The 230686-nt window shown below is 52.9% G+C and carries 218 protein-coding genes, 7 tRNA genes, 3 pseudogenes, 3 riboswitches and 1 other annotated feature (1 of these 232 running past the window's edge); of the genes and pseudogenes, 59 read left to right on the top strand and 169 right to left on the bottom strand.

The annotated features are described in order from the left end of the window. Together KXU80_RS25970 and yhbH are read left to right on the top strand one after the other, a co-directional pair. A protein-coding gene (locus tag KXU80_RS25970) for a GDYXXLXY domain-containing protein (protein ID WP_219835971.1) crosses the window boundary here: on the top strand, positions 1-377 show its 3' portion. The gene continues 154 nt to the left of window position 1, outside the view; only the last 377 of its 531 coding nucleotides appear in the window; its start codon lies off the left edge, out of view; the stop codon is at positions 375-377. 81 nt (positions 378-458) lie between these two features. Further along, positions 459-1619: a sporulation protein YhbH gene (gene yhbH, locus KXU80_RS25965; protein ID WP_219835970.1), complete on the top strand. Its 1161-nt coding sequence runs from the start codon at positions 459-461 to the stop codon at positions 1617-1619. A 58-nt stretch (positions 1620-1677) separates the two neighbouring features. On the opposite strand, the gene KXU80_RS25960 is transcribed toward yhbH, so the two are convergent. Further along, positions 1678-2916: an MFS transporter gene (locus KXU80_RS25960; RefSeq protein WP_258171158.1), complete on the bottom strand. Its 1239-nt coding sequence runs from the start codon at positions 2914-2916 to the stop codon at positions 1678-1680. Positions 2917-3108: 192 nt separating this feature from the next. Between KXU80_RS25960 and KXU80_RS25955 the strand changes: the two genes are divergently transcribed. Next, the gene (locus KXU80_RS25955) at positions 3109-4935 is read left to right on the top strand and encodes an LTA synthase family protein (RefSeq protein WP_374987728.1); all 1827 of its coding nucleotides are present in this window, start codon (positions 3109-3111) and stop codon (positions 4933-4935) included. 84 nt (positions 4936-5019) lie between these two features. On the opposite strand, the gene KXU80_RS25950 is transcribed toward KXU80_RS25955, so the two are convergent. After that, positions 5020-6279, bottom strand: a complete 1260-nt coding sequence (locus tag KXU80_RS25950; RefSeq protein ID WP_219835968.1) for an ATP-binding protein — start codon at positions 6277-6279, stop codon at positions 5020-5022. Positions 6280-6529: 250 nt separating this feature from the next. On the opposite strand from KXU80_RS25950, the gene KXU80_RS25945 reads away from it, so the two are divergent. Continuing rightward, positions 6530-7978: a SpoVR family protein gene (locus tag KXU80_RS25945; RefSeq protein WP_219835967.1), complete on the top strand. Its 1449-nt coding sequence runs from the start codon at positions 6530-6532 to the stop codon at positions 7976-7978. A 109-nt stretch (positions 7979-8087) separates the two neighbouring features. Here KXU80_RS25945 and KXU80_RS25940 read toward each other — a convergent pair whose 3' ends face one another. From KXU80_RS25940 to KXU80_RS25920, 5 genes are all read right to left on the bottom strand, one after another. Next, the gene (locus KXU80_RS25940) at positions 8088-8972 is read right to left on the bottom strand and encodes a transglutaminase family protein (RefSeq protein WP_219835966.1); all 885 of its coding nucleotides are present in this window, start codon (positions 8970-8972) and stop codon (positions 8088-8090) included. After that, positions 8969-9970 carry an alpha-E domain-containing protein gene (locus tag KXU80_RS25935; protein ID WP_219835965.1) on the bottom strand — a complete coding sequence of 334 codons (1002 nt, stop codon included), beginning with the start codon at positions 9968-9970 and terminating at the stop codon, positions 8969-8971. Before KXU80_RS25935 ends, KXU80_RS25940 begins: the two co-directional genes overlap by 4 nt. 24 nt (positions 9971-9994) lie before the next feature. After that, complete coding sequence (locus tag KXU80_RS25930; protein WP_219835964.1) at positions 9995-11455, bottom strand: circularly permuted type 2 ATP-grasp protein; 1461 nt, start codon at positions 11453-11455, stop codon at positions 9995-9997. A gap of 219 nt (positions 11456-11674) precedes the next feature. Further along, on the bottom strand, positions 11675-12046 hold the full coding sequence (locus KXU80_RS25925; protein WP_219835963.1) for a LytTR family transcriptional regulator DNA-binding domain-containing protein: 372 nt from the start codon (positions 12044-12046) through the stop codon (positions 11675-11677). Between the two features lie 135 nt (positions 12047-12181). Beyond that, on the bottom strand, positions 12182-14080 hold the full coding sequence (locus KXU80_RS25920) for a PrkA family serine protein kinase (protein ID WP_219835962.1): 1899 nt from the start codon (positions 14078-14080) through the stop codon (positions 12182-12184). A gap of 440 nt (positions 14081-14520) precedes the next feature. Between KXU80_RS25920 and KXU80_RS25915 the strand changes: the two genes are divergently transcribed. Next, positions 14521-15291, top strand: coding sequence for a DUF2161 family putative PD-(D/E)XK-type phosphodiesterase (locus KXU80_RS25915; RefSeq protein ID WP_219835961.1), 771 nt, complete (start codon positions 14521-14523; stop codon positions 15289-15291). Further along, entirely contained in the window at positions 15284-15604 is a 321-nt protein-coding gene (locus KXU80_RS25910; protein WP_219835960.1) for a Rieske (2Fe-2S) protein, read from the top strand. Before KXU80_RS25915 ends, KXU80_RS25910 begins: the two co-directional genes overlap by 8 nt. A 76-nt stretch (positions 15605-15680) precedes the next feature. Here KXU80_RS25910 and KXU80_RS25905 read toward each other — a convergent pair whose 3' ends face one another. From KXU80_RS25905 to trmL, 3 genes are all read right to left on the bottom strand, one after another. Beyond that, positions 15681-16877, bottom strand: a complete 1197-nt coding sequence (locus KXU80_RS25905) for an aminotransferase-like domain-containing protein (protein WP_219835959.1) — start codon at positions 16875-16877, stop codon at positions 15681-15683. Positions 16878-17339: 462 nt separating this feature from the next. Continuing rightward, entirely contained in the window at positions 17340-17588 is a 249-nt protein-coding gene (locus tag KXU80_RS25900) for an AbrB/MazE/SpoVT family DNA-binding domain-containing protein (RefSeq protein ID WP_219835958.1), read from the bottom strand. A 151-nt stretch (positions 17589-17739) separates the two neighbouring features. Beyond that, a complete protein-coding gene (trmL, locus tag KXU80_RS25895) occupies positions 17740-18204 on the bottom strand; it encodes a tRNA (uridine(34)/cytosine(34)/5-carboxymethylaminomethyluridine(34)-2'-O)-methyltransferase TrmL (RefSeq protein ID WP_219835957.1) in 465 nt (154 codons plus the stop codon). Between the two features lie 112 nt (positions 18205-18316). On the opposite strand from trmL, the gene KXU80_RS25890 reads away from it, so the two are divergent. Further along, positions 18317-19045 (top strand): response regulator transcription factor, encoded by a 729-nt coding sequence (locus KXU80_RS25890; RefSeq protein ID WP_219835956.1) that lies wholly within the window; start codon positions 18317-18319, stop codon positions 19043-19045. Between the two features lie 98 nt (positions 19046-19143). Here KXU80_RS25890 and serC read toward each other — a convergent pair whose 3' ends face one another. The 12 genes from serC to liaF all read right to left on the bottom strand — a co-directional run bounded on the left by serC (position 19144) and on the right by liaF (position 32371). Next, positions 19144-20232, bottom strand: coding sequence for a 3-phosphoserine/phosphohydroxythreonine transaminase (gene serC, locus KXU80_RS25885; RefSeq protein ID WP_219835955.1), 1089 nt, complete (start codon positions 20230-20232; stop codon positions 19144-19146). Positions 20233-20411: 179 nt separating this feature from the next. Further along, a complete protein-coding gene (gene glnA, locus KXU80_RS25880; protein WP_219835954.1) occupies positions 20412-21836 on the bottom strand; it encodes a type I glutamate--ammonia ligase in 1425 nt (474 codons plus the stop codon). A 268-nt stretch (positions 21837-22104) separates the two neighbouring features. After that, positions 22105-23166, bottom strand: coding sequence for a 3-deoxy-7-phosphoheptulonate synthase (aroF, locus tag KXU80_RS25875; RefSeq protein WP_219835953.1), 1062 nt, complete (start codon positions 23164-23166; stop codon positions 22105-22107). Between the two features lie 133 nt (positions 23167-23299). Then, positions 23300-23824, bottom strand: coding sequence for a DUF2062 domain-containing protein (locus tag KXU80_RS25870; RefSeq protein WP_219835952.1), 525 nt, complete (start codon positions 23822-23824; stop codon positions 23300-23302). Positions 23825-23843: 19 nt separating this feature from the next. Further along, complete coding sequence (locus KXU80_RS25865; RefSeq protein ID WP_219835951.1) at positions 23844-24794, bottom strand: 4-hydroxy-3-methylbut-2-enyl diphosphate reductase; 951 nt, start codon at positions 24792-24794, stop codon at positions 23844-23846. Positions 24795-24865: 71 nt separating this feature from the next. Next, positions 24866-26353 carry a sensor histidine kinase gene (locus tag KXU80_RS25860; protein WP_219835950.1) on the bottom strand — a complete coding sequence of 496 codons (1488 nt, stop codon included), beginning with the start codon at positions 26351-26353 and terminating at the stop codon, positions 24866-24868. Positions 26354-26361: 8 nt separating this feature from the next. Next, on the bottom strand, positions 26362-27054 hold the full coding sequence (locus tag KXU80_RS25855; protein ID WP_219839255.1) for a response regulator transcription factor: 693 nt from the start codon (positions 27052-27054) through the stop codon (positions 26362-26364). A 188-nt stretch (positions 27055-27242) separates the two neighbouring features. Further along, complete coding sequence (locus KXU80_RS25850) at positions 27243-28877, bottom strand: S1C family serine protease (protein ID WP_219835949.1); 1635 nt, start codon at positions 28875-28877, stop codon at positions 27243-27245. 179 nt (positions 28878-29056) lie between these two features. After that, entirely contained in the window at positions 29057-29470 is a 414-nt protein-coding gene (locus KXU80_RS25845) for a YugN family protein (protein WP_219835948.1), read from the bottom strand. A gap of 58 nt (positions 29471-29528) precedes the next feature. Then, the gene (locus KXU80_RS25840) at positions 29529-30188 is read right to left on the bottom strand and encodes a response regulator (RefSeq protein ID WP_374987726.1); all 660 of its coding nucleotides are present in this window, start codon (positions 30186-30188) and stop codon (positions 29529-29531) included. Further along, a complete protein-coding gene (locus tag KXU80_RS25835; protein ID WP_219835946.1) occupies positions 30181-31224 on the bottom strand; it encodes a sensor histidine kinase in 1044 nt (347 codons plus the stop codon). The genes KXU80_RS25840 and KXU80_RS25835 overlap by 8 nt, the downstream gene beginning before the upstream one ends. Before the next feature lie 7 nt (positions 31225-31231). After that, the gene (gene liaF, locus KXU80_RS25830) at positions 31232-32371 is read right to left on the bottom strand and encodes a cell wall-active antibiotics response protein LiaF (protein WP_219835945.1); all 1140 of its coding nucleotides are present in this window, start codon (positions 32369-32371) and stop codon (positions 31232-31234) included. A 272-nt stretch (positions 32372-32643) separates the two neighbouring features. Here liaF and KXU80_RS25825 point away from each other — a divergent pair, with 272 nt between their 5' ends. Beyond that, a complete protein-coding gene (locus KXU80_RS25825) occupies positions 32644-33939 on the top strand; it encodes an ammonium transporter (RefSeq protein ID WP_219835944.1) in 1296 nt (431 codons plus the stop codon). Between the two features lie 97 nt (positions 33940-34036). On the opposite strand, the gene KXU80_RS25820 is transcribed toward KXU80_RS25825, so the two are convergent. The 7 genes from KXU80_RS25820 to ytxC form a co-directional block, all read right to left on the bottom strand. Continuing rightward, positions 34037-34417 (bottom strand): hypothetical protein, encoded by a 381-nt coding sequence (locus KXU80_RS25820; protein ID WP_219835943.1) that lies wholly within the window; start codon positions 34415-34417, stop codon positions 34037-34039. Between the two features lie 100 nt (positions 34418-34517). Continuing rightward, positions 34518-35909, bottom strand: coding sequence for a methyl-accepting chemotaxis protein (locus tag KXU80_RS25815; RefSeq protein WP_219835942.1), 1392 nt, complete (start codon positions 35907-35909; stop codon positions 34518-34520). A 118-nt stretch (positions 35910-36027) separates the two neighbouring features. Then, on the bottom strand, positions 36028-36156 hold the full coding sequence (locus KXU80_RS28230) for a hypothetical protein (protein ID WP_258171157.1): 129 nt from the start codon (positions 36154-36156) through the stop codon (positions 36028-36030). A 78-nt stretch (positions 36157-36234) separates the two neighbouring features. Continuing rightward, a complete protein-coding gene (locus tag KXU80_RS25810; RefSeq protein ID WP_258171156.1) occupies positions 36235-36753 on the bottom strand; it encodes an RNA polymerase sigma factor in 519 nt (172 codons plus the stop codon). A gap of 117 nt (positions 36754-36870) precedes the next feature. Next, the gene (locus KXU80_RS25805) at positions 36871-37443 is read right to left on the bottom strand and encodes a 3D domain-containing protein (RefSeq protein ID WP_374987807.1); all 573 of its coding nucleotides are present in this window, start codon (positions 37441-37443) and stop codon (positions 36871-36873) included. 90 nt (positions 37444-37533) lie between these two features. Further along, positions 37534-39471, bottom strand: a complete 1938-nt coding sequence (thrS, locus tag KXU80_RS25800) for a threonine--tRNA ligase (RefSeq protein WP_219835940.1) — start codon at positions 39469-39471, stop codon at positions 37534-37536. Positions 39472-39863: 392 nt separating this feature from the next. Further along, entirely contained in the window at positions 39864-40856 is a 993-nt protein-coding gene (gene ytxC, locus KXU80_RS25795; protein ID WP_219835939.1) for a putative sporulation protein YtxC, read from the bottom strand. Between the two features lie 506 nt (positions 40857-41362). Between ytxC and KXU80_RS25790 the strand changes: the two genes are divergently transcribed. Continuing rightward, on the top strand, positions 41363-42484 hold the full coding sequence (locus KXU80_RS25790; protein ID WP_219835938.1) for a GGDEF domain-containing protein: 1122 nt from the start codon (positions 41363-41365) through the stop codon (positions 42482-42484). Between the two features lie 74 nt (positions 42485-42558). Here KXU80_RS25790 and mqnC read toward each other — a convergent pair whose 3' ends face one another. The 4 genes from mqnC to metA all read right to left on the bottom strand — a co-directional run bounded on the left by mqnC (position 42559) and on the right by metA (position 47152). Further along, positions 42559-43695, bottom strand: coding sequence for a cyclic dehypoxanthinyl futalosine synthase (mqnC, locus tag KXU80_RS25785; protein WP_219835937.1), 1137 nt, complete (start codon positions 43693-43695; stop codon positions 42559-42561). A gap of 171 nt (positions 43696-43866) precedes the next feature. Beyond that, positions 43867-45033 (bottom strand): aminotransferase class I/II-fold pyridoxal phosphate-dependent enzyme, encoded by a 1167-nt coding sequence (locus KXU80_RS25780; RefSeq protein ID WP_219835936.1) that lies wholly within the window; start codon positions 45031-45033, stop codon positions 43867-43869. Positions 45034-45037: 4 nt separating this feature from the next. Continuing rightward, positions 45038-46198 (bottom strand): PLP-dependent transferase, encoded by a 1161-nt coding sequence (locus tag KXU80_RS25775; RefSeq protein ID WP_219835935.1) that lies wholly within the window; start codon positions 46196-46198, stop codon positions 45038-45040. A gap of 36 nt (positions 46199-46234) precedes the next feature. Then, positions 46235-47152, bottom strand: a complete 918-nt coding sequence (gene metA / locus KXU80_RS25770; protein ID WP_219835934.1) for a homoserine O-acetyltransferase MetA — start codon at positions 47150-47152, stop codon at positions 46235-46237. A gap of 93 nt (positions 47153-47245) precedes the next feature. Continuing rightward, positions 47246-47352, bottom strand: a riboswitch (SAM riboswitch). Positions 47353-47830: 478 nt separating this feature from the next. Between metA and corA the strand changes: the two genes are divergently transcribed. Next, entirely contained in the window at positions 47831-48766 is a 936-nt protein-coding gene (gene corA, locus KXU80_RS25765; RefSeq protein ID WP_219835933.1) for a magnesium/cobalt transporter CorA, read from the top strand. A gap of 70 nt (positions 48767-48836) precedes the next feature. Here the strand turns inward: corA and KXU80_RS25760 are convergent, their stop codons facing one another. Together KXU80_RS25760 and KXU80_RS25755 are read right to left on the bottom strand one after the other, a co-directional pair. Continuing rightward, positions 48837-49490, bottom strand: coding sequence for a metal-dependent hydrolase (locus tag KXU80_RS25760; RefSeq protein WP_219835932.1), 654 nt, complete (start codon positions 49488-49490; stop codon positions 48837-48839). A gap of 63 nt (positions 49491-49553) precedes the next feature. Beyond that, positions 49554-50828, bottom strand: coding sequence for an MFS transporter (locus KXU80_RS25755; RefSeq protein ID WP_219835931.1), 1275 nt, complete (start codon positions 50826-50828; stop codon positions 49554-49556). A 189-nt stretch (positions 50829-51017) separates the two neighbouring features. Between KXU80_RS25755 and KXU80_RS25750 the strand changes: the two genes are divergently transcribed. From KXU80_RS25750 to KXU80_RS25740, 3 genes are all read left to right on the top strand, one after another. Then, the gene (locus KXU80_RS25750; RefSeq protein WP_219835930.1) at positions 51018-51920 is read left to right on the top strand and encodes a LysR family transcriptional regulator; all 903 of its coding nucleotides are present in this window, start codon (positions 51018-51020) and stop codon (positions 51918-51920) included. An 11-nt stretch (positions 51921-51931) separates the two neighbouring features. Further along, positions 51932-52741 (top strand): histidinol-phosphatase, encoded by an 810-nt coding sequence (locus tag KXU80_RS25745; protein WP_219835929.1) that lies wholly within the window; start codon positions 51932-51934, stop codon positions 52739-52741. A 171-nt stretch (positions 52742-52912) separates the two neighbouring features. After that, on the top strand, positions 52913-53818 hold the full coding sequence (locus KXU80_RS25740) for an EamA family transporter (RefSeq protein WP_219835928.1): 906 nt from the start codon (positions 52913-52915) through the stop codon (positions 53816-53818). Here the strand turns inward: KXU80_RS25740 and KXU80_RS25735 are convergent. Further along, positions 53813-54649, bottom strand: coding sequence for a DUF695 domain-containing protein (locus tag KXU80_RS25735; RefSeq protein WP_219835927.1), 837 nt, complete (start codon positions 54647-54649; stop codon positions 53813-53815). The genes KXU80_RS25740 and KXU80_RS25735 overlap by 6 nt on opposite strands. A gap of 269 nt (positions 54650-54918) precedes the next feature. Between KXU80_RS25735 and KXU80_RS25730 the strand changes: the two genes are divergently transcribed. Then, on the top strand, positions 54919-55227 hold the full coding sequence (locus KXU80_RS25730; RefSeq protein ID WP_308858129.1) for a winged helix-turn-helix transcriptional regulator: 309 nt from the start codon (positions 54919-54921) through the stop codon (positions 55225-55227). Between the two features lie 261 nt (positions 55228-55488). On the opposite strand, the gene sdhB is transcribed toward KXU80_RS25730, so the two are convergent. From sdhB to KXU80_RS25715, 3 genes are read right to left on the bottom strand one after another with little or no spacing between them, the layout of a single operon-like run. Beyond that, positions 55489-56253, bottom strand: coding sequence for a succinate dehydrogenase iron-sulfur subunit (gene sdhB, locus KXU80_RS25725; RefSeq protein WP_219835926.1), 765 nt, complete (start codon positions 56251-56253; stop codon positions 55489-55491). A gap of 14 nt (positions 56254-56267) precedes the next feature. Then, positions 56268-58013: a succinate dehydrogenase flavoprotein subunit gene (gene sdhA / locus KXU80_RS25720; protein ID WP_219835925.1), complete on the bottom strand. Its 1746-nt coding sequence runs from the start codon at positions 58011-58013 to the stop codon at positions 56268-56270. A 24-nt stretch (positions 58014-58037) separates the two neighbouring features. After that, positions 58038-58709 (bottom strand): succinate dehydrogenase cytochrome b558 subunit, encoded by a 672-nt coding sequence (locus KXU80_RS25715; protein WP_219835924.1) that lies wholly within the window; start codon positions 58707-58709, stop codon positions 58038-58040. Positions 58710-58947: 238 nt separating this feature from the next. Between KXU80_RS25715 and KXU80_RS25710 the strand changes: the two genes are divergently transcribed. Both KXU80_RS25710 and KXU80_RS25705 read left to right on the top strand, forming a co-directional pair. Further along, entirely contained in the window at positions 58948-59841 is an 894-nt protein-coding gene (locus KXU80_RS25710; RefSeq protein ID WP_219835923.1) for a LysR family transcriptional regulator, read from the top strand. A gap of 344 nt (positions 59842-60185) precedes the next feature. Beyond that, on the top strand, positions 60186-61832 hold the full coding sequence (locus KXU80_RS25705) for a CPBP family intramembrane glutamic endopeptidase (RefSeq protein WP_219835922.1): 1647 nt from the start codon (positions 60186-60188) through the stop codon (positions 61830-61832). Positions 61833-61862: 30 nt separating this feature from the next. Here the strand turns inward: KXU80_RS25705 and uvrC are convergent, their stop codons facing one another. Beyond that, entirely contained in the window at positions 61863-63881 is a 2019-nt protein-coding gene (gene uvrC / locus KXU80_RS25700) for an excinuclease ABC subunit UvrC (RefSeq protein WP_219835921.1), read from the bottom strand. 196 nt (positions 63882-64077) lie between these two features. On the opposite strand from uvrC, the gene KXU80_RS25695 reads away from it, so the two are divergent. Together KXU80_RS25695 and rsgA are read left to right on the top strand one after the other, a co-directional pair. Then, a complete protein-coding gene (locus KXU80_RS25695) occupies positions 64078-64224 on the top strand; it encodes a YqzM family protein (RefSeq protein ID WP_219835920.1) in 147 nt (48 codons plus the stop codon). 578 nt (positions 64225-64802) lie between these two features. Beyond that, complete coding sequence (gene rsgA / locus KXU80_RS25690; RefSeq protein WP_374987806.1) at positions 64803-65879, top strand: ribosome small subunit-dependent GTPase A; 1077 nt, start codon at positions 64803-64805, stop codon at positions 65877-65879. Between the two features lie 140 nt (positions 65880-66019). Here rsgA and KXU80_RS25685 read toward each other — a convergent pair whose 3' ends face one another. Genes KXU80_RS25685 through KXU80_RS25665 form a run of 5 tightly spaced genes read right to left on the bottom strand, consistent with a single transcriptional unit; the run spans position 66020 to position 70279 of the window. Next, on the bottom strand, positions 66020-66238 hold the full coding sequence (locus KXU80_RS25685) for a YezD family protein (RefSeq protein ID WP_219839251.1): 219 nt from the start codon (positions 66236-66238) through the stop codon (positions 66020-66022). A 60-nt stretch (positions 66239-66298) separates the two neighbouring features. Then, on the bottom strand, positions 66299-67363 hold the full coding sequence (locus KXU80_RS25680) for an ABC transporter ATP-binding protein (protein ID WP_219835919.1): 1065 nt from the start codon (positions 67361-67363) through the stop codon (positions 66299-66301). Between the two features lie 2 nt (positions 67364-67365). Then, positions 67366-68247, bottom strand: coding sequence for a sulfate ABC transporter permease subunit CysW (cysW, locus tag KXU80_RS25675; RefSeq protein WP_219835918.1), 882 nt, complete (start codon positions 68245-68247; stop codon positions 67366-67368). A gap of 15 nt (positions 68248-68262) precedes the next feature. After that, positions 68263-69111 carry a sulfate ABC transporter permease subunit CysT gene (cysT, locus tag KXU80_RS25670; RefSeq protein WP_219835917.1) on the bottom strand — a complete coding sequence of 283 codons (849 nt, stop codon included), beginning with the start codon at positions 69109-69111 and terminating at the stop codon, positions 68263-68265. A gap of 25 nt (positions 69112-69136) precedes the next feature. Then, the gene (locus KXU80_RS25665) at positions 69137-70279 is read right to left on the bottom strand and encodes a sulfate ABC transporter substrate-binding protein (RefSeq protein ID WP_258171495.1); all 1143 of its coding nucleotides are present in this window, start codon (positions 70277-70279) and stop codon (positions 69137-69139) included. Positions 70280-70664: 385 nt separating this feature from the next. On the opposite strand from KXU80_RS25665, the gene KXU80_RS25660 reads away from it, so the two are divergent. Continuing rightward, a complete protein-coding gene (locus KXU80_RS25660; protein ID WP_219835916.1) occupies positions 70665-71684 on the top strand; it encodes a sulfate ABC transporter substrate-binding protein in 1020 nt (339 codons plus the stop codon). 132 nt (positions 71685-71816) lie between these two features. On the opposite strand, the gene dnaI is transcribed toward KXU80_RS25660, so the two are convergent. From dnaI to KXU80_RS25640, 4 genes are all read right to left on the bottom strand, one after another. After that, a complete protein-coding gene (gene dnaI / locus KXU80_RS25655) occupies positions 71817-72770 on the bottom strand; it encodes a primosomal protein DnaI (protein WP_219835915.1) in 954 nt (317 codons plus the stop codon). 24 nt (positions 72771-72794) lie between these two features. Continuing rightward, positions 72795-74342, bottom strand: coding sequence for a replication initiation and membrane attachment family protein (locus KXU80_RS25650; RefSeq protein WP_219835914.1), 1548 nt, complete (start codon positions 74340-74342; stop codon positions 72795-72797). A 116-nt stretch (positions 74343-74458) separates the two neighbouring features. Next, the gene (locus KXU80_RS25645; protein ID WP_258171494.1) at positions 74459-75301 is read right to left on the bottom strand and encodes an alpha/beta fold hydrolase; all 843 of its coding nucleotides are present in this window, start codon (positions 75299-75301) and stop codon (positions 74459-74461) included. A gap of 139 nt (positions 75302-75440) precedes the next feature. Further along, positions 75441-75746 carry a YuiB family protein gene (locus tag KXU80_RS25640; RefSeq protein ID WP_258171154.1) on the bottom strand — a complete coding sequence of 102 codons (306 nt, stop codon included), beginning with the start codon at positions 75744-75746 and terminating at the stop codon, positions 75441-75443. Positions 75747-75918: 172 nt separating this feature from the next. On the opposite strand from KXU80_RS25640, the gene hemQ reads away from it, so the two are divergent. Continuing rightward, complete coding sequence (gene hemQ / locus KXU80_RS25635) at positions 75919-76671, top strand: hydrogen peroxide-dependent heme synthase (protein ID WP_219835912.1); 753 nt, start codon at positions 75919-75921, stop codon at positions 76669-76671. 59 nt (positions 76672-76730) lie between these two features. On the opposite strand, the gene KXU80_RS25630 is transcribed toward hemQ, so the two are convergent. Together KXU80_RS25630 and KXU80_RS25625 are read right to left on the bottom strand one after the other, a co-directional pair. After that, positions 76731-76985: a hypothetical protein gene (locus KXU80_RS25630; protein ID WP_219835911.1), complete on the bottom strand. Its 255-nt coding sequence runs from the start codon at positions 76983-76985 to the stop codon at positions 76731-76733. Beyond that, a complete protein-coding gene (locus KXU80_RS25625) occupies positions 76985-78178 on the bottom strand; it encodes an NAD(P)/FAD-dependent oxidoreductase (RefSeq protein ID WP_219835910.1) in 1194 nt (397 codons plus the stop codon). Before KXU80_RS25625 ends, KXU80_RS25630 begins: the two co-directional genes overlap by 1 nt. A 407-nt stretch (positions 78179-78585) precedes the next feature. Between KXU80_RS25625 and KXU80_RS25620 the strand changes: the two genes are divergently transcribed. Then, on the top strand, positions 78586-79521 hold the full coding sequence (locus KXU80_RS25620) for an NAD(P)/FAD-dependent oxidoreductase (protein WP_219839248.1): 936 nt from the start codon (positions 78586-78588) through the stop codon (positions 79519-79521). A 376-nt stretch (positions 79522-79897) separates the two neighbouring features. Here KXU80_RS25620 and sda read toward each other — a convergent pair whose 3' ends face one another. The 5 genes from sda to KXU80_RS25595 form a co-directional block, all read right to left on the bottom strand. Further along, complete coding sequence (gene sda, locus KXU80_RS25615; protein ID WP_219835909.1) at positions 79898-80041, bottom strand: sporulation histidine kinase inhibitor Sda; 144 nt, start codon at positions 80039-80041, stop codon at positions 79898-79900. A 256-nt stretch (positions 80042-80297) separates the two neighbouring features. After that, positions 80298-80972, bottom strand: coding sequence for a YheC/YheD family protein (locus KXU80_RS25610; RefSeq protein WP_219835908.1), 675 nt, complete (start codon positions 80970-80972; stop codon positions 80298-80300). Positions 80973-81256: 284 nt separating this feature from the next. Further along, on the bottom strand, positions 81257-82207 hold the full coding sequence (gene msrA / locus KXU80_RS25605) for a peptide-methionine (S)-S-oxide reductase MsrA (RefSeq protein ID WP_219835907.1): 951 nt from the start codon (positions 82205-82207) through the stop codon (positions 81257-81259). Positions 82208-82348: 141 nt separating this feature from the next. Next, the gene (locus KXU80_RS25600; RefSeq protein ID WP_219835906.1) at positions 82349-82708 is read right to left on the bottom strand and encodes a HesB/IscA family protein; all 360 of its coding nucleotides are present in this window, start codon (positions 82706-82708) and stop codon (positions 82349-82351) included. Positions 82709-82821: 113 nt separating this feature from the next. Further along, positions 82822-83466 (bottom strand): PAQR family membrane homeostasis protein TrhA, encoded by a 645-nt coding sequence (locus tag KXU80_RS25595; protein ID WP_219835905.1) that lies wholly within the window; start codon positions 83464-83466, stop codon positions 82822-82824. A gap of 283 nt (positions 83467-83749) precedes the next feature. Here KXU80_RS25595 and mqnE point away from each other — a divergent pair, with 283 nt between their 5' ends. Both mqnE and KXU80_RS25585 read left to right on the top strand, forming a co-directional pair. After that, complete coding sequence (gene mqnE, locus KXU80_RS25590) at positions 83750-84853, top strand: aminofutalosine synthase MqnE (RefSeq protein ID WP_219835904.1); 1104 nt, start codon at positions 83750-83752, stop codon at positions 84851-84853. Positions 84854-84975: 122 nt separating this feature from the next. Continuing rightward, the gene (locus KXU80_RS25585; RefSeq protein WP_219835903.1) at positions 84976-86043 is read left to right on the top strand and encodes an NAD(P)/FAD-dependent oxidoreductase; all 1068 of its coding nucleotides are present in this window, start codon (positions 84976-84978) and stop codon (positions 86041-86043) included. A 32-nt stretch (positions 86044-86075) separates the two neighbouring features. On the opposite strand, the gene KXU80_RS25580 is transcribed toward KXU80_RS25585, so the two are convergent. Continuing rightward, positions 86076-86345, bottom strand: a complete 270-nt coding sequence (locus KXU80_RS25580; protein WP_219839247.1) for a YuzB family protein — start codon at positions 86343-86345, stop codon at positions 86076-86078. Positions 86346-86435: 90 nt separating this feature from the next. Between KXU80_RS25580 and KXU80_RS25575 the strand changes: the two genes are divergently transcribed. Continuing rightward, entirely contained in the window at positions 86436-86681 is a 246-nt protein-coding gene (locus KXU80_RS25575; protein ID WP_219835902.1) for a NifU family protein, read from the top strand. A gap of 76 nt (positions 86682-86757) precedes the next feature. On the opposite strand, the gene KXU80_RS25570 is transcribed toward KXU80_RS25575, so the two are convergent. The 13 genes from KXU80_RS25570 to KXU80_RS25510 form a co-directional block, all read right to left on the bottom strand. Beyond that, complete coding sequence (locus tag KXU80_RS25570) at positions 86758-87546, bottom strand: SDR family oxidoreductase (protein WP_219835901.1); 789 nt, start codon at positions 87544-87546, stop codon at positions 86758-86760. 22 nt (positions 87547-87568) lie between these two features. After that, positions 87569-88273 carry a Cthe_2314 family HEPN domain-containing protein gene (locus KXU80_RS25565; protein ID WP_219835900.1) on the bottom strand — a complete coding sequence of 235 codons (705 nt, stop codon included), beginning with the start codon at positions 88271-88273 and terminating at the stop codon, positions 87569-87571. 24 nt (positions 88274-88297) lie between these two features. Beyond that, entirely contained in the window at positions 88298-90064 is a 1767-nt protein-coding gene (locus KXU80_RS25560; RefSeq protein ID WP_219835899.1) for a UbiD family decarboxylase, read from the bottom strand. Further along, positions 90061-90996, bottom strand: a complete 936-nt coding sequence (locus KXU80_RS25555; RefSeq protein WP_308858128.1) for a COX15/CtaA family protein — start codon at positions 90994-90996, stop codon at positions 90061-90063. Before KXU80_RS25555 ends, KXU80_RS25560 begins: the two co-directional genes overlap by 4 nt. Positions 90997-91175: 179 nt before the next feature. Further along, on the bottom strand, positions 91176-91520 hold the full coding sequence (locus tag KXU80_RS25550) for a thioredoxin family protein (protein WP_219835898.1): 345 nt from the start codon (positions 91518-91520) through the stop codon (positions 91176-91178). A gap of 14 nt (positions 91521-91534) precedes the next feature. Beyond that, positions 91535-93124, bottom strand: a complete 1590-nt coding sequence (locus tag KXU80_RS25545) for a copper amine oxidase N-terminal domain-containing protein (RefSeq protein ID WP_219835897.1) — start codon at positions 93122-93124, stop codon at positions 91535-91537. Between the two features lie 75 nt (positions 93125-93199). Then, positions 93200-94861, bottom strand: coding sequence for a putative polysaccharide biosynthesis protein (locus tag KXU80_RS25540; RefSeq protein ID WP_219835896.1), 1662 nt, complete (start codon positions 94859-94861; stop codon positions 93200-93202). Between the two features lie 29 nt (positions 94862-94890). Next, complete coding sequence (locus KXU80_RS25535; RefSeq protein ID WP_219835895.1) at positions 94891-95613, bottom strand: ThuA domain-containing protein; 723 nt, start codon at positions 95611-95613, stop codon at positions 94891-94893. A 15-nt stretch (positions 95614-95628) separates the two neighbouring features. Beyond that, positions 95629-96108 carry a DUF456 domain-containing protein gene (locus KXU80_RS25530; protein WP_219835894.1) on the bottom strand — a complete coding sequence of 160 codons (480 nt, stop codon included), beginning with the start codon at positions 96106-96108 and terminating at the stop codon, positions 95629-95631. Positions 96109-96115: 7 nt separating this feature from the next. Next, positions 96116-96868, bottom strand: coding sequence for a Cof-type HAD-IIB family hydrolase (locus tag KXU80_RS25525; protein ID WP_219835893.1), 753 nt, complete (start codon positions 96866-96868; stop codon positions 96116-96118). A gap of 341 nt (positions 96869-97209) precedes the next feature. Continuing rightward, complete coding sequence (locus KXU80_RS25520; RefSeq protein WP_219835892.1) at positions 97210-99285, bottom strand: peptidoglycan D,D-transpeptidase FtsI family protein; 2076 nt, start codon at positions 99283-99285, stop codon at positions 97210-97212. A gap of 24 nt (positions 99286-99309) precedes the next feature. Beyond that, positions 99310-100482 carry a transglutaminase domain-containing protein gene (locus tag KXU80_RS25515; protein ID WP_219835891.1) on the bottom strand — a complete coding sequence of 391 codons (1173 nt, stop codon included), beginning with the start codon at positions 100480-100482 and terminating at the stop codon, positions 99310-99312. Positions 100483-100538: 56 nt separating this feature from the next. Then, positions 100539-100982 carry a hypothetical protein gene (locus KXU80_RS25510; protein WP_219835890.1) on the bottom strand — a complete coding sequence of 148 codons (444 nt, stop codon included), beginning with the start codon at positions 100980-100982 and terminating at the stop codon, positions 100539-100541. 163 nt (positions 100983-101145) lie between these two features. Between KXU80_RS25510 and KXU80_RS25505 the strand changes: the two genes are divergently transcribed. Both KXU80_RS25505 and KXU80_RS25500 read left to right on the top strand, forming a co-directional pair. Further along, positions 101146-102348: an MFS transporter gene (locus KXU80_RS25505; RefSeq protein WP_219839245.1), complete on the top strand. Its 1203-nt coding sequence runs from the start codon at positions 101146-101148 to the stop codon at positions 102346-102348. Positions 102349-102711: 363 nt separating this feature from the next. Then, entirely contained in the window at positions 102712-103083 is a 372-nt protein-coding gene (locus KXU80_RS25500; RefSeq protein WP_219839244.1) for a toprim domain-containing protein, read from the top strand. A 6-nt stretch (positions 103084-103089) separates the two neighbouring features. Here the strand turns inward: KXU80_RS25500 and KXU80_RS25495 are convergent, their stop codons facing one another. From KXU80_RS25495 to cyoE, 3 genes are read right to left on the bottom strand one after another with little or no spacing between them, the layout of a single operon-like run. Then, complete coding sequence (locus KXU80_RS25495) at positions 103090-104034, bottom strand: AEC family transporter (protein ID WP_219835889.1); 945 nt, start codon at positions 104032-104034, stop codon at positions 103090-103092. A gap of 9 nt (positions 104035-104043) precedes the next feature. Next, a complete protein-coding gene (locus KXU80_RS25490) occupies positions 104044-104664 on the bottom strand; it encodes an SCO family protein (RefSeq protein ID WP_219835888.1) in 621 nt (206 codons plus the stop codon). A 13-nt stretch (positions 104665-104677) separates the two neighbouring features. Beyond that, complete coding sequence (gene cyoE, locus KXU80_RS25485) at positions 104678-105544, bottom strand: heme o synthase (RefSeq protein WP_219835887.1); 867 nt, start codon at positions 105542-105544, stop codon at positions 104678-104680. Between the two features lie 243 nt (positions 105545-105787). Here cyoE and KXU80_RS25480 point away from each other — a divergent pair. Together KXU80_RS25480 and gerQ are read left to right on the top strand one after the other, a co-directional pair. Then, positions 105788-105898, top strand: a pseudogene (locus KXU80_RS25480) (cell wall hydrolase); the annotation flags it as partial. A 102-nt stretch (positions 105899-106000) separates the two neighbouring features. After that, positions 106001-106540, top strand: coding sequence for a spore coat protein GerQ (gerQ, locus tag KXU80_RS25475; protein ID WP_219835886.1), 540 nt, complete (start codon positions 106001-106003; stop codon positions 106538-106540). On the opposite strand, the gene KXU80_RS25470 is transcribed toward gerQ, so the two are convergent. Next, positions 106512-106814, bottom strand: coding sequence for a hypothetical protein (locus tag KXU80_RS25470; RefSeq protein WP_219835885.1), 303 nt, complete (start codon positions 106812-106814; stop codon positions 106512-106514). The two genes, gerQ and KXU80_RS25470, sit on opposite strands and share 29 nt — an antisense overlap. Positions 106815-106936: 122 nt before the next feature. Between KXU80_RS25470 and KXU80_RS25465 the strand changes: the two genes are divergently transcribed. After that, the gene (locus KXU80_RS25465) at positions 106937-107923 is read left to right on the top strand and encodes a metal-dependent hydrolase (protein WP_219835884.1); all 987 of its coding nucleotides are present in this window, start codon (positions 106937-106939) and stop codon (positions 107921-107923) included. Positions 107924-108048: 125 nt separating this feature from the next. Here the strand turns inward: KXU80_RS25465 and KXU80_RS25460 are convergent, their stop codons facing one another. After that, positions 108049-108276, bottom strand: coding sequence for an alpha/beta-type small acid-soluble spore protein (locus KXU80_RS25460; RefSeq protein WP_219835883.1), 228 nt, complete (start codon positions 108274-108276; stop codon positions 108049-108051). A gap of 116 nt (positions 108277-108392) precedes the next feature. Between KXU80_RS25460 and KXU80_RS25455 the strand changes: the two genes are divergently transcribed. Beyond that, on the top strand, positions 108393-108569 hold the full coding sequence (locus KXU80_RS25455; RefSeq protein ID WP_219835882.1) for a hypothetical protein: 177 nt from the start codon (positions 108393-108395) through the stop codon (positions 108567-108569). Positions 108570-108600: 31 nt separating this feature from the next. On the opposite strand, the gene trpS is transcribed toward KXU80_RS25455, so the two are convergent. Further along, positions 108601-109590: a tryptophan--tRNA ligase gene (gene trpS, locus KXU80_RS25450; RefSeq protein ID WP_219835881.1), complete on the bottom strand. Its 990-nt coding sequence runs from the start codon at positions 109588-109590 to the stop codon at positions 108601-108603. Positions 109591-109632: 42 nt separating this feature from the next. Continuing rightward, positions 109633-109875, bottom strand: a binding site (T-box leader). 584 nt (positions 109876-110459) lie between these two features. On the opposite strand from trpS, the gene KXU80_RS25445 reads away from it, so the two are divergent. Then, entirely contained in the window at positions 110460-111470 is a 1011-nt protein-coding gene (locus KXU80_RS25445) for a YihY/virulence factor BrkB family protein (protein WP_219835880.1), read from the top strand. Positions 111471-111571: 101 nt separating this feature from the next. Here KXU80_RS25445 and KXU80_RS25440 read toward each other — a convergent pair whose 3' ends face one another. Further along, positions 111572-113578 (bottom strand): beta-propeller fold lactonase family protein, encoded by a 2007-nt coding sequence (locus KXU80_RS25440; protein WP_219835879.1) that lies wholly within the window; start codon positions 113576-113578, stop codon positions 111572-111574. Then, positions 113535-115559, bottom strand: coding sequence for a hypothetical protein (locus tag KXU80_RS25435; protein WP_219835878.1), 2025 nt, complete (start codon positions 115557-115559; stop codon positions 113535-113537). The genes KXU80_RS25440 and KXU80_RS25435 overlap by 44 nt, the downstream gene beginning before the upstream one ends. 241 nt (positions 115560-115800) lie before the next feature. Here KXU80_RS25435 and KXU80_RS25430 point away from each other — a divergent pair, with 241 nt between their 5' ends. The 3 genes from KXU80_RS25430 (at position 115801) to KXU80_RS25420 (ending at position 117377) form a co-directional block, all read left to right on the top strand. After that, positions 115801-116724, top strand: coding sequence for a permease (locus KXU80_RS25430; protein WP_258171153.1), 924 nt, complete (start codon positions 115801-115803; stop codon positions 116722-116724). A 13-nt stretch (positions 116725-116737) separates the two neighbouring features. Then, positions 116738-117061 carry a DUF1980 domain-containing protein gene (locus KXU80_RS25425; RefSeq protein WP_219835876.1) on the top strand — a complete coding sequence of 108 codons (324 nt, stop codon included), beginning with the start codon at positions 116738-116740 and terminating at the stop codon, positions 117059-117061. A gap of 94 nt (positions 117062-117155) precedes the next feature. After that, positions 117156-117377, top strand: coding sequence for an alpha/beta-type small acid-soluble spore protein (locus tag KXU80_RS25420; protein ID WP_219835875.1), 222 nt, complete (start codon positions 117156-117158; stop codon positions 117375-117377). Positions 117378-117434: 57 nt separating this feature from the next. Here the strand turns inward: KXU80_RS25420 and KXU80_RS25415 are convergent, their stop codons facing one another. Continuing rightward, positions 117435-117845: an O-methyltransferase gene (locus KXU80_RS25415; RefSeq protein ID WP_219835874.1), complete on the bottom strand. Its 411-nt coding sequence runs from the start codon at positions 117843-117845 to the stop codon at positions 117435-117437. Between the two features lie 248 nt (positions 117846-118093). On the opposite strand from KXU80_RS25415, the gene KXU80_RS25410 reads away from it, so the two are divergent. Beyond that, positions 118094-119353 (top strand): methyl-accepting chemotaxis protein, encoded by a 1260-nt coding sequence (locus KXU80_RS25410; protein WP_219835873.1) that lies wholly within the window; start codon positions 118094-118096, stop codon positions 119351-119353. Between the two features lie 139 nt (positions 119354-119492). On the opposite strand, the gene KXU80_RS25405 is transcribed toward KXU80_RS25410, so the two are convergent. Beyond that, on the bottom strand, positions 119493-120152 hold the full coding sequence (locus KXU80_RS25405; RefSeq protein ID WP_219835872.1) for an SGNH/GDSL hydrolase family protein: 660 nt from the start codon (positions 120150-120152) through the stop codon (positions 119493-119495). A gap of 16 nt (positions 120153-120168) precedes the next feature. Further along, complete coding sequence (locus KXU80_RS25400) at positions 120169-121131, bottom strand: alpha/beta fold hydrolase (RefSeq protein WP_219835871.1); 963 nt, start codon at positions 121129-121131, stop codon at positions 120169-120171. Between the two features lie 157 nt (positions 121132-121288). Here KXU80_RS25400 and KXU80_RS25395 point away from each other — a divergent pair, with 157 nt between their 5' ends. Beyond that, positions 121289-122155 carry a polysaccharide deacetylase family protein gene (locus KXU80_RS25395; protein WP_258171152.1) on the top strand — a complete coding sequence of 289 codons (867 nt, stop codon included), beginning with the start codon at positions 121289-121291 and terminating at the stop codon, positions 122153-122155. 70 nt (positions 122156-122225) lie between these two features. Here the strand turns inward: KXU80_RS25395 and KXU80_RS25390 are convergent, their stop codons facing one another. The 6 genes from KXU80_RS25390 to KXU80_RS25365 form a co-directional block, all read right to left on the bottom strand. After that, entirely contained in the window at positions 122226-122906 is a 681-nt protein-coding gene (locus KXU80_RS25390) for a 3D domain-containing protein (RefSeq protein ID WP_258171151.1), read from the bottom strand. A gap of 100 nt (positions 122907-123006) precedes the next feature. Beyond that, positions 123007-123206, bottom strand: a riboswitch (cyclic di-AMP (ydaO/yuaA leader). Between the two features lie 43 nt (positions 123207-123249). After that, on the bottom strand, positions 123250-124413 hold the full coding sequence (locus KXU80_RS25385; protein ID WP_219835870.1) for an ATP-binding protein: 1164 nt from the start codon (positions 124411-124413) through the stop codon (positions 123250-123252). A gap of 81 nt (positions 124414-124494) precedes the next feature. Beyond that, on the bottom strand, positions 124495-125118 hold the full coding sequence (locus tag KXU80_RS25380; RefSeq protein WP_219835869.1) for a TetR/AcrR family transcriptional regulator: 624 nt from the start codon (positions 125116-125118) through the stop codon (positions 124495-124497). 117 nt (positions 125119-125235) lie between these two features. Then, on the bottom strand, positions 125236-125943 hold the full coding sequence (locus KXU80_RS25375; protein WP_219839241.1) for a CAP domain-containing protein: 708 nt from the start codon (positions 125941-125943) through the stop codon (positions 125236-125238). A gap of 122 nt (positions 125944-126065) precedes the next feature. Then, positions 126066-126977 carry an HNH endonuclease gene (locus KXU80_RS25370; RefSeq protein ID WP_219835868.1) on the bottom strand — a complete coding sequence of 304 codons (912 nt, stop codon included), beginning with the start codon at positions 126975-126977 and terminating at the stop codon, positions 126066-126068. Positions 126978-127032: 55 nt separating this feature from the next. Continuing rightward, a complete protein-coding gene (locus KXU80_RS25365; protein ID WP_219835867.1) occupies positions 127033-127920 on the bottom strand; it encodes an AraC family transcriptional regulator in 888 nt (295 codons plus the stop codon). 93 nt (positions 127921-128013) lie between these two features. Here KXU80_RS25365 and KXU80_RS25360 point away from each other — a divergent pair, with 93 nt between their 5' ends. Further along, positions 128014-130050, top strand: a complete 2037-nt coding sequence (locus KXU80_RS25360; protein WP_374987725.1) for a beta-galactosidase — start codon at positions 128014-128016, stop codon at positions 130048-130050. 77 nt (positions 130051-130127) lie between these two features. Beyond that, the gene (locus tag KXU80_RS25355; RefSeq protein WP_258171150.1) at positions 130128-131015 is read left to right on the top strand and encodes a CAP domain-containing protein; all 888 of its coding nucleotides are present in this window, start codon (positions 130128-130130) and stop codon (positions 131013-131015) included. A 24-nt stretch (positions 131016-131039) separates the two neighbouring features. Here KXU80_RS25355 and KXU80_RS25350 read toward each other — a convergent pair whose 3' ends face one another. Beyond that, on the bottom strand, positions 131040-131960 hold the full coding sequence (locus KXU80_RS25350) for an AraC family transcriptional regulator (protein ID WP_258171149.1): 921 nt from the start codon (positions 131958-131960) through the stop codon (positions 131040-131042). Between the two features lie 186 nt (positions 131961-132146). On the opposite strand from KXU80_RS25350, the gene KXU80_RS25345 reads away from it, so the two are divergent. Next, entirely contained in the window at positions 132147-132980 is an 834-nt protein-coding gene (locus KXU80_RS25345) for a phytanoyl-CoA dioxygenase family protein (protein WP_219835865.1), read from the top strand. A gap of 170 nt (positions 132981-133150) precedes the next feature. Here KXU80_RS25345 and KXU80_RS25340 read toward each other — a convergent pair whose 3' ends face one another. Both KXU80_RS25340 and KXU80_RS25335 read right to left on the bottom strand, forming a co-directional pair. Then, complete coding sequence (locus tag KXU80_RS25340; RefSeq protein ID WP_219835864.1) at positions 133151-134170, bottom strand: Gfo/Idh/MocA family protein; 1020 nt, start codon at positions 134168-134170, stop codon at positions 133151-133153. Positions 134171-134218: 48 nt separating this feature from the next. Further along, a complete protein-coding gene (locus KXU80_RS25335; RefSeq protein ID WP_219835863.1) occupies positions 134219-134986 on the bottom strand; it encodes a sugar phosphate isomerase/epimerase family protein in 768 nt (255 codons plus the stop codon). A gap of 159 nt (positions 134987-135145) precedes the next feature. Between KXU80_RS25335 and KXU80_RS25330 the strand changes: the two genes are divergently transcribed. Further along, complete coding sequence (locus KXU80_RS25330; RefSeq protein WP_219835862.1) at positions 135146-135958, top strand: AraC family transcriptional regulator; 813 nt, start codon at positions 135146-135148, stop codon at positions 135956-135958. 118 nt (positions 135959-136076) lie between these two features. Here the strand turns inward: KXU80_RS25330 and KXU80_RS25325 are convergent, their stop codons facing one another. Genes KXU80_RS25325 through KXU80_RS25305 form a run of 5 tightly spaced genes read right to left on the bottom strand, consistent with a single transcriptional unit; the run spans position 136077 to position 140832 of the window. Further along, complete coding sequence (locus KXU80_RS25325) at positions 136077-137741, bottom strand: class I adenylate-forming enzyme family protein (protein ID WP_258171148.1); 1665 nt, start codon at positions 137739-137741, stop codon at positions 136077-136079. Positions 137742-137760: 19 nt separating this feature from the next. Further along, entirely contained in the window at positions 137761-139008 is a 1248-nt protein-coding gene (gene fabF / locus KXU80_RS25320) for a beta-ketoacyl-ACP synthase II (protein ID WP_219835861.1), read from the bottom strand. Continuing rightward, positions 139001-139483: an acyl-CoA thioesterase gene (locus tag KXU80_RS25315; protein WP_219835860.1), complete on the bottom strand. Its 483-nt coding sequence runs from the start codon at positions 139481-139483 to the stop codon at positions 139001-139003. The genes fabF and KXU80_RS25315 overlap by 8 nt, the downstream gene beginning before the upstream one ends. 59 nt (positions 139484-139542) lie before the next feature. Beyond that, positions 139543-140619: a LacI family DNA-binding transcriptional regulator gene (locus tag KXU80_RS25310; RefSeq protein ID WP_219835859.1), complete on the bottom strand. Its 1077-nt coding sequence runs from the start codon at positions 140617-140619 to the stop codon at positions 139543-139545. Between the two features lie 33 nt (positions 140620-140652). Further along, positions 140653-140832, bottom strand: coding sequence for a hypothetical protein (locus KXU80_RS25305; protein ID WP_219835858.1), 180 nt, complete (start codon positions 140830-140832; stop codon positions 140653-140655). Positions 140833-140934: 102 nt separating this feature from the next. Between KXU80_RS25305 and map the strand changes: the two genes are divergently transcribed. Next, positions 140935-141681 carry a type I methionyl aminopeptidase gene (gene map, locus KXU80_RS25300; RefSeq protein WP_219835857.1) on the top strand — a complete coding sequence of 249 codons (747 nt, stop codon included), beginning with the start codon at positions 140935-140937 and terminating at the stop codon, positions 141679-141681. Between the two features lie 86 nt (positions 141682-141767). Here map and pyrB read toward each other — a convergent pair whose 3' ends face one another. The 10 genes from pyrB to KXU80_RS25250 form a co-directional block, all read right to left on the bottom strand. Then, positions 141768-142697, bottom strand: coding sequence for an aspartate carbamoyltransferase (pyrB, locus tag KXU80_RS25295; RefSeq protein WP_219835856.1), 930 nt, complete (start codon positions 142695-142697; stop codon positions 141768-141770). 81 nt (positions 142698-142778) lie between these two features. Next, positions 142779-144134, bottom strand: a complete 1356-nt coding sequence (locus KXU80_RS25290) for a TrkH family potassium uptake protein (protein ID WP_258171147.1) — start codon at positions 144132-144134, stop codon at positions 142779-142781. A gap of 259 nt (positions 144135-144393) precedes the next feature. Continuing rightward, positions 144394-144478, bottom strand: a tRNA-Leu gene (locus KXU80_RS25285). A 38-nt stretch (positions 144479-144516) separates the two neighbouring features. Continuing rightward, positions 144517-144589: transfer RNA gene (locus tag KXU80_RS25280), tRNA-Lys, on the bottom strand. Positions 144590-144595: 6 nt separating this feature from the next. Beyond that, positions 144596-144670: transfer RNA gene (locus KXU80_RS25275), tRNA-Glu, on the bottom strand. A 254-nt stretch (positions 144671-144924) separates the two neighbouring features. Further along, positions 144925-145009: transfer RNA gene (locus KXU80_RS25270), tRNA-Leu, on the bottom strand. A 35-nt stretch (positions 145010-145044) separates the two neighbouring features. Next, a tRNA-Glu gene (locus tag KXU80_RS25265) sits at positions 145045-145119 on the bottom strand. 86 nt (positions 145120-145205) lie between these two features. Then, positions 145206-145296 (bottom strand) — tRNA-Ser (locus tag KXU80_RS25260). Positions 145297-145304: 8 nt separating this feature from the next. Further along, positions 145305-145380, bottom strand: a tRNA-Asn gene (locus KXU80_RS25255). 28 nt (positions 145381-145408) lie between these two features. Next, on the bottom strand, positions 145409-145888 hold the full coding sequence (locus KXU80_RS25250) for a SprT family protein (RefSeq protein WP_219835855.1): 480 nt from the start codon (positions 145886-145888) through the stop codon (positions 145409-145411). Between the two features lie 124 nt (positions 145889-146012). Here KXU80_RS25250 and KXU80_RS25245 point away from each other — a divergent pair, with 124 nt between their 5' ends. Beyond that, entirely contained in the window at positions 146013-146366 is a 354-nt protein-coding gene (locus KXU80_RS25245; RefSeq protein ID WP_219835854.1) for a hydrolase/acyltransferase, read from the top strand. Between the two features lie 116 nt (positions 146367-146482). Further along, complete coding sequence (cmpA, locus tag KXU80_RS25240) at positions 146483-146617, top strand: cortex morphogenetic protein CmpA (RefSeq protein WP_219835853.1); 135 nt, start codon at positions 146483-146485, stop codon at positions 146615-146617. Between the two features lie 99 nt (positions 146618-146716). On the opposite strand, the gene KXU80_RS25235 is transcribed toward cmpA, so the two are convergent. From KXU80_RS25235 to KXU80_RS25220, 4 genes are all read right to left on the bottom strand, one after another. Further along, positions 146717-148921, bottom strand: coding sequence for a Tex family protein (locus KXU80_RS25235; protein ID WP_219839236.1), 2205 nt, complete (start codon positions 148919-148921; stop codon positions 146717-146719). Between the two features lie 107 nt (positions 148922-149028). Further along, positions 149029-149664 carry an MBL fold metallo-hydrolase gene (locus tag KXU80_RS25230; RefSeq protein WP_219835852.1) on the bottom strand — a complete coding sequence of 212 codons (636 nt, stop codon included), beginning with the start codon at positions 149662-149664 and terminating at the stop codon, positions 149029-149031. A 1-nt stretch (position 149665) separates the two neighbouring features. Next, positions 149666-150232: a thioredoxin family protein gene (locus KXU80_RS25225; protein WP_219835851.1), complete on the bottom strand. Its 567-nt coding sequence runs from the start codon at positions 150230-150232 to the stop codon at positions 149666-149668. A 100-nt stretch (positions 150233-150332) separates the two neighbouring features. Then, positions 150333-150941, bottom strand: a complete 609-nt coding sequence (locus tag KXU80_RS25220; protein ID WP_219835850.1) for an undecaprenyl phosphate transporter UptA — start codon at positions 150939-150941, stop codon at positions 150333-150335. Between the two features lie 166 nt (positions 150942-151107). Between KXU80_RS25220 and KXU80_RS25215 the strand changes: the two genes are divergently transcribed. Continuing rightward, complete coding sequence (locus KXU80_RS25215) at positions 151108-151554, top strand: cupredoxin domain-containing protein (RefSeq protein WP_219835849.1); 447 nt, start codon at positions 151108-151110, stop codon at positions 151552-151554. 63 nt (positions 151555-151617) lie between these two features. Then, positions 151618-151932, top strand: coding sequence for a dehydrogenase (locus KXU80_RS25210; RefSeq protein WP_219835848.1), 315 nt, complete (start codon positions 151618-151620; stop codon positions 151930-151932). A gap of 80 nt (positions 151933-152012) precedes the next feature. Here the strand turns inward: KXU80_RS25210 and KXU80_RS25205 are convergent, their stop codons facing one another. From KXU80_RS25205 to yyaC, 10 genes are all read right to left on the bottom strand, one after another. After that, positions 152013-152195: a hypothetical protein gene (locus KXU80_RS25205; RefSeq protein WP_258171146.1), complete on the bottom strand. Its 183-nt coding sequence runs from the start codon at positions 152193-152195 to the stop codon at positions 152013-152015. An 87-nt stretch (positions 152196-152282) separates the two neighbouring features. Continuing rightward, positions 152283-154367, bottom strand: a complete 2085-nt coding sequence (locus KXU80_RS25200; protein ID WP_219835847.1) for an O-antigen ligase family protein — start codon at positions 154365-154367, stop codon at positions 152283-152285. Positions 154368-154480: 113 nt separating this feature from the next. Then, positions 154481-155200 (bottom strand): PilZ domain-containing protein, encoded by a 720-nt coding sequence (locus KXU80_RS25195; protein ID WP_219835846.1) that lies wholly within the window; start codon positions 155198-155200, stop codon positions 154481-154483. A gap of 88 nt (positions 155201-155288) precedes the next feature. Further along, a riboswitch (cyclic di-GMP riboswitch) is annotated at positions 155289-155382 on the bottom strand. A 35-nt stretch (positions 155383-155417) separates the two neighbouring features. Beyond that, the gene (locus KXU80_RS25190) at positions 155418-156500 is read right to left on the bottom strand and encodes an HD-GYP domain-containing protein (protein ID WP_219835845.1); all 1083 of its coding nucleotides are present in this window, start codon (positions 156498-156500) and stop codon (positions 155418-155420) included. Positions 156501-156527: 27 nt separating this feature from the next. Beyond that, on the bottom strand, positions 156528-157214 hold the full coding sequence (locus KXU80_RS25185) for a GGDEF domain-containing protein (protein WP_219835844.1): 687 nt from the start codon (positions 157212-157214) through the stop codon (positions 156528-156530). Between the two features lie 18 nt (positions 157215-157232). Then, positions 157233-158903 (bottom strand): histidine kinase N-terminal 7TM domain-containing diguanylate cyclase, encoded by a 1671-nt coding sequence (locus KXU80_RS25180; protein ID WP_219835843.1) that lies wholly within the window; start codon positions 158901-158903, stop codon positions 157233-157235. A gap of 124 nt (positions 158904-159027) precedes the next feature. After that, positions 159028-160227, bottom strand: a complete 1200-nt coding sequence (locus KXU80_RS25175) for a class I SAM-dependent methyltransferase (RefSeq protein ID WP_219835842.1) — start codon at positions 160225-160227, stop codon at positions 159028-159030. Positions 160228-160244: 17 nt separating this feature from the next. After that, entirely contained in the window at positions 160245-160901 is a 657-nt protein-coding gene (locus tag KXU80_RS25170; protein ID WP_219835841.1) for a DUF6483 family protein, read from the bottom strand. A gap of 42 nt (positions 160902-160943) precedes the next feature. Then, positions 160944-161792 (bottom strand): alpha/beta fold hydrolase, encoded by an 849-nt coding sequence (locus tag KXU80_RS25165; RefSeq protein WP_219835840.1) that lies wholly within the window; start codon positions 161790-161792, stop codon positions 160944-160946. A gap of 21 nt (positions 161793-161813) precedes the next feature. Next, entirely contained in the window at positions 161814-162386 is a 573-nt protein-coding gene (yyaC, locus tag KXU80_RS25160; protein ID WP_219835839.1) for a spore protease YyaC, read from the bottom strand. Between the two features lie 146 nt (positions 162387-162532). On the opposite strand from yyaC, the gene KXU80_RS25155 reads away from it, so the two are divergent. Further along, positions 162533-162757 (top strand): DUF1128 domain-containing protein, encoded by a 225-nt coding sequence (locus KXU80_RS25155; RefSeq protein WP_219835838.1) that lies wholly within the window; start codon positions 162533-162535, stop codon positions 162755-162757. A gap of 150 nt (positions 162758-162907) precedes the next feature. Here KXU80_RS25155 and KXU80_RS25150 read toward each other — a convergent pair whose 3' ends face one another. From KXU80_RS25150 to KXU80_RS25135, 4 genes are all read right to left on the bottom strand, one after another. Then, on the bottom strand, positions 162908-163369 hold the full coding sequence (locus KXU80_RS25150; protein WP_219835837.1) for a hypothetical protein: 462 nt from the start codon (positions 163367-163369) through the stop codon (positions 162908-162910). Between the two features lie 184 nt (positions 163370-163553). Beyond that, positions 163554-165134: a UDP-glucose--hexose-1-phosphate uridylyltransferase gene (locus KXU80_RS25145; protein WP_219835836.1), complete on the bottom strand. Its 1581-nt coding sequence runs from the start codon at positions 165132-165134 to the stop codon at positions 163554-163556. Between the two features lie 39 nt (positions 165135-165173). After that, the gene (gene galE / locus KXU80_RS25140; RefSeq protein ID WP_219835835.1) at positions 165174-166163 is read right to left on the bottom strand and encodes a UDP-glucose 4-epimerase GalE; all 990 of its coding nucleotides are present in this window, start codon (positions 166161-166163) and stop codon (positions 165174-165176) included. 31 nt (positions 166164-166194) lie between these two features. Continuing rightward, on the bottom strand, positions 166195-167367 hold the full coding sequence (locus KXU80_RS25135) for a galactokinase (protein WP_219835834.1): 1173 nt from the start codon (positions 167365-167367) through the stop codon (positions 166195-166197). 188 nt (positions 167368-167555) lie between these two features. On the opposite strand from KXU80_RS25135, the gene KXU80_RS25130 reads away from it, so the two are divergent. After that, the gene (locus tag KXU80_RS25130) at positions 167556-168413 is read left to right on the top strand and encodes an AraC family transcriptional regulator (protein ID WP_219835833.1); all 858 of its coding nucleotides are present in this window, start codon (positions 167556-167558) and stop codon (positions 168411-168413) included. A 258-nt stretch (positions 168414-168671) separates the two neighbouring features. Here KXU80_RS25130 and KXU80_RS25125 read toward each other — a convergent pair whose 3' ends face one another. Further along, positions 168672-168833 (bottom strand): DUF1328 domain-containing protein, encoded by a 162-nt coding sequence (locus KXU80_RS25125; RefSeq protein WP_219835832.1) that lies wholly within the window; start codon positions 168831-168833, stop codon positions 168672-168674. 266 nt (positions 168834-169099) lie between these two features. Next, positions 169100-170188: an asparaginase gene (locus KXU80_RS25120; RefSeq protein WP_219835831.1), complete on the bottom strand. Its 1089-nt coding sequence runs from the start codon at positions 170186-170188 to the stop codon at positions 169100-169102. A gap of 253 nt (positions 170189-170441) precedes the next feature. Here KXU80_RS25120 and KXU80_RS25115 point away from each other — a divergent pair, with 253 nt between their 5' ends. Beyond that, a complete protein-coding gene (locus tag KXU80_RS25115; protein WP_219835830.1) occupies positions 170442-170654 on the top strand; it encodes a hypothetical protein in 213 nt (70 codons plus the stop codon). Positions 170655-170779: 125 nt separating this feature from the next. Next, complete coding sequence (locus tag KXU80_RS25110; protein WP_219835829.1) at positions 170780-172012, top strand: NAD(P)/FAD-dependent oxidoreductase; 1233 nt, start codon at positions 170780-170782, stop codon at positions 172010-172012. A 118-nt stretch (positions 172013-172130) separates the two neighbouring features. Here KXU80_RS25110 and cls read toward each other — a convergent pair whose 3' ends face one another. Then, on the bottom strand, positions 172131-173558 hold the full coding sequence (cls, locus tag KXU80_RS25105) for a cardiolipin synthase (RefSeq protein WP_219835828.1): 1428 nt from the start codon (positions 173556-173558) through the stop codon (positions 172131-172133). A gap of 146 nt (positions 173559-173704) precedes the next feature. On the opposite strand from cls, the gene KXU80_RS25100 reads away from it, so the two are divergent. Then, positions 173705-174151 carry a bactofilin family protein gene (locus KXU80_RS25100; protein WP_219835827.1) on the top strand — a complete coding sequence of 149 codons (447 nt, stop codon included), beginning with the start codon at positions 173705-173707 and terminating at the stop codon, positions 174149-174151. A gap of 65 nt (positions 174152-174216) precedes the next feature. Here KXU80_RS25100 and KXU80_RS25095 read toward each other — a convergent pair whose 3' ends face one another. The 12 genes and pseudogenes from KXU80_RS25095 to KXU80_RS25040 all read right to left on the bottom strand — a co-directional run. After that, a complete protein-coding gene (locus tag KXU80_RS25095) occupies positions 174217-175008 on the bottom strand; it encodes an ABC transporter permease (protein ID WP_219835826.1) in 792 nt (263 codons plus the stop codon). Next, positions 175001-175936: an ABC transporter ATP-binding protein gene (locus KXU80_RS25090; protein WP_219835825.1), complete on the bottom strand. Its 936-nt coding sequence runs from the start codon at positions 175934-175936 to the stop codon at positions 175001-175003. The genes KXU80_RS25095 and KXU80_RS25090 overlap by 8 nt, the downstream gene beginning before the upstream one ends. Before the next feature lie 121 nt (positions 175937-176057). Beyond that, on the bottom strand, positions 176058-176324 hold the full coding sequence (locus KXU80_RS25085; protein WP_219835824.1) for a hypothetical protein: 267 nt from the start codon (positions 176322-176324) through the stop codon (positions 176058-176060). A gap of 216 nt (positions 176325-176540) precedes the next feature. Next, entirely contained in the window at positions 176541-177005 is a 465-nt protein-coding gene (locus KXU80_RS25080) for a PilZ domain-containing protein (RefSeq protein WP_219835823.1), read from the bottom strand. A gap of 62 nt (positions 177006-177067) precedes the next feature. After that, positions 177068-177208, bottom strand: a complete 141-nt coding sequence (locus tag KXU80_RS25075; protein ID WP_219835822.1) for a hypothetical protein — start codon at positions 177206-177208, stop codon at positions 177068-177070. Continuing rightward, complete coding sequence (locus KXU80_RS25070) at positions 177201-177488, bottom strand: PqqD family protein (RefSeq protein ID WP_219835821.1); 288 nt, start codon at positions 177486-177488, stop codon at positions 177201-177203. The genes KXU80_RS25075 and KXU80_RS25070 overlap by 8 nt, the downstream gene beginning before the upstream one ends. Before the next feature lie 202 nt (positions 177489-177690). Then, entirely contained in the window at positions 177691-178191 is a 501-nt protein-coding gene (locus tag KXU80_RS25065; protein WP_219835820.1) for a hypothetical protein, read from the bottom strand. An 80-nt stretch (positions 178192-178271) separates the two neighbouring features. Continuing rightward, complete coding sequence (locus tag KXU80_RS25060; RefSeq protein WP_219835819.1) at positions 178272-179219, bottom strand: LCP family glycopolymer transferase; 948 nt, start codon at positions 179217-179219, stop codon at positions 178272-178274. 140 nt (positions 179220-179359) lie between these two features. After that, positions 179360-180229 carry a dTDP-4-dehydrorhamnose reductase gene (rfbD, locus tag KXU80_RS25055; protein WP_219835818.1) on the bottom strand — a complete coding sequence of 290 codons (870 nt, stop codon included), beginning with the start codon at positions 180227-180229 and terminating at the stop codon, positions 179360-179362. Continuing rightward, positions 180222-181241: a dTDP-glucose 4,6-dehydratase gene (gene rfbB, locus KXU80_RS25050; protein WP_219835817.1), complete on the bottom strand. Its 1020-nt coding sequence runs from the start codon at positions 181239-181241 to the stop codon at positions 180222-180224. The genes rfbD and rfbB overlap by 8 nt, the downstream gene beginning before the upstream one ends. A gap of 12 nt (positions 181242-181253) precedes the next feature. After that, complete coding sequence (gene rfbC / locus KXU80_RS25045; RefSeq protein ID WP_219835816.1) at positions 181254-181805, bottom strand: dTDP-4-dehydrorhamnose 3,5-epimerase; 552 nt, start codon at positions 181803-181805, stop codon at positions 181254-181256. A gap of 23 nt (positions 181806-181828) precedes the next feature. Further along, positions 181829-181987 (bottom strand): annotated as a pseudogene (locus KXU80_RS25040) (spore coat protein); the annotation flags it as partial. Between the two features lie 1172 nt (positions 181988-183159). On the opposite strand from KXU80_RS25040, the gene KXU80_RS25035 reads away from it, so the two are divergent. Continuing rightward, positions 183160-183822 carry a stalk domain-containing protein gene (locus KXU80_RS25035; protein WP_219835815.1) on the top strand — a complete coding sequence of 221 codons (663 nt, stop codon included), beginning with the start codon at positions 183160-183162 and terminating at the stop codon, positions 183820-183822. A gap of 253 nt (positions 183823-184075) precedes the next feature. Further along, entirely contained in the window at positions 184076-185224 is a 1149-nt protein-coding gene (locus tag KXU80_RS25030; RefSeq protein WP_219835814.1) for a glycosyltransferase family 4 protein, read from the top strand. A gap of 369 nt (positions 185225-185593) precedes the next feature. Here the strand turns inward: KXU80_RS25030 and KXU80_RS25025 are convergent, their stop codons facing one another. The 3 genes and pseudogenes from KXU80_RS25025 to KXU80_RS25015 all read right to left on the bottom strand — a co-directional run bounded on the left by KXU80_RS25025 (position 185594) and on the right by KXU80_RS25015 (position 186537). After that, complete coding sequence (locus KXU80_RS25025; RefSeq protein WP_219839285.1) at positions 185594-185752, bottom strand: hypothetical protein; 159 nt, start codon at positions 185750-185752, stop codon at positions 185594-185596. Further along, positions 185724-186164, bottom strand: a pseudogene (locus tag KXU80_RS28565) (LCP family protein). Before KXU80_RS28565 ends, KXU80_RS25025 begins: the two are co-directional and overlap by 29 nt. 43 nt (positions 186165-186207) lie before the next feature. After that, positions 186208-186537, bottom strand: a complete 330-nt coding sequence (locus KXU80_RS25015; protein WP_219835812.1) for an LCP family glycopolymer transferase — start codon at positions 186535-186537, stop codon at positions 186208-186210. Positions 186538-186855: 318 nt separating this feature from the next. Here KXU80_RS25015 and KXU80_RS25010 point away from each other — a divergent pair, with 318 nt between their 5' ends. Both KXU80_RS25010 and KXU80_RS25005 read left to right on the top strand, forming a co-directional pair. Then, entirely contained in the window at positions 186856-188529 is a 1674-nt protein-coding gene (locus KXU80_RS25010) for an S-layer homology domain-containing protein (RefSeq protein ID WP_219835811.1), read from the top strand. Between the two features lie 260 nt (positions 188530-188789). Further along, positions 188790-189158, top strand: coding sequence for a helix-turn-helix domain-containing protein (locus KXU80_RS25005; protein WP_219835810.1), 369 nt, complete (start codon positions 188790-188792; stop codon positions 189156-189158). Between the two features lie 258 nt (positions 189159-189416). Here KXU80_RS25005 and KXU80_RS25000 read toward each other — a convergent pair whose 3' ends face one another. Genes KXU80_RS25000 through KXU80_RS24985 form a run of 4 tightly spaced genes read right to left on the bottom strand, consistent with a single transcriptional unit; the run spans position 189417 to position 193931 of the window. Continuing rightward, on the bottom strand, positions 189417-190754 hold the full coding sequence (locus tag KXU80_RS25000; RefSeq protein WP_219835809.1) for a UDP-glucose 6-dehydrogenase TuaD: 1338 nt from the start codon (positions 190752-190754) through the stop codon (positions 189417-189419). Beyond that, complete coding sequence (gene galU / locus KXU80_RS24995) at positions 190751-191653, bottom strand: UTP--glucose-1-phosphate uridylyltransferase GalU (protein WP_219835808.1); 903 nt, start codon at positions 191651-191653, stop codon at positions 190751-190753. The genes KXU80_RS25000 and galU overlap by 4 nt, the downstream gene beginning before the upstream one ends. 30 nt (positions 191654-191683) lie before the next feature. Further along, positions 191684-192904 (bottom strand): glycosyltransferase family 4 protein, encoded by a 1221-nt coding sequence (locus KXU80_RS24990; RefSeq protein ID WP_219835807.1) that lies wholly within the window; start codon positions 192902-192904, stop codon positions 191684-191686. Position 192905: 1 nt separating this feature from the next. Beyond that, positions 192906-193931 (bottom strand): NAD-dependent epimerase, encoded by a 1026-nt coding sequence (locus KXU80_RS24985; RefSeq protein WP_219835806.1) that lies wholly within the window; start codon positions 193929-193931, stop codon positions 192906-192908. Positions 193932-194035: 104 nt separating this feature from the next. Here KXU80_RS24985 and KXU80_RS24980 point away from each other — a divergent pair, with 104 nt between their 5' ends. Then, positions 194036-195265 carry a right-handed parallel beta-helix repeat-containing protein gene (locus KXU80_RS24980; RefSeq protein WP_219835805.1) on the top strand — a complete coding sequence of 410 codons (1230 nt, stop codon included), beginning with the start codon at positions 194036-194038 and terminating at the stop codon, positions 195263-195265. 2 nt (positions 195266-195267) lie between these two features. On the opposite strand, the gene KXU80_RS24975 is transcribed toward KXU80_RS24980, so the two are convergent. The 10 genes from KXU80_RS24975 to KXU80_RS24930 form a co-directional block, all read right to left on the bottom strand. Further along, positions 195268-196701: a right-handed parallel beta-helix repeat-containing protein gene (locus tag KXU80_RS24975; protein ID WP_219835804.1), complete on the bottom strand. Its 1434-nt coding sequence runs from the start codon at positions 196699-196701 to the stop codon at positions 195268-195270. Next, positions 196679-197779, bottom strand: coding sequence for a glycosyltransferase (locus KXU80_RS24970; RefSeq protein WP_219835803.1), 1101 nt, complete (start codon positions 197777-197779; stop codon positions 196679-196681). Before KXU80_RS24970 ends, KXU80_RS24975 begins: the two co-directional genes overlap by 23 nt. Then, positions 197733-199214: a hypothetical protein gene (locus KXU80_RS24965; RefSeq protein ID WP_219835802.1), complete on the bottom strand. Its 1482-nt coding sequence runs from the start codon at positions 199212-199214 to the stop codon at positions 197733-197735. The genes KXU80_RS24970 and KXU80_RS24965 overlap by 47 nt, the downstream gene beginning before the upstream one ends. Before the next feature lie 39 nt (positions 199215-199253). Continuing rightward, entirely contained in the window at positions 199254-200351 is a 1098-nt protein-coding gene (locus tag KXU80_RS24960; protein ID WP_219835801.1) for a glycosyltransferase, read from the bottom strand. Positions 200352-200389: 38 nt separating this feature from the next. Further along, positions 200390-201757, bottom strand: coding sequence for a phenylacetate--CoA ligase family protein (locus tag KXU80_RS24955; protein WP_219835800.1), 1368 nt, complete (start codon positions 201755-201757; stop codon positions 200390-200392). A 4-nt stretch (positions 201758-201761) separates the two neighbouring features. Then, complete coding sequence (locus KXU80_RS24950) at positions 201762-203102, bottom strand: lipopolysaccharide biosynthesis protein (protein ID WP_219835799.1); 1341 nt, start codon at positions 203100-203102, stop codon at positions 201762-201764. A gap of 256 nt (positions 203103-203358) precedes the next feature. After that, positions 203359-204030 carry a CpsD/CapB family tyrosine-protein kinase gene (locus KXU80_RS24945; RefSeq protein ID WP_219835798.1) on the bottom strand — a complete coding sequence of 224 codons (672 nt, stop codon included), beginning with the start codon at positions 204028-204030 and terminating at the stop codon, positions 203359-203361. Then, the gene (locus KXU80_RS24940; RefSeq protein WP_219835797.1) at positions 204014-204772 is read right to left on the bottom strand and encodes a YveK family protein; all 759 of its coding nucleotides are present in this window, start codon (positions 204770-204772) and stop codon (positions 204014-204016) included. Before KXU80_RS24940 ends, KXU80_RS24945 begins: the two co-directional genes overlap by 17 nt. Before the next feature lie 4 nt (positions 204773-204776). After that, positions 204777-205586, bottom strand: coding sequence for a tyrosine-protein phosphatase (locus tag KXU80_RS24935; RefSeq protein WP_219835796.1), 810 nt, complete (start codon positions 205584-205586; stop codon positions 204777-204779). Positions 205587-205952: 366 nt separating this feature from the next. After that, positions 205953-206090 (bottom strand): hypothetical protein, encoded by a 138-nt coding sequence (locus KXU80_RS24930; RefSeq protein ID WP_219835795.1) that lies wholly within the window; start codon positions 206088-206090, stop codon positions 205953-205955. Positions 206091-206483: 393 nt separating this feature from the next. On the opposite strand from KXU80_RS24930, the gene KXU80_RS24925 reads away from it, so the two are divergent. Beyond that, a complete protein-coding gene (locus KXU80_RS24925) occupies positions 206484-207695 on the top strand; it encodes a right-handed parallel beta-helix repeat-containing protein (RefSeq protein WP_219835794.1) in 1212 nt (403 codons plus the stop codon). Between the two features lie 585 nt (positions 207696-208280). Here KXU80_RS24925 and gltB read toward each other — a convergent pair. After that, on the bottom strand, positions 208281-212885 hold the full coding sequence (gltB, locus tag KXU80_RS24920) for a glutamate synthase large subunit (RefSeq protein ID WP_219835793.1): 4605 nt from the start codon (positions 212883-212885) through the stop codon (positions 208281-208283). Positions 212886-213281: 396 nt separating this feature from the next. Here gltB and KXU80_RS24915 point away from each other — a divergent pair, with 396 nt between their 5' ends. Beyond that, positions 213282-214643 (top strand): SGNH/GDSL hydrolase family protein, encoded by a 1362-nt coding sequence (locus tag KXU80_RS24915; protein ID WP_219835792.1) that lies wholly within the window; start codon positions 213282-213284, stop codon positions 214641-214643. 297 nt (positions 214644-214940) lie between these two features. Here KXU80_RS24915 and KXU80_RS24910 read toward each other — a convergent pair whose 3' ends face one another. The 4 genes from KXU80_RS24910 to KXU80_RS24895 form a co-directional block, all read right to left on the bottom strand. Further along, a complete protein-coding gene (locus KXU80_RS24910; protein ID WP_219835791.1) occupies positions 214941-216959 on the bottom strand; it encodes a YhgE/Pip domain-containing protein in 2019 nt (672 codons plus the stop codon). 142 nt (positions 216960-217101) lie between these two features. Then, positions 217102-217689 (bottom strand): TetR/AcrR family transcriptional regulator, encoded by a 588-nt coding sequence (locus tag KXU80_RS24905; RefSeq protein WP_258171145.1) that lies wholly within the window; start codon positions 217687-217689, stop codon positions 217102-217104. Between the two features lie 146 nt (positions 217690-217835). After that, complete coding sequence (pyrE, locus tag KXU80_RS24900) at positions 217836-218378, bottom strand: orotate phosphoribosyltransferase (protein ID WP_219839235.1); 543 nt, start codon at positions 218376-218378, stop codon at positions 217836-217838. A gap of 27 nt (positions 218379-218405) precedes the next feature. Continuing rightward, on the bottom strand, positions 218406-218795 hold the full coding sequence (locus tag KXU80_RS24895; protein ID WP_219835789.1) for a kinase-associated lipoprotein KapB: 390 nt from the start codon (positions 218793-218795) through the stop codon (positions 218406-218408). 224 nt (positions 218796-219019) lie between these two features. Here KXU80_RS24895 and KXU80_RS24890 point away from each other — a divergent pair, with 224 nt between their 5' ends. After that, complete coding sequence (locus KXU80_RS24890; protein ID WP_219835788.1) at positions 219020-220132, top strand: MGDG synthase family glycosyltransferase; 1113 nt, start codon at positions 219020-219022, stop codon at positions 220130-220132. A gap of 126 nt (positions 220133-220258) precedes the next feature. Here the strand turns inward: KXU80_RS24890 and KXU80_RS24885 are convergent, their stop codons facing one another. The 6 genes from KXU80_RS24885 to KXU80_RS24860 form a co-directional block, all read right to left on the bottom strand. Then, complete coding sequence (locus KXU80_RS24885) at positions 220259-221239, bottom strand: C40 family peptidase (RefSeq protein ID WP_219835787.1); 981 nt, start codon at positions 221237-221239, stop codon at positions 220259-220261. 330 nt (positions 221240-221569) lie between these two features. Further along, positions 221570-221806, bottom strand: coding sequence for a hypothetical protein (locus KXU80_RS24880; protein WP_219835786.1), 237 nt, complete (start codon positions 221804-221806; stop codon positions 221570-221572). A 144-nt stretch (positions 221807-221950) separates the two neighbouring features. Beyond that, positions 221951-222526 (bottom strand): hypothetical protein, encoded by a 576-nt coding sequence (locus tag KXU80_RS24875; protein ID WP_219835785.1) that lies wholly within the window; start codon positions 222524-222526, stop codon positions 221951-221953. Positions 222527-222804: 278 nt separating this feature from the next. Further along, complete coding sequence (locus tag KXU80_RS24870) at positions 222805-223293, bottom strand: zinc ribbon domain-containing protein (protein ID WP_219835784.1); 489 nt, start codon at positions 223291-223293, stop codon at positions 222805-222807. Positions 223294-223501: 208 nt separating this feature from the next. Beyond that, the gene (locus KXU80_RS24865) at positions 223502-225124 is read right to left on the bottom strand and encodes an ABC-F family ATP-binding cassette domain-containing protein (protein WP_219835783.1); all 1623 of its coding nucleotides are present in this window, start codon (positions 225122-225124) and stop codon (positions 223502-223504) included. Positions 225125-225199: 75 nt separating this feature from the next. Continuing rightward, positions 225200-226123, bottom strand: a complete 924-nt coding sequence (locus tag KXU80_RS24860) for an MBL fold metallo-hydrolase (RefSeq protein WP_219835782.1) — start codon at positions 226121-226123, stop codon at positions 225200-225202. 181 nt (positions 226124-226304) lie between these two features. Here KXU80_RS24860 and KXU80_RS24855 point away from each other — a divergent pair, with 181 nt between their 5' ends. Next, positions 226305-227465 (top strand): conserved virulence factor C family protein, encoded by a 1161-nt coding sequence (locus KXU80_RS24855; RefSeq protein ID WP_219835781.1) that lies wholly within the window; start codon positions 226305-226307, stop codon positions 227463-227465. A 181-nt stretch (positions 227466-227646) separates the two neighbouring features. On the opposite strand, the gene KXU80_RS24850 is transcribed toward KXU80_RS24855, so the two are convergent. From KXU80_RS24850 to KXU80_RS24840, 3 genes are all read right to left on the bottom strand, one after another. Continuing rightward, positions 227647-228711 carry an LLM class flavin-dependent oxidoreductase gene (locus tag KXU80_RS24850; protein WP_219835780.1) on the bottom strand — a complete coding sequence of 355 codons (1065 nt, stop codon included), beginning with the start codon at positions 228709-228711 and terminating at the stop codon, positions 227647-227649. After that, complete coding sequence (locus tag KXU80_RS24845) at positions 228708-229280, bottom strand: GNAT family N-acetyltransferase (protein WP_219835779.1); 573 nt, start codon at positions 229278-229280, stop codon at positions 228708-228710. Before KXU80_RS24845 ends, KXU80_RS24850 begins: the two co-directional genes overlap by 4 nt. 230 nt (positions 229281-229510) lie before the next feature. Beyond that, on the bottom strand, positions 229511-230296 hold the full coding sequence (locus tag KXU80_RS24840) for a transglutaminase domain-containing protein (RefSeq protein ID WP_219835778.1): 786 nt from the start codon (positions 230294-230296) through the stop codon (positions 229511-229513). Positions 230297-230686 lie beyond the last annotated feature (390 nt).

Below are 230686 nucleotides of genomic sequence, written 5' to 3'. Positions count from 1 at the left end.
GCGACCAGCTCTACGGCGATTACGTGCAGTTGAACTACCAAATCAACAGCGTTGAGCAAACCAAATGGAAGTCTGCCTCCCCCGAGCCGAAGCGAGGCGGCAGCGTATACGTACGGCTTGCGGAGAATCGCTCGACGAAGACGTATGAGGTTACCGGCGTCTATGACCGCAAACCTTCCCGCTCGGCAGGGGAAGTCGTCCTGAAAGGCCGCGTGCAATATATGGATTCGGACCGCATCCGGATTACGTACGGTCTGGAACAGTATTATGTCCAAGAGAACACCGGCAAGTCCCTTGAGCAGCGCGCAGGGAACCTGATTGTTCATATTAAGGCTGCTCCGTGGGGCAGTGCGGTCATCGACAGCATCGAGCCGTAGACGTTTTGCTTCACATAACCGCCCGAGACTTGAATAGAATGAATAACAACATGCTCATTCGGTTTGGGAGGTGTCTCACGCATGACAGACGACAATGGAACGTTGTATACCGTATCGCGCGAAGACTGGTCGCTGCACCGGAAAGGCCATCAGGATCAAGCCAGACACCAGCAGAAGGTCCGTGAAGCCATCAAGCAAAACCTGCCTGATCTCGTGTCCGAAGAGAATATCATTATGTCAGACGGGAAACACGTCATTAAAGTGCCGATTCGCAGTCTCGATGAATTTCGGTTCGTTTATAATTTCAACAAAAACAAGCATGTCGGCCAAGGCGACGGCGACAGCCAAGTCGGCGACGTGCTCGGCGTAGATCCCGCTTCCGCCCAGAAGGGCGGCAAAGGCGAGAATGCGGGCGACCAGCCGGGAGAAGACATCGTCGAGGCGGAGATCAGCCTCGCCGAGCTGGAATCGATGCTCTTCGAGGAGCTGGAGCTCCCTTTCCTTAAGCAGAAGGACCGCGATCAATTGGAATCGAAGGAAATCCGGTTCAACGATATCCGCAAGAAAGGCATCATGTCCAACATCGACAAGAAGCGCACGATTCTGGAGAATCTGAAGCGCAACGCAACACAGGGCAGCCCTGGTATACACGGCATCTCGCCGGATGATCTGCGCTACAAGACTTGGGAAGAAATCGTGAAGCCGCAATCCAACGCAGTCATTCTAGCGATGATGGACACGAGCGGCAGTATGGGCAGCTTCGAGAAGTACGTTGCCCGCAGCTTCTTCTTCTGGATGACGCGCTTCCTCAGGCATCAATACGAGCATGTGGAAATCGTATTCATCGCGCATCATACCGAGGCCAAAGAGGTGACCGAGGAAGAGTTCTTCACCCGCGGCGAAAGCGGCGGCACGATCTGCTCGTCGGCGTACATCAAGGCACTGGATATCATCGATACCCGCTACCCGCCTTCCATGTATAATATCTATCCGTTTCACTTCTCGGACGGCGATAATCTTACGAGTGACAACGAGCGCTGCGTCAAGCTGATCGGCGAGCTGCTGAAACGCGCCAATCTGTTTGGCTACGGCGAGGTCAATCAGTATAACCGCTCCAGTACGCTCATGTCCGCCTATAAGCACATTAACCTGCCGAACTTCATGCATTATGTCATTAAGGAAAAAGGAGAAGTGTACAACGCGCTGAAATCCTTCTTCCGCAAACGGGAAATGGCCGTGTAAACACGCTAAGAAGCCTCCGCAGCCACCTTGGGATCGATGGCTGCGGAGGCTTCTATGTTTATGAGCTGGGACGCAGCATGCCAGGCTCTCCGTAGTTATTCCTGTTGTACAAGACAAAGGCGGCGAAGCCGACCAGGCCAAAGCAGCCCGCAGCGATAAGAATAGAAGCAAGCGGAATAACGTCCGACAAATACGTACTGAGCAGAGGCCCGATCGTGCCGCGGACGCCGAAGAGCATAAAGTGGAGCCCGACGACGACCGCCTCGCGCCCTGGCGCCATTCGAAACATATACGCGAGAAACCCGATGTCCCAAATAGCGTCGCCTATGCCTTGAATACCGCTTCCGATTAAGACGGCGCTGTAATTGCCGAGAAGCGCGTAGCATAGCGGAACGATCGTAAATGCAGCAAGTCCGAAAGCAATGGTGTGCTTCGCCGAGAGCTTGTCAATGATCCTCCCTGTCAAATAGAAAGAGAAGAGCAGACACAGATAATAAACGACGCGCGCAATACCGATCTGCGTATTGGTCAGCTCCAGCCGGTCCACCTGAATAATGCTGTACAGCGGCACGGCCACGATATTACCGAAGCCGGTGCAGGTGCATGCTAGGAAAAACACCGCAAGCTCCCGATGCTGCTTAATCAGCTGGAGCTGCTCGCGAAACGCAAATCGTTTCGAGCCCTGCAGCTTCGGCGTCGCTGCCTTGCGTCCCTTCACAAGCGCGAACACTAGAATGGACAGCATGCCGGTGACCGCCGCGAATAGGAGTGATCCGGACGGGCCTGAGGCATCGATCCATTTGCCGATTCCGTAAGCCACTGGAATCATGAGTGCGCCCATCGCCACCCTCGTATTCCCCATCAGCTTGCCGCGATGCTCAGGCGGGTACATGCGGATGACAAGCGATGCATAGGCAGGCGCTTGAATGCCCATCAGCAGATGAAAGCATAATGCGGCAGCGACATAAGCAAGAGGAACGCCATAGAATGCCGGTAAAATGATTAATGCGCGCCCGATCAGATTCGGAATCGTAACGAATGGCTTGGGATCGGAGCGTTCAATAAAGCCTGCCCACAAGGGAGAGAACAGCAGCCCGACCGCCGGGGCGGCAGACAACAATCCAACCTGCATGTTGGATGCCCCCTGCTGAATGGCCATCGGGATATAGAACTGGTTGAAAACGACGTTGAAAAAGCTGAATAATACGGAAGCGCCGACATCGCAGCGAAAATTATGCCAAGCGCGGGGTCCGAGACTCAGCTTGACTGAAGCCAGGGTGGATTTGAACGACATCATGATGGATATATGCCCTCTCCGCAGGAAGCTTTTTCCTAAGTATAGCACGGAGAGAAGCTCGCTTTACGCGTATTTACCATTTTGACAAATTTGCTTGAAAGAGGGCATAATGTACGTTGAGAGATTTGCAGTACGTGTTTCGAAAGGACGGATTTCCGTATGCCTGCGTGGTCGTTCAGACGGCTTTTTCAGATGAAGCCTTTTATTTTTTTTACCCTTATCCTCGTCATTAAAAGCACGCTTGCCTACTTGGTTATTTTCGATGGCGGACCGTCTTGGACCCTGCTCGTCACGGAGCTGCCCTTCTTCTGGCTGCTGTTCTGCTTGATCGAATGGTTCGCCACGAAGCGAAAGCTCATGCTCTATGTCATCGTTAACTTGCTCGTAACCGCCATATTATTCGCTGTCATTATGTATTACAAATATTTCGGCATTATCGTGACCTACCATGCGCTGGAGCAGGTCAATCAGGTAACCGCAGTGAAGAGCAGCGTATTCTCGCTGCTGGATCCCTATTACTTGTTTATTTTCCTCGATATTATTGTTCTGTTTGTTCTATTATTCAAACGAAGGGGAGCCGTTCACTGGAATCAAGTCAGTCAGCTGCCGCTGAACAAAGCAGTCATTACCTTCATATTCATCGTATCCCTCGCGCTCTGCCTGTTCAATATTCTGCCGAATCGGGCCAGTATGAACGAGCTTATCAAAGCCGAGGATATGGGGATCTTGAATTACGAGGTTTATACGATTTTCGCGGATCAAGAGGCTCCCCCGATTCCCATGAAGGATATCTCGCAGCAGGTCATCGATGAAGCGAAAGGCACTCATGATCCGGTCTCTCCGAGCTACTGGAAGACAGCCGAAGGCAAAAACTTGATTATCGTGCAGATGGAGTCCTTCCAGAACTTCTTGATCGGGCTTACGATTGACGGCCAGGAAATTACGCCGAACATGAACAAGCTGGCTAAGGAGAACTTGTATTTCTCGAATTTCTACCAGCAGGTGGGACAAGGCAACACGTCGGACGCGGAGTTCGTCGTGAACACCTCCTTCTACACGCCCCCGAACGGAGCTGCGACCGTGGTCTACACGGACCGTGCGCTGCCCAGCCTGCCGAAGCTGCTAAGCGCGAAAGGCTATCAAACCGCTACGTTCCATACGAACTTTGTGGAGTTCTGGAACCGTGCCGATTTGTATAAGTCCATCGGGTTTGACAAGTATTACGACCAGCATTTCTTCGGTCAAGACGATATGGTGTTCTTCGGTCCATCCGATGAAGTATTGTACGCCAAGGCGGCTGCGCAGCTGGACGAAATGAAGAAATCCGGCAAGCCTTTCTACGCCCAGCTCATTTCCATGTCGTCACATCACCCGTTTACGATTCCGAAAGACAAATTCAAGCTCAAGCTTCCCGCGCGATACGAAGGCACGTTCGTCGGCGACTATATACGCGCGCAGAACTACGCGGATTACGCGCTTGGCCTCTTCATCGAGGATCTCAAGAAACGCGGTATCTGGGACAACAGCGTATTTGTCACCTACGGCGATCATCTTGGACTGCCGATCTACTCGCTGGATGCGGACGACAAAGCGCTTATGAAGGAAATCTACGGCCACGAATACGGGAATACGGATATGATTAATATTCCGCTTATTATTGCTTCGCCTGGCATGAAGGAGCCCATGGAGCTGAAACAAGCGGGTGCCCAGTCCGACATCATGCCAACGGTCGCGAACTTGCTTGGCGTCTCGCTCAAGGAACATATTCACTTCGGACAGGACTTGCTCAATCAGACGACTAATATTTTGCCTGAACGCTATTACCTGCCTTCCGGATCGCTTCTTACTGATCATGAGCTGTTCATTCCAGGAACAGCCTACAAGGACGGGACGCATTACCCGCTGCATGGTGATGCCGCCCCGGGAAGCTCGACGACAGAAGACCAGTATAACCGCGCGCTGAAACTGCTCCAGCTCTCCGACAGCTACGTCAGCCAGCTGCCTCCGGTCCAAAAATGACGAAGAAGCACCTTAAGCTCAGGAACGCTCGCAGCGCTGCCTGTTCGTAAGGTGCTTTTTTTGGTGCTTCCGTACGCTATGGATCTAAGAGCCGGTGCCAATAAGCGGAAATTGGATGATGCAGACCGTTCCCTGCCCTCGCTTGCTGTTAAATGTAATTTGTCCGTTCATGACCCGTACCAAGCTGACAACGACCATTAAACCAAGCCCTGTTCCCTTCTCCTTGGTCGTAAAGAAAGGCAGCCCGATTCGCTTCAGCTGCACGCTGCTCATGCCCATGCCAGTGTCCGCGATTTCAATGCAAAGCCGGTTGTCCTCCACCTTGGTCCCGATGGATAAAATGCCTCCCGCAGGCATGGCCTCGATTGCGTTCTTCATAAGATTAAGCAGACATTGCTGCAGCTTCTTCGGTTCTCCCAGGATGAAGACGTGCGGTTGATGATGACTGATCTTGATCTCAACGCTCGACATGACAGAGAGCGGCGATATCCACGGTAGGAGCGACTCGATCTCAGCCTGAACATCGATCGGTCTAGCTTCCTCCACCTCAGGTTTGGCATAGTTCAATAAGTCGGTAATGATCGCATTCGCGTGCTCCACGCCTTCGAATGCATGCATTCGGTAGAGCTCAATCGCATCCGGATCCAAATTCGGTTTCCCCATCATTTGCAGAAAACCTCTGGTCGTCGTGAGCGGATTGCGAATTTCATGCGATATCGATGCGGCAAGCTGTCCAATCATATGATATTTTTCCGCGCTATAAAGCTCTTCCTGCAGCTTCTCTTGATTCTTTACTTTGTAATGGGTGTAAATGATAAGTGCTGCCGACAGAATGGTACCCAGTGTAATGACGAGCAGCCTCTCCCGCTCCAACACGCTCCCGTTATAATAGGCGACCCCAGTATAGAGCGCCATATGAACAATTACGAACAGGAGCGATTTCAATGTAATTGTTCTGAATCCGCTGGTCCGATAAGAATTGTAGTGATAGTGCAAGCCAATTGCGAGCAGCGTGGAATTGCTTACGATATTCGCCGCCGGATCCGTGTGCGCGATAAGAATGCCGCAGATGACGAACGCGGCCCATGTGATCATGCCTGTCACCCAGCCTTCGAATACCGCAGCCAGCATAATGCCAATCGGCATCAAATGGAGCGCATACACCCATGTCTCAATGGATTCGAGTACCAAATAGCATATCGAAAACAAGACAAAGATCGCCAGGTATAAAGCTTTCCGAAGACCTGCTTTAAACACCGCCTTCGGCATGACGACAAAGAAAAGCAGGCAAGCGCTTAATATGTAAAGCAATTCATGGAACTCATACGAAAGTATCGCAAGCATAGCTGCAAAATCCGACTCCTCTAGTCAGCAAGATGTCTTTAAATAGGTAAAATTATCTATTTTTGCATACCGCTATCATAACACAGCGGTTCTTGCGGCGAATATATTTATTTGATTAGATTACTAGTATTCACCACGTTGAATTAGGCTGGACAAGCAGCGAAATTTGCTCTGTCGGCGACATATCGTTTGACGCCCTCCCATACATATAGCTATGGAACACAATTCGCGTTACAAGGGGGAAACGAACTTGCACCAGGATGAGATCAAGGCGCTCGAACGAGCCATTGACGAAATCACGGAAATTGCAAAGGGATTCGGTCTCGATTTCTACCCGATGCGGTACGAAATCTGTCCAGCCGACATTATTTATACATTCGGAGCTTACGGAATGCCGACTCGCTTCAGCCACTGGAGCTTTGGCAAAACCTTTAATAAGATGAAGATGCAGTACGATTTTGGCCTCAGCAAGATTTACGAGCTTGTCATTAACTCCAACCCATGCTACGCCTTCCTGCTTGACGGCAACTCCCTCATCCAAAACAAGCTGATCGTCGCCCACGTGCTCGCCCACTGCGATTTCTTTAAGAACAACGCCCGCTTCAGCGCCTCCAACCGGAATATGGTGGAGAGCATGTCGGCCACCGCCGAGCGGGTCAGCCAATACGAAATGGAATACGGTATCGATGCAGTTGAACAGTTCATCGACGCCGTATTGGCCATCCAAGAGCATGTGGACTCTACCATCATACGCCCTTATAAGCTCGACAAATCGCAATATATCGAGCTGCTCAGCAAGGAGAACTTAAGCAGCAAGCCGAATCGCCCTTCCCAGTACGATGATTTGTGGACGCTGGACGAGGAGGAACAGGCTGCGATCGCTGAGCGTGCAGCGAAGTCGCAGGCCGACGTGAAGAAATTCCCCCCTCAGCCGGAAAAGGATCTGATCTGGTTCATTGAAGAGTATTCGCCGAATCTCCAGGATTGGCAGCGCGACATCATGTCCATGCTGCGCGATGAAATGCTGTATTTCTGGCCGCAAATCGAAACGAAGATCATGAACGAAGGCTGGGCTTCGTACTGGCATCAGCGCATCATCCGGGAGCTTGATCTTACCAGCGAAGAGACAATCGAGTTCGCTCACTTAAATTCGTCCGTCGTGCAGCCTTCAAGGCATTCGCTTAACCCTTACTACCTCGGGCTTAAAATCTTCGAAGATATCGAGCGGCGCTGGGATAACCCGACGAAGGAAGAACAGGAGCGATTCGGCCGCAAGCCAGGGCTTGGACGCGAGAAGATGTTCGAGGTGCGCGAGTTCGACTCTGACATCTCCTTCCTTCGCAATTATATGACGAAGAAGCTCGTAGGCGATCTAGACCTCTACGTCTTCGAGAAGAAAGGCGCGGAGTGGAAAATTACCGATAAGGCATGGGAATCGGTCCGCGACCAGCTCGTCGTCTCGCGCGTCAATGGCGGATTTCCGAGCATCGTCGTGACAGATGGAGACTTTAATCGCGTGGGGGAATTGTTTCTGTTCCATAAGTACGAGGGTGTCGAGCTCGATTTGAAATACGTGGAGCGGACATTGCCGCATGTCGTGCAGCTGTGGGGCAAGACCGTTCATTTGGAAACGATCGTCGAGGATAAGCGGATCGTATTCAGCTGCGACGGGAAGAAAACGAGCCGGAAGTTCATCTAATGCGTCAAGTGCCAGAAATGCAACAAGGCGGCTGCACAGGCACGGTTTCGTGTCTGCTCAGCCGCCTTATTGCACCTTCCCTTGCTTCTCTTATACGATGCACGGCAACTTAATCCTCGACTTTCTTCACATCGACCGTCACGGTCAGATCCGCATCGCTTGTCCCCATATAAACACCCTTCACGGGAACGATATCCTTGTAATCCCTGCCATGTCCCAGCTTGACGTACCGCTCTCCGACAAGGGCGTTGTTCGTCGGATCGAATCCGCTCCACCCCATCCCCGGCACGTAAGCCTCCACCCAAGCATGGGAAGCCTGTTCGAAATCCGCACTGCCGCCCTGCAGATCTCCGACAAAATGATACCCGCTCACATAGCGTGCCGGCACGCCCTTCGCCCGGCATGCCGCAATCATGAGATGGGCAAAATCTTGACACACGCCGCGGCGTCTGCGCAGCATGTCGCCGGCGATCGTATGCACGTTGGTCGCTTCGGGATCATACACGAATTCGCTCTGAATGCGATTGCTCACCGCAAGGAGCCAGCCATACACGCCAAGCTGCTCTTCCCCGGTCTTGCCATGGGCCGGCGTTTCCGCGAAAGCCGCAACCTCAGGGGTGATGCCGGTATAATCAGTAGGCAGCAAAAATTCAGCAAAACGGTTCGCGGCTTTATCGCAGGCCAGCCATTCCCAAGCATCCTTAGGAGCCATACCTTCCTTGCCGCTCGACGGCTTGACCGCCTCCCGGGTCACGACCGTCATCTGCGAGCGGATCGTCAGCTTCCGATGCTGACGGTTGACGGAGAACACATGCACCCGATTACCGAAATAATCGTCATAGCTGAACAGCGGCGCGTTCGGCTCCACCGAGATGGAATGCTGGTAACAGGACTGTTGATCGTTCGTAAACGGGGTCAAGCGCAGCTCATTGACACTGTCCGATACCGGCCCCGAGTAGGAATAATGCGTCGTGTGCGAGATGCTTAGCTTCATGCGCTGACCTCCCCGAATCGAAAAAAGGTTTGCGCAAACGCAGCTCCCAGCTGCCCGGCCGCCTGCAGCAAATGGCCGGTGACCTTCCCTTCGGGATCCATCTGAAGATCTTCCCGCTCCAGACAAGCGAGCTCCGCCTTCAGCTTGACGACTTGGCGGATAATCCGGTCATGTGCGGAACGCAGCTGCTTCTCCTGCAGCTCGATCCCCCGTAAATGCGCATCAAGCTCGTGCAGAGAGAAATGTACGGAACGCGGAAATACTTCATTCAGCACCAGAAACTCGATGATCGCATCCGGGGATACGCCGTCCGCGTAGTAACGGCGGAAGGTTTGGTAGCCGCTGACCGAGCGGAGCACCGCCTGGAGATAAGGGTAGATCTCGAAGTTGTCCCCTTCTTCCGATGGACTCAACGATCGCGTCATGATGGCTGACTGCATGATCCGCAGCGTATTCTCCGTTCGCTCCAGATACCGGCCGCACTCGATAAAATGCCACTCGTTCTCACGCGGCATAACGGATTGGGTGATGCCGTGAAACAGCGAGGTCCACTCCTTAATCCGGGAGAAAAACTGATGCGGGGACTCGTGTGTCAAGTCGCCAGCCTGCTTCTCCCGCAGCCATAAATAAAAGCCGTTGGTTACGTCCCACAGCTCGCTCGGCAGCTTCTCCCGCAGCGTTCGCACATTATCCCGGGCGTGATTGACACAGGTGACGAGGGAATTCGCATTGTCACGGTCCAGCGTTATATAATGGACAACATCCTGTTCCGTGTATGAGCCGTACTGCTGCTCGTACGACGAGCGGCTGCCAAGCGCATCAACGATGCGGCCCCATTTGCACAGCGTTTGCTTTATTGTACCGCCGTCGCTCCGCGGAATCGCAAGCGTATCCTCAGCTTGTAGATGAAAGTGAACATCGATCAGCCGGGCGTGGTTCTCCGCACGCTCCATATACCGGCCGATCCAAAATAAAGCCTCCGCATTGCGATTAAGCATCCTTCATCCCTCCATCCATGATACTTACCGACTGAGCACCCATGTATCCTTAACGCCGCCGCCCTGCGAAGAATTGACGACAAGCGAGCCCTCCTGCAGCGCCACACGGGTAAGCCCGCCCGGAATGACATGCATTTGCGAACCGCCCATGAGAACAAACACCCGCAAATCGATATGCCGCGGCTGCATGGCTCCGCCCAGCATGACCGGCGCCCGTGACAGCTTCATCGTCGTCTGCGCGATATAACGGCTTGGATCGCGCCTGATTGCATCTGCGAAAGTATGGATCTCCTTTTGAGAAGCGGCAGGCCCGATCAGCATGCCGTAGCCCCCGGAGAGCGAGGTTTCTTTGACAACGAGCTGATCCAGATTCGCCAAGGCATACTCGCGATCTTCTTTTCGCGCAAGCACGTAAGTCGGCACATTGTCTAAGATCGGCTCTTCGCCCGAGTAGTAACGGATCATATCCGGCACATACGCATAGACCGCCTTATCGTCCGCAACGCCTGTCCCCGGCGCATTGGCAATAGCTATGTTGCCTGCCCGGTATGCATTCATAAGACCGGGCACGCCAAGCAGCGAGTCGCTCTGGAACGCAAGCGGATCCAAATACTCGTCGTCCAGCCGCCGGTAAATGACATCGACCTGGCGCAGCCCGCGCAAATCGCGCAAGTAGATTTTGTGATCCTTGTATACTAAATCTCTGCCCTCGACCAAGTGAATGCCCATCTGCTGCGCGAGGAAGGCATGCTCGAAGTAAGCGGAATTATACGCGCCAGGCGTCAACAGGACGATGAGCGGATCTCGTTTGCCGGAAGGGGCGAGGCTGCGAAGCGAGCTGAGGAAGATATTCAGGCTGCGTTCGATGTCGGCCACGGCGCTGGACAAGTATAGTTCAGAGAACAATTCACTCATCAAGCTTCTGCCTTTGTACAAGTAAGAAAAGCCCGAAGGCGTGCGGAGATTGTCCTCCAGCACAAAATAACGGCCCTTCTCGTCTCTTATTAAATCTATGCCCGACGCCGTCATATAGACGTTTTGCGGGACATGCAGCCCAGCCATTTCGGGACGGAAATAGGTATTGCCGATAATCATGCTCCTTGGAATAATCCCATCTTTCACAATCGCCTGTTCGTGATAAATATCCCGGATGAAGGCATTCAGCGCCTTCACGCGCTGCTTCATGCCGCGCTCGATGCTCTCCCATTCATGCCTCGGGATGATGCGGGGAATATAATCGAAGGGGATCGTTCGTTCCAGCGGTTCGGACTGATCTTGGGCGTAGAGGGTAAACGTAATGCCTTCTTCCAGCATGCGCTGCTGCATTGTTGCATGCCGGGCAGCGAGCTCCGGCGGCTTCATGCGGGCGAACGTTCGATGAACACCTTCGTAGTGCATCCGTACGGTAAGGTCTTTGTCGAACATTTCATCGTAAAACGACTGAGAATCGTAAAAATTGAATTGAGATTGCATCGCCATCGACATGTCTACCGCCTCCAAAGCCATCAGTTGTAACTTATGCGTCATATTTTGTTACATTCAATAGTTCTTATGAAGTAAAATCTTGGGTTATGTTACCTAAATCATACTCAATTCAGAATTGAGTGTCAACTTATATAACGCAAGAAAAGGCCGTTCTGACGCGGCCTTTCCCGATTTTGAGCTCAGCTTTCAACCGATTGCGCTTACATTCTTCTTCCCGATTTAGGCTGCTGCATAAGATGTCTTTGCCGACTCGCATTCGCGTACCGTTAGATGCTGTGCCTTTGCCGCATTCGCCGCCGATACCGTCGCGTAGAGTTCCTCCTGTTCGACGTCAGCTCCGCTGAAATATACTTTGCGCTGAATCGGATCATACCGCTCCGCTGCGTTCATATTCACCAGCGCATTCCGGTCCAGCCGCTGAAAGCCATAGCTGCCGAACACGCGGTCAAGCTGTCCCATCGTAATCGGATACCTGTACACCTTCCCATCCTTCGCCAAAAATTCCGGTCCCTTCGCTGTCGGTGAAATTAGGCAGATAGTATCCACCGGAATCCAGACGGGTTCCCCCTTCTTGTTCAGAAGCAGCAGCATATCCAACACTCCTCAAGATAGAATAAGAACTTATGTTCCTATTCTATCACAAGCCTTCATGAAAATACAAAACACGGCAGAAGACCGCAGCACGCATATTTTTCGCATGCTGCGGCCGTTTCCCCGCGCGATTCGTCAGCGATTCAGCAGGCTGCCCACGTAACGCAGCAGCTCATTGGCGCATACCGGGCAGTAGCTGTGCTCGTCGATCAATCGCTTCGTCACTTCATTGATGCGTTTCAGCTGTCTCTCATCCGGCGTCTTGGTGGACGTCGTAATCTTGACGATATCCTTCAAGTCCGTAAACAATTTCTTCTCGATCGCCTCGCGAAGGCGTTCGTGGCTGTAATAGTCGAATTTCTTGCCTTTGCGCGAGTAGGAAGAGATCCGAATCAGAATTTCCTCTCGGAATGCCTTCTTCGCGTTCTCGGATACGCCGATTTGCTCTTCGATGGAACGCATGAGGCGTTCATCAGGATCCATTTCCTCGCCGGTCAACGGATCTTTGATCTTCGACCAATTGCAGTACGATTCGATATTGTCGAGGTAGTTCTCGAACAAGGTTCGGGCAGACTCCTCATAGGAGTATACGAAGGCTTTTTGTATCTCCTTTTTCGCCAGTGTATCGTATTCCTTCCTTGCGATGGAGATGAAATTCAAATACCGCTCGCGTTCTTCCTTGGTGATCGAAGGATGCTGATCCAGCCCTTCTTTCAGAGCGCGCAGCACATCGAGCGCATTGATGCACTGGAGATCCTGCTTGATTAACGCGCTGGAGATCCGGTTGATGACATAACGGGGATCGATGCCCGACATGCCCTCTTCGATATACTCGCTCTGCATTTCTTTCAGGTCGGCTTCTTTGTAGCCTTCCACTTCCTCGCCATCGTACATGCGCATTTTTTTGACGAGATCCATGCCCTGTTTCTTCGTTTCCTTCAATCGCGTCAGGATGGAGAAGATGGCCGCCGAACGGAGCGCATGCGGCGCGATATGAATGTGCTTCATATCGCTCTGGCCGATCAATTTCATATAAATCTTCTCTTCTTCCGACACCTTCAAGTTGTACGGGACCGGCATGACTATCATCCGGGACTGCAGCGCCTCGTTCTTCTTGTTGGCGATAAACGATTTGTACTCGGTTTCGTTGGTATGCGCAATGATGAGCTCATCCGCCGAAATAAGTGCGAATCGGCCGGCTTTGAAATTTCCTTCCTGTGTCAGCGAGAGCAGATTCCACAGAAACTTCTCGTCGCATTTGAGCATCTCTTGGAATTCCATTAGGCCGCGGTTTGCTTTATTCAGCTCGCCGTCGAAGCGGTAAGCTCTCGGATCGGATTCCGATCCGAACTCGGTTATAGTGGAGAAGTCGATGCTGCCCGTCAAATCGGCAATATCCTGCGACTTCGGATCAGACGGACTGAATGTACCTATACCAATGCGGTTCTCTTCCGATACAAGCACACGTTCAACCTGAACATTTTCAATGTTGCCGCCGAATTCCGATTTCAACCTCATTTGGCACGACGGGCACAAATTGCCTTCGATACGGACGCCAAGCTCCCGTTCTGCTTCAGGCCGAAGCTCATTCGGGATAAGATGAAGCGGCTCCTCGTGCATCGGGCAGCCCTTGATCGCGTAGACCGCTCCTTTCGATGTGCGGGAGAATTGCTCCAGGCCTCGCTTGAGCATCGTCACGATCGTGGATTTGCCTCCGCTGACCGGCCCCATCAGAAGCAAAATCCGTTTCCTCACATCAAGACGCCGAGCTGCTGAATGAAAATACTCCTCTACCAATTTCTCAACGGCACGATCCAAGCCGAATATTTCTTGTTCGAAAAACTTGTATTTCTTCGTCGCAGCGCCCTCATCCACCACCCCAAACGACTCGATCATTTCATAGACACGAGCATGCGCAGTCATGGCTGGAGTTGGATCCTGTTTCAGCAGCTCAATGTAGTCCTTGAAGGACCCCTGCCAAGCCAGTTTTTCACTTTCCGCCTTGTACTCCGAAATTCGTTTCAAAATATCCATGCCGTACCCTCCTCTCGTCCATCCCGGTGTTCCTGCCTGTGTCATGCGGGTCTTCATCTATCCCACCATCTAAAGCTGCCCGGCATTTTTTATTGAAGTAATACAATCCTATGCGCTTTCGTTAGGGAAGTTGCCCTATATTTTAAACAAGATTCCAACAAAATTCGCCTTTGGAGCGGCCTGCATTCACAATTAGAAGAAATATTGAAAGCCAAACAGCCGGTCCTGCCGTCCCTGAAGTACGGCTCAAACCCAGCATTGGTAACGCTTTCGCCGCTTGGAAATTACAATGTCGAACCCGTCGCCGTTTCGACTCCGTTCTGCAAACGAGCCTTGAAGAAATGTATCACACGCGTTGTCATCCCAATTTAAGCTGAGGGACCCGCGGGAATATGATATAATCGCCACAGCAACGCTGCCGAAGAGAGGAGCGCCGGAAATTGGCCGTCAAACATGAAACCGAGCTGTACAAGCCTCTTAAAGCGTATTTCGAAAATCAAGGCTACGAGGTCAAAAGCGAAATCATGCATTGTGATCTCGTTGCCATCCATCCCGAAACGGGAGATACCCTTCTCGTAGAAATGAAAAAAACCTTCAATCTGGCGCTGCTGCTGCAAGGCGTTGAACGACTGCGGCTGAACGGCAGCGTTATCCTCGCCGTAGAACGCAATCGCAAGAAAGGCGGCTCGCACAACCAGCGCTTCGGCGACCTGACAGAGCTCTGCCGGATGCTTGGCCTTGGACTGATGACAGTCACCTTCTTCAAGACGAAAGCGCCCATGCTCGAAATGCTGTGCCAGCCTGGCGATCCGCCAGTCCGCGGCCAGCGGCGCACGCGGCAAGCGCGGCTGCTGACCGAATTTCGGGAGCGCAGCGGCGACTACAACACGGGCGGCAGCAACAATCGCAAGCTAGTTACCGCTTACCGGGAAAAGGCGCTTCGCATCGCCTGGTCGCTCAGTCAATACGGCAGCCTCGCGCCCCGATCGATCGCGGAATATACGGACGTGCAGCGAGCAGCCGACATCTTGCAAAAGGATTATTACGGCTGGTTCTTGCGGGTCAAGCGCGGCCTATATAGTCTAAAGCCCGAAGGAGAAGCTGCCGTCAAGCAGCATGGAGATATATTGGCGAACTGGCATCAGAAGCGAAGCTTGGCTTCGGCCAGCAGCGATAGACAACAACTTAAAGGAGACAACGCCCATGAGTGAGCCTAATCGTTCTAAAACCATTGGCAGCATCGCGGACTTTCAAGCGTTTCCCGCTCAGGTCAACGTGGACGAGCAGCCGTACTATATCGTCGAAGCTCCGCGTAAGGAAGATGAGCCGCAGCGCTACAATCTGATTTCGGCGATATGCCCGCATGTTGGCGGCATGGTGAGGCCGCATAAGAATGAGCTTGTCTGCCCGCTTCATTATTGGTGCTTCGATATCGCGACAGGCATATCCACCAACGTTCCCGGCGAAGAACTGGTATGCAAGCCTCTCGAAATCCAAGACGGACAGTTCATGCTCAGCCTCTGATTTTCCCGCAAATAAAAAAAGACCGAATTTGAACGAAACGTTCGAATTCGGTCTTCATCATTATGAATGAGTAAAACTAACAGCGGGCCAGGAATTCGTTCAATGCTTCGGCAAACCGGGCAATACCTGTCGCCATGCGCTCACCCGTCGTGAACGTGAAATTAAGACGAGCCGTATTGCGCTGCGGTTCGGCAGCATAGAACGCCGCGCCAGGCACGAAGGCTACGTTCTTCGTTACCGCACTGCGCAGCAGCGCCGCGGCGTCAAGACCCTCAGGAAGCTCCAGCCAGAGGAACATGCCGCCCTTCGGCTGCTCCCATTTGACATCGCTCCAGCCCTGCGCCTTCAGCAGGCGCTGCATTTGCTGCATCCGATCACCATACGCGCCGCGGATGGTTCCAATATGCGCATCGAGATCATAATGCCGCAGCAACTGATCCAGTGTCTGCTGATCCAGCGTACTGGAATGCAAGTCGGCCGCTTGCTTCGCTTTTGCCATCATTGAAATCACGCTGCTGCTGCCCATCGCCCAACCGGTACGAAGCGCCGGCGCCACGGTTTTGGAAAACGTGCTCGTATAGAGAACATTGCCGCCGTCCGCCTTATCTTCAAGGGCAAACAGCGTTGGGTAATCTTCGGTCTCGTCAAACTTGATATCGCCGTATGGGTCATCCTCAAGAATAGCAATCCCGTAACGGTGGCTCAGATCGAGCAAGCCTCTGCGGCGCTCTTCGCTCCATACTCGTGCGGTCGGGTTGCCGAAGGTAGGCACGACATAGATCAGCTTCGGCTGCAGCTGCTTGATCAAGCGTTCCGCTTCCGAAATAATCATGCCGTCGTTATCGCTTGCAACCGGCACGATGCGAAGTCCGCTTAAGTTAAATACCTGAAGGCTGGCCAAATACGTCGGATTCTCGACAAGCACCACGTCCCCAGGTTCCATGAGCACGCGGGTAATGAGATCAATTGCTTGCTGCGAGCCCGTCGTCATGATCATCTCATGCGGCTCAACGTGCATATTTTTCTTGGCCATGCGGCCGCACAGCTGTTCACGAAGCGGCAGGTAGCCTTCCGTAAGTCCATATTGCAGCGTGTTGTTCCCGGATTTAAATACACGCTCCGCTGCGTCTCTTACAGCTTCAAGCGGGAACAGCTCCTCTGCAGGAAGACCGCCTGCGAACGAAATAATTTCCTTCCCCTGCGTTAGCTTTAAAATATCCCGAACAGCCGACGATTGCAGCCGCTCCACGTTGCTCGAAAACCGAAATTCCACCTATAGCCCCTCCTAAGTCCCTTTACATTCATTTTACGCGCATTACGGGATAGGAGCAACTAGTTGAGGTGACAAGAGTCGATTTTCACTTGCATAATTCGCCAATCTAAGCATGTGCGGAGATTTCTGCGTTTATGCAGACGCTGCATAATTACTTACCCCCGTAACAAGTTGTTCACATCTTTAATCGTTTTCTTTTTTGAACGGGTTGGGTATAATGAGGAGAGTGTTTACGAAGTCAAGCCGTATTGCCGGCACCATAGGGGGTATAAGGAATGACCATTAAATTTCTAATCGTCCTAACGGTTTTCGTCTTGTTCCTCATTGCAATGATGACCGCGTCATACAATGATGACAAAACAAAAGGCATGTAAAACCATTTATTAAAAAGAAGCTTTCAGCGACTGTTTACGACAGCTGCCGAAAGCTTCTTTTTAGTTTTCGCGATTGTTTGCATCAAGACTAGCGGCGCAGGCCGGACATTTCCGTTATGCAAGTCGCGCATAGGTAGCGTTCTTTAAATTCGCGTACGTCGTCAAGACCACCGCAAAACACGCAGCGCGGACGATAACGTTCCAAAATGATATGGTCGCCTTGTACCAAGATTTCGACAGGATCGCCTTCATTCATTTGGTACCTCTTACGCAGCGATTTGGGAAGGACTATACGCCCTAGTTGGTCCACTTTACGTACAACACCAGCCGGTTTCACAATTATACATCTCCTGTAGTCGCATTTTGTAAGCTATCATGGGGTGACAGTTTTGCATCCTACATAAGGTTCGATAATTGTGCTTATATTCCTGCAATTTTTTATATTTGCTTAATATCGTGCAACAATATTCACCATCTTACCGGCCGCTTCATGCCAAGCCCGGAAATCCAAGCTGCCGGAACGCTTCAAATACGACAATTGCCGCGGAGTTCGACAAATTCAGCGATCTGACCTTATCCGTCATCGGAATGCGGATGCAGGTGTCCGGATAAGCATCCAATATATGCTGTGGAAGCCCTTTCGTCTCTTTGCCGAACACGAAGAAATCGCCGTCCCTGTAGCTCTGCTCCGAATAAACCTTGGAATTACGCGTGCTGGCGCAGAAAAACCTGGCATCCGGATAAAGCTCCTGAAGCTCCTCGAAGGAATCATGATAACGTACGTCTACGGCATGCCAATAATCGAGTCCGGCGCGTTTAAGCGTCTTGTCATCCGTCTGGAACCCAAGCGGACGCACCAAATGAAGAATGGTCCCCGTTGCCGCGCAGGTGCGCGCAATATTGCCCGTATTTGCCGGTATTTCCGGCTCGACAAGCACGATATGAAATGCCATTTTATTCAAACTCCTCATCATTTTTTACATAGCTTTTACGCTAGCTTAATCTACTGCGAAAAATTGAGCTTCATAATAGTCCTATAATTGCACGAAAAGGAGATCATAAACGATGAAGAAAAAAATATTAATCGTCGATGACGAGCCTTCCATCTCCATGCTGCTGGAGTTTAATTTGAAGCTAGCCGGCTATGAAGTCCGCTGCGCGCAGGATGGCGAGGCCGTATTCGACCTCTTGAAGCCGTTTCGTCCCGACCTCATCGTTCTAGATCTCATGCTTCCCAAAATGGATGGTATTCAAGTATGCCGCGAACTTCGCAAACAAAATAACGCTGTACCGATTATCATGCTGACTGCGCTTCAAGATGTCACGGACAAGATTGCAGGACTTGACAACGGTGCCGACGATTATATGACCAAGCCCTTCTCTCCGCAGGAGCTGCTCTCGCGGATTCAAGCCATCTTCCGCAGAACGCAAGCACTGCCAGGCGCACGGGAAGCCGTCGTTCATGAAGTCGGACGCTTGTCGGTTCTGGCCGAGCAGCGTGAAGTCCAGATTGACGGTAAACCGGTTGAGCTGACGCCTAAGGAATTTGAGCTCTTACTCTTCCTTTGCCGCCATCGCGGTAAAGTGCTGAGCCGCCAGCAGCTGCTGCATGGCGTGTGGGACTACCACTTCCTCGGCGATACGCGCATCGTCGATGTGCACATCAGCCATTTGCGCGACAAAATCGAAAAAAATGCTCGCACGCCGGAATATATTATGACCGTCCGGAATGTAGGCTATAAACTGTCCGGTCCCGGTAGCAGCGCAAGCACGGCAGATTCCTCGCTTGCTTAATGCTTCACACAGAAGACCGCCGTCCTCTGGAAGATCAGAGGACGGCGGTCTTCTATTTTACGCGAGGATGAAAGTTTCAGCTGAGAAACCGGCTTGATTTAGCCGTTCCGCTTCTGGAAATCTGCCATAAATTCAGCAAGTGCCTTACAGCTTTCTAACGGTACCGCGTTATAAGTCGAAGCGCGCAAACCGCCTACGCTGCGATGGCCCTTCAAGCCGACAAACCCCTGCAGCTCAGATTCCTTCACGAATTGCTTCTCCAGCTCCTCCGATCCCAAACGGAATGTAATGTTCATCAAGGAACGGCTGTCTGCATCAGCGAAGCCGCGGTAGAAGCCGCCGCTTTGATCAATCGTATCGTAGATCAGTTTGGTTTTGTCGCGGTTGTATTGCTCTATCGCTGCGACGCCGCCCTTCGCCTGCACCCATTTCAGCATGAGGCCAACCAGATAGACCGCGAAGGAAGGAGGCGTATTATACAAGGAATTGTTCTTCACATGCGTATCATAGCGAAGCATGGTCGGAATCGTCTTCGGGCTGTCAGAAACGAGATCCTCACGCGCAATAACGATCGTTACGCCGGATGGTCCTAGGTTCTTCTGCGCACCGGCATAAATCAGGCCGAATTGGCTGACGTCGACCGGACGGCTGAGGATATCGCTCGACATGTCGCCGATTAGCGTCACATTGCCCGTCTTCGGGAATGCTTGGAACTGCGTTCCCTCGATCGTCTCATTCGACGTAATATGCAGGTAGGCTGCATTTGCCGGAATTTGAATGTCGCTTAGCGACGGAATGCGGTTGAATTTATGCGCCTCGGAGGTCGCGGCGATCGCCGTTTCGCCAAACAGCTTCGCTTCTTTGTATGCCTTCTCGGCCCAGCTGCCGGTATGAACGAAGGATGCCACTTTGCCCGGCGTCAACAGATTCATCGGAATCATGGCAAACTGCGTGCTCGCTCCGCCTTGGAGAAACAAAATTTTGTAGCTGCCCGGAATGTCGAACAGCTCACGGAGAAGAGATTGCGCGCCGTCGTTTACTTCTTCAAATATACTGCTGCGGTGCGACATCTCCATAATCGACATGCCTGCACCCGCGTAATCAATAAATTCCTGTTGTGCCTGCTGAAGCACTTCCAGCGGCAGCGCTGCCGGTCCGGCATTAAAATTAAACGCACGATTCGTCACTGACTCTCACTCCACTCTTGAATTTGCTTATGAGTATGATAGCAATTTTAACGCCATGCATCAAGTGAAAAAAGTCGAACAAAATTGAAACTTTACTTGAATAATATTCGGATTTTACACAAAATAAAAACGAGCTCTCCGAAGACAGCTCGTTAATGTTTTGCATGGATAAGTTCGAATTAGCAGTCGAAGTATAGGCTGTACTCGTGTGGATGAACACGGATTGCAACAGCTTTAGCTTCTCCACGCTTGAATTGTACGTAGTTGTCGATGAAGTCTTTGGTGAATACGCCGCCTTCAGTCAAGAATTCGAAGTCAGCTTCCAAAGCGTCAAGCGCTTCGTCAAGGGAACCTGGAACGGAGCGGATTTCTTTTTTGTCTTCATCAGACAGATCGTAGATATTTTTGTCGAATGGACCATAGCCCAGAGCAACTGGATCAAGCTTGCGCTTGATGCCGTCCAAACCTGCAAGCAGCATAGCCGCGAACGAAAGGTATGGATTAGCTGTGGAGTCTGGTGTACGGAACTCGATACGGCAGCCTTTAGGCGTAACCGCAGCAACCGGAATACGGATTGCAGCAGAACGGTTACCTTTGGAGAATACCAGGTTAACCGGAGCTTCGTAACCAGGCACGAGACGTTTGAACGAGTTCGTGGATGGGTTCGTCAGTGCGATCAGAGCCGGTGCGTGGTGAAGAATACCGCCGATGTAGTGCATAGCCATCGGGCTCAGGTTCGCGTAAGCACCTTTCTCATAGAACAACGGGGAATCGCCGTTGAAGATGGATTGGTGGACGTGCATACCGCTGCCGTTGTCGCCGAAAAGCGGTTTAGGCATGAAAGTTGCAACTTTGCCCCATTGGCGAGCAACGTTGTTAATGATGTATTTGTATTTCAGAAGGTTGTCGGCTGTTTTCGTCAGCGTATCGAAACGGAAGTTGATTTCAGCTTGACCAGCTGTTGCAACTTCGTGGTGATGACGCTCAACGCGAAGGCCGGATTCTTGCATCAAACGAACCATTTCGCTGCGGATGTCTTGTTGGGAATCAACAGGAGCAACCGGAACATAGCCGCCTTTTACAGGAATTTTGTAACCAAGGTTACCGCCTTCTTCTGTTTTACCTGTATTCCAGCCGGCTTCGGAGGAATCAACAGAGTAGAACGAAGTGTTCATTTTGCTTTCGTAGCGAACATCGTCGAAGATGAAGAATTCCGACTCAGGCGCGAAGAATGCTGCCGTACCAAGACCTGTCGTTTGCAGATATTCTTCTGCTTTCTGAGCGATACCGCGCGGGTCGCGCTCATAGCGCTCGCCATCCGGCGTATGAATGTTACACATAATGTTCAATGTTGGGTGATCTGTGAACGGATCGATGAAGCTCGATTCCGTATCCGGGATCATAACCATGTCGGATTCTTCGATACCGCGGAAACCAGGGATCGAGGAGCCGTCAAAAGCTACGCCGTTAACGAACGTATCCGCATCGACTTCTGTGGAAGGAAGCGTGATGTGATGCGCGTGGCCGGAAAGATCCACGAAGCGGAAATCGACAAACATGATGCTGCTTTCTTTGATCGTGTTCAAAACATTTTGAACTGACATTAGGTATTTCCTCCATTTCCGAACATTTGCGATGTGTAGGACAGTAATTGTTCAACTTCTGCACTGAAACTATGTCGTAATTATAGAATTAAGGCTTTAACTCGTCAATAGCTATGTTAGGTATTTTTTGACCCTTCTGTGAGGTAACTTCACATATTTGTCAGTTTCTCATTTGTGCTTGAAATTGCCAAAAAAGCAAAAAGCCGAAGCCCTCGATTTCCGAGGAGCCTCAGCTTGTAAAACCAACAACCGCGCCGCATGGCGGGTATTACTTGACCCATGTGCTGAAGTATTCGGCGGGCTGTTTCGGGGTATCGAAACGTCTGCCTACGAGGCTGCCGAGCTGCTCCAATTCCTTCAGCAATTTCGCAAATTGATCGGGGAATAAGGATTGAACGCCGTCACCCGTCATCGAGTTGTCAGGATCCGTGTGCATTTCGATAATGAGTCCGTTAGCGCCAGCTGCCACAGACGCCTTGGACATCGGCTCAACCAGCTCCCGGCGGCCTGTTCCATGGCTTGGATCGGATATAACCGGCAGATGGCTGAGTGATTGAAGCACCGGGATCGCAGCCAAATCGAGCGTATTCCGCGTGTAAGACTCGAATGTTCGGATTCCACGCTCGCAGAGCATGACATTCGGGTTGCCGCCAGCGAGGATATATTCTGCCGCATTCAGGAATTCATCATAGGTTGCACTGAACCCACGCTTAAGCAATACCGGCGTTTTGATTGTTCCAAGCTTGCGCAGCAAGTCGAAATTCTGCATGTTACGCGTGCCGACTTGAAGAATATCAGCGTATTCGGCGCAGACATCGACATATTCCGGCGTCATGACTTCCGTAATCGTCAGCAGGCCGTGCTTCTTCCCTGCTTCCGCCATCATAGCCAGACCTTCAACGCCGATGCCTTGGAAGCTGTACGGCCCCGTACGCGGCTTGAAGGCTCCTCCGCGAAGTATCTGCCCGCCGGCAGCCTTAACCAGTCTTGCGATTTCATCGATTTGCTCCGGCGTCTCTACCGCGCATGGTCCGCCCATGATGGCAAGATGCTCCCCGCCTATTTTGACCCCTTTGATTTCAATTACCGTATCGTCGGGATGGAAGTCGCGGCTTGCCAGCTTGTAGGACTTCGAAATCTTAATGACATTCTCCACGCCCTTCATCTGGCGAAGATGCTCGGCAAGCGCCGGCTCCGCTTTACCAATAATTCCGATAACCGTGCGGTCTGTTCCTCGCGAAACATGAGCCTGCACGCCGGCTTTCTCGATGTGCTGTATGATTTCAGAGATGCGTTCTTCGGGTACGTTGTTTTTCGTAATAACGATCATAGACTAACTCCCTTTCTATCACGCTTAGACGCGTGTTCGCTTTTATGCTTCGACGCTTTTAGGCTTTTATGCTTTTATTTGTTAAAGTAAATATACCTAAAAAAACCGATCCCGTCAAGGATCGGTTTTTTATTTATTCCGTGAGCGGCTTCGTTTCAACTTTCTTCGTTTCAAGCGCGATACGGCGCTGCTTCCGTTTCTCCTTGCGTTTATCAGCCATATATTGAATGGACAATTTTACAGGGAAGTAGAGTAAGAAGCCGAGAATAATTCCGTCAATGATGCCGCCGACGATCAGCTTCAAATTAACAAGGAGAATATGATTAATCCATTCCGGCACTAACGGAACGCGAATCGTCATATGCTCAGGCAGCACAAGTCCACCGACCATGCTGTTAATGAAAGCCACCGGTATGAAAATAATTTTGCCAAACACAAACCCGACTAAGGCGCCGGCCAAGCTGGCCCGGAACCAATAAATCAAAGGAAATATTAAGAAAAACGCCAGCCCGTAGGTAGGCAGCGTGAACATTTCGACCGTAATCCCGATTGCAAAACCAAGTGCAACAATGGATGGGCCGCCAGGCGCCCGCATCAGCTGCGTGTACTTAAATTTCAGCCAACGTTTTATCGAGCGCGGTTTTCTCGAAGTCGACATATGGATGCGCTCCTTTCACTCACAGAGACGATTTCACTCGTACAACGGGTAACAGTTTTTCCATATTGACGGTACGGCGGATCTCCCATGTTTCGGGCTTCTCGTTGTCGTATTGCTCCAAATACAAAATAACTTCTTTCGTTAGCGGAGTCGGCGTAGAAGCACCGGAAGTCACCGCTACCCGCCTCTTGCCCTGCAGCCAATGCTGCTGGATTTCCGAAACATCCGATACCCGATACGCCGGGACGCCCGCGATTTCTTCCGATACCTGCGCAAGCCGGTTGGAATTGTTGCTCCTCGGATCGCCGACGACGATGCAGAGCTCCGCTTCCTTCGCTTGCTCGGCAACGGCCTCCTGCCGGACCTGCGTAGCCAAACAAATCTCGTTATGAATTTCCGACGTTGGAAATGCCGTCAGCAGCTTGCTGATCAAGTGGCGAATATCCCACTGCGACATCGTCGTCTGGTTCGTAATAATGATTTGATCCGTAGTCAGCTGCAGCGTATCGATATCCGCTTCCCGTTCAATTAGATGCACATGCTCAGGAGCAATGCCGATAGCGCCTTCCGGCTCGGGATGCCCCTTCTTTCCGATATAAATAATTTCGTAGCCCTCAGCAACCTTCTCTCGTATGAGGTCGTGCGTCTTGGTAACATCCGGGCACGTGGCGTCAACGACTGTAAGCCCTCTGTCCCTCGCCCGTCTGCGTACTTCAGGCGAAACGCCGTGTGCGGTAAAAATAACGGTGCCGCTCGTAATTTGCTCTAATATTTCCAAACGATTCTCGCCGTCGAGCGTAATGATGCCTTCATGCTTGAACGCTTCTGTTACGTGACTATTATGGACAATCATACCCAAGATATAGATCGGCCGAGGCAATTCTAAATTACGGGCCGTTTGCAGCGCCAAAACCATAGCATCAACAACGCCGTAGCAATAGCCGCGCGGTGATATTTTGACAATTTCCATCGTGACGGTGCACCTGCTTTCCTGCTAAACCGAGTCCTATTTCGACAGGGTCATAAAGCCTAGTTCTCTTATTATACTTCATTAAAGTTGCCGAGGAAAGCAATCGGAAGCCAGACGATAAATGTCGTCCCCTCTCCTTCACGTGTCGAAACCTCTACCGAACCGCCGTGCTCGTCGATAATCCACTTGGCAATCGATAAGCCAAGTCCCGTACCGCTTGTCTCGCCTCTCGACTCGTCCGCACGATAGAAGCGTTCAAAAATATGCGGCACCTCGGCGTGATCCATGCCGATCCCCGTATCCTTGATGACAATGCCGGCTTGATCCTTGGAACGGATGGCGCGAAGCTCGACATAACCGCTCGGCGTATACTTAAACGCATTTTCTACGAATATAAAGAACAGCTGACGCAAAAAATCAGCGTGTGCATATACTTGTACGTTCTCGATAGCGCTAAGGTTCCCGATTTTCCATTCGGCTTTTCTTGGAAGCAATTGTGCTCTTCGCGCAACGTCCTCCACGAGCGGGAGCAGCAGCTGATTCGTCTTCTCCATCTCATAACCGGCATCCGCCCGGGCCAGCGCAAGCAGATCGTTCACGAGGCTGGACATTCGCTTGGCCTCGCCAGCGATATCCTGCATGGCTTCGCGCGTCAGCGTTATACGGCGGCGTTCCTCTTCGCTCAGCTTAGGCGCAGCCGGATCATCCGAATCGCCATGCGTACCGCGTTCCAGCGCCGGCAGCCACATCCGCTCAAGCAGCTCGATATTGCCGCGAATGGTCGTAAGCGGCGTGCGCAGCTCATGGGAGGCATCCGAAACGAAGCGCCGCTGCGCCATGTAAGCTTCATCGAGCCCATTGTAGGTCGTCTCGATCCGGCCAAGCATCCCGTTAAGCGTATCGGTGAGACGGCCGAGCTCGTCGTTAGGTCCTTCTCTCGGGATCCGCATGCTGAGGTCCGAGCCGTTCTGAATCTTGTCGCTCGCCCTGATGACGTGCTCGATCGGCCGCAGCGCCTGGCGAGCAAGGAACAGCCCGATCGTAAAAGCGATCAGTACGACGACCATCGACGCGAAAGTGAGCGCGGTTCGCAGTTCCTTCAGAAATCCCGCTTCCCTGCCCGAATAAGCTCCGACCTGAAGCACGCCGAATACCTTGCCATCCTGCTGAAGCAGGTGCCGGTACACGACGAATGGATATTGGCCAAGCTTCAGCTCATGAAAGCCTTCCTCGTCCGCGCTGATATGATTCAAATCAGGAACGGCGAACTGCAGCTTGAGACGATGTAAATTAGAGGAGACCTGTACAGTGCCGTTTAGGAAATTATCCATTTGTACATACATCTCGTCATCCCCGATGACGAAACCGGGCGTGTTGTAATTCCCGAAAATATCAAGAGTCGACGTTTTGTTGATCGCTGTAATTTGATCCTCGATTTTGGCTTTCATTTCCCGGTACGTATTAATGTTGACGAAAAAATAAATAACGAAGCCAAAGAGAATGAGCATGACGGCCAAGATGACGGAGTACCAGAGCGTGAGCCGCAGGCGGATGGACATCGCTGCCGTCAGCCCCCTTCGCCCCGAAGCACGTACCCGGTTCCGCGAACGGTCTGAATGAGCCGGGAGCTGCTGCCGTCTTCGGTTTTCTGGCGAAGCATCGCTATATAAACTTCGAGCACATTGGATTCGCCGCTGTGATCAAAGCCCCAAATTTTGTCCATAATCGCGTCGCGCGTAAGCACTCTGCGCGGATTCTGCATCAGCAGCTGCAGCAGATCGAATTCTTTGGCCGTCAAGTCGATTCTGCGTCCGCTCCGAATGGCTTCCCTGGAGTCCAAGTCCAGCGTGAGGTCTTCGAACTGCAGCCGGCTCGAGCTCTCATCGAGCTTATCCGATTTGCGGCGGAGCAAGGCTCTTACGCGCGCCAGCAATTCTTCAAGCGCAAACGGCTTCACTAAATAATCGTCTGCGCCAAGGTCCAATCCTCTTACGCGATCCTGAATATCATCCTTGGCCGTAAGCATCATGATCGGTACGCCGCTTCCGCCTTCGCGAACGCGCCGGCAAACCTCCCAGCCGTCGACCTGCGGCATCATGACGTCCAAAATCAACAGATCAGGATCGCTCGACAGCATCTGTTTCAAGCCTTCAAGACCATTGTTTGCGGTTGCTACTTCATATCCCTCGAATGCCAGGCTGCGCCGAAGCAGGGAGGTGATTTTATCATCGTCGTCCACTACCAGTATATGCGGTCTCATCATTATCCCCCATCGTCAAACATCTAATTTAGAATGTGCAGAAACGAGCTTTCAGCCGCCATAAACTACCTTTATTATAGCGCAAGTCTACATTCGGACGAAATGCGCAATGCTTATTTTTCCATAAAAGAAGCGCAAGATCAGCCATCAAAGCTGCCCTGCGCCCTTTTTCGATTCGTATGAGCTGTTTATTGCTGCTGCTGCTGCCCTTGAGCCGCGGCGAATTCGTTTTTATTGCCGATCTTCACGTTCAGATCCATCTTCTCGCCATTGCGGATGATATTAAGCTTCACTTCATCGTCTACGGCCTTCGTTTGGATTTGTGCGATCAGGTCTTCGCGAGAATCGTAGCTTTTGCCGTCGATGCCTGTAATGACATCGTATTGGCGAAGGTCAGCGATGTACGCCGGCGATTTGTAAATGACGTTCGATACGACGGAACCTTTCGTACTGCTAAGGCCAAGCTCCTTGGCCAGTTCGTCTGTAATCGCAGCCAGGTTGGCGCCAATGAACGGAATCGGCTTCTTCGGAATTTCTTTATTGGCCTTCAGATTCTCCAGCACTTCCGTTATCGTGCTTGTCGGGATTGCGAAGCCGATGCCTTGTGCCTGTGAGCTGACAGCCGTATTAATACCGATAACTTCGCCCTTCAGATTCAGCAGCGGACCGCCCGAATTGCCGGGGTTGATGGAAGCGTCCGTCTGCAGCAAGTGCTGATATTGACGAGTTCCTTCGGAATCCGGAATCGTGATCGGACGTTCTTTGGAACTCAGCACGCCGACTGTAACGGTATGGTCGAAGCCGTAAGGGTTGCCGATTGCGACGACCCAGTCGCCGATGCCGATTTTGTCGGAGCTGCCGATTGGAAGCGTCGGGAAGTTCGACCCTTCCACTTTCAGCACGGCCAGATCAAGGTTAAAGTCAGAGCCGAGTTTCTTCGCTACCAGCGGCTTGCTTTGCCCCTGAATCGTCACTTGAATCTCGTCCGCATCCGCTACGACGTGCTGATTGGTCAAGATATACCCGCTGGAATCAAAGAAGAAACCTGTACCGATGCCTTCCGGCGTCAATTCGCTGCTGCCTTGGCCTTGGTTGTTGCTGCTGCCAGAGCCGTTATCCTGACCTTGGCCTTGGCCGCCGTCATCGCCGAAAAACTGGCTGAAGAAGTCGTCCATGCCGCCACCTTGACTTCTAGACTGCTGTTTCGTGAACGTTTCGATCTTCACGACAGCAGGGCTGGCTTTCTCGAACAGCTGCGCGATATTGTTCGGTCTGACCACATCGGCTGCGGCAGAGATGCTTCCGTTATCACCAGCCTTGCCGATTGCCGAGGATGCTTCTCCAGTCGGCTGCGAAAGCGCCTGGTCTGATGTGAACCAGTTCTGACGGTCGGATATGAACATCAGCGAACCGATGGCGACCACGCCGACCAGGAACGAAGCAAACATCGCTTTGAATGATGTGCGGCGCGTTTCTTTCGTCTGCCATCCGCTCCGTGAAGCCGATTGCGAGGGAGCGAACGCTCTCAATTGTGCCGGCGGCGTGACTTCGACTTGGCTCTGAACTCCGCCGGCAGGACTTCCTTGCTGAGCTGCGAAGCCTTGCGCGCTGTCATGCTCATGCTGCTGAGGGGCGTTATCCAATGCATCCGCAGAGCCTGCTTTAAATGGCCCATAGGAGTAGTAGTATGACGATTTCCCAGCCTCTCCTTCTTCCGGATTGGCGTCCTGTGCTCTATTGGAAGGTGTAAGCTCTTCTTTCTCTTCTTGGCTTCCCGGTTTGAAGAAATCATCGAAATCGTTCTTTTTGTTCTGATCGTCCATTGTTACTCCTCCTTAAGTGTCCCATGGTTCTCGCTGCAGCTGGTGTGCTGCTATTTCATAGTTCTATCATGCACAATCTACCTTAAATCAAACTTAAAATTATTATAAACGAACATAAAAAAAACCGGGCTTTCTGCATTTCTGCAGCAAAACCCGGCATTCGGCTTCTATCATGCGCTCTAGTGAAGCAAGCGCTGCTCTACTTCACCGAGCACTTCCTTCGCCCTCTCGACCCATTTGGGCTCTACCTTACCGTCGGGGTCGAGCGGTTCTTGAAACTGATTCACCAAGCCGCCGAGTGAATTCACGTTGGCTTCGTCGTCGAGCCCATCATTGTAAACATGATTGAGGACGAATGGCCTACCCAGCTTGATTTTGGCATCCAAATCCTCCGTATCGACATCGATGCTCCCATTGATAACATCAAACGGCATCCGCAGCCAAACCATATGCGCGTCGTCCAAATATCGATCAAAGTACCCGTGGTTATACTCCCAGTTGCCGCCAAGCGAGAACTGGTGCTCTTCCAGCATGCTTTTCACTTCCGTAAATTCCTTTTCATTCGACTCCAGCTTGGATTCAATGGGGATCATAGCGGGCATTCTCCTCTAGGCCTTAGTTTACCTATAAGGTACCCGCAGCACCTGTCAATTATCCCGTCTTTACCCATCCTTTGCGGTGCGCGTAAACGGCCAGCTGCGTCCGATCCTCCAGCTCGCACTTCATCAGCAGGTTGCTGACATGTGTTTTGACGGTCTTGATGCTGATATGAAGCTCGTCGGCGATCTCCTTGTTGGCCATGCCCTCCGCGATCAGCAGGAGCACTTCCTTCTCCCTGTCTGTCAATCCTTCGTCGGCTCCCTGCGCGCTGCGCTGCCTCAGTCCTCTGGTCAGTGCCTGGGATACGTCATGCGTCATGACAGGCATACCTTTAGCTGCACCGTTCAAAGCGTAAATCAATTCCTCTGCCGATACGGTCTTGAGCACATAGCTGACCGCTCCCGCCTCCACGGCAGCGACCACCTTCTCATCCTCCAAGAAGCTGGTCAGCATGACGATCTTAAGCTGGGGAAATTCCTTCATTATCACCTGCGTCGCTTCCACGCCGTCCATCACCGGCATCATGAGATCCATCAGGATCAGCTGAGGCAGCCCGCCAGGTATGCCTTCACGCAGCTTATCGATGGCTTCGCGGCCATTCGAAGCTTCGGCAATCACTTCAAACTTCGAATCCAGCATCAAATACGTTCGCAATCCCGCGCGCACCATATCGTGGTCGTCCACAATCATGATTTTCCAACTGTCATTCATGGTCATTGCTCCGTTCGACTCCCTTATTGATATAGTTCGGCAATGTGACTCTGACTCTCGTGCCGCTTCCCGGTTTGCTGATGATCGAGGCGTCCCCGCCCAGCTTGCCTGCCCGCTCCCGCATCGTCGACAGCCCGTAAGAGCCGCGCTTGACTTGGTCCGCTCTGAAGCCTGCGCCGTCATCCTGTAAGGTCATGACGATCTGCCGTTCCGTTTCGGCAACGGTGAGCAGGGCCGTCTGAGCGCCGGCATGCTTGACGATATTCGCCATTGCTTCTTGAATAATCAGAAATAATTGATGCTCTTTCGCATCCGAAAGCTTCTCTTTCACCCGCCATTCCATGACGCCTTGAATGCTGTTCTGGCGGCAATAATCGGGAAACCATTTGTCCAGCGCTTCCTGCAGCGATCTGCCCTCCAGCTCCATCGGCCGGAGTTGGGCAATAAAGCCTCGCATCTGCTTCTGCGCCATGGAAGACATGGAGATAAGCTGCTCCATCACATCGCTTGCGCGATCCGGATTCATCTCAAGAAGTTTGGGCAGCGATGAAGCGGACATATGAATGGCGAACAGCTGCTGGCTGACGGTATCATGCAGGTCGCGCGCAAGCCGTCTGCGCTCTTCGAGTACAGCCGCTTCATTCGATGCCGCCTCGCGCATGACTTGATCTTCGCCGGAGCGCTGAATCCATTGCGTACGCTCATCCAGCGACGCCAGCATATCGTTGAACTCTCGGAACGCGGGCGTAAACGCCCCTTCCTCCGGAAGCCTCGTATCGTAATTGCCGTGCGCAGCCTGCTTCAGGCCGATCACCATCATATCGATCTGCCGCTGAATCCGCTTGGCGGCCCAATAACCGAATGCCGCGCTCACGACTAAGAACAGTGCAGCTACGGCAAGCCACCAATCATTCTCTATGCGGGCATCCGGCAGCATGTCGTAGCCTAAATCCCAAATCAGCACGGATACAGTCGAGGATGCGATGAAGAGCAGAATCAAATCCCATTTGCTATTACGAAACAATCGTACCATCATGTGCGGCTCAACCTACTTTCGTGACGCGCACATCGCCGATAAACGTACTGACGATCAGCTTGATTTTCTTATCGGTCTCTTGAAAGAACGGGGTCTCGATATCCATGTTTTTGAAAATGCCGCCTTCTTTCTGCTCCAATACGGCCACGTCGCCGATAAAAGCGCTGGATACGACATGCACACCAAATTCATAATCGCTCGGTAAATACACTTTTACATCGCCTATAAAGGAAGAGATCGTGATAACCGTTTCCCCCGGGAGGATTTGGGCCTTCGTTAAATCCAGCACCGTATCCCCGATAAAATGGGAGATATTCATCGGCTTCAGCTCCCAATAGTCGTTACCCAAGTAGATATCGCCGATAAAACCGGACCGCGTCTGCACGTTGGGGTCATGATTCCACCATTCGACGCGTTCATGCCGGTGATGCTGGTGATGCCGGCTGTTCTGCCGTTCGATTCGTTCTCGAAATTTGGCAGCACGCAGTTCCCAACGTTCCATTTTTTGTTGATATCTGTGCGCGTAATGATCGTTATGCCGGTTATAAGGGGGAGCCTCATGTCCAGCCCCCCGCTGCTGCCGTGGTCCGTTCGGATTCGGCTGCGAAATATGAGTGCCGTACGGATCGCTTTCACCGCCGGATACAGGTCCCGCTTCGACGGTATCACGCTCCTCGCCTTCCGCTTCGTCCATCGGCTTCGTCGGATCAGGATGCAGCGGAGGCGCCGGCGGTACAGGCTTGTCAAACGCGCCGTAGTTGTAGGCTTGCCATCCGTCACTCGGATGTTCGCTTTTTTTGCGCGATTTTGGCTTAAAAATCATGGATAAACCAAAAATAATAATGACTAGCGGCCCCGCGAATTTCACGATTTCGCCGATTGACCAATCGAACAGTTGAAGATTGCGGCCGAGGAAAATGAAGCCGACGATAATCAGAACACCTGAGCCGAAAGCGGAGCCGCGTCCGTAAACCATTCGCTGCAGCAGATTCTGCGCCCCCAAAAACAAAAGAATCACAGGCCAGAATACAGAGACGACTGCACCGATATCGAAATCCACATATCCGCTTTGCCTTAATAAGAGACCTACGCCCACGATGATGATGAAGAGGCCCCACATAAACCGATTGATAAAATTGCCATTCATTGCCGCCACCAGCTCCCAAATGTTTCTGCAAGGTTTGTACTCCAAGTATACTGCAAGCCTCAAGCGGCATAAAAGGGTCTGTCGATTGAACCCCCCTACGTCTCGAGGCGGAGGTCGCAATGCAAGCGATAATCGGAGAATGGACGCAATCTCATGTGAGGTCTTATGACTTCGTTCGTTGACAGCTTTAACGCGTCACTTATATAATGGGTTTCGGACTGGACAAGAGAGATAAAACCTTACATGACATTCTAGACAGGAGATGACAAAACATGGATACAGCAACACTGTCCATGGGGCTGGATACCATTTGGGTCGTGTTGACAGCCGCAATGATTCTGCTTATGGAAGGCGGCTTTGCGCTGCTAGAGGCAGGGTTCGTCAGACAGAAGAACGCAGTGAGCATTATTATGAAGGTGTTCGTCGATATCGCATTCGGCGCGCTGATCTTTTACTTTATCGGATTTGGGTTCATGTACGGCAAGGATGCCGGCGGACTGATCGGGACGACCGGCTTCCTGCTGAACGGAGATTTATCTCATATTAAGCTGAACATCTCGCACGAAACGTATTGGCTGTTTCAGTGCGCCTTCGTTATCGCCGTCATCTCCATCGTATCCGGCGCCGTAGCGGAACGGATCCATTTCAAAGCTTACATCCTTTATGCGATTGCAATGACAGGCATCATCTATCCCATTGCCGGACACTGGGTATGGGGCGTCGACGGCTGGCTCGGCAAGCTCGGGATGATCGATTTCGCCGGCTCTGCGGTCATCCATGCGCTCGGCGGCTTCGCGGCCCTCGCAGCAGCCATCTTCATCGGCCCGCGGATCGGGAAATTCACGGCGGACGGCAAAAGCAATATCGTGCCTCCGTCCAACCTGCCGCTTGCTTCGGTAGGCGCGTTCATTCTATGGTTCGGCTGGTTTGGCTTCAACTCAGGCAGTACGCTCAGCGCAACGAACGGAGCGATCGGCCATATCGCTATCACGACAATGCTGTCCGCTGCAGCTGGCGGCGCAACCTGCATCTTGTTCACCATGTTCCGTTATAAGAAAGCGGATCCGCCGATGGTCATCAACGGCTCGCTTGCCGGACTGGTCGGCATTACCGCAGGCTGTTCGTTCGTATCGGACGGCGCAGCGATGCTGATCGGCGTCGTTTGCGGCATCGCCATGGTCCTTGTCACCGAGTTTCTCGAAGGCAAGGGCATTGATGATCCCGTCGGCGCCTTCGCCGTTCACGGTGTCAGCGGAAGCCTTGGCACGCTGGCAGTAGGCTTGTTCGCAATGCCCGAGCTTACCAAGGGCATCGGACAAGAATACTACGGACTCTTCTATGGCGGAGGCTGGAATCTGCTCGGTGTACAGGCACTTGGTCTTGTCATCGTCAGCGTGTGGGGCTTCGTGCTGACATGGGCTGCCTTCTTCCTGATTAAGAAGATCATGCCCGTGCGCGTATCCAAAGACGAAGAGCTGATCGGACTCGATGTCGGCATTCACGGTGTGCCGGCCTACAACCAGGACCATGATTTCCTGGATCTCGAGCAGCTTAAATCAGGTAAATAGCCAATCAAAGCGCCGCTGTTCCAAGGTCGACTAGACCCGGAACAACGGCGCTTCTTCGTCGTAAACAACAAAAAGACCGTCCACTAAGGACGGTCGCTTATCCATTCATTTCTTCATCGATTTCAGTGGATACGTGAATCGTTCCGGAGGCATTGTCGGTATTCAGAAAGGCACGCGCCTGCTCGATCTCTTGACGCAGCGTACGCACTTTCTCCATCGGCTTCTTCACATAATGAATATATTCAACAGCCAAATGGTGATCCGGTTTCTTGCCGGATAACATACGGCGAAGTGTAGACATCGATTGATAAGAGCGTTCTTCCTGCAAGCGGCGCTTCTGGTAACGTTCTACCATTTGCTCGATTTCAGTAATCTCCTGCTCTCTCTTCGCAATATACGTATTTAGGAAAGGTATGACTTCAGCTGCTTTACGTTGTCTCAAACGAGAAGGCGGGATGTAGGCAATCGGTTCTGTCATGGTAACTCCCCTGTCCTCACATGTTATAAATAGTTACACTACTTATTCTACACGATCATTTCCCGTTTGAATACCACTTTTTCAGCAAATTTAGTGGCAATTATTTGACGCGGATGTCAGCTCCGGCAACGCCGATCCATCGTCCGTCCGCAGAACGGATAGGAACCGAGATGGTTATGCAAGGTTTCTTCGTAATAGCGGATATGTATACCGGCGAGGTGAACGTACGGCCTTCCATCGCCCGTCTCCACCATTCGCGCCCCTTGGCATTCAGCAGCCCCGCCTCCGGCAGCGAGAAGATGAACGAGCCGTCGTCGCGGTTGGACCACACCGCTTCGACATCCGGCAGCGCCTGCAGCAGCTTTGTCAGCAGCACTTGGTGCGTATTTTCATCAAGCGACGACACCGCTCCGTCTGCGGCTAGTCTGCTCAGCTTATCCAGTGCATCTCCGACATTTACATGTCCGTGCTTATGGTCGTTGTTTACGCCAACCTGTCCGATCGCCTTCGTAAGTTCCGAGGAGGATTTGCGCAAATTCGTGCTTATACGATCGAGCTTATTGATTTGCCGGCGCTGCTTGTGCGTAAGCTCAAGCGTTTTGTCGACGCTTATAAGCGTTTGATTGACCGAACCGACGACATCCTTCAGCATATCCGTCGTTGCCGCCATGCTCTGCGTCTGCTGTTTGCTTGCTTCGCTGCTCTGGCTGACGAGCTTGTCGACTTCAAGAATACGGGTAAAGATGAGATCCATGCGTTCTTTGGTTTGTGCCATTTCCAAGATTCCCTGCTCAACGGCAGCCTTCTCCAAATCAACGGAAGCAACAACCTGCTTGACGCCGAACTCGATTTCCTCCACCAGGCCGTTCGACTTCAAAACAGCTTCATTGCTTTGCTCAGCCAGTTTTTTGATCTGCTGCGCGACCACGGAGAACCCGCGCCCGAATTCGCCTGCATGCGCAGCTTCAATAGAAGCGTTCAGCGCAAGCAGTGACGTCTGCGACACGATTTCTTGAATAAAGCTGTTGATTTCATTAATCCGCGAGGTTTGTTCAATGAGCTCGCGAATATGGCGTTCCATCGTTCCATTGTGATGCTGCAGGTCGCTCATCACTTTGTCCGTATTCGTCAGCGATCGGCAGACTTCAAGCACGACCGCTTTCGTCTCCTTGCTCTCGGTATCGAGCAGCTGCGCCGTATCGCTGATTTGTTCCGCAGCGGCTGCGGCCTCCTGGAGCGTCAAGAACGTTCCCCCGATGCGCTCCCTGGCGCTTTCGCTGCAATCGCGCAGATCGGTTTCCGTAACCGCAGACTGATCCGCGATATCGGTCAGCTGCCCGATCGATTGGTTGACTTCCTCCACTGCCGCCGTCAATTGATCTGAAATAACGAGCGATTCATTAATTAATTGCGTCAGCACACCATTGCTCTCGACCTCGTCTTGCTTGGCGGAACCGTTTTTCTGGGACCATAGACGCTGCAGTGCCTGCATGAAATTAACCACCTTTTCGACATATTGTCAGAATTAACTAATAGTATAGGACATGCTTCGACAAAAGAAAAGAGGGACCGCACCGGGTCCCTCTTCCTATGCTGCTTCCGCAGCTATCTTATTTGTTCGCTTTTTGCGAAATCGCTTTGGTCGATGCGCTTGTTGTGGATGTTGCATTCTCAGATGCAAATTCTGCATTGTACTTGTTCTGGGACGCATTCATTTTATTGTTTTTATTTTTTGTCATTGGTGTTCACCTCCCGGTACATCACTAGTATGGCAGGCCCGGGAATGGTTTAGTAATGGGATATATACGCAAAGGCCGCTAAGACATCCATTTACGCAAATGATGCTTCGTTCGATGTATCCGGGCTTTGATTGTTCCAACGGGCAGCTTCATGGCGGCCGCTATCTCCTGATCTTTATACCCGTAGTAGAACTTAAACAGCAGCAGCGTTCTTGATCTTGGCTCCAGCATATCCAGCAGCTCACCAATCTCGAGCATAACGGCTGTTTCATGCCCGAACATACGCGACTCGCTTCCTAGATCCTCAGCGCCGCAAGGACTGACACGTCCAGACTGCTTGTTTATGTTATGAGCCGCGTTCGCTGTAATGACTTTGGCCCAAGCGCGCAGCTTATCCTGCTCCCGCAGCGTATTTTGGCTCATGAGCATGCGTACCCATGCTTCCTGAACCGCATCCTGCGCATCCGATTTATTGAACACCTTCGCATAGGCGACAGCAATCATTTCGTTGTAGAGCTGACGCAGCCTGTCCTCAAAGAGCTCCGATTGGACCGGATGCCGGACTTCAGCTTCCATTGATCTTGGTTCACCGTTCATTAATAACCGCCCCCGAGTTGATTAATGATAGCGTTTACATCTATCTTAGCATAGGCCTAAAGTAAAAAAAAGAGAATATTCAACATAATCGTCGAACATTCTCGTTATTTATCCAAGCTACGATTCGAGAAGCGCTCTCGGCAATGTCTTCTCGGCGGTAACCGCCTCATTCAGCTCATTCAGCCAAGCCTCCGTCAGCTTGCCGTTACCGCGTTTCAGCACGTTAACGGTTACTTTCCGTTTGCCCCACTGCTTGAAAACCTGCTTCCTCGTCTCAAAATAAAGATCGATCTTCTTGCCCTTGATGGCCGATCCCGTGTCAGCCACGATACCATAGCCGTAGCCCGGCACGTAAAGCACGGTACCGATTGGAAAAACTTTAGGATCCGCGGCAATTGTCGAAACCAGCCCTCGCCGAACTTTAACGCCTGAGTACGTAATGCCGTATAGTGGATGTCCGGGTCTCTTGCCGGTTGATTCAACGCCTGCGGTATAGCCTGTCGCCACGACTTGCATATGATGAAGTTTCGAATTGTTTTTCTGGTTCGTTTGCTTAGAATCACTGGATGCTGCTGGTTTCACCTGTCCATGCCTCACCGCCGAACTCTCGGGAATGAGGATACAGCTTACCATGAACCATACGGTCAAGCACGAGACGGTAACACGATAAAACGACAAAAAGCTTGTCATCATTTGGGTTGTTAGCCTCCTTAATTCGAAGGATACCCAAGCGTGACAAGCTTTATGCGGTTGTCTTTATCGACAGCGTCTTATTGGTAATTAAATCTGCTTAGTGGCAATTTCAGCCTGCAGCAGGGCAATGAACTCGGCAACCGGCTTGGAACCGAGATCTCCCTCGCCGCGTTTGCGGACAGAGACGGTTTCCGATTGTGCTTCATTCTCGCCGACGACGAGCATATAAGGCATTTTCTCCAGCTGTGCTTCGCGAATCTTGTAACCAAGCTTCTCGTTGCGCAGATCGGTTTCAACGCGAATGCCGGCAAGCTGCAGCTTGCTCTCAAGCTCGCGTGCATACGATTCGTAAGCCGTAGATACCGGGATAATCTTCGCTTGTACCGGCGACAACCAGAGCGGAAGCGCGCCAGCGAAGTTCTCAAGCAGGAATGCTGTCATGCGCTCCATGGTGCTGATAATGCCACGGTGAATAACGACCGGACGATGCTTCTTGCCGTCGTCTCCGACATACTCCAGCTCGAAACGTTCCGGCAGCAAGAAATCCAGCTGCGCCGTCGAAAGCGTCTCTTCCTTGCCTAGTGCCGTCTTGATCTGAACGTCAAGCTTTGGTCCATAGAACGCCGCTTCACCTTCGGCTTCGAAGAACGGAAGCTCCAGCTCTTCGACAACCTCGCGAAGCATGCGCTGCGACATTTCCCACATTTCGTCATTTTGGAAATATTTCTCTGTATCCTGCGGATCGCGGTAGGACAGGCGGAAGCGATATTCCTTAATTCCGAAATCTTCATACACTTGGCGAATGAGCGTTACGACACGTGCAAATTCTTCCTTGATCTGATCCGGACGGCAGAAAATATGCGCATCGTTGAGCGTCATCGCGCGTACGCGGTGAAGACCGGTCAACGCACCGGACATTTCGTAGCGGTGCATCGTGCCAAGCTCGGCTACGCGCACAGGCAGATCGCGATATGAACGCATTTCGCTTTTGAACACCATCATGTGATGCGGGCAGTTCATTGGACGAAGCACGAGCTCCTCGTTGTCCATGATCATCTTAGGGAACATATCCTCGCTGTAATGCTCCCAGTGGCCGCTTGTTTTGTACAGCTCAACATTGGCAAGCACCGGCGTGTAGACGTGCTGGTAGCCCAGACGCTCCTCGAGATCCACAATGTAACGCTCCATGGTTCTGCGTACGCGCGCGCCGTTCGGCAGCCACAGCGGCAGCCCTTGTCCGACTTCGCGGGAGAACGTGAACATCTTCAGCTCGCGGCCCAATTTGCGGTGATCGCGCTTCTTCGCTTCCTCGAGGAAATGCAGATGCTCGTCGAGCTGCGCTTTCTTCGGAAACGCCGTTCCGTAAATGCGCTGCAGCATTTTGTTCTTGGAATCACCGCGCCAGTACGCGCCAGCAACGCTCAATAGCTTGAACGCTTTAATGCGGCCCGTCGAAGGCAGATGCGGTCCGCGGCAAAGGTCGAAAAATTCTCCTTGGTCGTACATCGTGATTTGCGCTTCCTGCGGAAGGTCGCGAATCAATTCCAATTTCAGCGGATCGTTGATGGCCGTGAATGTCGCGATCGCTTCTTCGCGGCTGACGACGCGGCGGCGGATCGGCAGATCCTCCTGCACGATGCGTTCCATTTCCTTCTCGATTTTCACCAAATCTTCAGGCGTCAACGATTGCTCCATATCGATATCGTAATAGAAGCCGTCCTCGATAACGGGACCGATTCCGAGTTTTACTTCATTGCCGCCAAACAAACGCTTAATGGCTTGCGCCATTAGATGTGCAGTGCTGTGCCGGTAAACTTCAAGTCCGTCGGCAGAATCCAGCGTAACGATTTCCAGCGCGGCATCGTTCTCGATCGGCGTATACACATCAACCACTTTGCCGTCGACTTTGCCTGCAACGGCGTTCTTCCGAAGTCCTGTGCTGATCGATCCGGCAACCTCTTCAATCGTTGTTCCTTGTTCGTATTCCCGGACTGCGCCGTCCGGCAGCTTCACTTGAATTGCCATAACCTTGTTCCTCCTGAACTGTTTTTGTCGATCGCTGCGGCTTGCGTACCCAACAAAAAAAGCACGCATCCCCGCGAAGGGACGAGTGCTTGTTAATGACCCGTGGTTCCACCCTAGTTCAATCAGCCGGCGTCCTGGCTTGCACGCTTGCTAATCCTTGTAGACGTTCCATAACGGGAACGAACCGGTGAAGCATACTGTCAAGCATTACGCTTGATTTCAACTTCACAGCTACAAAGGGGTATATCGCCGCCGCAACGCGAGGAAATTCCAGCCAAGTTTCCTCTCTCTGAGCCGTGCATGCCGGAGATACATGTCTTTGTCGATGCTTTTCCTTGAGCATAATTATAAGCGCTCACCGTTCCTCGGTCAAGTCCATAAGCAACCGTCAGTCAAGGAATGACGTTACGGATTCGTTTCTCCGCGGACAGCTCTGCAGATGGCAGCGGCTGGCCGAATTCGTCGAAATGGCGATTGCAATGTCCGCATGAGCAGCAAAGCCGCACGCGCTGCTCGAAAATCGTTTCAAGGGTGCGCATAACCGGTAGATCGGGCTGGCGAGTATGAATGACGATTTGCTGCGGCGAGACGGTAATCAGCGTGCTGACAATCATATCCTCCATATTCATTTCCGACTCCAGCATTTCCGCGACGATTCGATCAGCAGGGACGGTATCAAGAAGCTGGAACTCCTGGTCGTAAAGAACGAAATCGCTTCCCCCTTTATGAACCACGTGTACGATCGGCAGCTTCACCTCTTGCATACGGACGAAATATTTCAGCAGTGAGATAAATTCCTGGTACTGTTTATCCATCACATATTCGTCCACTGCATATGCAACGACATCCTTCAATTCCTGCCAATAGGAGGCCAAACGGAACGTGACAAAACCATCGAGATGAATACGCGTATGGTTGGCGAGGAAGCTTTCCAGCTCATCGGCCACTTTTCCCAACCGCCGCTGTTTATCCGTAAGAAGCAGTTCGGCGGCATTACTGTCGTAGTCTTGCGCGGCAGCCCCTGCAGTTCCGTATAGAATCGTATAGCAATATTGCTCGAGCGTCTCGATCTCGTTAACTTCCTCAAAGTGAAATTGTTTGCGAATGATCGCTCTTAGCAGCATCGGCTCCAGCTCTGTCATAATAAACTGAGCGAAGGCCAGTGCCGTTCGTCGATATACCTCCGGTCCGTCCGCATGCAATTGAAACTGCGGCAAATTCGCGGCACACCGTAAAGACATGCCATCATATTCGGGTCGCGTGAAATAAACGATGGAACCTGAAGCTGGACTATGTACATCGGCAAACTCTTCACTTAAACAGCGGTGCAGCCGATCAAGCGCTTCATTAGAGGCCGAATGCAAAGAAACCGTAAAAAGTTCCATAGGCTCACTCCTAAAAGTTTTTGAACATATTCGAAGCTGGGCTAGGCGAGATTTCAAAAACTGGCTTCGGAAGCATAAACTTTAAGTTTTTGAACATAATCGAAGCTGGGCTAGGGCGAGATTTCAAAAACTGACTTCGGAAGCATAAACTTTAAGTTTTTGAACATAGTCGAAGCTGGGCTAGGCGAGATTTCAAAAACTGACTTCGGAAGCATAAACTTTAAGTTTTTGAACATAATCGAAGCTGGGCTAGGCGAGATTTCTCTATTACGACTTCATTTGCTAAAATTTTTCATTTTATTTTAATCGCATGCGGTTTAATTTTAAGGCGAGAGAACCTTGTGTTTTAGCTTGAATAGAGGGCTTTGGAGGCTCCCTAACAGTATATGGCTCAGCAAAAGCATATATACGATGAAGGCTATGGCTATGCTGGATAGGGATTGGAATGGAAGGGGATTCGTGGTATATTAAGTTCCAAAAGAAGCTTCATACTCGGAGTGAATGCAATGGATAATGAGTCGATAAATTACAACAGATATCGTTGGAATCGCATGCTTCTGAACGGCTTCTGGTCCATACTGGTCATCACGGTCGTACTCGAATGCCTCTACTTAACGATCACGGAGGTCCCAACAGGACAGTTCATTCGTGCCTATATGTTGAAGCCTTCCGCCTTTCAATTCACCACCTTGCTCATCGCGGAGACCGGACTTCGGGTGCTCAGAGGCAAATACCAAGATTACATACTGATCTTAACTTCCGCCGTACTAGCCTTCATCATCGTCTTTATTCATAATTCCATCAACTACCTGCTCCTTGCACTTTTCTTGCCTGTCATGGTGTCCATCTTTTACTTCCAGAACAAAAAATTACTGTTTGCGCTCGTCAATACGCTCTCTTCCTTATTCCTCCTTTACTGGACCAACGACTTTATTCACCAAGACATTACCCTGATCGGTTTGACAACGATTTCCGTCATGTTTTGCGTTTTCTCGCTCGTAGCCTGGGGCATTTTGAGCAGAGGACGCGAGCTCTTGAATCATTTGAAGTCCTATTTTGAATCCAATCAGCAGCTGCTTGTCAAGACGATTTGGATGGACAAGCTTGCCAAGACGGATGCATTAACCGATTTGTACAATCACATCACGTTCCATGAATATTTCGAACGGCTCATTGATCAGCATGAACAAAATGGACTGCCTCTGCAGTTGGCAATCGTCGACATCGATAATTTCAAGCATGTGAACGATACCTACGGACATCGAGCCGGAGACGCGGTCCTCAAATCCGTGGCGGATCTCATTCGTGCTAAGGTATCTGCCAATGACTTTGTAGCTCGCTACGGCGGCGAAGAATTTGCTGTTCTCTTCACGGATAAAGCAAGTGAAAGCGCGTTTGTCGCCGTCGAGCAAATCCGCGAGGAAATCGCCAAAGTCGTCCATGAGGCGTTTGGCGGCAAACCGGTAACCGTCAGTATCGGGTATGCCGAATACACCTCCGGTGAAGGCAAAGAACATTTCTTCAACCGTGTCGATACCGCGCTCTATAAAGCCAAGAGCACCGGTAAAAACCGTACCATCGTCGCACTGGACCCCCACCAGTTAGAGAACCAAAGCCAACTTGCCTAATGAAAAAAGCTTCCCGCTCCGCGAGTGATTCGCGGAATCGGGAAGCTTTATTAGTTTTACGTCATGCACGACAATTAGTTCTGCATAATAAAATCGTTCTGCGCATGCTCACTCTCTTCGTACATTTTCAAAATTTCGTATCGCGTGTTGCGCTGCGCAGGGATTTTGCCTGCCTCACGAATGAGCTGCAAAATCAGCTCGATATTGACCTTATGCGTCGTTCCTGCCGCGGATACTACGTTCTCTTCGATCATCGTGCTGCCGAAGTCGTTGCAGCCGTAGGACAGCGACTGCTTGCCGACCTCAGGACCCATCGTGACCCAAGAGGATTGGAAATTATCGATGTTGTCGAGCGTAATCCGACTGATCGCGAGCGTCTTCAGATACTCTTCCGGCGTCGCTTTCTCGCGCTTCATATTCGTGTTCTCCGGCTGGAATGTCCATGGGATGAACGCCAGGAAGCCTTTGGAGTTATACCCGTTCGCAATGCATTCATCCTGCGCATCACGGACACGAAGCAGATGAAGCGCCCGCTCCTCCATCTCTTCGCCGAAGCCGATTACCATCGTTGCCGTCGTATTCATGCCTACGCGGTGCGCCGCCTTCATGACGTCCATCCAGTCCGTCCAAGAGCCTTTCAACCGGCTGATCTTCCGTCTCGTCCGATCATCGAGGATTTCGCCGCCGCCGCCCGGCAAGGAATCAAGCCCTGCTTTATTCAGCTCGCGCATCACTTGTTCAAGCGTCAAGCCGCCTGAAATAGCGACCATCTTTTGAATTTCCGCTGGGGAGAAAGAATGCATTGTAATCCCGGGGAAATGCTGCTTGATTTTGCGCAGCAGATCCAAATAGTACGTAAAGGGCAGCTCTGGATTTACCCCGCCCTGCATCAAAATCTCGGTGCCGTTTACATCGATCGTCTCCTGAATTTTCTGCAGGATCGTTTCATCCGGAAGGACATAGCCTTCCTTCGAGCCCGGCGCACGATAAAACGCGCAGAACCGGCAGTAGACGTCGCATACATTCGTATAGTTAATATTTCGCCCAACGACGAAGGTCGTGATCGGCTCAGGATGACGCCGAAGCATCAACTGATTGGCTGCATGTCCCATTTTCTCAATTTCATCGGATTCGAACAGCGTCACGCAATCCTCTAGTCCGAGTCGTTCTCCCTGCAGTGCTTTATTTAAAATACGGTCAATTATCTGCATTGCGGAGACCTCCTTCTTATCTGTATATCCGTACCAAGTATGGTTTCAACTAATATTACCATAAACGAATATGAACGTCATATGGCGTCTGAGCCAGTAAATGCTTGCCTATACGGCGAAAAACGCGGCTAGTCCGTCAGGACTGCCGCGTATTGCTTCTAATGCGCTGAATCAACCGTTCAGCGCTTGATCCAGATCCGCGATGAGGTCTTCAATATCTTCAAGACCGAGGGAATAGCGAAGCAAGCCGTCCGTAATGCCGCGTTCATGGCGCACTTCGCGCGGCATGGCCGCATGGGACATCATAGCCGGATAAGACAAGATGCTCTCAACGGCTCCAAGGCTCACCGCCACGAGCGGCAGCTTCACGCGGCTCAGCACCGCTTTCGCGCGATCGCCGTCGCCGACGTCGAAGGAAACGACAGCTCCGTAGCCTTTGGACTGCTTCTCGTGAATGTCCCGGCGCGGATGGTCGGCAAGACCCGGGTAATAGACACGCGTAACAGCCGGATGAGCGTTCAGCCATTCCGCCAGCTTGCGCGCGCTGCGCTCGCTGTGCTCCATGCGTGCCTGCAGCGTCTTAATTCCGCGAATTAGCAGCCAGGACTCCTGTGGAGCAAGCACCGTACCGAGCCCGTTCTGAAGCTGCTTCAAGCGGCGACCCAGTTCGTCTGTCGCGACGACCGCGAGGCCTGCAAGCACGTCGCTGTGACCGCCCAGAAACTTCGTTGCGCTATGCAGCACAATATCGACGCCGAGCTCGATCGGGCGCTGGTGATAAGGCGTCATGAATGTGTTGTCGAGCAGCGTTATCAGCTGATGCGATTTGGCCCAAGCCGCGATTTCGCTAATGTCGGTAATTTTCAGCGTTGGGTTGGACGGTGTCTCCATGAATACCGCTTTCGTATTCGGCTGAAGCGCCGCTTTGACCGCCTCGAAGTCCGTCATGTCAACGAAGGTGGATTCTATGCCCAGACGGTTCAGAACCGTCGTCAGCAGCCGATACGTTCCACCGTAGACATCCTCCGTCACGATCACATGATCGCCGGTGGAGAAGAGCAGGAAAGCTGTAGAGATAGCCGCCATGCCGGAAGCAAACGCAAACCCGCGCTTGCCGCCCTCAAGCAGCCTAATGTAATCTTCCAGCGCTTGGCGCGTCGGATTGCCGGAACGGCTGTAATCATAGGTCGGCGGGTTAAAAATATCGTGATGATGGAACGTCGATGCCTGATAAATCGGCACGCTTGATGCGCCCGTATGCTCATCGATTTCAGCGCCAAAATGAATCAGCTTGGTTGCAAACTGCGTTTCAGGTTTGTTCGGCTTCTGCTCTGACATCCTGTTACACCTCCCCGACTTCGCGCTTGGCCGCGTCGAAGGCCTGGGCCAAATCAGCAATCAAATCATCTTCGTGCTCAATGCCTACGGAGAAGCGGAGCAAACGGTCGTCAACCCCGATTCGCTGGCGAATTTCAAGCGGAATATCGGCATGCGTCTGAACGGCCGGATATGTCATCAATGATTCCACGCCGCCCAGGCTCTCCGCGAATGCAATCAACTGGATATGCCGCAGAATCGGCTCAACGTAAGCAGCCTTCTTCAGACGGAAGGAGAAGATACCCGTATTGCCCGAGGATTGGCGGCTCTGAACCTCATGACCCGGATGATGGGGCAGCGCCGGGTAATAGACCTCTTCTACCGCTTCATGCTGCAGCAGCCAGTTCGCGATCGCAGTCGCATTGGATTGATGGCGTTCCATGCGAAGCGCCAGCGTCTTCATGCCGCGCATCAGCAGCCACGAATCCTGCGGACCGAGCACTGCGCCGAGGGAATTGTGCAGAAAGGCCATATGCTCGGAAAGTTCCTTGCCCTTCGTTACGATCAGTCCGGCAAGCACATCATTATGGCCGCCCAAATACTTGGTTGCGCTGTGTACGATAATGTCCGCGCCGAGCTCGATCGGGCGCTGGAAGAATGGCGTAAGCAGCGTGTTGTCGACGATCGAAAGCATGTTCTTCGACTTCGCCCAAGCGCATACGCGCTCCAGATCCGTGATCATCATAAGTGGATTTGTCGGCGTTTCAATCAAGATCGCCTTCGTCGATGGCGTACACAGTGTATTCAGCGCATCGATATCGTTCGTATCGACATAGGAGGCTGTCACACCGAAACGGCTCATAATCCGTTCCAGCAGCCGGTATGTTCCGCCATAGAGATCCAGGGAGACCAGCAGATGATCACCTTGCCCGAACAGCGAGAATATCGTTGTCAGTGCAGCCATGCCGCTGCTGCAGGCAAAGCCTGCATCGCCTGATTCCAATTCCGCAGCAGCGTCTTCAAGCACTTTGCGAGTCGGGCTTTTCGTACGTGCGTAGTCGAAGCCTGTGCTTTCGCCGAGACGCGGATGTCGGAATGCGGTCGATTGGTAGACTGGGAAACTGACGGCCCCTGTAACAGGCTCTTTAATGGATCCAATTTGCGCGAGTCGGCTTTCGATTTTCATCTGATGAAGTCTCCCTCTCCACTATATAATAGAAGTTTAAATGCCTGCGCCAAGATCGTATGGCGTTTGCTGGTATACGTAGTAGTTCAACCAGTTCGAGAACAACAGGTTCGCATGCGCTCTCCAGCTCGAAAGCGGCTGCTTCGACGGGTCATCGTTCGGGTAGTAGTTCTTTGGAATATCCATTTCCATGCCCTTCGCCTTGTCGCGGTCATATTCCGCCTTAAGCGAGCTCGCATCGTATTCGGAATGCCCCGTAACGAAAATTTGTCTGCCGTTCTTGGAAGCGGCGATGTAGACGCCGGCATCCGGAGAGAAGGACAGAATCTCCAAATCGTTAACCGCTTCAATGTCTTCGCGGCGCACTTCCGTATGACGGGACTGCGGCACAAGAAACTGCTCGTCAAATCCCCTCATGAGCGGCACATTGCGTTTCTCCACTTGATGCGGGAATACACCGAACATTTTCTCCGAGAGATCGTATTTGGGAATGCCGTAATGATGGTACAGGCCGGCCTGTGCGCCCCAACAGATATGGAAGGTCGAAGTGACCTTGCGCGCGGACCAATCCATAATATCCTTCAATTCTTCCCAATAGTTCACGTCTTCAAAATGATACGTCTCCACCGGCGCGCCGGTAATGATCATACCGTCGTAATATTCGTGTTTAATATCGTCAAACGTCTTGTAGAACGACTCCAAATGCTCTGCTGAAGTCGTCTTGGACGTATGTGTCTTCGGATGAATCAGCACAACCTCAACCTGCAGCGGCGTGTTACCGATCAAACGCAGCAGCTGCGTCTCCGTTACCTCTTTCGTAGGCATCAGGTTCAGAATAACAATACGCAGCGGGCGGATATCTTGATGATACGCTACGCTCTCGTCCATAACGAAGATATTCTCTTCCGAGAGAATGTCTTTGGCAGGCAGTTGATCAGGTACTTTAATCGGCATGTCTACTCACTCCATTCGTGTCAATTTTACTGAGGAGCGCAACGAAAACAGCCCCTCTCCATAGAGAGGGGCACAAATGTATCGTTCATGCGCCTCTCATCTCTCAGAAACAATCGTTTCCGCAAGAATTAGCACCGTGCGTTTACACGCCGGTTGCCGGGCTTCATCGGGCTAGTCCCTCCGCCTGCTCTTGATAAGAAAGCTTGCTTATTTAATTATGGAATCACCATAGCCCTACTTTAAATCATTCCGCCTTTTCCGTCAATACGTCAATTCCCAAAATGCTCAGAAATAGCGTCACCACAGGCTTTTCCACGCATATGGTAATACATGGCGGCGTCCGTTACTTTCTTCTTGTATGGAAAGTCGTTGTCGGAGTATACTAGACAAGGATTGCGTACAATCTGCCTAAATCGATCTCATAAAGGAGTGTTTACGACTATGGAAGGCGACCCGAGGCCTGCGGGCAACCGCATTGATTTCCGATATGCAGGATCGATAGATTGTCCGGCTGCGCACAGTCGACCATATTCGTATTCGCACCGCTTGTTATAGCGTTCGCAAGAGCGCGCTGCGGCACGGCGACGTATGGCTTGCTTCGCGTTCTCGAACAGTTCTTTCCTCCTCGTATCGGCATCCGGGTATGTAACAGCTAGGACGAGAGAGGAGGAACGCGGAATGAAAATCCGTCACGTGACCGAAGGTGTTTTCAAAACCATTGAAGATGTTGCAACGGCAACGATTCCGCCCGCTGAAGGGTTCTATTGGATTGATGCTGATTTAGATGATCTTACCGTATTGCAGCCTTTGTTTGCACTTCATGAGCTGGCAGTGGAAGACCTGCTAAGCGAAGAGGAGCAGCGCCCGAAGATTGAAATTCATGAAGGCCATTATTTCCTTGTTATTAACAGCATTCGTTTTGACGATGAAGAAATTTTTCTGCGTGCCTTGAACATTTTTCTGGGACGCCATTATATTATTACCGTTACGAAGCAAAAAATTAACGAACTCCGCACATTGAAGCCGATTCTGCTCGAAGAGCATGTCAGCCGGCCCGACCGCTTCCTGTACCATCTGGTCGATATCGTCGTCGACAACTACTTCCTCGTCGGCGACCGAATCGAAGCAAGGATTGAGAGCTTGGAAGAAGATATTCTGGTGCATACGAAGAAGTCGCATCTAAACGAGATTATAGGTCTTCGAAGCGAAATTCTATGGCTCAAGAAGGTACTCGGCCCGCAAAAGGAGCTTATTGCGACACTTAACAAGAAGGATCTGAAGCTCATCGACGATCAGCTTCAGAAGTACTTCAGCGATGTCTATGAGAATGCCGTCAAAATTGCCGAGACGTTCGAGACGTACCGAGATCTAATGGGCAACTTGCGAGAGGCATATCAGTCCAGCCTTGCGAACCGTGCCAATGAAATCATGCGCGTGTTCACCGCTCTTACGACGATATTCATGCCTCTGACCTTCATAACCGGTATTTACGGAATGAACTTCGACTTCATTCCCGGCCTGCATATGCACGGCGGCTCGTACGTGCTGTTAACGTTCATGCTGCTGCTTGGTTTCGGCATGTTCTTTATTTTCCGCAAGAAAGAATGGCTGTGAACGGCAAAAAGCGCTTCGAGGATCCCGATGATCCTCAAAGCGCTTTTTTACTGCAGCGGTACCGTCTGGATTAGAGTTTGCCGATCGGCAGCTTGAACGTCTTCTTCGACAGCGGATACAGCCATTTGACGCCGCTTGGCGTCAGGGTGTCCGCAACGAGATGCGACACGTAGCCCCATACCGCCACTGATGCGACGCCGTCTACATGCACCTGCTGTTCAAGGCCCCATCCGATCGAGCCCCAGGCCGCCGTTGCCCAAACCGTATGCGTCAAGCCGCGATGGTTCAGCCAAGGGACCCATGCGACATAAACGCCAAGTCCCATGAGCCAGCCCATGCCGCCCGCAATCCCGCCGTACAGCAGCGCGGAGCCGATGGCGCTGACGAGCGCATTGCGAATGACGCCGCTCCTGGACACGAATCCAAGCAGCGACATCGCTACCGCGCCAATGCTCCATTCCGTGTAAAGCATGCCTTTCATCACATAGATGTAACCCAAAATGCCGGTTAGAATAAGTCCGCCCCATAGCAGCAGCTCTCGAATCATTCGCGCTATGCCGCTCAGCTTGCCGCTTAACATGTTAGTGCCGTCCAAATCGGCACTAAGTGCCGAGCAAGCTGCAACCGCGATATAAATCGCCGCATGCTGCGCTGAGAACGGATGGCTGATCGCAGCCGTTACGCCAATCGCAACGCCGATCGCCAAATGCGTCGTGCCTTTCATTTCTCCTTGCCTCCCTGAATGCGACTGACCCAGATGTCCGATACTTCCGATACGTTCGTTCCCTTACGTCAACACTTCTTCCGCAAGCGCCTCCCTGCGTCCCTTCTCCACGTCCACATAGACGAGCAGCGCGATTCCGATGATGAAGAACGCCAGCAGCGCCAGGATGCCGAACCGGCTCGATCCCGTAATCGTACCCACGACCGCAAAGACGAACGGCCCTGCCACGGAGGCGAATTTACTCGACAAGCTCAGAAATCCGAAAAATTCCGCCGTCCGCGAAGGGGGGACAAGCGTTGCGTACAGCGATCTTGCCGTCGCCTGGCTTCCGCCCTGCACAAGCCCGACCATGGCGGCCAGAATGTAGAAATGCAGCGCGTTCGTCATGAAATAGCCGAGGATGACGATCACGACATAAAGCAGAAGCGAACTGTACATCGATTTCTTCATTCCGATCCGTGCCGCAAACTTAATGAACAGCAGCGTGCTGGGATAACCTACGAACTGCGTAATGAGGAGTGCGGCGATGAGATCCGATGTCTCGATCCCGATTCCGCTGCCATAAATGGTCGCCATCACAATAACCGTGTTGATTCCATCATTGAAGAACCAGAAGGCAGCCATATATTTAAGCAGCTCGGGGTATTGCTTCAAGCCCCGAATGGTTCCGTTCACACGCCGCAACCCGTTCTTCATTATGGCGCTGAAGCCTTCTGCCGTACCCCGAGCTGATTCCTTCACATTGCGCATAATTGGAATCGAGAAGAGAATCCACCAGAGACCGACCGTCGCGAAGACGGTCTGGGAAGCCGCTGTTTTGCTTGGAAATCCGACTTTATCAAACCCATTAATCATAACAAGATTCACCAGCAGCAGCAAACCGCCGCCCAAGTAGCCCATGGCATAGCCTTTGTTACTGACTGCATTCATCGTCTCCGGCGTAGACACGCTGGGCAGCAGTGCATCATAGAACGTATTGGAAGCGGCGAAGCCAATCGTGCCGATGACGACCAGCACGGAAGCAAGGAGCCAATCATTCGTCCCGACAAAAGCCATGCCAAGCGAAGCGACTGCCCCAATGAACATAAATACCGTCAGAAACCGGACCTTTGCGCCTGAATAATCGGCAATCGCTCCCAAGATTGGACAGAGCACGGCAACGAGCAGCATAGCGATCGTCTGCGTATATCCCCAATAGCTCTCTGCCGTGTTGCCTGCTAAATCCGCTCCGGCTACCGTTTTGTAGTAGATCGGCATGACCGCAGCCATAATTGTCGTCGCAAACGCGGAATTGGCCCAATCGTACATGATCCAGCTTCGCACTGCTTTCGGGTTCATGCTATTCGCTCCTTTGTCGCGCTTTAGTCGATCCGCGCCCAACATTCTTCGACAGAAGCACCTTGAATCCTTCTAAATTTGTTGTAAAGGCGCTTTCCCGCGCTTGGTGCATTTTGCTGTTCAGCCGGTTTTCCTTTATAATCATAAATAGGTGTGATAAAAATCTTTAATCGACAAAGGAGGGATTCCGTGAACATTAACCAGCTTGAAACCCTATTAACGATCTCGCGGACAATGAGCTTTCGCAAGGCCGGTGAACTGCTCAACCTGACGCAGCCGGCCGTTTCCGCGCAAATCAAAAGCCTTGAGGATGAATTTAAGACGGTTCTAATCGATCGGAATCAGCCGGTCACGCTAACGGATCGCGGACAGGTCTTTCTGGATCATGCCGAGCGGATTCTTGGGATCGTGGAAGAATTGAAGCAAAAGCTGTCGGATCTCAGCCAGACACCGCAGGGGCATATCGTGCTTGGCACGACCTCGTCCATTGCCATTCAAATTTTGCCGCGCGTCCTGTCCTATTTTAATAACCAATTCCCGCTTATCAAAACGACGATCCATTCCATGCCATCCTCAGGCGTTATGGCAAGTGTCGAGAACGGAAGCGTAGATATCGGCATTACGTACTTATCCGAACGGAATCCAAACGTGGAAACCTCGATCCTGTACTACGACACGTATGAACTGGTCGTAGCGCCTGAACATCCGATGAGCCATCTCAAGCATACGACGGTAGAATCGCTCAAGGATATTCCTATGATTATGCTGTCGCCGGATACGTTAGGACGGAGGTTTCTCGACCAGATCTTCCGGAAATACAACTTACAGCCGAATATCGTCATGGAGCTGTCCAGCAGCGAAGAGGTCAAACGAATGGTGGAAATCAATTTAGGTGCCGCTGTCGTCTCCAAGCTGTCCATTGCCAACGAAGTCCGTCTCGGCACGCTCAAACGGATCAAGGTCAATGAACTGGATATGAGCCACCCTGTCGGACTCGTGTATAAGTCGGGCAGGTATATCAACTCCGCCATGCAGCAGTTTCTGAGCGACTTGAAGGGTATGCCCGAAGATCAATTCATTAGCAGCGAATAGGAGGAATTACTATGAAATTCGATTTACATACGCATCATTTCCGGTGCGGTCACGCTGACGACAGCATTGAGGATTATATCAAAGCCGCGATCCGTGCGGGCTTGGACGTTATCGGAATCTCCGATCACTCTCCTTTCTTCGCGAGCGGCGAGGATCGTCTGAATCCGGGCATCGCAATGGCGAAGAGCGAATTTGTCCATTACATTGACGAGGTGCTGAGGCTCAAAACAAAATACGAAGGCAAAATCGACGTCTTGCTTGGTGTGGAATCGGATTTTTTCCCCGAGCATGCAGACTTGTACCGGGACATGTACGCCAACTACCCGTTTGATTACATCATCGGCTCCGTCCACCAATCGCGCGGCGTCAGTATCTTTAACCGTAACCGCTGGAAAGGCATGTCGGACGCGCAGAAGCAGGATGAGAAGCGCCATTATTACAAGTTGATCGGACAGTCGGCGCAAAGCGGGATGTTCCAAGTTCTCGGCCACATTGACGCCATGAAGGGCTACTATCCGGCCTTCTCCGATATTCTTGCGGACGAGGCAATCGACGAGGCACTGCAATTGATTGCAGGCAGCAAGGCTTCTATCGAGATCAATACGTCAGGCAGTACGAAGGATGTCGGCGGCTGGTATCCGTCGGATGCGATTCTGGAGAGAGCCTGCCATTACGGAGTAACGGTTACATTTGGCTCCGATGCGCATAAGCCAAGCCGGGTAGGCGATGATTGGGATCGCGTTGCGAAGCGTCTGAAGGAGATCGGCTTCAAGGAATGGTTCTATTACAAGAACAAGCAGCCTGTCTCCGTACCGTTATAAACCGTTTACCTGCGGACAAAAAAAGTGGACCTGCACGAAGCAGGTCCGAAGTCATATATAATCAAAAGGGGGTCTTGTTAAGTATAGTACCCCACTTATGTAATGGGACGATAACAGGAACATTTCAATTGTGTAACAAAATCGGTTTGGGTCATAGAAAGGTGAAATCACATGTGGTTTGCAGCAGCTGTCGGCAGCGCGATCCTGTTCGGATTAGCGGGCTGGTGGATGAAAGTGTCCCAGATGCAGGGCGGCTCCTCCGCCTATCTGCTTCTGGGTCTTTATATATCGGGGACGATCGGTTTCGGCATCCACAGCACTGCGGAGCATACCCTCACTGCCGCTCTCGGCGATGTGCGCGTATGGGCAGCTGGACTGATCATCGGAGCCGGCTCTGCGCTCGGCAACGCTTTATTCATGAAGGCACTCGACTGCGGCCCGGCCAGCTTGACCTCCCCCCTTACCAATATGAATATTCTACTCGTCGTTGGCCTCGGCACCTTCGTCTATCATGAGCCTATGTCGCCAGCTGAGCTGATCGGCGTGCTCCTCCTGCTGATTGCGGTCGTTTTCGTATCCATCAAGGGCAAAGAGAACCAAACGGCCATTCGGCCCAAATGGTTCTTCTACGTTGGGATGAGCGTTCTTCTGTTCGCGATTCGTAACGGCGGCTTGAAGGTCACGGATGATCTAGGCCTCAGCGGCGCACCTGTCCTGTTCATCGCGTACGGCTTATCCATCGTTTGGTTTGCCTTTGCCGCAGCGAAGGAAAACAAGAACATCTATTCCTTGGGCGGAATTCAGCGCTCCGCAAATCTAATAGTCCGGCGCGCCTCGAACGCAGCTGGCATCGGTCTAAGATGGGGCCTTCTCGCCGGCTTGTTCTCTTACGGCGGATTGCAGCTTTATGCCGTGGCGCTGCAGACCGGACAAGCCAATATCGCGGGCCCGATATTCGCGGCCAACAGCCTGGTTGTGGCAGCTGGAGCGATTGTTCTCTACCGTGAACGATTAAGCCGCCTTCAATGGTGCGCATTCGTGCTGACGTTGGCCGGACTGATCCTGATTCGCCTATGACCGTCCTGCAAATACTTTGCGCAGCGTGGATTGCGCGAACTCCACTCTGCGTCTAATATAGCGGCGAATGCGGTTCGTTCTGGACAACCGCATCGCGGCCCCCCAGCCGTCATATCGGCCGTCCCTTCCATCCAGCAGTCGATATAAATCCCGCACACGCTCATTGATCGTGTCCAGCCGAACATCCTCGAATTTGCTGATGACAAGCGGATAAGGATAATCCGTCTCCGGTTTGCCCTCTTTCTCTCGCTCAATCACATAGCCATGCGCTTCCAAGAGCTCCTCCATCTCGCTGCGTTCCCCGTCTTCGCGAAACAGCAGCCAGTGGTATACATTTCTAGGCTCGCCGATATTGTCGCCTTTATGAATGAGTGCATAAATCATCTGCGCGTTGTGGACGAATAACTGCTCCATAGCACTCGGCAGGAGAAAGAAGTAGAATGACCATGCTGCATCTTCTTTGCGGTAGGCTTGCGCCCGAAACCTCCAATTGGCCCCCAGCCAGGCATGAAGCTGCTCGTCCGTAAGCCTTCCGCCCTCCAAATAATAATAAAATTCTAAGCGCGTAGAAGCATTAATGCGACCGATGTAAATGGCGCCGCTTGTGCTCTTCAGCCACTGCTCGAGCTTGGATTCCAGCTGTTCGAGCTGCTGAACAAACTGCCGGTTCGTGCGATTGCTTTCCCGTACGGGATATAGATTGACCGTAATGGACAGCAGCTCCGTATAGTTTGGCAGCGGCGCGGAGCCGTTGTAGCCAATATTGATAAGAACGCGCATCTGCTCCGTCTCGGAGAGCCGTTCGTAAAATCCCCAATTATCCGTCTTCATACAGCACCTCAATACAATTTGTAAGTGGCTCCTCCGGTTTGTCCTGTGCCTCCAACCATTATAACGGGATTATTCGACAGTATACTAGAACATATTTCGGTTATTAGGTCCATCTGCATGAGTTAATTACCAATAATTCACTATCACTTATGACTTACTTTAATAAAGTTAATACATTTTGAAAAGTATTTTGTTCCGGACGATGAATATCCATTCCCTTTGTAAATCCTACTGTGGTACAATAAGTGTAGCAAAAGAGGGGTGATAACGTGGATTATTCCAAAATGTGCCCAAAGTATGAATCCGCAACTGAGATGCTTGGAAAAAAATGGACCGGTTTAATCATACGCGTTCTCTTGGGTGGACCTAAGCGATTTAAGGAAATGAAAGAACAAATTCCGGAAATGAGCGACAAAATGCTGACTGACCGGATGAAAGAGCTAGAGCACTGCAATATCATTAAACGGAATGTTTACCCGGAAATGCCCGTCCGGATTGAATATGAATTAACGGAAAAAGGGTATGGATTAGAGCCCGTTATCCGATCTATCCAAGATTGGGGCGAACATTGGTGCTAAGCCGCCGGACTGATTCGGTTGATCCCTTGCAAATGATGCAAACCTAAAAAAGCTGCTCCCGCACGTTTACCGGGAACAGCTTTTTTAGGTTTTTCGTCTATTTCCCGCGAAGGTTAGAGAATGCCGCGGCATGAAGGCGCGTATAAAAGCAGCACAGCTCATACGAATTAGAGCGACTTTGGTAAGAAGTACCATGGGAGCGCTAATCGTATGAGCTGTACGAAGTGCCCCGCTTAGGGAGCGCTATGCTTCAAACCGGAGCTACATGCCCAGCCATTTCTTGAACAAGTGCTTCGTCGTGTCTTTGTTCATCGCTGCGATGGACGTCGTAAGCGGAATACCTTTCGGACACGAGCGCACGCAGTTCTGCGAGTTACCGCAGCCTTCGATGCCGCCATCTTCCATCAGCGTTTCCAGACGCTCATCTTTGTTCATTTCGCCCGTTGGATGCGCATTGAACAAACGCACTTGCGAGATCGCCTGAGGACCGATAAAGCTGTTCCGCTCGTTCACGTTTGGACAAGCTTCCATGCAGACGCCGCAGGTCATACATTTGGAAAGCTCGTACGCCCATTGGCGCTTCGTTTCCGCCATGCGCGGTCCCGGCCCAAGATCGTAAGTACCATCGATTGGAATCCACGCTTTAACGCGTTTCAATGCATTGAACATGCGCTCGCGGTTGATGACCAAATCGCGGACAACCGGGAATGTGCTCATCGGTTGCAATCTGATCGGCTGTTCCAGCTTGTCGACCAGCGCGCTGCAGGCTTGACGCGGTTTGCCGTTGATCACCATCGAACAAGCGCCGCAAACCTCCTCGAGACAATTGGACTCCCAGCATACCGGAGCCGTGCTTTGTCCGTCGCGTTTCTTCGGATTACGCTGAATTTCCATCAGCGCACTGATTACGTTCATATTCGCGCGGTACGGAATTTCGAACTCTTCCGTATACGACGCAGAGTTCGGAGCGTCTTGACGCGTAATGACCAGCTTGACTGTTTTGCTTGCTACTGCCGTTTCCGCCATCGTTATTCTCCTTTCTATTTCTCCTTGGAGTAGTCGCGTTTACGCGGCTTAATAAGTGAGACATCGACTTCTTCGTACGAGATCTGAGGACCTTCCGCCGTCCAAGTCGCTTTCGTTGTTTTGAGGAATTCCTCATCGTTACGTTCCGGGAAATCCGGCTTATAGTGAGCGCCGCGGCTTTCGTTACGGAGCAGTGCGCCCAGCGTCATCGCTTCGGACAGCTCCATCATGTTCCACAGCTGACGTGTAAAGGCTACGCCCGCATTGTTCCAACGTGCCGTATCGTTGATGTTGATATTGTTGTAGCGCTGCTTGAGCTCTTTAATCTTGACGATCGTTTCTTCGAGCTTCTTGTTGAAACGAACAACCGTCATATTGTTGGTCATCCACTCGCCGAGTTCTTTGTGCAGCACATACGCGTTCTCGGTCCCGTTCATATTCAAAATACTTTCGTATTTATCGGTTTGTTGTTTCTTCGCACGGTCAAACACCGTAGAAGAAATATCTTCAGCGGATTTCTTCAAGCCTTTGATGTACTCAACGGCTTTCGGACCCGTAATCATACCGCCGTAGATCGCGGACAGCAGCGAGTTGGCGCCAAGACGGTTCGCGCCGTGGTATTGGTATTCGCATTCTCCGCAGGCAAACAACCCTGGGATGTTCGTCATTTGGTTAAAGTCGACCCACATGCCGCCCATGGAATAGTGAACCGCAGGGAAGATTTTCATCGGGATTTTCCGTGGATCGTCGCCCATGAATTTCTCGTAGATTTCAATAATGCCGCCGAGCTTCACGTCCAGCTCTTTCGGGTCTTTATGAGAAAGATCCAAGTACACCATGTTCTCGCCGTTAACGCCCAGCTTCTGTTCGACGCACACGTCGAAAATTTCGCGTGTTGCGATATCCCGCGGTACGAGGTTACCGTATGCTGGATACTTTTCTTCCAAGAAGTACCATGGTTTGCCGTCTTTATACGTCCAGATCCGTCCGCCCTCGCCGCGCGCGGACTCGGACATAAGACGCAATTTGTCGTCGCCGGGAATCGCCGTTGGATGAATTTGAATAAATTCGCCATTCGCGTAATGAACGCCCTGCTGATAAACCGCACTTGCCGCCGTACCTGTGTTGATGACGGAGTTCGTTGTTTTGCCGAAAATAATACCTGGGCCGCCCGATGCCAGAATGACTGCATCCGCCGGGAAGGTATGTACTTCCATAGAACGAAGATCTTGCGCAGATACGCCGCGGCAAACGCCGTCGTCATCTAGAATGGAGCCCAAGAACTCCCAGTGCTCGCGCTTCGTAACGAGACCTGCAGTCTCCCAGCGGCGGACCTGCTCATCCAGCGCGTACAGCAGCTGTTGGCCCGTCGTTGCGCCGGCGAAAGCCGTACGGTGGTACTGCGTGCCGCCGAAACGGCGGAAGTCAAGCAAGCCTTCCGGCGTGCGGTTAAACATAACGCCCATCCGGTCCATCAAGTGGATGATGCCCGGCGCCGCGTCGCACATCGCTTTGACAGGCGGTTGGTTCGCCAGGAAGTCGCCGCCGTAGACGGTGTCATCAAAATGCTCCCACGTCGAATCGCCTTCGCCCTTCGTATTTACAGCGCCGTTAATGCCGCCCTGCGCACATACGGAGTGCGAGCGTTTAACCGGTACAAGCGAGAAGAGGTCGACATGAACGCCTGCTTCCGCAGCCTTTATTGTAGCCATCAAGCCGGCGAGACCGCCGCCAATGACAATTATTTTATTTTTAGCCATTGCATTTCGCTCCTTGTCTCAAACTTAAACGAGATTCGTCATTTGCAGCAGCGTAGATGCCGCTTCCTTAAATTCATCGCCATGGAAAGCGAAGAGCGTCATCACGAACATAACCGCGACGACAACGAATACGCCCATCCAAATCATGGACGAAATGCGCTGCGCGCGCTGTCCGACCGTAATTCCCCAGCTGACAAGGAAAGCCCACATGCCGTTGCTGAAGTGGAACGTTGCCGCGATAACACCGATGATGTACATCGTCAGGTAAAAGCTGTTGTTGGTAATGTTGTGCATTTGGTTGCCGAGCTCCGCATGAGTAACTGCGCCGATCATGACTTGATAGCGCGTTTGATACAAATGCCAGAAGACGAAGATAAACGTGATTACGCCGGTAATCCGCTGCATCGTAAATGCCCAGTTGCGGCCGTATTTGAAGCGTCCCGTGTTAATATTGGATTGATACGCGACATAGAGACCATATACGCCGTGAAATAGAAGCGGAAGCCAGATGCCGAACAATTCCAAAATCGGGACCAGCGGCAGAGCATTCAAAACCAGAACCGTATCCTTGAACCCCTGCGGGCCTCCCTCAACAGCGGAAAAATTCGTCGCCATGTGCTCGATAATGAACAAGCCGAGGGGGATTACTCCGAGTAAGGAGTGGATCTTGCGCGATAAGTACGAGTTTCCTTTCATAACGTAACGTGCTCCTTTCTAAACTGTGGGGTTGCAATCGTCAAAATTCGCCAAAACCATTCTCCATTTTACTCTGAGCCCTTTGGAGCGTCAATAAATAATAGAATTCACACATTGGTCGCATTTCACATGATACTCCTTTTATGCTTATAATGGAATTGCTTATTATTCATTAAAACTTATACCTTTTTTGCATAAGCATAGATAAATAAGCGTTATTCACGGAAGGAGCTGTCCAATGCTCGAAGAACTGCATGTATTTACGGTCGTCGTGGAACAATCCAGCATGAATAAAGCCTCTGCGGCACTGAATCTATCCCAGCCTGCCTTATCGCGCAAAATCGCTAAGCTGGAGCAAGAGCTCGGCGCATTGTTGTTCCGCCGTATCGGCAAAAGGCTGGAGCTGACGCGAATCGGTCAGTTGACCTACGATTATGCGATCGAAGCCCAGCAGCAGCATCTGCGGTTCTTGAAAATGGTGGCGGCGTACAACAGCGCGGGCCGCTCCACGCTTACGATCGGCGCAAGCTTGACGACGCTTCAAACGTCGCTGCCGGATTTGATTCAGACCTTGACGGAGCGCAGCCCAGAGCTGGACATCAAGGCGATCACGGGCAAGACGCATGAAATCGTCACGCTCGTCCGCGACCGTAAAGCCGATCTCGGAATTGTCGCTTCCCGCATCGAAGATTCTCAGCTGCAGTGCATCCCGCTGTTCGACGATCATCTGGTTCTCGTTCTTCCGCGAAACCATTTTGTCATGGACAAGGGGCTTAGCGATATTACCGATTTAAATGGCATGCCGATGATCCTGTTCTCCAAGGGCACCTGGTACCGAATCATGACGGACGAGTTGTTCGAGAAATACCGCCTGCTGCCCGACGTGCGCATGGAAATCGACTCCTTTGAGGCGATCCTTCGCCTGCTGCACACCTGCCGAGCGGCTACATTGCTGCCCAAATCGTATTTGCGGCCGCAGATGCTGGTTGACAATGACCTGCTGGTCGTGCCGATCCGCGAGCTGGAGGAGTCCAAACGCACCACCTCCCTCATTTACGAGCATACGGAAAACTTAAACCCGTCAGTTAAACTATGGATCGGCGAAATCGCCTCTCATTACAAAAAGGGATGATCCTGTTTACCTAATCAGCTGCAAGACTGCCCATAGCAATAACGGACAAAGGCGCAGAGTCCCTGTCCTTATTGTTTGCCATTTTCCGTTTCCAATACCATGCATGCACGCTTCTTCAATATAAATGGGCGGGCTGGATCGCAGTTCATCCGGCGCTGAGGAATTATCATGCCTCTGTAATGAGAACCTAATGGTTTAATGTAAGAAAAATGCGAATATGAATATGACAAGCGTTCTTCGCAAGACCGCCCTCTTCATCTCCGGGGCGTAGATCATGTCGCATGGCTTATGATATGGTAATCGTAACAACGACAAGCAGTTTATTATGAGACACGAGGTGCCGAATGGATGCAATGCAGCTCAAGCCCAATTGGAAGTTATGCGGCTGGTTAGCCGGAATCGGAATCATCGTCTACCTGCTCATTCAGATCGTTCCCACAACGGCGGACTCGTTCTTCGACAGCGGCAGCGAGAATATCATTGCTAAGAGCACGGCGGAGCAAACTGCAGCCGCGTTCGTTCAAAAGCAGTATTCGAGCAATCCGGTCAGCGTACACGCCGTCCATCAGTCGGACAGCATGCTGTATGGCTACTTGGAGAAAAACAAGCTGGCCCGGAGCTACGAGAAGAAATATGATCCAACCCTGCCAACTGACACGTTTCAGGTTACTGCTAAACTGCCGGATGAAAGCGTCGTATTCGTCTATATTCATATGCAAAAAGGGACCGTCGTCGCATGGAACCGTTTGGAAGAGCAGCATCTCATGCCGGCAACCGGCAACGAGCTGAAGGATTCTGCGATGGCATTCGCGGTATCTCAAGGATTCAGCAAGTCGGACTTGAAAACCAGCCGCATCAATGAAGACACCGGCGAGATCTGGTATGAGAAATCGCCGACCGACGTCGGAAAAGCCAAGCTTGTTCTCGGCATCCGCAGCGAGAAGCTGGGCAGCGGCAGCTTCCGGATCGCTGCCTACAAGCCCCGGTTTGTCGTCCCTGCCGACTACAGCGATTATGTCGCCAAGCAGAAGCGGATCGCCAACTATTTATCCACGATCGGAAGCTTATTCCTTTCCTTCGTGTTGTTTATTCTCGCTATCATTTATGCATCGTTATACCGGAAGCACACTTCCTTCGTTCGCGGCATTGTCGTTTCCTTCATCTTCCTGGCGATGTATCTCATCAATGATTGGAATATGACGGACGGCTTGGCAGCCGGCTACGGGGAAACAGCGAACGCAGATGTCCTCGCCATTGCTGCCGTTATCGTCAGCTGCCTGATTACGATTGTCATGGCGCTCGCTGTGTACTTCTCGTTGGTCGGCGGAGACGGTTTATGGCGAGGAATGGGCCGTAATTTGTGGCCGCGTTTCGGTCAGGCTGGATATGGCGACCACGTATGGAAGAGCATGTGGCTCGGCTATTTGACGGCTTTTATGCTGCTGGGGCTGCAGACGATTATTTTCATTATCCTCATGCGCGTCAACGGTTCGTGGTCCACGACCGACGTGACCCAATCGACTTATAATCTTGCAGCTCCGTGGCTGTTCCCGCTGCTCGCATGGTGCGCCGCGATTTCGGAGGAAGCCGTCTTCCGTCTGTTCGGCATCGGGCTGATGAAGCGCTGGTTCAAAAATCCGTTCGTCGCTTCCCTCATACCTACCGTCATCTGGGCGCTCGGCCATGTCACGTACCCCATCTTCCCTTCGACGACGAGGCTGCTGGAGCTGACGGTTATCGGTTTGATTTTCAGCTTTATGTTCTTGCGCTACGGCTTCATTACCGTCTTGTTCGCACACGCGATCTTCGATAGCACGATGATGGCCATTTCCCTCATGCTCATGGGAACTGCCAGCAATGTACTGATGGGCATCTTCTATATCGTGCTTCCGATACCGATCGCTTGGCTCATCCGCGCTTGGGATAGGAGAAAGCGTACTGCACCCCATTCCGGAAGCGGACCGCAGCATTCCCCAAACTCCTATACCTAATGAAATGAAATAAAAAAAGGGATGAACCGTCTAGGACGGCTCCTCCCTCAATGCTTCGAGTATTTGCGCGGCGAGCTTCTCGCCGATTGACAGAGGCCGGAAATCTTCGATTTCGGCTTCTTTTATTTTCTTAATGGAGCCAAAATGCTTCAGCAGCAGCTTGCGACGCTTCTCCCCGATGCCAGGTATGGCATCCAGCCTCGATGCGACCATCGATTTGCCGCGCTGCTCTCGGTGGAAAGAAATCGCGAATCGGTGAACCTCGTCCTGGATCCGCTGCAGCAGGTAGAACTCCTGGCTGTCGCGCGGCAGCGGCACCACTTCCGGCGGATCGCCCGTCATCAGCTGCGCGGTCTTATGCTTGGCGTCCTTCACGAGTCCGCCTACCGGCACCATCAGGCCAAGCTCGTTCTCCAGTACATCCAGCGCTGCGGAGATTTGCCCGCGGCCGCCGTCGACGATGATGAGATCCGGCATCGGCAGCCCTTCCTTCAGCACCCGCTCGTAACGGCGCCGTATCACTTCCCGCATCGTTTCGTAATCGTCGGGACCTTTGACTGTCTTGACCTTATACTTGCGGTATTCCTTCTTATCCGGCTTGCCGTCAATGAAGACGACCATTGCCGATACAGGATCCGTACCCTGAATATTGGAATTATCGAAGGCTTCAATGCGGTTGACCTGCGGCAACCCAATCGCTTCCGCCAAGCCTTCGGATGCCTTAAACGTCCGTTCCTCATCTCGTTCGATCAGCTTAAACTTCTCTTCCAGCGTTACCTTCGCGTTGTTAACCGCCATGGCAACGACATCCCGTTTGCGTCCGCGCATCGGAATAAAGACCTTAACCTTCAGCCATTTCTGCAAGGAATTGCGAAGATCCTCTTCCAAGGAGCCCGCTGGAGGCTCCGCATCACCGCCGTCGCCCTCTTCCAGCTCAGCGGCGATGGCCGCCTTGCTAAGCAGGTACGCGCCTTGCGACTCCGCCGCGCGGGAAGCATCCGGACGCTGCTCCGGCTGCTCCGCCTGAACGCCATCCGAAGCCATTCCATCTTGCGCGAGCGTCTCCGCTTGGGGCGGCGAAGGCAGGAAAATCTCTTTCGGCAGCGCCGGATTCTCAGAATAATATTGGGTGACGAAGGTCATGAAATCATCATACGCTTGCCCATAATAAGGAAACATCGTTGCCCTTCGCTCGATCAGCTTTCCCTGCCGCATGTACATGATCTGCACGCACATCCAGCCTTTATCCACGGCGAATCCGAAGACGTCGCGGTCCATCGCGTCGTTCATCGTAATCTTCTGCTTCTCCATGACGGCATCGATGGCAATGAGCTGGTCGCGGAATTCCTTCGCCCGCTCGAACTCCATCTCCTCGGCGGCCGCTTCCATCTTCGCCTGCAGCGCCTTCTTCACTTCGTCATATCCGCCGCTCAGGAAGCGCGTTATTTCCTGCACCATCGCCTCGTACGTGCCTGGCTCGATATTAAATTCGCACGGTGCGACGCACTGCCCTAGGTGATAGTACAGACATACCTTGTCAGGCAGCGTCCCGCATTTGCGAAGCGGATAGAGCCGGTCCAGGAGCTTCTTCGTCTGCGTTGCCGCGAACGCGTTCGGATAGGGACCAAAATATTTCCCTTTGTCCTTCACGATACGCCGCGTAACCTCGAGCTTAGGGTGCGCTTCGCTCGTGATTTTGATATACGGAAACGTCTTGTCGTCCTTCAGCAGCACGTTGTACCTAGGGTGGTACTGTTTGATGAGGTTGCATTCCAGAATGAGCGCTTCCATGTTGCTTGATGTGACGATATATTCGAAATCGCGGATTAGCGAAACCAGCCGTAATGTTTTGCCGTTATGACTGCCGTTAAAATAGGAACGAACGCGGTTCTTCAGCACCTTCGCTTTGCCGACGTAAATGATCGTTCCGTTGTGGTCCTTCATCAAATAACAACCCGGTAGATCCGGCAGCAGTGCAAGCTTGCTCCGAATGCGTTCCTCCGCAAGCCGCTTTTCTGCGGCAGATTCGCCTTGATTATGCTCCTCCATCGTTGTCCTCCTCCCGGACTTGCGCTAACGTCTATTGTACCACATAAGCCGTAAGACTGCGGCGTGCTATGTTTCGAAGACGTGAGCTGCCGCTGGAAAATGTCCTCAATTTCGTCACGATCGCCGCTTTACAATTATTCTGAAAGTTGGGTATACTATGGGGAGCAATCGTCGTCCTAGAGGAGGAAATGAAAGCATGGAAAATGTAAGAGATCCACGTGAGCATCTCAATGAGGAGCCGCGCGATGATTTTTTCGATGTCGCCATGGGCTTCGGCGGATTCTTCGGAATCATGTTCGTAATTTTCACCGCTGCGGTGATCATTAAATTCGTTATTTCGTAATGATGTGGCCTTGTTTCGGCAGCTTGCCGGGGCAAGGCCATTTGCATGGAGCCCGTTGACAAATCTTCCCGCTCCACATAGAATGACTACAAGAACCTTTAAGGAGGCTGATGTACTATGGTGACTTCGATTTCGATTGTTTCGGCAGCTGCATATGCATCGGTCTCAGACGGAAAATAAAGGATGATTGGCGGCTCAGAGCGGCCGAGCGGAGCAGCAATGCTACCGTTTGGCCATGATTCCGCTGCTTCATGCCTCGTGCCGCAAGAGACCGGATGTTTCGGTTTCTTGCGGTTTTTTTCTGTCTATACAATGTGTGCTGCAGCTGTGCGCACTTGTTGTTGATGGAACCGCAGGAGCTTTATTTCCTGCGGTTTTTTGTCGTTGCTTCACGATCCATAATTATCAGATTAATCCAAAATTACACTTAAAGGGGCAATCCGAATTTGAACTTAGAAGAATATACAGGCAAGATCACGAACCACACGCAAATACCAGAACTTCTGATAAACCAAGAGGTGAGCCAAGTGACTCCCCACGTTGAAGATCACGATTACGGCGAATTCGCTCATGCTTCGCTGCTTGAGGCTTACGGCTGGAACACCACCTGGCAGCAGCTATTCGATGCGGCTCCGGGGCATGCAGGGAACCTTGTTCCTGCGCGGGTGACCGCTCAGTTCACGAACCAATACCGAATCGCCGCAGATGTAGGCGAGCTCACTGCCGAGGTAAGCGGCAAATTTCAATTTCAGGCGGCTTCCCGCAGCGATTATCCCGCTGTCGGCGATTGGGTCATCGTGCAGCCGCTGCCCGGCGAACGGCGCGCGGTTATTCACAGCCTTCTCCCCCGCCGTACCGCTATGATCCGGCGGGCAGCCGGCAGCGTGCCGGAAGAACAAGTCATCGGCGCCAACATGGACACGTTATTCATCGTCAACGCCTTGAACGGCGACTACAACGTAAGCAAGATCGAGCGCTACCTCGTTGCCGCATGGGAAAGCGGCGCGACGCCGGTCGTGCTCTTAACGAAAGCGGATCTGTGCGAAGAGGTTGACCTGCGCATCGCAGAAGTGGAGGCAGCCGCACCAGGAGTACCTGTACTTGCGGTCAGCGCCGTGCAGGACTGGGGCCGATCGGCGCTTGCTCCTTACCTGCAGCCAGGACGAACCATTGCCGTCACCGGCTCTTCGGGCGTCGGCAAATCCACCCTGCTCAACTGGCTGTCCGCCGATGAGCGGCAGCGGGTGCAGGGCATCCGCGAGGACGATGCCCGCGGACGTCACACGACGACGCACCGCGAGCTGTTCCCCCTCCCCGGCGGCTTCATCATGATGGATACGCCCGGCATGCGCGAGTTGCAGCTGTGGGATTCAGGCGATGGCTGGCAGGAGGCCTTCGGGGATATCGAGGCGCTTGCTGAAGCCTGCCGCTTCCGCGATTGCAAGCACGGTGCGGAGCAGGGCTGCGCTGTTAAAGCAGCGCTCCGAAACGGAACGCTGGATGAGCGAAGATTCACCAGCTACAAGAAGACGGGAAGAGAATTGGCGCATCAAGCGCGTAAAGAGCGGTCCGTCAGCCAGCGGACAAGGAAGAGTGCCGATAAGCGTCATGCCGCGCGAACGTCTTATTCCCCGAAGATGTTTGAAACAGACTGATTGACGCTCGCCGGATGGATCGTCATCGCCGCGTTACTGAATGCCGTTCTCCCTAAGGCAAGCAAAAAAAAGCGGCCAAACACGCTGCATCCGCAGCCTTTGTCTGGTCGCTTTCCTTATAATGAATGTGAAGCGGAAAGCTATCCGCCAACAGCCTTTAATTTATCCGAGGACTGCCCCTGCTGCTGCGATTGAGCTTGCTTCGCGGAGCCAGACTCGAAACGCTTGCGCTCGGTTCTGTCGATCTGGACGACGCGGCCGTCATGAACGGTAATGAGAACCGAACCATATTCAAGCCCATTTACCTGCGTTGCAATGCGCTCTAACCATTCTTGATCCAACACGATTGGCTTCGCCATCATAAACCCCTCCTAAGCTTGGTTAACGCTTCGTCCGAAGGGCGCTTATCCCTTCGTCATTCAAATATGCACTGGAAGCGGATCAATTTTCAGCGGATTCTCGACCATCGTAGCCGAATCCTCCGAAATCACATACAGCCTATGGATCAGGACGGATACTTCCTGACCTGGATGAAGCGGCACCTGATCCAAGGAACGATGAGCGGATAACCGATTGCCATTTACTTCGATATCCAATTCCAGATGGGCGCCGCGGAAAAAAATATGGCGGACCTTGCCCTTCTCGGAAGCGGACGGAAACGCGATTTCCTCCTGCCGGCCTACCTCGACGAATTCCGGCCGGATCAGCGCGCGCGCGCCTGACGACAGCGAAGTGCGCTCGAAGCCGCGAAGCCTTCCCGGCTCCTCGACAACGCTGGAGTGGCCGATAAATCCGGCCACGAAAGCCGTCTGCGGATCCGTGTAAATATGAACAGGCGAGCCCTGCTGCTCCAATCGACCCTGCTGCACGATCAGCATTTCATCGGCAACCTCTACCGCCTCATCCTGGTCGTGCGTCACGAAAATCGAGGTAATGCCAAGCTCAGCGATCAGTCCCTTCAGCCAGGTCCGAAGCTCCTTGCGCACCTTGGCATCGATAGCAGCGAACGGCTCGTCGAGCAGCAGCAGATCCGGTCTTGGCGCAAGCGCTCTTGCGAAGGCGACGCGCTGCCGCTGTCCACCCGAGAGCTGATGCGGGTAACGGTGCTCGAAGCCCCGAAGTCCCGTCAAATCCAGCAGCTCGTTGACCCGGTTCTTGATTTCCGCCTTGCTTGTTTTGCGAATCGTTAAGCCAAATGCGATGTTATCGAATACGCTCATATGCTTGAACAGCGCATAGTTCTGGAAGACGAAGCCGATGCCGCGCAGCTGCGGCTGCACATCGTTCACGCGCTTGCCGTTAATGAAGATATCACCTGAATCCGGCGTCTCCAGACCGGCCAGGATGCGAAGCAGTGTCGACTTGCCGCCGCCGCTTGGACCAAGCAGGCCGATCAGCTTGCCGCGCTCGATCGAGAAGCTCACATTCTGAACTGCTTTATGATCGCCAAATGTCTTGTTTACGTTCCGAACCTCGATATGCATCGTCAGTTCTCCTCCTTCGGAAGCTGCCCGGTTGTTTTCCACTCGATAAAGCTCTTCACGACCAGCGTCACCAATGCCAGCATGACGAGCAGAGACGCCACTGCAAACGAAGCGGAGAATTGATATTCGTTGTACAAGATTTCAATATGAAGCGGCAGCGTATTCGTCTCTCCGCGAATGTGCCCGGATACGACGGACACTGCACCGAACTCGCCCATCGCCCTTGCATTGCAGAGAATGACGCCATACAGCAGGCCCCACTTGATATTCGGCAGCGTAACGCGCCAGAAGATTTGCCAGCCCTTCGCGCCAAGGCTCGCGGCGGCTTCTTCCTCTTGAACGCCCTGCGCCTGCATGAGCGGAATGAGCTCTCTCGCTACAAAGGGGAAGGTAACGAAGGTCGTTGCCAGTACGATACCTGGAAGCGCGAAGACGATCTGAATGTTGTGATCGGACAACCACGGACCCAGAAAGCCTTGTGCGCCGAATAAGAGAATAAATACCATACCTGCGATGACCGGCGAGACCGCGAAAGGCAGATCGATCAGCGTGATCAAGATGTTCTTGCCTCGGAACCGGAATTTGCTGATCGCCCAGGCTGCAGCAACCCCGAATAGGGTATTGAGCGGTACGGCGATAACGGCCGTAAGCAGCGTCAATCGCAGCGCCGACCAAGCATCCGGGTCTCTCAGCGCAGCGAAGTAGACTTCCGCGCCGCGCTTAAACGCTTCGATGAACACCGACACCAGCGGCAGCAGCACGACCAGCCCTAGGAAGAGCAGGGAAATCGAGATGAGGACAATACGCACGACCAGCGATTCATTGATATGCTTCGGCCGCTGCGCCGTTTTCTCCGATAAGTGAACCGTAATTGCACCTGCCATGTGGATCCCCTCCTCCTATGCGCTTGCAACGCGGCGATTGCTCCGCCATTGCAAGTAGTTGATGAGCAGCAGCAGCAGGAACGACACCACGAGCATTACAAGCGCTATAGCCGTCGCACCGCGGTAATCGAACTGTTCCAGCTTGGTCATGATGAGCAGCGGCGCGATCTCCGTCTTCATCGGCATATTGCCGGAGATAAAGACGACGGAGCCGTACTCGCCGATCCCTCTAGCGAAAGCAAGCGCGAAACCCGTTAGCAGCGGTGGAATCAGCTCCGGCAGCACGACTCTGCGGAATGTCCGCCAGCGGAAGGCACCCAGCATAACAGCAGCTTCTTCCACTTCGTTATCGAGATCCTGCAGTACCGGCTGCACGGTGCGCACGACGAACGGCAGGCCGATAAAGATCAGCGCCAGTGTAATGCCGATCGGCGTGAATGCCACCTTGATGCCAAGCGGAATGAGCAGTTTGCCGATCCAGCCATTCGGCGCGTAGATCGCCGTCAGCGCAATACCCGCTACGGCGGTCGGCAGCGCAAACGGCAGATCAATCAAGCTGTCGAGCAGCTTCTTACCCGGAAACTTGTAGCGCACCAGTACCCAAGCGATGATCAGACCGAACACGAGATTGACCAGCGCGGCGTAGAACGAAGTCAGGAAACTGATTTTATACGATGCGAGGACCCGGGCGTTAGAGACCGTTTCCCAGAATCGCTCCGGCGTCAAGCCGGATGTTTTGACGAAAATACCGATGAGCGGAATGATAACGATCAAGCTTAAGTAGAAAATCGTAAAACCGAGCGAAAGGCCGAAGCCCGGCAGCACGCTGCGCGGCTTCGCTTTCTTCTTCGCGGAACTCGTCATTCGTAGAGTCAGCTCCTCGCGTCACTTATGAACCGGGCGTATACAATTGATCAAATACGCCGCCATCAGCAAAATGTTTCTTCTGTGCTTCTGCCCAGCCGCCGAAATCGTCGTCGATATTCAGCATTTCGATTGCCGGAAATTGATCTGCGAACTGCTCTGCCACGGAGGCTAGCTGCGGGCGGTAGAAGTTCTGCGCAACGAGCTTCTGGGCCGACTCCGTATACAGGTAGTCAAGGTAAGCCTCGGCAACCTCGCGTGAGCCCTTCTTGTCTACGTTCTTATCCACGATGGCAACCGGAGGCTCTGCCAGGATGCTGAGGGACGGATATACGATGTCGAACTTGTCTTTGCCAAGCTCCTTGACGGACAGCAGCGCTTCATTCTCCCATGCGAGCAGCACGTCGCCGATACCTTTCTCGACAAACGTCGTTGTCGACCCGCGCGCGCCGGAATCCAGAACGGGCACGTTTTTGTAAAGCGCTTTGACGAATGCTTTCGCTTTCTCCTCGTCGCCGTTGCTTTGCTTCAATGCATATCCCCAAGCCGCGAGATAATTCCAACGTGCGCCGCCGCTTGTTTTCGGATTCGGCGTAATGACCTGAACACCCGGTTTCACCAGATCATTCCAGTCCTTGATTCCCTTCGGATTGCCTTTACGAACCAGGAAGACAATCGTCGATGTATAGGGAGAGCTGTTATTATCGAACTTTTGCTGCCAATCCGGATTGATAAGTCCTTTCTGGGCAATGGCGTCGATATCGTAGCCAAGCGCCAGCGTCACGACATCCGCCTTCAATCCGTCGATGACGGCACGGGATTGCGCGCCGGAACCGGCATGAGACTGTTTAATCGTAACGTCTTGGTTATGTTCTTTCTTCCAATAGTCCGCAAATAGTTTATTGTAAGCCTCATACAGCTCACGCGTCGGGTCGTAGGAGACATTCAGAAGCTCGATCGGTCCCTTCGATGCGCTGTCATTCGCTGCAGCAGGTTCTGAAGCGTTGCCGTTTCCCGTGTTTTTGGAGCCGCCGTTGTCAGCTGCTTTCGTACCGGAGTTGTTCGCAGCTTCGTTTGGACCCGAGTCCCATCCGCAGCCGGTCAAAGCGATTGCAAAAGCGATAAAGACCATTAGTACGTGCATCGGTAGAAAGCTTCTCTTTTTCATGTTTGTCATGTAAAAGCACCCCTCGTTTAATCGTTTTACAGATAACTAATGTGTCTCTACGCCGAGTTTGACCGGTAGCAAAAACAAAATTAATCCTACCTGTTTAGTTGGTTATTGATTGAATCATAGCAATGGACAAGCTTCCTTGTCAATTCATTTTTTTGAAATTCTTATCTAAGTTATCAGGTTCATTTATATTTAAATTCATAGTTGACAGGTTGGAATTAAAACCCTTATGATGAGTCCATCGAGCCGACCGGCACACCGGAGGCCCTGACCAATTGCCCTTGCAGCTGCTATGCGAGGGCATTTGCCGGGGCCTCCTTTTTTATTGTGTACTGTTAACTGCCGTCGGAAAACAGATTGATATGGGGAGAGTTGTCTTATGAAGAGAAAGCTGATCAGCGCAGTAACTGCATTAACCCTGCTTCTAACGTTATCGTCTACAAGCTTCGCCGCAATAACCAAACCCGCCAAGCCGGATATCGAGCTTCTGAATGTCTCGTACGATCCGACTCGCGAGCTGTACGAACAGTACAACCATGCCTTCTCTTCCTATTGGAAAGCAAAGACCGGCCAGAAAGTAACGATCAAACAATCGCACGGCGGATCGGGCGCGCAAGCACGTGCTGTTATCGATGGTCTGGAAGCGGACGTTGTCACGCTGGCACTCGCTTATGACATCGACGCCATCCAAAAAGCCGGCTTCATCAATGACGGCTGGGAAAACCGTTTCGCGCATAACAGCTCGCCTTACACCTCGACAATCGTATTCCTGGTCCGCAAAGGTAATCCGAAGAAAATCAAAGACTGGAGCGATCTTGTCAAGAGCAACGTCTCCGTCATCACGCCTAATCCGAAAACAAGCGGCGGCGCGCGCTGGAACTTCCTCGCTGCCTGGGGCTATGCGCTGAAGCAAAACAACAACAGCGAATCGAAAGCGACGGACTTCGTAACGAAGCTCTACAAGAACGTACCGGTTCTGGACTCCGGCGCACGCGGATCGACAACGACGTTCGTCGAGCGCGGCATCGGCGACGTACTGCTGGCTTGGGAGAACGAAGCCTATCTTGCACTGAAGGAGCACGGCAAAGATTTTGAAATCATTACGCCTACCTTCAGCATCCTGGCGGAGCCGCCGGTTGCCGTCGTGAATAAGAACGCCGAGAAGCACGGCACGCGCAACGTTGCGAAGGCATACTTGGATTATCTCTATACTAATGCAGGTCAGCGCATCGTAGCACAGAACTACTACCGGCCGTCGAACATCAACATCGCAGCCGAGTTCACGAAAAAATTCAAAAACGTCGAGCTGACGAACATTCGCGACTTCGGCGGCTGGAACAAGGCGCAGACGAAATTCTTTAACGACGGCGGCGTATTCGATGCCATCTATAAGCCTTAATTGCAGCGTACACAGCGGCATTCGGGTTACAGCTTGCGGGAAAGCAAGTTTAGCCATGCACATGCGGCAGCAAGCAGACAAAAAGCCGGAAGCTCATTGAGCTTCCGGCTTTTTGTCTGTACTGCCCTATGATCAGCCTCCCCGCTTGTTGCGCCCGGTTACATGCACCGTTTGCACATAAGGGCGTATCCGGTCCATCAATCGCTGCCCTTTATGCAATTCGTCGCCGTCCTTGTTCGTAAAGCTGAAATGCTGCTCGATGGCATCGAGTCCGTAGTTGGACGTATAGAAGGTCGGCTTGCGATTCATCCGGTAATTCAGGATGGCGCCCAGCACATGGTCGCGTGCCCACGGATTCAAATTCTCCGCCCCGATATCATCGAAGATCAGCAGATCCGTTTCTTTCAACAAATCGACGGTTTCCTTCAGCTTGCCCTGCTCCAGCATGAGAGACTTCAGGTCCTCGACGAAATCCGGCATATAGACAATCGCGCCGGTAAAGCCCGCCTTCGCCAGCTCATGCAGCATGTAGCACATCAAGAACGTCTTGCCGGTACCGAACGAACCGGTTAAATAAAGCCCCTCCGACTGCAGCCCGTCTTCCTTCGTCCGGTTAATGTAGCTGATGACTTGACCGACGGCTTTCATCCGCTCCACGTCGTTCGTCACGATCTCATCCGCGGAGTAACCCTCCGATAAAGCCCGGTCATCGATATAGAAGCTGCGAATCCGGCTGCGAATCCGATCCTCGCTTCTTCTTGCGATCAGCTTCTTGCAGGCAACCTTACGATCGGTCAACTGCACCAGGCCGCCTGTCGTCTCGCATGACAGCTCCGTGTAGTGGCCTTCGAAATCGTTCGGACAGTTGTCGAGCCCCGGACAGTTGGAACAGCTGCGGTACTCCTTCGTGCACTGATAAATCCGGTTTAAATTGAGCCGGATCGTCGTGTCGTCGAGCTCCGGATATTTAGTACGAAGCAGGCCGACCAGCGGGTCCGCAAGCAGCTCCGCCATTAATTTATCGGCATGCTGCTTCATCGTGCTGCCTCCCGGCATCCCTTTCAGCAGATCGCCAAGCGATTCCATCGTCCTTCACCTCGTTTACGTTGTTTACGTTGATTTGCCGTCGAGCTTGCGAGCCATTCGCCGAATCTCTTCCATCTCTTCGGCCGTCAGCGGCGAACCGCTCGGCGTATCCGGCATAATCGGAATAACCGGCTTGCGGCGGCCTCCTCTTGCTCCGGCAGCGCCCCCGCTTCCGCTGCTATTCCCGCGTATAGCAGGAGCGGTGCTTCCGCTCTCACGGCGGCGCTCCTTGTCCTGCTCCAGCTTCACCTGTTCGCGCACATAGCCGACAGCCTTTTCGAACGAATCGACGCCTTTCACCAGCATGTTGGACGCAACCGCGTCGATATAGGTTTTCGTGACGCGCTGGGAATCGTTCAAGCCTAGAACATAATGAATAAGGACGTTAATTACAGCACCCTGCAGGCGATAATTATGGTCAATCACTTCGAATACGCGTATGAGCCATTCAGGAACGGCCCCGGGGAAAAACTTCGCGATGAACCGGGTATGCGGCTCATTACGCATTAACATATTGTACTGATGGATATCGCAGCGGCCGGCCAGCTGGGCCGGTACTTCCATGTAGAACTCCGACTGCACGGCCACTTCATCCGGCATATCGTCTTGACTGTCCATGGAATCGCTTCGCTCGTTAGCAGCCTTAACGGCTTCGATACGGCCGTATACACGCTGCCGTTCTTCGTTTCGTTTGCGGTCTTGACGGTACATGCCGTTACCGCGCAGCTGCAGCTCTTCCAGCTGAAGCTCCCCGCGAGCCGAGAAGATATCGTCTTCATCCAGCAGACGGCACAAGTCCACGACCGTTAAGTTATACTTGTACGCGACGTAATTCAGCTGTGCGATCGCCTCGTCGTTTCCCCGCAATCGTTCGACGTATTGGCGGTTTACGGAATTGCGCGGAAAACGCATGATGATATCCCCGTATTGAAAGCCCGCCGTTTCGAGCTGCTGCTTCGGCGCTGCCTGCCTCGTCGGCGCAACCTCGGTGAGCGCCTGCTCAAGCTCCGGATCGAAGCCCTGCGTATTCAATCGGAACAGTTCATAGAACGGTACCGAGATGTTCTCCCTGCTCAGCTCCGCCCCCGCCAATTCGTCGGCTTCCTTCGCATAGAACGATTCCCTGAGCGCAATCACCGCATGCTTGCCCACTTTATCCCGAAGCAGAAGCGTCAGGTGGGGGCTGTCGAAGAATTCATCCGGCGACAGCGGCTTAACGAGCTCATATTCATAGGCAACATCGTCGTTGTCCGGCACGCCGAGCCGAGTAACTTGAAGCAGCCCCACCGCTTCCAAGCGGGAAGCTTGGTTCACGAGCTCCTGTCGTCCGCGCTCATGCATGTCCAGTCCCAATCCTAGCAGAAGCTTACGCTGAGGTTCTAGCGATGAATAGCCTACGCGGTCATCTGCGACCTGCTGATAGAGAAGATTATAGAATCCCGCCGCAAAAGCCCCGATCATGGATTGATAAATAAGTCCGATCATCTTGCGATCTACTGCGCTTAGCGAAAAATCGCGAAAGGTGTAATATCGATGATGCTCTGTAAATTGGTGCATGCTGCCGATCCGCATCTCACTCGACTCCATCCGCCTTGTATTCTTTCTACTAGTTTATCATAAAAGAGTCCCGGTTTTCAGGGCGCAAAAAAAAGAAAATTCCCCCTATCCAAGGGAACTTTCCCTATCGATTAGTGTACGAGCCCGCGCTCCGTTCCTTCCTTGACGCCTCGGCCCTCGAGCTCCTTCAGAAGTGCCGCCCGTTCCTCGAACGTATCGGCAATCTCCGGACGCCGCTGCTTGTCCAGCCACTGCGAGATGACGAATGCTGTCGTCGTCGGCTCTCTCGTCAGCAGCTGCCCCTTCGCTCCGATAATGCCGTACAGCTCGCTGCTGGGAAGCTTCCGCCGCAGCACGGCTGCGTTGCTTGCACCTGTTCTGTCCTCCGTGCCGTACAGGAGAAGCACAGGCTGCTTGATGCGTTGAATTTGCCGGTCAAGCTTACTGTCCAGGCAGGCAGCCGTATACTCCCGCCATTTGTCCCGATCGCCCTGCTTCGCCTCCTGATTCAGCGCCTCGAACTCGGCGCGGCTGTTCGCTTCAATCCACGCCGCCTTGAAGGCAATCGTCTCTTTGGGAGCGAGAATGCTTGAAATGTAAGCAGCTTGCAGTCTGGATCGGCTCAGAATATCGGTATAAGACGCTGTACCGGACAACAGAATGCCGCCGGCGAACCGCTCCGGATACAGGAGCAGCGCCGCTAAGGCCGGCATGGATCCCGTGCTGTAGCCGCAAACATACGCTTTCTTAAGCCCCAGCTCGTCCATCAGGAGCCTCATGTCCTCAGCGATCATCGCAAGCGTCAGTTTCCTGCTGCCCCCTGTGCTCAGGCCATGTCCCCGGATATCCCAGCGAATTAGATTGTTGCTGTCCTCCAGCTTGTCCTCGACGCCGACAAACAATCGGCTCGTCAAGCAGGGCGGATGCACACAAATAACAGCCCCCTCTTTCCCGCTATTCATGCGTTCATGCACATGCAAATCAGTATCTCCTACACGAAAAAACGGCACAGCGCATCACCTCGGTTCCACTCGCAATAGCCGCGCACCACACACGCTTCTACCGCTTGCGTTTTCCCTTAGTATGACCGTACCGCCAGCACTTCTTTCATCTTTAGAACATTTTGTAACCGCCGCGACGCAAAGCCCGAATCGTGGCCCCGCTTACATACGCGCCGATCAAGGCCCCGATGGCAGGCAAAATATCGACGAACGTAAAGGAGCTGAAATTACCTCCGAACGTCTTTGTATGATCCCATGTTTGCCAGATGAAAATCGGCACTACTCCGATAACAAAAAAGTAAATCGGAAAAAAGGTTGTTTTGAGCAGCATATTCAAAATAAACCCGATGCCAAACATCATGACAAAAAACAAAACCAGCGCTATGACAAGCTGCAAAATAGTAACGTCTGAATTCATCCCGAATATTCTTCCCCTTTCGCTACGAATAGTGTAGTAGATGGTACAATGGAAGTCAATTTCTATTGACATCTTGTCACAAGTCCGTCATTTGCTCTCCTTTGTTCCATTACGTTACAATGGTAGCGACAAGCATCTACTCATCATTTCACATATAGAGGGAGAGTTAACAATGAGTGAAGCGACACAAACACTTGAAGGCTGGTATGCGCTGCATGACTTCCGCTCCATCGACTGGAGCGCTTGGAAACAAGCCAGCGAACAGGAACGCCAAACCGCTCTTGATGAACTCCATTCGTTTCTGAAGGAATGGCAGTCCATGGAAGATAACAAGCAAGGCAGCACTGCATTCTATGCGATCGTCGGTCAGAAGGCGGATTTCGTCTTCATGCATCTGCGCGAGACGCTGGAAGACCTTAATGCACTCGAGACCGCATTCAACAAAACGAACTTTGCTCAATTCACGTATCCGGTTCACTCCTATGTGAGCGTCGTCGAGCTGAGCAATTACATGCACATGGCCAAACCTGGCTCGGATCCGATGGAAAACCCTGAGATCATAGCCCGTTTGAAGCCGGCTCTGCCAAAATGGAACCACATCTGCTTCTACCCCATGAACAAGCGCCGTCAAGGCAACGACAACTGGTATATGCTCCCGATGGATGCACGCCGCGAAATGATGCGCAGCCACAGCATGATCGGACGCTCGTATGCCGGTAAAGTGAAACAAATTATTACCGGTTCCGTCGGCTTCGACGACTGGGAATGGGGCGTTACCCTGTTCGCAGAGGATGCCTTGCAATTCAAGAAGCTCGTGTACGAGATGCGCTTCGATGAAGTCAGCGCCCGCTATGGCGATTTCGGTGACTTCTATGTCGGCAATCGCATAACCGACGCAATTCTGGAACAGATGTTCAGCCTGTAATGAACACAAGAAAGCGGATGAAACGCCGACTGCCGGCGCCTCATCCGCTTATTTATTCATTAGTCCTCATCGTCTTCTTCTAGAAGACGCTTCGCTTCCAAATACGCTTCCGTCTGACGGTCGCGCTCTCTGCCCTTCTCCTTCAACCGTTCGATAGCCGGAAGAATAAGAATGTCGACTTCCTTCTGCACCGTATAAGACAAATCATGCCTATTCTGCGACTCCAGATACGAACCGACTTCCATGAGCGCATTGTAGCGATCCAGTTCATCGCGCATTAACAGACCGCGAACTTGCACGCTGCAGTGGCGCATTACAGGAATTTTCCTTTACGGATAACGAGTGGAATGCCGCCGATCGTGTACAGGTAGCGAATATCGATCGCTTTCTTCAGCATCGCAGCGACGCCGCCTTTATACTTCTTGCCGAAAGCTAGACCAACAGCTTCGCCTTTCCCCAAGGATGCAACGGTACCTTTGTTCTTGAACTCGAATTTCTTCTGCGGCTGATTACGGATCGAAGCCACCAGATTATGCGCGCAGACAACGCCTTGCTGCATCGCGATTTGCGCAGTCGGCGGATATGGACGGCCCTCCGGATTAAACATCAGGGAGTTATCGCCGACAACATAGATATTCTCATGCCCCGGCGTACGCAGGAAATCATCCACTTTCACACGGCCGCGCATCGTTTCGATGCCCGCTTCCTCGATCAGGCGGTTTCCGCGTACCCCTGCTGCCCAGATCACGGTTGCCGAACGAATTTCCTCGTTGTCGCCGACGATAACGCCGTCGGCCGTGCATTCTTTGATCGCCGTGCCGATTCGGAAGGTTACGCCCTTCTTGGTCAGTACCTGCATCGCATATTCAACAAGCTCCGGATCAAAGCCAGGCAGGGCTGTCGGAGCTGCTTCTACGTTGTAAATTTTCACAAGCGCGGGATCGACGTCGTTCTGTTTAGCAAGCTCGGGCAGACGGTCGGCAAGCTCGCCGACAAATTCAATACCCGTAAAACCAGCGCCGCCGACTACGAACGTCAAATAGTCCGTACGATGGGGTTCGCGTTTGTAACGAGCAAATTGATATTCAATGTGCTCGCGAATCAGACGAACGGAATTGATGCTGCGAATATTCATGGCATGTTCCAGCATGCCTGGAATACCGAACGTTTCGGGTTCTCCACCGAGACCGATAACCAGGTAATCATAGGACAGCGTTCCGTCTTCAAGAATAACTTTCTTATCCTGCGTACGGATTTGCACGACGGTAGATTTGACGAAGTCGATTTTAAACTCATCAATCAGCTTGGAAATACTTACACGTGCATTTTCGGTCTTATCCGTACCCGCTGCAGGCATATGCAGATGCGTCGTGAAGTAATGATAATCATGCTTGTTGACAAGTGTAACGTCGGCTTCGTTGTAGTTAAGTTCCTTCTGAAGTCGAAGTGCTGTCAGTATACCTCCGTAACCGGCACCCAAAATCACAATCTTCGGTATGTTGCTCATCGCAGAATCCCATCCATTCGTAATTTCTTTTCTTTTTCTATGATTGTGAAAAATTACACAAATACAGATAATGCACTATGATTTGTTTCCTGTAGTGTGCGAATGAAAACTTCTTTTTTGAACAATTCACCGGGTGTCATTCTTTCGACATATCTATATCTAATACCTCACATATTACAAACTTTTTCATTAAAGTTCAAGGGTAAAATATACGAAAATCTTTAGAACAACATCCAATTTCCTTATTTCGCTTTAGCCTGCCGAAGCTATATAATGTACAGGAAGAAGTCCGTAATTTGCTTGTGATTTCAATCAAATTTCATCAGCTTTTGGAGGTGTCAACTGTGTCAATCACTGCTGTTTCCCCTCAGGTCGATATTGCCATCATCGGCGGCGGTCCAACCGGCATGTTCGCTGCTTTCTACTGCGGCATGCGTCAGGCATCCGTCAAAATCATCGAAAGTATGCCGCAGCTGGGCGGGCAGCTCGCTGCGCTCTATCCGGAAAAACATATTTACGATGTAGCCGGTTTCCCAAAAGTCACTGCAGGCGAGCTTGTCGAGCAATTAAAGAAGCAAATGGAGCATTTCAAGCCGGACGTTCATTTGGAAGAGAAGGTCGTGGAGGTCATAAAACGGGATGAACGCGATTTTGCGATCGTCACGGACAAAACAACGCATTACGCCAAATCGGTCATTATCACGGCCGGCGTCGGCGCTTTCGAACCCCGCCGTCTCGAGCTCGAAGAAGCGGTTAACTACGAGAAGCAGAATTTACATTATTTCATCAGTGATTTAAGCCGATTTCAAGGCAAGCATGTTCTCATCAGCGGGGGCGGAGATTCCGCAGTCGATTGGTCATTGATGCTGGAGCCGATTGCCGCCAGCGTGACCCTCATCCACCGCCGCGATAAATTCAGAGCGCACGAGCACAGCGTTGAGAATTTAATGAATTCCAGCGTCAACGTCCTTACACCTTACGAAATCACTTCCCTGCACGGCACCCACCAGATCGAGCGTCTTACGCTCCAGCATGTCAAGACGGCCGAAACGGTGGAAATGCCCATTGATGCCGTCATCGTCAACTTCGGCTTTGTCTCCTCGCTCGGCCCCATCGCAGAATGGGGACTTGCGATCGACGGCGGATCAATCGTCGTGGATTCCCGCATGGAAACCAGCATACCGGGCATCTTCGCCGCAGGAGATATTACGACTTATCCCGGCAAGCTGAAACTGATCGCAGTCGGATTCGGCGAAGCGCCTACCGCGGTCAATAATGCCAAGGTATATGTTGATCCGACAGCCAAGCTGTCACCGGGACATAGCAGCAGCATGAAGCTGTAATCGCGAAATGAAGCATGTAAATGAAATAAAAAAGGGTATCCTATTCCAAAGCCGGCTGCAGTGCTTGCATGCTGCGCGGCAAAGGAGGGTACCCTTTCGCTATGTTATGTCCTATTTGCAACGGCCTTGAGCAATTAACGTTTACATGTCCCGTTTGCTCGCTGCAGACTGACGACTTTGGCAGACCGGTTGATCTTACAGCCCCGTATGCTCCATACCAGCCGGATGATCGTTATTCTAACGCCTTGACGGCTTCTATTCTTTCTCCTGTGGAGCAAAGCTGCAGTCATATCGTATATTGCCATAACTGCGATGTTTCTTATGAAACACTCGTTCCTAAATGGCCTAGTGACAGCTGATCATGGAAGAATTCACGTTAGGCGGTATTACGAAAGGATTCCGGACTAATTTGCCTGCGCATTAATTCATCATTAAGCATTTGAATAAATTCAATTTCCAGATTGTACTTGTTCGCGGCCATGTAAGCATCGAGCAGCAATTCATCTGACAGCTGATTCATATCCATAAGCCCCCTTTCCTCTTACTTCCAATTTGATCTTAGCATGTCCTAATAGGATAGAACAAGCGTTCTGATTATCCACATCCCCTTGTGGACAGCATGTGAGTAGCTTGTGAATAATCGTCGAATAAACAGGAAATAACAGGTGGGATATTGTGGATACGGTTATGCACAGCCTGTAAACTGCTTCAAATGATAAAAAACTTTAATGGCATTCTATGAATCTATTAATTGTGCATATGGTATTCGAAGCCTGTTATTGAGGCCTTGTATTCACTTCGAAAATCCATATCTTCCCGCTCTGATCAATGCCGAAGTCAAAGCCTAGCTGACCGATGCCGGGAAACCGGTTCTCCAATACTTCAGTGGACAGCTGCGTCAACGTGCGCATTTCCTTTTTTTTCGTGCCGACTACAGCGCTGGAGAACGAGCGGCGTATTCCCTCCGAACCGCTGAGCAATGTGCCCCCGCGGCAAATATTCGTTACGAATAGTCCCGGTTTGGCTAATCTGCCGACAATTGCTGAGATGAGCCATTTTCCATCCAATTGCTTGACATATTTGACGCGATAATCAATCGGTCTGCCGCTGATCGTGGCCAGGCTGATTCCCTTCTGGATGAGGTAGCGCCTCCCGTTTCGTTTGGAATTCAACGATTTATAGAGCCCCTCGAAGCTTTGAAAGTGATTTGTTTTCGAATAATACGTGTACTTGTAGCTGCCTCCTTCCCGCGATACCTTAATAACCCCGTGGCCGCCTGCGCCGCGAACCGGCTTCACGACGACCATACTGTGCTGATTCAACATGCTGCTCAAATTTTCTTTGGAGAACATGCGAGACGGCGGGATATGCGGTGCGATCTGCGCGTGCGAGAGCAGCGCCTCCGTTTTCGCCCATTTGCTTGCAAGCTGCCTTCCTTGTTCATTACCCATATCATTTGTCCTCCATTCATACCATCCTAATAGACAGCATATGCCTCTCTATCTCTCTACTCTTGGATGATTGATATGGTCAACTCGCCTGATTTAGTAGGCTGATAGAGGAGCAGCATTATTGCCCGGGGAATAGCCTAGGAATCGTTCAGGCTCACTTCCATCTTCCAAGCAGCATTATGAATGGATGATTCGCCAGCCTTCAGAATAGGCTTGCCCAAAGAACGAACGCGAAATGCGAAGAAGGCTTACGCCCTTGAGCGCAAGCCTTCTTGTAATGACCGTTATGCAAATAGATAGACATACCTTCCGTATCCTTCACGCTCAAGACTGTTTTTGGGTATGAATCGCAGCGAGGCAGAATTGATTCGATAGTAAGGCGGGTGTCCTTCTTGCATGAGATACCCGAGATGGGCATTCGATAATCGGCTTCGAATCGCCGTCCGTACAAGCCCGCTGCTGAAGTCTGCCTCCCGAGTCAGGAAACCTTCTTCAAGCGGCTTCAAGAAGGTCGGCCAGCCTGTACCGGAATCGAATTTATCCTTGGAGCTGAACAGCGGATCACCACTCACGATATCCGCGTATATGCCCTCGTCCGTATTTGCCCAATACTCGTTCTCGAAAGCCGGCTCCGTCGTTTTGTTTTGCGTGACCTCGAATTGGATATCCGTCAGCTGCTTTCTGAGCCGCTCCCTATCTTTCTTGCCATGCCAGTATTTTGCGGCAAACTCATTTCGCCCAGAGTGGTCTCGGTACAGATTGTAATTCCGTATATGGGTTTTGTAATAGTCTTGATGATACTCCTCCGCCGGATAGAACGTGCTTGCCTGAACAATTTCGGTTACGATCGGCCCTTTGAATCGTCCGCTTGCTTTGAGCGCAAGCTTAGAGGCTACGGCTTGCTCCCGCTGCTCTTCATTATGTACGAATATCGCAGTCCGGTACGAATATCCGCGATCTTGAAATTGCCCCCCCTTATCCGTAGGGTCGATCAGCTGCCAGTAAATATCGAGCAGCCGCCCATAGGGGAACAATGCCGGTTGAAACGTAATTTGCACCGCCTCGGCATGTCCAGTCGTTTCAGAAGCGACCTCATCATAAGTTGGATTACTCGAATGCCCGCCTGTATAGCCAGATACGACGGAGACAATACCGGGCAGCTGATCAAACGGCTTCACCATGCACCAGAAGCAGCCTCCCGCAAAGGTGGCCAGCTGTTCGTTCTCTGCCCCCATTCCATTCACCTCCAATCTCGATTCGTTTCTCACCTCTTAAACTGCGATAAAAAAACCTTCATGATCCATGTGGATCACGAAGGCAGATTTATGGAGAATACGCGCAAGCAGGCTGCTTGGCAAACTCTATATTCGGTTCGCTTAGCAAGGCTCCGCTGCGGGATTCCCTGCTTCAGTCGCCGTACGGAACGAGGAGCCGCATCCGCAGGTTGCGGTAGCGTTCGGATTCGTAATCGTGAACCCGCCGCCCATGCCGGCTTCCTTCCAATCGATCTCAAGCCCGTTCAAGTATTTCATGCTGTCGCCGTCCACGACAACTTTAAGTCCATTGAATTCCATCTCTTGATCGGTCGACGCCACGGCATCGTCAAATCCCATATTGTATGAAAAACCGCTGCAGCCGCCTTCCTTTACGCCAACACGCAGAAACAACTCCGGTGCAGCCTCGGCCTCCAGCATTTCTTTGATCTTCTCGTTTGCCAATTCGCTGATTGTAATCATGTTACCCCTCCTTCAGTCTTCGTCCATAAACTCACTTACGATTATATAGTTAAGTATACTGCACTTCCATGCCAGACTCAATACGCGCATATCCGTTGATGGCATGCAGTGCCTTATCTTGGCAAGACATAGAGCATAATCGCGAAGAAGTGAAGCACCGTGCCTCCAAGCACGAACAAATGCCAAACCGCATGATGGTACTTGAAGCTGCGCCACATATAGAAAAAGGTACCGAAGGTATAGAGCAAGCCGCCCGCAAGGAGCAGATGCAGACCGCCCGCAGCGATGTTCGCCTTCAGCGGCCCCCAAGCAATGACAAGCATCCACCCCATCAGTAGATAGACGATGGTCGACGTGAATAGAAACCGGGAAGCGAAGAAAACCTTGAATACGACGCCGCATAACGCAAGTCCCCACACGATGCCGAACAACGTCCAGCCCTCTGTGCCTTTAACGCCATGAAGCACGATCGGCGTATAGGTGCCGGCGATAAACAAATAGATGCAGGCATGATCGATAATTTCGAATATCCGCTTCCATTTGCCTTCCGGGAAACTGTGCACGAGCGTAGACGCTACATAGAGCAGCAGCATCATCGAGCCGTAAATCGTAAAGCTGACCACATGAAAGGCATCCCCGTCAAGGACTGCAAAAACAATCAGCAGCACCAGCGCTGCAACGCTTAACATCGAGCCGAAGCCGTGCGTTATGGCATTCGCGATTTCTTCTCGCCTGGAATAGGTGTGTGTATTCGCCATGTTTGACCTCTTATCTGTTGATTTCTTATGTCTGCTTTTATTGTACTGCAAAAACATGCCAGATCAAAACTGGCAGCGGGTTTAGAAAATCTCTTCCAGCCATTTGGTTCGTTGGGATGAGTTAATAGTTGCCGCACTTTGGAATGAGGTTTATAATCATGGTGAGCTGTTTGTGGGGGTTTTTAGGGAAGAAGAAAGTAATTTTTTTCACAAAGTATTAAATTCTTTATACTTTCACACCGGACCAGTAATTGTGTGCCCGGCGGACAAGGAGGAAGCCGTCATGAATGTGGCATTACCGACAGAAATCAAACAGATGCAAGCGATCGTGGAGAAGGTTCGTGCAGGCGAACGTCTAACGCGTGAAGACGGAGAGTTTCTATATCGCTCCGACGACTTGCTCACGATTGGCCAACTGGCCAATGAAGTGAATCTGAAGAAAAACGGCCGCAAGGTCTACTTTATTGAAAACATGAGCCTGTACTTCACGAACGTATGCGAAGCGCACTGCGCGTTCTGCAATTTCCGCAAGGACGAGGGCCAAGAAGGCGCCTATACACTGAGCGGAGCAGAGATGATTGCATACGTCGAACAGCATATCCATTCGGATGTGCGTGAATTCCACATCGTTGGCGGACATAACCCGCATGTACCGTTCCAATACTATGTGGATTCCTTGAAAGCATTGAACGAGCGTTTCCCGGATGTTGCGCTTAAAGCCTATACAGCTGCGGAAATCGACTTCTTCTCCCGCATCAGCGGACTAAGCTACAAAGAAGTCATTGAAGAATTAATGAAAGCAGGCCTTCAAAGCTTGACAGGCGGCGGTGCCGAAATCCTCTCCGACGAATACCGCAAAAAAATGCGTGTCGATAAAGCCGACGTTTCGCAATATCTTGAAGTTCACCGCGTTGCCCATAATCTCGGCCTTCGTACACACACGACCATGCTTTACGGCTCCGTCGAAAAGAAAGAAGACCGCATCCATCACATGCTCCAAATCCGCGATCTGCAGGATGAAACGAACGGCTTCCAAGTGTTCATCCCGCTATCCATGCAGCCGATTAGTCCGAAAGCAAGCATCCGCCGCCGGAATTCTGCATTCGACGACCTGAAAGCCATTGCGATCAGCCGCCTCATGCTCGATAATTTCCAGCATATTAAAGCTTATTTTATAAATATCGGGACGCAATTGACTCAGGTAGCGCTTACAATGGGCGCTTCCGACGTTCACGGCACGATGGTCAAAGAAAGAATCAGTCACGCTGCAGGCGCATTGACACCGGAGGGCATCACACGCGAGGATCTGATCTGGCTCATTAAAGGAGCAGGACGAATCCCGGTAGAACGAGACACATTTTATAATGAAGTTCGGGTATTTGAATAACAAGTTTTCCCTTGACCTTCGCACAGACGAGTTCTGATTGCGAAGGTCTGTCATGTATATACTACTCTTAAACACTACAGACAGACAGCACTTATTGCCTACAAAGAAAGTTGGGATTATCCATGAAAAGATTTGTTATTTTGGGTGGAGGCTACGGCGGCCTCACAGTTGCGCACTCGCTGCTTGAAGGCGAACTTCCTGATGATACCGTTGTTGTCTTGATCGACAGAATGCCGTACCAAGGATTAAAAACCGAATATTATGCGCTTGTTGCGGGGACTTCTTGCGATATGGAGCTGCGCGTTGCTTTCCCTTCCGATCCTCGTCTCATCGTGACTTATGGCGAAGTGACCGATATCAACTTGGACGAGAAGCATATCGTGATGGCCGGTCAAGATCCGCTGGAATACGAATGGCTCGTCGTCGCGCTAGGCTGCACGGACAAATATCATGGCATTGAAGGAGCGGAGCTCTACTCCAACAGCATTCAAACCCTTTCCGCTTCGCGTAAAACCTACTTGGCTCTCAATGATGTTAAGCCTTACGGCCAGGTATCCATCGTCGGCGGCGGACTTAGCGGCGTTGAAGTAGCGGCAGAGCTCCGTGAAAGCCGTCCGGACTTGAATATTCGCATCATTGACAGAGGTCCAAGCATTCTCTCCGCCTTCCCGGGTAAATTGCAGGAATACGTCTCCTCTTGGTTTATCGAGCATGAAGTTCAAATGCTTGGTAACATTAACTTAAACAAGCTGGAAGAGGGCTGTCTGCACGATGCAAACAGCACGACTCCAATGCTCTCCGACGTCACGGTATGGACGGCGGGCATCCAGCCGGTTCCGCTTGTGCAGCGGATGAATTTGCCGAAGGACAACCAAGGCAGGCTTATCATCAATGAACACCATCAATTGCCGGATTACAACGACGTCTTTATTGTAGGCGACTGCGCCTCGCTTCCTTTCTCGCCAAGCGCTCAAGCCGCTGAAGGACAAGGCAAGCAGGTCGCTGAAGTCATGCAGGCAATGTGGAGCGGCAAAACGCCGAAGCTCGGCAAAATCAAGCTCAAAGGCGTGCTTGGATCGCTCGGCAAGAAGGACGGCTTTGGTCTCATGGGCAAAACAACGATGAAGGGCCGCGTGCCGCGACTCGTAAAAAGCGGCGTGTTATGGATGTCGAAACATCACTTTGGTTAAAATAGCAGCATGCAGGCAAGACTCATCGACCGCTACATATCGTCGATGAGCCGATCCAGCGCTTCGCGCTCCTCCTGCTGTTCCTTGATGGAGACCATTATTTTCTCTTCCAGCTCTTCAACGGTTACAGCCGCGACGATCTCCCCGTTCACAAGCCCGAATGGGACAAGATAGCATTCGCCGCAGTTGCCTAAACAGCCATATTCAATGACTTCATAGTCAGGATTTGCCTCAAGCTTCTTCATTAATTGATCAGTGCCATGATGCATATTGCTTGCACAAAATTCTATAATTGGTTTCAACATATGAGAATCACCTTGCCTCTAGATACTGATATCCATTTTCAATTGTTCTGCTTTGTACTATAATAGGGGAGAAAGGAGTGGATTGCAATGAGTGAACAAGCACAAAGCACGATGTACGATGAAGTATTGGATGTTCTTGACAAGCTCCGCCCGTTCTTGCAGCGGGATGGCGGCGACGTTGAGCTCGTTGATGTAGAGGACGGCATCGTTAAGCTCCGTTTGATGGGTGCTTGCGGCAGCTGCCCAAGTTCGACAATTACGCTCAAAGCAGGTATCGAACGTGCGCTGCTTGAGGAAGTCGAAGGCGTTCAAGAGGTTATGCAAGTATTCTAAGACATGACCTCGCGTTCGACCACTATTTACATGAAAGAGTCTTGCCTGTAGGCAAGACTCTTTTTGTTAGGTTGATTCAATTCGCTTTAATTGAGGTCTTGATCGGGTCGAACCCGCCGGTGACATCCAGTATGTTCCCGGTCAAATAATCCGACTGGGGCAAGCAAAGGAAGGCTATTACGCGTGCAATGTCTTCTCCGCTTCCCGGCCGGCCGCTCGGCGATTCGTCATCCGGCTCTCCGGCAACCTCGGCAATCGTCCGTTCCTTATTCATGCCTCGAATATCGCCGGGACAAATCATATGTACAGTAATGCCATTGCCCGCTTCTTCTACCGCAAGCGTCTTCGTAAACGAAACAAGGCCTGTCTTTGCCGTTGCATACACCGCTCGGTGCGGCCAAGCACGTCCCTCTCCGGCATGACCGAATCCGAAGTGGATAATGCGTCCCCACTGCCGTCCGCGCATGCCTGGCAGGAGATGATGGTCGAGCAGCATTACGCCGAGCAGATTGCCGTTCAACAGCCGCGCAATATCTGCCGTCTCGTAAGCGCTAAACAGCCTGCGCTCCCGTATGAACGGCCCTGCGTTATTGATCAGAATATCGATGCTGCCGCTGGATGACCAAGCCTGCGCCGTTTGCGCCAAGCGTTCGACATCAGCTGCATCCGCGATATCCGCTTGAACGGCGGTCGCTCTGACGCCGTACTGATGGGCGATCTCTGCGGACAAAAGCCGTGCTTCCTGTTCGCTGTTCACGTAGTTCAGTACGATATCGCAGCCCATCGCGGCAAGCGTTATGGCGGTCATTTTGCCTAAGCCTTTGGCACTTCCGGTAATTAGGGCTGTTCTTCCTCTCAGCTCCATGGGCACCCCTCCTAAGTCAGCTTCATTTCTTCATCTGGCGGTAGGCGTGGTGAAAGGTCAGCTTCAGCGTATCCAATACAAGGTCCATCAACTGTGCAAGATCCTGCGTTTGCTGCTCGATATTTTCCAATCGGTGCTGTTCGGAGTATGCTTCTTGATTTTGCTTCAAATCATCCTGCATCTCGGAATTCATATAATGAATCTCCGTGTTGCGGCGTTTGCGCAGCCGATTCATCGCTTCCTTATGCTCCTCCTTCAGCATATGCAGCGGGAGGGTCAATTCAGGATAAACATTTCGCTGAAATAAGGTGCGCAGTACGGTAAAGTAGGAAAAATGCGCCTTGACGCGCTCCGTCTGCAAGCCAAGGTAATCATTCATGAGCGTCCCGAGCTTGTCCAGCAGCGCGAACAAGCGAATGAAAGCGTTCTTGTCAAAATAAACATGGCGGCGGTAGTACATCATTTCTTCAACCGACATGGCTTCAATCGTCATCGAAGTAATCAGCGCGCCATACTTGCGAGCTGCATATTGACTTTGCTCCAATTCATCCAGCGACGAGATAAGACCCTTCGTGTAGATCTCATACTTGCGCAGCTTATGATCGGCGTCCTGACCCTGCTGGATCAGCTTGCTCAGCAGGGCTGCATACTGCTCCATTGCCTGGATCGTCTCAAGCAGCTTGCCTTCCGTCTTGCGGGGCGGTTCGCCAAACAGAATTCGGAGCATCGTCATATCCTCCCGAAATGGGTATTATGCCTTAAAATAGGTCTTCCACTTGCTGTCCACCAGTTTCACAATATCTTCACGGGGAACGAGCTCGTCCGGATAGCCCGGCTTCATGCGGGCATCGATGACGATCGGCAAATCATAGCCGAGGTGGTGACGTCTGAGCTTGGTTTCCGCATAAATATCATCCGCGGGATTGAAGCGCGTAAATACCGTCCAGAGGAACGGTGTCTGCGCCGCCGCGATGGTAGCATCGTCGGCCAGTATAACAAGCGGCCATGCGGTGCCCCGTTCGCGAAGCCTGCTCAGCAGACGCTGCGCCAGCTCCGGCTCCTGCTCGTAAGAAGCGCCGGATACGACGAGACAGCCGCGGCAATAGACCTGTGCGTCCGTAACCTCATCGATCGCGCCTTCGTTATAGCTGGACGGCAGCTCCCTAATCGCTTCACCGACGCCAAGCATGACTGCCTTGCTGCCATGGTTCAGCTTGCCGCCCGTATAATCCAGCGTGTCATGCGAAGTTTTATCGAAGACGAACAAATCAGTCTCGGGTCTGAACCGTTCCAGCACCGTCTCCATTAGCTGCGGGAAGTTGGCAAGATCCACCGGCTGATCGGTAATCATCAAATATTTGGTCAGCGTCAACTGGCCTTCGCCGAGAATACGGAATGCGGTGCCGAGTGCTTCGCGCGAATAACTCTCTCGGACAACTGCCGCCGCAAGCGCGTGAAAGCCTGTCTCCGCATAGGTCCATAAATCCTTAACGCCGGGCATTGCAAGCGGGAAAGCCGGCGACAGCAGCCGCTGCAGAAAATCTCCCAAGTAATAATCCTCTTGGCGGGGCTTGCCAACGATGGTCGCGGGATAGATCGCATCCTTACGATGCCACATATGGCTGACGTCAAACACAGGAAAATCATGTGTCCACGAGTAATAGCCGTAATGATCGCCGAACGGTCCTTCGGGGCGGCGGACATGCGGCGCTACGCTGCCGCTCATCACAAACTCCGCTTGCGCGGGAATGCGGTGGCTGCCATGCGGGTCCTGTACGACCTGGAGCTTGCCGCCGGTAATCAGCGAAGCGAGCAGCAGCTCGGGCAAATGCTCCGGAACCGGTGCGATCGCCGATGCGATCAATGCCGGAGGGCCTCCTAGGAAGACGGAAACCGGCAGTGCTTCGCCCCGTTTCTCCGCTTCGTGGTAATGAAAGCCCCCGCCCTTGTGGATTTGCCAGTGCATGCCTGTCGTGGAGTGATCAAAGATCTGCATCCGGTACATGCCAAGGTTATGCTGCTTGCGGTGCTCCGGATGCTCAGTATACACAAGCGGAAGCGTGACGAAAGGACCGCCGTCAAGCTGCCAGCTCGTCAGAACCGGAAGGCCTTCCAGCGGCCGGTCTTTCTTGAATGCACCAAGTACCGGTGCCGAAGACGCCGGTACTTCTTTCAGCCCTACCTTCATCGCATCCCAGATCAGGGAACGCTCGCCCCACAGCGCCTTCGGCGTTGGTGGAAGCAGCCGGTCCATCGCGCCGACCACTTGTTTCATGAAAGCTTCCGGTCGCGGTCCGAATGCCAGATCCACGCGCCGAATCGTACCGAACAAATTCGTTACGACGGGAAACGGACTCCCTTTGACATTCGTAAACAACAGCGCAGGTCCGCCTTCATCAATGACGCGGCGGTGAATTTCCGCAAGCTCCAAGTAGGGATCGACCTGCGTTTCGATAACGGCGAGGTCGCCTTCCCGGCGAAGCGTTTCGATTAACCCCCGCAAATCTGTAAAGCTCATGCTTTAACCTGCCTCTCACGCCATTTCCATGCGCGTATCATTAGATCGCTCATTAATCCGAATAATGCGGATACGATCATGTTGTGCAAAATACTTGTGAAGATATACCAGTCTTCATTGCGCAGCGTTTCGGTCAGCAATGCGCCGCTCAGCACCTGGCAGCACACGAGTACAAACGCGGCGACAGCGGCCGTTCTTAGCTCCGGATGCTGCCGACATACCCGTTTCACATGCACCGCGAACCAAGCAATGAGTATAAACAGGACAACCCCGGCGATGCGGTGGATAAATACATAGCGCGTTGCGCCTTGCAGGTCGGGAACGAACTCCCCATTGCACAGCGGCCATCCGATGCAGCCGCCGGATGAATCCGTATGACGGATGAATGCACCTAAGTAAATAACGAAATAAGTATAAACAAGGATACTCAAGGAAAAAACATACACCGATTTCGGGACAACAACCGGCGGCCTATCCAAGCCCTTACCGCTCTTCAGACGGCCTGTCCACAGCACAAGAAGCAGAGTGAACATGAACGCCAGAATCGAGATGCCGAAGTGAAGAGCCAGAACGCCTGCAGACGTCGGCCATATGACCGCCGCAGCGCCGAGCAGCGCTTGAAGAACCGTGAATAAGCCTGCACCCGATGCATAAACAATCGGTTCTTTCTCCTTGCGGTACCAAACCAAGGTAGCGACGAACGTCGCAAGTACTAGTAAGCCTACGGCTCCACTGATGAGCCGGTGGGAATATTCAATTAAGGACTCAACCGTATAAGCAGGAATAAATTTACCGTTGCACAGCGGCCAGTCGGTCCCGCAGCCCCGGCCAGAATCTGTATTCGTAACCAGCGCCCCTGCAATCAAGACGAGGAGCATACCAATACACGTCACGATCGCAAGCGCGCGATATCGGCTATAAATCATTGCCATCACCTAACTTCCAGTAAGAATCAACTCCCATTATAGCGAACAAATTCGACAAATACCATGTTCAAACTGTGAACGCAAGGGTACCCCAAATGGCGTAAAATCATACTGTATCGCAGCATACAGGAAGCCCGCCTGCTGCCTGACGGCCGCAAGACGGGCTTCCATTTTTCCTAGCTTATTCAGCTTGGCAAGGCATCGGAAACTTCGAGTGCCCGATTCAAAAATGTCTCGATTTCTTCTCTTGACTTGCGCAGCTTGTTCACAAAACGGACAAGCTCCGTGCCCTTCTTGAAAGCGATGAAGCTTGGGATTCCCAATATATTCAGCTCGCTGCATAGGTCGGGCATATCGTCGCGATCGATCTGAAGGAAGCGGATACGACTACCATAGTTGGCTTCCACATCCGGCATGAACGGTTCAATGTAGTGGCAATCCGGGCACCATGTTGTTTTGAAAATGGCTACCGTCACGCCTTCCGCATTAACAGCTTCGCGGAAAGCCTCTTCTGTCGTAATAAGTTCCATGTGAAGCATCTCCTTTAAGGTTCGCGTACCAATACCAGCGTCTTATTCTCCCAATGGATCTCGGCTCCTAGCGCTTGCGCAAGACCGCGGGCGGACGCGTAAGTTACACCGTTTACAGTTGTGACAGGGAAGTTCCATTTCACCGTCTTACCGTTAATAATGACATTGCTGCTGCCAGCTTTCAAGCTTATCGTTGTATTCGCAGCGCCATCGTATACGCGGAGCATGCCATTTTCTTTGGTCAGCTTAGCGCCGAACGACTCGACCGTTTCGCGGAGCGGAATAATCGTAATGCCGCTCGGCGTAATAATCGGAGCGGATTGGCTGTAGAAGGTGTTTAGCATCACCGTTTGTTTGCTAATGTGAGCTTGATTGCGAAGCAGGCCATATGCAACGGAATTGCTGTCGAACTGGCGGAGAATCTCGTAGCCCTGCATGTTCATCATATCCATGCTGTCCAGAACGGGCTGATCCGTCACCGGTTTGACCGGCTGTACATCCCCGTTTATATTCCAACGTTCCGTCGTCATTTTCATCCAAATGCCTGTGAACGGCGTGGTATCGAACATGGTGTCGCCAAAGTCGAGATCTTCTTCCCCCGATAGATCGTCAGACTCGGCTGGTGCAGCTGGTTCAATCGCTGCTTCAATGACGGATTTCCGGATATCGACCTTCGTGTCGATGAACACATCGCCTTTCACATATGTGCCTTTGCTCAGTATGCGGTCCAGTTCTTCCGGATTCTCTTTCTCCGTCTGTGCAAATCCATCCTTCAATTCCGTTAGCATATCCATTATGTCGGTTGTTGCTTCGTCAACGGCCTCGCTCCGGTTGTCTTCATCCGGAATGGAACCGAAGATGCTTTCCGCCGGGGAGCCTTCAAGCGCAGCCGACTGGCTCTCAAGCGTTTCCAGCAGACCGGTAATCATTGCCTTCAAGCCTTCCTTATCGTTCATAAGCGCATCGACATACGATTTCAGCCAATCCCACAGCTCTTTGCCCGTCAGCTCAGCATGAATGTTCACGCCGCTTACGTTCGTGCCATTCACGTCCGCCTGCCCGGGATCAGCGGAAAGATGTACAGGGTTCGGCAGATTGTTAATCGCATAGCCGCCGACAATATCAATGAGCTGCTTGCCGGTTTCGGTGAGGCTTTCTTGATCGGCTCCTTGAGGAGCTCCCTCTTCATCCGGGTTCGTCAAATGAATAATAATCGGCTTCTTCGCGCCTTCAAGTTCAAGCTCTGCGATGTTCGCATCCATAGCCGCTTGGAAGGCGACAGATTTATCCCCGAGTGCCAGGCTGCCTTTGACCGACATGCTGCCATCCTGGGCTGTCTTCACTTCATTCAAACTCAACGTGATGTGTGAGATCAGTTTCAACAGCTCCGCCTCTTCGGCTGATACGGTATCCATCGCGTCTTCTTTCAGCAGCAGCTTAAACTCTAGCGATTGTTTGCCTTCGAACGAATTCACTTTAAGAGATTGCTTCAGCATCGCATTAAAATCCACGCCGTTTAGCGCTTGACATCCCGCCAGAACAATCAGCATGATCGATAAAACAAGGATTCCAACCGTTTTCTTGCTCCATTTCCACGTCTTCAATTAAAAAACTCCTCTCCATAGGTAAAAAGACTACTGTCTATTCTACCATGAAGAGGATATAATTGGAAACCAAAGTTAATTGCTAGAATTGGCACTGCGCCTCGCCGCTATGCGCATCAACGGATTCATCAGCCTCCGCAGCTTGCCCGGAAACTGCTGCACATCCTCCGCGGTTACGACCCGGAGCAGAATGAGCAGTGCGACGTAAAGCCCAAGCGAAACGCCTCCTGCAGCAATGCAGGCAATCGCATAGGTCAATTTAACCGGAATGCCGCTAATGAACGTTCTGCAGGCATAATCGACGAGCCAGCCGAGGCTGGATGCGGCAATAATCGTTACCGCGTAACCGATCCAACGGGTGCCTAGAATGCTCATTCGAATTTCTTTGCGAATTTGCCTGAAATTGAGCCAAGCGATGACCATGAAGCAGATCGTCGATGAAAGAATAATGCCGTACACACCAAGCAGCGGGGCCAGTATGATGCTCGTAACGATCTTCACGACGACGCCGATCAGCGCATGCCGCATCGGAAGTCTCGGCTTATTCATGCTTGTCAGTACGGAATTGCTCGTCATCATCGTAATTTGAAAAATCGTACCCGCCGTCAGTGCGGCCACGGCCCCGCTTCCCCCCGTTCCGGAGAACAGCAGACCAGTAATTGACAGGGATGCGACGGTCATGATCAGCGATACCGGCACGCCGGTAAATACGACAATTCGCATAACGAGCGACGCTTGACGCTCCACCTCCTGCATATTCCGAACGGAATAGGCGGAAGAAATGATCGGAATCATGGATTGGCTGAGAGCGATCGCCAGTATCGGCGGTATGCCTGCCAGCGCCTGCGCCTTCACGCCAAGCCAGTCGAGCATCTGATCGGCGGCATCCACGGAGTAATACCCGTGCGTTAGCTTCATAAAGAACGACGTATCGAAGAAATAAATAAATTGCACCGTCATGGACGTAATAACAATCGGGATCGAAATCTTGAACAATTCCTTGTAAATCGAAGCAAAAGACAATACCGGACGAGTCGATTGCAAGGCGGAGCTTCCTTCACTTGCCTTAGGCTTGTCCTTCTCCAGCGCATCATGACGTTTCAGCTTGCGCGCGTACGTCAGCATGACGATAAACGCGCCGATGCTGCCGAACACGCTGCCGAACGTTGCGGCCGCCGCGATCCAGCTCTGGCTCCAGCCGAGCGTCAGCACCCAGTAGGCAAGCCCCACGGCCGTAATGACGCGCAGAATCTGCTCCACGACCTGGGAGACGCCGCCCGCCGCCATCAGCTGGCGTCCTTGGAAGTAACCGCGCATCATCGCGATGATCGGGAAGAACAAGAGCGCGGGCGCAATGGCTCGAACGGCAAAAGCCGCCCCCGGTTTCTCGGCGATTTGCGTCGCGTAATAAGGAGCGAAGATGAGCAGCAGAATCGTGATGACGACGCCGGTAACCGAGCCGAACAGAAGCGCTGCCTTATAAATTCGTTTGGCCTCGTCGGGACGTCCGAGTGCGTAGCGTTCTGAGACCATCTTGCTGATCGCGCTCGGAATGCCGCCTGTGGCTATGATGAGGAGCATGAGATAAATATTGTTGGCAACGGTGAAGTAGCCGCCGCCGTGGCTGTCTGTCATATAATCCAGCGGAATGCGCTGGAAGATCCCAAGAAACCTGGCGACGAGCGCTGCCGCCGCGAGGATCAGCGTTCCTTTGATTAACGAGTCTTTTTTAACCATGAGCTGCTATCTTTCTCCTAGTCTGAAGCTTATTTCGCTTTGATTTCCTCAAGCGGCTTGTGATTGCCGCGAACCGGTACCGCTGCACCCGACGGAACAGCCCAGCGAATGCCGTTCTTAATGACCTGAAGCACGTTAGGGTTATAGTAGGTCGGGAAGGTTTCATGTCCCGGGCGGAAGTAGAAGACCTTGCCTTGACCGCGCGACCACGTGCAACCGGTGCGGAACACCTCGCCGCCTTCAAACCAGCTGACGAAGATCAGCTCGTCCGGCGCCGGAATATCGAAATGCTCGCCGTACATTTCCTCGCGTTCCAGCAGGAAATGCTCCGGAATGCCTGCGGCGATGGGATGCGCGGGATTTACGGTCCAAATGCGCTCCTTCTCATTCGCTTCGCGCCATTTCAAATCGCAGCCCGTACCCATGAGCTTCTTGAAAATTTTGGAGAAGTGGCCGGAGTGAAGCACGATCAGCCCCATGCCGTTCATTACGCGCGCATGCACGCGCTCGACGATGGCGTCCTCTACCTTGTCATGTCCCATATGGCCCCACCAAATCAACACATCCGTGTCCGCAAGCACGTCTTCCGTCAACCCGTGCTCCGGCTGGTCAAGCGTTGCAGTCCTCACTTGGAAGCCGTCCGTCCCGATCCCCGCCTTGATAGCCTCATGAATGCCGTCCGGATAAACCGCCTTTACCTCGTCGTGCTGCTTCTCATGCAGAAATTCATTCCATACCGTTACTTTGATCACTTGCCATCGGCCTCCTCAAAATACCCATAGGATGAAAATAAGTATCATGGCGCCCTGCAGCAGAAACTTGACGACCATGCTGGAAAACAAACCTACGACTGCGCCAAGTCCCGCTTTGAGGGACTTGTCCAAACTTGCGCCCGTGAACAGCTCTCCGATGACTGCCCCAAGCAGCGGACCAAGAATAAGCCCGAATGCCGGGATGACGAACGGACCGATCAGAATGCCGACGGTGCTGCCCCATATGGATGCTTTGGAGCCTCCGTATTTCTTGACGCCCCAGGCGCTGACTGCATAATCGGCGACGAACAGGGCGACGACGATTATCGTCTGAATCGTCCAGAACCAGAAACCAAACGGCTGAAACGAGATGAAGAATCCATAGACGAAGAACGCGGCATAGATCGCCAGCGCGCCCGGCAGTATGGGATACACGGCGCCGGCCATGCCGACGACGAACAGGATAATGACGATAATCCAGCCGGCGATTTCCATGCAGGTCTCACCCTTTCAGCACATAGTCCTGAAGCAGACGGGCAACGGCATCTTCTTCATTCGTCACATTGACGACATCCGCCGCTTCCTTCACGGCATCCTGCGCATTGCCCATGGCTACGCCGAGTCCTGCTTCGCGGATCATGGCAATATCATTCAAGCTATCGCCCATTGCGGCGACCTGCGCCATTTCGATGCCAAGCAGGCTGCACACTTCACGAATCGCAGCCGCCTTCGAGACGCCCTCCGGATTCAGCTCCAGATTCCATGGCGAGGAGTTCGTAATTTCAAGCCCGCCCCAGGCGGAGGTTTCGTTGTAGATCGCCTCGCGTACGGCGGTATCGTCAATGTGATAGCCAAACTTCAGCCAGTGATGCGATTCGTAATCCCCTGCAGGATCAATCCATTTCTCCTTGTTGTAGATGCCCATTGTCGAGTAGGCCCAGTACCAGCACTCTTCGTATTTCAGCGCAACCTCATGAAGCCGCTTCAAGACGACCGGCGACATCAGCGTACGCTTGTGAAGCACGTTCGGACGCTTCCAAATCTCCCCGCCGTTGACGGTGATCATCGGCGTATCCAGCCCCAGCTGTTCCGCATACGGGAGCGCGCTCTCAAACCCGCGGCCGGTGGCGAAGCTGACGATAATGCCGGCATCCAGCGCTTTCTTGATCCATTTCGCGTTTTCCTTGCTGACTTCCTGCCTGTCATTGAGCAGCGTTCCGTCCATATCCAGTGCTACGAGCTTTATCGATCCCATGATAGCCTCCTTGCTCAGGCTGCTTCTGCGGCAGCTCACATAGAGACAATTTTAGCACAGAATAGAGAGAATCCAAACTGAAGTTACGCTCAAATACCGATTAATGTGCCGGCAAGAAAGAGTATGGCGTACAGAAACCGGCGAATCGAAGCGTGCTTGCTTAGCTGCCTCCGCATGGGAATCCACCTCCTGGGGTACATTCATATTTTAGCTTATGCAAAAATCTTTCCGTTGTGCAACATGGGGACAAGCCCGAAGGTACAAGAAAACGAGTCTTCCTATGCCAGCTCGGGAAGACTCGTTTTCTTGTTGGTATGGAATGCAATTTGCCGTCCTTCGGCTTAATGTCCGGTGCTTGGCTTGCCTGCAGTTGAATTCCCCGTTGCCGTATTGCCTGCGGCTGTATTGCCCGCGGTACCGCCTGCCGGCGTCAACGGTTTCTTCGGAACGCCGTTTAGACCGATGTATTCGTCGTATGCGTCCAGTATCTTTCGCGCAACCGGCGCGGCGCCGTTCGCGCCGAAGCCGCCTTCGGGAATGACGACAGCAACTGAAATAACGGGATCATCGGCCGGGGCCGACGCAATGAACACGGAGTTCTCGACGGTCTTGCCGCTCACCTGCTGCTGGGATGTTCCTGTTTTGCGGAGCACCTTGTACGGTGCATTGTTGAATTCCGTCACGCTTACGCGGGACATGCCGTCCTCGATTTCTTTCCAATACGCATCCGGGAAATTAATCGTATTCATCACTTCAGGCTGATAGCCCTGTACAACATGGCCTTCGGCATCACGGATTTCCTTTACAAACTGCGGCTTCATCCGTTTGCCGTGGCTTGCAAGCGTTGCCGCGTATTGTGCGAGCTGAAGCGTCGTATAGCGGCCCATTTGCCCGAACGAGGCCAGAATGAGCGCAGACTGCGCGCTTGCCGCCTCTTCCTCGTGGAAGTAGCCGATGACGCCCTTGCTCTCGTTCAGAAGGCCGCTGCCGGTATCCGAGCCGAGGCCGAATTGCTTGACATAGTGATCCCACACATTGACGCCGTTATTGGAATCCTTCAAGTACAGCGCGTTGCCGACCATTTTCGCCATGAACGGGTTGGAGGAGTGCGCGATGGCGGAAGATGGATCCAGCAGTCCGTAGATATGACCCTTCGCATTCCCGATCCGCCGGCGCGTTGAGCCTTCTCTTCCGTAGAAGAAAGATCCGGTATCGTTATAGGTGCTTGATGTCGTGAACAGCTTCTCGTTTAAGCCGATCAATACGGAGAGCGGCTTCTGCGTCGAGCCCAGGAACACAATGGAAGAAGGATGCTTCCGCTGCTCCTTAGGATCGTCGTAAGGCCCGATTACCGGGCTTATCGTACCGTTTTGCAGCACGTATTTGATGGAGTTGTAGTCATCCGTGTTAATGCTGCCGCCTTCCCAGATGTTCGGGTCGTAATCCGGCATGCTCGCCATCGCAATGACTTTGCCTGTCTTCACTTCCATGGCGACGGCATAACCTGTCTTGGCGTTGGCCTGATGCTTCTCCCGGTTCGGTGTCGTCTGCAGGAACTTCAGCTGATCCATGACCGCTTGCTCCGTCGCTTCCTGCACCTGGCGATTGATGGTCAAGTAGATATTGTCGCCCTTCTCCGGCTTCGTTATGACCGGAGGTCCGATAATCCGGCTCGCCGCGTTGACCGGATACACCTTAAGCCCGTTCTTGCCGCGCAGTACGTCTTGATACATGTACTCCAACCCGTCGTAGCCGACATCCTCCGTCTGTAAATATTTCAGCAGTGGATCGTCGGTCTTCGCCTTGTCTTTGTACAAGCCGTTCTCCGCGCCGCCGCCGAACTTCTTCAGGTAGCCGACCAGCTGCACGGCCGTGTCGCTCTTGTCGTAGTGCCGAATGCTTTCCTCCACGATGTCGATGCCTTTGAACAGGTCGCGGTTCTCCAGGAAGTACGCGATCTCGGCCGGCGTCAATCCGCTCTTGATGCGGCGCGGCACGGCGACCGTGTTCTTCTTGTAGTCCAAATCCATATTTTTGGTAATTTGCTCAAGTGTTACGGCAACCTTCGGGTCTCCGTACTTCTGGAACACGTTGAACAGCTTCTGCGCCGTAGCTTCGGAATCGGCCTTCTTCTCCCCGGGCTCGATGCTGTAATAAAGCGACTGCGTGGAGGTCGAATAAGCAATCGCCTTGCCGCTGGAATCATAGATATTGCCCCGGATCGGAGGGATCCGCACCTCGTTCGAGCCCCTGCGCTCCTCTTCCTCGCGAAGCGAAGGACCTTCAACGAACTGCAATATCGCAAGACGAACAATAAGTACACTAAACAAGAAAAAGGTAGCAAAAAAGAATAAGTTCAACCGGAACGAAAAGTTTCGCCGGTTCGAAATCTCCCGCTTCTGCGGATCGTCCTGCACGTTCACAATCTCCTCTCAATACCGTTACGCTTCTCGAATATGCGTTTTTGAGAATCCTTTCGGGTTAAACCAATTGCCGGATGATGCCCAGGTTGCGTCCAGCGGAATCCATGCGCCGCTGCTGTCCGCGAGCCGCACTTCATTCCATGCATGCGGGCCGTAGCTGCCGTCTCCGGCTGCGCCGAGACCTGTCACTACCCGCACCTCAAGACCGACGGACCGAGCCATGACGGCATACAAACGGGCCACATCTATACAGACGCCTTTTCGGGTGCTAAAAGTTTCAGTCGGCGTCTGTTCTTTCCATACGCCATGATCAACATAATTATTCGCTTTGTCCCAGTCATAAGCAATCCGGGTCCCGACCCACTCGTAGAGATCTCTCGCCTTTGCCTCGTCCGTACTGTCCTGCTTCGTGACCGACGCCGCTGCCGCTTCGATGCCCGGCGGAACCGCAGCATCGATGACTTCATACTTGCGCTGGAGCACGCGGCGGAACTCAGCCTCCACCGCATTCGTGAACACGGGTCCCTGCTTCAGTACATCCCCTGCGACAGGGTCCAGCAGCTCCGAAGCTGTCTTCTTATAGAGTTCGGAGGCTGCGATGGCATGAGTCCCGTACGCGTGGGGCAGCACAGAGACGTACACGAAGAGGCAGGCCATGAGAATGAAAGCTCGTCCCCCGCCAAGAAGAGCGCCGATGAGCGCCCCCATTACCCTGCTGGCTGCACCGGAAAGCGGAGATCCGGCACTCCTTCTCCGCACGCTGGGATCGCCGCCTGCCGGCAATAGCTTGTCGACGAGGCCGAAGAGCAGCGGTTCCAGCAGATGGAGCATGAATCGCAGCAACGAGTACAGCAGCAGAAACAGCACGCCGAAGCGAAGCAGATCGAAATCCCGCAAGCTCGTAATCATCGTATACCAGAATTGCTTCAAGGCGCTGAGTTCGGATTGCGGCACGGCAATGGACCGGCTTTCCAGCCATTCTTGAACGACCGGAGAGAGCTTGGATGCGCCCCTGCCTGCCAGGAGCAGTCCTATGATCGCCGCTGCCGCCTGCCAAATAAAAAAGAAAAGGTGCTTCGCTGAACCCGATGCACCTCTTCGCATGCCTTTCATTAAGGAGACAAGCAGGATGAGCACGACCATGAGCGCAACCGGTTCCGGTTTCAATAGAGATTGAACCCATGTATGCATGATGAGCCTCCTTTACTTACGCATTCAGTATGCTCCGGCACCGAACCGAAGCTCTGTTAGACGTTCTTCTTCGCCTGATCGATCAGTGTTTGTATAGCCGAATCGATCTTCCATGTGCCAAGCGGCGTTCCACGGTAAGTAACCTTCACTTCATGATCGCCCGGCGTGCCTGTAAGCTCCAAATTCTTCGTCGCGACCGTGAACGTACCGTCGCTGTTCGATGTAAACGTCGCATCCTTCGCCTCACCGGCCATGGCGGTAATCGCCTGCTGCTTCACATCGTCCGCCACTTTCGTACCGAGGGATTTGACCTCCTCCAGCGAATAGCCGCTGTAAAGAACGACCCCTGCCAGAATGGCGATGACAATCAGCCATTTCACGACGGTTTTGACGATGCGGACCACGATGAACAAAACAACGAGCGCTACGATTAGGAACAGCCACTTGTCTTTGAAAAACTGAACATATGTATCCATGTCGTAGTTAAAATCAAAGTTCATTCCGCTAACGCCCCCAATATGCCTGCCAATTCATTCATTACCCTTTATTATAACCCATGACCCTATACGCGTAAACGGGGTGGAGGCTAGACATATCCCGGCTTTCCGAAGCGTACAAGTAGTAACAGCCTGTTTCACGGACCGAAGGAAAGGAGCGATTTCCCTGAAAACTGCCATATGGCTTTATCTGTTTCTATTTGTCGCTTTCTTTGACCTGCATGCCCAGTATCCCATTCTGACGCCGTTTGCCGTCTCGCTCGGCGCTGCGCCTTCCTTTATCGGCCTCATGATGGGTCTGTACTCCATTACTCATCTGCCGGGCAACCTAATTGCCGGCGTCGGCGTCGACCGTTTCGGAAGCCGCCTGTTCATCGTCTTCAGCCTTGGCGCAGCCGGCGTCATTCTGCTGCTGCAGTCGCATGTGACGAATCCGTGGCAGCTGCTCACGCTGCGCTCTATAAGCGGCTTTGTGCTTGCCTTTCTCTCACCCGCCTGCATGTCGCTGCTGGCACGCATCGCAACCGACCGCATGAAGCAGCGCAAGCTCATGGCGGGCAACGGCTTGGTTCATACGATTGCTTCCGTCATTTCTCCAGCCGCCGGTGCGTATCTGGTCGCGCAAATCGGCTTTACCACAGCCTTTACCGTTCTGGGCTGGGTGCTGATCGTGACGGCAGCATGCGCGCTGCTCTTCATTCGCGATGTGCCTGCCCAGGCTGCCGCACCGCTCACCAAGCTGCAGGCCGCCAAAGCAAGCGCGGAGCTGGCGGGCATGCGCGGTGACGGTGCCGAGCGCACACGGCCGCCTGCCATTCCGTGGCTGATCTTCGTCCTCCCGATTGCCATGAGCTGCGCGCAGGGCATTCTCTCCTTCGAGCTTCCGCTCATGTCGACCACCAAGGAAGGCATGATGACGACAGGGCTGCTCTTCTCCATCGTCAGCCTTGGCGCACTCTTCACGCTCAGCATGCTGTTTCTGAATAAGCTGTCGCCATTTCTTAGGTCGCTGTGGGGCGCCTTCATGCTCGCGCTCACTTATTTTGCAATTGCAGCCGGGGCTCCGCTGCCGTTCTATGTGCTGCTGCTCTTCCTCGGCATGGCTAAAGGCGTCATCTTCCCGGCACTCTCTTCGCTGCTCATCGAACGCAGCGGAGGCGAGCGCTATGGACGCGTCTTCTCGATTCTCTCGATCGCGTTCTCCATCGGCGCCTTCCTCGGCCCGATGCTGGCCGGGCAGCTGCGCAATTACGTTTCGCCTTACTATATCGCCTTCCTTGCCTTAATGATTGCCGTATCGATTCTGCCCTTCTATTCCGATCCCACGAAGTCGCGGGAAGCGAACGCCCATTTTTCGCATTCTGGGTAAAGGCACAGGGCTGTTATCACTCAGGGGCATACATTACTGTGTGGCATGCGGCTGCAATGCACATGTGCAAAGAGCCTGACGCCCTAGTTCTAATTAGGCGAAAGAGGGGTGACTTTTCAATGTCTCAATATGTTCAATCCGTTCATGATCATGGCCATGGCCAATGCCATTCAGGACACGGCGCCTTCACATCCGCAGGCTCCATCCTCGTCCTATTCATCCTGCTGGTAATCGTAATTTGTGGTTGTTTCTACTAACTTAACCATTGCCAACCTTTGACATGGACGGCTTGCGGCCCACCGCAAGCCGTCTTTCCGTTTCAGGAGCAAATACGGTATTATGGCGTTAAGAGGTGAAGCAGCCATGGACATCGCATTGATCGTGGAGGGCAAGAACGACCGAAGCCGGCTTCGCCGGGTTCTCGCGGAGGAAGTCCCCGTTCTGTGTACATACGGCACGCCGGGCACGCTGCAGGTGGAGAAGCTGCGCAGGCAGGTCGGCGACAAACAGGTTTATATTTTCACGGATAACGACGCGTCCGGCAGGCGGATCCGCGGCATTCTTCGCGACGCGTTCCCTGATGCCGAGCATATCCACACCCGCCGCGGCTATCCCGGCGTCGAGAAAACGCCGGAGGACTACCTCATCGAACAACTAGAAAAGGCGGGCCTTGAGGCGTACATTCTGTACCCTGCTCAAAGCGCCGCCATTTGGAATAAAGAAGATCAGTTCTAATCAAAGTTACACATGCAAGAGATAAATAACGAGCGTTACCGTCAGAATGCTCAGCGTCGTGGAAACCAAAACGGCCTGCGACGCGAATTCCGGTTCGTTATCGAACTCCACGGCCAGCAGCACGCTCGACAGCGAGGTCGGAACGGCCGACGAAACGATCAGCGCTTTGGCCACCAGACTATCGACACTGCTCCAGGTCATCGTGTTCATGAGCCATACGACAGCCAGCGCGAGCAAAGGCCCCCCGATTAGGCGCAATCCGCAGGACAACAGGATGTCCTTCAGCATGAGGTGGCGGAAGGATAGCTTCATCCCTCCGAGCTGGACGCCAAGCGTAATCAGTGCTGTACCGATAAAGGCATTCGCCAAGTAATCAAGCGGGATGTTCAAGGCCTTCGGAATCGTCACGTCGAACCCATGAAACAAAAAGCCGAGCGGAATCGCGTAGATGACGGGCTGCGTCAGAATGGTGCGCGCAATGTCCCGGCCGCTGCTCTGATGCGAATTGACGCTGTAAATGCCATAGGTGTTCGGAACGAGCGACTGCATCATCATGATCAGTACCTGCACCGATCCTGTAATGGGATTGGACGAGAACACCAATTGATTGAGCGGAATGCCGTAATTCGCGCTGTTATAGAAGAGCACGCTGTTGCGCATCGCAGCGCGTCTCCCCTTCTCCAGCCCCCGAAACCGAATGACCGCCTCCAAGGCGCCATACTGCAGCAGCATGAATACGGCGAAGAACGAAAGCACCTTTACAACAGCTTCCAGCGAGATATCGGTCGTATACAATAATCGAAAAATAATAGCCGGTGAGAACAAATAAAAATTAAGCTTTGACAGCGTCTTGATATCCAAAGAAAAAACCCGATGCAGCGTGATGCCTAAAGCAATCATGACTGACAACGGGATTATATTGTTCCATAGAATGGATAAGAAAATATTCATCTGTGTCCTCTACTCTTTCACCAACGCGTTAATGACGTCCACGATTTTATCCGCATTCTGCGATTCGTCAATGGAGCCCGTCATGTACTTGCGAACGACGCCCTTGCGATCGACGAACGTAATGGTATCGCTATGCGTAAACAGGTTCGTGCTTGGATCCTTGACGATGCCAAGACCGAAATCCTTCATCAGCTTCGCCGTTGCTTCCTCGCTGTCTTCGCGCAGAAACTTCCACCCGCTCGCATCGACATCGAATTTACCTGAGAACTTGCGCATCGCCTCGATGGAGTCGCGCTTCGGATCAAAGGTAATGGACATAAACTCCACGTCGCTTCCGAACGTACCTTTATCCTTTAGCTTATTCTGGACCTCTGACATTAAATACGTCGTGGGCGGACATATATCGGGACAATTGGCGTAGAAGAAGTAGATCACGCGAACCTTGCCGTTCGTTCCGCCCAGCGTTACTTTATTGTTGTCCAGATCGGTCAGCTCGAAGCTCGGCGCCTTCAGGTTCTGGTCCAAGTTGACTTTGGACCCTTTCGTGGATGAGAGGTATAAATAAAGGCCCATGGCGGCGCACAGGATGAGCACCGCGATGGTAAAACCATACTTTCGCATGACTTGCATGAACTCGTCCCCCCTAGCCGATTGCGCCGTTCGTATCCGCGATCATGACCAGAAACACGACCATCAGATAATTAATGGAAATGAAAAAGTTTGTCCGAGCCCATTTGTTGTCGTCTTTCGCACGAACGCCTGTCAGCGTATGATACAGCCACAGTACGCCGCCAAGCAGCGAAATAATCAAATACGTGTAGCCGACGTAACCGTACGTGAACATCAGAATGCCGGTAGGAATGAGAAGCACGATATACGGCAGCATCTGCAGCTTCGTCCGCGGAATGCCTTTCACGACGGGCAGCAGCGGAAAGCCTGCCGCGCGGTATTCCTCTACCCGTCTGATCGCGAGCGACCAGAAATGAGCCGGCTGCCAAAGAAACAACAGCGCGAACAAGATCCATGCCCCTGCGTCAACGTCATTCGTAACCGCACAGTACCCGATAACCGGCGGCATTGCGCCGGAGATGCCTCCGATGGACGTGCTCCAAGTCGAAGAACGTTTCAGCCACATGGTGTAAATAACGACATACACGAAAAATCCGAGCAGTCCCAGCCAACCTGATAACGGGTTAACCAAGATGAATAAGATAGCAAGACCGATGATGCCGAGCACGATGCCATAGATGAGCACGTTTGTCGGTTTTAGTCGATTTGTCGGAAGCGCGCGGTTTCTCGTGCGTTCCATTTTCTTATCAAGCTCACGGTCCCAGTAATTATTAATGACACATGCAGAAGCCATCGTAAGTGCCGAGCCTATCAGCATGTAAAGCAGCAGCAACCAATGAAGATTATCCCATTTAGAAGCGACCCAGAACCCGCCGAACGCAGCGATCGCATTCAAACGTATGATGCTCGGTTTTGTCAGGGCCACATAATCTTTAAGCACAGCCAGCCTCCCCGTTCCGATCCCGTATGGGCCGTAATTCCGCCCATCTTCTTTGTTTTAAAATCGATTTTAATCATACCGAAAAAACAAGCTGTTGACAATGTTCGCGGAACCTGTTCATGAATTTGACACCCTTTGGAACCATTTTGCCCATTTCTCAATACACTAACATATGGTTTATGGCCCAACTGAACGAAAGGAAGTGGAAAGTTCGGTAATGGCAGTCATTAATCCAACTCGGAAGTGAAGCTGTTGGCACGGCTTCTTCACGCCGAAGCGGAAGGCGAGGGAAACCTCGGCATGCTGATGGTCGGCAACGTCGGCGTTAACCGCGTGGTAGGCAACTGTTTGGATCGCCAGGCGAGTCATCAATGGCGAAAGGGCGCCTAAATCCTCCGATTGCCCTGCGGTTTATTAACAACGCAATACATTTACGAAAGCGAGGAATTACATCTTATGTCAAACGGTTATGGGTATAACACAGCGGTTAGTCCAGCAAGCACGGGAGGCTTCCCCGCCTACGGTTACGGCTTTCCTCAACAGCAGCCGGTTCCTACTCCTTTTCAAATGCAGATGCAGACTCCGCTTGTAGCGGGCGCTTCCGCGCAGATGGCGCTGCCTAATGTGCCGAGCGGCTCTTTTGTCACGCCTGCGGGCGGCAATGTCGTTACGGTTCCGGCCTCTGAGGAATCCTACGTCGAGAACATCCTGCGGATGAACCGCGGCAAGATGGCTACCTTCTACATGACGTATGAGAATAACCGCGAATGGAACGCCAAAGTATTCCGAGGCGTGATTGAAGCTGCTGGACGCGACCACATCATCATCAGCGATCCGTCCACAGGCATGCGTTACTTACTGCTTACGCTTAATCTCGATTATGTCACGTTCGACGGCCCCATCAACTATGAGTACACCTTTAATGGCGTGACCATTTCTAATAATACGGCGTTAAACACAACACCGGCTACATCGGCCCTTCCGCTCGGCCGTTAATCGGCTTGAACGTCCACGCATGAACCTTGGCGCTGCCTCCAGGCACCCATTTCGCCATAACCTGCCAAGAAGAACGCTCCCCGCAGCGTTCTTCTTTGATGCGCAGCGCTTCTTCTTCGGTTGCAGCCTCCCATACCTCGACGAACAACAGAGGCTGGTCCGTGCCTTCATATAAGCTGAATCCGCGGTGATCAGCCTGCTGCTTCGCGATCCAATCCCGGTAAAGCTGCTCGGATGCCGGGTCAATTTGATACTCCACAAAACAAATAAACATGAAATTCATCCTTTCGTTATAAACGCCCACGATTCGGAAAATACTTAAGCGTACATATAGAAGTATACACAAATTCAAAACCGCACCTTAGTATGCACACATGAGGAGGTTGTTCACAAGCTATGGATAGCGGAACGCATTTGGTAATGGGACTTGGACTCGCGGGGCTGGCCTCGGTGGATCCCGTCGTCGCCTCCGACCAGTCGCTCTACGCCGCCGTATTAATCGGAACGGTTGTCGGCTCGCAAGCCCCTGATCTGGATGGATTGCTTCGGCTCAAAAGCAATGCAGCGTATATTCGCAATCACCGAGGAGCTTCGCACTCCATTCCCGCTGTCGCGATCTGGACGGTACTTATCACCGTGCTTATACAATTGTTTTTCCGCTTCCAGCTGCCCTGGCTGCATATCGGAGGCTGGGTACTGCTTGCGGTCTGCGTCCATGTCTTCTCGGATTTGTTTAATACGTACGGGACACAAGCGGCAAGGCCGTTTACAAAAAAGTGGATCTCCTGGAATATCATTCACATTTTCGATCCCGTCATCTTCATCGCCCATCTTATCGCCATTGTCCTATGGGCGCTTCGAATCGGTGATCCAACGATTATTTTCCCGCTGCTGTATGCTTGCCTGATCGTCTATTACATCTGGAGGACCGTCACCCACAAAGCCTTGCAGCGACGGCTTGTACAGCTGGATGCTGATTATGCGGAAGGCGATCAATTCATCCTCATTCCCACCATATCGCTCTACGATTGGAATGTGGTGAAGCGCCGCCCCGACGGCTACTTCTTCATCGGAGACTTCCGGCAGGGCAAGCTGCGATGGATCGACCGGGCAAGGTGCGAGGAGCATCCGGCGATTGATCACTCCCGTAACGATCCCTCCATACGCGCGTTTCTCTACTTCACCTCCTTTGCCTGTGCCGAGGTTCAGGAGCACCAATGGGGCTACGAGGTACGCTGGTCGGATGTGCGCTACAGACACCGAAAGCAGTATCCTTTCGTTGGCGTTCTGTTGATGGATAAACAATTTAAAACCCTTGGCTCCTATGTCGGGTGGCTCAGCGATGACCGGCTGCAGAAACGTCTCCGCATGAATACGTATTGACGCCAGACCGCCTCTTCTTGCACAATAGAAGGGGCTTTTCTTACGCGGAAAAACGAATACAAAAAACAGAAGCTCAAGGCTAACCTTGAGCTTCTGGCTGTACTTCTTTGAAACCGGTCCGGCATTTAGCGGAACTGCGATTGACCAGACAGTTGTTGCTCAGCGATTTGGACGAGCTTCCGTGTGATGTATCCGCCGAGCGAACCTGCATCACGCGTAGAGAAGTTGCCATAGTAGCCGTCTTGCGGGATTTGGATACCCAGCTCCTGCGCCGCCTCGTATTTCAGTTGGCTGAGAGCTGCGCTGGCTTGCGGTACAACAAGTGTATTGCTGCTGCGAGATTGTCCTGCCATGTGGAAATTCTCCTTTCAATTCTTACAATGTTGTGTTGCAAACTTATTATGATACGATAACGAGGAGAATATGCTAAACTCCCACAATAATTTATCAGGTGAAGGAAGATGCTTTTATGACCAAACCACTTGCTTTGATTTACGCCATTTTCTGTATGCTTCTGATGAGCGCGACTGCGATCTCCATTAGCTACAGCGGGTGGCTTGCCGCTCTGTTTTTCCTGTTGACCTTGGTCTTTATTGTCGTTGGATTTATTATAAGCGCCAAAATGAGACGCCGCAGACAAGGGTAATCCCTCGCCTGCGGCGTTTGTCCATTTCGCGCTATGAACGGGGCGGAAGAAAGCCCATCTTGTCTTTGGCTTGGCGCAGCGTCTCGTTCGCGACTGCCGATACCTTCTCGGCCCCTTGCTTCAAAATGTTATGGATCTCGCCGGAGCTGCGGATTTCGGCATACCGCTTCTGCAGCGGCTCCAGCTTCGCCACGACATGCTCGGCCAAGTCCTTCTTGAAGGCACCATAGCCTTGTCCTTCGTAATGGGCCTCGATTTGATCAAGCGTCATATCCGCGCAGTGCGCGTAGATGCTCATCAAATTGCTTACTTCCGGCTTCTCGGAAGGATTGAATTTCACTTCGCGTCCGGAATCCGTCGTTGCGCGGCTTATTTTCTTGCGGATGACATCCGGCGGATCGAGGAGCGCAATGAAGCTGGCGGGATTCGGATTGCTCTTGCTCATCTTCTTCGTGCCGTCATCGAGCGACATGATGCGAGCGCCTACCTTCGGAATATACGGATCTGGGATCGTGAACATATCGCCGAAGCGTTGATTAAACCGCTGCGCCAAATCGCGAGTCAGTTCCAAATGCTGCTTCTGATCGTCGCCGACCGGCACGAGATCCGCATTGTACAGCAGAATGTCTGCCGCCATGAGCGTTGGATAGACGAAGAGACCGGCGCCGACGGAATCTTTGCCGCTCGACTTGTCTTTGAACTGCGTCATGCGCTCTAGCTCGCCCATGTATGCCAGCGTCGTAAACAACCAACCGAGCTCCGCATGTGCCGACACGTGAGACTGCGCGAACACGCTTGCTTTGGCAGGGTCGATGCCCGAGGCGATGAAGAGCGCCGCGACCGCTTCCGTCTGCTCGCGCAGCGCCGCTGGCTCCTGCGGCACGGTAATGGCATGCAGGTCGACGACCATGAAGAAGCACTCATGCGTTTCCTGCAATTTAACAAAGTTTTGAATAGCCCCGATGTAGTTGCCAAGGGTCAGCTGACCACTCGGCTGAATACCGGATAAGACACGTTTCATCGTCATTTCCTCCTTATTTGAACGCAAAAAAGGCCCTCCGCCGCAAGGGACGAGGACCGTGGTGCCACCCTAATTTGTTTGCCGCCCTTTCCTATTCGGCTGCAAACCTCCAAGCTTCTTAACGCGAAGCGATACGATGATGCATACGGGTGATCCCACAAGGATCCCTTTCCTCATCATGGCTCGGGGATCCATTCGGCCATCGGATGCCTGCACCGGTTTCCACCACCCACCGGCTCTCTGAAGCATTCATCCGCGCTTACTTCTTCCCGTCATTGCTTTAGGACGATTATACCTTGCTGGAGGGGAATGTCAAGGGGCTGCGCCCCTTTGACTCCCGCCCTTATGGTGTACCTTTATGCCGTACCTTTATGCCCCCTCAATCCCCCGGAGGGGACTCCGAGGGCTCCTGCCCTCTGGACTCCCGGATGCTTGGTGGTTTGCGGACTGCGGCGCTTGGTGTGCTGCTTCGTGCTTGTGCTCGCTTTTGCCCCTGTCGGGGCAAGGCTTCCTTTTGGTCCTGTGCGGTGCCCCACTGTCAGACTTTTGCCCCCTCAATCCCCCGGAGGGGGACTCCGAGGACTCCTGCCCTCTGGACACCCGGATGCTTGGTTGTTTGCGGACTCCGCGCTTGGTGCGCAGCTTCTTGCTTGTGCTCGCTTTTGCCCCTGGCGGGGCAAGGCTTCCTTTTGGTCGCCCTGAGGGAAGGCTTCCTTTTTCCTGTATAAACCGCTTGCCCCCAATGCCGCGGAGACCGCTTTAGCCTCCATGCCTGTACTGCGCTGCCCATCTTCTGAATACATTGTTGAAAGGTTTGGTCAGCTTGTACGGGGTTAATGGTTGGTATAGGGAAAGAAGGAGGCGTTGGTATGGCTGATTCCCGTTCTCCGCTGGGGCCGGGTACGAAGAAGCCGGTTTTCTCCGAGTCGAGCTCTCCGCGCACCGGTTCTTCGGGTTTTCAAATCTCTCCTGAGACGGCCGGACCTGTAACTAAGAAGCCGATGCGGCTTATCGATTTCGTGCAGGATGTGTACGGCCGTTTCCAGGATGACGAGGTGCCCGCTATGGGCGCGCAGTTGACGTATTATCTCATTTTAGCCTTCTTCCCGTTTGTCATCTTCATGATGGCAGTTCTAAGCTTCGCCGATCTGACGGTTACGGATGCGATTGATCTCATTAAGCCGATCCTGCCGCAGCTCTCGGCGCAAACGATCAATGACGCCTTCCAAGACATGCAGGCCGCACGCAGCGGTTCGCTGCTTTCTTTTGGACTCCTGATTACGATTTGGTCGGCCTCTAATGGGGTCAGTGCAGTTATGAAGGCGCTCAACAAAGCTTACGACGTCGAAGAAACCCGCCCGTTCTGGCAGGTGAAAGCCTATTGCGTGCTGTTCACGGTCGTGCTGGCTCTCGTGATTGCTTGCAGCCTTGTTATGCTCATCTTCGGCCGGGTGGTCGGCGACAGGCTCTATGCGTGGACGCGGCTCCCCGGCAGCATGGACACCGTCTGGCACATGGTACAGTTTGCGGTTCCCATTGCCATTATGGCGGTCGTATTCGCTTGTCTGTATCTATATGTGCCGAACCTGCGGCTTCGCTTCCGCGAAGTCGTGCCCGGCGCTCTGTTCGCTACATTCGGCTGGATTGCCACTTCACTCGCCTTCTCCCATTACGTCAACCATTTCGGCAGCTACGCCAAAACGTACGGCAGCATCGGCGGCATTATCGTCCTCCTGACCTGGCTCTATCTGTCGAGCATCATCATCGTCCTAGGCGGCGAAATGAACGCCGCGCTTCATTTCCACCGGCATGGCATGGAGAAGCGAAGCGGCAAGCAATTTTCAATCCCGCTTCCTTTCCTGAAACGCCGGAAACGATAAATAAACGAGCGGTATGCCCGTTATCAGCAGCATACAGCCGGTCCCAGCGACTGTTCAGTGCAAAGAACCGCAGTGCCAGGAGCACTGCGGTTCTTCGCTTATTATTGAATTTGCTTCAAGTAGGCGACCAGCTCTTTAATTTCCTTATCGGATAAGTCCTTCGTTTGACCGTGCTGATTGCCAGCCCGCTTGATGACATCCTCCAGCGTAGCTGCACTGCCGTCATGCAGATACGGCGCCGTCGCATAGACGCCTCGAAGGGTCGGCGTGTCGTAGTACCCCCGCTCGCGCGTGTTCACGAAAGCACCGCGGGCATCGCCCGCATAATCTTTGTCTTGGCTGCCAACCGTGCCTACATTGTGCAAGTAATCCGTATTCGCCGTCGTTAATTTACCGTTGCTGCCCAGCGCCTTGACGCTGTCGGTCCATGCACCCGTTGCATGGCACGTAATGCACTGTGCTTTGCCCTCGAACAGGACTTTGCCGCGTTCGGCATCCGCCGTAAGCTTGCCGTCCTCGGTCCGGAAAGGACTAAGCGGCACCGGAAAAGCATCCGGCATGCGCATATAAGCCTCCAGTGCATCGAACAGCTTTTGCTTATCCGTCGGAAGCGGCTTGGCAGGATCCACGCCTCCCATGCCGCCCATCTCCCCCTGGACAGTATGGATATAATCGCCAAAGTCATCGCGGCTTCCGTCCCACATAAACAGCCCCGTCTCGAAAGCCAAGACGTTGCTCGGGATATTCCGGACTCCTTTGGCCGTCATAATCGACATGGCATCCACTTCGCCGTCGGAGTGGCAGGAAGCGCAGCTCATCCAATTGTTTCCGGCAAGCGGAAAATCATCGGAGTTCCCGCTGTAGAACAACGTTTTGCCGAGGCGCTGCTGCGCGTTCAAACGATCCACGGCAATCAGCGGCAGCGGCTTCCCATCCACGCGCGCTTGACCGCCTTCCTCCTCTTCGGGAGGCAGGGTTACAACCGTCAAGTCATGCGAGCTCAAATTATGAATGTAAAGCTTGCTTCCATCCGCTGACATGACCATACCGATCGGAAAATCACCCGGTAGATGATGGATCATCTGACCTGCTCTGCCGCCCCTCGCCATATCGAAGACAAGGAGATCCTCACTGCCGCCCATTAACGCATACGCTTTGCTGCCATCCTTCGAGAACACTACATCCGTCGGATTAGATACGATCGTCGTCTTGCCGAATTTATCCTTCACGTCAATCGCCTTGAACAGCTCCTTGCGCGCCTTCTGTTCTTCTGTACCCGTCCACGCGTCCACGATCGAGAGTGCCGGAAAAATAACTTCCTCGAATTGGACCGGCGTATCCGTATTTGTGATCAGATGCGCTTCCCACAACGATTTGCCGTCTGGCGTGAGCCGCAGCTGCTCCACGGTGTTCGGCTTGCCCTGGCTTTTCTTCCGATCCTGCTGATCCGGTGACGGCGCAAGCGCGTTGTTACTGACCAGCTTCATGTCGCCTGTCTGAAATACCTCCGTCGACGCTTTCAAGTAATCCGAGACATACAGCTTCGTTCCGTCGGCATTTAAAGCTAGCGCCCTCGGGTTCGTGCCCGCCTCGGCTTGCTTCAGCACCTTGCGGCTCGCCGTATCGACGATGGAGACCGTTCCCGAGCGATAGTTGGTTACGTAAATCAGCTTGCCGTCTGGGCTTGCAACGATCCCGAACGGCTCAATGCCGGTCTTGACGGAGCCGAGCACCTTGCCTTTATCGATATCAACCCATTCTACGGAATTGGCATACCGGCAGGTCACGTAGAGCGTGGAGCCGTCTGATGAGAGTGCAAGCTCCCGCGGTTCTTTGCCAACAGCGATTTCCTTCACGACCTTGCGATTCTTGGCGTCGACAATGGTAACCGTATTGGAATCGCCGTTTGCGATATACAGCCGCTCGCCGTCCGGACTGCTGACAATGCTGCTGCCGGATTGAGGCGCCGGTGCCGCTTGCTCGCCCGAGGAAGCGCATGCGCTTAATAACGCCATAACGGCGAGTGCACCTGCACTCGCCGCCCATTTGATTGCCTGCAATCCGTTATTTTGTAATTTCAACCGGAAGAAGTATCGGAGCAATGCCATTCTCACCATTCCCTTTCTGTATCTGAGGCACGGTATCGCCGTCTGTGTTGCCGGATTCGTCGCCTTCCTTGTACACGTCGCCGGTATCCCAGAATTCGCTCGCCTGCATCCCTTCATCCAGCGTCGGACCGTTGATGACCTGACGGAAGAAGGAAACGTAGCGGTCTTGAATCGTGCTTTGATCCAGCGCCTTCGGCGAGTCGCTGTCACCGCTCGTGTTTTTCAAGTGTTCCAGCGCAAGGCGGAAGACCGCAGATACGCCTCCAGCTGTGAACGCATCGTATTTAGCCTCGTCGCCGCTCGTTTTGTATGCCTTTAGCTCTTTATCCCACAGCTTCTCGTCCATAGCTGTGTACAGCTTGCGCGCCGCATCGCGGTATTTCTCGTCCTCGGTCACGAGGAACGCGGAGGTCAGGCCGCGAATCGCGCCAATTTGCGCTTTCAGCGATGTATCCGTGCTTGCGGTGCCTTTCTCCGTATCGTAGCCGGTCAACGCCAAGCCGTCTTTATTAATGAGCGATTTCAAGATGAAATCCGCCTGCTTTACGATCATGTCTTTTGCGGCAGTGCCCTGCTCCGTCTTCAAGCCCTCGGCAGCATCTCCGCTCGCATAGCCGACGGGCAGGCCGTCAATTGCGCGTTCGAACATGCGCAGCGCTTCAATGGTATAGCCCGCTTGGAACGTATCCACCTGCGTGCCCTGCTTGTTGCCATCCGATTCCGAGACGAAAGTGCCGTCCTTCTCGTTCCAGTGACGGTTCTTCACATTGTCGAACACCGCCAGCAGAACATCATGGGCTACGGTATACGGGTCTGTCGAAGCGATGTCATTCGAAGCGTCGCTGTCCGTATTCACCGCAGGCGCAGCCGGGAACGGATCCCCGTCGAATACGCGCGCGAATGCCGGGTTGCGGTTCGGATTGTCCGTGCGCTGATCCGTCATGCCGAAGAATTCCGACGTCGGCCATAGCATCAGCCACTGATCCTGCAGCAGGCTGCGGCCGTCGCTTACCTTGAGGCTCTTCACATTAGCGAAATCCTTATCCCCGTTTTCTTCCACATCGACCGCGTGCAGCAAATAACCGCCGGCTGTCTGCGACAATGCGCCAATCGCTTTGGAAGACGAATTGTAGAACAGGTTATCGCGGACGTAGAGCAGCTTGTTCCACACTTCGTCCGTCAGAATCATCCCCTGCATGCCGTCCACGGAGCTCACGCCGAGCTTCAAGCCTTGATCGCCTTCCGGCCCTGATTTGGCCGTGGACGCATCCACCTCTTCATCGGTCTTGGCATCGTGCAGGTTGCCAAGGAAGTCGCCGGCCCACAGGGATTGCTTCAGCATCGTGCCGCCGTAGGCAGCAGGAATAAGCTGTTTCTTCATCTTATCCCGGTTCCAGCGAAGGGAGGCAAAATCTACTTGATACGTAGGGATATAAGTGCCGTTATCGCCGTCAGCGAATTTCTCCGTCGCGACCTTCTGGTTGTAGTGCGGGTCGCCCTCCGCGTATTCGATAAAGGTCGGGTACATGTTTTGCTGAATGGCATCCGCAGACTGTCCAACGCTCTCGGCCATATGCTGGAAGCGCGTTGCAAGCAGCTCATTGTTCTGAACCCCGGATTTTTTAGCCTGTTCTGCAATGGCAGGACCGTTGACGAGGTGCAGGCCCATGCCCGATTTCTCAACGACCTCATACATCGCTTCCTCGGAATATTCGTAGGACTCGATGCCTGCCGCGTAGTCGAAGGCCGTCGGCGAATCCAGCTTTCCGGCATCCAGCACGTCAAGATCGACACCGAGCGATTCCGCCAGCGGCTCGCCGGATAATTCGAATTCCGCGTACGCAAACATATTGCCGGCCGTATCAAAATGATAGTCCGATACTTTCACATGCACATCGCTGCTGCAGCCTGTAACGGCTACGGAGCAGGCAAGCAAGGCGGACACGGCAGCCGCTGTCGATTTCTTCTTACTGAATTTCATGGAATTAGTCCCCAATCTACGCCTTTAATTTATATTTTCATGCACCTTCATTAACAATGAGAATCATTATCACATAATGAGGATTCTACCCTTTTTTTAAAAGAATGGCAATGGTTTTTTGAAACCTTGAATTATTTGTCTCAAAGTTTGTCCTTCTTGGAATTAGGGACGCATATCTTAATCATACAAAGCCGCGGATTGTTGTATGTCCTGCGGTGCGGTAGAGGGAGGCTTGGTGTTCGTGCATGATTTTCAGCATATTTTTATCAGCATTATTATAGAAGCTTTTCCATTCATCCTGCTCGGCGTCTTCTTCTCCGCGCTGCTGCAGGTATTCGTCTCGGACATGATGATTGCCAAGCTGACGCCCCGAAATCCCGTTATCGGCGTACTCTTCGGCTGCTTGCTCGGCGTTCTGCTGCCCTTATGTGAATGCGGCATGATTCCGGTCGTTCGGCGGCTGATTCATAAGGGCATGCCTCCCTATATCGGCATGGTCTTCATCTTCGCGGGTCCTATCGTGAATCCAATCGTTTTCGCGTCCACCTATCAGGCTTTCCGATCGGAGCCGCAAATGGCTTATGCCCGAATGGGACTTGCTTTCGTGATTTGCTTCGTGCTCGGTTTTGTATTGATTGCTTTCATGAAACGCAATCCGCTTAAACATTCGCTGCACGGCTTCGCGTTCAGAGGCTCCAGGCAGCTTGACCACAATCACCAATACAATCACGGGCATATGAACGGCGGACTGCGTGAGCGCGTACAGGCAACCTTTACGCATGCCTCCGACGAATTTTTTGACATCGGCAAATATTTGATCATCGGCGCCTTTCTGACCGCGCTTATCCAATCGGCTCTGGATCAGGGAACGCTGCTCTCCATCAGCAGCGAGCCGGCATTCGCGAATGGAATCATGATGGCAGCGGGCTTTGCGCTGTCGCTCTGCTCCACGTCCGATGCCTTCGTGGCATCATCGTTCCATGGCCTATTTCAACCAGGGGCCCTGCTCGCCTTCCTGGTGTTCGGACCTATGGTCGACGTGAAGAGCCTGCTGTTATTGCTCGCCGCCTTCCGGAGCAAAGTCGTCATTGGTATTGTCCTATTCTTGGCTGCCGCTGTCTGGCTCGGTTCCATGCTGACCGAGCGGCTGCTATTCGGTTCGTGAGGAGCTGACCCCAATGTTCACGAAACAGCGAATTGCCGTCATCCATCATTCCATACGGTGCGGGATTCTAAGCGCATTCGGCATCTATATCGTCTTTCTCGTTCGCACGGGAACTCTCGTCCAATACGTGGAACCGGGTCTTGCCGTCTATGTCAAGCTATCCGCGATGGGGCTGTTCGCAACCGCTATCTACCAGCTGCAATCCGCCTTTCAGGAATGGCAGGGCTATTCGGCTGCCGCGTGCGATTGCAACCATGAGCCCTCGCGTTCCGTTGCCGCCAATATACTGATTTACGGATTGTTCGTGCTGCCCCTCGCCCTCGGATTCCTCTTCTAAACTGGAAATAATTACATCATAAGAATGAATCCGCTTTCGAATAAAACCTTCCAGTCAATCCATACTAAGGGTACAAGCAAAGGAGGTGATTACAATGGCTTCCAATCGCAGCAGCAATTCCTTGGTTGTCCCTAACGCAAGTGCGGCTCTGGATCAAATGAAATATGAGGTCGCAAGAGAAATCGGCATTTCCCTTCCGCAAGACGGCTACTATGGCGACATGGCAACCCGTGACGCAGGCGCAATCGGCGGGAACATCACGCGCAGACTCTGCCAAATGGCGGAAATGCAATTAGCCGGTACAGCTTTCCGTTAATAGGAATTGCACAAAAAAGCTGCCCCCGCGAGAAGAGGCAGCTTTTTAGCTATGAAGTTAAGGCGTGTCACGTAAGGCCTGCTGGCCGTACTTTGGCGTATAGCGGAACATGCCATTGGCTAAATTGTAGTTCGATTCGAAGAGGATGCTGGCCGACCAGGTGCCCGTTCCGGAGCGGACGGAGAAGTCATACATGATTTCGCCATGGGTCCAATTCCGCTTCAGCTTGATGGAATCGATCGCCATTTGACGAAAAGCTTGAACCTGTTCCCGCGTCATCCCCTGCTCGGATTGGCCGATTTGGCCGTTCCTGCTCTCGATTGGGTTGTGGCGAACGCCGTATTTACCGACGACGTTATTTCGGATTTGAATGATGACGGTGCCTGCCAACGAATGCAGCAGTTCTTCTTCCAATTGTTTAAAGACGAAATCCACTTGCCGACTTAAAGGCATTGCATCCAAATTCACGTCTTGTCGCCTCCGCTATCCTGATATGATAAATTTTCCAACTCGTTCGATAGGCCCATTATATGACAACCTTACTATTCAATCAACTATTATTTTACAAATACCTTACAGAATTATAGTTCTTTCGACATACAAATACGCAAACATTACAGTCCTTTCGACATGAATGGATCGCATTAGACCCATATAGACAAAAAACGGTGCGGTGATATAATAGGATTATTCCAAATATAGGGGGAGCATTCACGATGCAATGGTTCACATCATTATCAATTCGCAACAAGCTTTTGGGCGGCTGTTATACCATCGTCGGCATTTTTTCGATCGCTCTATTACTCGGCTTGCTTATGACGGGCGGCAGCATCATTCTCGGACTTTGCATTATCGTGATTGCTGCTGTCGTCACATTCCCTCTTGTGCGCGTGATCGAGACAGCGCTTACATCATCAATTGACGAAATGACCTCCATCGCGTTCGGCATTGCAAAAGGAGATTTCACGCGGAAAGTCGACGTCTCTTCTTCCGCCTCGCTTGGCGAGCTTGGTCATTCCTTCAACAGCATGGTGGACAAGCTCCGCGACATTTTGAAGGAGACCTCCAGCATCTCAAGACTCGTCAACGATACAAGCCGCAGCATTTCTGATAAAAACGTGGATTTGAAGCAGGTCATGGAGCAGGTCGCCTCCTCTGCCGGCGAATTGGCCACGGGCGCCAACGAAATTTCCGAGGATGTCAGCGATATGGCCGACTCCATCCGCGAAATCGAAGACAAGGTGTCCGCTTACGCCCACTCGACCAAAGAAATGAACGACCGCTCCGAACAGACGCTCATCCTGGTCGAGCGTGGACGCCAAGCAGTCGACAGCCAGGTGCAAGGCATGACCCGCAATGTGGAGGCCACCTCGCAAGTTTCCGCGACGATCGAGGATCTCGCTCAGAAGGCGGAAGGCATCTCAGCGATAACGAGAACGATTTCGGACTTGGCGGAACAAACCAATCTGCTGTCGCTTAACGCATCCATTGAAGCGGCACGCGCCGGCGAGCACGGCCGCGGATTCGCCGTTGTCGCGCAGGAAGTCCGCAAGCTTGCCGAGGAATCCACGTCCTCGACGAAGGAAGTGTTCACGCTCGTACGTGATATCGACCACGGAGTGAAGCAGGCCATTCGTAATATCAAAGTCAATGAAGAGGTCGTACATACGCAAATGCAGATTTTGAAGGACTCGGAGCATATCTTCTCCGAGCTGGTAACCAGCGTGACGTTCATTACGAACCTGATCGCCCAATTCTCCAGCGAGAGCGACGCGATGCTCGACAGCGCACGTAAGATTTCCGGCTCTATCCAGAACATTTCGGCCATCACGCAGGAATCCGCCGCCGGTACCGAACAGGTATCTGCCTCCATGAACGAGCAGATCGGCTCCGTTCAGGCCGTCGTCGCGGAAACGGAGAAAATGCAGCTGGTGGTCATGCAGCTTCAGCGGACGATGTCGATCTTCAAAATCTAGGATTACGCAAGCTAATCCCTCAGCTCCGCTTCACGCGGCGGTTGGGGGATTTTTGACGTACGAAGCTCACCACAAAAAAGCTGACCTCCAATTACAGGTCAGCTTTAATTTGCAGGCTATGTATGCGTGCGGTTGCTGCTTACAAGCTCTTGTTATAATCGTAGCCGATGGCTTGCAGGAACGCGCGCGCCAGTACGGCATGGCCGGCCTGATTCGGGTGAACCCTGTCCCACGCAAGCGTACCGGAATACAAGTGCTCAAGCACCTCGTTGAATGCGTTCTGTGTATCCACGACTATTGCATCGTACTTCGCGGCGATGCGTCTTACGGCTGCTCCGTAAAGATCCATCTTCGCACGCATCGCATCATTCGGATTGGACTCGATGAAGAACGGCGTCATCAGAACCAGTCCTTTCAGCTGCGGATTGGTCTTCGCGACAAGCGTATCTAGGACAGCCTCATACTCTTCCAGATACACATGCGATTCCGTGATCGTCGGCGTGTCGAATTGACGCCATACGTCATTGGTTCCGATCATAATGGAGAGCCAATCCGGCTTCAAATCAAGCACGTCGGTTTGCCAGCGTTCCTTCAAATCCCGAACATTGTTGCCGCTGATGCCCATGTTGACGACACGAATGCCCAGCTCCGGGTAAGTTGAAGTGAGGAGCGCGTCCACGATGCCGACATAGCCTTTACCAATTGCATCGAACAAGCCTTCCCCGACGGGTCTTGCCCGATTGCAATCCGTGATGGAATCCCCGATCATGACCAGCTTCTCGTTCTTTCCAATCTTCATTCTGCGCAGCCTCCTCTTAATACGTGCCTAGGAAAAACCGAATGACCTTGTCGTTAAAGCCCGGCAGGCCTTCATGGCCGAAATCCGGATAGATCTCCAGCCGCTTAGCTGCCGTTATTTTGTTATACGCGGCAAACTGCGTAGACGGCGGGCAGATGGTATCCATCAAGCCAACGCCCATAAGCACCTCGCCCTCAATGCGGTTCGCCAGGAACTGAATGTCGATATAGCCAAGCTTCGTAAAGATCTCCTCTTCCCGCTCATGCTGCGGATCGAAATGACGGAAGAAGGTGCGCAGCTCCGCATAAGCGTCTCTATCGAGATCCATTTCCCACACGCGGCGGTAATCGCTGAGGAACGGGAATACCGGCGCAAGCTTGGACACTCTCGGCTCAAGCGCAGCGCATGCAATCGTAAGCGCTCCGCCCTGCGAGCCGCCCATGGCATATACATGCGCAGGATCGACCTCCGTGCTGTTTAACGCAATTCCCGCCAGCTGCGCGCAGTCGAGGAAAATATGGCGGAACAGCAGCTGATCCGGGTGATCGTCCAACCCGCGGATAATATGCCCATTATGTGTGTTTCCTTTCACGCTGCCAGCGTCCTCGGAATAACCGCCTTGGCCGCGGCAATCCATGGCAAACACCGAGTAGCCGAGCGATACCAAGCTCAGCTTATCCGCCCAGTCTCCGGCATTTGCCGTATAGCCGTGAAATTGCACGACTGCAGGATGGGGCTGCTCCGCGCCGCGTGGGCGCGCGTATTTCACATGGATGCGCGCGCCTCTGACGCCGGTGAAATAGAGGTCGAAGCATTCCGCCGCCGGCGTCTGAAATTCGCTTGGCACAAGCTCGATCGCAGCGTCCACCTGACGCATTTCATTCAGTGCACGCTCCCAATAAGCATCAAAATCGACAGGGCGCGGGTTAATTCCTGAATACGCTTGCAATTCATGAATCGGCATATCGATGGCTGGCATGTCCTCTTCCCCTTTACGAGTCATTATTCTTTTCCATGTTAGAACGTAAAAGCGGCGCTGTAAAGGGTAAGTTTTCGTGTATTGGTGCATGATCGAGGGCATTGAGGGCAAAATGATGGCGAAGCGCTGCAGCATGTTAATCGATGGAGGGAAGACCATGCAACGGTGGAATCGCGTGCGTAAAACCGCAATACTGCTACTAACTTTGACAGCGCTCTGCTTCGTTCACGGGCGTCAGGAAGCCGGTGCTAAGGCGGATCTACATGCTGGAAGCCTTCATCCTATACGAATGGCGCCTGAGTCGTCTGAAGCGTCCGTCTCCGAAGCAAGGCAGTTCGTCAAAAAAAAGCGAAGCCGATCGAAGCCGATCTCATGGGTTGCCCTGCAGCAGCGTTATCCAGGTTCATTCGTCATCTGGGGTCCGCGCCGTGACCGCAAGGTCGCGCTTACGTTCGACGATGTACCTGATCCGAAATATACGCCGCAGGTGCTCGAAACGTTGGCCCGCTTCAAGGTAAAAGCCACCTTCTTCGTCGTCGGACAACGAGCCGATGCTTACCCGGCCCTCGTGAAACGCATGCGCAGCGAAGGACATATTATCGGAAATCATTCCTATAATCATCCGGTCTTCTCCCGTGTTTCGCTTCTTACGCTGCAGCAGCAGATCACGCGGACCGAATACATTATTCGGCCGCTTGCAGGCTACAGTCCGCGCTATGTACGCCCGCCTTACGGGGAGATCATGCCCGAGCAGGTGGAATGGCTGAGAAGCAAAGGCTATATTGTCGTGAACTGGGACGTCGACTCTCAGGATTGGCGCAGCCTGGACAGTAATAAGATTCTAATTAACATCAAAAAAACGCTCCAGCCCGGCTCCATCATTCTCCAGCATGCCGGCGGCGGGGAAGGACAAGATCTCTCGGGCACGCTTGCAGCGCTGCCCCGCCTTATTAAATTGCTGCAAAGTAAAGGCTATCAGATCGTAACGCTGCCGGAGCTCCTCGGACAGAGCGCCAGCCGCTAGGCGGCACAGACCGCAATCGCGAAAACGGCAGCCCATGCGGGCTGCCGTTTCAAAAGACGATACGATAATTCTATTCAAGAACAAAAACCTTCACGTATTGAAATCCGAACGAACTAGCCTTTGCTCGAGATTGCGGAAGGAAAATATCGATTCGGTCCCCTTTTATCGCCCCGCCTTGGTCTGATGCAATCGCAAGCATCCCGCCTACAGGCAATCCGTCATGGTCATAGCCTGTAACAAACACTTTACTCCCCATCGGAATGACTTTCGGATCTACTGCGATTGTGCCAAGCTTAAGCGGATTTCCAAAATAATCCACTGCGCCCCAATTGCCGTTCTCTTCGGCCGCTGCCGTATAAGCGCTGGCTTTCACCTGCACCACGTCCGAGAAATCGTACGTTCTGCCGCTAATCGTAATTTTCTCCTGAACGCGGTCGACCGCGTTCAAACTTACTTCGCTGCCGATCGAAGCTGCATGCACCTTGGACGCTTTAACCGCCGCCGGGGCAGCTTTCGGCGTTACGGAGGATGGAATAACAATGCTTAAGCCCTGGTAGATATTGTTCGCGTTGACGCCGGGATTCGCTGCCTTCAGCTGCGCAACGGAAACGCCGAACTGAGCGGACAATTTCCAGAACGTATCGGAATCCTTCGCTTTATACAGCGACGAGGCATGTGCCGTAACGCCTTGGGACAAAATAGCAATGCTAAGCGCTGCAGTAACAACGCCTTTCTTCCAGTGTTTCATCATGTTCTAAGTAGCCTCCTTAAGATTTACGGACTACACCCAAATAATCAGGAATATTCCGTCATCGCTAGAATGACAACCGCCATAGAAAATCAGCTGACTGTCGTTCTTCGCATGCGGCCTACGAGGTTAGTTGTCGGATTCGGATTGAGGAGTTCAACCCTACGCATATAAATGCGATTCACCCCAGCGCCAGAGCGCAATCAACCCGCCATGTGATGGTCATCAAATGACTGGGCCGGAGCAGCATGACCTGCCCCAAAAAGATCCCCCGTACGTAAAACGTTTCGGCTCGCCTAATAGAATAGCACAGGGATCGTACTCATCCTAGCGGTAAATGCCACCATCACCCTTCAGCGCTATGTATAACATCCATTTTACGCAGTCCGATCGTAACCGTCGTACCTTGGCCGGGCTCGCTGCTGATGTCCATACGGCCTTGATGGCCCTCGATAATCCGATAGCAAATCATGAGGCCAAGACCGGTTCCGCTCGCCTTGGTCGTGAAGAACGGACCGCCAAGCATGGACAGCTGATTCTCGGGGATGCCGATTCCTTGATCCGCAATGGAGACCGTGATTTCATCCAGCTCGCCCGATGTCAAATCAATGGATACGATCCCGCCCTGCGGCATGGATTCAATCGCATTCTTGATAACATTCACGAAAACCTGCTTCAGCTGGTTCTCCTCGCAGAGAAGCTCGGCTGCGGCCGTGTCGTAATTGGCGACCAGCTGGACGTTGTTCATGATGGCCTGCGTTTCGAGCAGCGTCAGCACGCTTTGGATGGTTTTGATCAGATCATGTCTGCGGAACTGGTTAGCCTGCGGCTTCGCGAGTGCCATGAACTCTTGAACGATTGTATTGATCCGATCCAGCTCCACCAGCATAATGTCAAAATATTCATGGTAATTATTGATTCGGGTCTTTAGAAATTTAGAAAATCCGATCAGCGACGTCAACGGGTTTCGAATTTCATGCGCGATGCCTGCCGCCATTTGACCGACGACCGACAGCTTCTCGGATTGAATCAGCGCTTCTTCTTCCTTCTTGCGTTCCCGAATATCGCGAAAAACGCTTTGAGCGACGGTTCCTTTTCCCAGATAGTTGCGGATCCGGGTGCTCGAAGCCTCCACATCAATGATTTCTCCCGATACGTCGATGACCTTGAAGTGCGCAAATTCATTGGGCTCGTCCGTATTCATGACCTTCTTGATGCGGTCAACGGAAAATTCAATGTAATCCGGGTGCAGGAAACGACTGATTGACGGGTCACGCTGCATGTCAGCCTCCGTCGTGCCGAGAAGCTTCAAACCGGCTTGATTCGTAAAAAAGATCGTATTTCCATCATGAACGAAGATCGGTTCAGGTAAATATTGAATTAATCGTTTGTAACTCGTTGTATCTGGAACCGATTCCGAAATAGGCTCCTTCGTGATCGACGAAAGCTGCAATTGACGTTTTACGCGCACAGCAAGGGACTGATTATTATAAACGGCTCTCCGCCTCATGTCCAACCTCCGTAGGTAGTAGAACAAGCTACGGTACTTACTTCGCTCTCCGTTCGTCAATCCCTTCGGTATGAGAAACAATTAATGTGATTTTATACCGCGCAGCAGCGTGACGATGCCGAAATCAAAAATCGGCAAAATTCGTTCCAATAATAAAGCCGTTGGTTCTTCATGGCTGGTGTAGGTGCTGACATACCCCTGAATGTAATAGAACAAGACCCGCGCTTCATTAATCGCCGTTTCCGCATCCTTAGTCGCAGCCCCCGGCATAGCCTGCTCCAGCGCTGCCTTCATATGCGCAAACAATCGGTTGCGGATGACATTGATTTCAAGCGCAGGCGCAGGATCGTCCACGCGCACGGACCCGGACATGAATAAGACCGTATGCAGGCTTCCGTTGCTGAGACAGAAGACGACATAACGTCTGCAGACAGCCAGCAGCTTGTCCATAGGCGAGAGTGCCGGATTCTCCATCTCCGCCAAGAAGCCGTTCTCAAGCTCGAGCAGCGACGGAATCGCGATTTGCTGAAGCAGCTCCTCTTTATTCTTGAAATACAAATAGATAGCCGTGTGGGAGCAGCCGGCCTGCTTGGCAATTTCCCGCATCGTAACAGAAGGATAGCCTCTTTCCGCAAAAAGCTCCGCTGCCGCCTGCCGTATAGCGGCCTTCATATCTTCCGTTAATTGTTTTCTGCGCGATGTCATGAATCATCAGCCTCCAACTTAATAACCAATGGTTACATGTTAAACGACCGTAATATGACCGTCAAGCAAACAAAAAGACGACCGCAGGACGGCCGTCTCATTCAAAATGCTTATTAGTTAGGAAGTGAATTCCTGCACCCATTCCCCGTTATAATAAGCGACGCCGATTTTGCCATAATGGCTGTTCAGGATGTTCGCTTTGTGACCGGGGCTGTTCATCCAGGCTTTCATGACCTCCTGCGGGGTGCGCTGTCCCTTGGCGATATTCTCGCCCGCATAGGAATAAGTGACGCCATAAGCACGCATCATATCAAACGGAGAACCGTAGGTCGGCGAATTATGGTCGAAATAGTTGTTGGCATACATGTCTTTGGCCTTGTCGAGCGCAACTTTATTCAGCAGCGAATTGGGCTTCAGCGCAGACAGTCCGGCATTTGCCCGTTCCTTGTTGACTAAGGACACGACTTGCGAAGCGAATGTACTCTTGTCCGTCACGCTTGTCCCCGTGTTCGAGGAACCGCCGGCCGGAACACTGCCTCCGCCGGTAGGCGAGCCGCCGCCATTGTTACCGCTTACGGGAGCATGCAGCGTCATGCCCGGCCAGATGAAATTCGGGTTGGCGATCGCCGGATTGGCTGCGAGCAGCGTGTTCAGGTTGATGCCATATTTCTTGGCAATTTGGTACAGCGTATCGTTCGCAATCACTTTGTACGTAACGGTGGTGTTCACGGAGGCTGCTTCGGCCTTCTGCAGTGCTGCTCCACCACCAAACGCAATGATACCAACTGCGAGTAAGCCAGCGACACCTGTTCGAACGGTTTGCATCTTCATGAAAAATCCTCCTCGTGAGTAAAAGTGTGTGACGTTTTTCCGACGCCACCCATGTTATCACGGAAGAATACGCATTTCATCGCATAAAATCTTCCACGTCGCGGTGATTGCCGCATTTAGGTGATTTCATCGTATACAAAATCCAGGCTGTCTGCCTTCTTCAAATTGCAGTCCGCGCAGGCGCAGACGCAGTTCATCGGCGAGGATAATCCGCCCTTTGATTTCGGCATAACATGGTCGATCGTATCGCCGAACTGGCCGCAATACCGGCAAATATAATTGTCTCGCTGCAGCACGAGCAGCCGGAAATCCGTTTTCGTATAAAGCTTGTGGATAAGCCCGGGGTGGATGATGCCCGCGGCTCCTTCTTCGACCATGCGGACAGCCATTTCCGTGGGAATGTCCGTCGACCAGCGCTTGCCGGTTTCGCGATGGCCGCGCAGCCGAATTACCCCGCGGCCCCGGTCGTTTAGAATGGATGTTTTGTACGTAAATTTCCCTTTGATTGGGACGATCTTCCGGTCAGGTGGTCTGACGGCCGCGGGTGCTTCGCCCGCTTCAGCCTTCTCCTGCTTCGCGTTCGCATGGCTGCGTTTGCGGCGCCGCTGCTTGCGCTTACGCACGCGGGATGGCTGCTCATTTACAGCCGCCGTACTCGTCACGGCGGTTTCAGCTGCGTCTTCGATCGATTCTGCACCATCCGCTTGTTCTTCAGCGGAATGCTGCCCTGCTGAAGCTTTGCTACCGCCGCGCTTACGCTTACGTTTGCGTTTGCGCCGTTTCGGAGGCATGGCAGCGATTTCAACTGTCTCCTGCTCCACTCCCAGTTCCGTTCTCTCGCCCGCAGCCTCATCTTCGCTGCCATTCACTTCGGCAGCCTTTAATCCGCCGTCATCCGGCTGCTGCTTGCGCCTGCGGATGCACGTGCGGCAAGTTCCGCGCCGGCTGCTGCTTCCTGCACGTTTCGCGAATGCGGACAAGGGCTTCTCCTTGCCGCAAGCCGTGCATACTTTCGACTCCGTCGTCATTTATTTCGCTCCGTTCAGCCGGCTCATTCACGGCTAAGTAGTCCGTTCCGATCGATCAAGGTGTAAGTCCGTGCAGCTTCCGAAACTGCTCCGGCGTCATGCCCTCAGCCTTGCCGAAGGCCGATATGTAATGGCTGGGGTCCCGATAACCCGACAGCTGGGCTATTTCTTTAATCGAACGTTTGTTGTCGCCAAAGCTCATCATCTCTTTGGACTTAATGATGCGCAGCCGAATCAGGTAGGCATACGCCGTAATGCCGAACGCTTGTCGGAACAGCGAATTCAAATAGCGGGGACTGATGTCCAGCTGCGCCGCCATATCAGTCAGCCCGATCTCCGGATCGCCGTAATTCACATCCAGCCAGTGAAGAAGCGGATCAAGCTTCTCCAGATGCTGATAGACGGAAGAACGGCCGCCCTTCTGCCCGTAAATCTTTACCATCGTCAGAAACCGGTACAGCAATGCCGATGCATTGAGACCCGTGCGGTCGTCATCCTGCTTGACTTGTTCGATCATGCTGAGCAGCTGCGACGTAATCGGCGCATCCTCGTTCCAATGAAGCCATTCCGTATGGCGAATGCCTAGTGAACCAAGCAATGAAGCTGCCAGAGAGCCCCCGAAGGTTACATACAGCGTGGACCATCTCTTCCCGCCCTTAGCTGAATAGGAATGAGGTACACCTGGAAATAGAAGGGAGCCGCTGCCGGGCGGAAGCGAGTATAGACGGCCGTTCAGCTGAAATTCGCCTTCGCCTTCCAGCGTCTGCAGCCAATGAAAGTTAGGATAGCCCTTGGTGCGGTCGATGGACTCTTGGTCCGGGTTATAACCGATACTGTCCATGTAAAGCGGCAGATCGTACTCGCTTAGCGTAAACATGTAATGGGTCAAATGCGTGGAATGCGCGTTCAGCACGATATCCTTCAGACCCTTTATCTGTTCCATATTATCATATCCTGCCAATCGTATTTTATATATCCCTTAACGGGATCTTACCATAAAATAGAGCTGTTATCATCATTTACGCCGAAGGAGACGATGGGGTTGGATACAAGAAGACTGCCCAAAATGTTATATGGAGGAGACTACAATCCTGAGCAGTGGGATGCGTCCATATGGCCGGAGGATATGCGCCTGATCGAGCTGGCCGGCATGAATATCGCAACCGTGAATGTTTTCTCTTGGGCGATGCTTCAGCCCAATGAAGATACCTATAATTTCGAAACGCTTGATCGGATTATGGACATGCTCCAGCAGAACGGCATATATGCCTGCTTGGCTACAAGCACCGGCGCGCATCCGGCATGGATGGCGCGCAAATATCCGGAAGTGACTCGCGTGGATTTCCAAGGCAAGAAGCGCAAATTCGGCGGCCGTCACAATTCCTGCCCGAACAGTCCCGTGTACCGGACCCATTCTACACGGCTCGCATCGAAATTGGCCGAGCGCTACAAGGATCATCCCGCCCTCCTGCTCTGGCACGTCAGTAACGAATACAGCGACCATTGCTATTGCGACAACTGCGAAGCGGCGTTTCGCGTCTGGCTGCAGCAGAAATACGGTACGCTGGACAAGCTGAACGAGAAGTGGAATACGCGCTTCTGGGGCCACACCTTCTACGACTGGGACGAGATCGTTCTGCCGAACGCGCTCTCCGAACAATGGTCCGAGGACAGAACTTGTTTCCAAGGCATCTCGCTGGATTACAACCGCTTCAATTCGGATGGCATCCTGGACTGCTACAAGCTGGAGTATGAAGCACTCAAGGCGCATACGCCGGACATTCCGGTTACGACAAATCTGATGGGTACCTACAAGACGCTCGATTATTTCAAATGGGCCAAGCACATGGACATCATCTCTTGGGACAACTACCCGGGCATGGATACCCCTCCAAGCTTTACGTCGATGTCGCATGATCTCATGCGCGGCTTGAAGGGCGGCGCCCCTTTCCTGCTTATGGAGCAGACGCCAAGCCAGCAGAACTGGCAGGCCTACAATACCTTGAAGCGTCCTGGCATCATGCGGCTGTGGAGCTACCAAGCGATTGCGCATGGTTCCGACAGCGTCATGTTCTTCCAGCTGCGCCGCTCCGCCGGCGCCTGCGAGAAATATCACGGCGCGCTCATCGAGCATGTCGGCCACGAGCATACGCGCGTCTTCCGCGAATGTGCGCAGCTGGGCGAAGAGCTGAATCGCCTGGATACCAAGCTGCTCGGCTCCAGATTGCCGAGCCGGATCGCCATCATGTACGATTGGGAGAATCGCTGGGCAGTCGAGCTCTCGAGCGGCCCGACCGTCGATTTGAAATACGTGAATGAAATCCAGCATTACTACACCGCGCTGTACGAGCAGGGCTACCAGGTCGACATCATCTCCTATGAAGACGATCTGACCCCGTACGACATCGTGCTCTCGCCGGTCATGTACATGGTTAAACCAGGCATGACGGCGCGGATCGAGCAATATGTACAGGACGGCGGCACATTCTTGACGACATTCTTCAGCGGTATCGTCGACGAGCATGACCTTGTGACGCTTGGCGGATATCCAGGTGAATTGCGCAAGCTGCTCGGCATTTGGGCCGAAGAAATCGACGCCTTGTTCCCGGATCAGCGCAATTCGATCCAAATGAAGGAAACGCTGGGCACACTCCAAGGCACATACAGCTGCTCCCTGCTCTGCGACCTCATCCACTCCGAAGGTGCGGACGTGCTTGCGGAATACGGCGAGGATTTCTACAAAGGCATGCCTGCCCTTACCCGCAACCGCTTCGGCAAAGGCGAAGCATGGTACGTCGCTACCAAGCCGGATCAAGCCTTCCTGCAAGGGCTGATGAAATCGCTCTGCGACGCGAAGGGCATTCAGCCGCTGCCGGGCAAAGCGAGCGGCGTAGAAGTCACCCGCCGCGAAATCGATGGACGCCGTTATTTGTTCGTCTTGAACCATAACGCGCAGGAGACGACAATCGACCTTGGCGAGCTCACCGGCACGGACTTGATCAGCGGTCAAACCAAGGCTGGACAGGTGAACCTCCCCTCTTATGATGTCCTTATTATTGAGCACTTTGCTTAATATTGCTTGACACCCGTATCGCATAGCTCCTTTCGCCGCTGAACATATTAGTGGTTAGAAAGGAGCTTGATGCTTTTATGAAAAGATTTTTCGGAACGCTGCTCGGCCTTGTATTGGCTTTTGGCGTTGGTGCACTCATCTACAATTCCGTGCGGGTTACGCCGAACGACCAGTACCATTCCGCCAGCAAGGACAACCTTGGACGACGGATCAAGATGGAAAACGTGGATCGCACGCAGGGACAGGGCTATACCCGGCTGGATGACGGAACGATGCGCGAGAGACGGTTTAACACGCTCAACACCAGCAACAATGGAAATTCGTTGAATGATTGGTTGAATCAAATCGGAGCAGGCAACAACGGCGTTTACTTCGGCGGCATCGGCTACAACGGCAACTATGGCGGCAATGCCGGTAATTATGGGGGAGGCAATGCCGGTAATTATGGCGGCAGTCCCTCCGGCGGCTACAACGGCAATACAGGGAACACTCCCTACAACGGAGGCAATACTGGCGCTAACAATGGCAGCACCGGAAACGCCGGCAACGGCGCACAGAACGAGTCGGGTACTCCCGTCGATTCTACGGTAGCCAGCCAAATTTTGCAGCAGGTGAATGCTGAGCGCGCCAAAGCAGGCGTCCAGCCGCTTACGCTCAGCACACAATTAAACAAAGTGGCGCAGGTGAAATCCAACGACATGCGCGACAAAAACTATTTTGATCATAATTCGCCAACCTATGGCAGTCCGTTCGATATGATGAAATCGTTCGGCATTAGCTATTCCTATGCCGGTGAAAACATCGCAGCGGGCCAACAATCCGTGCAGGCCGTCATGACGGCTTGGATGAACAGCCCCGGACACCGCCAAAACATCCTCAGCTCGAATTATACCCAGCTTGGGGTCGGCTATGCCAAAGGCGGAAATATGAGCCCGTATTGGACGCAAGAATTTACGCGCCCGTAACTGTTAGCAAGCACGGATCCCTTCCTACGGAGAAGGTTCCGTGCTTTTTGTTTGGGCTGCTGCCCCGGCGGTTCCGTTTTTGCGAAAGGCACCAGGCGTCGTTCCGGTTTCTTTCTTGAACGATTTGGAGAAGTGATGAATGTCTGCAAACCCGCAATACGCAGCGATTTCTTCCATCGCGTGATTGGAGCCGCTCAACAGCTCGCGTGCATGACGGATACGCAGCTGCATCAAGTATTGATGAGGGGGTAAGCCGAATTGTTCTTTGAATTTGGCGCTGAAGCGGGAAGGCGACAAATTCGCGCGCTGCGCCATTTCTTGCACGGACAGATGCTCCGATAGATGGAAGGACAGGAACGAGGTAATCCAGTTCAGCGGCTGGGGGGCGGATCGTTCCGCCTGCTTCAGGTCCGCCGTGTGATCCTCTAGAATTGTCAGCACCACTTCCGTCGCCAGCGATTGCGCGCGCAGCTGCATCAAGGGATCGCGGTGCTGCCAGCATTCCACCATTTCGATAAACAGGTCTCTGAATGGAATCGGCTGCTTCGGACGCAGTCTCACCGGTATGTCGATGCCCTGCAAATCATTCAAGCGCGGCTGGATAAGGTGACGGTAGGAAGTTAAGTCGACTTGCCCGCTTCGTGTCGGGAAGCGTTCCTCCCTTAGGGAATCGTAGAACACATCCAAGTGTGTGAAGGGCGTAATCGTATTCGTTCTGCCTTCCAATTCGTTCAGGCTTCCCGGTTGAATAAGACAAAATTCGCCGCTTCGAAATGCATACGGCTCCCCATCCACATGAAACAGGCACTCCCCCTCCTGCACATAGACCAGCAAATAGTCCAGAAGCCGCCGCGCTGCCATGCTCCATGGCTTGCGAACCGCAAAGTCTCCCTCTCGAATATAGGGAACAATCGGCTGCTTTGCCATCATTTCAGACAAATACATAGACTTTCCCCCTACGATTTACTCGGCATTCTGCAGCATTATTATACATCAAGTCCAGTTGGTTTTGACAAAACAATCAGCGGTTTGGTACAAAGCCATATTCCTTGCACAGGCCTACAATGAAGGCATAAGAGAAAGAACGATTCCTGTCCTTCAGGGGACAAACAAAGGAGAGCTGAATTGACCATGACAACCATAGCCGATTATGCCAAGCTGCCCGAGCTTCAATCCGATTATGCCCTTACCGAAGATGAGACCGCTGCCTACCGGAGAAATGGTCATATCTTACTGAAAGGGCTAGTTACTCCTGAAGAAATGAACGCGTATGAACCGGTCATTGCCGGCGTTGTCCGCGAGCATGACTACAACACGAAACCGGTCGAAGAACGGGATACGTACGGCAAAGCATTTATCCAAATCGGGAATCTGTGGCAGCTTAACGAAGGCGCTAGGCGCTTCGTCTTGGCTAGACGGTTCGCCAAGGTCGCCGCGGAGCTGATGGGCGTGGACGGCGTGCGCATTTACCATGACCAGGCGCTCTTCAAGGAACCGGGCGGCGGTTATACGCCTTGGCATCAGGATCAGGTGTATTGGCCGCTGGATACGCCGAATACCATCACGATGTGGATGCCGCTGGTCCCTGTCAGCGAAGCCGTCGGCTCTATGACCTTTGTTGACGGCTCTCAGCAGCTTGGCTATATGAGCCGCCAAGCGATTTCGGATGAATCGCATCGAACGCTGGGCTCCTATATTGAAGGCAAAGGTCTGCCGACGACGAACTACGGCGCCATGGCCGCCGGTGATGCAACGTTCCATGCCGGCTGGACGCTTCATTCCGCTCCGGGCAATCCGACAACCGCCATGCGCGAGGTCATGACGATTATTTATATTGCGAACGGCGTCCGCATCATCGAGCCCGACAGCCGTGCTAGAGAAAACGACTTGAAGGGCTGGTTTCCCGGGCTTGCCCCCGGCGATCTTGCCGCATCTGCGCTTAATCCGCTCGTGTACAAAGCCTGATCGGATTAACCACGCAGAAGGATGGATGTACCTTGCTCGGAACCCGAAACAACAAATGGCGTCACAAGGTTATGACCTTGTGACGCCATTATGCATTGTATTGGAAGTGCTCCGGTCCACAAGCAAGCTCATATGCACCTTGACTTGCGCTTGCGCCCATTCCTGCTATCCTACAGGCTAATTACTTTGCCAGTAGCTTGCGATTCGAATGCTGCCAGAATAACGGCAAGTGATTTGCGGCCTTCTTCGCCGGAAATGCTAGGCGGCGTGTTCGTCACGAGGCTTCCGATGAAAGCATCGATGACGCCGCTGCTTTCTTGTTTTTCATTCGTGCTGATCGCACCGACGTTGTGGCGCTCAACAGAGCCGTCGCGCAGCTCGACGATGATTTGATCGGTAGGATCTGTACCAATCTTCATTACGCCGTTCTCGCACCAGAGCACCGTACTGTTGTCTTCGCCTTTGTAGTACGTCCAGCTGGCAACAAGCGTGCCGATCGCGCCGCTCTTCATGCGAAGCAGGCAGGTTGCATTGTCGTCAACGTCCGTGCCTTCTTTGTCTAGCGTTCCAATAAAACCTGTTACTTGCGCAACTTCGTCGTTCAGCAAATAACGGATCAGGTCGGACTTGTGAACGCCAAGATCGCCCATCGCGCCCATGATCGCTTCCGGCTTGCGGAAGAACCAGCTGCCCTTGCCGTCTACGCTCCAGCGCTCAGGGCCGGGGTGGCCGAACGACGTACGGAACGTAAGCACGCGACCGAGGATGCCCGAGCTGAGAATGGCTTTCGCCTTCACATGCGGAGGCATCAGACGCTGGTTATGGCCGACCATGAGGTACACGCCGTTCTTCTTCGCTGCAGCGATCATCGCTGCAGCTTCTTCGTCAGTGGAAGCCATCGGCTTCTCTACAAGCACATGCGCGCCTGCATTCGCAGCTGCGATCGTCACTTCCGCGTGCAGGTAATTCGGCGTACATACACTTACCGCATCCGGCTTCACTTCACGCAGCATTTCCTTGTACGATGCGTAGGCCTTTGCTCCGTATTGGTCAGCCAGCTCTTGCGCACGTTCGAATATCGGATCGACGAAAGCCACGAAATTGACGTTCGGGTTTACGGCGTATTCAGGGATATGACGGCGCTGCGCGATCGCGCCGCAGCCAACAACGGCTACATTAATAATTGTCATGAGAAGATGATCGCTCCTTTAATTTCCTGCTTCGACAGGCGCTGTCTATTAAGCCTTGTGTCCGTTCGCTTTAAGCCATTCGATGCTCGTTTGCACGGCTTCGAGCGGCGGATTCTCGCAGCGATCCTGCTCGACAATGAGCCATTCCACGTTCGCTTGGTTGCCTGCTGCAATAATGTCGTTCAGCGGCAGATCGCCGCGGCCCAGCTCGACGGTATCGATTTGCTCGCCCGGCTTGCCTTTGCGGAAGTCTTTCAAGTGAAGCAGCGGCAGACGGCCGGCATATTTCGCGATATAAGCAAGCGGATCTTGACCGGAATACTGGACCCAGCCCATGTCCATTTCAACTTTAAGCAGGTCAGCCGGTACTTTCGTATACATGGCGTCGAATACGAATTCGCCGTCGATTTTGGAAGCGAATTCAAAATCATGGTTGTGGTACGCGAACTGCAGGCCTTCTTGGCGAAGACGCTCGCCGATGCCGTTAAATTTATCGATCAGGCCGCGCCAGAACGATTCGCCCTCTGCCACTTGATCCGCAGGAATCCATGGACAGACGACATACGTGGCTCCGATTGTTTTGAGATAGGCAATTTCTTCTTCCAGCTTCGTCTCCAGGTTGACCAAGCTGACATGGCTGCCGAATGCTTCTAAGCGAAGCTCTTGAAGCAAATCGCGCATCTCTTCAGCCGGCACATCGCCGTAGCCTGCGAATTCAACGCCCTCGTAGCCCATAGCTGCAACTTGGCGAAGTACGCCTTTGAAATCTTTAGCTGTTTCATCGCGAAGGGTATACAATTGCAAACCGATTTTCATTTGCGAATCTTCCTCTCAGATAGCGGACTGACGCTGGCATGCAGCCGCCGCATTGTAGTTTACCAATCTGACAATCATTATAGTGGAAAATGAGTGTTAACGGGATGTATTATATAGCCATGACATGTACAATATTGCTGCAAAGTGAGGTTTGTCCGAATGTCCGTTTCTACCTTTGCCGAAATCATGAGCTGCGGTTATTCCTACCATACGCAGCCCTTCCAAAATACCGATCCTGAAGGCCTGAACGCTTACCTGTTCCGCCTGCAGACCGAAGGCTCCTGCGAAGCGCTCGTCGACGGCCGCATGCAGCGCATCGAAGCCGGCGACCTGCTGCTCTTCAAGCCCGGCGATTCCTATCAGCTCAACGTGCTCGCACCTCATCGGGGGGATGCGGCTGCAGGATCATCAGGCATCTCGAGCGGCGACTATTACGTCATCTGCCGCGGAGAGTGGCTCGACGAATGGTGGAATCGCAGAGAACGCAGACAGAAGGTCAAGGTCGTGCCGGATGAACGCTGGCTGTCGATCTGGCAGGCGCTTATTCTAGAGAAACGCCGCTTCGAGGCGGAAGATCCGGAGCTCGCCGATTACCTGCTGCGGGCACTTTGCTTGGGACTCGACCGCGCGGTTGCGACGCAGTCCGTGCTGCAGGGCAAATCGTTCATAGCAACCCGGATGAAGAACTTTATTGACGAACAAGCCGCTGTCACCTTCACGGTGGCGGACGTCGCGGCGCATGTCGGCCTCAGCGTATCGCGCACCGTCCATCTATTCAAGGAATGCTTCGGCTTGACCATCATTCAGTATACCCAGAACGTCCGCTTATCCATGGCGATCGAACGGATCAAATACAGCAACCTGACGCTCGAGCAAATTGCAGAAACCTGCGGCTTCGGCAGCTATTCGTATTTCTACCGGGTATTCCGCCAGAAGTACGGCGTATCTCCGGCAGCCTATCGCGTCAATTAATTGACGCGAAGGAAGAGAGATAGAAGTAAAGAAGGAGATAGAAGTAAAGAAGGAGATAGAAGTAAAGAAGGGAACTGTCATTTAGACAGTCCCCTTCCTCTATGCGATCACGCTCATTCTACATCCGCTCGAAGAGCCCCTGCTTCTGATCGGAGGCAGCCATTTCCTTCACGATAAAATGCCGCTTCTTCCCCGTCGCCGTGTAGGGCAGACTATCGATGAACCGATAGTACCTGGGCTTCTTGTAAGTCGCGAGCATCGGGTGTTCACTGCAGTATTTGTTCAATTCCTTGGCCGTCAGCGTTTCGGCGGATTTCACGATATAAGCAACCACGACCTCCCCGCGGAGCTCGTCGGGCACGCCGACCACGAGCGATTCCTTAACCCCCGGGTGCAAATTCAGCACCTCTTCGATTTGAACGGGGTGAATATTCTCTCCGGACGAGACGATCATATCATTCTTGCGGCCGACAACGGTAACGAACTCATCCGCGTCCCATGTTCCCATGTCGCCGATGTAGATCCAGCCTTTGTAGAAGACCTTCTCGCTTTCCTCGGCATTGTTAATATAGGAATACGTCGTTTTGGCCGGCGCTCGCACGATAATTTCGCCGACCTCGGATCCGTCCTTGGCCACCAGGTCGCCCGGCTCCGCTCTGCGGCCCGGATATACCTTCACCACGGCAACCTCGTCATCGGTGCAGGCTCTGCCGGCTGTGCCTGCCATTCCCGGCAAGTCGTATGGCCGCAGGAACGTATTCCAGAATGCTTCCGAAGTACCGTATCCGTTGAAGATATTCGGCGTCAACCCTTCCTGGAACTTGATGGCGTCCTCTCGTTCCAGGGGTGCACCCATCGTAACGATCCCCTTCAGTCCCGATAAGTCGACCGGCTGCTTCTTCTGCGCGTCATACAGCATTTTGAGCATTGGAGGCGCACCGATTAAGAACGTCAGCGCATACTTCTCGGTATATTCCAGTACGGTCTTGGGATTGAAATACCTCAGTATGACGATCTCGCCCCCCATATAAAGCGTCGGGGTAGGACCGCCGGAGTGAAGGCCGCCGCGGTGAAACCACGGACTCATGTTCATCGTCTTGTCCATTGGACTGAGCGGAAAATGCATAGCTACGTCATGCGCAGACAGCACGTCGTTGATGTTATTTAACGGCACGCCTTTAGGTCTGCCCGTCGTCCCGGAGGTGTACAACCGGGTCGTCTCGTCATAAATATGACGGATCCTGCCCGTAACCGGCTCGCCCTCCGGTCTGTTCCAGATATAGTCGGCGTAAGCCGTATGTCCTTCGGGCGCCTTGTTCTCGCCGGTTAAATCGGCCATGACGATGCGGCGCGGCTTATGGCTGGCCATCGCCAGCGCTTGCTCCGCGGTCTCGCGGTTCTCGGCATCATAGATAAATACCGCCGGCTTGCTGTCGTCTATAATAGCTGCCGTCTCACCCGGAGAAAGTCTGAAGTTGATCGGACAATTAATGGCTCCGATCTTCTGCGGTGCGAGATAGGCGAAAACGAATTCAGCTGAATTCAGCAGCTGGTACATGACAACCTCGTTCTTCTCTACATCATCCTCAAGCAGCGCATGGGCAAGCCGGTTGACTTCCTCATTTAATTGCTCGTAGGTCCAAGTTCTGCCCCGCAAAGGGCAAGTCAATGCCGGACGATGGGCAAAACGATGCACATTGCGCAAAAAACCATGGATATAAGTGAATTCATGTTCAAACGTTTCTTTGAACATACGAACGTCATACGTATAATCGTCCAACATAATCACCCTTCTCTTCCAGTTATCGTTTGCTGGAACCGTCGTATCTTCCAACAATCAATGACGTATTCTGTCCGCCGAATCCGAAGGAATTCGACATTGCCGTTCGTACCGAGGCTTGTCTGGCACGGTTCGGAACGAAATCCAGATCGCAGCGAGGGTCCTTCTCCTCGTAGTTCAAGGTCGGAGGCAGCCAGCCCTCGCGGATGGCTTGGATGCAGGCGATCAATTCCGTCACGCCGCCAGCACCCATTAGATGTCCTGTTGCTCCTTTCGTCGAGCTCACCGGCAAATGCCGCGACCGCTCGCCGAAAACGGTTTGGAGCGCTTTCGTTTCAATCTCGTCGCCAAGCGGCGTCGATGTCCCGTGGGCGTTCACGTAGTCGATATCCTCGGGAGCCAGTCCCGCCTGCCGCAACGCCTGCTGCATGCAAAGAACCTCTCCCCGTCCTTCCGGCTCGGGGGAGGTTACATGATAAGCATCCGTACAATTCGCATAACCGAGAAGCTCTGCCTGGATATCTGCTCCGCGTGCCTCGGCATCCTCCAGCAGTTCCAACACAACAGCTCCCGCTCCTTCGCCCATCACGAAGCCGTCGCGGTTCAATTCGAACGGCCGGCTTGCCTTGGACGGCTCGTCGTTGCGTTGTGATAACGCCCGGGCAGAGGCCAGGCCGGCACCCATCAAGCCGCTCAGAATGGACTCCGCTCCAACCGCGACAACGACGTCCGCTTGCCCGGACCGCAGCAGCATAGCGCCCATTCCAATGGCATCCGCTCCAGAAGAGCAGGCGGTATTGATCGTATAGCTCGGACCTCTAAAGCCGTGAATGATGCCGATATGCGCAGCCGCTATGTTCCCAAGCAGCTTAGGCACCAGATGCGGAGTAACCCGGTAGCTCCCGCTCCGGGTTATTTGGTGCTGCGTATCGACGACGGTGGAAATCCCGCCCAGCGCGGTGCCAAGCACAATGCCGATGCGTTCCGGCGCTGCGGCCGGCTTGCTTTGTTCCAGGGCTTCCTTCGCGGCCGCGATCGCAAACTGCATGAATATGTCCGTCTGCCCCGCTATTTTCCGCGGCATGAAGTCCGCAGCCGCGAAATCCTTCACCTCTGCCGCAATTCTTACAGGCAGTCCACTGGCATCGAACCGGCTTATTTCCGAGATGCCGCTTGTACCCGCAAGGAGGTGAAACCAATAAGAGGACACCCCGATTCCGATCGGAGTGACCGCACCCATGCCCGTTATGCCTATTCGTTGATTATTCATGCATACCGTCTCTCCCGTCCGCGGGCATTCTCGCCCGTTGATCCGTAGGAGACCATTGTTTGGTCAAACGCTCCCACAGGTTCGGATATTTCCGCTCCAAATTAACAGGCTTTCCATTGCCCCCTATGTAGGCATGTGTTGTTGCTCCTTCGGCAGCGAGCTCGCCGTTAATCTTATATATCCGGTAAGCAAATGCCACTCGGCTGCGCGTAAAGACTGTCAGCGCCGTTTGCAGGACGATGCTTTCCTCCGGCCTCAGCATTCGCTTATATTGGCAGTCCGCCGTTAAGCACACCATGGATATCCCTGCGGCATGAAATGTTTCCATATAAGGGAAACCATAGGCGGCAAGCAAGCCGAACCGCCCGTTCGTGAACCAATCGAAGCTTCTGGCGTAGTAGGAAATCCCCGCCGCATCGCAGTCTCCCCATGTAACGACCATCTCCAAGTCCCATGACGGACCAGCTGGGATCATAGCCATTCCTCCATCTTCAAAAAGTTCCACTTTAATTATACGCCTGTGACTTTAATCATTTAAGTACCTTTAGTAAGAGAAGTTATGGATTCTTTTCGAATTATCATCATACAAGAATCACGTATCACAAGCTCGCAGCCGACTTCAAAATCATGAATCGCCCCCGGAGCTTGCTCGATGCCATGAATGAGCGCATTCGTCAAACGCTGCATCATCTCCTTGAAGTTCACCCGCACGGTCGTCAGCGCAGGGTGAACCATCGCGCTCAGCGGATGGTCGTCGAAGCCGATAATGGAAATATCCTCGGGAATGCGGAGCCCGTTCTCCTTGAACGCTTTCATCGCGCCGAAGGCCGCGCTGTCGTTAACGGCAATGAGCGCCGTCGGCAATTTGCCGGAACGCGCGAGCAATCCTTGAACGGCTTCATAGCCGCTGTTCTCGTGAAAGCTGCCGGCTAGTACCCAGTCGGAACGCAGCGGCAGCCCAATCGCCTGCATCGCCGAGACAAAGCCGGCATGCTTGGACGGCCCTGACGGCCGGTTCATATCACCGTTTATGACGGCGATATCGCGGTGTCCAAGCGACGCCAGGTAATTGACGGCGAGCTTCATGCCGGTTGTATTATCGAAGCTGGCCGCGATCCGGTTCGGCTCCGTCGAAGCTTCCCGCTTCTGATCCATGACCGCGACCATGAAGCCTTCCGCCGCCAGCGCTTCGATCAGCGGCTCCCTGCTGCGCGCTCCGATGAAGACACCGCCGTCAATGCGCCGCTGATAGAAAATATCTCTCACGTTTTGTACGGCCTCAGCATCCTCCATATCCCGAAGGATGCTTGTAAGTACATAGTAGCCAGCTGTCGAAGCCGCGTCGATAACGCTGGCAAGCAGCAGGTTCGTCAGCGCGTCGCCCACCTCGCCTTTCTCGATCAGAAACAAGCCGATCGTCTTGGCTGCCTTGCCGGCAAGCACCTGAGCGGATACATTCGGCACATAGTTGTACTTCCGGATGACTTTCATAACCTTCTCGCGCGTCTCGTCCGGCACGTTGCTGTAATTGTTAATCACCCGGCTGACCGTACTGCGCGAAACGCCTGCACGCTTGGCGATCTCCGTGCTGTTCATCGTTATATTTCTCATAGGAGGCGATCCTCATCTCTTATAAACACGCGTTCAAGCCTCATCGTAGCAGACTGGCTTGCGACGGGTCAAATCGTGCCGATACGCACGGTTGCCCCGAATTCCGCCATAATTCAGCTCCGCTTCCTGTATCCGTTTGGTCTCAAAATCCCGCTGTCCGACATCCGCGAACAGAACAGCCTCCACTTTTGCTTCTACCGGATTCAAGGGCATGTCACTGCCTCTTTGCATCGAATTACAACGTCTTCCAAGGGCGGCTCGTTTCTTTACGTCCGCCTTATTTTTCTCTATAATAAGCGATTAAAGAGGTGTAGCATGATTATTATAAAAACAAAAGACGAGATTGAGCAAATGCGCAAAGCAGGCGAGATTCTGGCAGCCTGCCATCGCGAAATCAAGACCATGATCAAACCGGGCATCACCACCATCGAGATCGACCAATTCGTCGAAAAATTTCTCAAGCAGCACGGTGCGACGCCGGAACAGAAAGGCTATAAAGGCTATGCCTTCGCAACTTGCGCTTCCATTAATGATGTGATCTGCCACGGCTTTCCCTCCGCTGCAGTGCTAAAGGAAGGCGATATCGTCACAATCGATATGGTCGTCAACTTGAACGGATGGCTGGCGGATTCGGCATGGTCGTATGCAGTCGGCCAAGTGTCCGAACAGGCGCAGCGGCTGCTTACCGTTACGGAAGAAGCCATGTACAAAGGTATTGAGCAGGCGGTTGTCGGCAACCGGATGGGCGATGTGTCGAACGCAATTCAGAAACATGCCGAGGCGCAGGGCTTCTCCGTCGTGCGGGAATTCATCGGTCACGGCATCGGCCAAGATATGCACGAAGAACCGCAAGTTCCTCATTACGGACCTCCAGGACGCGGCATTCGCTTGAAGGCCGGCATGGTCATGACGATTGAACCGATGCTGAACACGGGCGCATGGCAGAGCAAGATCGACAGCGACGGCTGGACCGCGCGCACGATCGACGGCGGACTATCCGCGCAGTACGAGCATACGATTGCGATTACTGAAGACGGTCCGATTGTTCTAACACGGCAATAACCGCTCACGCGGCGTTAACAACGAAACGGCCTTTCCCGCAGCTGCTGCAGGAAAGGCCGTTTTTGCTGCTATTGTTCGATCGGAATTCAGGCTTGCTCCGTCAAACATTTCTCGATAAGCGCCATTCGGATATACAAGCCGTTCTGGGCTTGCCTGAAGTATGCCGCACGCGGATCATCGTCCACCTCTGGATGAATCTCGCCGGCGCGCGGCAGCGGATGAAGAATGAGAGCTTGTCGTTTCATGAGCTCCAGCAGCTTGCGGTCGATAATATATTGCCCCTCCGCCTTGCTGTATTCCTCCGGCGAAGGAAAACGTTCCTTCTGGATCCGCGTCTGATAGAACACGTCTGCCGTCCCCGCAAGACCGGTCAAATCTGTCGTTTCCTCGTACGATACGCCCTTCTCGTCCAAATACTGCTTCACGTAGCTCGGAATGCGCACATTGTCTGGTGAGATGAAGGAGATATGCACATCGCGATAATTGGCTAATAAATAGCTGAGCGAATGGACCGTACGCCCATAGGTTAGATCCCCGATCATGGCGATATGCAGACCTTCTATGCCGCCGAACTCCTTCTGAATCGTATAGAGATCAAGCAGCGCCTGCGTCGGATGCTCCCCGGAGCCGTCACCGGCATTGATGACCGGAACGCCCGATACGGCCGCCGCGCGTTTCGCTGCGCCGATATCCGTATGCCGCATGACGATGAGATCGCTGTAGCCGGCTATGATGCGAATCGTATCCTCCAGCGTCTCCCCCTTGATCGTCGAGGAGAACTGGCTCGCATTCTCCGTGCCGATGACTCGTCCGCCCAAACGATGCATGGCGGATTCAAACGAGAACCGCGTCCGCGTGCTCGCCTCGAAAAACAGCGTGCTCATGATTTTGTTCGGGAATCGCTGAGCGCCGCCGCGCGCGGCCACCTGCTCCATTTCCTTCGCTGATCCGAAGAGTTTGTCCAGCAGTTCCCGGTCGAACTGCTTGGCACCCAGCACATGATACAATGTCGTCAATCCCGCTCAATCCCTTCCTGTCCTAATCGGCTTCCACTCCATCTGATTATATAAAAGACAAGACATACAAACAAACGCCGTTCACCCAATTATTAGCTTTTCTTCCGGATATTTAAGGTCCGGCCGTTTCTTCTTCGAGGTGAACATCGCCAGGAACAAGAACATCCCGATTCTTCCGATAAACATCAGAATGATTAGCGTGATCTTGCCTGAGCTGTTCAAGGAACTCGTTATGCCGGTCGATAACCCGCATGTCCCGAAAGCAGAGGTCACCTCGAACAGCACGGCGGACAAATCGTAAGCATGCGAATCCTGCATCAATACCGCGAAGCACCCTGCCATAACCAGCACGATGGAGATCGCGAAATACACGAAGCTTTTCTGTATGTCATCTTTGCCGATCGCGCGTCCCCACAAGCGGGCTTCCTTCTTGCCCTTGGCAAACATCACGATCGTCAGCACGATGACGGCAACCGTCGTTGTCCGAAGGCCTCCCCCGACGCTCGACGGGCTGGCCCCGATGAACATCAGCATGGAGATGAGCAGAAGCGATGCCTGATGAAGCGTAGAAATATCAATCGTCGTCAGCCCGGCGCTGCGGGAAGAGACCGATAGAAAGGCGGCATTCATGAGCTGCTGCCCAATCCCCATGCCGTCGAAGGAACGGCTCGCCTCCGTCATCCATAGGATCGCTGCGCCGCCCGTCAATAAGACGGCATGGGTCGCGATCGTCAGCTTCGTGAACAAGGAGAATCGGAACCGGGTTCCCTTCTCCCGGCGCAGATACTGCCACAGCTCTGCCAGCACAGGGAAACCGACCGCACCGAGCACGATCAGCACCATTGACACGCCCTGCACGAAATAATCATTGGCATACCGCATCAAGGAATCACCAAACAAATCGAAGCCTGCATTCGTAAACGCAGAAACCGCGTGAAACAAGCCAAAATAGAGCGCCTTCGCCGGCGAGGCCGTATATCCGGTCAAATAGAAATAGGCGGCGAACAGCAGCGTCCCCATCATTTCAATCGCCAGCGTCATGAGAAGCACGAGACGCATCAGCTTTACAAGCCCCGATAGCTGATACCGGTTCTGGTCAATCATAATGAGTTTGCGTTCGAACAGACCGATATTCTGGCCCATAAGGATCCAGAAGAAGCTTCCCAGCGTCATAATTCCGATTCCGCCGAATTGAAAGGCAACGAGCAGCACCGTTATACCGAACACGCTAAACGCAGCGTTCGTGGCAACCGTTGTCAGTCCCGTTACGCTGACGGCGCTGACGGAGGTAAACAAGGCGTCCAGCGGGGAGAGCGACGTGCCTTCCTTCCAGCTGATTGGAAGCATGAGAAGAAGCGCAATCAGCAGCATACCGATGAAATAGGCCGCAACCATAAGCTGCGCCGGAGATAGGATCGTCATGATTTTCCTTAGCATGATGGCTTTGTACCTCGTTCCTCTCAACCAATTTGATAGCCGATGCTTAAGCGGTCACCCGCCCTGGCTTCCATTTCATTCCTATCTATGTACTCTATATATAACATAATCTGCGCTTCCCGGCCAATCGACAAGAGACGCAATCGTTCGTTCCCATTCGTCGGCATCGGCCTTACCGATCCCTCGGCTCTACTAGCACAATTCGCCGAATAACGCAAAAAAATCCCTTGATCAACAAGGGATTTCGAAAGGGTAAGGTTGGTGCGGTCGGAGGGATTTGAACCCTCACGCCTTGTGAGCGCCACCCCCTCAAGATGGTGTGTCTGCCGTTCCACCACGACCGCGGAGTGATATGCAATGAACCATATCAATGAGGTAAAAATGAGCCATGTAGGACTCGAACCTACGACACCCTGATTAAAAGTCAGGTGCTCTACCAACTGAGCTAATGGCTCTTATTCTGGTGACCCGTAGGGGACTCGAACCCCTGTTACCTCCGTGAAAGGGAGGTGTCTTAACCACTTGACCAACGGGCCATATATTCGCCGTTTTTCGACATGCCTTTTAAACGACAAATAATAATATAGCAGAACCGCGGAGCCATGGCAAGACTTATTTTAATACTTCAGAGCAAGCCGATTGCGGCCGATGATTATTTCGTGTCCACCTACTTTAACCACAACATACGCGGTTTATTCACCATGCTCTATTGAAGCGAGCAACTGATGCCTGATATGCCTTAGAAGACACAAAAAAAGCCCTTCATTTCAAGGACTTGTTCATGTAAGGTTGGTGCGGTCGGCGGGATTTGAACCCGCACGCCTTGTGAGCGCCACCCCCTCAAGATGGTGTGTCTGCCGTTCCACCACGACCGCGGAGTGATATGCGATTATATCATATCAATAATAGTTGGTGACCCGTAGGGGACTCGAACCCCTGTTACCTCCGTGAAAGGGAGGTGTCTTAACCACTTGACCAACGGGCCTAGCGCCGCTCTTCATAGAGATCGGATCATACACTTGTAATCGAGACTGGACTTGCTAATCAGTCCAAGTGCCATCTTAAGAAATATGGCGGAGAAGGAGGGATTCGAACCCTCGCACCACTTACGCAGTCTAACCCCTTAGCAGAGGGTCCCCTTGAGCCACTTGGGTACTTCTCCAAAAGAAATGGCTCCCCGAACAGGACTCGAACCTGTGACAACTCGATTAACAGTCGAGTGCTCTACCAACTGAGCTATCAGGGAATAGGATTTAGTGACAAGAAATAATGTATCACGTCTTAGAAATGAAGTCAAGCTTCGTTAGTAATAATTGCCCGCGGCATTTGCCGCATGCAAATCGGCGCGGATCCGTCTTGCGTTTGCGCAAATATTCTGTCCCGCAGCTGCGGCAAACCAGCTTGAACCGATAGGGTTCAGCCTTGCGCTTCTCCCCTGCGGGCAGCGCCTTGCAGAAACGCGTGCCTCCGACCTTGGCCAGCAGCTGCTTGAAATCATCGTCGCGGTGCTGATAGCCTCGTTTCATTAGATGCAAATGATAGTGGCACAGCTCGTGCTTAATGATTTTCTCCGTCTCTTCTTCGCCGTAGTTGCGAAGCTGGTGAGGGCTGATCTCGATGTTATGCGTCTTCGTGAAATACCGGCCGCCAGTCGATTTCAGCCTGCCGTTATACGTCGCCTGATGCCGGAAGGGAAGCCCGAAATACTGCATCGATACGCGCTCCACCCATTCCTGTAAAACATGATCCTGCATGATTCGATCTCCTCGATTTGTTTCGACAGTTATACTTGAATTTTAAAGGACGAATACGCTACACTGTCAAGTAGAATTCATCGCCATCAGCATCAGCTGATTGTGAAGGGGGAAATGTAAAACTATGGCACTTATGCGTTATATCGTCATGAAAAGCATGCAAGAGGTATCTTTCGTCGAAATGCCTGCCTCGCATGCGTATCAATTAAGCGCGCTTAATCTGCGCCTGCATAAGGAAATCGATAAACTGACGGCAAGTCACATACCGGTGCTGCCCTATGCGATTGCGGAATGCAGCGAGGTTGACCTGCATGACAAGTCCATTGCCATCCACTCGGGCCTCGATTACGTGAACCAGCTGGAGAACGACTTCGCCTCCATCGAAGAGAAAACTTATCCGCTGATCTCGCTGCTAACCGAAATTCGGGCGCTTCAAGCCCAGCTCGAGCAGTGGTATGAAGAAGAGTACGAGTCGTAATCGGCGAAAATTCGACTGATCTGCTGCAAGGAATGTCAGTTGGACCTGCACGGACATCCGCCTATTCCCATATGCTGTTACTACAACAAGCGATGACGGGAAGGAGGGCGAATGCCTTGCCGCAGTGGCTGTGCAATCAATTGATGCGTGCTTTCTTGAAGAAAGACCGCCGGCAAATTCGTCTATTGAATGACTGCTGGTATTTCTATCGTACAAGTCAACATGCTGACGAAGATTCCGCAAGCTTATAGCCGCCCCATGAGAAAGGGTGCTATCTCCATACAGTGACGATTGACGTGACTGATTAGAGATAACACCCTTTTGCCGTTTCAATTATTAGATAACTGTCATCATCCCGGCTTGCGCATCGTCAGGCTGACCCGGCCTTTCTTCTCATCCACGCTCAGCACCCATACCGTAACTGTATCTCCCACCGAAACAACATCCATGGGATGCTTCACGAATTTGCCGCTCAGCTGCGAGATATGGACGAGCCCGTCGTTCTTGATGCCGATATCGACGAACGCGCCGAAATCAATCACGTTGCGGACCGTGCCATGCAGCTCCATGCCAGGCTTCAAATCCTCGATGCTGAGCACGTCCGTGTGGAAGATCGGCGCAGGCAGCTCTTCGCGCGGATCCCGGCCGGGACGCAGCAGGCTGTCGATGATGTCCCGAAGCGTCGGTACGCCCACGCCAATTTGTTCTGCGACTTGAGACGTCTCGATCGTCGTCAGCGCCGCCCTGAACGCTTCCGAGCCGATTCCCTCCAGCTGCAGCCCCAGCACGCCGCACAGCTTGTCTACAACGGCGTACGATTCCGGATGAATCGGCGTCCGGTCCAGCGGATTACGGCTCTCCGGAATACGGATAAAGCCGATGCACTGCTCGTAGGTTTTCGCGCCGAGACGGGGCACCTTCTGCAGCATTTTCCGGTCCAGGAAGATGCCGTTCTCCTCGCGGAATTTCACGATATTCTTGGCCGTTGCCGCATTAATGCCGGCTACGTACGACAGCAGCGAAGGCGAAGCCGTATTGACGTCAACGCCGACATGGTTAACGGCCGATTCAACGACGCCGCCAAGCGTCTCTTCGAGCCGCTTCTGACTGACATCGTGCTGGTATTGGCCGACGCCGATTGCTTTGGGCTCGATCTTGACAAGCTCGGCAAGCGGGTCCTGCAGCCTTCTTGCAATGGATACCGCGCTTCGCTCCGCAACGTCCAGCTTCGGAAATTCCTCCGCCGCCAGCTTGGAAGCGGAGTATACGCTCGCTCCGGCTTCGTTGACAATAATATATTTCAACTCGCCTGCTCCCGTCAGCTTGGCGAATTTTCGCTTGCCGATCAGATCCGCAATGAACTGCTCCGTCTCGCGGGAGGCGGTTCCGTTGCCGATGACGATGAGCTGGACGCGATAGCGATCGATAAGGCCGTTGATCAGCTTCTCGGCTTCTGCCACCTTGTTGTTCGGCGGCGTCGGGTAAGAGACAGCGACCTCCAGCAGCTTGCCGGTCTCGTCGATAACCGCAAGCTTGCAGCCCGTACGGAAAGCAGGGTCAACCCCGAGCACGACATTGCCGCGCACGGGAGGTTGAAGCAGCAGGTTGCGCAGATTGGTCGAGAAGATGCTGATCGCATGCTCTTCGGCTTTCTCCGTCAGCTCCCCGCGAACCTCGCGTTCAATCGACGGCGCGATCAACCGTTTATAGGCATCCTCGATCGTCGCGAGCAGCACGGAACGAACGCCAGCTGCCGTTCCCATCCGAAGCAGCTGCCGGTCTATGTAGTCGTGGATTTTATCCGTTTGCACATCCATCCCTACACGAAGCACATCTTCCCGCTCCCCGCGGTTGATGGCAAGCGTACGATGCGGAGGCAGCTTCTTGAGCGGCTCCTGATAAGCGTAATACATTTCATAGACCGTCTCTTGGGAACTATCCTTCGCTTCTGTCCGTATAATGCCTTGGTCAAAGGTGTACCGGCGCACCCATGCGCGGATCTTCGCGTCATCCGCAAGCTGCTCGGCAATAATGTCCTTCGCGCCCTGCAGTGCATCCTCGGCGGTCTCTACGCCCTTCTGTGCATCGACGTAACGCGCAGCTTCCTGCAGCGGATCGCCTTGACGCGGTTGGGAGAGCAGCCATTGCGCAAGCGGCTCCAGGCCTTTTTCCTTGGCCACGCTCGCCCTTGTCTTGCGTTTTTGCCGGTATGGACGGTACAAATCTTCGATTTCCTGCAGCTTGACGGCGCTCTGAACCGACTGCCGCAGCTCGTCCGTCAGCTTGCCCTGCTCGTCAATCAAGCGGATGACTTCGCGCTTGCGGTTCTCCAGATTGCGCATGTACTGCAGCTTCTCTTCAATCGCGCGCAGTTCGTTCTCATCCAGCTCGCCGGTCATTTCCTTCCGATACCGGGCAATGAACGGAATCGTATTGCCTTCGTCGAGCAGGGACACCGCCGACTTCACCTTGCTGACCGGCAGGCTCAGCTCTGCCGATACGCGCTTGACGATCGCCTCCTGCTCCGCTGCCAGCTCAGCTGGCGTAAGCTGGATTTTGACGGAGGTTCCGCCGTCCAATTCTTCGTCCTTCAACCGTTGATTCGTCTCAGCCACTATGGAATGCCCCCAATAAGATGAATGAAACCCTTCGAACCGGCTGATTAAGCCGGCACGTAAGGGTTGTTAGCCATTTCAAAACCAATTGTCGTTTGCGGACCATGGCCGGGGTATACCCGAACCGCCGGATCGAGCTTATACAGCTTCGTGCGGATCGAATCGAACAAATCCCGCTCCTTGCCGCCCGGAAGGTCGGTGCGTCCAACCGACATCTTGAACAGGACGTCGCCGCTGATCAGATGCCCGCCGCACAGCAAGCTGACACTGCCGGGCGAATGACCCGGCGTATGCAGGATGCGGAACGTCTCGCCGATCAGCTCCAGCTTCTGTCCTTCCGAGAGCGCATATTCGGCCGGAGCCGTCGTGAGCGGCGCCGTGACGTCCGACCAGCGAGCGGAGCCGTTCTTGCGCGCATCGCCCAGCCAGTCCGCCTCCTCGTCATGCAAATAAACGGGGCAGCCGAACGCTTGGCGGACCTCCTCCACGCCGGCCATATGATCAAAATGCGCATGGGTCAGTACAATCGCTTCGAGCTGCAAGCCGCGTTCGCGGATGCGTTCGATCAGCCGCTTCGGCCCCATGCCGGGATCGACCACGAATGCGCGGGTGCCTGTTTCCTCGGTGATGAGGTAGCAGTTCGTTTGCAGCGGCCCGAGGGTAAAGGTTTCAATCTTCAGCATGCTAGACAGACGCCAGAAGCGTGCGAAGCTCAGTAATAATATCCTGCTGGTACGCCGTGTCATCACCGTAACGGCGGATCAGTTCCTGGCGGGCAAGCGCCAGCTTCTCTTGATAGTCCGACGCTTCACGGTCCGGGTTAGCCTGCTTAAACGCGACCATCGGCTCCTGCACGTAGGAAGGGCGCGGTCCCCATTGTCCCAGCACATGACCGCCTGTATCCGCAATAATGACGATGGGAATGGAGCGGCCGCCCATCGTCAGAAATTCATCTATCGTATCCAGATGCTCTTCCATGATCAGTACCTCGACCGACATGCCGGTAAGCTCCATGGCTTGGAATACGACCGGCACGTTGCGCACGACGTCGCCGCACCAGTCGGAGGCGATAATCACGCAGCGCAGATCATCGCGGTTGTTAATGGATTCGAAAAACTCGCGGTCTTCTCCGTTCACCCATTCAAAGCGGCTCGACCAGCCTTGAAATGCCTCCTGGTTCTTCTGCATGGCATCGTAAAATTGCTTCGGGCTGATGCCTTTGCCCAGCTTGCCCGCTACGTTCTTCCCCATCGAAAAAGCCTCCTCGTTCACCCTTGCGAGTGGATATTAATGAAACAACCATGACAAGCAGCTTAATTGTAACAAAGTGCTCCCGCACGATTCAAACAGATCAGATCGATTTGCCTTTACGCTTCAACACTGTATAAAGGACATAGACGATAAGTACGGCAATCGCAATCAGAATGGCCGGCTGCACGTATGGCGCCGCTTTGGCTCCGATGTCTTCCCAATTCTCGCCCAGCGTACGGCCCAAATAGACAAATAGAAGCACCCATGGAATAGAAGCAAGCCCCGTCAGCATCGTAAACCGCCAGAAGGGCATTTTTGCGATTCCGGCAGGGATGGATATCACTTGGCGCATGACGGGAACAAAGCGCGCCGTGAAGACGATGCCGTCGCCGTAGCGTTTGAACCACTGGTCTGCGAGATCGAGATGCTTCGGCTTGATTTTGATAAACTTCCCGTATTTCTCGAAGAAAGGGCGGCCCGCCCCGCGTCCGATGCCGTATAGAATCCATTGCTGAACGATCGCGCCGAGCGTACCGAACAGAACGGCCCCGAGGTACGTTATTTCGCCTTGGTAAACGAGATAACCCGCATAGCCCAGCACGATTTCGCTCGGAATAACCTCGATGGCCAGGCCGATCAGAATACCGAAATAGCCAAGGCCCTCAATCCATTGAAGCAGCGTATTAACCAGATCATGAAACCAGCTCATCCGTCATCTCCTATCAGTCTTCTTTTTTCGAGTAAACTGCTTCTCTCTTACGGTATTCTAGCATACTTGGAGACATGCCTCCAGCACTTGGCATTGCGGCCCAAGCCCCCGCATAGACTAGCCTTAATATGAAGCGAATCTATCGAAAGGTCAGGTGAAGAGAAAGATGTCGAATATCTTTGTCATCAATCGCAAACAGCTCGCTCTGTTCGCGCTCCTGCTGCTCATTGTCGTATTTGCGGCCGTATGCCTGCGGTGGAACCAATCCCGCGCCGCCCTGGCTGCACCGAAGGAAATGAAGGTTTTTCAGCTCGTAACCGGCGAATTTAAAACAAAGACCGATGACGGGAAGGAGCTCGAGGTCTATCGCTGGGATCCAGGCTCCATCGTCGTCCACAAGGGAGATGCCGTCGAGCTGCGCATCACGGGCGTAAACGGCAAATCGCATCCCTTCGTCATTCAGGAGCTCGGCGTTAAAGGGGAAGTCAATAAAGGACAAACGACAGTCGTTCATTTTACCGCGGATCAACGGGGGACCTTCGCGATTGAATGCCTCGTCCACACGTCGATTTCAAACGGCGGACCGATGGTCGGCTACCTGACCGTGGAATAGCCAAGAGCGTGTGGCACAGCGCCCGGCTTGCGCATATATAGGGGAAGAGAGGAGTCGGTTACGATGAAACCTTCCACTGCCCAGAAGCACACCTCCGCCTATCCCAGCGCCCGCAAAATCAAACGTGCCTGCGAGAACGAGCTGTACCGCACCGTAAAAAGACTCGGTGTTTATATTCCGAAAGAAAAGCTGGAGCTTGCCGAGAAGCTTTATATACAGAAGGTTTTTCTGAACGTGCAGTGGATTCACGAGCATGCCAGCAACCGCAAGCTGCTCTCCGACTGGTGGGACGAGAACGTCAGCGCGGACATTGCCGCATTGTGGGAAGTGGATCAAAGCAAGCTGTGCGCGGCGTTTCGCAGCGCCTTCGGCGGCTGACCGAGCCCGAAAAATAGAACAGCAGCACAGCTCTAAAGCGAGAGAGCCGTGCTGCTGTTGTCGTAAATGAGGGATTAGCGTTACCCGATAATAGCAAAGGTTTCGACGCCGGCCGGAATCGTGCGGGTACGGAACTGGACGCCGTTTGCGTTGAAGACGCGAAGCGTATACGACACGTTGGTCAGCGTGCCGATGTTGCCGAAACGTACAACACCGAACCGGTCGAAGAAAGCGGTCGACACGATTCGATTATTGTGGATCAAGCGTGCGAAAAAGCCTGTCGTGTTGAACGATGGGAACAGCGCCAGCAGCTATGTTCTTCGCAGCTGCGACCGGCCTCCGATAGCTCGCTACCTCTTCTCAGCGAGCGGATAGGTACCAAGCTGCGCCAGCAGTTGACGGTTCTGCGCAGCTGCCTTTTGCGCCGCATCGGTCACGGCGAACTTGCGGTCGTTGGCCGTGTATGGCTTCTTCAGCGCCTCGTAGCGCTCGAAGAACAAGGCGGCTGTTTCAGCCGCCAGGTTCGCCTCCGCCAGGCGCGAAGCGGCTCGCAGGTTCTGCGCGAGCTGCGCCATTGTGACGACTGCTTCCGACTGACTGCCCCAGTCGAAGCGGTCGTAGGCCAGTGCGCGGCGCCAGTAATCCGCGGCGCCGATCACGTCGCTCCGCTCGGCGCACTCACGGCCGAGCGCCCGCAGCAGCGGCACGGACTGCGGCTCATAGCGCAGTCCGGACGTCAGCAGCACCGCCCGTTCCGAAGGCGGTGCATGGTCTGCGAGCTCGATGCGAATCGGCGTCCAATACGGATTCGCATCGAGCGCCGCGCGCAGCGCGGCCGTCCGTGCCGCGCCGGAGGCGGCAGCTGCCGCCTCGCGGTGCCGCACGGCGGCATCGAAGCGCCAGCCGAGCAGCGCGGCGGCGGCGAAGCAAACGGCGGCCGCGCCAGCCCCCGCGGCCCGCCAAGCTCGAACCCTCGCGCGGCCGCGAACCCCGCCGCGCTCCTCCCCGCTGGAGGAAACGACAGCCCAGCCGAGCAGCAGCAGCCAATAATAGCCGTACTCCATATCAAAGTCGATGGCGGCATGAAGCAGCAGGATGCCGATGGGGAGCAGTCCAAGCCGGTTCCCGCGCCACACCGCGCTTAGGAGAATGAAGAGAACCGCAGCCGCGACAAGCAGGCCCATAACGCCTAGATCAAGAACGAGCTCCATGAGGCCGCTATGTACTTCATTGCCCACATAGGGCTGAGACTGAATACCGGTAAAGAGCACGCGCCATGTGTCGCCGCCTCGCCCGAAGAAAAGCGCCTCTTGAATAAGCTTGCCGGCATCAGCGTAGAACAGACCGCGGGCTGCGAAGGTATCGTAAACACCGCTAAAGCCATATAGGCGGCCATGTATGGACGAAGGCAGCACCACAAGCAGACTGAGCAGCACGGCAGCAGAACAGCCGCCCCAGGCGACGGCTTGAACCAGCCGAACCTTCGGGCCGGCAAGCAGACGCCGCAGTCCCAGGAAACCAACAGGTGCTGCAGCGCAGATGAGAATCAGGAGCAGCTCCTCGGTTACGGTCGCTCCCGCCCTCCCCTCTGCAGCCGAGGCGCGTACGCCCGCATGCACAACGAAGCGGTATGCCGCTCCGCCGCATAGCAAGGCCCAACCGGTGTACAGCAGCCAGGCGCTGCGCTCCAGCCGGCCGAGCAGAAGAAGGCCGGCCAGCCAGGCTGCAGCGGCAGCAAGCCAGGCTCCCCGAGATTCCGTAAGCAGAGCGGTAAGCATGAAGGGAACAATACCGATGGCATGGAGCAGAAAAGACGCCTTCGTCTTCGCGCGCAGAAGCAGCGACCCACTCCAGACGACATAAGCGCATGCCGCCGCTCCCAGAACGTTCGGGTATTGAAGAAAGCCGGCTAACCGAGCACCAACGACCGATAAACGGGGATCTCCCGTCGTCATGATCATGTCCGGAAACGACAGCGCCCCCAACCAGCCTGCCAACGCGCAGCCCATAACAAATAAGCCGGAGACGTATATGCCCGCTGACAGCCAAACGCGATGCGAAGTCTGCCCGAACGCCGCATAAAGAATAAACAGGAACGCTGCATAAGCACTCCAGCGCAGCATCTGCTGCAAACTTCCTAGCAGGGATGCCGGCTCATGTAAAGCAGCCAAGCCGTAGAACGCCGCAATGAGCAGCAGGCCATACACAGCTGCAGGGATGCTCGCAGTCTGCTCACTGAACGGAGCAATTCCCGCTCTCATCCGGTTCCTAATGAGAGCAGCCCCGATCGTGAACGCTCCGCACATCCCTGCCAAGCACAGCAGCCACTCCCAACGGTAGAACACTTCATCAAAAAACATCCCATACCGGTATGCCGCACCGGAAAGCACAGCCGCGAATACGATTGTACCTGCCCCAAGCCAGCCTCTACGCATGCCGTCCCCTGCTTTCCTAACGTAAGCTCTATTGCCATTATTGCCCGATTGGCAGTAAAAAAGAAGGCGATGCCCGGGTTTTCCGATGCACGCCTTCTTCAATGATTATCGTACTACTTGCGCTGCTCCTTCCCGCCCTGCTGCTTTAGCTTAAAGTAAGCTTCCACTTGTTGACGAAGCAGGTACGCACGAAGCGTCCTCCGATGCTGTTCATCCAGCTCCAGGAAACGGGCTCCGTAGAACTTTACAATGCCGCTCTCGTCCTTTCGAATGATCTCCAGTTTAGCTTCGAAAGGCGCTCCTAAATCAAGCGTGACACCCACAACTTCTCCCGCATTCATATACGGACCCGCCGAGATGCGAAAGCCGATACCGGATTCGCTCAAGTTGCTCGCGCTCAGCTCGAACTGATCCTGCGCCGCGATCATGACTTGTTCCAGATCGGACGTCTCGACCTTGCGGGAAATCGTACGCCTCAGCTTGCCCGAGAGGGCGACCTGAAGCCGCTGCGACTCCCGCTTCTCTTCATGTCCCGCGAAGGCGCGAGACGGGAAGAGAAGGGCGATGGCTCCTTCTGCTTTCGCAATGACCGTAGATTGCAGCCGGTGAATGCCGACCGACGTATACAAGGTCAGCTTCACGGGATCACCCAGTTCGAAGCTCTTGAATTCCGACATTTCAATTTCCATCATGTCGCCTTCGATATAGGTCAAAATACCCGTTGATACATAGCCTTCTCGTTCGACAACTGTTCGGCTGTGGAGCAGCGCCTTCGTTTGAAACGCGGGCTTGTCCGCCCCATAATTGTCCTTCCGTGCATACATGGCAGACATGCGGCATTCCCCTCCTTCACATGAAAAAAGCGCTCCCTCTGTAACATGGATCCGCTTCCTGTAGACCTGGATGACTCCAGGCTTGCATTTCGGCAGCCAGGCTGTCATTCGTTCGTTTCAAGCGAACATTAGACCCTATGGCTTTGCGTCCCTGCCTTTCGGCAAGTTTGCTAGTATCGATGACTATGAAGTTGTGGATGACGTTGGTCCAGATGATCTACACTTCCTTGACAATCATAAGGCTGTGCTCGTCCTTCAAATCAATTTGATACGCAGCCTTCGGCGGTGCTCCGTCAGGCTCCCTAATAATGCGTACGACAGGACGATGAACGGCGAGCTGGTTATTCAGCGCTACAACACCAATTTGACCTGTGCTGAGCAGCACCGTAGTCGCCACGGGGTAGATCGAAATATGCTTGCAGAACATCTTTATGAGGTCCAGATCAAAATACGTATTGCCGGCAGCAAACAAAAACTCAATCGCTTCCGAAGGCGTAAACCGTTTACGGTACGGTCTGTTGGAAGTCAGGGCGTCAAACACGTCCGCAATTCCGATAATTTGCGCATATTCATGTATCTCGTCTCGCTTCAGCTTACGCGGATAGCCCGAGCCATCATAGCGTTCATGATGCTGAAACGCGCAATGGGCTGAGAGCAATGAAATGTCATGCTGCGCCCGGATGATGTTGAAGCCTTCTTCCGTATGCTTCTCCATCTGGTTCCGTTCGGCCGGCGTGTATACGCTGTTCTTCGCGAGCAGCTCCTTCGGGAGCTTCGTCATGCCGATATCGAAGAGCAGTGCGCCCATCCCGAGCTCTTCAAGCTGATTGCGGTTATAGCCTTTAGCTAGGCCCATAATACCCGCGAATATCGCAACATTCAAAGAGTGGTTGAACAGGTAGCTGTCGGCCACATGGATATTGGTAAGGCTGACCATCATATCCTCGCGCCTGACGAGATCCTGCACGATATCGCCAAACACCTTCCGAAATGTTCGGCCAAGCTCCGGCGCTATCGTCCTTCCCTTGATTTGAGGCTGATCCATCAATGTATTCATCGTCTTGAAAATGTTCGCGGAAGCCGATTTTCGCGTGTCATCCTGAATGGCTTCCGTCGGCTCCAGTCCCTCAGAGAGAGGATCATCAATGTATACGTTATCTATGCCCAGACCAGCCAGCCTGTCAATGAATCGCTGGCTCAATTCCACGCCGGCGCCAAGCAGTACGTTTCCATTTTCTTGCAGAATAGGGCGGGCCAGCTTATCTCCAGGGGCAACGGAATTGATGTGAACTTTTCTCATTGGTGTATCCCGCCTTTATCGCTTGCTTCATGCTTGCAGCGCTGCCGGTTCGGTTTCTTGCACTTTGCGTACATACTTATCCGCGTACATTCTCGTGTCTGCAGCCAAGGTCAGCTGAGCTAGATTCCCGCCATGTTCAGGGAAAGACGCGGAGCCCACCGAGACTGACAAGCGAAGTCCGGATCGTCTTGAAACACTCAGCAGCTGCTCATGAATTCGTTTCGTTATTCGTTCGATTCCTTTGTCGTCGGCATACGGACAGATCAAAATGAATTCGTCTCCGCCCCATCTGCCTGCAATTTCGCCGCGTTCCGAACAATTTCGCAGCGTCTCCGCAATCAAGGCAAGCGCCTTATCGCCTTGCAGATGCCCGAATCGATCATTTACTTCCTTAAAGTCATTCACGTCAAGCAGTATAATGGTCATTTTCTTGCGTTTACGTTCCGCTTGCTTCAGCAGTTTATTGAAATTCACTTCAATGAATCTGCGGTTATACACGTTAGTCAAGCAGTCAATCGTCGACTCTTCCTTCAACCGGTCATATTTGCGTCCGAGCATCCATCCCCCGGTAAGCATGCTCGACGCGAAAACAACTACGCCGAGCTGAACAGAAAACAGCGAATGTCCAATAGCCGTCATGTAGCATAACCCTGCTGTCGCTGCTGTCGTTATCAATGCTGCAGCGCCTGCCACCAGGCGTCCGTTGACTGACATATCGCTGTCCCCCTTCTACTATAGATTGACCACACGGTTTCGTCCGTTATCCTTGGCTCTGTACAAGGCGGTATCCACTTTAGCAAATAGGTCTCGCAAATAACTCTTTACATCTTCCATTCTCATTTCGCTCTGTTCATCAATGACATGCATGCCCATACTGATCGTTACTGACACCGAAGGCAGACCTAAGCCAGTGGCGATTTCGTTGGATTCTACAACCTCGCGAATCCGCTGCGCCAGTACCTCAGCCTGTTCCCGGTTCGTATGCGGTAAGTAAACGGAAAATTCCTCGCCGCCGTACCGTGCCAGGATGTCCGTGCGCCGCAACGCGGCCTTGACCACCTCGGCTGTTTGGCGGATGACCTCATCTCCGATGATATGCCCATACGTATCATTGACAAGTTTGAACAAATCAATGTCAAACAAAAACAAAGCAAATGGAATTTTGTACCTTAAATTAGTCAGTACCTCATGCTCCAGCTGCTGCATGAGAAATCTACGGTTGAAGCAACCGGTCAAGCTGTCCGTAATCGCCATTTGTTCCAGCTTACGGTTGGCTTGAAATAGCTCGTCCTGCATATAAATCAAAGCGCGGTTACGCTCTTGTAGCGATGTATTATGCTCTTGCGATTTGAGAATATGCGTTTTCAATTCCGAGATGTCCTGAAGCGTGATAACTTTACCGATCCGGTTCCCGCTCATCATCACTGGCGCCGCTTTCATCGACAGATATTGATAGACCGAATCGCCCTGATCAATAATCAGCTCCGTCGTGATGCGCTCTGAAGGCTCCGTTCGATATTTCAGCAGCAGCTCTTCCTCCCTGCCCTTCTCGAGCGAGTACCCAAGAAGCAGCTTCTCCATATTGAAGGAGTCTCCGACAGCGATATGCAGATTCGGACTGACATTGCTGTTCAGTTCAATGACCATCTCATGCTCATCCAGAACGATAATGCCCACAGAGAGCGTATTGAAGACATCCTGCTGCGCGACTTTAACAATATCCAGCGAGCGATGCTTCTGCAGCGAGAGTACGAAATACAGGTCTGACAGCACAATCCCAAGCGAGGTCAGTCCCGGTATAACAGGCAGCCAGCGATCCAAGATTACGTTCAGCAGCAGATCCAGAAGCGGCATCGTGCTCATGATAATCAGGCCGACAAGCGCATTCGCGATCCGCGCCTTCTCATACACCGGCTTTTTGGCAAGATAAGCAGTCCACAGATGGTGCAGCGAGTATACGTAATAAGATAATAACAAAATGACCATCGCCCAAAAAATAGGCCCGTATTCCCGCTCAAGATAGCCGCCTTTAACAGGCGCGACGAACAAATTGGCAGGGTTCCAGATCATCCCGATCGACAAGAGCAACGAAGGTGTAAGCATGCTCAAAACTACGTTTCGTCTCGGCTTGTAGGACGTATCTACTAAAAAATTCGTAAACAGCAGCCAGCCAAACCCGAGCATCGATAAACCAACAAAGGAAATGGTGATGAAGACAATCTGAAGGTGAGGATTATCTATGGTGTGGACACCGATCTGGCCAAAAGGCCAAACCATCATGAAGAAGTGAAAGAGCAGATACACTTTATACTGCGCAGTAATGACGTTTCTTGCAAAAACATAAATGAATAAGGTGAACAAAAAAAGTAGAAGGCCTAGATCCAGCCCTGTCGTAAGTCCCATGTGCTCCACCCAAATCAATCTATAGTTTTCTATGAAAAAAGGCCTGGGACAATCTGCATATTTCCACTCTATTCTATCACACAGATTTAATATTCGACAACAACAGTTGTAACCTTATTTAACATCATTTTATCGCGAGCTGGAGCCGTTCTTCCAATGCCCGTTCCAAGTATGGCGAAACCTGCAGCATATTCCGAAACGCCTCATACTCGCTCCATTTTCTGGATGCTTCTGTATTTCCCCCGATCGACTTGACAGCCCGAATCAGCATATTCTTCGGCGTATGCTCCGGGTCGATAAACTCCAGCAGCTGCGTCCGATAGCCAAGCACCTCCAGAAGCTGGGAACGAATCGCGTCCGTGGCAAGCGCAGTGAACCGCTCTTTGAGCAAGCCATGCGTTAGCAGCGGTTTCATGGCGTCGTTCTCGATCTGTTTGAACAGCTCATGCTGGCAGCAAGGCACCGACAGGATGACGGAAGCCCCCCACTCCACGGCCTTCACCAGCGCGGCGTCCGTAGCCGTATCGCAGGCATGAAGCGTCACGACCATATCGACTTCCGTCTGCTCCTTGTACTCGGCAATATCGCCGACTTGAAAACGAAGACGGTCGTAGCCGAGCTTCTGCGCCAGCTCCGAGCAGAACGCGATGACGTCCGCCTTCAAATCCAAGCCGACGACGGATATCGGGCGCTGCTGCTTAACGGCAAGCAAATGATAGAGCGCGAAGGTCAAATACGACTTGCCGCAGCCGAAATCGACGATCGTGATTTCGCGGTCAGCCGGCAAATAGGGAAGCACGTCCGTAACCATTTCAAGAAAGCGGTTGATTTGGCGGAACTTATCCTGTTTCTTCGCAATCACCTGGCCGTCCTTTGTCATGATGCCAAGCTCCACCATGAACGGCGCGGCCTCGCCTTCCTGTACGACGCGCTGCTTCTGGCGGTTATGCGACAGCTCGTCCTTCCGCGTTCCTGACGGCAAGGAAGAAGGCTTGCTCAATACGGTCGCCTTCCCCTTCTTCGAGAACAGCAGCTGAACGTCCTCTGCGTCTGTCTTCAGCAGCGCCTGACGGTAGTTTTCCGTGAGCCATGCGACCATTCGCGCTCCCGCTTCGCCCTGCGGAATATTCTCGTGCGTTACTTTGTTATCGATATAGTATTGAAACTGATAATGCAGCGCGCCCTTGAGCGCGATCGGGCGAATGACCGTTTTGGACGGAATTTGACCATCCTTGCGGCGAAGCTGGCTGAACGTCGCGCCTCTTAATTCCCCTTCCGATACCCATTGCATAAGATCCGTCTGCCATTGCTCCTTGCTGTCCATCTATTCTCGTTCATCTCCTACATCATTTCGATATTCTGCTTGATTCGATCTAGACCTTCCGTGACTTCCTCCCTCGGAAGTCCGCCTGCCTGCAGCGATTCATCGGGAAGCAGCAGCAATCTGCGGTAGAATTCAACCGCCTCTTCGGCAGGGATCGCTCCGTCCTCCAGCAGCTCGTGCAGCATATTCTCGGCTTCGTCATAGCGCCGGTCGCCCTCATACCATTCCCACATCAGCAGCTTCGTCGCCTGGGGCAGCTCGTATTCGTGCAGCTTCGAGGCCATATCAGCCGCTTCCTCCGATGGCGTCCGCAGCATCGCCGGCGCATCCAGCAGCGCGAGGCGCATGAATAGATGGAAGGCCTTCAAATGCAGCGGATAAGCCTGGTCCTGACGGCTAAGATCATCCAGAATGTCCGCCTCTTGCTTAAGAAGCAGCGCAACTGCATGCAAATTGGTCGTTTCCACGACCCCGTTCGTCGTCATCATCCGGACAAGGTCCGCATCCGACAGCTGGCGAATCAGCTTCCCGTTCATCCGGAACTGCCGATCCAGCAAGTCGTCGATTACCTGCAGCGCCTCTTCATTCTTCTTCTGCTGGCGAAGCCCCATGACCACGCCCGCAGCTTCCCCCATCTGTTCAATCATTCTCATAAAAAAATCACGTTGAAACATGTGACTTCCTCTCCTCCCGGGCCATGCTGACCAGCTGCTCGATTATACGCGATGAAAATGGAGAAACGCCGCCAGCTCTCCGGCCAGCTTATTCGGATCCTCGACCATGCTCATATGTCCGCAGCCTTCAAGCAGCACCTGCTTGACCTGCGGACCGTCCGACGTGAATGTGTTCGCGGGCAGAATGATGCCGTCTTCCGATCCTGCAATAAGCAGCAGCGGAACCGTCAGCCCGTCAAGAACAGCGGTCCGGTCAGGGCGAGCCTTCATGCCAAGCGCTGTGGCTGCCGCACCGGCTGCCGAAGTCTCATAACCGGCTTCGATCATGGCTTGCACGCGATCCGCCATGGATGATTTGTGATTGGGAGCAAACAATTTGGGCACCAAGCCTTCAACGAACGGCTGAATGCCGCCCTCCTTGAGCGCATGTGCCGCCTTGTCGCGGTTAGCTTGCGCTGCTGCACTGTCCGCCTTAGCCGTGGAATGAATAAGACCAAGGGCGTCGAGCTGCTCGGAATAGCTCTCTGCGAACGCCAGCGATACATATCCCCCAAGCGAATGTCCAAACAGATGCACAGTGGACACATTCAAATGACCGAGCAGAAGCTTCAGATCCCGGGCGAAATCGCCCATCTCGTATGCCTCTTGATCCGGAGCGGTGCTGAGGCCGTGACCGCGGAGATCCGGCGCGATTACCCGTCCTTCACCAGATAGGAGTGGAATAAGCTCCCCCCAGTACGCCGAGCTTCCGCAAAACCCATGAAGCAGTACGATAACATGCTGGGTCGTATCCGCCGAAACGGAAGCAGAACCTGAATCATAATAGGCGATTACTTGACCATCCGGCAGCGTATAGGTCTGGTCGGCAATGGAACGATTGTTCAATGTCATGCATACCACTTCCCTTCTGTTTTAGCGTAAATAAATCGCATGAACGGCCGGCATATGCCACGCGGCTTGAATGGCAGCCGCCGTATCGCGGGCCATGCCCATCGCTTCATATAACGAGGCGTGCTGAATCGTCCAGTAGGGCTTCACGCCCGCCCGGCCTACAATACCGGCAATGCTGTAATCACCGGCCGGCCCCAATCTCTTGCCGAGCGCATGTCCCGGATAGAGCGGGCCTTCGCCGACGATATAGCCCGGCTTCTCTTCTTTCTTACCCAAGCATGCATCTATTGCTATTGTCGTCAGCCCCTCCGGAATCCCCGCCTTCATAGCTTCGTAACGATCCGAGTCGCAGGGCTGCTCCAGTGTACCGATAACAACCCGCCAGCCGGCCTGCGCAAGCAAGCTTCCGACCAGCGGTCCATAGGAATCACCGGTCGAACAATCGGTGCCGATGCAAATAAATCCGATTCGTGCGGGATCAGGTTCGAGCGCAGCTAACTGCTTCAGAAAAACAGCCAGCCCTTCCGCTTCCACCCGCTGCCGGGACACCGTATCCGCGGTTCGCGCCCTGCGCGCCTTTGCCCGGTTGCCCATGCTTCGAACTGCCTCCCCTGTATTACTGTCCTCATTGTACCCAAATCGAAGTCCCGCTTCAAATAGACTGCGTCCTGAAAGTAGCGGTCTGCCGCTTGTCATGTTACAATACGAACAATCAAACGGGTAAAGAAGGAGCGTTCGCAATGAGAAATTTAGAGGAACCGAATCAAGAGAATATTGCCTATATGATCGAGGAAATTAAGACGAAGCTGCGCATGGCTTCCGGCGCTGCCATGCAGGCATCCAATTTCAGCCTGGACAAATACGAGGATTTGAGAGATGTCTACGAAATCGTGGCCGGCAAGGATAAATTCAGCATCAGCGAAGTAGAAGCCATCGTATCGGAGCTTGGCCAACTGCGGGTATAATCATTTATGCTCATTGAGTCTTCCATTTAATAACAAGTTATGACAATAAATGATCATAAAAACCCGAACGCTCGATACGTTCGGGTTTATTTTTTTTCCACATTTTTGAATAATATGACAAGACTAATTGGATGTAACCGGTGTACTTTGTTAGTTGTCTTCCTCTTCTGCTTCAGTCGGAGCCATAACCCCTTTGGACGCAAAGATGGATAATTTCACTGTTACAGCCTTATGCTCGCCGCGGAGAAAATGCGCAAGACGATCCAGCTTCTCAGCAAGCTCCGGACCGCTCAGCGTGACATTAAGCTCATAGCCGAACTGATCCGCGGGCGCAGCGCGGTCAATGACCGCATTTGCGGCCGACGTATACACTTCCGCGCCATGGCGCGAGGAGAGCAGCTGCTCCGGCGAGAATTTGTCGGATTTGTTCACGACGCGCTCGTAAATGCGGAGCTTCTTAAGCAGCATGTAGTACTGCGCGGAATGCTTGAAGCCCCAGGCATCGCGGATATCTTTCAAGGTGTAATCCATCTTCCACTGCTTCAGCTTCTCGACCTGCTCGTCGGTCGATAATGCAAGAAATTCATCAATTGGTATTATAGGCTGCGGCATTTCATCGTCCCCCCGGATCTGGAAATAACTTATCTAAATTATTTTCGCCATAACATTCATTTTTCCTTTTTTTAATATAAAAATATTCCAATTATTTTGTTGGATATCACATTTATTCGGCTGACAACAATAAAAAGCTGTTCGAAAGCCATAATGACTTTCGAACAGCCTGTTTTAAACGCAATTATTTGAGCGGAACGAGGCCGAGCGATGTCAAGAAACGCGCGAACGCTTCTTGGCCGGCTGCCGTACGCTTGTATACGCCGGCATCCCCCAGCACGTCCAGAAACTTGCGTCCGACTTCATCGCGCAGCAGCGACTCCGCCTGATCGCGCGTCAATGACGTGCCGTGTTCCTCAGCCAGCCCGCCGATCCACTCGGCATGTTTGCCCAGCGGACCGTTAAGAAGCGAAGCCTGGTCAAGCGCCGTCCCACCTGTAAGGAGCGAAGCGATCTCTTCCAGCTCGGTTTTGAGCCGGCCCGGGAGAACCGCCAGTCCCATAACCTCGATCAAGCCGATATTTTCTTTCTTGATGTGATGCAGATGCTGATGCGGATGGAAGATGCCATCCGGATGCTCTTCGCTTGTCCGGTTGTTGCGGAGAACGAGATCCAGCTCATATCCGCCGCCTTCGCGTAGCCGGGCAATCGGCGTAATCGTGTTATGCGGCACCTGTTCGCCGTCTTTCTCCGTAAAAGCATAGACGTCCGCTTCCGGATCGCTGTAAGCGCGCCAAGCATCCAAGATTGCACCTGCTGCCTTCAGCACCTCCGCCTTGTCGCTGCCGTTCACGCGCACGACGCTCATCGGCCATGCGACGATGCTGTACGTCAGGCCGCTGGACGATGGATGAACGAAGGTCTGCTCGGCAGCAGCCGTCTCCATGGGAAACACATGGCGGCCGGCTTGAAAGTGATCATGGTTCAGAATCGAGCCGCCGACAATCGGCAGATCCGCATTGGAGCCGATGAAATAGTGCGGGAAGGCGTCTACGAAATCAAGCAGGCGAGCGAAGGTGGCGTGCGTAATCCGCATCGGTACATGCTTGCCGTGAAAGACAATGCTGTGCTCGTTGTAATACACGTAAGGCGAGTACTGGAAGTACCAGGTTTCGCCCTGCAGCTCCAGCGGCACAACGCGCAGGTTTTGGCGTCCCGGATGGTCCGCGCGGCCAGCGTAGCCGACATTGTCCGCGCAGAGCAGGCATTTCGGATAATTGCTCGGCGCCATCGTCTTGAGCAGGGCGATTTCCTTCGGATCCTTCTCCGGCTTAGAGAGGTTGACGGTGATTTCAAGCTTGCCGTAATCCGTCGGCTGCTGCCAGTATTGATTCTTCGCGATGCGGTCCATGCGGATGTAGTTGGAATCGATGCTGAGCCGGTAGAACGCATCGGTCGCCTTCGCGATTCCTTCGCTTTCCGCCGTACGACGGAACTGCGCCGCCGCCTCCGACGGGCGCGGCATGAGCAGTCCCATGATGCGGGCGTCCAGCAGATCGCGGAAGGTCGTCGTATTATCCGTGATAAGGCCGATGGACGCGCCGTAATCAAGCAGCGGCTCCAGCAGCGCAGCCGGGCTGTCGAGCCGTTCTTCCGGCACTTCTCCGGCGTAGGCTTCGGTGAAGCCGAACAGATCGATCAGCGCATTACGAGATGCGTACATATCCAGCGGAGGCTCGATCATCCCGCGCTGCGCGGCAAACTGAACAAGCCGTTCGATTAGCAGCAGCACGTCTTCCGAGCCGGGCGTATGTTGGTTTGTCATGTAGGTCAATGCTCCTTCTGCTGCGGCGTGGCTGCAGCCCTATTGCTTGTTGTATCCGCTTGGGTTGCTCTGATGCCACGCCCACGCGCTGCCGATGATGTCTTCCAGCTTGTTGCGGGTCGGGTTCCAGCCGAGCTCCGTGCGGGCACGGTCGGAAGAAGCGACAAGCACGGCCGGGTCTCCGGCGCGGCGCGCTTCCATCACGGCCGGAATTTCGCGGCCCGTCACTTGGCGGGCAATATCGATGACCTGCTTCACGGAGAAGCCGGTTCCGTTGCCCAAATTATACACGGCGCTCTCGCCGCCCTTACGCAGCCGGTCTACTGCCAGCACATGTGCGTCCGCCAGATCGCTTACATGAATGTAATCGCGGATGCATGTGCCGTCTTCTGTCGCATAATCATCGCCGAAGATCGAAATGTGCTTGCGCTGGCCGAGCGCGGTTTGGAGCACAAGCGGCACCAGATGCGTCTCCGGATTGTGATCTTCGCCGATCCGGCCGCTTGCATGCGCGCCAGCCGCGTTGAAATACCGCAGCGACACGTATTTAAGCTCATAGGCGACGTCGAACCATTTCATCATTTTCTCCATCGCAAGCTTCGTCTCGCCGTACGTGTTCGTTGGCAGCGTACGGTCATCCTCACGAATCGGAATCGATTCCGGTTCGCCGTACGTGGCTGCCGTCGACGAGAAGACAATCCGCTTCACGCCGTACTGGTTCATCTTCTCGAGCAGGCAAAGCGTGCCGTAGACATTGTTGTGATAATATTTGCCGGGATCCTTCATGCTTTCACCGACAAGCGAATTCGCCGCGAAATGGATGACCGCGTCAATGCTGTTCTCGCCGAACACCGTATCAAGAAACTCGGCGTCGCGCAGATCGCCGACGTACAATTTGCCGCCAAGCACCGCATCCTTATGTCCCTGCTGCAGGTTATCGACGATGACGATCTCTTCGCCGCGCTCGATGAGCGCCGCTACTGCGTGCGAGCCGATATAGCCCGCTCCTCCGGTTACGAGTACTGCCATGGTTGTTCTCCTCCTTTAGTTATGAAACTATTTAAACCAATCGCTCTACGCCGTTGCCGATCGTGCAGACGTAGAAATCCGGGGTTAAGCCTGTAGCTGCCGTATAATTGCGTCCAACCTCGGACTTGAACGTCTCGATGCTGTCTTTATGAACGAGCGACACCGTGCAGCCGCCGAAGCCGGCGCCTGTCATCCGGGAGCCCAGTACGCCTTTAACCTGACGCGCCGCGGCTACCATGGCATCAAGCTCATCTCCCGTTACTTCATACAAATCGCGGAGCGAGTCATGCGATGCGTTCATCAGCTGCCCGAATGCTGCAAGATCGTTCGTTTGGAGTACCTTCATGGATTGCAGCACGCGGTCGATTTCTTCGACGACATGCTCGGCGCGTTTGCGAACGATTTCGTCCTTGATGAGGTGCTTGTTCGCATTGAAATCCTCAAGCGATAACTGGCCGAGGAGCGTAAGCTCCGGGAAAGCCGCTTTCAGATCCTGTACCGCCTGCTCGCATTGGCTGCGGCGCTCGTTGTACTTGGAATCCACCAAGCCGCGGCGTTTGTTCGTGTTGCCGATTACCAGCTGATAGTCGCCGGAGTTGAACGGCACCAGGTCGTATTCCAGCGTGTCGCACATCAGCAGAATCGCGTGGTCCTTCTTGCCGTTCGCCACCGCGAATTGATCCATGATACCGCACTGCACACCGTTGAATTCATTCTCGGATTTCTGGGACAGCAGCGCGATTTGCACCGTGTCAATCGGGTAACCCGCCATCGTGAGCAGACCGTATGCGGTAACGACTTCGATAGAAGCCGAGGAAGACAGGCCCGCGCCATTCGGGATTTCACCGTGGAAAAGCAGATCATAGCCGTTCTCGAACACCGTGCCGCGCTGCTGCAGCTCGTTCACGATCCCCTTCGGATAGTTCATCCAGTCATCCGCCTCATCGTAGACGATCGGGGAAATCGGCAGATGCTTATGCTCGTCGAAGTTCGTCGATGCGAGACCGAGCTGATTGTCGTCGCGCTTGCGTATCAGCAGCGTCGTACCGAATGTCAGCGCAGCGGGAAACACGTAGCCGCCATTGTAATCCGTATGCTCGCCGATCAGGTTGACCCGGCCAGGTGCGTGAAAAATAGAAATTTGTTCATGCGATTCGCCATATACACTCAGAAATCGTTGCGTCAATTCATGGAGGTTAGCCATTATGCCACACCACTTTCGTCTTATTGTAGTTGTTTGTGCTAGGTTCAGTATAGCCGAATGCGGCAGTGAACGAAATGGCATCATGTGAACTTCACATGGAATTATGTGACGTCATGTCGAACCTGGGCAGCGGGGTATGCTACAATTGCTGTAACTGTGCGACTAAGAAACGGAGGTGTTTCCCTCCCATGGAGCCGAAAACAACCTACACGGTCCTCTCTAATCCCGTGCCCAATGCACATGGTGATTTATATGTCCTATTTTCCGGCGAAAGCCAGACGAAGCCGAGTCATCTGGTGGGACCCAAGGTCTACGACTTCTTTTTGATTCATTATATCTTATCCGGATCTGGTATCTTCTCATGTGCCGGCAATCGTCATGAGCTGCATGCCGGCCAAACCTTCCTCATACACCCGGACCAGCTGATCAGCTATGAATCAAGCCACAGAGACCCTTGGCGTTACCGATGGATCGCCTTCGAGGGCAAGCAAGCTGCCGGACTCGCGGCGGAAGCCGGCTTCAATCCTCATATGCCGGTAATCGATACTGGACGTAATCCGCGAATCGGCGTGCTGTTTCACAACATGCAGCGCACCTTCCGCCACGGCGGCCAGACGGCTCATCTGCGGTCTGCAGGCTACCTGCACTTGTTGTTCGCCGAATTCGGGGCAACGCTCCTGGATGAAGGCGAAGATGCCCTGCATCGCAGTGATGACGGCGAAGCGCTGACCAGTCAAGTGCTGCGCTACTTGTCCACCCAATACGCGGAACCGATCTCTATCGGAAACATGGCGGAGACGCTCGGTTACAACCGGGCGTACCTGTCACGCATATTCAAGCAGCAGACGGGCCTCACGCCGGTTACCTTCTTGCTCAAGCTGCGGATCGACAAGGCGCATTTGCTCCTTCGGGAGCGGCTTGAGCTCACAATTGAGCAGATCGCGGCATCCGTCGGCTTCCAGGATCCGCTCTATTTCTCCAAGCAGTTCCGCCGGTTCTACGGGCAGTCGCCGACGGCGTATCGAGAGGCGATGAAGTCGCTGTGAGCGAGGCGATGCAAATGCTGTGAGCGAGGCATGAGCGTGGCATGAGCGAGGCGTGGGCGGCGCGACGAAGTCGCTGTGAGTGAGGCGACGATCGCTGTGGGCGAGGCTACAATGTCGCTGTAAGCAGGGGGCGGCTTGCTCTGCTTCGAAGACGGGGCCCGGTTTGGAGCGCCACGCCCCTCCAGCCCAAACGGAAGAGGCCTCCGCGGAGGCCTCTTCCGTTCGTCTTAGCTGATTGACTGCAAGGGATGCATGACGTTAAATGCGTCTTTTTCCGAAAATAAACGATAAGATAAACAAGATCAGGAAGACAACAAACAAGAGCTTCGCGATCGCGGCGGCTGCCGAGGCCAACGTGAAAAATCCCAATATCCCTGCCACCAATGCGATGATAAAGAAAATAACAGCGTAGCCTAACATACCTCTCACCCTTTCGGTTACATCGTGTTTGCTGGTACTGCACGTGCTTACTTTGCATTTACACCAGACAGGACGCATTGAAACGGGGACTTCTGGAAAAGGAGCCCATGCTTATGTAAGAACCACGGCTCGGCAAGCCGTAAAATCCCCCCGTCCACCTTCCTCCAGCTCCTCTGCATGCGAAAATCGGCGCAGCGCAAATGACCCTCCACGCTCAGCCGTGACGGCCATGAGCTTTGGAGGGTTACAGGTTCAGCTAATCCATGCTATTCGCGGTCGAAGCGCTGAAGCGTCAAACAGGCTTCGCGCTGCCCGACGACTTGGCCGGCATCATTGCGCATCTCTGGAGAGATATGCTGCCGGATGCGCGCGATCAGCTCCGCGCCGAGGTCCAGCTGCTCCAGGATGCCGCAGACGGCCTCCGGCCAAGCGGACTCTCCGCCGTCAGCCAGCTTGACGGCGACGGCAATCCCTTCCCGCTGCAGGGCGAAGACGAAGACGCCCTGCGCCCCGCTCTTGGCGACCACGTTCCCATCGCCAAGCATCACGCTTGCCAGCCGGCCCGGCCCCTCCACAAGGGCCGGGTGGCTGCGCATCGCAGCGGCGAGACGCGCCGCCGCTGCAGCCATGGCGCTGCCCGCCGCCGCTTCGCCGGCGGGCTTGGCGCCCGGGGCGCCTCCCGCTGCGGCGCCGTCATGCGCGGCGAGCCGCGCGTAAATCAGCGCCAGCCGCCATAACGGCAGCGCAAAAACAGGCAGGCCGCAGCCGTCGACAGCACACCCGACGGCCTCCGGCTCCAGCTCCGCGAGCGCGGCGACCGTCCGCAGCAGCTCCTGCTGCAGCGGGTGCTCCCGCTCCGCGTACGTGTCCATCGGCCATCCGCGCAGCTTGCACAGCGCGAGCATGCCGATATGCTTGCCCGCGCACACATGGTACAGCTTACGCGGCTGTCCGCCGCGCCGCTGCAGCTCGTCGCGGGCTTCAAGGTTCGCCGGCAGCTGCGGGCCGAACACCAGCTGCTCCTCGCGTACGCCTGTCAGCGCAAGCATCTGCTCCAGCACGGCGATGTGCGGCTCCGTCCCTTGATGCGAGGCGCACATCAGTGCAAGCATCGCTTCATCCAGTCCGTAGGCTTCCGGCACGCCGCCGAGCAAGGCAGGCAAAGCCTGCACCGGCTTAGCGGTGGAACGCATATAGGTCCAGATCGATGCGTCCCCCGCCTGTCCCAGAATCGCACCGTCCGCACGCACGACCACGGCATGACCGCTGTGCACATTTTCAACCGTACCGCCCCTTGTCGTCTGAACGAGCGGCACCCCCAGCACGTCTGCCGCTGTCGGGTTATTGTTCACCATTCCTAAATCCCCTGCCATTTCTGTACGGTAGCGATGTATGATCTCAAGAACCTAGTTTACCATGTCGAAGTGCTTTGCACCTAGTTGCATCAATGAACAATCGCTTCCTATGGGCAAGACTGCCCTGCCCCCGCTCATCTAACCGCCGCCAACGTTCACGCCTAGTTAGCCGCCTATCTTAAGGCCGCCGCTGATTCAAGACTTCCGATTCGGTGTAAATAAACATAAGCCAATCTTAAAGGAGTTGACGAGTATGACGAGTTTGAACCCGCAGCAGCATGAACAGCTGCCATCGGCGTCAGCAGGTCAAGCCGGTCGTAAATCCGCTCCAATCGCGGAAGCGAAGAACGGCTCCATGGTGCAGGATTTGCAGGATATGAAGCGTCTTGGCCATGATATGAAGCAGATGAAAACGAACAGCCAGCTGCAGGAAGAAGGCTTGGTTCCGGATCCTATACAAGAATAGCGACTTGTGTTTCTAGAAGGGAAGCAGCCCGCCTCGGCAGCTTCCCTTTTTTGTGCATCATCCGAAAATTCGCGAAACAAGATTACACAATTGGGCATCCTAGCTAAGGGAGGTATGATCATTAGATGAAGGATTTACATGAAGGGCGATTATTCTGGCCTGACACCTTACCGCAATGCAGCACTTATCCCCCGCTTCAAGGCAGCCTTCTCGTCGATGCGGCGATCGTCGGCGGCGGCATGTCCGGCGCAATCTGCGCGTTCATCCTGGCGCGAAGCGGCCTGAAGACGGTTCTGCTCGAACGAGGAAGCGCGGCCGGCGGCAGTTCCCTTGCGAATACGGGCCTGCTGCAGTTCTGCAACGACCTCATGCTCACGGAGCTGACGGAGCAGATCGGCGAGCACAGTGCGGCCGCCTTCTATAAGGGCTGCGCGGCTGCCGTTCAGGAGCTGGGTGCCGTCGCTGGCTCGTTGTCCTTGGATGCCCAGTTTCAACCGAGGAGCAGTCTCTATTATGCAAGCTCCGAGCAGGATGTCCCTAAGCTGAAGGCGGAGTACGCTGCGCTAAGGAAGAACGGCTTCGATGTGGCTTACTGGGAGCCGGAGCAGATTCAAGCCCGTTTCCCCTTCAAGAAACCCGGCGCGATGCTGACCCAAGGGGACGCCCTAGTAAATCCGTACCGATTCGTACACGGCGTTATTGACGACGCTGCATCCAAATTCGGTCTCTTGGTGCATGAGAAAACCGATATCACCGCACATGAGCAAACGAACGCGAAGACGCATGTTCTTCATACCGCTGCAGGTGCTTCGGTTCATGCCAAGTATGTCATCTACGCAGTCGGCTACGAGCCGGAGGAGCTCCGCGGGCAGCTCGTGAAAGCCGTTATGAACCGGACGAGCGTCATCGTCACGGAGCCTCAGGCAGATCTGTCGCCTTGGTATGAACAGGTTCTGATCTGGGAAACCGCCCGCCCTTATTTCTATGCAAGGCTGACGGCAGACGGCCGCGTCGTGGCCGGCGGGTACGATGAAGAAGCGCTCAAGCCCCTGACCGGGGAAGTTTCGAGAGCCAAGATCGCAGACAAGCTGTCTGGACGCGTCAAGGAGCTGTTCCCTTCCTTTCGGGTACATGCCGACTATGAGTGGAATGCAACCTTCTGCCAGTCCCGCGATTACCTGCCGTTCATCGGCGAAGATCCCAAGCGTCCCGGCATCTATTACTGCCTGGGCTATGGCGGCAACGGCACGGTTTACAGCATGATGGGTGCGAACATCCTGAGCGACCTCATACAAGGGCGCAGCAACGAATTGGCCCCGATCGTCGCGCTCGATCGTCCAACCCTTCAAAACGTCTAACTAGCTGGACCATTCCCTGCTTAGAGACATAAGGGGAGCCAGAGTGGAACACATATGTTCCTCTCTGCCCCCCCTCTATCGCCTGTCAGACCGCGGCTTGAATGCATGAGCTTATCCGTTACAAGAGCGGCGAGAGCATCCGGGCCGCCACCTCACTCGCCTTCTGCCAAACCGGCCGCTTCTGAAATTGAGACCGGTTTACCTCCTCGCAGGCTTCCAGATCCCTCATGAAATCCGATTCCAGCCGCTTGATCGCTTTGCCGTCGAAGAGCATCGCATTGATCTCGAAGTTGCTGAAGAAGCTTCGCATGTCCATGTTCGCCGTCCCCACGGATGCCAGCAATTCGTCCACGATCAGCACCTTGGCATGAACGAAGCCGTTATGGTACCGGTAAATGCGAACGCCAGCCACCAGCATTTCCTCTACATAAGAGAGCGAGGCAAACAAGACCAGCTTCGTATCCGCCACGTAAGGAATAATGATGCGGACGTCAACCCCGCTTAAGGCCGCTATTCGCAGTGCCATCAGCACGCTGGGGTCCGGAATAAAATACGGCGTCGTGATGTAGATGCGCGACTTGGCCGCGGATACCGCTGCAAATACGCATTCCAGAATCGCCGCATCGCGGGTGTTGGGGCCGCTCGAAATGATCTGCACCTGCTCCTGCCCCTTACAGGTATGCATCGGCGTATAAGCCGCATCCGTCAACCGCTTCTTCGCCGTGAACCACCAATCCTGCTGGAACACTTCCTGTAGGAAGTACACCGCGTCTCCCCGAATCTGCAGATGCGTATCCCGCCAGAAGCCAAGCTTCGTGTTGCCGCCAAGATATTCGTCTCCGATATTGATGCCGCCCACAAACCCGACGAGACCGTCGACGACAACGATTTTGCGGTGATTGCGGAAATTCATCCTTTTATTGAAGAAGGCCACCTTCACTTGGAGGAAGCACTGCGTTTCCACGCCTGCCTTCTCCAGCTCGCGAATATAGCTGCTGCTGAGCTCTAGACTGCCGATGCCGTCGTAGATGATCCGGATCTCAACGCCTTCACGCGCTTTCTGGATGAGCAGCGCTTTCAGCTTCCTGCCGATGCCGTCGTCGCGAATCGTGTAGAATTCGATATGGATGTGATGCTTCGCTTCTGCGATCGCCGCTAGAATCGCATCGTATGTATCCGGTCCGTTCGTCAGCACCTGCGTCTCGTTGCCGCTCGTAATCGGAGAGAGCGTGATGCTCTGCAGCAAATGATAGAGCCGCTCCTGGTGGTCGAATTGATGGCCGTGCATATCCTCGGGCCGGTTGACCAGCTTGCAGCGCAGCAGCGCCTGCAGCTTCTCCTCCTGCGTAATGACGCCGCGGCGGCGCATCGTCCGGCGGCGTCTGTACTCCTGGGCTAGAAAATAATACATGACGAAGCCGACGATCGGCAGCACGAACATGATAAGCAGCCAAGCAACGGTTTTCGACGGATGCCTAAATTCCAACACTAGAATGGTCGCGATTTGAAAAATAAAGATGATACATACAGCTAACGCCCAGATCATCGTGGTCCTCCTCGCGGCTCTGTCCGTTCTATCTAGCTTTGACGCTCCCTCTTGTGCCTATACATCTTTCAAGGCATGTTTCTAGACTTCGAAGAATAAATAGCTAATAGCAAGTTACCACCTGCGAGGGAGGATGAATCGACACGATGTTTAAGGAACCCAAACGAAGCGACGGCACCGAAACGTTAATCGGACAAGGCACGCATGTGGAAGGCAAGCTGATCAGCGAGAACGGCATTCGAATCGAAGGGGAATATCGGGGAGATATCGAGTGCAAGGGCGATGTCATCGTCGGCGAATGCGGCATCGCAAGATCCGGCATTACCGCCCGCGACTTGACGATTGCAGGCAAGGTGTTCGGTGATATCGTCGTGAAGGGCCGGCTGACCATTACCGCTTCCGGCCAGCTGTTCGGCAACGTGCTCGCGCATACGATGCTCATTCAGGACGGAGGAATGTATAACGGCAACTGTCGCATGGAACGCTCGGCGGAGCCCAAATCGCGTCTTCATCCGGATAGTGACCCGATGCTTCATCAACAACAGCAGGCGAAAGAAAACGCCGCCAAGGAGAAAGCCCGGCAAGCCGGGTAATGGACGCAAAAAAGGGAGAGCCCGCCGGTCTGGTTAGACGGCAGGCACTCCCTTCATTCCTTTATTTAGGTTGCAACGTCACGTTTGTTGAAGACGAACCACGTGATGGCGACGAACACGATATAATAGCCGGCCAGCACGCCGAGCGAGAAGCCGATCGTCATCCCGTGCGCGATTTCCTTGCTCGCTAAGTACTGCTTCAGGTTCAAATGCAGAAACAGCAGGTATTCCACCCATTTATAATTCAGCATGCTGAGCAGACCGCTCGCGATCAGCCCGAAGAAATAGATGAACATCGACAAGCCGATTGCCAGCCCGCCGCTGCGGAACAGCGTCGAGAGCATGAAGCTGAACGTCACGATCATAATAAGTCCGATGTAATCCAGCAGATAGACTTGAATCATATAGCTGAACGGACCTGAATCGTTTGCGGCACCGAGCGCCTCACTTGCCGTCGCGCCGCCGCCGGCGCCGAACAGAATCAGACCCAGTACATAGGAGCAGACGAACATGAAGATCGACATCAGCAGGGCAAACTGCAGCAGCGCTATGTATTTGGATAGCAGGATTTTGGAACGGCTCCACGGGCGGATCAGCAGCAGCTTGATCGTTCCAGAGGAGAATTCGCCCGCTACGCTTTCGGCGGATACGACGACGGTGAAGATCGTGATCAGCAGGTAGCAGAAGGTTTCAATATTGCTCATGACTTGCCAGGTTGTCGACGTGTCCGAGAATGCCTTGGACAGAATGTTCACGACGAGGACAATCAGCAGAATAATACCGAACATGATCCATGTTCCGATACGGCGGTAAATCTTCATATTCTCGTTACGCACAAGCTGCAGGAAATTATACAATCGGCTCGCCTCCCGTCATCTCGAGGAATTGATCTTCCAGCGACTTGTTCAGCACGCGAATGCCGTATACTTTAACGCCTGCGCCGACGAGAACGGAATTGATAGCCGCGACCGTGTCCCGATCTGCGCGAACGAGCGCCCCGTCGTCCATGAGCGCCGCATCATACGCAGCCAAGAGCTTTACTGCATCATCCGGCCGATCCACCTCGAATAGAATTTGGCTCGTCGTTCCTTCCAGATGCACGCCGTTCTGAATGGTGCGCACGTCGATCAGCTTGCCGCCTTGAATGATGGCGACCCGGTCACACATCAGCTCCATCTCGCTCAAGAGATGGCTGGACACCAGGACGGCAATGCCCTCTTCCTTCGCCAGCTTTCGCAAATAATCGCGAAGCTCGCGAATCCCCGCCGGGTCGACCCCGTTCGTCGGCTCATCCAAAATCAGAAGCGAAGGCTTATGCATGATGGCTTGTGCAATCCCGAGACGCTGGCGCATCCCGAGCGAATAGGTTTTCACTTTGTCGTTAATGCGGCCCTTCAGACCTACCAATTCCACGACTTCATCGATCCGCTGCTTCGTAATGCCCGGAATCATCCGGGAGAAATGCAGCAGATTCTGAAACCCCGTCAAATACTTGTACATCTCCGGATTCTCTACGATCGCCCCTACATGGCGGATCGCATTCTCGAAATCGTCGCGAACGCTGTGCCCTTCGATCAGCACGTCGCCCTTGGTCATGGACATGAGTCCTACCATCATTCGAATGGTCGTCGTCTTGCCCGCTCCGTTCGGTCCCAAGAATCCTACGACTTCGGCGCGCGGTATGTCGAGCGTCAGTCCGTCTATGATGGTCCGTCTTCCGATCACCTTCGTTAGTTGCTGAAGCCTGACAATCGGCTGCTTGTCCGATGCGGCTGAATGTACCATCTAGCCTGCCCCCCTCTTGCAGATTGCTGCAAGTCCTTTTGTTCCTTTTATGCATACATAGCCAGTATACAGAAGAAAGGAAGCCATTGGAAGTTAGAAGGCAGTTAACGCTTTATGAAGATTAACTGAAGATCAGAAACCTGTTCTCGGCATAAACCGGCTCCAGTAATGCAGCCTCGAAGGACGGCTTGACGGCAGCCGAACGATGAGACGGTTCGTTCGCTAGTAATTCTTGACGCCCCTGCTTAGGGAACGCGCTGCATGCTTTACAGTATCCCAGAGGGTAGATCACGCGGAAAAAACCTGTACGAAACACCAGCTCAGCTTCGTCCCTAACCAGTAATTTACCGCAATCCACACAGCAAAATTGATTCGCATTCGACATCATTACAACCTCCCTTGACCCATTTGAATATACTATATGTATCAATATATTTATTTATGTTACATTACGTATCAACAATTCTAGATTATGACATTATTCGCTAATTGTCAATAGGATCGGCGCAGAGTTTTGTCGATAGAATAGGACTTCATCTATTTCGATATCTGTAAGCGTTTACAAAAGTTGATAACACTTCGCGCTTGCGGTGAATGGAAAAACTCAGCCCTTGTAATCGAGCCGATTGGCGGCCGCGTTGGCCGTTTCCCTGGACATACGGACATACAATTCATGAATTCGGCGGTACTTCGGATTCATATAGGTCAGCTGATGCTCAAGCGCGGCGGCAAGCGCCTGCTTCATCTGAACATCCGGTATGAACGAGCAGCCGTATGCGTACATGTTTTCCTGCACCCTGCGCCACGCAACATTAGCCAGCAGAGAGAACTCCCACTCGTTCATCTTCAGCGAGATGCGAATCTGATAATCCCTGCTGACCGGAAGCCGCAGATGCGTCATGAACTCCAAGCCGTTCATGCTTAAATTGTCAACGAGGACAGGCATGCCTCCGGTCTGCACAGCACGATCCGCGACGCTGTCAATCGTGATTGAAGCGAGCACGATTCCGCGAAGTCTGATGCGGACCTGCTGTCTCTTGACCGCACTCGAATGGGACTTGATATTCATCGTCAGCTTCCTCCTATTCGTTGTTACAATTTGTAGCACATCGTCTAAAATTTTTTTCTTATTTAATAGACCTGCTTCCACCAGCGCCTGCTTGCTGCATCCATCCCGCTGACATTCGCAATCACATACCGGCGGGACTGCAGATCCGATGCGTTTGCATCGCTTATCCGCACGTCCGTCAGTATGCAGAGCATATCATCCAAGCGTCAACAGTCCCTTTACCAGCATCTCACCGACAACCCGATCAACATCCGCAAGCACCGCGTGAAGCGGCGCATCGCCTTCGTTCGCAATGCGCACCGCCAGCGCTTCGACCGTCCTGCACTCGTCGACATTTGACCAGATCAAACCGCCTATCTCATTCAGCTTCGTGACGGCATGCGTCTCGACATTCATGAGTATCCATTCTCCGTCAAGCTCCGTGGTCTCGATATTGGTGTTACAGCGCATCAATTTCAGATACTCATCGACTAGTGGCTTCATGATATCATCTCCCTGAACATATTAATTCTTTGAAAATAGAGTTGGTTAACTGGCACTTCCTTGATAATCGCCAAGCAGCGTGCAAGCATCTTGAACTATTCGGTCATTGTCTTGTTCAAAGACGAGCCATTCTCCTAGCATCTAACTTTCTTTTAATTTATGATACAATTTGTATCATATAAAGCAAGAAGTATACACTTCGTCACACGTGCTCGTTTTCTGTTTCATATGACCAGAGAAGTTTCCAATGCCCGTCCGCCAGCGCGGCGAAGCAGGGTTGCTGGAGGCTGAAATTGCCATAGGGACTTTGGAAGGTTTGCGTTACTTCCACTTCGTACACGGTCGGAATTGGCTGCGCTTCCGCGCTCATTCGCCAATCTGTCAGTCGTTTAGCCGCACTCACATGTAATTGGAATGTCGTCACGCCAAAATCCTGCAGGAGGATATGGGCGCGCTTCTGAATATACGCCGCCTTGTCGAAGCGCTGCTGCATCACGGGGTGAAACAGTTCCCAAGAGCTCCCGAAGTCGCCGGTCTGCTCATAGTGATAGAATTTTTCAACGGCTTCAAGCGCTTGCTCCGCGTCGCTTCGGCCGATCTTCCCTTCCAAGTTGTTCCACGTCATCCAAATGACTAGCACCGCAAATACGGCAAGCAGCAGCTTGAGCGCCGCTCCGTTCCGGTTGCTTCTGCCTCTTCCCATCTCAATCCCCCTTGTCCATAAAAGCTACTTCACTTTATGAATTGGGGAAGTGATTTATGCCGTTCACGCGAAGGGATGACTTAGTTTCCCTTGTCTAGATGCGCCTTCATCTGATTATGGATACGCAGACGTTCCTGATCGTTGACTATGTAATACCAGACTTTGTTGATTGTTTGCCCTTTTCCCTGGATTTCGACCGTGTCCACTTTATCGATGCTCTGCCGATAATCCTTCGCGAAGGTCTTCATCTCCGAGAAGGTGATATTCGTCTTGACGCTGTCGCCTAGCTCGCTCAGCATCGCCTGCACATGCGTTACGGAAGACATACTCAGCGCGTTCTTCATGATTTCCTGAAGAATGTCCCTTTGCCTCGTATTACGGCCAAAATCGCCTCGCGGATCGTCGTAGCGCATGCGGGAATACTTTAACGCCTGTGTCCCATCCAGCTGCAGATGCCCTTTGTCGAAATGATCGCCTTCGTAATCGAACGCGAATGGATTATCCACTTCAACACCGCCCACCATGTCGATGAGGTGTGCGAAGCCCTCCATGTTAACCTTGACGAAATAGTCGATCGGGTAATCGATGAAATTCTCAACCGTCTGCAGGGACATCTGAACACCGCCGAAGGCGTATGCGTGATTGATTTTGTCCACGGTACCATGACCGATGATCTCCGTTCTCGAATCCCGGGGAATGTTGAACATCAGCATCGAACGCTTGGCCGGATTTACCGTCAGGACGATCATTGTATCAGAACGTCCACGGTCGTTCTGCCGCTCGTCAACGCCAAGAACCAATACTGTGAAAGAGTCTAGCTTGCTCATTTGGACAGGCTCTAGCTGCTTGGCGATGCCGGGGTCCTTACTGACGTAGACCGGCTTGCTGGGTGCGATCTCCTCGTACATTTTGGCTGCGGTCTGCTCCGCCGAATGGTATAGGTACCAGACATACGAGCCGCCTGCCAGCAGCAGGACGACCACAGCGGACGCGGTCCAGATCAACGTGCGCTTCAATGAACGCTTCATGGTGCAGGACTCCTTATCGGTTTACTTTTGCTGCGTGCGACTTCCGCAGTGTTGAATGCAGTTCCATACTTGTGATCAACTGCATCATCGTCACCCTGTCGGTTGAGAAAATTAGGCCGTTTCGTCCCTATGAATTACGGTTAAGACCTTTCCTTCACGGCAGCCATTTCCAGCATGAATACATCCAAAGCTAAGCGCCAGTGGCGCATCGGCTCAAATCCGTTTCGCGCCAGAGCGCGATGAGTGAACACCGAGTACGCCGGGCGTTTGGCTGGACGCGGGAATTGCTCCGTCGTGACCGGGACCACTTGGACGGAGACCCCCGCCGATTCGAAGATCGCTTGCGCAAATTCATACCAGGAGCAGCTGCCCGCGTTCGATACGTGGTAGATCCCGTACTTCTCCGTATCGAGCATTTCCGCAATGCAGGCCGCAAGATCCCGCGAATACGTCGGGCAGCCGATCTGGTCGCTCACGACGCTGAGCACAGGACGTTCTTGCGCCAGCTTTAGCATCGTCTTCACGAAATTGTTCCCGTGCATGCCGTACACCCAAGAGGTCCGCGCGATGAAGAACCGGGAGCAATGCTCCTGCACATAAGTCTCACCAGCCAGCTTCGAGCTGCCGTAGACGTTAATGGGCTGCGTCGCTTGATCCTCGGCATACGGCAGCGTGCCCTGCCCGCCGAATACATAATCCGTGCTAACGTACACCAGCTTCGCTCCGAGGCGCTCCGCCACAATGGCGAGATTGCGCGTCCCGAATGCATTGACCCGGAAGGCTTCCTCGCTGTCGGTCTCTGCCGCATCCACTTGGGTATACGCCGCCGTATGCACGATAGCCTCTGGATTGATCGCGGTCAAGACGGCGGCGCATCGCTCCAGATCCGTAATATCGAGCTCCTGCCGGCCCAAGCCGAATACCTCAAATCCAAGCGCCTGCAGCAGCTCGACCATATCATGGCCGAGCTGGCCCTGTGCACCGGTTACGACGATCGTGCGCTTATCCATAGCGTTTCTCGCTGTACTGTTGAGTGTAGTAGTCCAGGTACTCGCCGTTCTTGATGCGCTGCCACCATGCTTCATTATTCTGATACCACGCTACCGTCTCTTGAATGCCGGATTCGAACGTATAGACCGGACGCCAGCCGAGCTCGGAGGCGATTTTGGAAGGATCGATCGCATAACGGCGGTCATGCCCCTTGCGGTCTTCCACGTATTGAATCAGCTCCTCCGATTTGCCGAGCAGCGCGAGTATCGTCTGCACGATATCGATGTTGCGGCGCTCGTTATGCCCGCCGATATTGTAGACCTCTCCCGCTTTCCCCTCGTGCAGCACGAGATCGACCGCCGAGGCGTGATCCATGACATGGAGCCAGTCACGAACGTTCTTGCCGTCGCCGTAGACGGGAAGCTGCTTGCCTTCCAGCGCGTTCGTCACCATAAGCGGAATCAGCTTCTCTGGAAAATGATACGGACCGTAATTGTTCGAGCAGCGCGTAATGTTCACGTTCATCCCGTACGTCTCGTGGTAGGCGCGTACAAGCAGGTCACCTGCCGCCTTGCTGGCGGAATACGGACTATTCGGCGCAAGCGGCGTCTCCTCGGTGAAATACCCGGTGTCGCCCAGCGAGCCGTACACTTCATCCGTCGAGATCTGCACGTACTTCGCGATGCCGAGCTCCCTTGCCGCGCCTAGCAGCACCTGCGTGCCCAGCACATTGGTCTTGATGAAAATATCCGGATCCGTGATGCTGCGGTCCACATGGGATTCCGCGGCAAAATTAACGATCGTATCGATACCGAATCCCTCGATCGTATGGCGAACGAGCTGCGCGTCGCAGATATCTCCCCGCACGAACTCATAATTCGGGCAGCCCTCAATGGAGACCAAGTTCTCCAAATTACCGGCATACGTCAATGCATCCATATTGACAATTAAATAGTCCGGATAGCGTTCAATCATATACCGGATAAAATTGCTTCCAATAAAGCCGGCACCGCCGGTCACCAGTAGTTTCATCTCTATCTTCTCCTATAGGTTGAAATTGTTGTCCGCTTCGCGCAGGGGCGGGTGAACCTTATCCTTATCCGATAGCACGACTTGACTGCTCGGCCAGTCGATGCCAAGGTCCGGGTCGGACCAGAGAATGCCACGGTCATGCGCCTTGGAATAGAGCTGGTCGACTTTGTACATGACCTGCACATGCGGCGTCAACGTACAGAAACCGTGGGCGAAGCCCTTAGGCACGAGCAGCTGGCGCTTGTTGCTCTCGCTTAAGACGACGCCAACCCATTCCCCGTACGTGGGCGAGCCCTGACGAATATCGACCGCGACATCGTAGATAGCGCCAGCCGTCGCCCGGATCAGCTTCGTCTGCGCATACGGCGCCAGCTGGTAATGCAAGCCCCGCAGCGTACCCGCTTCCGCCGAATAGGAGTGATTGTCTTGGATAAATTCGCACGCAATGCCGGCCTCTTCAAATTTCTGCTTATTGTAGCTCTCCGTAAAAAATCCCCGATGGTCCCCGAAGACGTCCGTCTCCACGATCCATACGCCGTCCAGCTTCGTTGTTGTGAGTTTCACGTTATGCGCTCCTTTGCTTCCGTCTATTTCGCGGCTGCGGCGATTCTGCCGAACGTCAGATCGAACGGCTTATGGCGGACCAGCTCATTCGCCAGCTCCCTCGACTCGTGCGTCCCTGCGTCCGTCCACCATCCGGACAGAATATCGTATGTTAGTTCGCCCTTTACAATGTAGGCGTTATTGCCGAGCTTCGCCACCCTATAGCGCTCAAGATCAAATTTATATATTGCTTCATCATTTTATAAGGAGGATAGGATAATTATGAGTCTATCGCCACGTTCATCACCTGCGAAAGCAGCACCATACCTTCCGTCTAGAATCCCTTCAGTTCCTCGGTATTGTTGTTGATACGCCCAATATATTGCGATACTTGGCGCGGTCATAGTACTTCATCCCAACAAATTAATGGAAGTAAGTAGTGCTTTTTGCATCATTCTACGAATTCTCTCGGTTTACTGCCAACGTCTTACCGAACTCAACAGAAAAGTGCATGAAAATTTTTGGCGCTGTATAGGTCTACACAATCATAATTTGACTTTACATCCAATTTATGATACAAATTGTAACGTGTCAAGTGGAATGTATACAAAATGTCACATTAGTGTCGATTCTGCTTGGTATTGACCAAAGCAGCCTCAACTTCCCGTCCACAAAAGCCGCAAAGCAAGTCTGATGGATATCGAAATCACCGTATGGCGATTGAGACGACTGTTTCACGGACATCTCATACACATTCGAGATCGGCTTCGCAAACGCGATCGTCTTTCATTGGGCGAGCCGCTTTGCCGAGCCGACCTCGACCAATGTACTTCGCATGATTCAAACGATTCGGAAGGCAACCTACTCTTTCTAATAACCTATCGATTTGATCTGATAGGCGATGAAAACGATGAAATGTACCGAAACCGCTGGGCAATTGAGACCTTCTGCAAATGGATGAAGTAGCATCTTCGGATAAAAACGGTTTCTACGGCACGAGTGAGGGAGCAGTGCTCAACCAAATCTGGATTGCACTCATTGCCTTTTGCATGATGTGCTCGTCAAGATGGATACAAAGGTCGAACATAGCATACTTGAGAATTCACGTTGGCTGCACTAGTTGCTCTGGCAACCGTATGCGCAGTGGCTCGCACGGATGAAACGAAAACCAAGCAGAACTTCTACAGGACGTAGACTGCAAGCATCCTCATAAGCGCGAACGGTCAGTCGTTGTTTTTACATCCGTGAACATAAATACATAAAACCACCAAATGTACTGAGTTACCTCTAATGGCTGCTCGTCTCTCGAAAATTTAACTCAACGCTAGTGGGTAAGATTAAAAAGAAAGTAAAAATATTCGGGGAGCGGATTTATGTGAAGAATAAGATAATCGTGGCTGGAATCCTGACATCAATCCTTGGGTTTTCAATAGGGGTCGGAGCGTATGCGGCATCCGCCTCTATCAAGTTGATCGTCAACGGAAAACTCTCGAGCGTAGAAACCAAATTAATCAACGGTACGACATATATCCCCATTCGCGCCGCTGCGACGCTTCTAGACGTGGATGTTAAGTATGACGCTTCGTCCCGAACTGTTACTCTTTCAAGTGCAGGGACCTTGCAAAATCTGCAATCATTCAAAGTGGATGCTAGTTTGGATAACGGCCCGATGAAACTTAATGTTTCCAAAGTTACATTCGACCCGGCATACAAAGAATTTTCGTTGTCGCCCGAAACTATTGCTGCCATTATCCTCGATGTTACCGTAGAAAATACTTCGGACGATAAGTTGATTTGGTACGTAGACGAATCCCAACTCGTATTGAACACAAAAGAGCAAACTGAAGATACGCTTTATTCTAAGCAACGGATTAGCGACCAATTCAATGGGAAAGTAGTTAAGAAAGGCAAAATCGTGTTCCCGGTAACGAGTAAGTTTGACGATATTACAAGCTTTCGTCTGCTGACGAAATATGTGAATGATCCAAATTACAACAAAATAGCAGATAACAAAGAAATGACGATCGTGCTTCGCTAACAAGGAAGATTATCGTTTAAATCGAATTGGTTTGCTCTCCTTAATCAGTTGCTTGCCACCCCAAATAACCAATTGACTAATAGGTTGATTATGGTATTATTGATACGAATTGTATCATTCGCAAGCTGCAGCTCCGATCAATTTTACACAGGTACATAATGAGAAGGGTGGCTATACCTTGAATGAAAGCGATGGAGATTAACAAACCAACTTGCAGCTTGTATCTGAAGATAGTAATGGAAAGGAGTTGGAAATGAGTCACGTCGTTCTCTACACAGTTGCATTCATGATTTCGTTATGCCTTGCGCTGACGCTTACCCCGCTGGTTATCAAGCTTGCCTACAAAGTCGGCGCGATCGATAAGCCGAATCACCGGAAAGTTCATACGAAAATCATGCCGCGTCTTGGCGGTTTGGGTATATATGGTGCATTTATCGGCGCTTATTCCGCCATGCAGCCGTTTATTCCGGAAGGTCTATTTCGAAGCTACGATAAAAACCTAATCAACGCCATGCTTACAGGCGGTTCTATGATCGTATTAATCGGCGTGTTGGATGACCGCTTCGAATTGTCGGCTAAGTTCAAACTGCTCGGTCAGATCGTCGCCGCATGCGTCGTCGTATTCGGCTTCGGCGTCAAAATCGAACTGCTGAACATCCCGTTCGGCGACGCCATCCATCCGGTCGCTTCGTGGCTCAGTATTCCGATTACAATCTTATGGATCGTCGGTGTAACCAATGCAATCAACCTAATCGACGGCTTGGACGGTTTGGCTGCAGGCGTATCGGCAATTGCGATCGGCACGATATTGGTTATGGCTGCCGTGATGGGCTTCGCACCGGTTATTTTGCTGAGTTTGTTGCTTCTGGGCGGCGTTATCGGCTTTCTGGTATACAACTTCCATCCGGCCAAGATATTCATGGGCGATACGGGGTCGTTGTTCTTAGGATTCGGACTGGCTACCCTGTCAATGCTCGGCTTTAAACAAGTCACAATGGTTTCGTTCGTTACGCCACTCTTGATTATCGGAGTCCCGCTCTCGGATACGTTCTTCGCGATCGTCCGCCGTTGGATCCACAAGAAACCAATCTTTGCTCCGGATAAGGGCCATCTCCACCACTGTCTGCGTGAGCTTGGCTTTAGCCACCGCCGAACGGTGCTGATCATTTATGCGATTGCGTCATTCTTCGGGATATGCGCGATTCTACAGTCAACGATCGTACAGTCGGAAGCAGCGAACTGGATTTCATTCGGCTTCATTCTGGTGGTCGCATTCTTCCTTCAAATTGGCGCCGAGCTTATTGGAATTGTCGATAAGTCCCGTCGGCCGCTCATCAGTTTCCTGCAGCGCTTGCTGCTTCGAACCGACAGTCGCGATCGAAATAACTTACCCCATTTGTAACCACGTAAAAGAAAGAATTTAGAATAAGATGGCTCCTGTTCTAATTAGGAGTCATCTCTTTTAATGTCCATTGATGTCGACTAGTCAAGGTTGTAGAATTCAAGATGATTAGACAGGGTTTTATGCCCTTGCAGGAATGGCTTTCGCAAGTTTTCTGCAGGTGTTATCCCAGCCTGATACCCTTATGCAACTAACTTAAACGCTTGTACATAAGTAAAGGAACGCTCTGAAACATGCAGAACGTTAAATCTCTGCAAAATGACCCGAATTAGGTCACTTTTGTAAGTGTCCATTTTTCGGGTCACAGTCCAGACGCGAACGAAGGTTTTCTTTTTATGCAGCGTAAACTAACAGACAAAGCTATTCGCATTAAGGCTTCAACGGTTGTTGATGCTCCTTGATAAAGCTTTGAATCCGCTGTCGCTCGGAATCGTCCACGATGTAATACAAGACGCCGTAGATGGTTTGGCCTTTGCCTTTTATCTCGACGAAATAAATCTTACCAAATCCGTCTGTATTTGCTGACAAAGCTTTTCATCTCGCTGAAACTCATATTTGTTCTGACGCTGTCTCCGACCTCGCCTAGAAGTATCTGCATACGGGCAATATTCGAAATATTCAACGAATGATGGATAATCCTTATAACGATTTCCGGCTGTCTCGCGTTCCTTCCCAAATCCCCCCGCGGATCCTCATGCCGAATGCTCGAGAATTGAAGCACTTCAGAACCGCTCATTTTCAAATGCGCTTTCTTTAATGCATGCCCCGAAATTCAAACACAGTCAGGTTGTCGCCCTCAACGCTTCCAAGCGTATGGATAATTTTACAAAATTATTCCATAAATACACTAATACTGTAATTAATAATCCAAGAATTGCTCCACGGTCTGAGTTGCCATCTCGATATTTCCGAAAGCATACGCATGATTGATCTTGTCCACCGTGGCATGCCCGACAATTTCCGTTCTTGAGTCCCACGGAACGTTAAAACATCAAAATCGTTTTTTTGGCTGGATTAACAGAAAGCACGATCATGGTGTCGGATCGGCCATGGTCATTCGCGCGATGGTCTATCCCTACCAGCGGCACGGTGAACGGCTCTTTATCTGACAGTTTCACCGGCGCTGACTTGAGCTTTACTTCAGGATAGGTGCTTGCATAAACCGGACGGATGATTGGCTCGAACATCGTAGTAGCCGTTTGCTTAACGGAATGATACTTATACCAAATGAATCCACCTGCAATCAAATATGCAAGTATGAAAAAAGCCCCCACCCCTAGCAAAATCTTTTTCAACTTGGTTCTTGGTTTCAAGAGTCATTCCCCTTACCGAATGAAAGACTGTTGATTGAGGAATGATACTATTTGTTTCACCATATCACGTAACCACCATGGATTTTCAAGCTATCATTTTGTCGTCAATACGCTAAAACCTGAAATTTAAAGGATTTATTTGAGATAACTCAAAAAAAATGTTGATACATTTTGTATCTAATATTATACTAAATATGAGTTATGACTATCACTGCATCGAAAGCCTTTAACTCGGACGAGATTGCCGAAGGAGGGTGAATGCCGGCAAAGCCCGGTCCGTCATAGCAACATACTTTATCCAGAAAGGTGTACACACCCGTGAAAAAAAACTTGATCCTGTTCTTGCTCGCTTTCATTTTCATCCTTCCGTTCGCCTCGACCGGTCTTGCCGCGGCCAAAGAAGACGCGTACGTCTCCGACTTGAGGTACGAAGCATCCAGTTTGACCTCGCACTCCGTCAACCTTGAATGGACGCCGAATCCCAATGCCGTGACGGTCACGCTGCACTACAAAAAAGCGGGCGGCTCTGAGCAAACGATTAATCTGGACGCTACCGCCGCCAAAGCAACGGTCCAAGGACTTGATGCTGCGACGACTTATCAGTTCGAGCTACGGGGCAGATGCGACACATGCCAAAATCTGTTCTCAAACAATTTGGAAGTGACTACTCCGCAGGTTTCATCTACCCCAACTTCGTCACCGTCTGCGTCGAATTTCAATTCGGAAGGCGTTGATAGAACCGACAGCGGGGTAACACTGGGCGAGGAAGCCTATTTGCTTCATAATTCCACTGACGCGGGAGGAAACAAAGTCGCGACCCTAACGCTCGACAAAGAAAAGCTGACTCAGGCATTCAGTTTGCTTGCCGGGAATAGTGATTCCGCCCAAACGGTCGTCCTCCCCTTCGAAGGTGACGACGACATCGTTCGGGTTCGCCTTCCGGCCGACGTTCTTGCTGCCAACACAAACCACAACGCAGTTATCTCCATCGTAACGAACACATCGGGCTACGATTTGCCTCTCGGTTCGCTCGATATCGCGAAAATCGTCGGCGACCTCGGGATGGATCTGAAGTCAACCTACATTACGATTACCATTAAGAAAGTCAACGGCGCCATAAAGGAAGAACTGTTGCAGAAAGCAGAAGCTCAAGGAATTTCCTTGCTTGGCGATGCTTATGAATTCGAAATCACGGTAGAAGATTTAGACAAATCCGCTCCTTTCAACGATTTCGGCACTACTTATGTGACCAAATCAATCGTCGTTAACGCGCCGCTCAACGGCAGCGCTTCTACCACCGTTTATGATCCCAAAACCGGTGCTTTCGTCTTTGTACCCGGTTTCCGGAAAGACGGCCAAGACCAAATAAGATTTCAAATGAAACGCGCAGGCAACAGTATCTATGCCGTCGTGGCATCCAAAAAGAGTTTTGCGGATCTCGAACAACATTGGGCAAAAACGGATATCGAGCTTCTTGCATCGAAGCTGCTGCTCAAGGGAGTGTCGATCGATAAATTTGAGCCTAACGCGGAAATTACGCGGGCCGAATTCGTCGTGATGCTCGTTCGAGCCCTAGGGCTATCACCCGGCCCAACCGACGCCTCGTTCTCGGACGTTACAGCCGATAATTGGTATTCGGATGCTATCGGCACTGCTGTGCGGGCGGGATTAATCAAAGGTTTCGAAGATAGTACGTTTAAACCGAATGCGCCGATAACAAGATTGCAAATGGTCACCATTATTGCAAACGCGTTCGGTCTCACAGAAAAATCGCTCGACATCACCGGTAAAGAAGCCGCTATGTTGAACCGGTTCAGCGATCGCGCTTCCATTCCGAAAATAGCGGAAAATGCCACGTGTCAGGTGCTGCTTGCCGGTATACTAAAGGGCAACGTGAACGGCACGTTCAATCCGAAAGGCAGCGCGACTCGCGCCGAGGCAGCTGTGATGCTCCATCGCTTTCTAGTCTTCGCAGCATTGATTGAGGAGTAAGAGATATGTGATCTTATTCACGTTCAAGAAGATCGCTCCAATCTTGCGCACAGGCAAGATTAGGGCGATCTTTTGCATGTTCTTAACTTTAGGGCGATTATGGATGAGAATTAAGAGAAATACGATAGAAACGCCTCATTTTTTGAATGCAATACGGTATTTCGGTAAATAATGGTTATATTCGATACGTTTTGTAACTTTGAATGCATTTGTAAGCGTTTCGTATTAATATGTTGATAGATCTGGTTAGGAGGAGTAGTATGAACATAGGCAACCGCATAGCTAATTTGAGAGATAGACGAGGATGGACGCAAGAACAAACCGCCGTCATGCTCGGCATTTCCAGAGCAGCTTTATCTCATTACGAGAAAAACCGCAGGGAGCCCGATACCGACACGCTATCCAAATTCGCCGATTTGTTTAACGTCTCCGTGGATTATCTGGTCGGCAGAACGGCCGTGCAGGACAACAAGCTGAGCACGCCAGAACGCGAGTTTGTCGATCAGCTGGAGCTGGCGGACGACGAGTTGCTGAACAAGTTCGATTTGATGATCGACGGCCGGAAGCTGACGCCTGAGGAAGCCCGCCGATTCATTGCCTTCGTCCGGGCGGAACGCTTGATGAATTAAAGAGCTAATATGGTTATTTGAACATTTTGCAAGCCATCGCGCTCTTGACCTGCCTCCTCATCGGACGCAAGCATTCTCTTTCCATCGTATTCAACGCAGCATTAAGCTTAATCAAGGCCTCCGTTTGTATACGCAAAATGATCAAATAAACATATTAAATAAAAATAGGACGGTCAGGAATAGTCCTGACCGTCCATTAACATGCGCATCAAGAGCCGTACGGTTCCGATGCGTATGTCGTTTTTTCGCTTATGAAATTTACGAATACGCGACTTCCTGCTGCCTTATCAGCACGGGCGCACGGCCGATGCTGAAATAATTGAAGCCGTTCTGCTGCATCGTTTCGTTCGTGAAACAGTTTCTACCATCCACGATGATCGGTTGGCCGAGAAGCTGATGGACGCGCTTGAAATCCATTTGCTTGATCTCATCCCAATCGGTCAAAATGACGCAGGCATCCGCATGCTTGACCGTATCGTAAAGGTCCGTGCCGAACTCTACCTGCTCCGGCAAATGCCGGCTGGCTTCCAGCATCGAAACCGGGTCGTAAGCCCTTACGGATGCTCCGTTTCCGATAAGCAGCGGAATGAGATCGAGCGACGGCGCATACCGCAAATCATCCGTCGCGGGCTTGAAGCTGAGCCCCAGAACCGCGATATTCTTCCCTTCCAGATCCTTCAATGCCGCTTGTAATTTGTCCATGATCACGAGACGCTGGCTATTATTGACCCCGATGACGGAATTGATGATGCGAAAATCGTAATTGCAAGCGGACGCCAGATAACGCAGTGCCTCCGTGTCCTTCGGAAAGCAAGAACCCCCGTAGCCGATGCCCGCTTGTAGGAATTTGGAACCGATCCGACTGTCGAGCCCTACACCGATGGACACCTGCGAAACATCCGCTCCCAATCGTTCGCAAAGATTCGCGATTTCGTTGATAAACGAAATTTTCGTGGCCAAGAAGGCGTTCGCCGCGTATTTGATCATTTCGGCGCTTTCCAGATCCGTTTGGAACACGGTCGTATTGAACGGTTTGTGCAATTCCGCGATGATGTCGCTGGCTTTTTGCGAAGTCGAGCCAATGATCGCGCGTTCCATATTCATGCAATCCGCAATCGCCGTTCCTTCGCGCAGAAACTCGGGATTCGAAACGACGTCGAATGCGATCGATGGATCCGGACGGTTGCCTTCGATAATCTCCGCGATCATGCGGCCTGTTCCGACCGGAACCGTACTCTTGGTTACGACGACTTTATAGTTGTTCAGGTTTTGCCCAATCGTTTGGGCAACTGCTTTTACGTATGTCAGGTCGGCCTCTCCTGTGGACGACATCGGCGTGCCGACCGCGATGAAAACGATGTCGGAGGCTTGAATGGCACCGTTAATATCGGTCGTGAAGACAAGGCGGTTTGCTTCCCGGTTCGAAGCAATGAGCTCGCCAAGGCCGGGCTCATAAATCGGAATGATACCTTTGTTCAGCTTTTCGATCTTGATTGGATCGATGTCGCAGCAGACGACTTCATTGCCGATTTCGGCAAAGCAAGTGCCCGATACAAGTCCAACGTAACCAGTTCCAATTACCGCTACCTTATTCATTGATGCCTGCCCCCTTGGATACTCATTTCGGTCTCGTACTTCCCGCATAAGTAATCTAAAACGTCTTGGCGAAGCTCGTTGCGTTGAAGGGCGAAATCGATGGTGGCTTTAATAAAGCCGAGCTTGTCGCCCACATCGTAACGCTTCCCCTGGAAATTATACGCGAGAACCTGTTGGCGCTCGTTTATCTTCTGGATGCCGTCGGTCAATTGGATCTCGCCGCCGGTCGAGGGCTCCAACTCTCCCAAGATATCGAAGATTTCGGGCCGGAGCACGTATCTACCCATAATGGCGTAATTGGAAGGAGCCGATTGCTTATTCGGCTTCTCGATTAAATTCGCGACGCGGATGACGTTAGGGGCAATCTCCAAACCGTTAGGATCAATGACGCCGTACTTCGGCAAATCCTCGTCCGGTACCGACTGCACGCCTACGACCGAAGAATCGAAATGGTTATAAATTTGAATCAACTGTTTGAGGCAAGGAACTTCCGATTGGACGATATCGTCGCCGAGCAGGACGGCGAACGGTTCGTTGCCAATGAATTTACGCGCGCACCAGATCGCATGGCCAAGTCCCTTCGTTTCGCCTTGACGGACGTAATGGATATGTGCGAGCTGACTAATGCGACGAATTGTATCAAGCTCGGCATGCTTATGCTTTGCCGCAAGGGTTTCTTCAAGCTCGCTGGATTTATCGAAGTGATCTTCTATCGCTCTCTTGCCGCGGCCGCTTACGATTATGATGTCTTCTATGCCCGAGGCGGCTGCTTCCTCAATGATGTACTGAATGGTAGGCTTATCGACAATTGGAAGCATTTCCTTGGGTTGGGCTTTCGTAGCGGGTAAAAATCGTGTCCCTAGCCCGGCTGCCGGTATAATCGCTTTTTTGACTTTCATGTTAAGAGCCTCCCCTTCTTGATTGCGCAATCATTGCTCGTTCTGCCCAATGCTTTCGACCTGGCGATTGTCGGCATGCAGCCCCAATCCCGGCATTTTCGTCAAAATCGGCTTCCGTCCAACCGTCATAAGTTCCCTGTAGTAGGAATGAATACGGCGAACGACCAATTCTTCCGTAAACGAACGCTCGATGACGTAACGTCCTTCGCGCCCGAACCGATGTCGTAGAAATTCATCGCGAAGAAGGCGCTGCAGGGACTGAGCAATTGTGCCCCCGTCCGGATAAGGCGTCAACAGCCCCGTCACCTCGTGCTTGACCAGCTCGCGCGTTCCGAGCACGTCCGTCGCCACGACCGGTTTGCCGTAGGCCATCGCTTCCATCAGAATTCGCGGAATGCCTTCCTTCTCAGAGGTCAGCACCACGATGTCGCAAAGCTCGATATAAGCATAAATGTCCAATTGATGACCGATAATGATGACCTGTTCTTCCAAGCTGTAAGCCTTTATTTTTTCTCTGACGCTCTGCTCCAACTCGCCCCTGCCGGCAAGCAGGCACACGAACGATTCGCCAGCCTGCTTCAAGCGATGCAGCCCGTCAAGAAGCAAATCGTGGTTCTTGACCTTCTCGAATCGTGCCCCCACTAGCATGACCGGAACGGACGGCTTGATTCCCCATTGGTCTCGCAGCGCTTGAAGACGAGATAGCGTGATCGTTTGGCGATGTTGGTCCAGCGCTTCCAGGTCCACGCCGTTTCCTTCGTAATACACATTTTTTCGTCTGGCGATCGCCTTCACTTTATCGATGTCCTCGAAATTTTGCGAAGCGATCGCATGGCAAAACAGCGCTCCCACGCGTTCCATCCATCTGTACAGCTTGTTTTTCTTGGCGCTCTGCCCCTCGAAGAACGGAAGGCCGTGCGTCGTATGGACGACCACTGGCGTCCGGCTGAGCCATCCCGCAATGCGCCCGACGACGCCGGCCTTTGCGTTATGGGTATGTATGATGTCGTAACGCTCCCGCCTGAACAGCATCGCGTACCGGATTATGGAGAGCAGATCGGCGATCGGAGCGATTTCCCGTTTCATGTGCAGGAAGCGAACCTCCAGGTTCTTGCCTTTCAGCAGTTCGGGATTATAGCCTTCCTTGTCGGATATGAGATGAATGTTATAACCCATTGCCTGCATCAACGCCAACTTATCAACCATGATCTTATGACTGAGCGCGGTTGTGCAAACATGCCCTACTTTCATATCATACCCCTCCCAGAACTAAATCAGCATTATACGTCCGATACCACGAGATGAATCTCCCGAGCCCCTCCTCAATGGATGTAACGGGCTTGAACCCCACGGCCTGCTCGATCGCCCTCGTATCGGCGAACGTTTCAACGACGTCGCCGTCCTGCATCGGAAGCAGCTCTTTCATCGCGTCCACGCCCAGCAAGTTCTCTAGCGTTTCGACGAAACGGAGCAACTCGACTGGCTGGTTGTTGCCGATATTGTAAACCTTGTACGGGGCGTAGCTGCTCGAAGAGTTAGGAAATTCCGGACGCCACGAGTCATCCGGCGATGCTGGCTGGTCCATCAGCCTGACGATGCCTTCCACGATGTCGTCTATATACGTAAAGTCGCGGCGCATGCGTCCATGGTTAAACAATTTGATCGGTTCGCCGCGAACTATCTTCTCCGTGAACGAGTAATACGCCATATCCGGCCGTCCCCAAGGGCCGTAAACGGTAAAGAACCGCAGTCCCGTCGTCGGCAAGTTATACAGATGGCTGTAAGTATGAGCCATCAATTCATTCGCTTTCTTCGTTGCCGCGTAGAGACTGACGGGATGGTCGACGGCGTCGGATTCCGAGAACGGCATCTTCACATTCGCCCCGTACACCGAGCTTGAGGAAGCATAGAGCAAGTGGGGCACTTCCGTTTGGCGGCAGCCTTCGAGTACGGAAGTGAATCCCGCGAGATTCGACTGCACGTAAGCATGCGGATTCTCCAAACTGTAGCGGACGCCGGCTTGTGCCGCCAAATGAATCACCCGTTCGAACTCTTCGAACCTAAAGAGTTTTAATACGGCCACGGCATCTTCAAGCTGGCCTTCAACGAAACGGAATTTCTCGTACGTTTCTAGCATTGAAAGTCTTGCTAACTTCAGCTTTACGTCATAATAGGCATTCAGATTATCGAAGCCTACCACCTCATGCCCTTCGTCAAGCAGCCGCTTGGAGACATGGAATCCGATAAATCCGGCAGCGCCGGTAACGATGACTTTCATATTTCCCCTCCGCTCCAAATGTATATCTATCCATACCAATACTTGGTTGTTTACATATTGTATCAAGTAAGACTATTACTCTATTATTACTGGAGGTCATAAGCATGAGCACTGTTTCTTGGGTCAATGTCAAAGATTACGGCGCTGTCGGCGATGGCGTCACGGATGACATCAAAGCCATCCAAAAAGCCATCGACAACGGCACGAACGCCGTCGTATACATGCCGGCAGGTACGTACGCGATTACCGATTCTATTCGCATCAACAACCCGCTAACGCTGATGGGCGACGGAAAAATCGCGACCGTCATCAGCATGAAGGCGCAAGCGAAAGACGGGATCAAGATCACGAATGCCGCGAATGTAACCGTTACCTCGCTGCAGGTGCGCGACATCGTCAATCCCGGCGACGCCGAGAGCCATGCCATCATTCTGAGCAATGCGACCAACGCGACGATCGAACACTGCCGCTTTCAGAACTCGGACGACACGAGCATTCGAGTAGGCTATAACGATAAAGGCGTTAGCACCTCCTGCAGAGTGTTGTTCAACGACATCGAGAATACAACGGGCGGTTCAGGCATCGAAATCATCAAAGCCGACGACACGATCATTATGGGCAATCGCGTCAACAACAGCTTCCAGCACGGCATCCGGCTCGACGGTGCCTTACGCGCCACGGCGATCGGCAACATCCTCTCCAACAACGGCTTCAGCGATATTTCGCTGCAAAGCTTCAGCGACGGCAAAGGCAATGTCACCAAGCTGACGGAAGACTGCGTCGTGCAGGGCAACCAATGCGCCGGCGGCGGCCAAGCGAACGGCATTACCGTATTCAACTCGGTGCGCGACTGCTTGGTGAACGGCAACCTGATCCAGAACAACATTCGCGGCATTTACGTCTACGACCCCGACGATAACGGCAACTCCGATACCCAGTTCACTGACAACCGGATCATCAACTGCGAGACCGGCGTCGATATCCGGGGCAGAAATTCGAACCTGGTCTTCCGCGGTAACGTGCTGTCGAACATGGTGACGGACACGATCGCGTCTCCGACTTCATACGGCTTTTTCGTCGACGCCAAGAACAAGAAAATCGCGGACATCGTAATGGAAAACAACGTCGTTACGGGCACACTGGCCGATGGCTCCAAGAATCAAGCGGCAGCCCGGTTTAAGAACCTGACGGACGACAGCAGCATTTACTTCAAATACAATTCGATAGGAATCGGAACCCCCCCAAAGGACGGACCGATCATCATTGACGATCACAATGGCGTCGTCTTCACGAAGCTCGGTACGCTCGAAACGAACACGATCATGAAGCCGTAACGTCATTCGTAAGGTAGTAGCGTATTCGTATCGGTTCCGTTCATTTGATTCGAGAACGTCCCGCTTCCGTCGAACAGGAAGTACCGGTCATCTTGCGAGCGGCTTAGCCGCATCGTATTGTTTCGAAAAAACACGCGTGCTTTGTCCGCAAGCTTCGTCATGCCGATCGCTACCTGAAACCTGCCGTTTGCGTCCAGTTTGTTCGTGATGTCGTTGTTCTCGATCGTTAAATCCAGCGTTTTGCCGTAACCTTCGATCTGGAACGCGTAAGCATACTGCGTCGAATCCGGGCTTTTTTGAAAATCGGAAATCGTATTTTGCCGGAACGCAAGCCTCCGCTCGCTTCCGCGAATGTAGACGCCCGTACCGTTGTTCGTCACGGTGTTGCCGAGAAAGACGATATCCCGGTTGCCATAGCCGTTCGAATCGTAAATTTTCAGTCCAATGAGGTTGTTATCGAAAACATTGTCCGATACGGTCCCGTTCTCCGCCGAGTTAAACACGGTCAACCCCGAATTCTTGCCGTCCCCGCGGCAGTAATTATTATTGACCATGAAGTTCGTAACCGGGTGAGTGACAACCTCGTTGGCACCGAAGCCTTGAATCGAAATCTCCGAAAATTTGCTGGCATACGTTCGGTTGGCAACGACCACCGGGCCGGACGCGCCGCATAAGCGGATGCCGTGCTGGAAGCTATCTCTAACCGAGCAGCCTTGGACTAAGGTATCCGCCGCCCTAATCACTTCAATTCCAGATCCGCGATTCGTCTTCTCCACATCGCAGTAGAGCAGCTTACAGCCCTTGGACACCGAATTCCGACCGTATCCGACCCGAATGCCAGAATCATCGCTATTATAAATGCGGCAATGCTCGACGACGGCATTCTTGGCATCGCGAAGATGGATGCCCGTATTTTCTCCGCCTTTCGTATTTTTGACGTCCCGAACTTGGAGCTGGGAAATAAAGACATCGGACGTTTCGGTTACCAGAATGCCGTCGACGTTGACGGCCTTCATACGAATGATCGAAGCGTTCATGCCCGCGCCGATCAATGAAAGCGGACTCGAAATTTTCAATGTTTGTGTCACCACATAGGTGCCTTCCGGAAAATAGACGGCCCCCTTTCGTTTCGAAGCGGCTTGAATCGCGGCTTTGATCGCATTCGTGTCGTCTTTTTTGTTGTCTCCCTCGGCTCCGTAGTTTTTGACATTAATCCAGTCGGCCACCTCTGCGGCGGGAATGGCTCTTGCCATCGGCTCCGTCGGTACGGGAGCCAGCGCCGAGCTCTCCTCGGCCGAAGTACCGAACATTCGGTTCAGCCATTTAACGCCGGTAGCGTTCGCGAGCAAGTAACCGGCTACCAGCGAGCCGGTCGCAGCTAGAAAAGCTCTTCTGTTCATCCGTTTCGGGCTTTCATCCAGTTCGCGCTTCCCCAAGGTTTATCAATACTCCTTTGCGCCTCAATAACGAATCATACAGTTCTACGGTTTGCTCCAACGTGCGCTCCAGGGTGAATCTTTCCTTGACCGTAACCAATGCGCGGTTCCCCATCTGACTGCGGTCCAGCGAACTAAGCGCGGCCAATTTCAGCAGCCCCGCTGTCATTGCCGCAGGATTGTCCGGCGCTACCACGTACCCCGTCTCCCCGTCATCGACGAGCTCGGCGACGCCACCTGTTTGTGTCGCCACGACCGGCTTGCCGGAAGCCATCGCTTCCAGAACCACGTTCGGAAACCCCTCCCAATTCGAGGAAAGCACGAAAGCGTCTGACATGTGCAACAACTGCGGTATATCTTGACGAACACCCAAGCATCGGACATGCCCTTGAAGTCCCAGCTCGGTGACCCGAGCTTCGATTCGGGGTCTGAGCTTGCCGTCGCCTGCGATCACGAGCGTGCTGTCGGGATAGTCCCGCACGACGCTCGCGAAGCTTTCCAGCAAGCCTAGATGGTTTTTCTGTTCGACCATTCTCCCCACTGTTATGTAAACGAAATGCCGTGCCGGAATGCCTAGCTCTCCGCGGAGGTGCGACAGCGTCTCCGAAGGCGGCGGCGCGAATCTGCCCATTTCGACGCCATTGTACAAAATCTGCAGCTGCTGTTTCGAAACAGCCCCCTGTTTGACCTGTCGCTCACCCGCCGCTTTGCAAACCGCCGTTACGCAATCTGCCATGTGCTTGGTTACGCCAAGCAGCCGTTCCCGCAAACGTCCGCCGATATTTTCGTTTCGGATGGACGAGATGATGATCGGAACGCGAGCCAATCTTCCGAAGATGCGGCTGGAGAAATCGGCATGGAACATATAAGCATGCACGATGTGCGGCTTTTCCTTCCTCATCAGCCGGAAAAGCGAGAATAGTTTCACCCATGACAGCTGGCCTTCGATACCGATCTCGATGACTTTAATTCCGTTGTCCCGCAGTCTCGCGGCGAGTTGGCCCCCTTTCTGGAGCGAAATGACAACCGTTTCAAACCGTTCCCGGCTTAAGCTCGTTGCCGTCTGGAAGAGCATCATTTCCGCCCCTCCGGTATGCAGTCCGGATATGACCTTGAACAGCTTTATTTTGTCGGCTTGCATCTGACTTCACCCGCCCCTTGTTTGTTTTCTTCTGATAGGAATGAACGCCGTAAAGGATGGCCAGCGTACCCGCCATCAGCGTGAATGAGGCGGAGAACGCCATTTCAGGATCCGCGTACATCACCCTGAACGCGAAGAAGTTGATCCAGGCAACCCGGAATACGATGCTGATCATTTCCTTCATGTCGCTGAACAACCGGTCGAACAAAGCCAACACTGCGCCGAAGGCCGTCCCGGCAACCATGACCCCGGCAATGCCCATGCTGAGGAACCCGAACGATACCAGGTCGATCGGAACCGTACCGGAAGCGCCGAACTGTTGCGTGTTGATAAACGAGATCGTTTCGGGCAGCTTCATCGGAAACAAGTTGTCTGGCATCAGGTACATCCAGCTGTACGCGATGTCGCTGAACCAATGGAAGCCCGCTAGTTCGGGATAGACGGAGATAACGTTCGCAAGCGATGCGATCGGGAAAGCAAACTCCGCGAAAACCATTGCGAACACGTTCGTCGTATTCTCGGAAACCGTCGATACGCGTTGCGTCAGTCCCTCCGGATAGAGGAAATAGTTGAACAACTGCTTGCCGAACAGCACCATGAGAATAAAAAAGGCCCCGAAGCCGACGATTGTCCGAATCTTGATCTTCCCTTTGTAGAGCATTTGCGCGACCGGGAATGTAATCAGATAGGAGATCAAGCCCATCCGGCCGGCTTTATGAAACAACAGCATCATCGATAAGACGAACATAGCCGCGAAACACAAGGCAGCCACGCGGCGGATCGATACGCTTCTGCCTTGTTTCATCAACGCGTAGAACATATACGAGGCGATGAGCAGGAAGGGACTAACGTTCTTCAGGAACGCAAATGGCGAGTTGAAGACGTTCCCTCCCCCCCTAAGCAGGATGGCGTTTTGGAACAGACTCCCGAAACCGCCGATGGACTGCGTATAGACGAGAAAGCTGAACGTGCCCACGGCGCCGGTCATCGCCGCAATCAGGAACAACTGCTTATCCGGAAGTTTAAACGTCAGTTTCGCGGCCGGTTTCATTGCGCGCGACTCGCGCTTTAAGGACAGCTTTTGCGTGAAACCATAGCCGAACAACACGCAAAAATAGCAGCCAAGACTGAGCAGCGACGCCCAAAAGTAGACGCCCGAGTCGAAGTCGTATTTGCCGAGCCATGCCCAGTTGGGCAAACTCTGAATATCGAACGAGATCAAGAAGATCGGAGAAACACAAAAAGACAAAAAATAAATGATATGAAAACCAAGCAAAAAGTCGACCGGTCCGTGCTTGCGCTTCCGGCACGTTTCGACGATGCTGATGATGCCCCCGATCAGCAGCGCGATCGGGATTGAATAATACCCCATGTGCGGTCATCTCCTTACTCATTCGGCGGTTCGATCTCCTTACACTTCGAGCAGCAACCGCCGGTACTCGTTGGAGATACGCTCGATATTGAAATGCGCAGCCCGGCTCTTCTGCCTATCGGCGCAAGCAGCCGCGTCCTGCCGGGATAAGGAGCGCGCTATAGCCGACGCCAATTCAGCCTCGCCCCCGACCGGAACGATCGCGCCGTATTTGCCGCCGTCCAGAACATCGTCGACGCCGATACAATCGGTTGATACAATTTGTATCCCAACGGCCAGAGCTTCAAGCAGTACGTTAGGCATACCCTCCCATCGTGACGACAGGACGAATAAATCGGCTTTGGCCACATACGCGAACGGATTGGATGCGAAGCCGTGAAAATCGACTTTGTCCGTTAATCCCAGCCGGTCTCTGAGCCCTTCGAGTTTTGCACGCTCTTTGCCTTCTCCGAGCACGATCAAACGGCACGGCAGCTGTTGCTGCACGAGCGCGAATGCCCGCAAGAGCACGTCGTAGTTTTTTTGCTCCACGAGTCGACCGACGCTAATGCAAACCGGTAGCTGTTTATCCGTGATCCAGGCGTGCTCCGCTTGTTGGCTCGCCCGCTTGTTTACTTCTTCCGTCACGACCGGATTGTGGATAATCGTTACTTTACCGGCAGGAAGGCGGGAAAAGCGGATTAAATCTTCGGCCATCCCCGAAGACAAAGCAATGATCCGATCCGCTCTCGGATACAGAATTCTGTACAACCACTTCATGAAACGCCCTTTCGAATTAGCCGGAATCGCGAAGCTTGGCGCGTTCGCTTCCCGCAAAACGAGCTTCGGCTTCTTCCGCAAGAACGGCCGAATGAGGAGCAGCAAGAGATTTAAGTGACCGAGCGTGGACAAAACGACATCTGGCTGGATCCGGTTTATCTCCCTGGTCAATTTAAAGATGCTGTGTCGCACTCTTCTCGTGTTCAAATCGATCGCCTCGACGTCATCCGGCAGTTGACTGACATAGGGTCCCTCCAGCTTAAGCGCGATGAAGGAAAGCTCGACGCCGCTTCGGCTCATATGCTTTAGCAGATTGATAATGACCCTTTCAGCACCGCCTCCCCGAAGCGAAGGCGCAATGAACAGTACGCTTTTCATTCCCCTGCACCCCCGATTCAGCTCTACTGGCTTGGATACTATAACGCCACCTTCGAAATCGTGTACCGATATTTGCCGGAAGCGGACGTATCGATGTGCGCGACGGTTTTGAAGTCCACGTCACACTCCTCGCCCATTGATTTGCGAATGTCGTTTACGACTTGATCAAGCATCTTCCTGTTTGCCGCGAGATCCCGCTCTCCGCCCTCGCTTACGATCGTGATCACGATCCGATCGACGTCCTCCTGAACGACCTGGTAGCGTTCGACCCAGTCAAGCGAAAAGAGCAGCTGCGTGAAAAGGGAACCATGAATCCGCGTCCCGTTGGAAGTGATGAAGGAATCGCTCTCGCGGCCGAAAATTTCCTTCAGCAACCGGTGCGGTCTTCCGCAAGAGCAAGGCTGCTCCGACCAAACCGCCATGTCGCCGATCCGGTATCGAATGAGCGGCATCGCGTAGTTGGAAAGGGAGGTTACGACGATGTGCCCCGCTTCGCCTGGCGCAACCGGCTTGCCTTCGTCGTCGACGAGCTCCACGTAATGCATTAATTCGGAAACGTGAAGTCCTTCATGGCGATCGCACTCGCACGCCATGTCGCCGACCTCTCTCGAACCATACCGATTGAATACTTTCGTACGGAAGGTAGATTCGATCGTTTCTCGCATTTCGGCGCGCAATACCCCCGCTGTTGTCATAATGCCGCCGGGAGCGTGGACTTTTAATCCTTTCTTCTGAATGAAGCGGGCCAACTCATATATGCTTTCGACGTAACTCAAGATTTGCTTGGGCTTGAAGCGGTTTATGATCTGGACATAGTCGGACATTAGTTTTTCTGACATTTCATAGGCATTCAGCCAGACTTCCCCGCGCAACCATCTGCCCGTGTACGTTCGCCATGTTTCTTTGCCGACGAGCAAGTCCCTGACGGACCCCCATAGACGAATTTGCTTATCGCCGACGGCCCTTCCGCTCCATTCGTCGAACAACATTTTATTCCCCTGCGACCAGTCTTTATAGATTTGATCCTGCGCGAAACGTGCAGGTACTCCCGTTGAACCGCCCGAGGTGTTTACCGTCCAGTCGCGCGTATCCAAATCATCCGATAACAGCTGTTTATATTGCTGCTGGAGAATCGACTTATCCATCAACGGAATCTGGGCGAAACGTTCGTAGTCGATGCGTCCATTCGCTACGACGATGTCATTCATTTGGCGCATATCGCTGTAATAGGGCACGTTGCGCTGCGCAAACTGCAGCAAATGGGCAAGTCTTCCGTCGCGTTCCTTCCAGAACCTCTCAGGGTCTGCCCATTGCATCGCTCGCAGATATTCGAGTTTATCCGCGATTTGACGATGGTGGCGATGCTTCAGGTTCAGCATTTTCCGTTTTAATTCCAATGTAAGCATGGACTCAGCTCCTACTCTCCGGGTATTGATCTGCTATCTCTACCTGCGGCATTCTCGAACGGAAACACATAGCGCCGATTCCGGCGATGTAGATCAATTGGAACAAGGCCCCTGTCAAGCTGAAACAAATGATGCTGGTCATGTTGTCTCCTAATTCATAGCCTAACCAAAGCGAGAGCCATCTGGCAGAGAAGAGAAACACTTCAAAAACAAGCATCGATTTCTGCCGTTCCAACACTTGCGCTGTAACCGACGCGGGCGGATTCAGATAAGCGAAGAACAGCCATAAAACCATCCAGCGCGCATATTCGCCGGCCAACCCCCATTTTTCGCCGAGGAGCAGCTTAAATAATTCCGGCCCCCAGATCATGATGATGAGGGTGGGCACGATGCCTATTGCGAAAAGGGCGGCAGTCGTTTTCATAAACACGGGAAATAATCGTTGACCCTTGTTATGAACCTCCGATGCACGCTTGAGATACACTTGACGGACCGATTGACTGATAATCGTGATCGGTTGTTGGAGCAGACGGAGCGAAACTCCGTAGAACCCGACGACGGCCGAGCCGTAATACATGGCCAATAGAAATGGCGCCATCTGGTTGCTGAGCGCGTTCAAAAACGTCTGCGGCATGTTGAATAGCGGGAATTGCTTGTACCGGATGGAGGCGGCTTTGATTTTGGCCCATCGAAGCTGCGACAAAATCATTTTGCCGTCTTCCTTCCATGTCTGGTACATAAGCGCCGAAGTCGCGATGACTTGTCCCCCTAGCTGGCCGAGAATTAACCCGACCGCGTGTATTCCGGAAAAGCCAGTCGACAATTGTATGCCGCTTACCGTCGTGGAGCGGAGAATTTGGGAGATGGATTGCCTTTTGAATGTTTTCTTCCGCGTGCTCCAATAATTGCAGCTTTGGTACCAGCCGACGGCCAGCATCCCGATCGGAATCCAAATCAGCCATAGCGGATCCGAATCTGCCCCGAACATCCCCATGAACCATTCTCCAAAGAATGCAAAAAGCACGGCAGCGAATCCCGTTACGGCAAGAACGGAAAGCATGGACAAACCCATGACGTTAGCTGCCTCTTCGTCGCTATCCGGCAGAACGATCGCAATTTCGTATTTCCCCCCGGTAATCATAGAGAGAATGCTGATCATCGAACTATAGAACGTAAATACGCCGTAATCAGTCGGCGAGAACATTCGCGCGATGACTGGCGCCGATAAAAACAAAATGATTTGCGAGGCCACCGAGCCGGTTATAAGCACTGTTAGCTGCTTGCCGAAGGTATTGACTCTCGATGACCGCCGAACAGACATCGTAACCGATCGGGCTGTGCGCATGACTGGATACACTCCATTTCGAAATAAAAGTTTAAGGAATACAGTTAACGTTTAACTGCATGCCTTAAACTTTTAATGGTGGGCAATTCATGAGTAAAAAATAGGGGGCATTCAACCCTCCCTCACGCTACACCCTTGACGATCAACGTCTAAGGCGGAATTCCGCCCACAGCATAGCCGAGTACCTACATTGATAAAGGTAAGTAGGTATCACCTTTGCACATCGGCTGCCGCTTCAGCAGTTTGATGACGAAACTTAATAGTAATCCATACCTTTGAAACTCGACGCTTTCATGCCGTTTATTACAACGCCGAGCACGTTCGCTTTCACGCTATCCAACTGGTCTTTTGCTTTTTTGACATATTCGCGCTTGGACCGTTTAGCATGCACGACAAGAATGACGCCGTCGCAACGCGCCGCGACGATTTTGGAATCTGCGACTGCCAGAACGGGAGGTGAATCGATTAACAGGATGTCCGTCTGCTCCCGCAAAGCGGCAATCAACTGCAGCATACGTTTTGAAGAGAGTAATTCCGACGGATTATGAGGAATTTGTCCCGACGGGATAACACGCAAATTCTCAATATGCGTATCTATCACGATATCTTCAAGCTCTAGCGAATGTCTTAAGTACGACGATAATCCCGCCCTATTGTCCATATTAAAGATTTGGTGAATGGCCGGGCGCCGCATATCACCATCCAGGATGACGACACGCCTTCCTGCTTGCGCGAAAGCAATTCCTAGGTTGACGAGCATCGTCGTTTTCCCTTCGCCCGGCATGCTCGAAACGGCGGATATGACTTGCAACGGTTCTTCTATGTCCAAGAACTGCAGCTGCGTGCGCAATGCCCGAAACGACTCAGACACATGCAATTTGGGATTCGTATCCGTAATGAGAGCCTTTCTATTAATTAGTCGCAACATAAGCGGACTCACCTGCCTTCTCGCTATTCTGGGTTTGGCTCGCTTTGGAATTACGGAAATAGGATTTGTCCATGTCGACGATCGCGGCCAAAACGGGAAGATCGAGATAATCGTTAATCATTTCTTCTGATTTAAGCGAATCGTCAAAATTGTTCACGATCAAGGTGGCGGCCGCGCTGAGCAAGAACGCCAGGATGAGGGCGATCATAATATTGAGCACGGGCTTTGGCGAGATGGGGCTGGATGCGTCTTCCGCGCTTGCCCAGTTCAGTACCGTTACGTTGTCGACTTTCATTAAGACGGGAATCTTCTTAACGAACTCGGAGGTTACTGCGTCAATAATCGACGAAGCACGCTGATAGCTGGTATCTGTGGCGGAAAACGTCATGACCTGCGTATCGTTCACGGAGCTCACTTTGATCTTAGAAGCCAGCTGGTTGGCGGTTAAATGCAACTCCGGATGTTCCTTTACGACATCGTCCATGATCCATCTTGTCCGGACAATCTCTTTATAGGTTGCGATAAGCCGGATTTGAGCATTCAGGTCGTTAAGATTCAAATCCTCTTCTCCGTTTACGAGCTTTGTTTTATTGACCATTATTTTCGTCGATGCTTCATATTTGGTATCGATATACTGATAAGAATAAACCCCTGTTACAACGCCAGCCACGATGGTGATGATTGCAATTGTCCATAACCGCTTCCGCAATATTAATAACAATCCCTTGAAGTCCAGTTCCATACCTTTATGCTCCTCCCCATTTCCAAAGCTTTCTGAAATTGCTGCGTCCCTCCACCGGCTGCGCAATGAGGCGTTCTCCCCGAAGCAATAGTTCAGCGTTGTCTTGAAAAATAGCGGCGGCCATCTCGCATTTTTCCGAGACAAGCCGCTCGTATGCATCCTTCAGCCAAAACTGCCTTGTTCGAGTGTTATGGGCATCAGATGCAAGCAATTGGACCCAGCCGTTACTGCACATTTGAATTGCAATCCGCTGCACTTTGAGACCAAAAAGACCAACGATCGATTGAGACGTCACCTGAGCAAAGACTCCTTTGCGCCCCCATTCAGCAAGCAGTGACGGTTTTTTTATGAAGCTATGATTACGTTCGGGGTGTGCTAACACCGGTATGACGTTTCTAACTCGCAGCTCTTCCAGAAAATCATCAAAATATTGGGGGATATGGTCATCCGGAAGTTCGATCAACAAATAGCTGCTGTTTCCAAGCGTTTGGTAATTTTGTTCCAGAAGTTCTGTTCGGTAATCTCGATTCAGATGAAATTCCTGCCCTGGAAGCAAGGTTAGCGGAATGTTTGCTTCAATTAATCGCCCTTGAAGTTCCTTGATTTTCAAGGCAATTAACGGCGGTGGATTATAATAGTGCTTTTTTCCGTGGTGCGGAGTGACAAATACGGTTTTTATGCCTTGATCTAATGCAATCCTCCCCATGTGTAAGGCTTCTTCAACCGAGCCCGCTCCGTCATCAAGACCGGGCAATATATGACAATGCGTATCGATAATTCCCTTAGCCAAACATGCTTCAGTAGCAGTCTCCATTCAAATTTCCCGTCCTTTTAAAATATAAATCCTCTGTAGATCTGCACGATGCAATTAAAAGCCTATTTCCAGCCTCGTCGCAGATACAACTTGTATCGAATTACATTCTTAATTTAAGATACAAAGTGTAACATTGTCAAGTGTATTTTTTGTTTTTCACCCAATTACGATACAAATAGTAACATCCGGACGCAAAGAAATCTTTGAAGCAAAAGAGCAGTTCTTCTCTCTCCAAAGATTTCTTTTAGGTTTATTCATTTTTCACGGCCAATAAAAAAGCCAACCATCCCGACCGTTTGCCGATGCGTGTCGCCTTGTGACCACTACATCCTCACAAAATTGAAACTTAAATGCTCTGTCCGTCCGTTATGTATATTTGCGTTCTGCAGTTAGAAACTGCTGCCACTTCTCGAGAGGTATGCCTAGTTGTTCGAGAAGAACCTTAATTTCAATTTGCGTCGGTGCCTGCTTGCTATCCATCATCATATCGTCTCTATTTTTCATGACCGCTCTCCCGTTCCTTCATGACCTCGTAAACAAATTTCAGTGTTATTATACCTAAGAACTCAAGAGGAAGGTGTCGTTTGGTGTGCGTCAGAACCCACATTTTTGATTAAATAATGTCGTTTCTTGTCGGATATCATCCATTATTTAGTCATTTGCATCGAGGTCAAAGTTGTAAATCAAACATAAGGATAACAAGAACTTATACGGATAATCGATGTGATCGTTACGAGTTTGACAGAGGTTAATAAACAGGTTTTTAAACTATTCATTTAAATAATACATTACTATTTACCCTTGCAATGTCTATTTCTGATAAGTAGAGTAGAATGGTAGGATCATTCATTAGTGGTTATTTCACCCATTATTAATCACGCGTACTGGAGGTATGGAATGAAACGCAAATTAGCAATTCTATTGGTGCTGGTCGTTTGCTTTGGTTCGTGGCTTAATTATCCAATGAACAAGGTATTTGCAGCAGGAACTATCTATTACGTTTCTGTAGATGGTAACGATTTGAACAGAGGAACTTCACTTTCCGCGCCTTTCAAAACCATTAATAAATCAGTCTCTGTCGCTAGAGCAGGAGACACGATTTATGTACGAGGCGGTACCTACTATCCCATTAGGGCGATCAACCCTACATCCAGTGGAACGAGCACAATGCCCATTACATTAAAGCCCTATGGTAATGAGAACGTCATGGTGAAGGGAACCAAGCTTCTGCTGGATTCTGATAAAGTTATCCGTATGGACAACGTCTCCTATTGGATTATTTCCAAAATTAACGTGACGGAAGCACGAGGCATTGGTATTAGCATCCAGAATTACGCTCATCATAACCGGATCGAGTCCCTTTCCACATATCGCAATCACGGCACCGGTTTGCATTTGGAAAACAGTGCGCACGACAATTATATTGATCGGGTAAATTCTTATCTAAATTACGATGAGGAAACTGGCGGCACAAATGCTGATGGCTTCGCTATTAAGAATGGTGCCTACAACAATACATTCAATCGCTGTAGTGCCTGGAACAACTCCGATGATGGCTGGGATACATGGGAAGGGAGTTCTTCGAACATCAATAAATCCCTCGCATTCAACAACGGCTTCGATGAACATGGCAAACATTTTATCTATGGAAATGGAAACGGTTTTAAACTAGGTGGCGAATACGACAGCAGTAATCCTTATAAGAGCGGCAATAACCAAGTTAGAGAATCTATAGCTTTTGGAAACTATGCAAGCGGTTTTACATACAATGGCGCTGTCCTACCGAACAAGCTGTATAACACAACGGCCTATAATAATAACAGAGGGGGATTGTCCTATGCGTACAACTATGATTTTAGAGGCTCGGATATGATCGTGAATGCTATTTCTTCAAAAGGCAGAATTCTTATCGGTGCCAATGTGACGCAAATGAACAACTCATGGAACTTAAAAATTGATCCGTTGTTTCAAAGCACGGACGCCAATTCGTCAAATTTTCTATATCTCAAAGAAGACAGCCCAAGCATTGATGCCGGCCGTTTGACCGGTCTGCCTTATGTCGGTTATGCACCTGATCTTGGAGCTTTTGAGTTCGGAGACGAATGGTAATAATAGCAACAAAATAATAGCAGGAGTAGGCTCCTTAGACATATTTGAACCCCGGCAAGAAACCCCGTACCAAAGTTTGAACAAAACAATGTGGTGTCTCAATCGAAGAAGGTAAATAAAAAGAACCTTGTCAGTACCTCAAATATGACTAAAAATAGCGCCACAGGGTTTTATCCCTGTAGCGCTATTTGCCGTTTCGATCTAATGCTGCTCATCAACAGATCAAGGTAAACGATAGCGCCCCGGCCTCTAGGCTCACTATTGGACAAGCCGCGAAGCAGGAATTCTCGGAATCCCCCTGTTGTTCTTCATAGTCCGAATACGCTTTTCGGTTCGTGCATCCGCCGTATGAAAACTGTGGAAGGAAAGTCAGCGGAAACGCAAACTAGCACCATAAGCCATTCCAAAAAAATCAGGCGACCGTTCTCCAATTGAATTCAGAGAAGCGATCGCCGCTTAATTTAAACTTTATTGACTTTCTATTGTCAGGGATATGACAAGTTTAAATGGCTTGCCTCTTCCTCCGGTCAACAGTGGTGAATTCACCATAATATAAACTCTTTTTTCACTGTCTAACATGAGGGATTAATTCCCGCCTACGCGGGCCAATTCTTTCATGTTGGCTTCGAATGCCGCGAGAAGCGCATCGTCGCCGACCAAGCCGGTCTGCTCCATCTTCTCGATTTGCTGCAGCATCCGCTTGTAGTCCTTCGGAATGATCTTAACGAACTTCGCCTTGGACGCTTCCCAATCCGACAGGAGACGGTCGCCGACCGCACTGCCCGTATAGGCAACGTGGCGCTGAATCATCGCCTGCAGCTCTTCGGAATCTCGCTCGTCTTCGACGCGCTCTAGGAGCACCATCTCGATGTTGCAGTGCTTGTAGAAATCGCCTGCTTCATCCAGGACGTACGCCACGCCGCCGGACATACCTGCTGCGAAGTTGCGTCCTGTTGGGCCGAGGATGACGACGCGCCCGCCGGTCATGTACTCGCAGCCGTGGTCGCCTGTTCCTTCGACGACGACTTTAACGCCGGAGTTACGCACCGCGAAACGCTCGCCCGCGATTCCGCGGATATACGCTTCGCCGTTCGTGCCGCCGTAGAAGGCCGTGTTGCCGATAATGACGTTCTCTTCCGCTTTGAAGGTCGCCTTCGGAGACGGAGCTACAATGATTTTACCGCCGGAGAGACCTTTACCGACGTAGTCATTGGAGTCACCCTCCAAGGAAAGCGTTATGCCCTTCGGAACGAAAGCGCCGAAGCTTTGGCCAGCCGAGCCGACGAAGTGGAACGAAATTGTGTCTTCTGGCAGCCCCTTGGCGCCGTACTTACGCGTAACCTCGCTGCCCACGATAGTACCGACTACGCGGTTGATGTTCGTAATCGGCAGCGTTGCGCGGACTTGCTCGCCGGTTTCGATCGCCGGAAGCGCAAGCGGCAGCAATTGCTGCATATCCAGCGATTCATGCAGCTTGTGATCCTGCTGCTGCGTATTAATGCGAGCCGCATCCTGCGGAACCTCCATTTGATGCAGCAGCGGACGAAGATCGATGCCTTTGAGCTTGTAGTGGTCGATCAGATCCTTGGTTTGCAGGCGGTCTACGCGGCCAACCATTTCATTGATCGTACGGAAGCCAAGCTCAGCCATGATTTCGCGAAGCTCCTGCGCCACGAACAGCATGTAGTTTACCATATGACCCGGGTCGCCCATGAACTTCTTGCGTAGATCCGGGTTCTGCGTAGCTACGCCGACCGGGCATGTATCCAGGTGGCAGACGCGCATCATGATACAGCCAAGCACGATAAGCGGAGCTGTCGAGAAGCCATATTCTTCGGCGCCGAGCAGCGCTGCGATCGCAAGGTCGCGGCCGTTCATGATTTTGCCGTCCGTTTCCACGACGACGCGGTCGCGAAGGTTGTTCAGCATCAGCGTTTGGTGCGTTTCGGCAAGGCCGATCTCCCATGGCATACCCGCATGGCGGATCGATGCCAGCGGAGATGCACCCGTACCGCCGTCGTAACCGCTGACGAGGATGACATCCGCGCGGCCTTTGGCTACGCCTGCGGCGATGGTGCCAACACCCACTTCGGATACGAGCTTCACGTTGATGCGCGCACGAGGGTTAGCATTCTTGAGATCGTGAATCAGCTCAGCCAAATCCTCGATGGAATAAATATCGTGATGCGGCGGAGGCGAGATAAGACCTACGCCTGGCGTAGAGCCGCGAACCTCGGCAACCCAAGGGTAAACCTTACGTCCAGGCAGCTGTCCGCCTTCGCCCGGCTTCGCGCCCTGCGCCATCTTGATTTGAATTTCGTCGGCGTTCACCAGGTAGTTGCTCGTTACGCCGAAACGGCCCGAGGCAACCTGTTTGATCGCGCTGCGGCGAGAATCTCCATTAGCATCCGGGATGAAACGCGCCGGATCTTCGCCGCCTTCGCCGGTATTCGAACGTCCGCCGATGCGGTTCATCGCAATCGCCAGCGATTCATGCGCTTCTTTACTGATGGAGCCGTAGGACATTGCGCCTGTCTTGAAGCGTTTCACGATGGATTCCACCGATTCGACTTCATCGAGAGGCACAGGCTCCGCATTATAGTTGAACTCCAGCAACGAACGGAGCGTCATATACTTCTTGTCTTCGCCTTGAACAAGCTCCGAGAATTTCTTGTACAGCTTGTAGTCGTTATTGCGCGACGCCATCTGCAGCGTGTGGATCGTCTGCGGGCTGAACAAATGCTCTTCGCCGTCTTTGCGCCATTGGTATTCGCCGCCGGATTCCAATTCCTTCACGCGGCCTTCCTGGTCGGCGAAAGCACGGTTATGATGCTTCAGCGTTTCTTCGGTAATGGTGTCAAGACCGATACCGCCGATACGGGTCTCCGTCCATGTGAAGTACTCGTCGACCAATTCGCTGTTCAAGCCGACCGCTTCGAAAATTTGCGCGCCGCGGTAGGATTGAATCGTCGAGATACCCATTTTGGACAGAATCTTCACGACGCCCTTAGTCGCTGCTTTAATGAAGTTCTTCACCGCTTTGTCATGCGTAATGCCTTTGAGCATGCCTTGACGGATCATGTCGTCGAGCGTCTCAAATGCCAGGTACGGGTTGACTGCACTCACGCCGTAGCCGAGCAGCAGGGCAAAATGGTGCACTTCGCGCGGCTCGCCGGATTCCAGCAGAATGCTGACCTTCGTGCGGGTGCCTTCGCGAATAAGATGGTGATGCAGGGCGGATACAGCCAGCAGCGATGGAATCGCCGCGTTCTCGCGGTCGACGCCGCGGTCGGACAAGATGAGAACGTTATGGCCTTTGCGCATGACGCGGTCAGCCGCTTCGCACATTTGCTTGATCGCAAAGCGCAAGCCGGCTTCGCCGTCAGCCGCTTTGAACAAAGTCGGCAACGTGATCGACTTGAAGCCCGGACGGCGTACATGACGCAGCTTCGCGAACTCTTCATTCGACAGCACCGGCGATGCCAGGCGGATATGGCGGCAGCTCTCAGGCTCCGGATTCAGCAGGTTGCGCTCAGGACCGAGCGTCGTGCCTGTAGCCGTAATAATTTCTTCACGGATCGCATCGATCGGCGGGTTGGTAACCTGCGCGAACAGCTGCTTAAAGTAGTTGAACAGACGCTGCGGGCGTTCCGACAGAATCGCCAGCGGCGCGTCATAGCCCATGGAAGCCATCGGCTCAACGCCTGTGCCCGCCATCGGCTCAAGCACCTTGCGCAGATCCTCGAACGTGTAGCCGAACGCCTGCTGGCGCTGCTCGACCGTATCGTGATCCGGCTCCGGAAGCTCAGGCGCATCCGGCAGATCATCCAAGCCGACGAGATGCTCATCGAGCCAGTCGCGGTAAGGATGCTCAGCAGCGATTTGGGCTTTCACTTCTTCGTCGGAAACGATACGGCCCGACTTGGTGTCAACGAGCAGCATGCGGCCCGGACGAAGACGGTCTTTATATAGAATGTTCTCCGGAGGTACCGGCACTGTACCAGCCTCGGAGCCGAGAATGATGACATCATCCTTCGTTACATAATAACGTGCAGGACGAAGACCGTTCCGGTCAAGGATGGCGCCGATTTGTGTACCGTCGGTAAATGCCATTGCGGCAGGACCGTCCCACGGCTCCATCAAACAGCTGTGATACTCATAGAAAGCTTTCTTCTCATCGCTCATGCCCTCGTGGTTGGACCACGGCTCAGGAACCATCATCATTGCCGCGTGCGGCAAGGAGCGTCCGGAGAGATACAGGAACTCGAGTGTGTTATCAAACATCGCCGTATCGGAGCCGTCCGGGTTAATAATTGGTTTGATTTTGTCCAAATCCGATCCGAACAATTCCGTAGCTACCATCGTTTGACGGGCGTGCATCCAGTTGACGTTGCCGCGAAGCGTATTGATCTCGCCGTTGTGAATCAGGTAACGGTAAGGATGCGCGCGTTCCCAGCTCGGGAACGTATTCGTGGAGAAACGGGAGTGGACAAGGGCAATTGCCGTTTCCATTGCTTCGTCGTTCAACTCTACATAGAAAGAACGAACCTGCTCTGTCGTCAGCATGCCTTTGTACACGATTTTTTTGCTCGAAAAGCTGGAGAAATAGAAGCTGTCCGCGCCTTCCATACCGGAGTAACGGATCGCCAGCTCAGCGCGTTTGCGGATGACGTAGATCTTGCGTTCAAAAGCAAGCTCATCCTTAAGCGCGTCATTTCTGCCGATAAACACTTGACGAACAAACGGTTTAACCGATTTCGCGGAGAAGCCGAGCTTCTCGTCATTCGTCGGAACGGTACGCCAGCCGAGGAGCGTCTGGCCTTCTTCGCGAATGATGGCTTCCAATTCACGCTCATGCTTGCTGCGCACGCTCTCGTCCTGCGACAGGAAGAGCATGCCTACGGCATAATCTCCGCTGGCCGGCAGTTCAACGCCGCTGCTCTTCAGTTCGCGAGCGAAGAACGCATGCGGAATCTGAAGCAGAATACCTGCTCCGTCACCCGTGTTCGGTTCACTGCCTTGACCGCCGCGATGCTCCATGTTCTCGAGCACCGTCAGGGCCTGCTGAATAATCGTGTGCGATTTCAATCCCTTGATGTTAGCCACAAAGCCCATTCCGCAAGCATCTTTCTCGTATTGCGGGTCATACAGACCTTGCTTCGGCGGCAACCCTAAAAGCTTCTCTTTCACTTGGATGCAACCTTTCTATGAGGAATTTTTGAATAAACGGAAGGAATGGATTCTTATGCATCGAATCCGGCTTCATTTCCTGAGCTGCATCGCTTAATATAGAAGCAGGAGGCAATGAGCTTGTGAAAATACTCGCGACGGCTTACATGTTGTTTTGAAAAAAAGACACTGACGGCGGCTCTGCAGCATGCCGTATTCGTCAGCATCCTTTCGGTAAAACAGCACATGCTCGATTTTCGTTATTATATTATTTTAACATCACCACATAACGATATCAATTTAATATTTTTATGAAAGTGATAAGAGTTCTTTAACGGAGCAACGCGGCCCCGTAATCACGACAAAATGGGTGTATATTTATTCAGACGCATAATTATTCAAAAGGATGTGGAATTGTTGACTAGTAAATTCAGGAAATCACCTAAACAAGCAGCCGCTCTGACCGCTGCCGCACTCATGATCTTCACGATTAGCGCAGGAAGCGCTAATGCCTTCGGCACTTCGGCAGGAGGCTATGTCAAAGCCGTTGCCTCGTACGCAGCAACAGCTGCACCACAAGCTCCCGCGGCAAAAGGAAGCGATCCACTTCATATTGTTGCGGTCGGCGATTCGCTGACCGTCGGTTACGAATACGGGATGGGTGTTACTTCCGTTCCTTACGGCTATGTGGACCGCGTGTACGAACAGGCGCTCTATCACGGACGCGCCGATCTCAAGAATTACGGTGTCCTGGGCTTGAAATCGCCTGGGCTGAGCGGATTTCTTAAGGCGGCGGCAGAAGGCAAGAGCGTAACGGCGGAAGAGATTCAAGTGAATGATCTTACCGATGACGCTAATCGCTTTAATGCAGGCGTAGTCGCGAAATCCGCCCAAATGGCTGCGGACTTGAAGACTGCCGATCTCGTTACCTTGACGATCGGCGGCAATGATTTTACGCCGATCTTCGAGGAGATCAAATCGAAGAACCTGCCGGCGGATGAGCTGAAGACGAAGCTCGATGCTATGCTGGCGGACTACAACCCGCAGCTGGAGGCTTCGCTCCGGACGATTCTGAGTCTGAATCCGAAGGCAACCGTCGTATTCGCGGATCAATACCTGCCTGCGCCAAAGCCGTCGACGCTGAACAAAGCGATCACGCAGGAGCAATATGACGTGCTCACCGCCGCCGTATCCCAGCTCAAGGGACAGGATGAAGCGCTCGCAGCCAAGCTAACGCAGGAAGGCTATGACGTGCGCGCCGTGGACGTATCCGCTCCGTTCAAGGACAAGGAACTTTTCTATACGTACATTCTCAAAGGCGACATCCATCCCAAGCAAGACGGCTATGACGCCATGGGCAGAGCCTTCGCCAAGGGCATCTGGGGCAGCTATCGCGATCCGGGCGCACTTGCGATCGGCACGCCGCTTCGTGTCGTGGTCAACGGAAGCAGCTTGAAAGGCGCCAATAAGCCCGTGCTGAAGAACAACACGACCTTCCTCCCGATGCGCGATATTGCGACGGCGCTGCATGCCTCGCTGGCTTGGGATAACAAAACAAGAACGGCCACGATCAAGTCCGGCGATAAGCAGGTTGCGTTTACAATCGGCGCAAATACGATGAAAGTCAACGGACAGTCCGTGCCGCTTGAGACACCGGCCTATCTCCAGCAGGTCGGCAGTAATTCCGTCACGTATCTCCCGCTCGCCGCATTGTCCAAGGGACTCGGCTTTCAAGTCGAATACCGGAAGCCGATAGTGACGGTATTTATTAATTCTTAGCGCGCCGGCAATTAAGACGAGTGAGCGGTTGCGCCGAAAAAACGGAAAGATATGAACATGAAAACGTGAAGACGTGAAGACGTGAAGACGTGAAGACGTGAAGACGTGAAGACGTGAAGACGTGAAGACGTGAAGACGTGAAGACTTCCTAATTATGTGAAGTCAAAAAAAGGCCGGATCACCCGGACAGCTCTCAGCTGCCCGGAAGATCCGGCCTTTCGTATTCATGTAGTGCGCTGCACGTAGAGCACTGCAATTGAAGCGCTGCGTTAAGAGCACTGCAATTAAGACACTACATTAGATTGCTGCTTCCGCCGGTGCCGATGAAGCGCCGTGGTTCGTTTTGCGGTAATGCAGCTCGAACACCAGCATCGACAGTGCCGCGAATACGAGCGCGAAGACGGCCAGCACCGCTGCCTTGCTGCCGGTTGTCAGCAGCTCGTTGCCGGTTACGATTTCGCGGAACGCCGCGATGGAATACGTCATCGGCAGCCAGTGGCCAATGCTGCGCAGCCAAGAAGGCACGAGCTCCGACGGATAGGTGCCGGCGCTGCCGGTCAGCTGCAGAATGAGCAGCATAACGGCTACGAATCGACCCGGCTGATCCAGCAAGGTCACGAGGAACTGCACGATCATCATGAAGGTAATGCTCGCCAGGACCGACATCCCGATAAATGCGCCGAGATGGTTCACATGCAGGCCGATACCGTAGAGTAGAATCGCATCCGCGATGAGCGCCTGCACGATGCCGACGGTCACGAAAAGCAGCGACTTGCTGAGGAACCAGCTCCAAGCCGATGCCGGCTTCGTGCCGGTTTCCCGCATCGGAATGACCATCGTCGAGAGCAGTGCCCCAACGAACAGGCCGAGCGACAGGAAGTAAGGCGTGAAGCCCGTGCCGTAATTCGGCACATCAGTTAGCTTCTGCTCTTCGACATGGACGGGATTCGCGAACATGTCGTAGAGGGCGTCGGTTCCGGCGACGCCCCCGGTTTGGCGGGAGGCGTCGCCGAGCTTGCCCGACAGCTCGGCTGAGCCGCCGGCGAGCTGGGCCGTGCCGCTCGCCAGCGCGGCGGAGCCGCTTGCCAGCTGGCCGGAGCCCCCGGCCAGCTGCGCCGCACCGCGGCCTGCGGCGGCTGCGCCGTCCGCCAGCTTCGCGGCGCCCGCCGCGGCGCTCTTGGCGCCGGCGGCCAGGTCGGCGCCGCTCTTCGCTGCCGCTGCCAGCTGTGCGTGCAGCGCGTCAAGCCCTTGCTGCAGGCGGCTTTGCCCCTGCTGCAGCTCCGTGCCGCCGGCGGCCAGCTTCGCGCTGCCGCCGGAGAGCTCGGCTGCGCCCGCGGATACCGCGCGGGCTGCGCTGATCAGCCCCTGCAGCGCGCTGTCCTGCGCTGCATTCGGTTGCGCGGCGGCGTATGCGTCCAGCGCCGCCGACAGCTTCGCGGCTGCGCCGGCGAGATCGGCGCTGCCCTGCTTCGCCGATGCAAGCCCCTCGGCCAGCTGCGCGCCGGCCTTCGCGGCTTCGGAAGCGCCGCCGCCGAGCTGTCCGCCGGCGGCTTCCAGCTTCGCGAGGCCAGCGGCCAGCTGCGCCGCGCCGTCGCTGACGGCAGCCGTGCCCGCTGTTAATTTCCCGGCGCCGCTGTCAAGTGCCTTAACGCCGCCGGCCAATTGCTGCGAACCGCTTGCCAGCTTCGCAATATTATCGCGCAGCTGCACCGCTCCCTGCTCCGCGCTTGCTGCACCCTCGCTGAGCTTGCTTGCGCCGTCGCTCGCTTGTGCAATGCCGTCAGCCGCTTCCCCGATGCTGCTGAACACGGCTTTCGCATAAGCTTTCGTCACCTGCTGCGAAATTTGCGTTTGCAGCTGGTCGACGGCCGTATGGCCGATCTTCGCGGCCAAATAATTCTCGCTGTCGTTCGATACGTACCGAAGCGATGCGGGATGCGGCTCTTTATCAAGCAGCGTCGTCGCCTGCTTCGAGAATGAGGACGGGATTTCAATGACATAATAATAATCACCGTTCTTCAGCCCTGCCTGCGCTTCCTTTTGATCGACGAAGGCCCACTTGAACTGTTTGTCGGCCTTCAGCTCGGCAACGAGATCCTTGCCGACCGCGAGCGGCTGACCGTTGAAGGATGCACCGGCATCCTCATTAACAACAGCTACCGGCATTTCATCCAGCTTGCCGTATGGATCCCAGAATGCACCTATCAGCATACCGCTGTACATAATAGGGATAAATAAGATTCCGATGATCGGAATGAGCAGCTTCGGCTGGCGCACAATCCGTTTCATTTCCCTGCCAAATAATGATAATCCCATCGCGCATACCGCCTCCATGATTTACTTGTTTGAACAATTGACCAAATTAACCAATCGGTCATTTCCAGTCAAAAAAAGAAGCAGCTTCTGCCGCCTTTTTTCTGCGCATCCGCTCCGCCAATCGACGCAGCCTCCGCATGCCTTACCTAGCCGCCATACCATCCTTCAGCAGCGCACTGAAATAATCGGCGATTTCCCCGCGCGTAAGCGGTTCATGATGTTTGCTCCACTCGGCGCTTAGCGCGACATATAGCTTCAACATGATGTATGCCGTCAATGCCGGATCCGCGCTGCGCAGCTCGCCCTTCTCAATGGCAAGCGCCACTTCCTGCTGAATGAAAGCCGTTATCGCCTGCTCCAGCTTCGCAATGCCGTCCTTGGCCATCGGCGTACCGATATCGCGCACCTCTTGGGACAGCTTCACGATCAGCTCATGCTTCTCGCGGAACAAGAGCAGCTCGTGAAGCACGGCCGATAAGTTGTCGAAGAACGAGCGCTCCCGGTCAATCGACCGCTCCGCCAAGCCGCGAAGCTCTATCGTCAGCTGACTGATGTTCTCGCTGAAAAGTTCTTCCTTCGTAGCGAAGAACGTATAGATCGTCCCTTTGCCGACTGCAGCCATTTTGGATACCAGTTCCATCGTGGTCGCTTTATAGCCGAACATGGCAAATGACTTTGCCGCTGCTTCAATAATTTGAGCCTTGCGGTCCACCGGTTTCTTGTGCTCCAACTCCTGCTGCCTCCTTGCGTTATTCGGTAGAGCCATCTTACCATCGCATGACTATAAATACAATACGGTCATTTAGTCATACTAGATGCATATAGCGAAATTCCAACTGCAGCATTGCCAATCGGTTCTCGCTTCATTTGTTCGCATTAATGCTCCGATACCGTGTTTCCCGCTTCCGCTAACTCTTCCATCGTAAAGAGCGCACACAGCTTCAAGCCTGCTTCTTCCAGCTTGCGTCTGCCCTCCGGATTGCGCTCGATGACGCAGACAACGTCTTCGACGATCGCTCCCGCTTCGCGCAGCGCATGAACGCTGAGCAGAATTTGGCCGCCTGTGTTAACGACGTCCTCGACGACGCACAGCCGCTGTCCGCGCACCTCGGCTCCTTCTGCCTGCTTGCAGGTCCCATATGGTTTGGCTTGCTTTCTTACGTACGCAGCCGGAATGCCAGTTTGCAGCGAGATCGCCGTCGCGATCGGTATGCCGCCCATCTCGAGGCCGGCCAGCACGTCGATGCCGATCGGAATGTGGGTGGAGAGCTCATACGCGATTGCGCGAAGCAAGCTTGGCTTTGATTCAAACAAATACTTGTCAAAATACGTATCGGATACTTGTCCTGAACGAAGTTGAAATTGGCCCGTCAAATGCGACGTGCTGTAAATCTCGCCTGCCAGCAGCTGCTTCGTCATTCCCGAGTCCTCTGCATGATCTTTCATCTATTTGTACTCCTTGGCGAGCTGTTCTAATTGTTCAAGCCCGCGTTCCGACCAGCGCTTGAGCTTGTCTAATGCATCGATCTCCTTAGCGAGCGCATGCTCAAGCGATGCTTTGTACGCAGGCACCTCGCCATGGAAAGCTTTGATATCGCCGAGAGGGACATTGGCCTTCTCGGTGTAGCTGAGCGCTCTGCGCTCGTGAAACATCGGCACGTCCGGATTGTATGGATGATGAAGATCCCCCTGCTCCGGATGCTTCAATACCGCAAGCACCTTCATGACGGCCCGTGGGCCTGTATTTTCCACAACTTCCCCTACGTATTGGCCCGTTTTATAAGTAAACGCTGAAATAGTGCCTAAGTCTGGCATCGTCCTTTGATCGTTATGCATGCACAAGCACTCCCATCTTCGAATAATTGTATACCTGTATGGCTGCAGCCGGAACGCCTTTAAGATCGCCTGCCTGCCACCAAACACCTAATTTTAACATAAGTTACACATACAATCATGCGTAAGTCTTAATTCCAATCTTGTGCTTCTCCTGCCGCTCGTCGTAATATGGTAAAGAGAGTAATATGGATACCTGATTATCCGGAAGAGAAGCAGGTGAGTATATGCATAAAAAACGGGTATTGCTGCTTTCTGAAGGCTTTGGCTCCGGACATACCCAAGCTGCCTACGCGCTGGCTGTCGGTCTTCGTTCGCTCGATCCTTCGATTCAAACCCGCGTCATCGAGCTGGGTAACTTCCTGAACCCTGTCATCGGTCCGCTGATCGTGTCTGCTTATCGCAAAACCGTCACGAAGCAGCCGAAGCTTCTCGGTATCGTTTATCGCAGGCAATATAAGAAATCGCTCAATCGATTCACACAGCTGGCGCTTCATCGCCTTTTCTATACGCATACGTCGCAAGTCATCCATCAGCTCAAGCCTGATCTGATCGTATGCACACATCCCGTACCGAATGCAGTCGTCTCGCGACTGAAGCGGCTCGGTCTTCGCGTACCGCTCTACACGCTCATCACGGATTACGATGCGCACGGTACGTGGACGAGTTCGGAAGTGACCAAGTACTTGGTCTCCACCGTGGAAGTAAAGAAGAAATTAACGGAACGCGGCATCTCTTCAAGCCGGATTCAAGTAACGGGCATTCCGGTTCATCCGAACTTCTGGAAGACCCACGACAAATCCGAGCTGCAGGCCCATTTCGATCTCAAGCCGCTGCCAACCGTGCTTATTATGGGCGGCGGCTGGGGGATCATGTACAGCGATGACCTGCTCTCCTATATGACGCGCTGGCGCGACCGCGTGCAGCTCATTTATTGCGTCGGCAACAACGAGAAGGTTCGGGAACGCATGCTCGCTGACCCGAATTTCCAGCATCCCAACATCAAGGTGCTCGGATTTACGAAGGAAATCAACAAATTAATGGATTTGTCCGATCTGCTCATTACGAAGCCTGGCGGCATGACCTGCACAGAGGGACTCAGCAAGGGCATTCCGATGCTCTTCTACGAGCCCATCCCCGGCCAGGAAGAAGTGAACAGTGAATATTTTGTTGCCAGCGGCTTTGGAGAAGTATTGGAATCTACCGGAACCATCGACAAATGGTTCGACATGATCCAAAAGCCCGGGGCCGTTCAGTACCGCATGGATCTCATGATCAAACGCAACCAGCAATACAATCCGATGGAATGCTCGCGCGCCGTTCTGCAGCTGATGCAGTAACGGCTTTTTTTTCTAATTGCTGCTCCCTCTAATCTGCCGTCCAATGGAAAAAAGACCGACTGCGCTCAGCTTGCCTGAACGCGGCCGGTCTTACCCTATTTATTTGCTTCGTTTCGTCAGCCTCGCTTAGAGCGCGCTGCCGCCGAACAAGAAGCGGTACTCCCAGTGGCTGCCGGCGATAACGCTTGTACGCACGCCGCCGGATTCGATGGAATAGGTATGCAGAATTTGGCCGTTGCCCAAGTAGATGCCAACATGCGTAATCGGTTCTGCTGCTTTGTTGATGCCGTCGTAGGAAGATGCCTTCGACCCTTTATAATCCATGAAGAACATGAGATCGCCGCGTTTCAGCTGATGCCAATCCGTCTTCACGCCGCCGAGAGCCTTCACATAATCCCCCTGCTTGCGCGAATCGGCCGGAAGCGACACGCCAGCGCCTTCACGAAATGCTTGGCGGACAAAATCCGAGCAGTCGAAGGTTGTCGTCGTATCGCGGTCAGAGCCGTACTCGTAAGGCGTTCCCCAATATTTCATGCCGGTTGCAATGATGCTTTCAATAAGTGCAGCCTGATTCGGAGTATCCGGACCTGAACCGTTGGACGGATTGCCGCCAGGCTGCGTAACGCCTGCACTCGTCAATATGTATTGATCGCTGGAGCTTACATATCCTTTAACTCCGTTCGTATCCGTCACGGCAAACCATGCGCTGCTCGGCTGGCCAGTAACAAGAACGGACTCTCCTTTGACCATGTAACGGATACGTGCATAATCCGTCGAAGGCCCCTTGCGGAAGGATACCGAGGAGACAATCGTTGCATTCGCGATAATTTCTACGTACTTGTCCGATGTGGAGATGTAGCCAATGGAACCTGTGACATCCTGCACCTTGTACCAGTAATCGTTTACTTCATTCAGAACGATAACCTGCTCGCCCTTTTTCAAATACTTGTAGACGGTAGACGATGTGGACGGAAGACTGCGGAAGCTTACACTGGACTGAATTTCCCCGACAATCGGTGCAGTTGCAGCAGAGGCTGATCCTACCGCCGGCAGCAGGAGCAAAGCTGTCAGAATTAGAGCCAACAACGATGCTGTACACTTTTTCATGATGTTCTCCCTTTCCTTCTTGTGATATGGTAATCAGTTGGCATCTTGGTTCTTATTTCATTTTACGGTGTATATTCACAAGCCATATATCGTCCGCATGTCTCATTTGTCGAATGGAAGCTTAGTTATTAAGAACCACCGCCGCCAATTGTACCCAGTAAAAAAGACGTCACCCGAAGGGACGTCTTGATCTGAAGTGCGCGTATCTGTTGAAGTTGCTTGTCTTGTGAATACCATCCTAAAGGACCTATAGCGCTGTCTTAAGTACTAGTTGCAAATCGCATGGGGATGACTCATGTAAATAATGCCAATTCGCTCCTCGATCACGCGTTATCTCTTCTCATATTCGGGAAGCCAGTCATGCATATGCTCTTCGGTGTGGCCTTTCTTCATTAGGTTCATCAAGGTGTCGTAACGGTTCGGAGAATCGATAAAGGTTTGGTATTCCTGCTTGCCGATCGAAGAGAAAATTGCTACATCGCCTGTATGGTAATACAGATACAATGACAATTCGTCCTCATTGTACGAGCAGAATGCAATTTGTTTGGACTCCACGGGCACCAGCATAGTAATCGCCTCCAACGTGATATGAATGACCAAGGACATTACTATATATATATCCCATAATTAACCGTTACAGCACACAAATGAACCAGACTTTTTGTCTGGTTCTTTAATTTTTCGTATTTTTTTTTTGAAATGCTTATCAACCTACAGCTCTTTTACCGCAAGCAATGCATCCACAGGTTCATGCCGGTCTCCGAATGCATGCGTGAACGCCTGATTCCGATTGTCGTGGAGCCCTTTCATCACCGTGACTTGGAAGCTCATCGCTTCGAACTCCTCCGGCTCCCAGCCGCTGCGATGCGTTTGATAAATCTCGCCATTCATCCCGTAATGGTCGATATTATGCTGAGGGAAGTAGCCGCGGGGCGTGAACACGATTACCCGTTTCTTCGCCGCCTGCTCGGCTTCCTTCAGGATGAGCAACGCATCCTGCTTCGTAAAATGCTCCAAGGAGTCAATGAAGCTGACGGCTTCAACGGAACCAGGAACGAACAGCCTGCCTATATAAAGCGCATCGACGTTGATGGGTATAATATGAGGCGCTTGCGTGACGCGGTTGATTAAATAAGGGCGATGAATTTCCAGCGCAAGAATGCTTTTGCACGGTAAATTTTCCAGCATAAAGCAGGGACCGCTGCCAACATCCAGCAGGCTCTCGATGCCCGTAAGCTTCTGCCTGATTAGAGGGAGAAATTGAAGTTCATCCGTTTCTTGAGCCATGGGTATCCCCTCCGTTTTATTGCCGAATCACTTTACTCCTATAATATGAGCACAGCCAAGCAGGGTAACGGCAGATGTACGTAAAAACTTTCCGGATTGAGTCTTCTTCTCTTACACCGATAAGCGCCGCGGCTAGGCACGCCTGATTACAGCACAAAAAGGCTCTACGGCAAGCGAGTGCCATAGAGCCTTAGTTTACGAATAATACCCATCGCAAGGAAGGATGCGTGCAGACAGAATACCATCCCTTGCCTTAATTTGATGATGGCCGCCGCTAGCTAATAGGTGTGTTCTCCGCTGGCTGCACTCATGCCCGATCCGCAGGAAACGCAGAATTTCGCATTCAGCTCGTTCTCCGTCTGGCATTGATTGCAGATGACCACGATCTCACCCACTGTGGTCTCCACCTTCGGTTCCTCCGCCAGAGCGGAGCCGCAGTCCGGGCAAAATTTCGCATCAAGCGCGACCACCTTGCCGCAGGTGCACGTCTTCTCGAAACGAATCGCTTTGATCCGCTCTTCGATGAGATGAATCTCATTGTTCAGCTCATCCGCCTGGCGGCAGCTTTCAGCTACAAGCTCCTCCGTGCCCGCGATATCTCCTGCCTGATGGCCGCGATAAATCGCAGTGCCGATCTGCGTATAAATGCGTTCGATATCTTTCTCCTTGCCGGAGATTTGCGCTTTCAATTTCGTAATTTCAACCGTCTGCTGGGCCTTCTTGGCTGCGTCCGATGCGCCTTGTTTGACTTTATCGAAAAAGGACATGATGAATCGACTCCTTCATAATTTCGTCTAGCTTTGTCATTATCTATCATATTAACACAAACCTCACCTATGGGTCACATCCTTCAATAGACCCAAACCAAGATGGCAAGGCTCGCTGAAGTCCCTCTACTGCTATGGTATGAGCGCCTCTCAGCAGCAAGAACAACAAAAAAAGACCGCACTCCCAAGGAGCGCGGTCCGCTTGTGCTTATTCTGCTGGATACATGCGTTCGCGAAGTGCTTTGACTTCGGCGCTTTCCAGGTACTCGTCATACGTCATGATGCGGTCGATAATGCCGTTCGGCGTAATTTCAATGATGCGGTTAGCGATCGTTTGCACGAACTGATGGTCATGCGACGTGAAGATGAGCGTGCCGTCGAAATCGATCAAGCCGTTGTTGAGCGCTGTAATCGATTCCAAGTCCAAATGGTTGGTCGGTTCGTCCATCAGCAGCACGTTCGAGCCGGAAAGCATCATCTTGGAGAGCATGCAGCGCACTTTCTCGCCTCCGGACAGTACGCTTGCCTTCTTCAGCGCTTCGTCGCCGGAGAAGAGCATGCGGCCCAGGAAGCCGCGGATGAAGCTCTCGTCCTGATCCTTGGAGTACTGGCGCAGCCAGTCGACCAGGTTCAGCTCGACGCCGTCGAAGTACTGCGAGTTGTCTTTCGGGAAATACGCCTGCGTCGTCGTGATGCCCCATTGGTACGTGCCCGCGTCCGCTTCCAGCTCGCCCGTCAGCAATTGGAACAGAATTGTCTTCGGCAGCGTGTTCGGTCCCACGAGCGCGATCTTGTCGCCTTTGTTGATCGCAATCGTCAGGTTGTCGATTAGCTTCGCGCCGTCGATTGATTTCGTCAAGCTGTCCGTCAGAAGCAGCTGCTTGCCTGCCTCGCGCTCAGGCTTGAAGTTGATGAACGGATATTTACGGTTCGACGGACGAATGTCGTCGAGCGAAATTTTATCAAGCAGCTTCTTACGGGAGGTCGCCTGCTTGGATTTGGATTTGTTGGCGCTGAAGCGCTGAATGAACGCCTGCAGCTCCTTGATCTTGTCTTCTTTCTTCTTGTTGGCGTCGCGCATGAGCGTAAGCGCCAGCTGGCTCGACTCGTACCAGAAGTCGTAGTTACCGACATACATCTGGATTTTGCCGAAGTCGATGTCTGCGATATGCGTACATACTTGGTTCAGGAAGTGCCGGTCATGGGATACGACGATAACAGTGCCTTCGTACCCGCCAAGGAAGTTCTCCAGCCATTCGATCGACAGCATGTCAAGATGGTTGGTAGGCTCATCGAGCAGCAGGATCTGCGGATTGCCGAACAAAGCCTGTGCCAGCAATACGCGTACCTTCTCATTACCGGACAGCTCCGCCATCCGTTTGTCATGCAGCTCGGGAGGAATGCCAAGACCGTTCAGCATGCCTGCCGCTTCGGACTCCGCTTCCCAGCCGTTCATGTCCGCGAACTCGGCTTCGAGCTCGCCTGCGCGCATGCCGTCTTCATCGGTAAATTCCGCTTTGGCGTAGATGGCGTCCTTCTCTTTCATGACTTCGTAGAGCTTCTTATGGCCCATGATAACCGTCTCGAGCACGAGGAAATCGTCGTACTCGTAATGGTTCTGTTTCAATACGGCCAGACGCTCGCCTGGCGTGATGTGAACCTCGCCGTGCGTTTGCTCCACTTCGCCGGATAAAATTTTCAGGAACGTCGATTTGCCCGCACCGTTCGCGCCAATCAGACCGTAACAGTTGCCTGGATTGAATTTAATATTAACATCTTCAAATAGCGCCCGCTTGCCATAGCGAAGCGTTATGCCGCTTGTACTGATCATGTTCAGGTATCCCGTCCTTCACTAATAAATCTCGTAATCATCACTCCATTATAGCATAAAAAGGGCCTCGGTTGCTTAATTGTTTAACCGCCAGGTTTCGCCATGGGGCATCATTCGTACGCTTTCGCGGTCAATGCCAAGCCTCAGCACCTCCGCCTCCAGCCGGTCCAGCGCTTCGCGCGGTGTATCGTCCGCAAGCTTATACGAGCCGTAGTGCATAGGCACGAACTTGCGCGCGCCTACATCGAGGAATGCTTGCAGCGCCTCCTCCGGCGTCACATGCTGCGGTCCCATGAACCATTCGGGATCATACGCGCCGATCGGCATCAGCGCTACCTCGATGTCCCGGAATTTGCTGCCGATTTCCTTGAAACCGTCAAAATAACCGCTGTCTCCGGCAAAGTAAACGGTCGGCGAGCCGCTGTTCTCGATGACGAATCCGCCCCATCTGGAAGCGTTCGTATCGGTCAGCGTGCGCCTGGTCCAGTGCTGCGCAGGAACGAACGTGATGTCCACGCCCCGGAAGGTCGCCTTCTCCCACCAATCCAGCTCGATGACGGAAGAGAAGCCCTTGCGGCGCAGCTTGTCGGCAAGGCCGAGCGGAACGATGAGCATTTTGCTGCCGGTCAGCCGCCTCAACGTTGCGATATTCAAATGATCGTAATGAGAGTGCGATATCAGAATGACGTCGATCGGCGGCACGTCCGTAATAGCCAGACCCGGGGGAGACAGTCGTCTATGGAAAGCGAGCTTATCCGCCCAGATCGGGTCGGTAATCATGTTGAGGCCTGCCCGCTGAATGAGAAACGTGGAGTGGCCGATCCAAGTGAGTGACGGTTCTTCGTTATTGCTGTGCAGGTAGATCAGATCTGGATCGGCGACCGGTACTCGGTAGGAATAATCCTTCTGTTTCATTTTGCCGGCGCGTTCTCTCCGCCATTGCCTGACTTCCTTGAGGGTCCTCGGGACGGCCGTCGGATTGGAATTATGATATCGCATTTCTTACATCTCCCATTTCGTAGATCTCTATGACTCCGATGACAGGGTCTCTCTATCTCAAAGATACCAATGTTGCCTCTCATAATCAAACGACGGGGTCGTCTTAAGCGGGCGAATTGTGATTCGCGCACCGAATCGTTTACACTAAGAGGAAGAATGCATCTATACGGAGGTAACCGCCATGAAACTGATCGGCATAGAACCGACGCCAAGTCCCAATTCAATGAAACTGAACGTGGATGAAAAGCTGCCCGCCGGCCAGCGCTTCAGCTATTCGCTCGAGGATGCCGGCAAAGCGCCTGAGCCGCTGCGCAGCCTGCTTGCTATAGATGGCGTGCGGGGGCTGTTCCGCACGACGGATTTCATCGCGCTCGACCGGAAGCCAGGGGCGGACTGGGAGCGCATCCTAGCTGCGGCGCGGGCCGTGCTGCACAGCGAAGAAGCCGGTGACGGCAGCGGAGGCGCTGCCGGCGCAGGGGAATCCTTCGGCGAGGCGCATGCGTTCGTGCAGCTGTATCGGGGTATTCCGATGCAGGTGCGCGTACGCACGCCGGGCGGCGAAGCGCGCGCCGCGATGACCGCTGCGTTCACCGACGCGGTCACTCGCGCTGCCGCGGCCTCGATGATCCGCGAGCGCAAGCTGGAGGAGCTCGGCGTACGCTATGGCGAGCCGGAGGAAATCGCAGCCGAGCTCGTGAAGGAGCTCGAAGCCGCCTATCCGCAAGAGCGGCTGGACGCGCTTGTCGAGGCGGCGCTCGCGCTCGGATCGGCAGGCGAAGCCGAGGTCGCCGCGGCGCCTGCCGTTCGGCCCGCGCCGCTCAGCGCCGAGGAGCTCGCTGAGCGGCTCGCGGATCCGGACTGGTCCGTCCGCTACGAGGCGCTGAACCGCACCGCGCCGCAGCCGGCGATGCTGCCGCAGCTCGCCGCGGCGATCACGGACGACAACGTCTCCATCCGGAGACTCGCCGTCGTCTACCTCGGCGAGCTGCGCCTGCCGGAGGCGATGCCGCTGCTCATCGCTGCGCTGCGGGACGCATCGGCATCCGTCCGGCGCACCGCCGGCGACACGCTGTCCGATCTGGGCGACCCCGCCGCGATCGGACCGATGATTGAAGCGCTGCGCGACCGCAACAAGCTGGTCCGCTGGCGCGCGGCGCGCTTCCTCTACGAGGTCGGAGACGACACCGCCGTAGAGGCGCTGCAAGCTGCTGCGGCCGACCCGGAATTCGAGGTCAGCCTGCAGGCCCGCATCGCGCTCGAGCGCATCGAGCGCGGCGAAGAAGCCGCCGGTTCGGTCTGGCAGCAAATCACGGCTGCCAGAACCCGTGAAGGCGGGCAATAACGCCGCGACGGCTCGGCAGAATTATGCTTCCGCTGAGCAATCGCCTTGCGCGGCAACGGATGCGCCATCCCCAATCAAAGAGGGCTTTCCCGACGGCAGCCGTGCTGCCGTTTCGGGAAAGCCCTCTTTGACGTTTACGTATGATTGGACTGCCGGTGGCACATGTAACAAGTCGTTGCTATTACATAGACGAGCTGCCGATTAGCTTCCTATCGCCCCAGACCTTAGTTGGAATCTCGCGGCGAAGCACAGGCACTACTTCTTCGGCGAACCGGTGCAGCTGTTCCTGCTGCTCGTCTTCCGTCAGGCCGTCCACGCTGATACTGAGCACCTCGTGCCCGAACGCCTCGCGGTAAGTCAGGATTTTCTCGATGACGTTGTCGGCGCTGCCAATCAGGGCCGGCCCGTTCGCCACCGTATCCTCCAAATCGGTGAACGGCGACTTGTTGTGCTGCGCAGCCGCGGTGGCCTGAAGCGCTTCGTAATAGGGACGATAGCGTCGCAGCGCCTCCTCGCGCGTTCCCGCGATGAACAAGCTGCCTGCCCCCGCGCCGACGACGGCATCCTTGGGATCCCGTCCGTAATACGCCCAGCGTTCCCGGTAATGATCGATCAGTGCTTTGTACTTCTCCATCGGATGGAACGAGTTCGACGAGAATATCGGTTCGCCGTACCTGGCGGCGAGTTCGGTTGACAGCGTGCTCGACGCGCTGCCGTGCCAAATCGGAATGGGCTGCTGCAGTGGCCTCGGCTGCGTCGTGACATGATCGAGCTTCGGGCGGAAACGCCCTTCCCAAGTAACTCCCTCCTCGTCCCATAACCGGCGAAGCAGCTCGTAGCGCTCCGCCAGCGAATCCCACTGTTCTTCTTCCGTAATCCCGAAGAGCGGATAGTGCCGGGGGTCGTTTCCTTTGCCGATAATCAGCTCGAGCCTCCCGCCGCATAGGTGGTCCAGCGTCGCGTAATCCTCCGCCACTCGAACGGGATCAAGCACGCTCAGCACGGTGACCGTCGTCAGCAGCCGAATTTCCGACGTTCGAGCGGCGATTGCCGCGAGTATGACCGGGGGCGATGAGGACAGGAACGGAGAGCCGTGGCGTTCACCGATGCCGTAGGCATCGAATCCCAGCGATTCGGCCAATACCGCCTGGCGAATAACGTTGTTGAATTTCGCCTGCGGGGTCAGTGACTCCCCTGTTACCGCGTTAGGCACATTCATGAGCAGGCTGAACACGGCAATTTTCATTCGCCCAGCCGCCTTTCGGCCGGGATCGCCAGGTTATCCGCTAGGCTCCGTTCCACGCGATCCTGCTCATTCGCTAGCGAATCCAGGGCAATCGGCTTACGCATCAAATGCATCGTACCATCGCCGTTCCCGGGATCGAAGGCATAGAAACTCTCGTAGCCTCTCCGCTTGTACATTGTCAGCAGCCACGGATGCTTCTCCGCCGTCGCAAGCGTAACCGCGGGAGCTCCCGTTTGCTCTGCGACCGTCCGTTCCACCCAGTCGAGCAGCTTTCCTCCCAAGCCTCGGCCCTGATAGGCTGGATCGACCGCAAACCATCTGAGAAACGGAAGATCGGTCAAACCCTTCAGTTCGTTCCCCTTAGACAGCGTTACCGTCGCTTTGATATCGCCATCCAGTTCAAGCACGTAGCAATCGTGCCCGCTCAAGTTGTCTTGAATCAGCTTCAAGTCCGCATTGGCCGCAGGCCAGTGCAGTTCCAGCTCGCGAATTGTCGCGTAAGCATCGTAAGTAATCGTAAACAGCCGCTCCGCGTCCGCTTCCACGGCCAGTCTGTATCGTTCGGTCATCGGTTCCACCTCTTCATGGTCATTAAACCAAGTATTCTCATCTACTATTATGGATATGATACTCGCAACCGGCATCGACGTCTAATCGGCATTTTCTATCGAACGATCGAATCGTTAAATACCTAGACTTCGCCCACAACAAAAAGGACAATACGGCTGATGCCACCGTATTGTCCTTGCGTTAAGATTTTGCTGAGAACGCTCATCCATCCGACACTCAAGGCCGGGACTCAACCAGCCGAAGGATAAGATTTCGTCCACGTATGATCTTTTCTTATCTCCGCATCGGATTTCAGGAAGTAGTTCTCGCTCACCATGCCTGGTCGGTCCGGCAGGGGATCATCCCACGTCACATCCATGTGGTACCAATGGCTCCCCAGATGAACGAGGTTCCACACATGGCTGCCAGATTCCACCTTGCCTTCGATAATTCTGGCTTCAATCCCCGCGGACGCAAGCATTTTATAGGCAAGCAGCGAATAGCCCTGGCAGACGGCCTTGCCGGCATTCAAGGCTTCAAAGGCGGTATACCGCTGAAACGTCGTGTCGAAGGAGACGTGGGAAACGATCCAATCATGGATTGCCCGTACCTTCTGCGTATCGGTCATGCTAGAAGAAACGATGGAAGGCAGCAACTGCTCGACGCGCCGATTGACAAGCTTCGTCTGCTCGGCGGATTCCCTGTAGGTCACCGTCAGCTTGATTTTGACCGTAGGGCCCCAGGTTCTGATGGTATACAAATAGGAGTCGACAATATAAGCGATGTACTCATCCGAAGCAAAAACCTCCTGCAGCAGCTCGCCGATCTTTGCGGACAATTGCTTACGGTCCCCGCTGTAGGCCATATCGATTTCCGTTTGCTGAAGCCCCACTTGCCGCACGATGGCTGTTTTCAACGCCGAAAGATTGCTCTCCGTATGTGCTGCATGAACAGCTCCACGGTCAAAATCGGAACCTAAACCAATGAAGAGAAGCAAAGCTATGAATCCTAATCTCGTCAGCATACGCAGCAGCAATTTCTTCCCCTCCTTCACCGGCTCAGTCCCAAGTCCCGGACGTGCTCACTATCCATAGTATACCCATTGCGGGCAAGAGGATAAAGAAAGAAAGGAAGAAAAAGTTAATTTGTTCACGGCAGCGAATTTTTCTAAACGGATTCCGCGCCTTGGAGGAACCGACCCTGCATGCATCATGCGGCAGCTGCAATTGACCGATAAACGTAACAGTTCGCTCAGTCGCGCATGCAGTCGGTTAAACGTCCCGGCAGGTTTGACCGTCTCGTATTTGTTGCTCCGCCCGATGAAGAAGCACGCGATCTCATTTTCCGATTGAAGATGAACAGATTACGATGAAAGATATGGAAGACGCAGCCGCACTGACGAAGCCTACGACGCTGGAGCGGTTCA

This window comes from Paenibacillus sp. R14(2021) (assembly GCF_019431355.1).
Taxonomy (GTDB): domain Bacteria; phylum Bacillota; class Bacilli; order Paenibacillales; family Paenibacillaceae; genus Paenibacillus_Z.
Note: the sequence above shows the minus strand (reverse complement) of the source record. Positions and strands in the feature narration are given on the sequence as shown.

Excerpts from the sequence above, each read along its gene's own strand:
- KXU80_RS24895 (WP_219835789.1), bottom strand. The coding sequence starts at position 218,795 with ATGCATAACGATCAAAGGACGATGCCAGACTTAGGCACTATTTCAGCG.
- KXU80_RS24885 (WP_219835787.1), bottom strand. The coding sequence starts at position 221,239 with ATGAAAAAGTGTACAGCATCGTTGTTGGCTCTAATTCTGACAGCTTTG.
- KXU80_RS24955 (WP_219835800.1), bottom strand. The coding sequence starts at position 201,757 with ATGCTTACATTGGAATTAAAACGGAAAATGCTGAACCTGAAGCATCGC.
- KXU80_RS25425 (WP_219835876.1), top strand. The coding sequence starts at position 116,738 with ATGTTCACGAAACAGCGAATTGCCGTCATCCATCATTCCATACGGTGC.
- KXU80_RS25660 (WP_219835916.1), top strand. The coding sequence starts at position 70,665 with ATGAAGAGAAAGCTGATCAGCGCAGTAACTGCATTAACCCTGCTTCTA.
- glnA (WP_219835954.1), bottom strand. The coding sequence starts at position 21,836 with ATGTCAGTTCAAAATGTTTTGAACACGATCAAAGAAAGCAGCATCATG.
- KXU80_RS25115 (WP_219835830.1), top strand. The coding sequence starts at position 170,442 with ATGACGAGTTTGAACCCGCAGCAGCATGAACAGCTGCCATCGGCGTCA.
- KXU80_RS25310 (WP_219835859.1), bottom strand. The coding sequence starts at position 140,619 with ATGAGAAATATAACGATGAACAGCACGGAGATCGCCAAGCGTGCAGGC.
- KXU80_RS25390 (WP_258171151.1), bottom strand. The coding sequence starts at position 122,906 with ATGATGAAACACTGGAAGAAAGGCGTTGTTACTGCAGCGCTTAGCATT.
- KXU80_RS25060 (WP_219835819.1), bottom strand. The coding sequence starts at position 179,219 with ATGAAGCGTTCATTGAAGCGCACGTTGATCTGGACCGCGTCCGCTGTG.
- KXU80_RS24930 (WP_219835795.1), bottom strand. The coding sequence starts at position 206,090 with ATGAAAAATAGAGACGATATGATGATGGATAGCAAGCAGGCACCGACG.
- hemQ (WP_219835912.1), top strand. The coding sequence starts at position 75,919 with ATGAGTGAAGCGACACAAACACTTGAAGGCTGGTATGCGCTGCATGAC.
- KXU80_RS25360 (WP_374987725.1), top strand. The coding sequence starts at position 128,014 with ATGGGGTTGGATACAAGAAGACTGCCCAAAATGTTATATGGAGGAGAC.
- KXU80_RS25335 (WP_219835863.1), bottom strand. The coding sequence starts at position 134,986 with ATGAAAATCGGTTTGCAATTGTATACCCTTCGCGATGAAACAGCTAAA.
- KXU80_RS25705 (WP_219835922.1), top strand. The coding sequence starts at position 60,186 with ATGGATGCAATGCAGCTCAAGCCCAATTGGAAGTTATGCGGCTGGTTA.
- KXU80_RS25595 (WP_219835905.1), bottom strand. The coding sequence starts at position 83,466 with ATGGCGAATACACACACCTATTCCAGGCGAGAAGAAATCGCGAATGCC.
- KXU80_RS25445 (WP_219835880.1), top strand. The coding sequence starts at position 110,460 with ATGGCTGATTCCCGTTCTCCGCTGGGGCCGGGTACGAAGAAGCCGGTT.
- KXU80_RS24910 (WP_219835791.1), bottom strand. The coding sequence starts at position 216,959 with ATGGGATTATCATTATTTGGCAGGGAAATGAAACGGATTGTGCGCCAG.
- KXU80_RS25305 (WP_219835858.1), bottom strand. The coding sequence starts at position 140,832 with ATGCCCTTGAATCCGGTAGAAGCAAAAGTGGAGGCTGTTCTGTTCGCG.
- KXU80_RS25350 (WP_258171149.1), bottom strand. The coding sequence starts at position 131,960 with ATGTATTTGTCTGAAATGATGGCAAAGCAGCCGATTGTTCCCTATATT.
- KXU80_RS24875 (WP_219835785.1), bottom strand. The coding sequence starts at position 222,526 with ATGGCTCAAGAAACGGATGAACTTCAATTTCTCCCTCTAATCAGGCAG.
- msrA (WP_219835907.1), bottom strand. The coding sequence starts at position 82,207 with ATGGGGGCAGAGAACGAACAGCTGGCCACCTTTGCGGGAGGCTGCTTC.
- KXU80_RS25100 (WP_219835827.1), top strand. The coding sequence starts at position 173,705 with ATGTTTAAGGAACCCAAACGAAGCGACGGCACCGAAACGTTAATCGGA.
- ytxC (WP_219835939.1), bottom strand. The coding sequence starts at position 40,856 with ATGGAACTTTTTACGGTTTCTTTGCATTCGGCCTCTAATGAAGCGCTT.
- KXU80_RS25150 (WP_219835837.1), bottom strand. The coding sequence starts at position 163,369 with ATGCCGCAGCCTATAATACCAATTGATGAATTTCTTGCATTATCGACC.
- KXU80_RS25540 (WP_219835896.1), bottom strand. The coding sequence starts at position 94,861 with ATGGTTAAAAAAGACTCGTTAATCAAAGGAACGCTGATCCTCGCGGCG.
- metA (WP_219835934.1), bottom strand. The coding sequence starts at position 47,152 with ATGCCGATTAAAGTACCTGATCAACTGCCTGCCAAAGACATTCTCTCG.
- KXU80_RS25515 (WP_219835891.1), bottom strand. The coding sequence starts at position 100,482 with ATGCATACATGGGTTCAATCTCTATTGAAACCGGAACCGGTTGCGCTC.
- KXU80_RS25195 (WP_219835846.1), bottom strand. The coding sequence starts at position 155,200 with ATGTCTGCCATGTATGCACGGAAGGACAATTATGGGGCGGACAAGCCC.
- trpS (WP_219835881.1), bottom strand. The coding sequence starts at position 109,590 with ATGAAACGTGTCTTATCCGGTATTCAGCCGAGTGGTCAGCTGACCCTT.
- KXU80_RS25865 (WP_219835951.1), bottom strand. The coding sequence starts at position 24,794 with ATGGAAATTGTCAAAATATCACCGCGCGGCTATTGCTACGGCGTTGTT.
- KXU80_RS25435 (WP_219835878.1), bottom strand. The coding sequence starts at position 115,559 with ATGAAATTCAGTAAGAAGAAATCGACAGCGGCTGCCGTGTCCGCCTTG.
- KXU80_RS25470 (WP_219835885.1), bottom strand. The coding sequence starts at position 106,814 with ATGTTTATTTGTTTTGTGGAGTATCAAATTGACCCGGCATCCGAGCAG.
- KXU80_RS25190 (WP_219835845.1), bottom strand. The coding sequence starts at position 156,500 with ATGAGAAAAGTTCACATCAATTCCGTTGCCCCTGGAGATAAGCTGGCC.
- KXU80_RS25135 (WP_219835834.1), bottom strand. The coding sequence starts at position 167,367 with ATGGCTAACCTCCATGAATTGACGCAACGATTTCTGAGTGTATATGGC.
- KXU80_RS24890 (WP_219835788.1), top strand. The coding sequence starts at position 219,020 with ATGCATAAAAAACGGGTATTGCTGCTTTCTGAAGGCTTTGGCTCCGGA.
- rfbB (WP_219835817.1), bottom strand. The coding sequence starts at position 181,241 with ATGAAACTACTGGTGACCGGCGGTGCCGGCTTTATTGGAAGCAATTTT.
- KXU80_RS25955 (WP_374987728.1), top strand. The coding sequence starts at position 3,109 with ATGAAGCCTTTTATTTTTTTTACCCTTATCCTCGTCATTAAAAGCACG.
- KXU80_RS25070 (WP_219835821.1), bottom strand. The coding sequence starts at position 177,488 with ATGAAGCCACTAGTCGATGAGTATCTGAAATTGATGCGCTGTAACACC.
- KXU80_RS24970 (WP_219835803.1), bottom strand. The coding sequence starts at position 197,779 with ATGATGCTCTTCCAGACGGCAACGAGCTTAAGCCGGGAACGGTTTGAA.
- KXU80_RS25215 (WP_219835849.1), top strand. The coding sequence starts at position 151,108 with ATGTCGAATATCTTTGTCATCAATCGCAAACAGCTCGCTCTGTTCGCG.
- KXU80_RS25585 (WP_219835903.1), top strand. The coding sequence starts at position 84,976 with ATGAAAAGATTTGTTATTTTGGGTGGAGGCTACGGCGGCCTCACAGTT.
- KXU80_RS25385 (WP_219835870.1), bottom strand. The coding sequence starts at position 124,413 with ATGAGGCGGAGAGCCGTTTATAATAATCAGTCCCTTGCTGTGCGCGTA.
- KXU80_RS25085 (WP_219835824.1), bottom strand. The coding sequence starts at position 176,324 with ATGATGTCGAATGCGAATCAATTTTGCTGTGTGGATTGCGGTAAATTA.
- KXU80_RS24865 (WP_219835783.1), bottom strand. The coding sequence starts at position 225,124 with ATGATCAGTACAAGCGGCATAACGCTTCGCTATGGCAAGCGGGCGCTA.
- rfbD (WP_219835818.1), bottom strand. The coding sequence starts at position 180,229 with ATGGATAAGCGCACGATCGTCGTAACCGGTGCACAGGGCCAGCTCGGC.
- KXU80_RS25810 (WP_258171156.1), bottom strand. The coding sequence starts at position 36,753 with ATGAACGGTGAACCAAGATCAATGGAAGCTGAAGTCCGGCATCCGGTC.
- KXU80_RS25225 (WP_219835851.1), bottom strand. The coding sequence starts at position 150,232 with ATGGGGAAGAACGTAGCGGGCAAGCTGGGCAAAGGCATCAGCCCGAAG.
- sdhB (WP_219835926.1), bottom strand. The coding sequence starts at position 56,253 with ATGGCGGAAACGGCAGTAGCAAGCAAAACAGTCAAGCTGGTCATTACG.
- KXU80_RS24990 (WP_219835807.1), bottom strand. The coding sequence starts at position 192,904 with ATGAAAGTAGGGCATGTTTGCACAACCGCGCTCAGTCATAAGATCATG.
- KXU80_RS25665 (WP_258171495.1), bottom strand. The coding sequence starts at position 70,279 with ATGAAAAAGAGAAGCTTTCTACCGATGCACGTACTAATGGTCTTTATC.
- KXU80_RS25290 (WP_258171147.1), bottom strand. The coding sequence starts at position 144,134 with ATGCTAAGGAAAATCATGACGATCCTATCTCCGGCGCAGCTTATGGTT.
- KXU80_RS25630 (WP_219835911.1), bottom strand. The coding sequence starts at position 76,985 with ATGCGCCACTGCAGCGTGCAAGTTCGCGGTCTGTTAATGCGCGATGAA.
- galE (WP_219835835.1), bottom strand. The coding sequence starts at position 166,163 with ATGGCAGTACTCGTAACCGGAGGAGCGGGCTATATCGGCTCGCACGCA.
- KXU80_RS25220 (WP_219835850.1), bottom strand. The coding sequence starts at position 150,941 with ATGAGCTGGTTTCATGATCTGGTTAATACGCTGCTTCAATGGATTGAG.
- KXU80_RS25500 (WP_219839244.1), top strand. The coding sequence starts at position 102,712 with ATGGACATCGCATTGATCGTGGAGGGCAAGAACGACCGAAGCCGGCTT.
- KXU80_RS25925 (WP_219835963.1), bottom strand. The coding sequence starts at position 12,046 with ATGCTGCTGCTTCTGAACAAGAAGGGGGAACCCGTCTGGATTCCGGTG.
- KXU80_RS25950 (WP_219835968.1), bottom strand. The coding sequence starts at position 6,279 with ATGCTTGCGATACTTTCGTATGAGTTCCATGAATTGCTTTACATATTA.
- KXU80_RS25550 (WP_219835898.1), bottom strand. The coding sequence starts at position 91,520 with ATGGAACTTATTACGACAGAAGAGGCTTTCCGCGAAGCTGTTAATGCG.
- KXU80_RS25870 (WP_219835952.1), bottom strand. The coding sequence starts at position 23,824 with ATGTCGACTTCGAGAAAACCGCGCTCGATAAAACGTTGGCTGAAATTT.
- KXU80_RS25740 (WP_219835928.1), top strand. The coding sequence starts at position 52,913 with ATGTGGTTTGCAGCAGCTGTCGGCAGCGCGATCCTGTTCGGATTAGCG.
- KXU80_RS25370 (WP_219835868.1), bottom strand. The coding sequence starts at position 126,977 with ATGACGACGGAGTCGAAAGTATGCACGGCTTGCGGCAAGGAGAAGCCC.
- galU (WP_219835808.1), bottom strand. The coding sequence starts at position 191,653 with ATGAAAGTCAAAAAAGCGATTATACCGGCAGCCGGGCTAGGGACACGA.
- KXU80_RS25565 (WP_219835900.1), bottom strand. The coding sequence starts at position 88,273 with ATGCTCCGAATTCTGTTTGGCGAACCGCCCCGCAAGACGGAAGGCAAG.
- corA (WP_219835933.1), top strand. The coding sequence starts at position 47,831 with ATGAAAATCCGTCACGTGACCGAAGGTGTTTTCAAAACCATTGAAGAT.
- KXU80_RS25815 (WP_219835942.1), bottom strand. The coding sequence starts at position 35,909 with ATGCAGGCACTGCAGCGTCTATGGTCCCAGAAAAACGGTTCCGCCAAG.
- KXU80_RS25840 (WP_374987726.1), bottom strand. The coding sequence starts at position 30,188 with ATGAATGACAGTTGGAAAATCATGATTGTGGACGACCACGATATGGTG.
- KXU80_RS25170 (WP_219835841.1), bottom strand. The coding sequence starts at position 160,901 with ATGTTTCAACGTGATTTTTTTATGAGAATGATTGAACAGATGGGGGAA.
- KXU80_RS25695 (WP_219835920.1), top strand. The coding sequence starts at position 64,078 with ATGGAAAATGTAAGAGATCCACGTGAGCATCTCAATGAGGAGCCGCGC.
- KXU80_RS25745 (WP_219835929.1), top strand. The coding sequence starts at position 51,932 with ATGAAATTCGATTTACATACGCATCATTTCCGGTGCGGTCACGCTGAC.
- KXU80_RS25165 (WP_219835840.1), bottom strand. The coding sequence starts at position 161,792 with ATGACATTGAACAATCGTTCCATTGCCGACCAGACCTATACGCTGCCG.
- KXU80_RS25835 (WP_219835946.1), bottom strand. The coding sequence starts at position 31,224 with ATGATGGTACGATTGTTTCGTAATAGCAAATGGGATTTGATTCTGCTC.
- KXU80_RS25200 (WP_219835847.1), bottom strand. The coding sequence starts at position 154,367 with ATGCGTAGAGGCTGGCTTGGGGCAGGTACAATCGTATTCGCGGCTGTG.
- KXU80_RS25555 (WP_308858128.1), bottom strand. The coding sequence starts at position 90,996 with ATGGCAATGATTTATAGCCGATATCGCGCGCTTGCGATCGTGACGTGT.
- KXU80_RS25175 (WP_219835842.1), bottom strand. The coding sequence starts at position 160,227 with ATGGACAGCAAGGAGCAATGGCAGACGGATCTTATGCAATGGGTATCG.
- KXU80_RS25610 (WP_219835908.1), bottom strand. The coding sequence starts at position 80,972 with ATGGGTAATGAACAAGGAAGGCAGCTTGCAAGCAAATGGGCGAAAACG.
- KXU80_RS25030 (WP_219835814.1), top strand. The coding sequence starts at position 184,076 with ATGAGTCACGTCGTTCTCTACACAGTTGCATTCATGATTTCGTTATGC.
- KXU80_RS25680 (WP_219835919.1), bottom strand. The coding sequence starts at position 67,363 with ATGCATATCGAGGTTCGGAACGTAAACAAGACATTTGGCGATCATAAA.
- KXU80_RS25245 (WP_219835854.1), top strand. The coding sequence starts at position 146,013 with ATGGCACTTATGCGTTATATCGTCATGAAAAGCATGCAAGAGGTATCT.
- fabF (WP_219835861.1), bottom strand. The coding sequence starts at position 139,008 with ATGAATAATCAACGAATAGGCATAACGGGCATGGGTGCGGTCACTCCG.
- KXU80_RS25230 (WP_219835852.1), bottom strand. The coding sequence starts at position 149,664 with ATGCTGAAGATTGAAACCTTTACCCTCGGGCCGCTGCAAACGAACTGC.
- KXU80_RS25790 (WP_219835938.1), top strand. The coding sequence starts at position 41,363 with ATGGATAATGAGTCGATAAATTACAACAGATATCGTTGGAATCGCATG.
- gerQ (WP_219835886.1), top strand. The coding sequence starts at position 106,001 with ATGTCAAACGGTTATGGGTATAACACAGCGGTTAGTCCAGCAAGCACG.
- KXU80_RS25910 (WP_219835960.1), top strand. The coding sequence starts at position 15,284 with ATGAGTGAGCCTAATCGTTCTAAAACCATTGGCAGCATCGCGGACTTT.
- KXU80_RS25365 (WP_219835867.1), bottom strand. The coding sequence starts at position 127,920 with ATGGAACAGATAAAGGGTCTGAAGGATATCGTGCTGAACGCGCATTCC.
- KXU80_RS25855 (WP_219839255.1), bottom strand. The coding sequence starts at position 27,054 with ATGAGACCGCATATACTGGTAGTGGACGACGATGATAAAATCACCTCC.
- cysT (WP_219835917.1), bottom strand. The coding sequence starts at position 69,111 with ATGACGAGTTCCGCGAAGAAGAAAGCGAAGCCGCGCAGCGTGCTGCCG.
- KXU80_RS25775 (WP_219835935.1), bottom strand. The coding sequence starts at position 46,198 with ATGAAAATCGAAAGCCGACTCGCGCAAATTGGATCCATTAAAGAGCCT.
- KXU80_RS25575 (WP_219835902.1), top strand. The coding sequence starts at position 86,436 with ATGAGTGAACAAGCACAAAGCACGATGTACGATGAAGTATTGGATGTT.
- KXU80_RS25710 (WP_219835923.1), top strand. The coding sequence starts at position 58,948 with ATGCTCGAAGAACTGCATGTATTTACGGTCGTCGTGGAACAATCCAGC.
- KXU80_RS25325 (WP_258171148.1), bottom strand. The coding sequence starts at position 137,741 with ATGTTGGACGATTATACGTATGACGTTCGTATGTTCAAAGAAACGTTT.
- KXU80_RS25465 (WP_219835884.1), top strand. The coding sequence starts at position 106,937 with ATGGATAGCGGAACGCATTTGGTAATGGGACTTGGACTCGCGGGGCTG.
- KXU80_RS25380 (WP_219835869.1), bottom strand. The coding sequence starts at position 125,118 with ATGACATCGCGCAGAAAACAATTAACGGAAGATATGAAGGCCGCTATA.
- KXU80_RS25155 (WP_219835838.1), top strand. The coding sequence starts at position 162,533 with ATGAGAAATTTAGAGGAACCGAATCAAGAGAATATTGCCTATATGATC.
- KXU80_RS25080 (WP_219835823.1), bottom strand. The coding sequence starts at position 177,005 with ATGAATATCAAGTCCCATTCGAGTGCGGTCAAGAGACAGCAGGTCCGC.
- cls (WP_219835828.1), bottom strand. The coding sequence starts at position 173,558 with ATGATCTGGGCGTTAGCTGTATGTATCATCTTTATTTTTCAAATCGCG.
- KXU80_RS24985 (WP_219835806.1), bottom strand. The coding sequence starts at position 193,931 with ATGAAAGTCATCGTTACCGGCGCTGCCGGATTTATCGGATTCCATGTC.
- KXU80_RS25000 (WP_219835809.1), bottom strand. The coding sequence starts at position 190,754 with ATGAATAAGGTAGCGGTAATTGGAACTGGTTACGTTGGACTTGTATCG.
- KXU80_RS24855 (WP_219835781.1), top strand. The coding sequence starts at position 226,305 with ATGAAACTGATCGGCATAGAACCGACGCCAAGTCCCAATTCAATGAAA.
- KXU80_RS25440 (WP_219835879.1), bottom strand. The coding sequence starts at position 113,578 with ATGGCATTGCTCCGATACTTCTTCCGGTTGAAATTACAAAATAACGGA.
- KXU80_RS25125 (WP_219835832.1), bottom strand. The coding sequence starts at position 168,833 with ATGTTAGGCTACGCTGTTATTTTCTTTATCATCGCATTGGTGGCAGGG.
- KXU80_RS25960 (WP_258171158.1), bottom strand. The coding sequence starts at position 2,916 with ATGATGTCGTTCAAATCCACCCTGGCTTCAGTCAAGCTGAGTCTCGGA.
- KXU80_RS28230 (WP_258171157.1), bottom strand. The coding sequence starts at position 36,156 with ATGACAAAAAATAAAAACAATAAAATGAATGCGTCCCAGAACAAGTAC.
- KXU80_RS24845 (WP_219835779.1), bottom strand. The coding sequence starts at position 229,280 with ATGACCGAACGATACAGACTGGCCGTGGAAGCGGACGCGGAGCGGCTG.
- KXU80_RS25120 (WP_219835831.1), bottom strand. The coding sequence starts at position 170,188 with ATGGTGAACAATAACCCGACAGCGGCAGACGTGCTGGGGGTGCCGCTC.
- KXU80_RS25845 (WP_219835948.1), bottom strand. The coding sequence starts at position 29,470 with ATGATCCCCATTGAATCCAAGCTGGAGTCGAATGAAAAGGAATTTACG.
- KXU80_RS25420 (WP_219835875.1), top strand. The coding sequence starts at position 117,156 with ATGGCTTCCAATCGCAGCAGCAATTCCTTGGTTGTCCCTAACGCAAGT.
- KXU80_RS25345 (WP_219835865.1), top strand. The coding sequence starts at position 132,147 with ATGACAACCATAGCCGATTATGCCAAGCTGCCCGAGCTTCAATCCGAT.
- mqnE (WP_219835904.1), top strand. The coding sequence starts at position 83,750 with ATGAATGTGGCATTACCGACAGAAATCAAACAGATGCAAGCGATCGTG.
- KXU80_RS25600 (WP_219835906.1), bottom strand. The coding sequence starts at position 82,708 with ATGATTACAATCAGCGAATTGGCAAACGAGAAGATCAAAGAAATGCTG.
- KXU80_RS25455 (WP_219835882.1), top strand. The coding sequence starts at position 108,393 with ATGACCAAACCACTTGCTTTGATTTACGCCATTTTCTGTATGCTTCTG.
- KXU80_RS25860 (WP_219835950.1), bottom strand. The coding sequence starts at position 26,353 with ATGTCCATCCGCCTGCGGCTCACGCTCTGGTACTCCGTCATCTTGGCC.
- KXU80_RS25755 (WP_219835931.1), bottom strand. The coding sequence starts at position 50,828 with ATGAACCCGAAAGCAGTGCGAAGCTGGATCATGTACGATTGGGCCAAT.
- KXU80_RS24850 (WP_219835780.1), bottom strand. The coding sequence starts at position 228,711 with ATGAAAATTGCCGTGTTCAGCCTGCTCATGAATGTGCCTAACGCGGTA.
- liaF (WP_219835945.1), bottom strand. The coding sequence starts at position 32,371 with ATGAATGGCAATTTTATCAATCGGTTTATGTGGGGCCTCTTCATCATC.
- KXU80_RS25315 (WP_219835860.1), bottom strand. The coding sequence starts at position 139,483 with ATGATCCCAGCTGGTCCGTCATGGGACTTGGAGATGGTCGTTACATGG.
- mqnC (WP_219835937.1), bottom strand. The coding sequence starts at position 43,695 with ATGCAGATAATTGACCGTATTTTAAATAAAGCACTGCAGGGAGAACGA.
- KXU80_RS25685 (WP_219839251.1), bottom strand. The coding sequence starts at position 66,238 with ATGGCGAAGCCAATCGTGTTGGATCAAGAATGGTTAGAGCGCATTGCA.
- thrS (WP_219835940.1), bottom strand. The coding sequence starts at position 39,471 with ATGGCAATTCAAGTGAAGCTGCCGGACGGCGCAGTCCGGGAATACGAA.
- KXU80_RS25650 (WP_219835914.1), bottom strand. The coding sequence starts at position 74,342 with ATGCGGATCGGCAGCATGCACCAATTTACAGAGCATCATCGATATTAC.
- KXU80_RS24945 (WP_219835798.1), bottom strand. The coding sequence starts at position 204,030 with ATGTTGCGACTAATTAATAGAAAGGCTCTCATTACGGATACGAATCCC.
- KXU80_RS24880 (WP_219835786.1), bottom strand. The coding sequence starts at position 221,806 with ATGCTGGTGCCCGTGGAGTCCAAACAAATTGCATTCTGCTCGTACAAT.
- KXU80_RS25890 (WP_219835956.1), top strand. The coding sequence starts at position 18,317 with ATGAAGAAAAAAATATTAATCGTCGATGACGAGCCTTCCATCTCCATG.
- KXU80_RS24925 (WP_219835794.1), top strand. The coding sequence starts at position 206,484 with ATGAAACGCAAATTAGCAATTCTATTGGTGCTGGTCGTTTGCTTTGGT.
- KXU80_RS25090 (WP_219835825.1), bottom strand. The coding sequence starts at position 175,936 with ATGGTACATTCAGCCGCATCGGACAAGCAGCCGATTGTCAGGCTTCAG.
- KXU80_RS25490 (WP_219835888.1), bottom strand. The coding sequence starts at position 104,664 with ATGCAAGTCATGCGAAAGTATGGTTTTACCATCGCGGTGCTCATCCTG.
- dnaI (WP_219835915.1), bottom strand. The coding sequence starts at position 72,770 with ATGGAATCGCTTGGCGATCTGCTGAAAGGGATGCCGGGAGGCAGCACG.
- sda (WP_219835909.1), bottom strand. The coding sequence starts at position 80,041 with ATGAATCAGCTGTCAGATGAATTGCTGCTCGATGCTTACATGGCCGCG.
- KXU80_RS25935 (WP_219835965.1), bottom strand. The coding sequence starts at position 9,970 with ATGCTTAATCGCAATGCGGAGGCTTTATTTTGGATCGGCCGGTATATG.
- KXU80_RS25185 (WP_219835844.1), bottom strand. The coding sequence starts at position 157,214 with ATGTCAGTCAACGGACGCCTGGTGGCAGGCGCTGCAGCATTGATAACG.
- KXU80_RS25640 (WP_258171154.1), bottom strand. The coding sequence starts at position 75,746 with ATGAATTCAGACGTTACTATTTTGCAGCTTGTCATAGCGCTGGTTTTG.
- KXU80_RS25940 (WP_219835966.1), bottom strand. The coding sequence starts at position 8,972 with ATGAAGCTAAGCATCTCGCACACGACGCATTATTCCTACTCGGGGCCG.
- KXU80_RS25735 (WP_219835927.1), bottom strand. The coding sequence starts at position 54,649 with ATGAAGACGGATAATTGGGGATTTTACGAACGGCTCTCCGAGACGGAG.
- KXU80_RS25145 (WP_219835836.1), bottom strand. The coding sequence starts at position 165,134 with ATGACAAACCAACATACGCCCGGCTCGGAAGACGTGCTGCTGCTAATC.
- KXU80_RS25625 (WP_219835910.1), bottom strand. The coding sequence starts at position 78,178 with ATGAGCAACATACCGAAGATTGTGATTTTGGGTGCCGGTTACGGAGGT.
- KXU80_RS25110 (WP_219835829.1), top strand. The coding sequence starts at position 170,780 with ATGAAGGATTTACATGAAGGGCGATTATTCTGGCCTGACACCTTACCG.
- KXU80_RS25920 (WP_219835962.1), bottom strand. The coding sequence starts at position 14,080 with ATGGATATTTTGAAACGAATTTCGGAGTACAAGGCGGAAAGTGAAAAA.
- KXU80_RS25530 (WP_219835894.1), bottom strand. The coding sequence starts at position 96,108 with ATGGAAATCGCCGGCTGGATTATCGTCATTATCCTGTTCGTCGTCGGC.
- KXU80_RS25805 (WP_374987807.1), bottom strand. The coding sequence starts at position 37,443 with ATGACAAGCTTTTTGTCGTTTTATCGTGTTACCGTCTCGTGCTTGACC.
- KXU80_RS25375 (WP_219839241.1), bottom strand. The coding sequence starts at position 125,943 with ATGCAAACCGTTCGAACAGGTGTCGCTGGCTTACTCGCAGTTGGTATC.
- KXU80_RS25395 (WP_258171152.1), top strand. The coding sequence starts at position 121,289 with ATGCAACGGTGGAATCGCGTGCGTAAAACCGCAATACTGCTACTAACT.
- KXU80_RS24960 (WP_219835801.1), bottom strand. The coding sequence starts at position 200,351 with ATGAAAAGCGTACTGTTCATTGCGCCTTCGCTTCGGGGAGGCGGTGCT.
- KXU80_RS25525 (WP_219835893.1), bottom strand. The coding sequence starts at position 96,868 with ATGGGATCGATAAAGCTCGTAGCACTGGATATGGACGGAACGCTGCTC.
- KXU80_RS25330 (WP_219835862.1), top strand. The coding sequence starts at position 135,146 with ATGTCCGTTTCTACCTTTGCCGAAATCATGAGCTGCGGTTATTCCTAC.
- yyaC (WP_219835839.1), bottom strand. The coding sequence starts at position 162,386 with ATGGGCAACCGGGCAAAGGCGCGCAGGGCGCGAACCGCGGATACGGTG.
- cysW (WP_219835918.1), bottom strand. The coding sequence starts at position 68,247 with ATGGCAGGTGCAATTACGGTTCACTTATCGGAGAAAACGGCGCAGCGG.
- KXU80_RS25410 (WP_219835873.1), top strand. The coding sequence starts at position 118,094 with ATGCAATGGTTCACATCATTATCAATTCGCAACAAGCTTTTGGGCGGC.
- KXU80_RS24935 (WP_219835796.1), bottom strand. The coding sequence starts at position 205,586 with ATGGAGACTGCTACTGAAGCATGTTTGGCTAAGGGAATTATCGATACG.
- KXU80_RS25495 (WP_219835889.1), bottom strand. The coding sequence starts at position 104,034 with ATGAATATTTTCTTATCCATTCTATGGAACAATATAATCCCGTTGTCA.
- KXU80_RS25210 (WP_219835848.1), top strand. The coding sequence starts at position 151,618 with ATGAAACCTTCCACTGCCCAGAAGCACACCTCCGCCTATCCCAGCGCC.
- KXU80_RS24965 (WP_219835802.1), bottom strand. The coding sequence starts at position 199,214 with ATGGGGTATTATTCAATCCCGATCGCGCTGCTGATCGGGGGCATCATC.
- KXU80_RS25820 (WP_219835943.1), bottom strand. The coding sequence starts at position 34,417 with ATGACAGAACCGATTGCCTACATCCCGCCTTCTCGTTTGAGACAACGT.
- yhbH (WP_219835970.1), top strand. The coding sequence starts at position 459 with ATGACAGACGACAATGGAACGTTGTATACCGTATCGCGCGAAGACTGG.
- KXU80_RS25340 (WP_219835864.1), bottom strand. The coding sequence starts at position 134,170 with ATGACAATTATTAATGTAGCCGTTGTTGGCTGCGGCGCGATCGCGCAG.
- trmL (WP_219835957.1), bottom strand. The coding sequence starts at position 18,204 with ATGGCATTTCATATCGTGCTTGTCGAGCCGGAAATACCGGCAAATACG.
- KXU80_RS25005 (WP_219835810.1), top strand. The coding sequence starts at position 188,790 with ATGAACATAGGCAACCGCATAGCTAATTTGAGAGATAGACGAGGATGG.
- KXU80_RS25510 (WP_219835890.1), bottom strand. The coding sequence starts at position 100,982 with ATGAACTTTGATTTTAACTACGACATGGATACATATGTTCAGTTTTTC.
- KXU80_RS25400 (WP_219835871.1), bottom strand. The coding sequence starts at position 121,131 with ATGCCAGCCATCGATATGCCGATTCATGAATTGCAAGCGTATTCAGGA.
- KXU80_RS24980 (WP_219835805.1), top strand. The coding sequence starts at position 194,036 with ATGAGCACTGTTTCTTGGGTCAATGTCAAAGATTACGGCGCTGTCGGC.
- KXU80_RS24950 (WP_219835799.1), bottom strand. The coding sequence starts at position 203,102 with ATGCGCACAGCCCGATCGGTTACGATGTCTGTTCGGCGGTCATCGAGA.
- KXU80_RS25620 (WP_219839248.1), top strand. The coding sequence starts at position 78,586 with ATGTTCGCTGCTTTCTACTGCGGCATGCGTCAGGCATCCGTCAAAATC.
- KXU80_RS24860 (WP_219835782.1), bottom strand. The coding sequence starts at position 226,123 with ATGCGATATCATAATTCCAATCCGACGGCCGTCCCGAGGACCCTCAAG.
- map (WP_219835857.1), top strand. The coding sequence starts at position 140,935 with ATGATTATTATAAAAACAAAAGACGAGATTGAGCAAATGCGCAAAGCA.
- pyrE (WP_219839235.1), bottom strand. The coding sequence starts at position 218,378 with ATGACGAAGCAGCTGCTGGCAGGCGAGATTTACAGCACGTCGCATTTG.
- KXU80_RS25355 (WP_258171150.1), top strand. The coding sequence starts at position 130,128 with ATGAAAAGATTTTTCGGAACGCTGCTCGGCCTTGTATTGGCTTTTGGC.
- KXU80_RS24940 (WP_219835797.1), bottom strand. The coding sequence starts at position 204,772 with ATGGAACTGGACTTCAAGGGATTGTTATTAATATTGCGGAAGCGGTTA.
- KXU80_RS25130 (WP_219835833.1), top strand. The coding sequence starts at position 167,556 with ATGGAGCCGAAAACAACCTACACGGTCCTCTCTAATCCCGTGCCCAAT.
- KXU80_RS25405 (WP_219835872.1), bottom strand. The coding sequence starts at position 120,152 with ATGAAGATTGGAAAGAACGAGAAGCTGGTCATGATCGGGGATTCCATC.
- KXU80_RS25760 (WP_219835932.1), bottom strand. The coding sequence starts at position 49,490 with ATGAAAGGCACGACGCATTTGGCGATCGGCGTTGCGATTGGCGTAACG.
- uvrC (WP_219835921.1), bottom strand. The coding sequence starts at position 63,881 with ATGGAGGAGCATAATCAAGGCGAATCTGCCGCAGAAAAGCGGCTTGCG.
- aroF (WP_219835953.1), bottom strand. The coding sequence starts at position 23,166 with ATGATCGTTATTACGAAAAACAACGTACCCGAAGAACGCATCTCTGAA.
- KXU80_RS25780 (WP_219835936.1), bottom strand. The coding sequence starts at position 45,033 with ATGTCAGAGCAGAAGCCGAACAAACCTGAAACGCAGTTTGCAACCAAG.
- KXU80_RS25250 (WP_219835855.1), bottom strand. The coding sequence starts at position 145,888 with ATGCAGGATCATGTTTTACAGGAATGGGTGGAGCGCGTATCGATGCAG.
- KXU80_RS25065 (WP_219835820.1), bottom strand. The coding sequence starts at position 178,191 with ATGGGAAGAGGCAGAAGCAACCGGAACGGAGCGGCGCTCAAGCTGCTG.
- KXU80_RS25930 (WP_219835964.1), bottom strand. The coding sequence starts at position 11,455 with ATGTCGATGGCGATGCAATCTCAATTCAATTTTTACGATTCTCAGTCG.
- KXU80_RS25180 (WP_219835843.1), bottom strand. The coding sequence starts at position 158,903 with ATGGGACTTACGACAGGGCTGGATCTAGGCCTTCTACTTTTTTTGTTC.
- KXU80_RS25460 (WP_219835883.1), bottom strand. The coding sequence starts at position 108,276 with ATGGCAGGACAATCTCGCAGCAGCAATACACTTGTTGTACCGCAAGCC.
- KXU80_RS25850 (WP_219835949.1), bottom strand. The coding sequence starts at position 28,877 with ATGGACGATCAGAACAAAAAGAACGATTTCGATGATTTCTTCAAACCG.
- KXU80_RS25825 (WP_219835944.1), top strand. The coding sequence starts at position 32,644 with ATGGATACAGCAACACTGTCCATGGGGCTGGATACCATTTGGGTCGTG.
- KXU80_RS24870 (WP_219835784.1), bottom strand. The coding sequence starts at position 223,293 with ATGTCCTTTTTCGATAAAGTCAAACAAGGCGCATCGGACGCAGCCAAG.
- KXU80_RS25560 (WP_219835899.1), bottom strand. The coding sequence starts at position 90,064 with ATGAGCTTTACAGATTTGCGGGGGTTAATCGAAACGCTTCGCCGGGAA.
- KXU80_RS25570 (WP_219835901.1), bottom strand. The coding sequence starts at position 87,546 with ATGGAGCTGAGAGGAAGAACAGCCCTAATTACCGGAAGTGCCAAAGGC.
- KXU80_RS25715 (WP_219835924.1), bottom strand. The coding sequence starts at position 58,709 with ATGAAAGGAAACTCGTACTTATCGCGCAAGATCCACTCCTTACTCGGA.
- sdhA (WP_219835925.1), bottom strand. The coding sequence starts at position 58,013 with ATGGCTAAAAATAAAATAATTGTCATTGGCGGCGGTCTCGCCGGCTTG.